The organism is Chitinophaga fulva (assembly GCF_012927205.1).
Lineage (GTDB): Bacteria > Bacteroidota > Bacteroidia > Chitinophagales > Chitinophagaceae > Chitinophaga > Chitinophaga fulva.
On sequence record NZ_JABBGC010000001.1, the window covers coordinates 115,343 to 346,028 of the forward strand.

At 47.3% G+C, this 230,686-nt stretch carries 193 protein-coding genes and 2 tRNA genes (2 of these 195 cut by a window edge); 75 read left to right on the forward strand and 120 right to left on the reverse strand.

The features are described from left to right. A protein-coding gene (locus HHL17_RS00520; protein WP_169222874.1) for an endonuclease/exonuclease/phosphatase family protein crosses the window boundary here: on the forward strand, positions 1 to 808 show its 3' portion. 44 nt of this gene lie to the left of the window's left edge; only the last 808 of its 852 coding nucleotides appear in the window; the start codon falls outside the window, past its left edge; it ends in the stop codon at positions 806 to 808. A gap of 85 nt (positions 809 to 893) precedes the next feature. On the opposite strand, the gene HHL17_RS00525 is transcribed toward HHL17_RS00520, so the two are convergent. From HHL17_RS00525 to HHL17_RS00535, 3 genes are all read right to left on the reverse strand, one after another. Next, positions 894 to 1,649, reverse strand: coding sequence for a hypothetical protein (locus HHL17_RS00525; RefSeq protein WP_169222875.1), 756 nt, complete (start codon positions 1,647 to 1,649; stop codon positions 894 to 896). Positions 1,650 to 1,859: 210 nt separating this feature from the next. After that, entirely contained in the window at positions 1,860 to 3,164 is a 1,305-nt protein-coding gene (locus HHL17_RS00530; RefSeq protein WP_169222876.1) for a M20/M25/M40 family metallo-hydrolase, read from the reverse strand. Continuing rightward, positions 3,055 to 4,179, reverse strand: coding sequence for a hypothetical protein (locus tag HHL17_RS00535; RefSeq protein ID WP_169222877.1), 1,125 nt, complete (start codon positions 4,177 to 4,179; stop codon positions 3,055 to 3,057). Before HHL17_RS00535 ends, HHL17_RS00530 begins: the two co-directional genes overlap by 110 nt. A gap of 91 nt (positions 4,180 to 4,270) precedes the next feature. Between HHL17_RS00535 and ruvB the strand changes: the two genes are divergently transcribed. Then, a complete protein-coding gene (gene ruvB / locus HHL17_RS00540) occupies positions 4,271 to 5,308 on the forward strand; it encodes a Holliday junction branch migration DNA helicase RuvB (RefSeq protein ID WP_317166563.1) in 1,038 nt (345 codons plus the stop codon). Positions 5,309 to 5,503: 195 nt separating this feature from the next. Here the strand turns inward: ruvB and HHL17_RS00545 are convergent, their stop codons facing one another. The 3 genes from HHL17_RS00545 to HHL17_RS00555 form a co-directional block, all read right to left on the reverse strand. After that, positions 5,504 to 6,211: a response regulator transcription factor gene (locus HHL17_RS00545; protein ID WP_169222878.1), complete on the reverse strand. Its 708-nt coding sequence runs from the start codon at positions 6,209 to 6,211 to the stop codon at positions 5,504 to 5,506. A gap of 122 nt (positions 6,212 to 6,333) precedes the next feature. Further along, a complete protein-coding gene (locus HHL17_RS00550; RefSeq protein ID WP_169222879.1) occupies positions 6,334 to 7,125 on the reverse strand; it encodes a DUF3108 domain-containing protein in 792 nt (263 codons plus the stop codon). 9 nt (positions 7,126 to 7,134) lie between these two features. Then, entirely contained in the window at positions 7,135 to 8,124 is a 990-nt protein-coding gene (locus HHL17_RS00555) for a flippase-like domain-containing protein (RefSeq protein ID WP_262889053.1), read from the reverse strand. A gap of 31 nt (positions 8,125 to 8,155) precedes the next feature. Between HHL17_RS00555 and ruvC the strand changes: the two genes are divergently transcribed. Both ruvC and HHL17_RS00565 read left to right on the forward strand, forming a co-directional pair. After that, positions 8,156 to 8,716, forward strand: coding sequence for a crossover junction endodeoxyribonuclease RuvC (ruvC, locus tag HHL17_RS00560; protein ID WP_169222881.1), 561 nt, complete (start codon positions 8,156 to 8,158; stop codon positions 8,714 to 8,716). Positions 8,717 to 8,892: 176 nt separating this feature from the next. Next, positions 8,893 to 9,591: a response regulator transcription factor gene (locus HHL17_RS00565; protein WP_078670371.1), complete on the forward strand. Its 699-nt coding sequence runs from the start codon at positions 8,893 to 8,895 to the stop codon at positions 9,589 to 9,591. 3 nt (positions 9,592 to 9,594) lie between these two features. Here the strand turns inward: HHL17_RS00565 and HHL17_RS00570 are convergent, their stop codons facing one another. The 4 genes from HHL17_RS00570 to rsmA all read right to left on the reverse strand — a co-directional run bounded on the left by HHL17_RS00570 (position 9,595) and on the right by rsmA (position 12,618). Next, complete coding sequence (locus HHL17_RS00570) at positions 9,595 to 9,984, reverse strand: HIT family protein (protein WP_168871323.1); 390 nt, start codon at positions 9,982 to 9,984, stop codon at positions 9,595 to 9,597. Between the two features lie 220 nt (positions 9,985 to 10,204). Beyond that, positions 10,205 to 10,726, reverse strand: a complete 522-nt coding sequence (gene greA, locus HHL17_RS00575; RefSeq protein WP_240975058.1) for a transcription elongation factor GreA — start codon at positions 10,724 to 10,726, stop codon at positions 10,205 to 10,207. Between the two features lie 135 nt (positions 10,727 to 10,861). Then, positions 10,862 to 11,791: an NAD(P)-dependent oxidoreductase gene (locus HHL17_RS00580; RefSeq protein ID WP_169222882.1), complete on the reverse strand. Its 930-nt coding sequence runs from the start codon at positions 11,789 to 11,791 to the stop codon at positions 10,862 to 10,864. Beyond that, positions 11,788 to 12,618 carry a 16S rRNA (adenine(1518)-N(6)/adenine(1519)-N(6))-dimethyltransferase RsmA gene (gene rsmA / locus HHL17_RS00585; protein WP_240975059.1) on the reverse strand — a complete coding sequence of 277 codons (831 nt, stop codon included), beginning with the start codon at positions 12,616 to 12,618 and terminating at the stop codon, positions 11,788 to 11,790. Before rsmA ends, HHL17_RS00580 begins: the two co-directional genes overlap by 4 nt. Before the next feature lie 16 nt (positions 12,619 to 12,634). Between rsmA and pdxA the strand changes: the two genes are divergently transcribed. Continuing rightward, entirely contained in the window at positions 12,635 to 13,696 is a 1,062-nt protein-coding gene (pdxA, locus tag HHL17_RS00590) for a 4-hydroxythreonine-4-phosphate dehydrogenase PdxA (protein WP_169222883.1), read from the forward strand. An 8-nt stretch (positions 13,697 to 13,704) separates the two neighbouring features. Here pdxA and HHL17_RS00595 read toward each other — a convergent pair whose 3' ends face one another. The 15 genes from HHL17_RS00595 to HHL17_RS00665 all read right to left on the reverse strand — a co-directional run bounded on the left by HHL17_RS00595 (position 13,705) and on the right by HHL17_RS00665 (position 29,673). Next, positions 13,705 to 14,004: a winged helix-turn-helix domain-containing protein gene (locus HHL17_RS00595; RefSeq protein WP_169222884.1), complete on the reverse strand. Its 300-nt coding sequence runs from the start codon at positions 14,002 to 14,004 to the stop codon at positions 13,705 to 13,707. Positions 14,005 to 14,174: 170 nt separating this feature from the next. Continuing rightward, a complete protein-coding gene (locus HHL17_RS00600; RefSeq protein ID WP_169222885.1) occupies positions 14,175 to 14,822 on the reverse strand; it encodes a hypothetical protein in 648 nt (215 codons plus the stop codon). Positions 14,823 to 14,833: 11 nt separating this feature from the next. Further along, positions 14,834 to 16,990: a TonB-dependent receptor gene (locus HHL17_RS00605; protein WP_169222886.1), complete on the reverse strand. Its 2,157-nt coding sequence runs from the start codon at positions 16,988 to 16,990 to the stop codon at positions 14,834 to 14,836. A gap of 225 nt (positions 16,991 to 17,215) precedes the next feature. Beyond that, complete coding sequence (locus HHL17_RS00610) at positions 17,216 to 18,889, reverse strand: tetratricopeptide repeat protein (protein ID WP_169222887.1); 1,674 nt, start codon at positions 18,887 to 18,889, stop codon at positions 17,216 to 17,218. Between the two features lie 12 nt (positions 18,890 to 18,901). Beyond that, a complete protein-coding gene (locus tag HHL17_RS00615; protein ID WP_169222888.1) occupies positions 18,902 to 19,903 on the reverse strand; it encodes a PorP/SprF family type IX secretion system membrane protein in 1,002 nt (333 codons plus the stop codon). A gap of 25 nt (positions 19,904 to 19,928) precedes the next feature. Further along, on the reverse strand, positions 19,929 to 20,120 hold the full coding sequence (locus HHL17_RS33900; protein WP_169225863.1) for a T9SS type B sorting domain-containing protein: 192 nt from the start codon (positions 20,118 to 20,120) through the stop codon (positions 19,929 to 19,931). Continuing rightward, complete coding sequence (locus HHL17_RS00625) at positions 20,104 to 20,517, reverse strand: DUF11 domain-containing protein (protein ID WP_169222889.1); 414 nt, start codon at positions 20,515 to 20,517, stop codon at positions 20,104 to 20,106. Before HHL17_RS00625 ends, HHL17_RS33900 begins: the two co-directional genes overlap by 17 nt. Continuing rightward, complete coding sequence (locus HHL17_RS00630) at positions 20,405 to 20,794, reverse strand: hypothetical protein (protein ID WP_169222890.1); 390 nt, start codon at positions 20,792 to 20,794, stop codon at positions 20,405 to 20,407. Before HHL17_RS00630 ends, HHL17_RS00625 begins: the two co-directional genes overlap by 113 nt. An 87-nt stretch (positions 20,795 to 20,881) precedes the next feature. Next, on the reverse strand, positions 20,882 to 22,459 hold the full coding sequence (gene atpA, locus HHL17_RS00635; RefSeq protein WP_169222891.1) for a F0F1 ATP synthase subunit alpha: 1,578 nt from the start codon (positions 22,457 to 22,459) through the stop codon (positions 20,882 to 20,884). Positions 22,460 to 22,542: 83 nt separating this feature from the next. After that, positions 22,543 to 23,103: an ATP synthase F1 subunit delta gene (atpH, locus tag HHL17_RS00640; protein WP_169222892.1), complete on the reverse strand. Its 561-nt coding sequence runs from the start codon at positions 23,101 to 23,103 to the stop codon at positions 22,543 to 22,545. Between the two features lie 61 nt (positions 23,104 to 23,164). Further along, positions 23,165 to 23,659: a F0F1 ATP synthase subunit B gene (gene atpF, locus HHL17_RS00645; protein ID WP_169222893.1), complete on the reverse strand. Its 495-nt coding sequence runs from the start codon at positions 23,657 to 23,659 to the stop codon at positions 23,165 to 23,167. A 152-nt stretch (positions 23,660 to 23,811) separates the two neighbouring features. Next, positions 23,812 to 24,069 carry an ATP synthase F0 subunit C gene (gene atpE / locus HHL17_RS00650; protein ID WP_078670146.1) on the reverse strand — a complete coding sequence of 86 codons (258 nt, stop codon included), beginning with the start codon at positions 24,067 to 24,069 and terminating at the stop codon, positions 23,812 to 23,814. 37 nt (positions 24,070 to 24,106) lie between these two features. After that, a complete protein-coding gene (gene atpB, locus HHL17_RS00655; protein ID WP_169222894.1) occupies positions 24,107 to 25,282 on the reverse strand; it encodes a F0F1 ATP synthase subunit A in 1,176 nt (391 codons plus the stop codon). 242 nt (positions 25,283 to 25,524) lie between these two features. Continuing rightward, positions 25,525 to 27,285 carry an ABC transporter ATP-binding protein gene (locus HHL17_RS00660; protein ID WP_169222895.1) on the reverse strand — a complete coding sequence of 587 codons (1,761 nt, stop codon included), beginning with the start codon at positions 27,283 to 27,285 and terminating at the stop codon, positions 25,525 to 25,527. Between the two features lie 186 nt (positions 27,286 to 27,471). Then, positions 27,472 to 29,673, reverse strand: coding sequence for a hypothetical protein (locus HHL17_RS00665; protein WP_169222896.1), 2,202 nt, complete (start codon positions 29,671 to 29,673; stop codon positions 27,472 to 27,474). 267 nt (positions 29,674 to 29,940) lie between these two features. Here HHL17_RS00665 and HHL17_RS00670 point away from each other — a divergent pair, with 267 nt between their 5' ends. Beyond that, on the forward strand, positions 29,941 to 30,624 hold the full coding sequence (locus HHL17_RS00670) for a response regulator transcription factor (protein WP_078670142.1): 684 nt from the start codon (positions 29,941 to 29,943) through the stop codon (positions 30,622 to 30,624). A 167-nt stretch (positions 30,625 to 30,791) separates the two neighbouring features. Then, positions 30,792 to 31,850: a sensor histidine kinase gene (locus HHL17_RS00675; RefSeq protein ID WP_169222897.1), complete on the forward strand. Its 1,059-nt coding sequence runs from the start codon at positions 30,792 to 30,794 to the stop codon at positions 31,848 to 31,850. 7 nt (positions 31,851 to 31,857) lie between these two features. Here the strand turns inward: HHL17_RS00675 and HHL17_RS00680 are convergent, their stop codons facing one another. Beyond that, a complete protein-coding gene (locus HHL17_RS00680; RefSeq protein ID WP_240975060.1) occupies positions 31,858 to 33,186 on the reverse strand; it encodes a porin in 1,329 nt (442 codons plus the stop codon). Between the two features lie 172 nt (positions 33,187 to 33,358). Between HHL17_RS00680 and HHL17_RS00685 the strand changes: the two genes are divergently transcribed. Next, positions 33,359 to 34,273: a helix-turn-helix transcriptional regulator gene (locus HHL17_RS00685; RefSeq protein ID WP_169222898.1), complete on the forward strand. Its 915-nt coding sequence runs from the start codon at positions 33,359 to 33,361 to the stop codon at positions 34,271 to 34,273. Between the two features lie 82 nt (positions 34,274 to 34,355). Here the strand turns inward: HHL17_RS00685 and HHL17_RS00690 are convergent, their stop codons facing one another. The 12 genes from HHL17_RS00690 to HHL17_RS34010 form a co-directional block, all read right to left on the reverse strand. Beyond that, positions 34,356 to 35,840 (reverse strand): MBOAT family O-acyltransferase, encoded by a 1,485-nt coding sequence (locus HHL17_RS00690; protein ID WP_169222899.1) that lies wholly within the window; start codon positions 35,838 to 35,840, stop codon positions 34,356 to 34,358. Beyond that, the gene (locus HHL17_RS00695) at positions 35,827 to 37,107 is read right to left on the reverse strand and encodes a GDSL-type esterase/lipase family protein (RefSeq protein ID WP_169222900.1); all 1,281 of its coding nucleotides are present in this window, start codon (positions 37,105 to 37,107) and stop codon (positions 35,827 to 35,829) included. Before HHL17_RS00695 ends, HHL17_RS00690 begins: the two co-directional genes overlap by 14 nt. Then, positions 37,079 to 38,497 carry an SGNH/GDSL hydrolase family protein gene (locus tag HHL17_RS00700; RefSeq protein WP_169222901.1) on the reverse strand — a complete coding sequence of 473 codons (1,419 nt, stop codon included), beginning with the start codon at positions 38,495 to 38,497 and terminating at the stop codon, positions 37,079 to 37,081. Before HHL17_RS00700 ends, HHL17_RS00695 begins: the two co-directional genes overlap by 29 nt. Before the next feature lie 22 nt (positions 38,498 to 38,519). Further along, a complete protein-coding gene (locus tag HHL17_RS00705; protein WP_169222902.1) occupies positions 38,520 to 39,098 on the reverse strand; it encodes a glucosaminidase domain-containing protein in 579 nt (192 codons plus the stop codon). A 279-nt stretch (positions 39,099 to 39,377) separates the two neighbouring features. Beyond that, positions 39,378 to 41,126 carry an aspartate--tRNA ligase gene (gene aspS / locus HHL17_RS00710; RefSeq protein ID WP_169222903.1) on the reverse strand — a complete coding sequence of 583 codons (1,749 nt, stop codon included), beginning with the start codon at positions 41,124 to 41,126 and terminating at the stop codon, positions 39,378 to 39,380. Positions 41,127 to 41,255: 129 nt separating this feature from the next. Further along, positions 41,256 to 42,305: an NAD(P)/FAD-dependent oxidoreductase gene (locus tag HHL17_RS00715; protein WP_169222904.1), complete on the reverse strand. Its 1,050-nt coding sequence runs from the start codon at positions 42,303 to 42,305 to the stop codon at positions 41,256 to 41,258. Between the two features lie 262 nt (positions 42,306 to 42,567). After that, positions 42,568 to 48,537, reverse strand: coding sequence for an alpha-2-macroglobulin family protein (locus HHL17_RS00720; protein WP_169222905.1), 5,970 nt, complete (start codon positions 48,535 to 48,537; stop codon positions 42,568 to 42,570). 197 nt (positions 48,538 to 48,734) lie between these two features. Next, positions 48,735 to 49,622 carry a succinate--CoA ligase subunit alpha gene (sucD, locus tag HHL17_RS00725; protein WP_169222906.1) on the reverse strand — a complete coding sequence of 296 codons (888 nt, stop codon included), beginning with the start codon at positions 49,620 to 49,622 and terminating at the stop codon, positions 48,735 to 48,737. A 122-nt stretch (positions 49,623 to 49,744) separates the two neighbouring features. After that, a complete protein-coding gene (locus HHL17_RS00730) occupies positions 49,745 to 50,569 on the reverse strand; it encodes an ABC transporter ATP-binding protein (RefSeq protein ID WP_169222907.1) in 825 nt (274 codons plus the stop codon). 2 nt (positions 50,570 to 50,571) lie between these two features. Further along, positions 50,572 to 51,315: an MlaE family ABC transporter permease gene (locus tag HHL17_RS00735; protein ID WP_169222908.1), complete on the reverse strand. Its 744-nt coding sequence runs from the start codon at positions 51,313 to 51,315 to the stop codon at positions 50,572 to 50,574. Positions 51,316 to 51,377: 62 nt separating this feature from the next. After that, on the reverse strand, positions 51,378 to 52,409 hold the full coding sequence (locus tag HHL17_RS00740) for a hypothetical protein (protein WP_169222909.1): 1,032 nt from the start codon (positions 52,407 to 52,409) through the stop codon (positions 51,378 to 51,380). A 122-nt stretch (positions 52,410 to 52,531) separates the two neighbouring features. Continuing rightward, positions 52,532 to 54,859: an NADP-dependent malic enzyme gene (locus tag HHL17_RS34010; protein WP_169222910.1), complete on the reverse strand. Its 2,328-nt coding sequence runs from the start codon at positions 54,857 to 54,859 to the stop codon at positions 52,532 to 52,534. Between the two features lie 146 nt (positions 54,860 to 55,005). Here HHL17_RS34010 and HHL17_RS00750 point away from each other — a divergent pair, with 146 nt between their 5' ends. After that, positions 55,006 to 55,446 carry a DUF4293 domain-containing protein gene (locus HHL17_RS00750; RefSeq protein ID WP_169222911.1) on the forward strand — a complete coding sequence of 147 codons (441 nt, stop codon included), beginning with the start codon at positions 55,006 to 55,008 and terminating at the stop codon, positions 55,444 to 55,446. An 88-nt stretch (positions 55,447 to 55,534) separates the two neighbouring features. Here HHL17_RS00750 and uvrA read toward each other — a convergent pair whose 3' ends face one another. Beyond that, entirely contained in the window at positions 55,535 to 58,351 is a 2,817-nt protein-coding gene (uvrA, locus tag HHL17_RS00755) for an excinuclease ABC subunit UvrA (protein ID WP_240975061.1), read from the reverse strand. A gap of 324 nt (positions 58,352 to 58,675) precedes the next feature. Here uvrA and HHL17_RS00760 point away from each other — a divergent pair, with 324 nt between their 5' ends. Further along, on the forward strand, positions 58,676 to 59,248 hold the full coding sequence (locus tag HHL17_RS00760; protein WP_078670126.1) for an RNA polymerase sigma factor: 573 nt from the start codon (positions 58,676 to 58,678) through the stop codon (positions 59,246 to 59,248). A gap of 95 nt (positions 59,249 to 59,343) precedes the next feature. On the opposite strand, the gene HHL17_RS00765 is transcribed toward HHL17_RS00760, so the two are convergent. Further along, positions 59,344 to 60,540 (reverse strand): thiolase family protein, encoded by a 1,197-nt coding sequence (locus HHL17_RS00765; RefSeq protein WP_169222912.1) that lies wholly within the window; start codon positions 60,538 to 60,540, stop codon positions 59,344 to 59,346. Positions 60,541 to 60,843: 303 nt separating this feature from the next. Between HHL17_RS00765 and rlmN the strand changes: the two genes are divergently transcribed. Genes rlmN through HHL17_RS00780 form a run of 3 tightly spaced genes read left to right on the forward strand, consistent with a single transcriptional unit; the run spans position 60,844 to position 64,430 of the window. Next, positions 60,844 to 61,887: a 23S rRNA (adenine(2503)-C(2))-methyltransferase RlmN gene (rlmN, locus tag HHL17_RS00770; protein WP_169222913.1), complete on the forward strand. Its 1,044-nt coding sequence runs from the start codon at positions 60,844 to 60,846 to the stop codon at positions 61,885 to 61,887. A 59-nt stretch (positions 61,888 to 61,946) separates the two neighbouring features. Beyond that, a complete protein-coding gene (locus HHL17_RS33510) occupies positions 61,947 to 63,707 on the forward strand; it encodes a pseudouridine synthase (protein WP_240975062.1) in 1,761 nt (586 codons plus the stop codon). A 3-nt stretch (positions 63,708 to 63,710) separates the two neighbouring features. Continuing rightward, complete coding sequence (locus HHL17_RS00780) at positions 63,711 to 64,430, forward strand: RluA family pseudouridine synthase (RefSeq protein ID WP_169222914.1); 720 nt, start codon at positions 63,711 to 63,713, stop codon at positions 64,428 to 64,430. A 338-nt stretch (positions 64,431 to 64,768) separates the two neighbouring features. Here the strand turns inward: HHL17_RS00780 and HHL17_RS00785 are convergent, their stop codons facing one another. Both HHL17_RS00785 and HHL17_RS00790 read right to left on the reverse strand, forming a co-directional pair. Beyond that, positions 64,769 to 65,404: a peroxiredoxin gene (locus tag HHL17_RS00785; RefSeq protein ID WP_078670122.1), complete on the reverse strand. Its 636-nt coding sequence runs from the start codon at positions 65,402 to 65,404 to the stop codon at positions 64,769 to 64,771. Positions 65,405 to 65,865: 461 nt separating this feature from the next. Continuing rightward, the gene (locus tag HHL17_RS00790) at positions 65,866 to 66,468 is read right to left on the reverse strand and encodes a hypothetical protein (RefSeq protein WP_169222915.1); all 603 of its coding nucleotides are present in this window, start codon (positions 66,466 to 66,468) and stop codon (positions 65,866 to 65,868) included. A 142-nt stretch (positions 66,469 to 66,610) separates the two neighbouring features. Between HHL17_RS00790 and HHL17_RS33800 the strand changes: the two genes are divergently transcribed. Continuing rightward, positions 66,611 to 67,615, forward strand: a complete 1,005-nt coding sequence (locus HHL17_RS33800) for a helix-turn-helix transcriptional regulator (RefSeq protein ID WP_169222916.1) — start codon at positions 66,611 to 66,613, stop codon at positions 67,613 to 67,615. Positions 67,616 to 67,656: 41 nt separating this feature from the next. On the opposite strand, the gene HHL17_RS00800 is transcribed toward HHL17_RS33800, so the two are convergent. Continuing rightward, positions 67,657 to 68,394: a LolA-like protein gene (locus tag HHL17_RS00800; RefSeq protein WP_169222917.1), complete on the reverse strand. Its 738-nt coding sequence runs from the start codon at positions 68,392 to 68,394 to the stop codon at positions 67,657 to 67,659. 109 nt (positions 68,395 to 68,503) lie between these two features. On the opposite strand from HHL17_RS00800, the gene ade reads away from it, so the two are divergent. Continuing rightward, entirely contained in the window at positions 68,504 to 70,138 is a 1,635-nt protein-coding gene (gene ade / locus HHL17_RS00805; protein ID WP_169222918.1) for an adenine deaminase, read from the forward strand. A gap of 344 nt (positions 70,139 to 70,482) precedes the next feature. Here ade and HHL17_RS00810 read toward each other — a convergent pair whose 3' ends face one another. After that, on the reverse strand, positions 70,483 to 71,574 hold the full coding sequence (locus HHL17_RS00810; RefSeq protein ID WP_169222919.1) for an anhydro-N-acetylmuramic acid kinase: 1,092 nt from the start codon (positions 71,572 to 71,574) through the stop codon (positions 70,483 to 70,485). Positions 71,575 to 71,683: 109 nt separating this feature from the next. Here HHL17_RS00810 and HHL17_RS00815 point away from each other — a divergent pair, with 109 nt between their 5' ends. The 5 genes from HHL17_RS00815 to HHL17_RS00835 all read left to right on the forward strand — a co-directional run bounded on the left by HHL17_RS00815 (position 71,684) and on the right by HHL17_RS00835 (position 77,236). After that, entirely contained in the window at positions 71,684 to 73,603 is a 1,920-nt protein-coding gene (locus HHL17_RS00815) for a YfbK domain-containing protein (RefSeq protein WP_169222920.1), read from the forward strand. A gap of 47 nt (positions 73,604 to 73,650) precedes the next feature. Next, positions 73,651 to 74,304: a uracil phosphoribosyltransferase gene (gene upp, locus HHL17_RS00820; RefSeq protein ID WP_169222921.1), complete on the forward strand. Its 654-nt coding sequence runs from the start codon at positions 73,651 to 73,653 to the stop codon at positions 74,302 to 74,304. A 242-nt stretch (positions 74,305 to 74,546) separates the two neighbouring features. Continuing rightward, on the forward strand, positions 74,547 to 75,563 hold the full coding sequence (locus HHL17_RS00825) for a PorP/SprF family type IX secretion system membrane protein (protein ID WP_169222922.1): 1,017 nt from the start codon (positions 74,547 to 74,549) through the stop codon (positions 75,561 to 75,563). A 192-nt stretch (positions 75,564 to 75,755) separates the two neighbouring features. Beyond that, positions 75,756 to 76,520, forward strand: a complete 765-nt coding sequence (locus tag HHL17_RS00830; protein ID WP_169225867.1) for an EI24 domain-containing protein — start codon at positions 75,756 to 75,758, stop codon at positions 76,518 to 76,520. 2 nt (positions 76,521 to 76,522) lie between these two features. Beyond that, positions 76,523 to 77,236, forward strand: coding sequence for an SAM-dependent methyltransferase (locus HHL17_RS00835; RefSeq protein WP_169222923.1), 714 nt, complete (start codon positions 76,523 to 76,525; stop codon positions 77,234 to 77,236). Between the two features lie 89 nt (positions 77,237 to 77,325). Here the strand turns inward: HHL17_RS00835 and HHL17_RS00840 are convergent, their stop codons facing one another. Continuing rightward, a complete protein-coding gene (locus tag HHL17_RS00840; RefSeq protein ID WP_169222924.1) occupies positions 77,326 to 77,715 on the reverse strand; it encodes a hypothetical protein in 390 nt (129 codons plus the stop codon). A 25-nt stretch (positions 77,716 to 77,740) separates the two neighbouring features. Continuing rightward, a complete protein-coding gene (locus tag HHL17_RS00845; RefSeq protein ID WP_169222925.1) occupies positions 77,741 to 79,114 on the reverse strand; it encodes a M20/M25/M40 family metallo-hydrolase in 1,374 nt (457 codons plus the stop codon). A 188-nt stretch (positions 79,115 to 79,302) separates the two neighbouring features. On the opposite strand from HHL17_RS00845, the gene bshA reads away from it, so the two are divergent. Continuing rightward, a complete protein-coding gene (bshA, locus tag HHL17_RS00850) occupies positions 79,303 to 80,442 on the forward strand; it encodes an N-acetyl-alpha-D-glucosaminyl L-malate synthase BshA (RefSeq protein WP_169222926.1) in 1,140 nt (379 codons plus the stop codon). On the opposite strand, the gene HHL17_RS00855 is transcribed toward bshA, so the two are convergent. The 8 genes from HHL17_RS00855 to porU form a co-directional block, all read right to left on the reverse strand. Then, positions 80,439 to 81,824: a murein hydrolase activator EnvC family protein gene (locus HHL17_RS00855; RefSeq protein WP_169222927.1), complete on the reverse strand. Its 1,386-nt coding sequence runs from the start codon at positions 81,822 to 81,824 to the stop codon at positions 80,439 to 80,441. The two genes, bshA and HHL17_RS00855, sit on opposite strands and share 4 nt — an antisense overlap. Positions 81,825 to 81,949: 125 nt before the next feature. Then, positions 81,950 to 83,395, reverse strand: coding sequence for a murein hydrolase activator EnvC family protein (locus HHL17_RS00860; RefSeq protein ID WP_169222928.1), 1,446 nt, complete (start codon positions 83,393 to 83,395; stop codon positions 81,950 to 81,952). Positions 83,396 to 83,500: 105 nt separating this feature from the next. Continuing rightward, a complete protein-coding gene (locus HHL17_RS00865) occupies positions 83,501 to 84,331 on the reverse strand; it encodes a DUF4292 domain-containing protein (protein WP_169222929.1) in 831 nt (276 codons plus the stop codon). Positions 84,332 to 84,399: 68 nt separating this feature from the next. Continuing rightward, complete coding sequence (locus tag HHL17_RS00870; protein WP_169222930.1) at positions 84,400 to 86,133, reverse strand: tetratricopeptide repeat protein; 1,734 nt, start codon at positions 86,131 to 86,133, stop codon at positions 84,400 to 84,402. Positions 86,134 to 86,136: 3 nt separating this feature from the next. Beyond that, positions 86,137 to 86,580 (reverse strand): dUTP diphosphatase, encoded by a 444-nt coding sequence (gene dut / locus HHL17_RS00875; RefSeq protein WP_169222931.1) that lies wholly within the window; start codon positions 86,578 to 86,580, stop codon positions 86,137 to 86,139. A 20-nt stretch (positions 86,581 to 86,600) separates the two neighbouring features. Further along, on the reverse strand, positions 86,601 to 87,089 hold the full coding sequence (gene ispF, locus HHL17_RS00880; RefSeq protein ID WP_168871273.1) for a 2-C-methyl-D-erythritol 2,4-cyclodiphosphate synthase: 489 nt from the start codon (positions 87,087 to 87,089) through the stop codon (positions 86,601 to 86,603). A 132-nt stretch (positions 87,090 to 87,221) separates the two neighbouring features. Then, positions 87,222 to 88,397 (reverse strand): type IX secretion system outer membrane channel protein PorV, encoded by a 1,176-nt coding sequence (gene porV, locus HHL17_RS00885; RefSeq protein WP_169222932.1) that lies wholly within the window; start codon positions 88,395 to 88,397, stop codon positions 87,222 to 87,224. 108 nt (positions 88,398 to 88,505) lie between these two features. Continuing rightward, positions 88,506 to 91,904 (reverse strand): type IX secretion system sortase PorU, encoded by a 3,399-nt coding sequence (gene porU / locus HHL17_RS00890; RefSeq protein WP_169222933.1) that lies wholly within the window; start codon positions 91,902 to 91,904, stop codon positions 88,506 to 88,508. A 226-nt stretch (positions 91,905 to 92,130) separates the two neighbouring features. Here porU and HHL17_RS00895 point away from each other — a divergent pair, with 226 nt between their 5' ends. Next, positions 92,131 to 93,681, forward strand: a complete 1,551-nt coding sequence (locus HHL17_RS00895) for an SUMF1/EgtB/PvdO family nonheme iron enzyme (RefSeq protein ID WP_169222934.1) — start codon at positions 92,131 to 92,133, stop codon at positions 93,679 to 93,681. Positions 93,682 to 93,745: 64 nt separating this feature from the next. On the opposite strand, the gene bcp is transcribed toward HHL17_RS00895, so the two are convergent. Both bcp and HHL17_RS00905 read right to left on the reverse strand, forming a co-directional pair. Continuing rightward, positions 93,746 to 94,207, reverse strand: a complete 462-nt coding sequence (bcp, locus tag HHL17_RS00900; RefSeq protein ID WP_169222935.1) for a thioredoxin-dependent thiol peroxidase — start codon at positions 94,205 to 94,207, stop codon at positions 93,746 to 93,748. Between the two features lie 25 nt (positions 94,208 to 94,232). Further along, the gene (locus HHL17_RS00905; RefSeq protein WP_169222936.1) at positions 94,233 to 95,927 is read right to left on the reverse strand and encodes a peptidoglycan DD-metalloendopeptidase family protein; all 1,695 of its coding nucleotides are present in this window, start codon (positions 95,925 to 95,927) and stop codon (positions 94,233 to 94,235) included. Between the two features lie 84 nt (positions 95,928 to 96,011). Here HHL17_RS00905 and gldA point away from each other — a divergent pair, with 84 nt between their 5' ends. The 8 genes from gldA (at position 96,012) to HHL17_RS00945 (ending at position 103,202) form a co-directional block, all read left to right on the forward strand. Next, positions 96,012 to 96,959, forward strand: a complete 948-nt coding sequence (gldA, locus tag HHL17_RS00910) for a gliding motility-associated ABC transporter ATP-binding subunit GldA (RefSeq protein ID WP_169222937.1) — start codon at positions 96,012 to 96,014, stop codon at positions 96,957 to 96,959. Positions 96,960 to 96,985: 26 nt separating this feature from the next. After that, on the forward strand, positions 96,986 to 98,275 hold the full coding sequence (gene eno / locus HHL17_RS00915) for a phosphopyruvate hydratase (RefSeq protein WP_169222938.1): 1,290 nt from the start codon (positions 96,986 to 96,988) through the stop codon (positions 98,273 to 98,275). A 111-nt stretch (positions 98,276 to 98,386) separates the two neighbouring features. Continuing rightward, complete coding sequence (locus tag HHL17_RS00920; protein ID WP_169222939.1) at positions 98,387 to 98,698, forward strand: FtsB family cell division protein; 312 nt, start codon at positions 98,387 to 98,389, stop codon at positions 98,696 to 98,698. Positions 98,699 to 98,808: 110 nt separating this feature from the next. Further along, entirely contained in the window at positions 98,809 to 99,021 is a 213-nt protein-coding gene (locus tag HHL17_RS00925) for a hypothetical protein (protein WP_169222940.1), read from the forward strand. A gap of 90 nt (positions 99,022 to 99,111) precedes the next feature. Beyond that, positions 99,112 to 99,759, forward strand: a complete 648-nt coding sequence (gene nth / locus HHL17_RS00930; protein ID WP_169222941.1) for an endonuclease III — start codon at positions 99,112 to 99,114, stop codon at positions 99,757 to 99,759. A gap of 36 nt (positions 99,760 to 99,795) precedes the next feature. Beyond that, positions 99,796 to 100,515 (forward strand): YqjF family protein, encoded by a 720-nt coding sequence (locus HHL17_RS00935; protein ID WP_169222942.1) that lies wholly within the window; start codon positions 99,796 to 99,798, stop codon positions 100,513 to 100,515. A gap of 116 nt (positions 100,516 to 100,631) precedes the next feature. Then, positions 100,632 to 101,837, forward strand: a complete 1,206-nt coding sequence (locus HHL17_RS00940; protein WP_169222943.1) for a nucleoside permease — start codon at positions 100,632 to 100,634, stop codon at positions 101,835 to 101,837. 177 nt (positions 101,838 to 102,014) lie between these two features. Beyond that, positions 102,015 to 103,202 carry a Gfo/Idh/MocA family protein gene (locus HHL17_RS00945; RefSeq protein WP_206155883.1) on the forward strand — a complete coding sequence of 396 codons (1,188 nt, stop codon included), beginning with the start codon at positions 102,015 to 102,017 and terminating at the stop codon, positions 103,200 to 103,202. Between the two features lie 65 nt (positions 103,203 to 103,267). Here HHL17_RS00945 and HHL17_RS00950 read toward each other — a convergent pair whose 3' ends face one another. After that, a complete protein-coding gene (locus HHL17_RS00950) occupies positions 103,268 to 103,858 on the reverse strand; it encodes a DUF6134 family protein (RefSeq protein WP_169222944.1) in 591 nt (196 codons plus the stop codon). Between the two features lie 181 nt (positions 103,859 to 104,039). Beyond that, on the reverse strand, positions 104,040 to 105,887 hold the full coding sequence (locus tag HHL17_RS00955) for a 2-oxoacid:acceptor oxidoreductase subunit alpha (RefSeq protein ID WP_169222945.1): 1,848 nt from the start codon (positions 105,885 to 105,887) through the stop codon (positions 104,040 to 104,042). A 300-nt stretch (positions 105,888 to 106,187) separates the two neighbouring features. Between HHL17_RS00955 and HHL17_RS00960 the strand changes: the two genes are divergently transcribed. The 3 genes from HHL17_RS00960 (at position 106,188) to HHL17_RS00970 (ending at position 108,369) form a co-directional block, all read left to right on the forward strand. After that, positions 106,188 to 106,928 (forward strand): Bax inhibitor-1/YccA family protein, encoded by a 741-nt coding sequence (locus HHL17_RS00960; protein ID WP_169222946.1) that lies wholly within the window; start codon positions 106,188 to 106,190, stop codon positions 106,926 to 106,928. A 227-nt stretch (positions 106,929 to 107,155) separates the two neighbouring features. Continuing rightward, a complete protein-coding gene (locus tag HHL17_RS00965; RefSeq protein ID WP_169222947.1) occupies positions 107,156 to 107,473 on the forward strand; it encodes a peptidase associated/transthyretin-like domain-containing protein in 318 nt (105 codons plus the stop codon). A gap of 146 nt (positions 107,474 to 107,619) precedes the next feature. Beyond that, positions 107,620 to 108,369, forward strand: a complete 750-nt coding sequence (locus tag HHL17_RS00970; protein ID WP_169222948.1) for a head GIN domain-containing protein — start codon at positions 107,620 to 107,622, stop codon at positions 108,367 to 108,369. 236 nt (positions 108,370 to 108,605) lie between these two features. Here the strand turns inward: HHL17_RS00970 and HHL17_RS33520 are convergent, their stop codons facing one another. The 6 genes from HHL17_RS33520 to HHL17_RS01000 form a co-directional block, all read right to left on the reverse strand. Continuing rightward, positions 108,606 to 109,982 carry a 2'-5' RNA ligase family protein gene (locus HHL17_RS33520; protein WP_240975065.1) on the reverse strand — a complete coding sequence of 459 codons (1,377 nt, stop codon included), beginning with the start codon at positions 109,980 to 109,982 and terminating at the stop codon, positions 108,606 to 108,608. Between the two features lie 9 nt (positions 109,983 to 109,991). Continuing rightward, positions 109,992 to 111,260 carry a kynureninase gene (kynU, locus tag HHL17_RS00980; protein WP_169222949.1) on the reverse strand — a complete coding sequence of 423 codons (1,269 nt, stop codon included), beginning with the start codon at positions 111,258 to 111,260 and terminating at the stop codon, positions 109,992 to 109,994. A 407-nt stretch (positions 111,261 to 111,667) separates the two neighbouring features. Continuing rightward, positions 111,668 to 115,228, reverse strand: a complete 3,561-nt coding sequence (locus HHL17_RS00985; RefSeq protein ID WP_169222950.1) for an efflux RND transporter permease subunit — start codon at positions 115,226 to 115,228, stop codon at positions 111,668 to 111,670. 30 nt (positions 115,229 to 115,258) lie between these two features. Next, positions 115,259 to 116,368, reverse strand: coding sequence for an efflux RND transporter periplasmic adaptor subunit (locus HHL17_RS00990; RefSeq protein WP_169222951.1), 1,110 nt, complete (start codon positions 116,366 to 116,368; stop codon positions 115,259 to 115,261). A 37-nt stretch (positions 116,369 to 116,405) separates the two neighbouring features. Further along, positions 116,406 to 117,767 (reverse strand): TolC family protein, encoded by a 1,362-nt coding sequence (locus HHL17_RS00995; RefSeq protein WP_169222952.1) that lies wholly within the window; start codon positions 117,765 to 117,767, stop codon positions 116,406 to 116,408. Between the two features lie 4 nt (positions 117,768 to 117,771). Further along, on the reverse strand, positions 117,772 to 118,383 hold the full coding sequence (locus tag HHL17_RS01000) for a TetR/AcrR family transcriptional regulator (RefSeq protein ID WP_169222953.1): 612 nt from the start codon (positions 118,381 to 118,383) through the stop codon (positions 117,772 to 117,774). A 322-nt stretch (positions 118,384 to 118,705) separates the two neighbouring features. Here HHL17_RS01000 and HHL17_RS01005 point away from each other — a divergent pair, with 322 nt between their 5' ends. The 16 genes from HHL17_RS01005 (at position 118,706) to HHL17_RS01080 (ending at position 135,127) form a co-directional block, all read left to right on the forward strand. Continuing rightward, positions 118,706 to 119,314, forward strand: coding sequence for a DUF502 domain-containing protein (locus HHL17_RS01005; protein WP_169222954.1), 609 nt, complete (start codon positions 118,706 to 118,708; stop codon positions 119,312 to 119,314). Between the two features lie 107 nt (positions 119,315 to 119,421). Beyond that, positions 119,422 to 120,408, forward strand: coding sequence for a zinc dependent phospholipase C family protein (locus HHL17_RS01010; RefSeq protein WP_240975066.1), 987 nt, complete (start codon positions 119,422 to 119,424; stop codon positions 120,406 to 120,408). A 192-nt stretch (positions 120,409 to 120,600) separates the two neighbouring features. Beyond that, the gene (gene serC / locus HHL17_RS01015; protein WP_169222955.1) at positions 120,601 to 121,671 is read left to right on the forward strand and encodes a 3-phosphoserine/phosphohydroxythreonine transaminase; all 1,071 of its coding nucleotides are present in this window, start codon (positions 120,601 to 120,603) and stop codon (positions 121,669 to 121,671) included. Positions 121,672 to 121,795: 124 nt separating this feature from the next. Continuing rightward, positions 121,796 to 123,040, forward strand: coding sequence for a DUF1015 domain-containing protein (locus HHL17_RS01020; protein ID WP_169222956.1), 1,245 nt, complete (start codon positions 121,796 to 121,798; stop codon positions 123,038 to 123,040). Positions 123,041 to 123,110: 70 nt separating this feature from the next. Further along, on the forward strand, positions 123,111 to 123,947 hold the full coding sequence (locus HHL17_RS01025) for a CPBP family intramembrane glutamic endopeptidase (protein ID WP_169222957.1): 837 nt from the start codon (positions 123,111 to 123,113) through the stop codon (positions 123,945 to 123,947). A 94-nt stretch (positions 123,948 to 124,041) separates the two neighbouring features. Beyond that, positions 124,042 to 125,127, forward strand: coding sequence for a tetratricopeptide repeat protein (locus tag HHL17_RS01030; RefSeq protein WP_206155884.1), 1,086 nt, complete (start codon positions 124,042 to 124,044; stop codon positions 125,125 to 125,127). Positions 125,128 to 125,267: 140 nt separating this feature from the next. Then, the gene (gene paaN / locus HHL17_RS01035) at positions 125,268 to 126,923 is read left to right on the forward strand and encodes a phenylacetic acid degradation protein PaaN (RefSeq protein ID WP_169222959.1); all 1,656 of its coding nucleotides are present in this window, start codon (positions 125,268 to 125,270) and stop codon (positions 126,921 to 126,923) included. 65 nt (positions 126,924 to 126,988) lie between these two features. Further along, a complete protein-coding gene (locus HHL17_RS01040; protein ID WP_169222960.1) occupies positions 126,989 to 127,651 on the forward strand; it encodes a YceI family protein in 663 nt (220 codons plus the stop codon). A gap of 84 nt (positions 127,652 to 127,735) precedes the next feature. Then, positions 127,736 to 127,990: a 2TM domain-containing protein gene (locus HHL17_RS01045; RefSeq protein WP_169222961.1), complete on the forward strand. Its 255-nt coding sequence runs from the start codon at positions 127,736 to 127,738 to the stop codon at positions 127,988 to 127,990. 30 nt (positions 127,991 to 128,020) lie between these two features. Then, positions 128,021 to 129,835, forward strand: coding sequence for an AMP-dependent synthetase/ligase (locus HHL17_RS01050; RefSeq protein WP_169222962.1), 1,815 nt, complete (start codon positions 128,021 to 128,023; stop codon positions 129,833 to 129,835). Between the two features lie 57 nt (positions 129,836 to 129,892). Then, positions 129,893 to 129,964: transfer RNA gene (locus HHL17_RS01055), tRNA-Arg, on the forward strand. A gap of 170 nt (positions 129,965 to 130,134) precedes the next feature. Beyond that, positions 130,135 to 130,335 carry a hypothetical protein gene (locus tag HHL17_RS01060; protein ID WP_169222963.1) on the forward strand — a complete coding sequence of 67 codons (201 nt, stop codon included), beginning with the start codon at positions 130,135 to 130,137 and terminating at the stop codon, positions 130,333 to 130,335. An 817-nt stretch (positions 130,336 to 131,152) separates the two neighbouring features. Further along, a complete protein-coding gene (locus HHL17_RS01065; protein WP_169222964.1) occupies positions 131,153 to 132,808 on the forward strand; it encodes a vitamin K epoxide reductase family protein in 1,656 nt (551 codons plus the stop codon). A gap of 451 nt (positions 132,809 to 133,259) precedes the next feature. Continuing rightward, positions 133,260 to 133,451, forward strand: coding sequence for a bacteriocin (locus tag HHL17_RS01070; RefSeq protein ID WP_169222965.1), 192 nt, complete (start codon positions 133,260 to 133,262; stop codon positions 133,449 to 133,451). A gap of 334 nt (positions 133,452 to 133,785) precedes the next feature. Next, a complete protein-coding gene (locus HHL17_RS01075) occupies positions 133,786 to 134,367 on the forward strand; it encodes a hypothetical protein (RefSeq protein ID WP_169222966.1) in 582 nt (193 codons plus the stop codon). Positions 134,368 to 134,491: 124 nt separating this feature from the next. After that, complete coding sequence (locus tag HHL17_RS01080) at positions 134,492 to 135,127, forward strand: 2'-5' RNA ligase family protein (protein WP_169222967.1); 636 nt, start codon at positions 134,492 to 134,494, stop codon at positions 135,125 to 135,127. On the opposite strand, the gene HHL17_RS01085 is transcribed toward HHL17_RS01080, so the two are convergent. Both HHL17_RS01085 and HHL17_RS01090 read right to left on the reverse strand, forming a co-directional pair. Next, positions 135,035 to 135,760, reverse strand: coding sequence for a hypothetical protein (locus tag HHL17_RS01085; RefSeq protein WP_169222968.1), 726 nt, complete (start codon positions 135,758 to 135,760; stop codon positions 135,035 to 135,037). The genes HHL17_RS01080 and HHL17_RS01085 overlap by 93 nt on opposite strands. Positions 135,761 to 135,788: 28 nt before the next feature. Further along, positions 135,789 to 136,760 (reverse strand): hypothetical protein, encoded by a 972-nt coding sequence (locus tag HHL17_RS01090; RefSeq protein ID WP_169222969.1) that lies wholly within the window; start codon positions 136,758 to 136,760, stop codon positions 135,789 to 135,791. A gap of 68 nt (positions 136,761 to 136,828) precedes the next feature. Here HHL17_RS01090 and HHL17_RS01095 point away from each other — a divergent pair, with 68 nt between their 5' ends. From HHL17_RS01095 to HHL17_RS01105, 3 genes are all read left to right on the forward strand, one after another. Next, positions 136,829 to 137,230: a carboxypeptidase-like regulatory domain-containing protein gene (locus HHL17_RS01095; RefSeq protein ID WP_169222970.1), complete on the forward strand. Its 402-nt coding sequence runs from the start codon at positions 136,829 to 136,831 to the stop codon at positions 137,228 to 137,230. Between the two features lie 6 nt (positions 137,231 to 137,236). Continuing rightward, positions 137,237 to 137,548 (forward strand): hypothetical protein, encoded by a 312-nt coding sequence (locus HHL17_RS01100; RefSeq protein WP_169222971.1) that lies wholly within the window; start codon positions 137,237 to 137,239, stop codon positions 137,546 to 137,548. Positions 137,549 to 137,836: 288 nt separating this feature from the next. After that, positions 137,837 to 139,432, forward strand: a complete 1,596-nt coding sequence (locus tag HHL17_RS01105; RefSeq protein WP_169222972.1) for a Na+/H+ antiporter — start codon at positions 137,837 to 137,839, stop codon at positions 139,430 to 139,432. A gap of 102 nt (positions 139,433 to 139,534) precedes the next feature. Here HHL17_RS01105 and HHL17_RS01110 read toward each other — a convergent pair whose 3' ends face one another. Further along, a complete protein-coding gene (locus tag HHL17_RS01110; RefSeq protein WP_169222973.1) occupies positions 139,535 to 139,933 on the reverse strand; it encodes a DoxX family membrane protein in 399 nt (132 codons plus the stop codon). An 83-nt stretch (positions 139,934 to 140,016) separates the two neighbouring features. Between HHL17_RS01110 and HHL17_RS01115 the strand changes: the two genes are divergently transcribed. Beyond that, positions 140,017 to 140,868: an AraC family transcriptional regulator gene (locus HHL17_RS01115; RefSeq protein ID WP_169222974.1), complete on the forward strand. Its 852-nt coding sequence runs from the start codon at positions 140,017 to 140,019 to the stop codon at positions 140,866 to 140,868. A 56-nt stretch (positions 140,869 to 140,924) separates the two neighbouring features. Here HHL17_RS01115 and HHL17_RS01120 read toward each other — a convergent pair whose 3' ends face one another. Further along, positions 140,925 to 141,209: a hypothetical protein gene (locus tag HHL17_RS01120; protein ID WP_169222975.1), complete on the reverse strand. Its 285-nt coding sequence runs from the start codon at positions 141,207 to 141,209 to the stop codon at positions 140,925 to 140,927. Positions 141,210 to 141,337: 128 nt separating this feature from the next. On the opposite strand from HHL17_RS01120, the gene HHL17_RS01125 reads away from it, so the two are divergent. After that, entirely contained in the window at positions 141,338 to 141,925 is a 588-nt protein-coding gene (locus tag HHL17_RS01125; protein WP_169222976.1) for an SMI1/KNR4 family protein, read from the forward strand. Here the strand turns inward: HHL17_RS01125 and HHL17_RS01130 are convergent. Then, on the reverse strand, positions 141,913 to 142,914 hold the full coding sequence (locus tag HHL17_RS01130; RefSeq protein WP_169222977.1) for an AraC family transcriptional regulator: 1,002 nt from the start codon (positions 142,912 to 142,914) through the stop codon (positions 141,913 to 141,915). The two genes, HHL17_RS01125 and HHL17_RS01130, sit on opposite strands and share 13 nt — an antisense overlap. Before the next feature lie 150 nt (positions 142,915 to 143,064). Here HHL17_RS01130 and HHL17_RS01135 point away from each other — a divergent pair, with 150 nt between their 5' ends. Then, complete coding sequence (locus tag HHL17_RS01135) at positions 143,065 to 143,460, forward strand: nuclear transport factor 2 family protein (protein WP_169222978.1); 396 nt, start codon at positions 143,065 to 143,067, stop codon at positions 143,458 to 143,460. A 118-nt stretch (positions 143,461 to 143,578) separates the two neighbouring features. On the opposite strand, the gene HHL17_RS01140 is transcribed toward HHL17_RS01135, so the two are convergent. Then, positions 143,579 to 144,196 (reverse strand): hypothetical protein, encoded by a 618-nt coding sequence (locus tag HHL17_RS01140; protein ID WP_169222979.1) that lies wholly within the window; start codon positions 144,194 to 144,196, stop codon positions 143,579 to 143,581. 201 nt (positions 144,197 to 144,397) lie between these two features. Between HHL17_RS01140 and HHL17_RS01145 the strand changes: the two genes are divergently transcribed. Continuing rightward, the gene (locus HHL17_RS01145) at positions 144,398 to 144,703 is read left to right on the forward strand and encodes a hypothetical protein (protein ID WP_169222980.1); all 306 of its coding nucleotides are present in this window, start codon (positions 144,398 to 144,400) and stop codon (positions 144,701 to 144,703) included. A 100-nt stretch (positions 144,704 to 144,803) separates the two neighbouring features. On the opposite strand, the gene HHL17_RS01150 is transcribed toward HHL17_RS01145, so the two are convergent. The 8 genes from HHL17_RS01150 to HHL17_RS01185 all read right to left on the reverse strand — a co-directional run bounded on the left by HHL17_RS01150 (position 144,804) and on the right by HHL17_RS01185 (position 154,427). Beyond that, entirely contained in the window at positions 144,804 to 146,024 is a 1,221-nt protein-coding gene (locus tag HHL17_RS01150) for an ABC transporter permease (RefSeq protein ID WP_169222981.1), read from the reverse strand. A 9-nt stretch (positions 146,025 to 146,033) separates the two neighbouring features. Beyond that, positions 146,034 to 146,780, reverse strand: coding sequence for an ABC transporter ATP-binding protein (locus tag HHL17_RS01155; RefSeq protein ID WP_206155885.1), 747 nt, complete (start codon positions 146,778 to 146,780; stop codon positions 146,034 to 146,036). Beyond that, the gene (locus tag HHL17_RS01160) at positions 146,777 to 148,009 is read right to left on the reverse strand and encodes an efflux RND transporter periplasmic adaptor subunit (protein ID WP_169222982.1); all 1,233 of its coding nucleotides are present in this window, start codon (positions 148,007 to 148,009) and stop codon (positions 146,777 to 146,779) included. The genes HHL17_RS01155 and HHL17_RS01160 overlap by 4 nt, the downstream gene beginning before the upstream one ends. 13 nt (positions 148,010 to 148,022) lie before the next feature. Then, positions 148,023 to 149,369, reverse strand: coding sequence for a TolC family protein (locus tag HHL17_RS01165; protein ID WP_169222983.1), 1,347 nt, complete (start codon positions 149,367 to 149,369; stop codon positions 148,023 to 148,025). A gap of 146 nt (positions 149,370 to 149,515) precedes the next feature. After that, positions 149,516 to 149,854, reverse strand: coding sequence for a hypothetical protein (locus tag HHL17_RS01170; RefSeq protein WP_317166498.1), 339 nt, complete (start codon positions 149,852 to 149,854; stop codon positions 149,516 to 149,518). Positions 149,855 to 149,995: 141 nt separating this feature from the next. After that, positions 149,996 to 150,874, reverse strand: coding sequence for an AraC family transcriptional regulator (locus HHL17_RS01175; protein WP_169222985.1), 879 nt, complete (start codon positions 150,872 to 150,874; stop codon positions 149,996 to 149,998). 381 nt (positions 150,875 to 151,255) lie between these two features. Continuing rightward, on the reverse strand, positions 151,256 to 153,649 hold the full coding sequence (locus HHL17_RS01180) for an alpha/beta hydrolase family protein (protein WP_169222986.1): 2,394 nt from the start codon (positions 153,647 to 153,649) through the stop codon (positions 151,256 to 151,258). An 88-nt stretch (positions 153,650 to 153,737) separates the two neighbouring features. Beyond that, positions 153,738 to 154,427 (reverse strand): sterol desaturase family protein, encoded by a 690-nt coding sequence (locus HHL17_RS01185; RefSeq protein WP_169222987.1) that lies wholly within the window; start codon positions 154,425 to 154,427, stop codon positions 153,738 to 153,740. Positions 154,428 to 154,640: 213 nt separating this feature from the next. On the opposite strand from HHL17_RS01185, the gene HHL17_RS01190 reads away from it, so the two are divergent. From HHL17_RS01190 to HHL17_RS01245, 12 genes are all read left to right on the forward strand, one after another. Beyond that, positions 154,641 to 155,315: a FadR/GntR family transcriptional regulator gene (locus tag HHL17_RS01190; RefSeq protein ID WP_169222988.1), complete on the forward strand. Its 675-nt coding sequence runs from the start codon at positions 154,641 to 154,643 to the stop codon at positions 155,313 to 155,315. 85 nt (positions 155,316 to 155,400) lie between these two features. After that, complete coding sequence (locus tag HHL17_RS01195) at positions 155,401 to 156,627, forward strand: MFS transporter (RefSeq protein WP_169222989.1); 1,227 nt, start codon at positions 155,401 to 155,403, stop codon at positions 156,625 to 156,627. 91 nt (positions 156,628 to 156,718) lie between these two features. Next, complete coding sequence (locus HHL17_RS01200) at positions 156,719 to 157,624, forward strand: EamA family transporter (protein WP_169222990.1); 906 nt, start codon at positions 156,719 to 156,721, stop codon at positions 157,622 to 157,624. A gap of 64 nt (positions 157,625 to 157,688) precedes the next feature. Next, on the forward strand, positions 157,689 to 158,339 hold the full coding sequence (locus HHL17_RS01205; RefSeq protein WP_169222991.1) for a tetratricopeptide repeat protein: 651 nt from the start codon (positions 157,689 to 157,691) through the stop codon (positions 158,337 to 158,339). Positions 158,340 to 158,437: 98 nt separating this feature from the next. After that, a complete protein-coding gene (locus HHL17_RS01210) occupies positions 158,438 to 160,378 on the forward strand; it encodes a TonB-dependent receptor (RefSeq protein WP_169222992.1) in 1,941 nt (646 codons plus the stop codon). Between the two features lie 17 nt (positions 160,379 to 160,395). Continuing rightward, positions 160,396 to 160,992 (forward strand): DUF6580 family putative transport protein, encoded by a 597-nt coding sequence (locus HHL17_RS01215; protein ID WP_169222993.1) that lies wholly within the window; start codon positions 160,396 to 160,398, stop codon positions 160,990 to 160,992. Between the two features lie 135 nt (positions 160,993 to 161,127). Beyond that, on the forward strand, positions 161,128 to 162,459 hold the full coding sequence (locus tag HHL17_RS01220) for a DUF5074 domain-containing protein (protein ID WP_169222994.1): 1,332 nt from the start codon (positions 161,128 to 161,130) through the stop codon (positions 162,457 to 162,459). A 60-nt stretch (positions 162,460 to 162,519) separates the two neighbouring features. Continuing rightward, positions 162,520 to 163,035 (forward strand): bifunctional adenosylcobinamide kinase/adenosylcobinamide-phosphate guanylyltransferase, encoded by a 516-nt coding sequence (locus HHL17_RS01225; protein ID WP_169222995.1) that lies wholly within the window; start codon positions 162,520 to 162,522, stop codon positions 163,033 to 163,035. An 8-nt stretch (positions 163,036 to 163,043) separates the two neighbouring features. After that, positions 163,044 to 164,087, forward strand: a complete 1,044-nt coding sequence (cobT, locus tag HHL17_RS01230) for a nicotinate-nucleotide--dimethylbenzimidazole phosphoribosyltransferase (protein ID WP_169222996.1) — start codon at positions 163,044 to 163,046, stop codon at positions 164,085 to 164,087. Next, positions 164,084 to 164,863 carry an adenosylcobinamide-GDP ribazoletransferase gene (locus HHL17_RS01235; protein ID WP_169222997.1) on the forward strand — a complete coding sequence of 260 codons (780 nt, stop codon included), beginning with the start codon at positions 164,084 to 164,086 and terminating at the stop codon, positions 164,861 to 164,863. The genes cobT and HHL17_RS01235 overlap by 4 nt, the downstream gene beginning before the upstream one ends. Then, a complete protein-coding gene (gene cobC / locus HHL17_RS01240; RefSeq protein WP_169222998.1) occupies positions 164,845 to 165,402 on the forward strand; it encodes an alpha-ribazole phosphatase in 558 nt (185 codons plus the stop codon). Before HHL17_RS01235 ends, cobC begins: the two co-directional genes overlap by 19 nt. 132 nt (positions 165,403 to 165,534) lie before the next feature. Continuing rightward, on the forward strand, positions 165,535 to 165,741 hold the full coding sequence (locus HHL17_RS01245; protein WP_169222999.1) for a Sec-independent protein translocase subunit TatA/TatB: 207 nt from the start codon (positions 165,535 to 165,537) through the stop codon (positions 165,739 to 165,741). A gap of 62 nt (positions 165,742 to 165,803) precedes the next feature. On the opposite strand, the gene HHL17_RS01250 is transcribed toward HHL17_RS01245, so the two are convergent. The 4 genes from HHL17_RS01250 to HHL17_RS01265 form a co-directional block, all read right to left on the reverse strand. Next, a complete protein-coding gene (locus tag HHL17_RS01250) occupies positions 165,804 to 167,105 on the reverse strand; it encodes a DUF5690 family protein (protein ID WP_169223000.1) in 1,302 nt (433 codons plus the stop codon). Positions 167,106 to 167,269: 164 nt separating this feature from the next. Beyond that, entirely contained in the window at positions 167,270 to 168,856 is a 1,587-nt protein-coding gene (locus HHL17_RS01255; RefSeq protein WP_169223001.1) for a SusD/RagB family nutrient-binding outer membrane lipoprotein, read from the reverse strand. A 20-nt stretch (positions 168,857 to 168,876) separates the two neighbouring features. Further along, on the reverse strand, positions 168,877 to 172,086 hold the full coding sequence (locus HHL17_RS01260; RefSeq protein WP_169223002.1) for a SusC/RagA family TonB-linked outer membrane protein: 3,210 nt from the start codon (positions 172,084 to 172,086) through the stop codon (positions 168,877 to 168,879). A 128-nt stretch (positions 172,087 to 172,214) separates the two neighbouring features. Further along, on the reverse strand, positions 172,215 to 172,799 hold the full coding sequence (locus HHL17_RS01265) for a helix-turn-helix domain-containing protein (RefSeq protein ID WP_169223003.1): 585 nt from the start codon (positions 172,797 to 172,799) through the stop codon (positions 172,215 to 172,217). A 64-nt stretch (positions 172,800 to 172,863) separates the two neighbouring features. Here HHL17_RS01265 and HHL17_RS01270 point away from each other — a divergent pair, with 64 nt between their 5' ends. Then, complete coding sequence (locus tag HHL17_RS01270) at positions 172,864 to 173,430, forward strand: MarC family protein (RefSeq protein WP_168871203.1); 567 nt, start codon at positions 172,864 to 172,866, stop codon at positions 173,428 to 173,430. A 48-nt stretch (positions 173,431 to 173,478) separates the two neighbouring features. After that, positions 173,479 to 173,550, forward strand: a tRNA-Arg gene (locus HHL17_RS01275). 203 nt (positions 173,551 to 173,753) lie between these two features. On the opposite strand, the gene HHL17_RS01280 is transcribed toward HHL17_RS01275, so the two are convergent. Next, entirely contained in the window at positions 173,754 to 174,074 is a 321-nt protein-coding gene (locus tag HHL17_RS01280; protein WP_169223004.1) for a hypothetical protein, read from the reverse strand. A gap of 75 nt (positions 174,075 to 174,149) precedes the next feature. Next, positions 174,150 to 174,905 carry a carboxypeptidase-like regulatory domain-containing protein gene (locus HHL17_RS01285; protein ID WP_169223005.1) on the reverse strand — a complete coding sequence of 252 codons (756 nt, stop codon included), beginning with the start codon at positions 174,903 to 174,905 and terminating at the stop codon, positions 174,150 to 174,152. Positions 174,906 to 175,802: 897 nt separating this feature from the next. Here HHL17_RS01285 and HHL17_RS01290 point away from each other — a divergent pair. The 3 genes from HHL17_RS01290 (at position 175,803) to HHL17_RS01300 (ending at position 181,871) form a co-directional block, all read left to right on the forward strand. After that, positions 175,803 to 178,916: a SusC/RagA family TonB-linked outer membrane protein gene (locus HHL17_RS01290; RefSeq protein ID WP_169223006.1), complete on the forward strand. Its 3,114-nt coding sequence runs from the start codon at positions 175,803 to 175,805 to the stop codon at positions 178,914 to 178,916. 18 nt (positions 178,917 to 178,934) lie between these two features. After that, a complete protein-coding gene (locus tag HHL17_RS01295) occupies positions 178,935 to 180,527 on the forward strand; it encodes a RagB/SusD family nutrient uptake outer membrane protein (RefSeq protein WP_169223007.1) in 1,593 nt (530 codons plus the stop codon). A gap of 120 nt (positions 180,528 to 180,647) precedes the next feature. Further along, entirely contained in the window at positions 180,648 to 181,871 is a 1,224-nt protein-coding gene (locus tag HHL17_RS01300) for a hypothetical protein (protein ID WP_169223008.1), read from the forward strand. A gap of 51 nt (positions 181,872 to 181,922) precedes the next feature. Here the strand turns inward: HHL17_RS01300 and HHL17_RS01305 are convergent, their stop codons facing one another. From HHL17_RS01305 to HHL17_RS01435, 27 genes are all read right to left on the reverse strand, one after another. Then, positions 181,923 to 182,609: a carboxypeptidase-like regulatory domain-containing protein gene (locus tag HHL17_RS01305; RefSeq protein ID WP_169223009.1), complete on the reverse strand. Its 687-nt coding sequence runs from the start codon at positions 182,607 to 182,609 to the stop codon at positions 181,923 to 181,925. A gap of 89 nt (positions 182,610 to 182,698) precedes the next feature. Continuing rightward, positions 182,699 to 183,694 (reverse strand): aldo/keto reductase, encoded by a 996-nt coding sequence (locus tag HHL17_RS01310; protein WP_169223010.1) that lies wholly within the window; start codon positions 183,692 to 183,694, stop codon positions 182,699 to 182,701. Positions 183,695 to 183,771: 77 nt separating this feature from the next. Further along, positions 183,772 to 185,670, reverse strand: a complete 1,899-nt coding sequence (locus HHL17_RS01315; RefSeq protein ID WP_169223011.1) for an ABC-F family ATP-binding cassette domain-containing protein — start codon at positions 185,668 to 185,670, stop codon at positions 183,772 to 183,774. Positions 185,671 to 185,919: 249 nt separating this feature from the next. Continuing rightward, the gene (locus HHL17_RS01320) at positions 185,920 to 187,509 is read right to left on the reverse strand and encodes a hypothetical protein (RefSeq protein WP_169223012.1); all 1,590 of its coding nucleotides are present in this window, start codon (positions 187,507 to 187,509) and stop codon (positions 185,920 to 185,922) included. Between the two features lie 203 nt (positions 187,510 to 187,712). Then, complete coding sequence (locus tag HHL17_RS01325; RefSeq protein ID WP_169223013.1) at positions 187,713 to 188,792, reverse strand: mannose-1-phosphate guanylyltransferase; 1,080 nt, start codon at positions 188,790 to 188,792, stop codon at positions 187,713 to 187,715. A gap of 2 nt (positions 188,793 to 188,794) precedes the next feature. Next, on the reverse strand, positions 188,795 to 189,730 hold the full coding sequence (gene fcl, locus HHL17_RS01330; protein ID WP_169223014.1) for a GDP-L-fucose synthase: 936 nt from the start codon (positions 189,728 to 189,730) through the stop codon (positions 188,795 to 188,797). A gap of 1 nt (position 189,731) precedes the next feature. Further along, complete coding sequence (gmd, locus tag HHL17_RS01335; RefSeq protein WP_169223015.1) at positions 189,732 to 190,844, reverse strand: GDP-mannose 4,6-dehydratase; 1,113 nt, start codon at positions 190,842 to 190,844, stop codon at positions 189,732 to 189,734. Positions 190,845 to 191,038: 194 nt separating this feature from the next. After that, positions 191,039 to 191,848: a glycosyltransferase family 2 protein gene (locus tag HHL17_RS01340; RefSeq protein ID WP_169223016.1), complete on the reverse strand. Its 810-nt coding sequence runs from the start codon at positions 191,846 to 191,848 to the stop codon at positions 191,039 to 191,041. Positions 191,849 to 191,872: 24 nt separating this feature from the next. Further along, positions 191,873 to 193,342, reverse strand: coding sequence for a glycosyl hydrolase family 28-related protein (locus HHL17_RS01345; protein WP_169223017.1), 1,470 nt, complete (start codon positions 193,340 to 193,342; stop codon positions 191,873 to 191,875). Between the two features lie 70 nt (positions 193,343 to 193,412). Then, positions 193,413 to 194,645: a glycosyltransferase family 4 protein gene (locus HHL17_RS01350; RefSeq protein ID WP_169223018.1), complete on the reverse strand. Its 1,233-nt coding sequence runs from the start codon at positions 194,643 to 194,645 to the stop codon at positions 193,413 to 193,415. A gap of 35 nt (positions 194,646 to 194,680) precedes the next feature. Then, complete coding sequence (locus tag HHL17_RS01355; RefSeq protein ID WP_169223019.1) at positions 194,681 to 195,898, reverse strand: glycosyltransferase family protein; 1,218 nt, start codon at positions 195,896 to 195,898, stop codon at positions 194,681 to 194,683. 13 nt (positions 195,899 to 195,911) lie between these two features. After that, positions 195,912 to 197,033, reverse strand: coding sequence for an EpsG family protein (locus HHL17_RS01360; protein WP_169223020.1), 1,122 nt, complete (start codon positions 197,031 to 197,033; stop codon positions 195,912 to 195,914). A 32-nt stretch (positions 197,034 to 197,065) separates the two neighbouring features. Next, positions 197,066 to 198,373, reverse strand: a complete 1,308-nt coding sequence (locus HHL17_RS01365) for a glycosyltransferase (protein ID WP_169223021.1) — start codon at positions 198,371 to 198,373, stop codon at positions 197,066 to 197,068. Between the two features lie 21 nt (positions 198,374 to 198,394). After that, positions 198,395 to 199,441: a non-hydrolyzing UDP-N-acetylglucosamine 2-epimerase gene (gene wecB / locus HHL17_RS01370; protein ID WP_169223022.1), complete on the reverse strand. Its 1,047-nt coding sequence runs from the start codon at positions 199,439 to 199,441 to the stop codon at positions 198,395 to 198,397. A gap of 254 nt (positions 199,442 to 199,695) precedes the next feature. Further along, entirely contained in the window at positions 199,696 to 200,781 is a 1,086-nt protein-coding gene (locus HHL17_RS01375; protein ID WP_169223023.1) for a lipopolysaccharide biosynthesis protein, read from the reverse strand. A gap of 21 nt (positions 200,782 to 200,802) precedes the next feature. Next, a complete protein-coding gene (locus HHL17_RS01380) occupies positions 200,803 to 203,310 on the reverse strand; it encodes an SLBB domain-containing protein (protein WP_169223024.1) in 2,508 nt (835 codons plus the stop codon). 614 nt (positions 203,311 to 203,924) lie between these two features. Further along, complete coding sequence (gene asnB / locus HHL17_RS01385) at positions 203,925 to 205,802, reverse strand: asparagine synthase (glutamine-hydrolyzing) (protein ID WP_169223025.1); 1,878 nt, start codon at positions 205,800 to 205,802, stop codon at positions 203,925 to 203,927. Positions 205,803 to 206,222: 420 nt separating this feature from the next. Next, entirely contained in the window at positions 206,223 to 207,671 is a 1,449-nt protein-coding gene (locus HHL17_RS01390) for an MOP flippase family protein (RefSeq protein ID WP_169223026.1), read from the reverse strand. Then, on the reverse strand, positions 207,668 to 208,867 hold the full coding sequence (locus HHL17_RS01395) for a glycosyltransferase family protein (protein ID WP_169223027.1): 1,200 nt from the start codon (positions 208,865 to 208,867) through the stop codon (positions 207,668 to 207,670). The genes HHL17_RS01390 and HHL17_RS01395 overlap by 4 nt, the downstream gene beginning before the upstream one ends. Positions 208,868 to 208,905: 38 nt before the next feature. Beyond that, a complete protein-coding gene (locus HHL17_RS01400) occupies positions 208,906 to 209,985 on the reverse strand; it encodes a nucleotidyltransferase family protein (RefSeq protein ID WP_206155886.1) in 1,080 nt (359 codons plus the stop codon). A 9-nt stretch (positions 209,986 to 209,994) separates the two neighbouring features. Then, positions 209,995 to 210,612: a DapH/DapD/GlmU-related protein gene (locus HHL17_RS33525; protein WP_169223028.1), complete on the reverse strand. Its 618-nt coding sequence runs from the start codon at positions 210,610 to 210,612 to the stop codon at positions 209,995 to 209,997. Positions 210,613 to 210,617: 5 nt separating this feature from the next. Beyond that, positions 210,618 to 211,748: a DegT/DnrJ/EryC1/StrS family aminotransferase gene (locus HHL17_RS01410; protein ID WP_169223029.1), complete on the reverse strand. Its 1,131-nt coding sequence runs from the start codon at positions 211,746 to 211,748 to the stop codon at positions 210,618 to 210,620. A gap of 10 nt (positions 211,749 to 211,758) precedes the next feature. Next, complete coding sequence (locus HHL17_RS01415; RefSeq protein WP_169223030.1) at positions 211,759 to 212,757, reverse strand: NAD-dependent 4,6-dehydratase LegB; 999 nt, start codon at positions 212,755 to 212,757, stop codon at positions 211,759 to 211,761. An 8-nt stretch (positions 212,758 to 212,765) separates the two neighbouring features. Next, positions 212,766 to 213,788 (reverse strand): Gfo/Idh/MocA family protein, encoded by a 1,023-nt coding sequence (locus HHL17_RS01420; RefSeq protein ID WP_169223031.1) that lies wholly within the window; start codon positions 213,786 to 213,788, stop codon positions 212,766 to 212,768. Continuing rightward, positions 213,788 to 214,360 carry an acyltransferase gene (locus HHL17_RS01425; protein WP_169223032.1) on the reverse strand — a complete coding sequence of 191 codons (573 nt, stop codon included), beginning with the start codon at positions 214,358 to 214,360 and terminating at the stop codon, positions 213,788 to 213,790. The genes HHL17_RS01420 and HHL17_RS01425 overlap by 1 nt, the downstream gene beginning before the upstream one ends. Position 214,361: 1 nt before the next feature. Next, entirely contained in the window at positions 214,362 to 215,495 is a 1,134-nt protein-coding gene (locus HHL17_RS01430) for a DegT/DnrJ/EryC1/StrS family aminotransferase (RefSeq protein ID WP_206155887.1), read from the reverse strand. Positions 215,496 to 215,506: 11 nt separating this feature from the next. Further along, positions 215,507 to 216,796 (reverse strand): nucleotide sugar dehydrogenase, encoded by a 1,290-nt coding sequence (locus tag HHL17_RS01435; RefSeq protein ID WP_169223033.1) that lies wholly within the window; start codon positions 216,794 to 216,796, stop codon positions 215,507 to 215,509. 793 nt (positions 216,797 to 217,589) lie between these two features. Between HHL17_RS01435 and HHL17_RS01440 the strand changes: the two genes are divergently transcribed. Both HHL17_RS01440 and HHL17_RS01445 read left to right on the forward strand, forming a co-directional pair. Further along, positions 217,590 to 218,090: an RNA polymerase sigma factor gene (locus HHL17_RS01440; RefSeq protein WP_169225874.1), complete on the forward strand. Its 501-nt coding sequence runs from the start codon at positions 217,590 to 217,592 to the stop codon at positions 218,088 to 218,090. A gap of 68 nt (positions 218,091 to 218,158) precedes the next feature. Then, positions 218,159 to 219,280 (forward strand): acyltransferase family protein, encoded by a 1,122-nt coding sequence (locus HHL17_RS01445; RefSeq protein WP_317166499.1) that lies wholly within the window; start codon positions 218,159 to 218,161, stop codon positions 219,278 to 219,280. On the opposite strand, the gene HHL17_RS01450 is transcribed toward HHL17_RS01445, so the two are convergent. The 9 genes from HHL17_RS01450 to HHL17_RS01490 all read right to left on the reverse strand — a co-directional run. Then, a complete protein-coding gene (locus tag HHL17_RS01450; protein WP_169223034.1) occupies positions 219,265 to 220,482 on the reverse strand; it encodes a sterol desaturase family protein in 1,218 nt (405 codons plus the stop codon). The two genes, HHL17_RS01445 and HHL17_RS01450, sit on opposite strands and share 16 nt — an antisense overlap. A 228-nt stretch (positions 220,483 to 220,710) precedes the next feature. Further along, the gene (locus HHL17_RS01455) at positions 220,711 to 222,123 is read right to left on the reverse strand and encodes an RtcB family protein (RefSeq protein ID WP_169223035.1); all 1,413 of its coding nucleotides are present in this window, start codon (positions 222,121 to 222,123) and stop codon (positions 220,711 to 220,713) included. A 13-nt stretch (positions 222,124 to 222,136) separates the two neighbouring features. After that, positions 222,137 to 222,886 (reverse strand): hypothetical protein, encoded by a 750-nt coding sequence (locus HHL17_RS01460; RefSeq protein ID WP_169223036.1) that lies wholly within the window; start codon positions 222,884 to 222,886, stop codon positions 222,137 to 222,139. A gap of 129 nt (positions 222,887 to 223,015) precedes the next feature. Next, on the reverse strand, positions 223,016 to 224,080 hold the full coding sequence (locus HHL17_RS01465) for an AAA family ATPase (RefSeq protein ID WP_169225876.1): 1,065 nt from the start codon (positions 224,078 to 224,080) through the stop codon (positions 223,016 to 223,018). A gap of 835 nt (positions 224,081 to 224,915) precedes the next feature. Continuing rightward, positions 224,916 to 225,482: a DinB family protein gene (locus HHL17_RS01470; RefSeq protein WP_169223037.1), complete on the reverse strand. Its 567-nt coding sequence runs from the start codon at positions 225,480 to 225,482 to the stop codon at positions 224,916 to 224,918. A gap of 541 nt (positions 225,483 to 226,023) precedes the next feature. After that, on the reverse strand, positions 226,024 to 227,001 hold the full coding sequence (locus tag HHL17_RS34015) for a hypothetical protein (protein ID WP_240975068.1): 978 nt from the start codon (positions 226,999 to 227,001) through the stop codon (positions 226,024 to 226,026). 53 nt (positions 227,002 to 227,054) lie between these two features. After that, positions 227,055 to 228,137 (reverse strand): PA0069 family radical SAM protein, encoded by a 1,083-nt coding sequence (locus HHL17_RS01480; protein WP_169223038.1) that lies wholly within the window; start codon positions 228,135 to 228,137, stop codon positions 227,055 to 227,057. Positions 228,138 to 228,258: 121 nt separating this feature from the next. Further along, positions 228,259 to 230,040: a MutS-related protein gene (locus tag HHL17_RS01485; RefSeq protein ID WP_169223039.1), complete on the reverse strand. Its 1,782-nt coding sequence runs from the start codon at positions 230,038 to 230,040 to the stop codon at positions 228,259 to 228,261. Between the two features lie 94 nt (positions 230,041 to 230,134). After that, positions 230,135 to 230,686: the end of a glycoside hydrolase family 125 protein gene (locus HHL17_RS01490; RefSeq protein ID WP_169223040.1), read on the reverse strand. 879 nt of this gene lie beyond the right edge of the window; 552 of the gene's 1,431 nt are visible here — the last part of the coding sequence; its start codon lies off the right edge, out of view; its stop codon occupies positions 230,135 to 230,137.

A 230,686-nucleotide genomic window follows, 5' to 3' on the forward strand; every position in this document is an offset into this window, starting at 1 on the left:
CGCAGCGGTGGCACAGGCACCGTTGCAGGTAATGACCTTCAACATCAGGATGAACACCAATAGTGACAGCCTCAATGCGTGGCCTTACCGAAAAGAGAAAGTAGCATCGGAAGTATTATTTCATCAGGCGAATACACTGGGCGTACAGGAAGCACTGTTTGACCAGATGGAAGACCTGCGCCGGTTGCTGCCTGGTTACAAATCCATCGGCGGTGGCCGCGAAGACGGAAAGAACAAAGGGGAATTCTCCGCCATCTTTTATGATACCAGCCGGCTGCAGTTATTGAAAACAGCCACGTTCTGGCTATCTGAAACACCGGAAGTTCCTGGCAGCAAAGGATGGGACGCTGCCATCACCCGTATTGTAACATGGGGACAATTCAGGGACAAACAAACAAAAAAGATATTCTATCATTTCAATACCCACTTTGATCACATGGGTAAAGTGGCGAGAAGGGAAAGCGCACGTTTCCTGTTACAGCAGGTGCATAAAATTGCCGGCAGCACACCTGCCATCATCACCGGTGATTTCAATGCCACACCTGATGATGAACCAATACAGGTAGTAATGGACACTAAAAACCCGCTGCATTTCACTGATAGCAAAAGCATCAGCGCCACGCCCCATTACGGCCCTATCGGTACGTTCAACGGATGGCATGCTGCTGAAGTAGATAATCAGCCTATTGATTATATTTTTCTGAAAGGGAAATTCAAGGTACTGCAACATGCTTCCATATCCCAGACATGGGGCGGCCGCTTTGCTTCCGACCACTTTGCTGTACTCTCACGTTTAATCCTGCAATAACACAAAACAAAGAAGGCGGGGAAGTAGCAAGCATACTTCCCCGCTTCTTTGCACGTTTTTTTTGTCGCATCAGTTACGTTAACAATCAATCGTGTGTATGATCAACGCTCATGCTGTTTTCCAGCGCGTTAACCACTTTGTTATGCAGGTTTCCATTGATGTCTACACTGATTTTGAGTTTTCCATTGGCAAAAGAGCCAGTGAAGTCACCCACCTGCAGCTTGGTCAGGATCAGGTCCATAGAGATTTTGAGAGATCCTTTCCAGTCGATTTTTTTGTCTGTTACCACCACATCTTTTCCGTGAGCCTGTAATTCAATCACGCCGGACAACAGGATTTCCATCGGGATTTTCTTACCGTCCCAGGTCAGGAATCCTATCAATCTAACAGCAGGATCTTTTTTGTCTCCTTCCACTCTGGCGTATACTTTCACCTGTTGATAAGTGCCCAGCGGAATTTTGATGGCGCCCAGCTGAGCAGGGATCTGTTTGAGATCAATCTGACGGTCTGTCTTTAATCTGAATTCCAGTTCATCTTTTCCGCGTTTAGCATCAAAGCGGATTTCCCGCAAGCGGGCAGTGGCGGTGTCCCACGTAATATCAAAACCACCGGAGCTCTTAGCCATGGAAGCGTCGCCGGTAATGGCAGACAAACGGCCCGCAGCATCGGGTGTTAACGTGTAGGTTGGATTAACCGCAGCAATTTCGTAATTGATAGATGTTGAGTCCTTCACGTCAGCAGTAGGTTGCTGATCAGGCCCCGACATGTCTTTTGAACATGATGCGAGCATCATGGTTGCGATGCCAAGCGCACCGCAGAATTGTAAGATTCCGGTTTTCATATTGATATGGTTTTAAATGACTACATTGGGGAAATGTGGACATAAAAATAAACAAGAAATCCGAAAAAAGAACTGATTAAGTATTAATTAATAATAAAAAATCCGGTTGAGCCTCACTCAACCGGATGAATATATGATAGGCCGTTCCTATTGATAAACGGGCATTATGCGTGTATGCGTTACCGTTCTAACATATGCAAGAGGCCGTCTTTATTCAGCAACAGGCGTTATACGTGTAGGCGTTGACGTTCCATTCACGATAGTCCCTGAACTAACAGCAATCGCTTTAATAATGTCTGTAATATTTTTAATATCAAGGGTAGATACTTCATCTTTCACCGTATGATAAAACTGGTCTTTATCAATCTGTGTGGTAGAAATCGTATGTGCGGGCACCCCTACCTTGGCCAGGTTGGCATTGTCTGAACGATAAAACAGGTTCTGCTCCGGATAAGGATCGGGATAAAAACGGAACTCAGATCCTGCAAGGTTCTTTTGCAGAATAGGGCCAAAATCTGATTTCTCAAACCCGGTAATAAACGCGCTGTTCTTACCAAATTTGGATTCCTTACCGATCATTTCGATGTTAAACATCGCTACAACTTTGGCAGGGTCCATATGTCCGGAGAAATAAGATGATCCATAACCACCCATCTCTTCTGCAGTGAAAGCCACAAAAACCAGGGAGCGTGCAGGATGTTTCTTCTTAAAGTAATTAGCGAGCATGATCACCGCGGTAGTACCGGATGCATCATCATCTGCTCCATTGGCAATGCTATCGCCGGCTTCAGCGGGTAATATGCCCAGGTGATCATAGTGACCGGAATAGATCACATATTCTTCCGGTTTTGTTTCGCCTTTAATCATACCGGCCACATTGGTGAACTCCTGCGCACGCACGCTGCGGGTTTGCTCCACAGACCAGTTGTCCTGTGCCGACAACGGTTCTTTTTCCAGCACCAATACCATCTGCCATTTAGCGGTATCTGCCGGCACTGCCTGTTCGCTGGCATACATACGGCTGGCGATGCTGCCTTCCAGATTGGCGATGTAACCACTCAATGAAGGAGCCAGCCATACGATCATATTTTTTTGCAGGGACTTGCGTTTGCTTAATGCAGCACGCAACTCGTCCACATTACCGGCACGCATTTCTGTGCAGTTAGTGGTATCCCTGTGTAACTGTATATGCCGTGAAGGCCCCACAGCCACAACAGGCCAGTCTTTTGTGGCACCATTCACCGTCAGCGTGCTCCCTGTAGTATGAAGCCCATAATAGTTAAAACGTTGCAGATAAGACTGCTCACCGGGCAAGGGCAGCAAGCCTGCTTTTTTAAATTCTTCGCTGATAAATGCAGCAGCTTTGTCAGACCCGGGTGTTCCGGACTGCCGGCCCTGCATATCGTCAGCAGCTAATGTGTTGATGATGCGGGCGACTTCTTTTTGTGGTACCTGTTGACTGTAGCCGGTGGTGAACATACACCCCGCAGCCAACGATAAGATCAGTTTTTTCATGAGCGGTTTTGTCTGTTGTATTTCGTTCTGGTTGTTGTTGGGACAGTTTGATATTTTTTACCTTACAAACCTGTAAGATAATATCATCCGGTTTAATTGCCTGCAATGCTACTATTTTTCCTGCGTGATGCGTTAACATCTTTGTAGGATAGTGATACAATAATGCATGGCGATGCCAGGGACTTTTCAGTATACGCTGCCGCAGCAATGCCGTATCTGTTGCCGGCAGGACCGTGTCTACAGGTAATAACTGAATGTTGATGACCTCCATAGCGGAGAAGCCTGTCTTCCGGTGCCTGTCCATTACAATAATCGTATCCGCCATTCGATCTACCATACTATTTTCCCGCAACAGCGTATATTCAACAGATTCACGAATCTGCACGGAATCACCGTTTGCAATTAACCGCGAATACATGGTGACCGTTTCTGGTATTACAGCTTCTATCCGGTATGACCCCAAAAGAGTCCTTCCTCGGCGACCGGGTTTTAATTTTTTTGGCTGGCGCGTGAATATCCTGTCGATATCCATATGCAGACTAGTCGGTATCCGCCAGCGTAAATCCTTCACCAGAGCAGCAGGCAGCTGCCAATGCCGGTCAGCACTGTCAATAACCGCGCCTACACCTAAAACGGTCAGCGTTTCGTGATCTGTCACCTTTAGTAGTATCGGTTGGTATAGCATGGCCATAATAGCCATTCCATCTGTATCCCATGTAGTCCAGGTAGCAGAATCACTGCTTACGAAATGGTAGCGGGCGCGGAGTGTTTCTACACTATCATCGGCATGCACAAGGGAGCAGGCGAGAATAGCATTGCGTTTATCAGCATCCAGTACCGTGATGTCGTAGATTCTGTCTGTAACGCAATGGTTTGTCGGAACATAGGAGGTCACAATGCGATAGCACCAGTGGTCATATTTGCGAAAAGTATTCTGTCCGGACAATGGCTGGTAACAAAGTAGCAACAGGCCTATACAGGCCACCATGAGGATAAGAGGGGTTTGTTGGCGCATAGTATAAACGGGATTGGTTGAAAAAGGGGAGCATGAGGATCTCACCATCATCAATATACAGTAATCGGCTGGATATAATTTGGTATTTTTGATGAGTATTATGTCCAATCCGAATTTAAGACCAGAAGAAAATAAGCTCAGTGCCGCTGAGAAAGAGTTTGAGAACAGTATCCGGCCCCGGGAAATCGTTGATTTTTCGGGACAGGAGCAGATCATCGAAAACCTGAAGATATTTATCAAAGCCGCCAAAATGCGGGGGGAAGCGCTGGACCATGTGCTGTTCCACGGTCCTCCGGGCCTGGGGAAAACCACGCTGTCACGCATTGTGGCCAATGAGCTGGGCGTAAATATCCGGGAAACTTCCGGGCCGGTCATTGAAAAGCCCGGTGACCTGGCCGGACTGCTGACCAACCTGGAGGATAAAGACGTGCTGTTCATCGATGAGATACACCGGTTAAGCACCGTGGTGGAAGAATACCTGTATTCCGCCATGGAAGATTACCGTATAGACATTATGATTGATTCCGGGCCTAATGCCCGTTCCATACAGCTCAACCTGCATCCATTCACGCTGATCGGGGCCACTACCCGTTCGGGGCTGCTCACCGCTCCCCTGTTGTCCCGTTTCGGCATCAAGTCGAGGATGGAATACTACAATGCCGCCACGCTGCAGAAGATCATCTGGCGTGCGGCCGGATTGCTGGGCTCCAAAATCACGTCTGATGCCGCCGCAGAGATTGCCCGCCGTTCGCGTGGTACGCCTCGTATTGCCAACGGCCTGCTGCGCCGGGTGCGTGACTTTGCCATGGTGATCGGCAACGGCGTCATCGATCTGGAAATTGCGCAACTCAGTCTCAAAGCCCTTAACGTGGACGAATACGGCCTTGATGAAATGGATAACCGCATCCTGCAGGTGATCATCGAGAACTTCAAAGGTGGTCCGGTAGGCATCACTACCATTGCCACCGCAGTGGGAGAAGAAGCCGGTACGCTGGAAGAGGTATACGAACCGTTCCTGATCCAGGAAGGCTTTATCAAACGTACGCCCCGTGGCCGTGAAGTAACGGAAAAAGCTTATGTGCACCTGGGGAAAACGCCGTTCCGGGGGGGAAACAACCTGCTCTTCTAAACTGTGATGGCCATGATTATTGCTGATTGACCTGATTCCCGGAGATCGAAGTGAAGAGGGATTTTACAGAAACGAATAATACATAAAAAGCGCGCAGCCATTGAAATATTTCAATGGCTGCGCGCTTTTATAAATCAAATTACCTTATTCGCTTTGATCTCCGGGAATCAGGTCAATCAGCAATAATCATGGCTATCACGGAGTCTCTTTCACTACCAGCCTGAATCCGTTCCCGTGAATGTTCACGATTTCGATGTTCGGATCGTCTTTCAGGTATTTGCGGAGTTTGGCGATATACACGTCCATACTACGGCCGTTGAAGTAGGTATCGCTGCCCCATATCTTTTTCAGGGCCAGTTCCCTGGGCAGCAGGTCATTTTTATGTTCGCAAAGCATGTGCAGCAGCTCGTTCTCTTTAGGGGAGAGCGTGTGGCTGTCGCCATTATGTGCGAGGGTGCGTAAACGGGAGTTGAATGCGTATGAACCGACCTGGAATTCGTGTTGTTCCTCTTCTTTGCTGTTCAGTTCCTGGTTACGTTTCAGGATAGCTTTGATTTTGAGCAGCAGCAGTTCGCTGTCGAAGGGTTTGGAGATATAATCATCGGCTCCCAGCTTATAGCCCTGGATGATATCTTCCTTCATGGTTTTAGCAGAGAGGAAAAACAGCGGGATATCGGGGTCTACGTCCCGGATTTCTTCCGCCAGTTTAAAGCCGTCCATATTGGGCATCATAATGTCCAGCAGGCAGATATCGAATTTTTCGCGGCGGAAGGCAGCCAGTGCCAGAATACCGTCGCGGCATAATTCCACATCATAGTCGTTCAGTTCGAGGTAGTTTTTAAGTACCATGCCCAGATTGGTGTCATCTTCCGCCAGTAATATTTTCGGTTTACGTTCTTCCATAATCATAAAGGGTTGATTATAACAAATATAAAGTTTTTCTACGGCACGAAAGGTCGTTAAAATTTGGACGGTTGCGCCCCAAAGAATTGTTAAATCTATTCATTTTCAGGGCAGTAAATATTTTATCGTTGTTTTATCAACGAAGTGAAGGGATGCCGGAGGTTGCTGTAGTTCACCATGTCCACGATAATATTCCCTACGGAGATGGGGCTTTCCACCCGCAGTGGCACCTTATTGGCGTCATCGCTTACCCAGACCGTCATTTTCTCTCCCCCTTCAAAGATGGAGCCTTTGATCAGCAGTGGTTTGAATTTGATAGCCCTGAATTTGCCGAAGCGGGTGTTGACTTCTTCCTTACCGAGATACCGGATATAGATATTATACACCTGGTCGTCGAGGAACATGGCAAATGGGATTTTGTCTCCCTCCTGGTATTTGGAGAAGTCGATATTACGGGCGTAATAGATGGAGCTGATCACGTCCTGCACGCAGGGGGGCACGGTAAAGGTGCCGTTGGTGCTGACTGCCTGATGTGCCGCCTGGTTAAATACTACGTTGTTATAGATTTTGTATCCGCCTTCATTCACATTGCGAAGAAACTTCAGTGGCTGCATGGTAGCGGTATCCAGCCAGGTTTCGTATTTATCGCGTACTTTGAAGATCCAGTCATAAGCACGGAAGGTGCGGCCATCGCCGGTAATGTGGTATACATCGCGGTTGGCAAAACGTTCCAGGGCAACGTTAAAGACGGCCTCGCCGGCGCCTACATACATTTTACCGAGGTTATACATCACTTTGAGGGTGACACTTTCTCCGACATTGAAACTGGAATTACGGATAGAACAGAAGTCATTTTGCGCATGAGCGGGGGTTACACAGGCAAAGCATAAGAGAATAAGCAGAAGGTACCTCATTGCTGGAAGCTATTTGTCCTTAAATATTTTTACACCGAGGAGCAGCACACTTCCTATCACTGCCGGCAGACAAAGGTTGATTAACCAGATACCTCCCGTGGCTGCTATGATAACGGCTGTATTGGTACTGAGCAGGCCGAGGAAATAAATGCTGACTTTCCCACGGATTCCAAGTTCTGCGATAGCGATGGTAGGTACCATGGCCATTACAAGGTAGATGACGCTATTCAACAGGAAAGCCTGCCACCACAAAAACTCCAGTCCCAGCGCGTCCAACAAAATCAAATACTGTGCCGAGAAGACCACGTAACGGACGGCTGAAAGCAGCAACAGGTAACGTAAATCCCCTGCAGAATAACGCACAATAATTTGTACAAAGACCTTTGCTTTTCGCAGGAACCTGACTTTTTCGAATACAGCCAGAATAATCTGTAGCCGAAAATATAACAATATCGTCAGCACACAAATTACTACAAGGATACCAAACACAATTTTCTCCCAGAAGTTCGGGGGGAAATAGCTATTTTCCTTTACCAGCGTAAAGTTATTGAGATAATAGAGCATGCCTATTAACCCAAAAATAACAGTCACAATGAGCTGGCTAAAGCTCCCCACAATGGTTGCGGCAATGGCTTTGAGCTTGTTATGGTTTTTCAGGTACAGGATACGCCCACCGTATTCGCCTATACGATTAGGGGTGTTGATGGAGAACGAGACCCCTGAAAGAATAGCACTGAAAGCCCTCATGAAAGAGATAGGTTCCAGCGGGCGGACCAGCTTCTGCCACTTTTTAGCTTCCAGTCCCCAGTTAAAAAACATCAGGACCAGTACCAGTAACAATCCTATCCAGCCCTTCTCCTGCAGCGTTCTGCTCATATGTGCCAGCGACTGTTCCAGGTTCTCGCGATGGGCCAACTGATGATAGATAGAGTAACCCAGCCAGCCAAAAAGCACTGCTCCTAATAAGTAATTGAGAATTATTTTGGTACTTTTGTTCAGATATCAAGATTTTTGCAAAAATATACTGTGGTTGGCAAACAAGGCAAAAATAATTCTCGGCATTGACCCCGGCACCCTGGTTATGGGGTATGGACTGATCCACGTGGAAGGCAAAAAAGCCAGTCTGATAGAGATGAATGTCCTGAAATTATCCCGGACGAAGGACCATTACGAACGCTTACAACTGATTCACGCCCGCGTAAATGAATTGATCCAGCAGTTCAAACCAACCAGCTTCGCCATTGAAGCGCCTTTCTTTGGGAAGAACGTGCAAAGTATGCTAAAGCTTGGAAGAGCACAGGGTGTGGCCATCGCCACCGCTATGCATGCCGGTTTACCGGTGACGGAGTATTCGCCTAAAAAAGTAAAACAGTCGGTTACCGGTAATGGTAATGCTGACAAGGAGCAGGTATGGCTGATGCTGCAGCGTATTCTCAGTATCAGTGAACAACCGGATTACTTCGATGCTACCGATGCCCTGGCCGTGGCAGTCTGTCATTTCTACCAGGAAAACAACCCGCTCGCCGCTGTAAGCAAGGCTAAAGGATGGGAACAGTTTTTGCAAAAACACCCTGAAAGGATTTCAAGATAGCAAAAAAGGTTATTTCATAAATTCGTAAAATGTAGTTACTTTGTTTGAAATTGTTCATCCTGAATAAACCGCTAACCCGGCAAAGACCGGAAAATTAGCATCACTATGAAAAATGACCATCATTTGTTAAGCATGAATTGCGCAACAAGCTTTTTATTAATCAGCATCAGGCAAATATGAAAGCAAGAATCCTATTGGTGGAAGATGATGAATATATTGGTGCAGTTACAAAGAAGCGGTTGGAAGAAGCGGGCTACGATGTTGTGCACAGTATAGACGGCCAGGCCGCGTGGGAACAGTTCCAGTTACGCACTTTCGATATTTGTTTGCTCGACGTGGTAATGCCCAAAAAAGACGGCCTCACGCTGGCGCAACAGATCCGCACAGTCAATGACCACATTCCTATTCTCTTCCTGACTTCCAAAAATGAAAAAGAAGATCGCATAGCCGGCCTCCGGACCGGAGCTGATGACTATATCAGCAAACCTTTCAGCATGCAGGAACTGATCCTGCGCATAGAAGTGTTCCTGAAAAGGACCAGAAGCCAGATCGCAAAAAGAAGCACCACATTTGCTATCGGTAAACTGATGTTTGACTATGAAGACCTTCGCCTGTACAACGAAACCGGAGAAATTTCCATTTCCCTTACCCAGAAAGAAGCCGAATTGCTCAGATACCTGTGCGAAAACCCCAATAAAACACTGAAAAGAGAAGATATCCTTTCACATGTGTGGGGTAAGGACGACTACTTCCTGGGCCGGAGCATGGATGTTTTTGTGACCAAACTAAGAAAACACTTCAAGTCAGATCCACATGTGAAACTGGAAACACTGCACGGTGTCGGATTCCGGTTCAATATCCCTGTGAAGTCATAAATACTACAGCTGCGCTACTATCTGTTCCTGGATCGCCTTAAACTCCTCCTCTGACAGTTTCAGCTTGCCGCGCGAAAAATTCATGTCTTGTACGGAATTAATCGGAATCAGGTGCATGTGCGCATGGGGTACTTCCAATCCTACCACACTCACGCCAACCCGGTTACAAGGCACCACCCGCTCAATAGCCTGCGCAATAGGCTTCGCAAATACCAGCCACTCCCTCAATAAATCATCCGATACGTCGAAAAACTTGTCTGTTTCTACTTTAGGAATCACCAGCGTATGCCCTTTCATCAACGGGAAAATGTCCAGAAAGGCGTAAAAATGCTCATTTTCCGCAATCTTGTAACTGGGTATTTCTCCTTTGATAATTTTAGTGAAGATTGTCATATTTGGTTATTTTATAATTTTACTATTGAACAATTGGATGTCGGGATTTCAGGATTCCTGATTTTGAGATATCGGGATTTCATCCCCAAAATAACAAAATACCAAAATCAAAAAATTCTCTATTCAAATAACCTCATAATTAAATAACCAAATACCTGAATGAAAAAGGGGCTGCATCGCTGCAACCCCTTCCATATGGTGATTCAGCATGATACGATGATCATACTGAAATACTGTCAATCTTGAATTTAATAACACCATTAGGCGCCTGCACCTCTGCAATGTCACCTACCTGCTTGCCCAGCAGCCCTTTCCCGATCGGGGAGGTAACCGAAATCTTGCCCGCCTTCAAATCTGCCTCAGTCTCAGAAACGAGTTGATAGGTAACCGTCTTCTTGTTGGCCGTATTGGTAATAGTAACCTTACATAAAATAGATACTTTGGATGTATCGATAGCGTCTGCACTCACGATACGGGAAGTGGCAATAGCCGATTCCAGTGTCGCGATTTTAGCCTCGTGTAAACCCTGCGCTTCTTTGGCGGCATCATATTCGGCATTTTCCTTCAAATCCCCTTTTTCACGCGCTTCAGAAATTGCACGGGCAATTTCTGCACGGCCCTTCGTTTTAAGAAGTGTGAGCTCGCTCATCATTTGATCCAGGGTCTCTTTCGTAACGTAGTTTATGCCAGACATAACCTGCTTGTTTTTATGGTTATAAGAAAAAAAAATCAACGCCTCCATTTGCACAGAAGCGTTGTTTACGGGTGTTATTGCAAATATAATAAATTCCGGATAAAGAAAAAAAAGCACCCTTCCGAATCAAATTGATTGAAAATCAACAATTTAATTCAGAACTCAGGGACCCAGGACAGGCCCCTACAGGATATTTAGCTTCTCCAGCACGATGCGCGCCATCTTAATGCTCGCCTCATGGGAATAACCAGCTATATGTGGCGTCACCACTACATTCCGGGCCTTCAGCAACCAGTTCAGCTGCTCTTTTTCCTCCGGTGTATAGGTGCCCAGTTTTTCATTTTCCAACACATCAAGACAGGCACCACCGATAATGCCCTGCTGCAGCGCAGCAATCAGATCGGTGTTGTTCACCAGTTTACCCCTGGCGGTATTCATAAACCAAACAGGCTTGTTGAACGACTGGAAGAAGGCCATATTGGCAATATGCAGCGTCTCCTCCGTCAGCGGCAGATGCAGGCTCACTACATCGGCATTGGTAAAGATATCTGTCAGACTGGCTTCTTTCACGTCAGCCGTACCGAAACCTTTCTTGTATTTATCATACGCCAGGATGTTCACATCAAAACCTTTGAGCTTGCGGGCGAAGCTGCTGCCGGTATGGCCATAACCGATAATGCCCACGGTCCTGCCATTCAGCTCATAGCCCCGGTTACCATCACGTTCCCAGATACCTTCCCGCAACTCCAGATTACTGCGCAGGATATTGTTGACCAGGCAAAGCAACATCCCCACGGCCTGTTCGCCTACGGCGTCCATATTGCCTTCCGGGCTGCTCACACAATGAATGCCCTTGCTTTCGGCATAAGGCACGTCTATCAGTTCCATGCCAGAACCCAGCCGGCCTATCCATTGCAGCTGCCGGGCATGATCAATGATATGCTTATCTACCCGGATACGGGTAGTTACAATCAAACCCACACAGTCCTGGATGGCATTGTACACGCCATCGTAAGAAATAGAAGGCTCATAAACAACTTCGAAGCCCTTGCTTTGCAACTGGTCCGTTAAATATGGATGTACTTTGGCTGTAATTAATACTTTTCTGCTCATATCATCTTATGGGATAATGCTGCAAATTCAGCAACAGTCAATTCTTCTGCCCTTTTGGTAAAAATCGGGTCCTGCAAAGTTTCCTTGTCAAACAAGGGTTTCAGCGGATTACGAAGCTGCTTCCGGCGCTGATTGAATGCTGTTTTTACCAGTACGGTAAACTTCCGCTCAGAGGCAATATCTGCCGGCTGCTCCAGCCGCGTAAGCCGGATAACGGCCGACTTCACCTTTGGCGGCGGATTAAAGCAGTTCTCATGCACTTCAAACAGATACTCCACCTTATAGAAAGCCTGCAACAGCACGCTCAGAATACCATACTCCTTGCTCTTATGGGCAGAAGCAATACGAACAGCCACTTCCTTCTGGAACATCCCTACCGCCACGTCCACATGCGCCCGCCATTCCAGCAGACGGAACATGATCTGTGTTGAGATATTGTACGGGAAATTACCGATGAGGCGGAACTGACCTTCAAAAGGCAGGGCTGTTTCGAGGATACTCTCGTTTATCAGCTTGCCTTGTATAGCAGGATAAGTCTTTTCCAGGTATTGCACCTTTTCCTTGTCCAGCTCTACGGCCTTAAAATGAATGCCTGGCAACTGCAACAGGTACTTGGTGATGGCCCCGCCACCAGGACCCACTTCCAGCACTTGCTGGCCTTCAATTACAGGTAAGGACTCCACAATCTTCCTGCACATATTCTCATCTGTGAGGAAATGCTGTCCCAGCGATTTTTTTAATGTATACATGCGTGGCTGCAAAGATAAGCCTGTTTCTGCCAAAGGCGTAATATTTTCTCCCGCAAACTGGCTATATTTGCCTTTCATTGGAGGCAATATCAGTATGAGTAATACACAGACCAACAAACCGGTTATCGGCATCACCATCGGTGATATCAACAGCATTGGCGCAGAAATCATCATCAAAACCTTCCTCGACGCAAGGATGATGGAGTTCTGCACGCCGGTGATTTTCGCGTCTAATAAAACCATCAACTTCTACCGGAAGCTGATGAACGAAAATAACTTCAACTATCAGTCCATAAAGGATTTCACCCGTTTGAACCACAAACAGGTAAACGTCTATAACTGTTGGGAAGAAGAGGTGCAGATCACGCCGGGCGTACTCAATGAAGCTGGTGGCAAATACGCTGCCCGCGCACTGGAAGTAGCCATCCAATGCCTGAAAGACGGTCATGTGCAGGGCCTGGTAACTGCCCCCATCCATAAGAACAATATACAAAGCGAGCAATTCAACTATACCGGTCATACGCCTTACCTGAAAGCAGCCTTCAATGCGAAAGACGTACTGATGTTTATGACCGCTGACAATATGCGCGTTGGCCTCCTCACCGAGCACGTGCCCATTGCGGAAGTCTCCAAATATGTGACCAAGGAAAATATCCTGGCCAAGCTGCAACTGATGAAAGAAAGCCTGATCAAGGATTTTGGTATAGACAAACCCCGTATTGCAGTGTTGGGGCTCAATCCCCACGCAGGGGACGAAGGTCTGATCGGCAGAGAAGAAATTGATCAGATTATCCCGGCTATCCGGCACGCCAAAGGCAATGGTCTCCTTTGCTTTGGCCCATACAGCGCAGACGCGTTCTTCGCCCGGGAGATGTTCCAGCAGTTTGACGGTGTACTGGCCATGTACCACGATCAGGGCCTGATACCCTTCAAATCCCTCGCCAGCGGCGAAGGCATCAACTATACGGCTGGCCTCAATATTGTCCGTACTTCACCAGACCACGGCACAGCCTTCGATATCGCCGGTAAAAACCTGGCCGATCCTAACTCTTTCAGACAAGCCATCTTCACTTGCCTTGATATCATCGAGCAACGGGAACGTTACGCGGAAAACACCCGCAACCCACTGAAGAAAACGGAACTGGCTTCTGAATAAAATACCAGCTACTTCGATTTGCCCACGTTCAGGTAAGCCTGAATGGCATGCACATAATTCTCAAAAGCTTTCCTGCCCGCAGGCGTAATTTTACATAACGTCTGCGGATAATTATCCCTGAACTGCTTGATCACTTCTATATAAGAAGCATCCCGCAATTTATTGATCTGTACACTCAGATTACCGGCAGTTGCATTCGTCTTCTCCTTCAACAGCGTAAACTCCGCTTCTTTTTCACTCAACAATACATTCATGATCGCCAACCGCAATTGTGAATGAAGTACCGGGTCCAGATCTTTAAAATCCATGATATTTAGATATTTTAAAATTTAATCATTTAGTTATTGGATTTTGGAATTTTGGAATTTGTATTCGGAGATCATGTTATGTTGGTCATCTCCGTCAAATTCGAAAATCAAAAAATTCCAAAATCCGTAAATCCAATAACTAAATTTTTAAAATGTACAAATTTCAAAATTTACTGGGCTTTGGAGAGCAGCTCTTTTGCGTAAGGCTCGCCCCAATGAGGCGCAATAGCGCTTTCCGGTTTAAAGGCCGCATATTTTTGCAGCGCTGTTTCCAGCATTACTTTAGCTTTTGATTTGCTGCCACCAAACTGTTCTGGTGTGAACAGGAGTGATTGGCCCAACAGCAGGTATACACGCGGGTTTTCGGCATTGTAGGTTTTAGCCAGCTCGATCTGCTGACCAGCTTCCATACCGTATTTCATGCCTCTGCTGGCCGGGTCTACCATCAGGCGTGCTGAAGCCACCAGTGAGCGGATACAGGCTACTTCAGAGCTTTTCGGATTTAATGTTTCGGCTTTGTCCAGATTGGCGGCAGCTTTATCTGCCAGCTCATCAATCTTGCTTTTATCCTGTCCCACAAAGCAAGACATTACCTGGCAGTAAGCAGCATAATAGTACGGCAGCCACTGTGTTTTCTCTGCTTCAGCGATGCGTTCAAAAGTATTGATTTTGGCGACAAGCGCATCGGGCGCAAAGCTGCCGCTGCTGTCCAGATCAGACACCTGTTTGGACATAGCGTCCTGATACTGCGCAGATTGCGCTACTGCGACTGTTGCCAGCCCGCCAATCATAAAAAGGGAAAGGAGTAAACGTTTCATATGTGTGTGAATTATAAGTTATTAATAACGTCCTGTCTTCTGTCTATGCCGAAGTTCATAAACATACCCAGGAAAATGAACCGGGGCACGCTGGGGGTAATTTCCCCTCGGCGCATCCCATCACTGGAATAACGATAACCGAATACCTGTTTATTGCCCGGCGCATTGCTCACGCTCAGCACAAAAATGGTAAAGGCCTTGCGGATAGTGGTCAGGTAACTGGCGCTGACACCCAGCGCATGATAATCGATGGTTTTATCCGACATAAACTTATCAGCCGGCTGGTTCGGATTGTAGTAAGGCCGGCCGGTAGCGAAGGTATAAGTAAGTCCGAGGTTAGTGCTCAGTTTGGGAAAAAAATGTTTGTACACCAGGCTGGCCGTGTGGGTAGCGGCAAAGTCGGGCTGCACTTCTTTCGGATAATTCAGGAAATCGCGCTTGGTATCAAGGTAGGAGTAAGATATCCAGTAGTCCACATTTTTGATGCTCTTCCGGTCACGCCAGAACACCTCGATGCCTTTCGCATATCCTTTTCCGTTATTGTTATAATTCGGCACCGTCTTCACCAGATCAGCATACTGTTTATAGAAGAGCTCCGTCCGGAAAGTATAGTCAGACGCCACCCGCTGATAGCTCACAATGTAGTGTGTGGCTTTCATATAGCCGAGACCGTGATCAAAGCGGATATATTGCGGTTCCGGCTTCTGGTAATAATCGCCATATGCCACGGAGAACTGGCTGTAATTATCCATCTTATACGCCAATGACACACGAGGGGCGACATTCATTTTCGCCAGCACAGATGTATACTCTGCCCTGCCTCCTACCCGGCCTACAAAGCTGGGCGTGAAATAGATGTCCCCTTCCGCAAACGCTGCCGTATAGTTATCAGCATAGTTGAAAGGCCGTTGGTTAAAAGAAAATTGCTCCGTGGCATACTGATACTCTCCACCAAAACGAATCGCGGAAAACTGGCCAATGTTGCGGGTCAGCATCACGCGTGACTGGCTAAGCGATGAGCGTACCCGGATATCCGCCGGTGTCTGGGCTTTGCCGAGCGTGTCTGTTGTAATGTTGTCGCGGTTATTACTGAAAGAAGCGCCAACATATATCCGCCAGTCTTTCCCGAGGTTTTCACGGTATGTCATGTTCGTATAGATGTTACCGTTACGAACCTGGTAGGATTCCATATCTCCCGGATATTCAATACTAGGAGAACTGAAGCCCATCTTGCTCCAGTTGCCGTACCCATAAAATTTCAACAGGCCGGTGGAAGATGTTTTTCGCCGAAAATTCAGGGAAGTACCGATAATCTCCGGACCAAGGTTGGGTGTTTGTTTCGGCTTCACCACCTGGAAATAAGGACCCAGGTTGGTATAATCACCTTCCACGCCCCAGGAAGATTTTTTGTCCCTGGAAAGGTTCTCTACTCCTGCGCTGGCGCCGATCACGGAAAGGCCCACACTGGAAGAAGAACGCTGCGGCAGGTCTGTGGATTCCAGTACTAAAGCAGAGGAAAGTGCCTGGCCATATTGCGCGGAATAGCCGCCACTGCTGAAAGTAGTGCCTTTAAAAAGGAACGGTGAAAAACGGCCCCGTCCCGGCACGTCCGGCAGACTGGAAGAAAACGGATTTCGTACCAGCATACCGTCAATTAATGTTTGTGTTTCATACCCGGTACCGCCCCGTACAAACAGGCCTTCACGATCGTTTGTCTGTTGCGCTCCAGGCAGTGTCTTAATGGCGTTGACGATGTCCGCGCCTGCACCCGCCGTGGTCACGATGTCCAGCGGTTTCAGCACTGTACCTTTTTTATCGTCACTGGCTTCAAAGCTGCCGGCAGAAATGGTAACAACCCGTAGCGCATTGGCCGCGTTCTTCAGGATAATGGACAGCTGCTCTCCATTCTCTGTATTGATTTTTATTTCCAGCGGCTGATATCCGCTTAATGTAGCGGCCAGTATGCGTTCTCCTGCTTCTGTAGTGGTAAATGTAAAACTGCCGTCAGCTTTACTGGTGGCGCCATCATAAGAGCCTTTGATATACACGTTCACACCTGGTAACGGATGTTTTTTGTTGTCCGTTACTTTCCCGCTGATTTTATGCTGTGCCAGCAATATCGCAGGTGAAAAAAGTAAAAAGCATAGATAAAGGTTGATCCTGAACATATTTTTGGAGTTAGGGGATTCGAAGGTAAACTAGTTTATCATATAAACAAAATAATCCTAAAATGATTTTATAACTTATTAATTTATAAATTATTAAGCTCACATGCCACATAAAAAAACCTGCATAAAACCACTTAAAGCGGTACTTATGCAGGCAAATGTGGACAATATATTGGGGTCATATGCATACACGTCGCCGGAAGGTATGCAGTGGTCTGCCATCGCTTACTTCTTCCTTTTCTTTTTAGGTGGATGACTATGCCCTTTTTTATGCTTAACAGGACGGTATCGTGGTGTCTCTTTAATGACTTGCGTGGGACAAATGGATTTGGTTATTGGTGTTGTTTCATTCATATTTTTGGTATCAAACGCCACGCTTTCCACATGATCAGGATAATGCACCCGGATAACGTATTCTGCATCCGGCTCCAGTTTCGCCTCTATCTTTCCAGACGGTGGCATTATCATATAACACCATCCCATATCCCTGGTTTTGTTATACAGATAGACACAGGTGGCTGCACGGGCACAGATATCAACGGTGAGGGGTATACGCAACAGCGGCACCGGCAGAGGCTTCAGCTCTGGCAACGCTGGTGGCAGGTTAAAGCTGTAAATATCATCACCTCCTTTACCACCGGTCCTGTTGGACGAGATAAAGCCATCACGGCTGGTTTGTGGCACATAGTAGAAATCATCTGCGCTGGAATTAAAAGGTGGCAGCAGGTTTACCGGTATTGTCCATGCCGCCTTATTGCCGCTGACTGCAAATACATCATAGCCACCTAAACCGGCTTTGCCTTTACTGGCGTAATACAACATATTGTCAGCGCCTGTTACCGGGAACGCGTCATCATCGGCGGTATTGAGCTGTGGGCCACAGTTCTGTGGTTTCCCCCAGGTATTGTCCCCTTGCTTTTCACAGTACCAGATATCGGTGCCGCCACTACCACCGGGCATATCGGAGGCAACGTACAGAATATTACCGGCTTCATTGAGGGCGGCATGTCCTATCGAGTAGTCGTTACTGTTATACGGAAAGGCTACCGGCGGTTGCCATTTGTTCTGCTGCCGCACAAACATCAACAGTTTCAGCTGCCGGGTACCATACACCGGCCTTTCTTTTTTATCGTAAGGCACACGGCGCGCCGGATCAGTCACGGTAACATAAGCAGTATCGCCGCCCGGCGTAAAACAAACAGGGCCTACGTGATAAGGATAGTTGTTGATAAAGGAAGAGAAATCTTTTACATAACCGATACCAGACTGCCCGTCCTCCGCTTCATACAGCTTACCGTATCCTGCATTATTGCGGCCATAGCGGCGGCGTGTGCCTTTGATATACCACACGTCCCTGCGTACGCTGTCTGAAACAAAAATCACGTGGTTCCCATGCCAGGTGGTACCCCAGTCATTTTTTCCGGTGTTAACGCCTGTTTCATTTTTCAGGCGCACCGCTCCCGGAAGCCCCATCCACTTAGCAGCAGAATCACAACCGGCGATGCGTGCAGCCACCCGTTGCTGGTCAGGAAACTGGCTGTATTGTTGTTTGGCTTCATCATACCGGCCAAGGCTTTTCAGCATATCAGCATAATGCAGGCGGTCTTCCGGGGTAGCCGTATTGTCCTGCAACAGCTGCGCATACCAGTAAGCTGCTTTGTCGTATTGGTTATACAACCGGTAGGAAGTGGCCAGTCTCTCTTTTATCGCTGCTGCATGTTTACGTCCTTCCCGCGTACGCAACAAACGCTCATACAGGCCCGCTGCCTGTGCGTATTCTTCCCGGCGGAAACGGATATCTGCGGTTTTACTGATAGATGGCTGCTCCTGCGCAACGGCCTGCAGGGAGATGTAAAACAGTACGCCTGTGGTAAAATAATTGATCAGTGTTTTTCTCATGCCTGCATTATTTTAAAAGTACCTCGGGCTACGGGTACGGGATTCGTATTTTTTGCTGTTGAACAGGAAGCCTACGGAGATTTCATGCGATCCCTGCTGGTAACTGGCCATCTTACTGACAGTAATATCGTAGGCATAACCAATGCGCAATTGAGGCGTAGCATAAAACTCCACCAGTATGCTGGCGGCATCCAGCTGTTCGAGGTCTTTGGACAACGCCGGTTTGCTCCACAGCTTCACACCGGTACGATAAGAACCTCCCACCCATAAACGGTCTGCTATCAACAGAAAAGCGTTGAGGTCCACATTGGTAGGCCCTTTAAAATCTTCCTTCACCATCAGCGATGGTTTTAATTTCAGGTTCTCCGAGAGGTTGAGCAGATAACCGGCAGTGAGGTACAAGTGTTGTGTTTTCTTCAACGTGTTGTAATTGTATCCACCCCAGTAATAGTTGACATTTGCGGAATAGAGGGAGAACAGGTCCATTACGGAAGCGCCGATGTAAAACTTCGGGGTGTAGTAATACACGCCAAAACGTGCATCGGGCACTATTTTGGAGGTTTTCCCCAGCGGGATGGCCTGGTCCAGGTCATCCACATATTTTAACGCGGTACCATCTACGCTGTATTGGGTGATTCCACCACCGATACCGATACACAGGCGCCGGGTGTCTTCCGGGTCCAGCGGAATACGATAAGAGTAGAACCCATAAGCCGACAGGTTTTCCTGTGGGCCCAGTTTGTCCAGCATTACCTGTGCGCCCACTCCCACCCTTTCATCTTTGGCGTTGGTAAGACCATCTATGGAGATGCCCGCCGTGGTGGGCGCCCCGGGGAAGTCCACCCACTGATGGCGGTAAATCGCATTCAGATACCAATCCTGCTTGTACCCTGCATAGGCAGGGTTTACACTCAGGCCATTGAACACATACTGGCTGAACTGCACATTTTGTTGTGCAGTGGCTGTCATTAGCCCGATGCAGCCGCATACAAGTAATAATAATCTCTTTGTCATATGTGTGGACCGGTTTTTAGTATGATTACCTCATCAATTCTATCCATCCTTTGTATGATCTTTCTCCTCCGTCTGCTGCTCTTAGCTTCAGTATGTAGTAATAAGTGCCTTCACTCAATCCATGGCCATCCCACTCATTCTGATAGTTTTTGGATTGATATACCTGGTTGCCCCAACGGTTATAAATAAAGAGCGATGAGTTAGGGTAACGGGAAATGCACTACGATCTTTGACACCGCATCATAATGGGTGACACCCGCACTTACATCAATACCACCAATAAGATCAAGGTTACCGGTAAGCGTATCCCTCACCACGATAGTCTGTACTGAATCCGGTCCGGCGTTGGTCAATGTAATCCGGAATACGGCCTTACCACCTGTTTGCAACGGCTCATTGTTCAGCAGCACTTTTTTCAACTGGAGGTCGGCCAGTTTCTGGAGAAGCCGTTGTTCTACTTTTGTAACAATTGTTCCGCTTGTATTGTTGGCCGGATTAGTATCAATAGCTCCATTCGGGGCAGTAATTGTAGCGATATTGCTCACCGTGCCTGGTTGTGGCACTATGCCCCTGACGCCCAACCTCACCTCGCCAGTGGCGTTGTTGGTCAGCACACCGGCAAAGACAGGGTTTATCTGTCCTTTTATGAGGATGTGCACCATAATTGTCTCCACCGGCAGGTATCATGACGGTGACGTTGAGCGTATTACCGGTACCGGTGCTGCCACTGAGTACCTTCGCATTACTGGTTACGGTGGTCGTCCGGTGTACGCCCAGTGTAGAGGGGAAACCGGCATTAATGAAGGCATAGCCTACCTGGTTGCCTACGTCTTCTGTGAGCCGCAGCCATCCCTGCCCGGGTGGGTACGGATCATTCTTTTTACCACGCAAGGAACAAACGTAGACATAGATGCTGAAAACAAGAAGCCTCTGCCGTATGGGCAGAGGCTTCTTTATAAAAAAGGATTAAGTGCTTGATTAGATGAACCGTGGTTTCAGTTCATTAGCCAGGGTGATCATTTTTTTGATACCATCTTCAGGCAGGTTACCTTTCTTGAACTCATTCAGTACGTCAGCGAGACGAACCTGCATTTCATTCAGGAAGGCTTCTTCAAACGCACGAACCTGTTTAACAGGAACGTCACGCAGCAGGCCGTTGGTACCCAGGTAGATCATCGCTACTTGTTTTTCTACCGGCAGCGGGCTGAACTGAGCTTGTTTCAGGATTTCCACGTTACGGGCACCTTTGTCGATAACTGCTTTGGTAGCAGCGTCCAGGTCACCACCGAATTTGGAGAAGGCCTCCATTTCGCGGTATTGTGCCTGGTCGAGTTTCAGGGTACCAGATACTTTCTTCATGGATTTGATCTGAGCGTTACCACCCACACGGCTTACAGAGATACCTACGTTGATCGCAGGACGTACACCGGCGTTGAACAGGTTACCTTCCAGGAAGATCTGACCATCGGTGATGGAGATTACGTTGGTTGGGATGTAAGCAGATACGTCAGATGCCTGTGTTTCGATGATCGGCAATGCGGTGAGGGAACCACCACCTTTTACCAGGTGTTTGATAGACTCAGGCAGGTCGTTCATGTTTTTAGCGATCTCATCGTTGTTGATGATTTTCGCAGCACGCTCGAGCAGACGGCTGTGCAGGTAGAATACGTCACCAGGATAAGCTTCACGGCCGGGAGGACGTTTCAGCAGCAGGGACACCTCACGGTAAGCAACGGCCTGTTTGGACAGGTCATCGTATACGATCAGGGCAGGACGGCCGCTGTCACGGAAGAACTCACCGATAGCAGCACCGGCGAACGGAGCGTAGAACTGCAGCGGAGCAGGCTCAGATGCAGAAGCAGCAACGATCACAGTGTAAGCCATAGCGCCGGCTTCCTGTAAAGTTTTCATTACACCCGCAACGGTAGATGCTTTCTGACCTACTGCTACGTATATGCAAAACACAGGTTTACCTGCGTCATAAAATTCTTTCTGGTTGATGATGGTGTCAATACAGATAGCTGTTTTACCAGTCTGACGGTCACCAATCACCAGCTCACGCTGGCCACGGCCGATAGGAATCATCGCATCGATCGCTTTGATACCTGTCTGCAGCGGTTCTTTTACCGGCTCACGGAACAATACGCCAGGAGCTTTACGTTCCAGTGGCATTTCGTACAGCTGACCAGTGATAGGGCCTTTACCATCGATAGGTTCGCCCAGTGTATTTACCACACGGCCTACCAGACCTTCGCCCACGTTGATGGAAGCGATTTTACCGGTACGACGTACTTTATCACCTTCTTTGATATTCTGAGATTCACCCATCAATACCACACCTACGTTGTCTTCTTCCAGGTTCAATGCAATTGCTTTTACGCCATTGCCGAATTCAACCAGTTCACCATAACCTACATTTCCCAAACCATAGATGCGGGCGATACCGTCACCCACAGACAATACTGTACCTACCTCTTCGAGATCGGCAGAAGCATTGAAGTTGCTTAACTGCTGGCGTAATATCGCCGAAATTTCATCAGGTTTAATATCAACCATAATTATGCTTTTAAAAAGAAAGTCGTTAAAAAAGTTAGTATAACGACAACAGCTTTGCGTGTACGCAGCGGCTGCTGTTTTATCTAGCGTATCGAGGATACGTAAATGTTCTGACTGAATTGTTTTTTAATATCATGCAGATCGCGTGCTACGGAAGCATCGAACAGATTGTCGTTGGTTTCGAGCACAAAACCACCAATCAGGTCTGCATTCACGGCTGGTTCCAACTGTACCTGTTGTGGTATTTCGCTGGCCACTTTCTGGCGGATCGTCTCCAGGGTAGCATTGTCCAGTGCTACCGCTGTAGTGATCTTCACCACGCTGATATTCTTAATGATGTTGTACTGGCGGGTGTATTCCACTGCAATTTCAGGCAGGAAAGCTTCACGCGCCTTGTTGATCAGCAGGTTGATAAAAGCCAGCGTAGTAGCGCTTATACGGCCTTCCATAATGGCAGCCATGATTTTTTGCTTTTTATCAGCCTTGATGATCGGGCTTTTCAGCAAACTCACCACATCGCGGTTGGACTTCACCAGTTGCTGCAGGAACAGCATGTCGCTCTGCACCGCTTCCAGCTGGCCCTTTTCCTGAACCAGGTCAATCAATGATTTCGCATACCTTGATGCTAAACGGGGATTCTGCATATATGCTTATAACTTTTAGCCGTCAGCCTCCGGCAATCGCCGGAGACCAACAGTTAATATCTTAATTCAATTTAATTTCTCCGGCCAGTTGTTTCACGTAAGATTCCTGTGCTGATTTGTCAGCCAGTTCTCTTCTCAGCACTTTCTCAGCAACTTCAATGACGAGCGTGCCCACCTGGTTTTTCACATCCGTTAACGCAGCCAGTTTCTGGTTTTCGATAGCGGTGTAAGCTTCAGAGATGATTTTTTTAGCTTCAGCCTGTGCCTGCGCTTTCGCTTCGCTGATGATCAGGTCTTTCGCGTCTTTGGCTTCTTTCAGAATTTTGCTTCTTTCAGCTTTAGCTTCAGCCAGTACGTGCTCATGCTCAGCTTTCATCTGCGCCATCTCTTCTTTCACTCTTTCAGCAGAAGCAATAGAGTCTGTGATAGAACCTTCCCTTTCTTTCAAAGTAGCGAGGATCGGAGTCCAGGCAAATTTTTTCAGGATCAGGAATACGATGATGAAAATGATCAATGAAATTGTAAACAAACCTAACGCTGGGAGCAACAGATCCATGTTATTTGAATTTTATTATTTTTTATTTTGAAATTTAGACATTTACTGATTTCAGCAATTGAGAGATCAATAAATCCCCAAATAATAAAATGCCGAAATGAAAGATTACTGCATCCATTGCCCTGTGCGCCGGATGCAGTAAAAAGTTTGGCTTACAGAACTACCGCCAGCAGACCAGCGATTACACCGAAGAGGGCAACACCCTCAACCAGCGCAGCAGCCAGGATCATGTTTGCACGGATGTCGTTAGCAGCTTCTGGTTGACGAGCGATAGACTCCAGAGCGCTTTTACCAATGTTGCCTACACCAATACCAGCAGCGATAGCAGCGATACCAGCACCAACAGCACCACCAGCTTTAGCTAAACCAGATGCAGCAGCAGCCTGCAATAAAACAGTCAAAAGTGCCATAATGAATATGTATTTGTATTTAAGAAATTACTATTGATTAGTGGTGGTCATCATGTCCACCTTCCATGGCCTGGCCAATGAATACAGCTGTCAGGTTGGCAAAAATAAACGCCTGAATAAATGCAACCAGCAGCTCCAGCATCATCATTACGATGTTGAAGACAATGGTTAACGGCAGGAAGCCATAACCAGCTACTTTATTCAGAGAACCAAATATGAACACCAGGGAAATAATACTCAGGATGATGATGTGACCTGCCAGAATGTTGGCGAACAACCTGATCATCAGGGAAACAGGCTTGGTAAACACACCGATCAGCTCTACCGGAGCCAGGATAATCTTCACACCAAAAGGCACAGGAGGATTAAAGATGTGTCCCCAGAAATGTTTGTTAGTGGCAAACATGGTAGCAATGAAGCTGATAAGCGCCAGTGCGAAAGTTACTGCGATATTACCGGTTACGTTGGCAGAACCCGGCAGCAGGCCCAACAGGTTGTTGATCAGAATAAAGAAGAATATAGTCAGTATAAACGGAACATACTTTTCACCTTTTTTACCAGGGATGTTTGGTTTCACCACCTCGTCACGCATGAAGATGATCACCGGCTCCACCAGGCTCTGGAAGCCTTTAGGCGCTTTCTTGGAACCACGTACACGGTAAGCTTTTGCTACATTCAGCATCAACACGATCAGCAGTATGGCCGCAATCAGCATGGATGTAACGTTCTTCGTCATGGAGAAATCGTAGATGGTCTCACCGGTAGGCATGTCGTTACCGTCTACAGCGATCACTCTGCCTTCCAGGAATTTAGCCGGGTCCAGGCCCTTTTCATGCAGGTAGTGTGCATTCACAATACGGTAACCCTCGTACGCCTCATGACCATGATGGAAATGAGAAGCGGAAAATACAGAAAGTCCACGTGCAGGGCTGTAGATGATAACCGGCAGCGGCACAGTGTAATGTGAGTCGCCAATGCTGAAAAAGTGCCAGTCATAAGCGTCTTTTACGTGACCCAGAATTACTTCCTTAGCATCAAATTTTTTAGGTTCTGCTGCTTCCTCACCATGAGCAGGCTGTTCAGTTGCATGCCCCTCTGTTGCATGTTCGGAACCTTCTGCAGGCGCTGCATAGGAAAAATTACCAAAACCGTGAAGGCCTAAAACCATCACAAGTGCTACCACTCTGTGTTTGAACTTATTGAAAGAAATCACCGTTTTCTGAAATTTTGCGCAAAGATAAACGTTTTTATGTCAAAAATTCAGCGACTATGGAAAAAATGATGGGTATAATGTAAATATATTGATACCCAACACTTTAAATCGCTCCCAAAACCTACCGCTTCTCAAGAAAAGAACATAAAAAATGGCAGATCTTTTAGTGATCTGCCATATATATTTTTTTGTTATTTAAGCTAGGTATCGGTAACTGCGTCAGGGCTGCAGTAGCTGACAATCTATACTTTATTGGCATTAAACTGCATACTGTGCAGCTTGTAATAAAAGCCCTCCAGCTTCAGCAATTCCTCATGGGTCCCCATCTCCTTGATCTCGCCCTTGTCCAGCACAATGATTTTATCCGCCTTGCTGATCGTAGACAACCGGTGCGCGATGATCACCGCGGTCCGGTCTGCTATCAGCTTGTCAATAGCCTGCTGGATCATCATCTCGGATTCGGTATCTACGGAAGAAGTAGCTTCATCGAGGATCAGAATAGCCGGGTTGTACAACAATGCCCGCACAAAGGAAATCAGCTGACGCTGCCCTAAAGACAACGTACTTCCCCGCTCCATCACCTGGTAATCATACCCGCCGGGAAGCTGCATAATAAAATCATGTATCCCGATCAACCGGGAAGCTTCTTCTACCTGCTCCCGGGTAATAGCCTTGTTATGCAAGGTAATGTTATCGTATATGGAACCGGAAAACAGGAAGACATCCTGCAATACCACCCCTATCCTGCTGCGTAATGCCTCCAGCGAATAAGCCGGCAGCTCAATATCATCAATCTTAATACTGCCCTTCTGGATTTCGTACAACCGGTTCAGAATGCTGATAATGGTGGTCTTACCGGAACCGGTATGCCCCACGATCGCTACCGTATCGCCAGGATTGGCATGGAAGGTAACATCCTTCAACACATAACGGTCATCTACATAAGCAAAAGACACATGATCAAACGTGATAGCGCCTTTCATCTGGTCTCCCTTTTCATGGCCCCTGTCCGGAATATAATCCTGGTTGTCCAGTATCTTGAACACACGCTCACTGGCCACCATCCCCATTTGAAGGGTATTGAATTTATCAGCCAGCATACGCAGCGGCCGGAACAGCATGTTGAGGTACATGATAAAGGCGATCATCACCCCCTGGGTCACTTCGTAGTTCAGTACCTTGTTGGAACCCCACCATACCATCAGCCCCAGCGAAATGGCCAGGATGATTTCCACCACCGGGAAAAACACGGAATACGCAAAAATGGCGTCAATATTGGCCCTGCGGTGCTCTTTGTTGATCTGCTTAAACCGGGCATGCTCCCGCTTCTCCGAGGTAAAAGCCTGCACTACCACCATACCGGTCAGATGCTCCTGCACAAAGGCATTGAGTGCCGACACGGCATTACGCACCCGGTAAAATGATTTATTCACGCTTTCCTTAAAAACATAAGTGGCAAAAATCAATATCGGGAAGGGCGACAGGCTGACCAGCGTCAAACGCCAGTCTTCAATGAACATCACCACCAGTATCGCCAGAATGGTCAGCAGATCGGAGACGATGGAAATAATCCCTTCTGAAAACACATCATTGATCGCTTCAATGTCATTTACGGTACGGGTGGTCAGCGTTCCAATCGGGGTTTTATCGAAAAACGCAAGGTTCAGGTGAACGATCTTCTTATATACCGCTACCCGCAGGTCTTTTACCACAGACTGTCCCAGCCAGTTGGTCAGGTACGAAAAGTAAAACCGTACGACTGTTTCCACGGCCAGTAAAGCGATTTGAACAATGGTGACGGTCACCAGCATCTGCAATAGCTGGTTGGCGATATATTTATCAACGGTAACCTGAATCAGATAGGGCCTTAGCGGGGAGATCACGGCGAAGATCACTGTCATCACCATAGACAGGTACAATGCCCGTTTGTAAGGCGCCGCAAATGTGAAGATGCGTCGTAGTAAACTGAAATCAAATACTTTCTTTACGGCCAGATTTTCCAAAGGAACGAGGTTTAGACTAAACTATATAACAAACCTACCAAAATATTTAGGGATTTTTTGATTTACGATTTTTTGATTTCGTAGATTGATAAAACAGCAAGACCGAAGCGATTTTCCTACTCGCTTCGGTCTTCTTTATTTAAAAATCAAAAAATCGTAAATCAAAAAATCCCTAAATATTTTTAGCTATTTCTTCTCATCTTTCATGATCTGGCGGTAGGCCTTGATGAAGATGGCGCCCAGGTTTTTGTGCGGCGGCACATAGTCGCTGAACAGTTCCCGGTTACGGGCATCCGGTGCAAACTTTTTGGCCAGCTGCGCCCACATGATTACCCAGTCCACATTTTTACCGGCACGTACCACATCTTCCAGGCTGTGGATGATAGGTTCGTTCACAAAACGGGTACCTACCTGTTTGGAGGAAATGATGTGCGCTTCAGGAGATTTCTCCAGTACGGTGGCCAGGTTGTGATATCCGCCGCAGGAGCCCAGCACCACGATCTTGGCAGAACTTTGCAGGTTGTCCAGCGTAGTGTTGATATGATAACTGTGGCCACGGTGAATAAATATCGTTGGATGAATATCATTTTCATCCAGGTATTCAGACAGCCGCTGGATGGCTTCTTTATCGCCCGGCTCATCTATCGGCAGATTGGCGTAGATGGTAGTAGGCTTGCCTTTCAGCGAGGTGATGGTTACCCAGTATTTGTTCTTTACCGCTCTCCATTCAGAAGACGGGAAGTTGGTCATAAAGCTGGCGTAAGATTCCTGTCCGTCTTTATCGCCATAGAAAAACACCTGCTGGTATACACGGCCGCTATCATTCTGGAGGGTATTGAAACCAACATAGTTGATCGGTGGCAGTGACAGTTCAGCTGCAATGTCAGTGGCTTTGGAGGAATCGTTCTCCCCTTTGGCAGACTCTGTTTCAAACAAGCTGGTAAGCAGCTGGTAGATAACAGTGCCTCTTCTGTCGTTATGCTTCTTGACATAAGCCAGGTTTTTCTTCACTTCTGCACGAAGGAAGTTGAGCAGTTTCTCTTCACGGATGCTGCCAAAAGAGTTGGCCACGTCCACAGCGTCTTCCAGGTCTTCGGTTTTCTCCAGGTTCTGCACATACTTCTGCATCAGGTAGTTGGAGTTTTCTGGCGCCATGGATTTCAGGAAGTTGTCCAGGGTGTTGAAACCGGCAGCCATCGCGATGAATTTCTTGAAGCGGTCAAAGTTGACCATCATCAGTAAACTGTCGCCGCGTGGCGGTTTCATACGCACCATCATCTGGTCATACAAACCGGCGTTGTTATGATTGGTATAGCTGGAAGTGTACAGTTCTTCCTGACCGTTGATGATCAGGTAGTACAGTTCTTCCGGCGTAAAGTCTTTTACAATGCGGAAACGTACATTGGCCGGATCTTCATGCAAGTCGTTTACTTCGCGGATATACAGCAGTGATTTGGCCTGCATGTTTTCCATCATAGCTTTCATACCGAAAGGATTGCCGCCTTCGGCCTTCATTTTCTGCAGTGCGATCATGGATTTCACCATCTGTTTGTAGTACTGGTAATCGTTGTCTACGACCTTTTCCAGTTTTTCCACGGAGATGGAGCCGTCCATCAACTGATCAATGAAAGGCAGGATTTTGGTGCTCTGAGGGGATTGGCCGATGCGGACAATCAGCTGCACCACAGGGTCCTGGTTTCTTTTGATCACATTGGCCATGGGTGTATAGGAAGTAGCATAGGTAAGTACCTGGTTGGGGTATTTACGGGCTACCGCCGCAATGATGGAGTCTGTTCCCGGAAAGTCCAGGTAGGCCTGTAACTTGGGCATAACGGTTTCCAGGTTATTAAAAGCGTATTTGGAGAATACTTCTCCTCTTGCATCTTTATAGCCCTGGTTATCGCGAAAGATTTCGATAATACGTTCGGAGCCTCCAAAAGAAAGGTGCTTGATATAAGGCGCAATGCTTTTCCCTTTGATATCCGCCCGCATCATATCGCGGTAAGCGTTGATCATCGCCGGGGCTTCTTCCGGTTCAATGATGCCACGGGCCCTTTTCTGGTTATAATCTTTCAGGACAGCATAAAGACCAGTGAGGTATTTTACTTTGAGACGATGGTCCAGAGAGGAATCGCGCTCTATTTCCAGCTGCATGTCGTCCACTTCTTTCATGATGGCATTGGTGACCTGGAGATTGATTGTCTGATCTTCAGACACCTTCACAAAATCGTCTGCCTTACCATCAAACTTGGAGGCTGCGGCTTGTTCTTTGTCAATGTTGTCATGGAGTCCCTGCCTGTTGATAGGTATCTGTACATGACCGCTTTGTGCGTGCACCCAGCTGCTTTGAGAAGCAACGAGCATTAACAGAAGTAGAATTTTTCTCATTGTAGATGTACTTTTTCACTTCGACCAGATAGCAAATTTACAACCAAATTATGATAGCTGCACGCTTTTCATCTCTAACACATCAGAATCAGAAGAATACGGATGTAAAAACAACAACATATCATACTACCCGAGAATTCTGTGTAACTTGCTGTTATTCAATGTGAATAAGAGTGGTATTGAATTAACAATTTCATAATGTTAATTTTCCATTAATCACGGAACCGGCTCTATAATTTTGTGCCGTCTTTTAAAAAGCAAATTTTTATGGTAGACCAAGCGGTTGCAGGAAAAATACTGGTAGTAGATGACGAGTTGGATATACTGGAGATTATCAGCTACAATCTAAAAACGGCGGGTTACGAAACCGTAACAGCCAAAGACGGCAGCGAGGCTATTCAGAAAGCGAAAATATTCCGGCCAGACCTCATTATGCTGGACATTATGATGCCCAACAAAAACGGCATCGATACCTGTCGCGAACTTAGAAAAATCCCAGACTTCAAAGACACCATGGTGCTGTTTCTCACAGCCCTGAACGATGAAAAATCTGAAATTGACGGTTTAAACATGGGCGCCGATGATTACATCGCCAAACCTATTAAACCTAAATTACTGGTAAGCCGCATCAATGCATTGTTCCGTCGTTTGCACAAAGCAGAAGAAACAACCGTGCAACTGGGCGACCTCATTATTGACCGGGAGAAATTCACGGTTACATATAAAGGCCAGGACATCATTCTCGCTAAAAAGGAATTTGAACTGTTACAGTTGCTCGCCTCCAAACCAGGCCGTGTATTCCTTCGCAACGAAATCCTGAATCAGGTATGGGGCACAGAAGTAATCGTAGGTGACCGTACCATCGACGTACACATTCGTAAGATCCGGCAGAAAATAGGTATCGACCTGATCACCACTGTGAAAGGAGTAGGATATAAATTTGAAATGTAAGCACGGAAAACCTCCTTACCCCTATTGTTACTGACGGAAACCACATTTCCTGCACCAGAACTATTGTTACCCGTTGATACTTTCTGTTGACGGCGAATGGCTTTTTTATGGCGAGAAAGAAATTTAAAGTAATTTCCCATTATTATTCTAATTACTCACTTTGGAGTATGTTTAAAGCTAAAAACCTGTCCCCGCAGAAACTGGCGGGATTTACCGCCCTTATCCTGTCGGCCATTATAGCGCTGGGCAGCCTGCTGGTGGATGGTAACTGGCAAGTAATGCTGGGAGCCTTTGTCCTCACCTTCCTGGTGTCTTACTATCTTTATCTGTACACCCTGCAGAATTTCATCTACCGGAAAATTAAACTCATTTATAAGTTTATCTATCAGACAAAAGCTTCTAAAAGAGAAGAATTCTTCCAGAAGAATATCCTTCCCCTGAAAACCATCGAGGAAGTAAGTGAAGACGTGGAGAAATGGGCCAGCCAGAAAAAAGAAGAACTGGACAATCTTCGTCGCAACGAGGCTTTCCGTAAAGAGTTCCTGCTCAATCTCTCCCATGAGCTGAAAACACCCATCTTCGCGGTACAGGGTTATATCCACACCTTGCTGGACGGCGCGCTGGAAGATCCTGCGGTGAATAAAATGTTCCTGAAAAACGCCACCAAAAATATTGACCGTTTGTGCCGCCTCCTCGATGATCTCGACGAAATATCCAAACTGGAAAGCGGTGAGATGACCATCAACGCAGAAACATTTGTGATCCAGGACCTGGTGAAAGACGTATTCGACACACTCTCCCTGAAAGCCAATACCAAAGGCATCAAATTCAATATCAAAAAAGGTTGTGAAGCACCGATCCCTGTATTGGCCGACAAAGAGAAAATCCGCCAGGTACTGATCAACCTGGTCGATAACTCCATCAAATATGGTAAACCCGATGGCCATACGGTGGCCAGCATCTACAATATGGATGGCAAACGTGTACTGGTGGAAATATCAGACGATGGTATCGGCATGGCGGAAGAGCATCTGCCACGCGTGTTTGAACGTTTCTACCGTACCGATCGCGCCCGCAGCCGCGATATCGGTGGTACCGGTCTGGGCCTCGCCATCGTGAAACACATCGTGGAAGCTCACGACCAGTCCATCACAGTACGCAGCAAACCGGAAATCGGCAGCACTTTCGGCTTCACCATGGAAGCCGGCAAAGAGTCTATGTTGTAAACGGATACTAAAACCGGTACTGCATCCGGCAGGTAAGCACATTGTCTTTGACATCTGTGGTATAACCCGGCAGACTGGTGCTTTCATTTTCCACCCGGTCATAATACACCATGAATTTCATGTGTTCGTTGGCGTAGTACAGGTATCCCAATCCCAACGTATTATAGCGGATATCCGCTGCCGTGAGGTTGGAGCCGGGCGCGCCAATCTCTTTACCACTCACTTCTCTATTGGGGTCATACCAATCGTATTTTACAACAACCTGGTGTTTTTCGCTCCCCAGATTCTGGATGAAATACAGGTAGGCGCCGTCAAAATTCCGGATGTACAGCGGTAGTTTACGCCCCTGCGCATCCACCGGGATAACCCCTGGTGTTTCGGTTGTAGCGGCAGTAGCGGTTTGTGAGCCGCGAATATATTCCGCCCGGAATTGGGTATATCCTCTCTTAGGTCCATTAGGAATTCTCAGTTGCACATCAGCGCCGTAGTAGTGACGCGGCGCAATCCGGCCTACATTCAAGGTGTTGGAATCCAGCGCAAATGCTTTCTGCCCGTTTATAGTGCCCATCCGGTAAATGGAAGGAGTAAACTGCTGCATACCCCCATACAGTACGGACACGCCTCCTGATAATATCCATTTGCTGCCTTTGAAGCGATAAGGTTTCCAGGCAATGCGGGCGATGAGATCTTTATGGCTGTCAAAGTCTGAGGTGGCAGTAAGCCCTTGTCCATTGAACAGGCCAACATCCACTTTCAGATACCGCAGGGGATGATCTTTACGGCGTGGCTCAAAGGAAACCATGGCGCCAAGGTCACGCTCCGTTTTCATCAGTATCTGCGACATCCGCCCGCGCTCCGGCGTTTCACGATCGGCCGATGACAGGTTCACCTCATATCCGAAAGGCCGGGCAAACATACCACCAGCCAATGAGAAGAGGTTGAATTTTGTATCAAATACCCGTCCGTAGAAATCGCGGATAAATACGCCCCGCTCGGTCCCGTCAAACTGGAATGCGAACTGCACCACTGGCATATCCTCATTGTTGTACCGTTCATAGTCTACCCGGATACGGCCACGGCGCAATGAAAACCGGTTGTTAACTGCATCGGGGAAGTCGCCGCCGGCGTAACTGCTGATTCCTCTGGTCTGTGCCAGCTGGAACTGTGGCTGAATATAACCGCTAAAGCGCAAGGCGTCGTACTTATGGTACATGGAGATCATACCTTTTCCCAGTTCAGTGGTGGTATCAATCATATCCATGAGAAACTGTGCCTTTACGGACGTAAAGGACGCCAACAACACTGCCATCAGCAGCAAGGATCTGAACAGTCGCATCTGCGCAAAAAATTTGCGCAAAAGTAGGATTTTCAGGGAGATATTTACAGAAGAGCTACCCGAAACAGGTTCTTCCGGATAGCTCCGGCCCGGTTAATCCCTCGTTAATCCGTTATGCTCCCGATCGTAAACCGGGGCCAAAAAGCTAAATTGATGATGGATTATGTTACTTATGAAAACAACTACCCGGGAACACTGGGAATGGAAAGTTCAACTAGCCATTGCCTATGCCCATAACAACTCCCTCATAGACATCAGTTTGAAGGCGGTGGCAGATATGCTGTCCGTGTCCAAAGACATTTTTTCGCATAAATTCTCCTCGCTAAAGGGCGAACCGTACGCCAGGTATGTGAAACGCACCCGCCTGGAAGCCGGCGTAGGCTATCTTCGCCACAGCAACTTTTCCATCAATGAAATCAGTGAAAAGTGCCGATACTCCGGCGAATCGTTTGCGAAAGCCATCAGAAGCTGGTTTAACATCAGCCCCAGCGGACTCCGAAACCAGGATTACATGCCGGCTGAACGGCACACATTGGAACAAACCCGGATTGCCACAGCCTCCCAACAAGACTTCCCGGAATATTTCAACATGGAGAACACGGTTGATTGCAGGTTGCCCGACTGTACCCTTTACTACAATATCCTGCCCAGCGGCAACGACCCGGTAAAAGGGATGGTGGCCTCTATGGCCCGCTATTCCCGGCAGCTCCGTGATCTGACCACCGAACTGGCCATGGAAGATGCCCACATCATCACCGGTACGCTTGATGTGGTACCCGTTACCACCTACGACCGCATGATGATGTATGTAGGTCTGCTGTTGCCCAACACACCCGCCAACACCATGGCACATTACCAGCTTATCACCCAATACAAGGAGCGTTACCGGCTGGTAGACAGACAAATCGGGGAAGGACACTATAAAAAACTGGAAGTCCCGCTCAGTTTTGCTGAGGCGGGACTTCCCATGTATAAATTCATTAATGCCAATTGCCGGCAGGGACACTTTTATATGCGGACCAACCACTTCTTTATTTCGCTGCCGGAACCGAGCGTATCGGAGATTTACATCCCCTGGCAGAAATAGTCCATTTAGGTATTTTGTTATTTAGGTATTTGACTATTTGAAGTATGCCAAAGCTTCCTTTAAATAATCAAATGACTAAATATTAAAATTGAAAATAGATCGGAATCATGGGCTGCGTGCTCTTTACCTGTACCAGCAGCCAGATGAAGATAACCATCACGGCTATACTACCCACCAACGGCATACGGCCCAGTACTCCGGCCATCCGCATTTCTGCCTTTGCAGGCATAAAATGCAGCACAAAACCCAGCAGCATTACCCAGAACACAGCGGTGTAACCGGTATACAGCTCCATAAAGATACCCGGCTGGAAGTCATACGCAATCTGGTGTATGAGCGACCAGGCATCATGGAAGGTCGAAGCCTTAAAGAATATCCAACAGAAACATACGAAGTGGAAAGTCAGCAGGATACCGCCTACTTTCAGCAGACTGGCCTTCAGGCCGGTTGTTGCTGTCTTCCGCTTTTTCTGACTATCGATACGCACCTTGTCTATGGCCAGGGCGGCGCCATGCATGCCTCCCCAGAAAATGAAGTTCCAGCTGGCGCCATGCCAGAAACCGCCGATCAACATGGTCAGTGCCAGGTTGATATATTGACGCACCTTGCCTTTGCGGTTACCACCCAGCGGAATGTACAGGTAGTCGCGCAGCCAGCTGGACAGGGAAATATGCCAGCGGCGCCAGAATTCTGTAATAGAAGCGCTCTGATAGGGTGAATCGAAGTTAGGCGGGATCTTGAAGCCTGTCCACCGTGCAATACCAATCGCCATATCTGAATATCCGGAGAAATCGCAGTAGATCACTAACGCATATCCATATACGCCCAGGAGGCATTCCAGCCCGGTGTGCTTGCTGGGATCATCAAAAATATACTGAACAAAGTTCTGGTAGATAAAGTCGGAGATAACGATCTTCTTAAACAATCCACCCACGATCAGGGCCATTCCTTTACCGATATCTTCCCCGTTCAACCGGTATGGCTGATGGATTTGCGGAATAAAGTCAGCCGCACGCACGATAGGGCCCATCATCAGTTTAGGGAAGAAAGACAGGAAGAAGAGGTAATCCATGAAACGGTTCACCGGCTTAATTTCTCCCCGGTACACGTCAATCGTATAGCTGAGATTTTCAAAAGTATAAAACGAAATACCGATCGGCAGCAACAGGTGCAACGGCGTGATATGCCCGTTGGTAACGTCATTGATGATGCCGATAAAGAAGTCTGTGTATTTGAAGTAGAACAGCAGCCCAATGTTCAGGATGATACTAAATATCAGCAGTGATTTTTTGACCTGTTGACTGGTAGTATGATAAATCCATCGCGACAGGTTAAAGTCCACGATGGCCGATAGCACCACCAGGCCCACATAAAAACCGCAGGCTTTGTAAAAGAAATAAAGGGAGAAGATGGTGTACACCCATACCCTGCCCTGCTGACTGCGGCTTACAGCGAGGTAGCACAACAGGAAGACAGCAAAAAAATAGAAGAAGAAGGCACTGTTAAACAGTACCGGGTCTGATGGATTGTACAGCAGCTGGGCAAGCAGCTTATTAACGTCGATCATCCGAGTTGACTGGGTTTTTCTTTTTTACCTGTAAATATTGATTGTAGGACTGTTGCAGCGCTTCATACAGCAACTGTCCCTGTAATTGGTATCCTCTTGTACTGAAGTGAATATGGTCCGGGGCCCATCCACCTGCAAACCGGCCGGCTTCCGCTTTGTTTACCGCGTTGAAATTCCAGCAGGCGATACCGTGTTGCCTGGCATATCCTGTAATCTGTTGCGTTGCCATGGCAATGTAAGGATTGGGATAATACGAGGTGGTATAGTAGGTACGGTATTTTTTCTTGCCTACTTTTTTCCGGACCGCTTTTTTCACGGCCCTCATACAGTCGGGTGGCGTGGTCAGCAGGATGCTTGCAGCGGGCGCCTGTTCACGTATCAGTTGTACAGTCTTATCTATTTCATCCCGGAAGGCCAGCGGATCAAAACGGCCATAGGCTTCGTTGGTACCCAGGGAGATGATCACCAGGCGGGGATGGAGTACGGCCATTTGTCCCAGCAGGATGCTGTTGAGATCATTATACTGCTGGTACATAGCCCCATTGATGCCTACACTATGATACAGCACACCATCGCGGCCGTTTTGTAATACTGCCCCATAGAAACGGAAGGGCAGGTTATTGGGATTCTCCCAGCGTACCTGGAATGTTTGGGAAGTCTGAAGGAAATCGAGGGTCGCCATTTTGATGGTCGGGGTACCTGGAAACGGTGTGCCCGTTACCGTTATCTGTGCCGCGTCGGGACTGAAGATGGTATTGTTGTCGGTAGCCGCATCGTAGAACAGTTGCACTTTCCGGAAGTTGTTGTCCATTGTGCCATCCTGTTTGCCGGCAAACGAGAGTGCCGGGGCCTGTACCAGTGTCTGGATGGCGATAGCGCCGGGGCCGAGCACTGGTGGCTTGTAGCGGTCTATCACCCTTTCCATGGTCCAGCGGACGGTGCTGTTCCAGCGATAATCTTCCGGACCGTTGGTACCTGCTACATTGTAAGGGAAAACATATCCTCTGCCGGCGTAGCCAAACTGTTGTTGCAACAGGGCTGCAGTGGCCAGTGGGAAATAGCCGGCCTGAACATGGGAGTCTCCGAGATGAAGTATGGAAACCACATTACTGTCTGCATGATACAGCGATTCAAATGCGCGGTACAGGGCGGTATCCTGCTGGATCACGTTAGCCTGCGGTTGCGCATAGGTGGTAAATGTGGCGAGCAACAGTACCAGTACTGCTGCTATACCTTTTCTACGGTTGTTCTCCCTGCCTGTAATCATTCATAATAGCTTTATACAGCAGCGCCCCCACTTTGGCCGCTCCCTGTCGGTTAAGGTGTGTATAATCTTTATTGGCCAGTGTGGTATCTCCTTCCACCCATTTCACCATGGAGCCAGAACCACCCATGTTAGCATAGAGGTTCCAGTAAGCAGTACCATAGGTGGTAGCCAGGTCGTGCTGTACTTTCAGCAGGGCTTCCACGCCCGGTGCGGTGATGTAGTGGTCCCCTTTCCGATAGGATTTGTCTGCCGTGCCTACGATCAGGAAAGAAGTTCCCGGCAGATCTCTACGGAGCGAGTCTACCACTTTTTTCATGGGTCTTTCGTACCAGCTGTAGTCCGTTAGTTCGGGGCGAAACAGTACGTTGGCGCCGTAATGGAGCACTACGAGATCGTAGGGGCGTTCCTGTTGCATGCGCCGCACCATGTCGGCAGACAGGTGCCCGAGCTCTACGCCGCTGATGCCGCGGAATGAGAAGTTATCCACGTACACGCCGTTGTCAGTTTCAAAACAAACGCCATAGAAAGGAGCGGTAGCACCGCCGCCATACTTGATGGTGATGCCGCCTGCGCCGGTATCCTGGCGGAAGTCCAGCTTGTTCACCTGTGCGTTGCCGGACAGGGAGTAAGGCTTGTCATTGATGTTCACAGTAGTTGCTTCGGCCGGGCCATACAGCAGGGATACCTCGTCAAATTTGTCGAGGCGCGGCTTTTTAACCGGTGTATATTTTATCCAGCTGTCGCCTCCCGGGTAGAAGGTGTGGCCGGACAGGCCGAGTACAATATTGGAAGGTGGTGAATTTTTGTAATGGTAATCTTTCCAGTCACGCGAGAAGGTGTGCGTGATGGTGGTGCGATAGCTGGCCACCACGGAGGTGATGGGTACAAACCCTACGCCGGCGCCGCCGAAGAAGGTTTGGAGGCTGTCGCGCAGGTCGGAGGTGATGAGATCGCCTTCGATCATGGAATCGCCGAAATAGGCGATACGTACCTTTTTACGTTTACCTGATTTCAGTTCTTTGAGCGCTGCCATAAAGCGGTCCAGTCCGGCATCGCTGTTGCCTGTTTCCAGGGCAGCGTAGTTCAGAATGCCTTTGTATGACATAAAATCATAGACCGCATCCGGGTTGACAGCGGCGCCTGCGGGTGTTGTCCCGGCGGCCGCTGCCGTAGAGTCGGCATGAGAACGCTTACTGCCATCTTTAACAGCAGTAAGCGTTCCTTTATCTTTCTCCGTTCCGGACGTCCGCAGTTCTGACAACATGTCCAGGCGACGGAATTGAAAATCTTTAAATGAAAAACTAAAGTTGAGCTGGGAGAATATCACCAGGCACACCAATGATCCTACGATAATAAAAAATGGGTAGGCAGACTTGTTTTCGCCAGACATATTTTCGAGTCGATTAGCACACTCACTGGTCGTTGGTTGCTGGCTGCATGCCTACGGTTAACCAGGAAGAGCTCCGTGCCACGCTATCCATTCCTTCGTCCAGTTTATATAGTTTGTAACGGTTTATAATAGCAGTCACTCTTCTGATCCATTCATGACCGGCAGAGGAATAGCCGCTGTGATTCATTTGTTTGAGCCATACTGCGAATTCAGGGTTACCTTTCAGTTGGCTGAACCATTTCTTTCTGGCAAGCACTTCCACGAAATGTTCGTAGGAGGCTACGGCAGAAGCGTATTGCTTATACCGGGATTTTGTGCCGGGGGCTGTCTTTGACAGGTTGTTTTTTCCGACAATACCAAAGTGGTTGTTGAGCAATTTGGCATTTCTGCTGGTACCTGTGCCGGATTCCAGCATGGCTACCCCAAGGATAACACTGGCCGGAACGCCGGTTTCCTGCATGAGTTCTACAGATACCGGTTTAAATTTCTTCAGATAATTACTCGTGGACTGTTGAGCATACCCAACATTGCTGAGCATCAGCAATAAAAGCACCGCACATACCCATACTGACCGTTTGATGTAGGTTGTTACCTTTCTCATAGGAGTATTCTTTGTTACAGGTGAAAGATTGTTGTTTGTTTTCAGCATCATTACTTACCTCACATATCAACGATGATCACACATCACACCGCAATATTACTTTAAAAAATTAAATAATACGTTCTTTCTCTTCTAACCTTATCTTCGTCGTTAATTTCTTGTTAAAAAAATTGTTTCTCTATATTTGCACCAATCCCCTTTGATGCGGCAAAAACGCCATATCAAAGGGGATTTTTTCGCTTCAAAGCTCCCTAATGGGCAAAGATTGTGCCGGTAATCCTATTTTACCAGGCTGATCTTTAATTCGTCAAGCTGGGCTTGACTTATCTCGGCCGGAGCGTCCATCATGACATCGCGTCCGTGGTTGTTTTTCGGGAAAGCGATGAAGTCGCGGATACTTTCACTACCGCCCAAAAGCGAGCACAAGCGATCAAATCCGAAAGCGATACCACCATGTGGCGGTGCGCCATATTCAAAAGCTCCCAGCAGGAAGCCAAATTTGCGTTCTGCTTCTTCAGGTGACATACCCAGCGCAGCGAACATTTTCTGTTGCAGATCGCGCTGGAAGATACGGATAGAGCCTCCCCCTACTTCAGTGCCATTCAATACGATATCGTATGCGTTTGCCTTGATTTTGGCATATTGGGACATATCGTCCATGAGGCCGATTTGTTCCGGTTTAGGAGCGGTGAACGGATGGTGACGGGCCACCCAGCGATTTTCCTCTTCTGCATATTCAAACAGCGGGAAATCTATCACCCACAACGGTTTATACTCGTTTTTATTGCGGAAACCCAGGCGCTCGCCCATTTCCAGGCGCAGCTCACTCATGGCTTTACGGGTACGCTCTTCCTTGCCAGCCAGCACCAGGATCAGATCTCCGGGCTTCGCCTGACATTTTTGCGCCCACAGCTGCAGTTGCTGTTCGTCAAAAAACTTATCAACCGAGCTCTTCAGGGTACCGTCAGTATTATATTTAACATAGATGAGACCGCTCATACCGATCTGAGGTCTTTTTACCCATTCTGTCAGTTCATCGACCTGCTTACGGGTATATTCGGAGCAACCGGGCGCCGCAATAGCAACCACGAGTTCAGCTTCGTCGAATACTTTAAAGCCTTTCTGTTTTACGGTGTCATTGAGGTTAGACAGCTTCATCTCGAAGCGGATATCCGGTTTATCATTGCCATAATACTCCATGGCATCCTCCCATGTCATACGCGGAAAATCGCCTTCCAGCTCAATGCCTTTAACTTCTTTGAAGATATATTTGGTCATACCTTCAAAAATATTCAGTACATCTTCCTGTTCTACAAAGCTCATTTCACAGTCGATCTGGGTAAACTCCGGCTGGCGGTCTGCACGGAGGTCTTCATCGCGGAAACATTTTACGATCTGGTAGTATCGATCATAACCACTCACCATCAACAATTGTTTAAATGTCTGCGGTGACTGCGGCAAACCGTAGAACTGGTTAGGGTTCATACGGCTTGGCACCACGAAATCGCGGGCGCCTTCCGGTGTGGAATTGATCAGGAAAGGTGTTTCAATATCGATGAAGTTCCTGGTGTGCAGGTAGTTACGCGCGGCGCGGCCGACTGCATAACGCAGCTCCAGGTTCTGTTTTACCGCATTACGGCGGAGGTCGAGATAGCGGTATTTCATACGCAGCTCATCTCCCCCGTCGGTATCGTCGGTAATAGTGAAAGGCGGTGTTTTAGCCGCATTCAGGATTTTATATTCGCTCACCGTGATTTCGATGTCTCCGGTGGGGATATTTTTATTTTTGCTGGTACGCTCTGTCACGGTGCCAGTTACCTGTACAACGAACTCACGGCCTAATGGCTGTGCATCCAGTTTGTCATTCAGGCTTTCGTTGAATAACAGCTGAGTAATACCATAACGGTCCCGCAGATCAAAAAAGTTGATGCTGCCAAATTTTCTGACTGTCTGTATCCATCCTGCCAGCGTCACTTCCTGGCCTACCTGCTCCATTCTTAACTCCCCGCAAGTGTGCGTCCTGTACATGCGTAAAAAATTGATTTTAAATGTTTTATGGTTGAATCTCCGGATGTGCTGCCAGCTGTTCCGAGACCACTGTTCAGTTGATCAGCCATACCTGTAAGGGGGGCAAAGATACGGCATGATATGGGCATTTCACCCCCTGCCGGTGTTAAAATATCTATTTATGTCTACTTCCGGCATCAGCAGGGCATTTCCAGCCAACACTTCCGTAAAATGCGCGGCCATAAAGGGTGCCAGCGAACAACCCTTGGTACCCAGGCCGTTAAAGATGCCTACAGCGGGCATCTCCGGATGCAACCCTATCATGGGCCGGCGGTCATTACCCGAAGGGCGCACCGCCGCCAGCTGATACTCCACGTTATAAGGCACTTTCAATAACTGTTGCAGGCTATTTTCCAGTACCTCCCGCTGTTTGCTCGTTGGCAGATCATCAATGTAATCCCACACAAAGGAAGACCCCGCCCAGAACAATTCCGGCCCATAGGGTACCAGCGTAATGCTCTTTTTGATGATATCTTCTGTATGCAGACCAGGGATCCTGACCCACAGCACCTCTCCCTTGTTGGGCAGAAATGTCAGCCGGTCAAACCACGGGTTTTGCGCGGTAGCCACGCCGTCACAGAAAATGATCTTCTGCGCGGCGATATCTCCATAACGTACACCCGTCGGCGTTACTTCCAATTCAGCCAGGTTCAGATGCGCTTCCTGCAAGGCTCCCATACTGCTCAAAAACTGCCGCCACGCGGGTAACAACACCCGCAGGTTCACGGTGGCCCCCTTCACGATAGCCGCTCCATAAGGCTGGTCCAATATATCTTCATACTCCAGCTTGTCGGGCAACTGCGTATACTCTCCGCCAGCAGCCTTTTTCATGAAAGCATCATACAATTGCTGCGATGGGAACACATTCCAGAGACGGCGCTCGGTCAGCACCTGCACCTGCAATAGCTCCGACATCTTATGATAACTGTCCCGGGCAAACGGATAAATGGTGTCGTACATCCATGCCGGTTCAAATCTCCGTCCGGACACCGGATTAATAATACCAGCCGCCACCCGTGACGCACTATTGGATTTTGCATCGTCTATCACCAGCACCTTTTTGCCGGCCTGCCATAATGACCAGCTCAGCATGGTGCCGGCAATCCCCTGTCCTACTATGATATAATCTACACTTGTCATACTGTTCTTCTGAAGAAATAAAAATAAGATAAAATACTATCAATTCTGAGGGTATTATTATTTTCCAGATGTTTACAATCAATTGATTTACAATATTTCTGAGTGACATCCTTCGGTTATCCTTTACCTATCCTTCGCATATCCTATACGCATCTCTTTGTTAACCCCGATAAAATACATGCCAAACCGATACTTTCTTCTCCCAAAAAATAATGGGGCCGACCTTCCGGTCAGCCCCATTGATATAATGTATTGATGTTAGTTATTCGACTACTTTCACATTGATGCCTTCGCTGTGGGCGCTGAACTCCGGCGCATACATGCACTGTGCAGTGCTGATACCATTGGAGAACTTACCCTGGTGCGTTACAAACAATGCATACTCAAACACATAAGTACCTTTTGGCAGATAACTGAAGAAGAAATCCGTAGAGGCATCTTTGGTGCTTTCGTAGTAGCTGAGACCACCTTGCCATTTAGCGCCGCTCAACACGTTCTGTGGCTCAAAGCAGGCTGCACGCATGTCTTTCAGGTGGATGTATTGCATGGACCTGTCGGCACGCAGTACAATCCGCACTTTTACTTTGTCACCCACTTTCAGCTCATTGCCATCGGTGATTTTAGTCAGTACGGGACCTTTATCGGAATTCACTTCTTTATACAGTTCTTTTTCCAGTACCAGCGGTGTTTTAGCAGCAGTAATTTTATCCAGCTGTTCAAAATACTGCCAGTATATGGCGCCCCAGGAAGGTTGGCCCTTGCTGTCTTTCACCGTTACTTTGATATTACCCATGTCTGCTTTTACATCTTTCGCTTCAATCCGCTGTTTGAAGTAACCGGTACCTGCTTCAGCAGCCTGTTGTTTGCTGCTGATGGTTTCCTGGCCAAGCTGTATGTCTACGTCCGGGCTGGCAGTCAGCCAGTTGCTGCCTTGCAACAGCATAGCGTAACATGCATCAGCGGTGGATTTGGTAGTGCTCCAGTTATTGGTCTGTTTATTTTTCAACAGCCATGTTTTCATATCTGCCACGGCAGCGGCATCTTTACCGGCCACCTGGAATGCTTCTATCAACAGTGCCTGCGTTTCTATGGGCGCCTGATACCAGCCGTAACCGGCCACTACATCTTTCCAGTACATGCCCATTTCCGGATTGTTGATCGCATTTTCCTTCAGTGATTTCAGGATGGCGGCTGGAGTGGCTTTGTCGCCTTTTTTGAACTGGCTCAGGGCAATCATGCCTTGTGCATAGCGGCCCATTTTGGTCCAGTATTGCTGCTGTTGGGCTGCATAGAAGTCGAAGGACGGTTGCATGCCTTTAGGCACCGGACGGTTAAAGAAGCTGCGGGCATACAGGTATTGCACCTGCATTTCATCGACCTGTTGTTTTTTCAGATCAGCTTTGCTTTTGATCAGCTCATTGTAATCCTTGTCCAGCTGCCTGTCCAGGTACATCATAGCTTTATCAGCGATGCTGGCGGCTACCGGATCATCAGCGCCGGTCAGCTGTTGCAGGTGACCGATACCAGCCAGAATGTACTGGGTGATGTAGCGATCGGCCCACATACCGTTGAACCAGGCAAAGGAGCCATCTGGTTGCTGTCTGGCCGCCAGTTGGTTCAATGCTGTTTTTCTTTCCTTCTGCATACGTTGCAGATCAAACAACAGCGCTATATTTTTCTTCTGCTGTGATTCGTTCTTCGCTTCCAGCACCCATGGCGTTTGTTGCAACAGAACAGATTTCAGCTCTTCATTTTTTTGCAGGTTGCTCAAGAGGGCCGCGGTGTCGGTGGTTTTCCATCTTTCAAAAACCTGCTGAATACCAGGAACCGATTTGGTGATATGCGTAGCCAGTGCATTAGCATAATAGCGGTTAAACACCTGTTCAGAGCAATCGTATGGATACTCCATCAGGTACGGTAACGCCTGTACGGCATACCATGCCGGGTTGCTGGTGTATTCCACTGTGATACCCTGCTGACGCAGCGTGGAAGAAGCACCTGATTGCAGCAGCTTGTCGAATTTAAAGGTATGTTTACCATCTCCGCGTACCGGCAGCGGCAGCGCTTCGGTAACCAGTATGGAGTTGGTGAGCACGGGCAGTGCGTTTTCTTCGCCATCGCTGAAGTTGTTGGCTTTAGCCGTCACACGGTACAGCAGCGCACTGGTAAAGTTATTCGGCACCTGCAGCTGGAAGGTCACGACGGTGCTTTGACCGGCTTTAGCGGTAAAGTGCTGTACCGGGAAAACATTCTGGAACCAACCATCTACCGGCTGCATGGTAGCAGCGTCCAGCAGTTCCAGCTGTGCCTGCCCGATCAGTTGTGAGTCGGTCAGGTTGCTCACTTTAGTGGTGAAGTCGATTTTATCACCGGCTCTTACAAAGCGTGGCGCGTTAGGCATCACCATCAGTTGTTTCTGGGTAACGATGCTGGCGTTTATGCTTCCCAACGCAGCTTCTTTGGTATGTGCCAGGCCCTGAAAGTTCCATTTGGTCAGGGCTTCCGGTATAGTGAATTCAAAAGAGAGTTTACCGTCTTTGTCTGTACGCAGTTCCGGCAGGAAGAACGCTGTTTCCTGGAAGTTCTTACGGACAGGGACATTGCCGGTGTTTTCCGGAGTTTCCGGAGCTTGTTGTTCTACTGCCTTAGCATTTGTTTCATTAGCAGTATCATAAGCCACCTCTTTCATCACCCCTTTCTCGCGGGCAGCCGGGGCAGGTGCAGCCAGTGCCATCACAGCGCCAGCACTACCCGACACACTGCGCTTATACATGACCCTGTTTTCATACATTCCCCAAGAGAAGAAGTTGAGCACATCATAGTTTTTATCTTTGGCAATAGCACCCCGTTTATCTGTTTCAAAATAATACTGGGAATTCACCATTCCGAAGTTGTCATGCGCGGTATACACCGGACGGCCATTGGACATGATATCAGGATAGATATCCGGTTTAGCCCAGTGGTGTGGTACAAAAGCATCGAGCGATGCATCGTACATGGAGGCCAGCATTTCCGCTGCTGCTTTTTCACCTTTGTAGCCGGTTATTTCCACGCTCCATTTCTCCTTTTCTCCTGGCTGCAGTTTATCCCGGTGCGTACCAATTTTGATGCTCAGGTCTTTATTATCCCATGGCACCTGGATGGTATGCTGCCTAGCGAATACGCGGTTATCTTTTACGAAGATGTAGTAAAGCGACACGCCACCTCTTTCTTCTTCGGTGATGTTATAATCGAATTGTTTTACCCCGTCCAGCGTAATGTTTGACAGCTGTTGCGACTGGCTCACGCGGCCAAGGGTTTGTAATATGTTCAGGTCTTTTGCTGAGGAGCCCAGTATAACGGCACCTTTTTTTCCTGGTTCGGTGCGTTCTTCCGGCTGGTAACTCCAGAGGTAAGCCGGAGCAGCCAGTGTTTTTGCGTTTACATCTACCAGTTCAAAGACTGATTTTTGCACTACAGGCTGGCCATTTTTATCGTTAGCGCTTACCACCAGCTCATAGTAGCCAGGTACCAGCTTTTGAGCGTCTATCGCTATGTCGCCGGCAACGGTGCTGGTAAACTGCTGTTCCCATACGGCAGATTTACGGGCCCATTTGGCGTGTTCATCTTCATCATGGTAAATGTCCAGCGGGAAGTCTTTGATATAGGCTGCTTCGGTCATCACAAACTGGTCTGCCTGTTCCCAGTAACGGGGACGTAACAAGCGCTTGTTCGGCTCCAGCGGCTGCACCGCTACTTTAACGGCAGCTTGTTCAAAAGCGCCGTTCAGGTTGCGGGTGAAGACATGTACATTTTTCAGGGCGGCAGCTTCCAGGTGTTCCGGTACCTGTACATTGATTTCCAATGCCTGGTAACCGGCGTTAACAGACTGCATGGCACTGCGTGTTTCTCCGTTCAGGTCAGTCACATCAGCAGACACCACATAGGTGAAGATGGGCTTCTGATCAGCAGACACCGTCTTATCCGGCAAAGCAGGGAAGCTCACTTTAAAATGTCCGTTTTCATCCGTGGTAGTTTCACCGTGGGCTATTTCGCGGGAAGCGCCGATTGGCAGATATCCCCTGAATATCCACGGATAAGGGAAACGGGTCCTTCTTTCCACGCGGTATTTCACTGTAGCGCCGTTGATGTTATTACCGGCATATGCCAGTGCTTTACCTTCTGTGGTAACGGTTTCCCCTAAACGATAACTGGATTTAATGGTATCAAATTCCACATAGAATTTAGGCCGTTTGTATTCCTCTACGCGGAAGGATTGTCCGCCGTAGCCCTTGCCGTCCCGCATGGAGTAAACACCATTCAGGCGGCCTTCGGGCAGTACGAACTTACCGGAGAAAGAACCAAATTCATTGGAGGTCACTACAATAGAGTCTACCTTCTCATTGTTAGCATCATATAAAGCAAAGGTGCTTTTCAGGCCTTTCACTACGTTGCTGGTGTTTTTACCAGCTTCCTGCTGTAAAGCGATCCCTTTAAAATAAAGTGTCTGGCCAGGCCGGTAGATGCTTCTGTCGGTGAACAGGAAGATCCGCGGCGTAGTGGCTGAATTTTCTTCCCGACCATAGTTGTACAGGTATTTGTAGTCATCCAGGAACAGGATATCACCCTGCCGCTCCCATTTGAGCCGAACAGAGTGATTGTTGGTCCCCTTCAGGCTCAGTTCAGCAGAACCATTGTTACCGGTAACGGTAGAGAGCAACTGTACGAGTTTCGCTTTTCCATCGTTGTACTGCTCTTCAAAGGCAGTCAATTTAGTCCCCGGCAAAGGCTTACCTGTGCCGCGGTCCAGTGCTATAAACTGTGTACCGTTTTCCAGGTAACTGATATTGGACACCCATGTAAATTGCAGGGCCATAGGATTTTCTTTCAGGTCGAACCCGGGTTTGATGCTGGCGAGGATGATGTAGTGCCCCAGTGGCAGCGCATCGATCTTTATTTCAGCAGCATGACGGTTATAGTCTTTCGGGTCAGGCAGTGATTGTTCCCAGGCTTTCACCGGTTTTCTGTCGAGCAGCAGTTTCCAGTACCTGTTCTGACGGTCGCTGTAATCATTCTGTGCCAGCCGGAGGGAAGCGGTAAAAGCTTCATCCACAGCCAGTACGCGCAGGTATATTTTATCCGCGTTTTTATACTTCACCAGTGTACGGAAAGGCAGGGATGGTATGTTTACCTTTTCAGTAACCAGGTCGAGGGCTTGCGCTTTGATTTCTGTCAGCAGATTGGAACAGTCAGCCGCGCCTCGTGTACCGGGGCCTTTCTCTATAGCCTGTTCACATATTTCTTTGGCTTTTTTCAGGTTGGCAGTACTGTCAGCTTTGCCATACAGGGCGTTGCCGATGTAGGTATTAGCCAGCAGGGCCATTACGCCCGTCACTTCTTTCTCACTACCGTAAGCTGATGTCATCAGTTCCAGCGCTTTGCGGTATTGCTGCGCCTTATCTTCCGTCACCGCGATCTGCTGCATGTATTGAATCCTTTCGAGGTCTACATCGAGCAGGGCCGCCTTTTCATTTTCGTGCAGGCGTATCAGTTGTTGCAGCAACAGGATGGCCTGATATTGCAGGGAGGCTTTGTCTGTCGTTACAAATTCATGCCGGGCGAAGGTGGCGGCAGGTGCGAAGGCAGCCGGATCATCCAGTTCAAACTGGTTCACCGGTTTGGTGAGGGTGTTTTCGCCTGATTTAAAATAATCCAGGGCGCGGTGTGCCAGCAGGTCGAATAATACGGGGCGGAGCTGGCGGGAGTCGGTGCCTTTGATCAGGATAGGATCAAATTCCCCGACGGGTGTTTTTTGCAGGGTGGCTTTATCGGCCACAGAAGCCTGGTAGGCAGCCGTGATCTGGCTGTGGAGGTAATCCTGGCTCCAGGAAGTAATATCCGTACCGCCTTTCTCGTCCGCAATGGCGGTGCGGTTATAGAGCCGGTACCGGTTGTTGCGGAGATAGTTCAGCAGAAATTCGCCTTTAATGCTTTGCAGGATGGCCTGCTGGGCGCCTTTGGCAGCAGCAATTTTCTGGTTTAGTTTTTCCAGGTTTTGCTGGGCACTGCTCTCGCTCCGCTGGTCCGTGTATTTCATCTGATAGATGAGGGCCTTGATCTGCTGGGCGGGCAGGTTGTCTTTCACGGCCCGGGCATAGATCTGGTCTACTTCTTCCAGTGCGGATTTGGGCAGATTCTTCTCGTCGAGGGCAGTCACTTTCTTCCAGGAATTGTCATAATAGGTCTGAGCCATCACGCAGTTGGTTAAGAATAAAACAATGAATAATGAGAGGCATAAACGCATATATATCGCTATTTACAGTAAGTTATACTTTTTGTACAGGATGCAGGTATTGCACGGGTTTCCATAACGGGGGTCAAAAAAAAGGTGAAAAGTGATGGGAGACCCGCTTCACTTTTCACCTTTTCAAATATATCAGGGTAAACCGATTAGGCCAGTACTGGTTTTTTGCTCAGTACTTCAGCCATCGTTTTACCGATGTTAGCAGGGCTTTCTACTACGGTAACACCGCACTCCGCCATGATTTTCATTTTAGCGGCAGCTGTATCTTCCGCACCACCGATGATAGCACCGGCGTGGCCCATACGGCGGCCCGGAGGCGCTGTCTGGCCAGCGATAAAGCCTACAACAGGTTTAGTGCCGTATTCTTTGATCCAGCGGGCAGCTTCAGCTTCCATGCTACCACCGATTTCACCGATCATGATGATACCGTCAGTTTCAGGATCGTTCATCAGCAGTTCCACTGCATCTTTGGTGGGGGTACCGATGATCGGGTCGCCACCGATACCGATAGCGGTAGAAACACCGAGACCAGCTTTAACTACCTGATCAGCAGCTTCGTAAGTCAGGGTACCGGATTTGGAAACGATACCGATTCTGCCTTTTTTGAAGATGAAGCCGGGCATGATACCCACTTTGGCTTCTTCAGCGGTGATAACACCCGGGCAGTTAGGCCCGATGAGGCGGGTATTGGAACCTTGCAGGAAGTTTTTCGCCTTGATCATGTCCTGAACAGGGATACCTTCCGTAATACATACTACCAGGGCAATACCAGCTTCGGTAGCTTCCATGATTGCGTCAGCAGCAAATGCCGGAGGTACAAAAATGATAGACACATTGGCACCGGTAGCTTTTACCGCGTCAGCCACGGTGTTGAACACCGGGCGCTCCAGGTGGGTTGTACCGCCTTTACCGGGCGTAACACCGCCTACAACCTGGGTACCATATTCGATCATCTGTGTAGCATGGAAAGTACCTTCTGTACCGGTAAATCCCTGCACAATCACTTTGCTATCCTTATTAACTAAAACACTCATCGCGCTTGTTTTATTGGTTTATTATGTTATATGTTTCTTCTATCGGTGCGGCAAAAATAAGCCGATTTCCATAATTCTGCAATTTAGTGCCTTTAAGATAAAGCTACCAAATGGCAGGGAAATTACTTTTTGCTGTCACGTTTCAGCTGTTCCTCCAGCTGATCTTTCCACTTATTGTCCTTGAACATGTCCAGCTGGCGCATTTCTTTGGCTTCCCGGAGGAATTCAGAGGCAAAAATGAAGTCGTTGAGCTTCTGGTCCTTACTGAATACGATCTCCTTATTGCTGCCTTCCCACTGCTTCTGCCCCTGGTACATATATACAATGTGGTCACCGCTTTCCATTACGGTGTTCATATCATGGGTATTGATGACAGTGGTGATATTGTATTCCTGGGTCAGTTCCTTGATCAGCTGGTCTATCAGCAGGGAGGTTTGAGGATCAAGGCCGGAGTTGGGTTCGTCGCAGAACAGGTATTTGGGATTTAATACGATGGCACGGGCAATCCCTACTCTCTTTTTCATACCACCGCTGATTTCGGCAGGGAATTTTTTGGCGGCATCTTTCAGTTGCACTCTCTCCAGACACTCTTCCACCCGCTTTTTCCGCTCTTTCAAAGAGTCCTTGCTGAACATTTCCAGTGGGAACATCACATTTTGTTCTACCGTCATACTGTCAAACAGGGCCGATCCCTGGAACAGCATCCCGATTTGCTGGCGGACTTCCTTCTTGGCATGGTGGTCCATGGCGGTGAAGTTCTGATTATCATACAGGATAGTACCGGTATCTACTTCCATCAGGCCTACGATACATTTCATCATAACGGTTTTGCCGCTACCGCTGGCGCCAATGATCAGGTTTACCTTACCAGACTCCATAACGGCCGAAACGCCTTTCAGTATCTCCTTATCTCCAAAGCCCTTGGTTATATCTTTCAGTTCAATCATGATTACAGTAATATAGCCGTTAATGCGTAGTCCATAAATAATATCAGTACGCAGCTTACTACCACGGCGGTGGTGCTGGCCTTACCGATCTCCAGAGCGCCGCCCTGCACATTGTATCCATAATAGGCCGACACGCTGGCGATGATAAATCCGAACGTATAGGATTTGGCCATGGCGAAAAATACGTTGTAAGCCTTAAACTCCTGCCGCAGCCCCATCATGAACTGCTCACCGGAGAGAACACCAGACAGCACGCCCGCCTCTTTGCCGCCCCAGATACCCAGGAAACCGGCAATGGCCACCAGGACCGGAATCATCAGCGTAGCAGCCAGGATTTTAGGCATGATCAGGTAACCTTTGGTATTGATACCCATGATCTCTAACGCGTCTATCTGTTCTGAGATACGCATATTGCCCAGCTCAGAGGCTATTTTAGAGCCAATCACCCCGGCCAGTACAATACTGGTAAGGGTTGGCGCAAATTCCAGAATGATGGTGTCCCGCACTACCTGTGCGATCGTGCTTCTAGGAATGATAGGGCTCACCAGCTGGTAAGCGGTTTGCAGGGTGGTAACCCCTCCCATGAACAGGGAGATAATAAATACTATCCCGAACGACCCTACGCCAATATCTACACACTGCTGCATAAACTGCTTCCAATATAACTTCATGTTTTCCGGACGGGAAAACATGCCTTTCAGCATCAGCAGAAAATTTCCAAAATGATAAAAGAATCTGAATTCCATAGCTGGTCAAAGATATGAAGGATTTTGCCAATCCGACCCGAATTTAAGATTTTATGGTACGGTTAACGCAAACTGCTTACCAGCAAGCGTTTCAAACTGCGCTCGATAATTTCGCCCATGGTCTTACAACGCGAAAAAACAGCATCGTGATAATACTCTGCCAGCTCATCTCCCAACTGCTGCACCTTCTCCGGAAAAGACACCTTATCAGTCATGATCACATCACGCAGGTCTTTGATGCGGTGGCGCTGCACCTTGATACGACGCGCAATCAATGCCCGCTCTTCCTGCTGGTACTGCTTTACTACTTCAGCATTGAGGTGTTTCATCGCCAGTTCCACAAACACACGGTTCTCCTTAAAAAACTGTGGCATATACAACGTGCGGCGCCCTTCGTAAAATTGCTGGTCAAAGTCGATGGCGCGGATACGGAACTGCACATCATCAAAATCAGGGGTGATATCGATGATAAAATTATAAGACCGCATATCTCCCAGCAGCCTCACAAAACAACGCTCGTTGAACTTCACGAATTCCTTGGCAATACGTTTGGGATTAAAATCAAGCCTATCGAGGTAATGAAGAATAAACTGATCTCCCGGCACGCCGGCAATATGTTCCTCCACCAGCGTATTGCCATCAATCAAAAAGTTCATCCAGTAGGGTGATAGAATATGTTCCAGCTCCAGCCCATAAATACGGGAAGCATCGGCTACCTTGATATAGAAATAATCATATACCTCGTTGTAGTTATTGACGATTTTGATGCGGAAGGGATGCGAATTGCCAAAGGTGCAGTAGTCAATGCGTTCTATATGCAGGTGTTCTTCCGCGGTCTGGTCACCACCGGCTTTCAGGATGGAATAGATCCGCTTCAGACCGGCATGAATGGACTCCATCGTGCTCTGTGGATAAAAGACCGTTTCCCAGAGGGTATCCTTTCCTTCCTTATCATACACGGAAATGGAATGCTCGTAATAGCGCAGTTCCTGGTAAGTCAGCGGCAGCTTCACCTCCCGCTCATACAATTTAAGGTAGTTACGGAAAGCCTCGTTGATCGGAAAAAATATCTTCTTTTTGGAGATTGTCTGCATAAGACAAATTTAATCAAATCCGGACAAGCTTAGACGCAGCGGGCCCATAATAAACGCAGAGAGCGGAGGCCGCCAGACAGGTGATGTCTGATAGCCTCCGCTCCTTTATTGATGGAAGTTGCTTATTTTTTCTTTTTCTTCTCTGCTTTCGCTTTCTCCTCTCTGCACTCCGCCACTTTGCGGCATTTTTCCTGCGCGTCTACCACAGCGATGTTCACCATGTTCACGATCTGCCTTACCGTGCTGCCCAGTTGCAGGATATGCACTGGTTTTTTCATACCCAGCAGTACCGGACCGATAGCATCGAAGCCGGCCACTTCCTGCAGCAGGTTATAAGCTACGTTACCGGCGGTGAGGTTCGGGAAGATCAGGGTGTTCACTTCCTCGTTCATCAATTCGGTAAACGGATAGTTGTCTTTCAGGATTTCCTTGTTGAAAGCCATAGCAGCCTGGATTTCACCGTCAACCACCAGTTGGGGATCGCGCTGTTTCACGATTTCACGTGCTTTGGCCACCAGCTGGGCTTCCGGCGTTTGGCTGGAGCCGAAGTTGGAATAGGACAGCATCGCGATACGCGGCGTGATGTTGAAGTGTTTCACTTCTTTGGCCACCATCAGAGTGATATCAGCCAGTTCTTCCGCAGTAGGGTTGAAGTTCACCGTGGTATCCGCAAGGAACAGCGGGCCACGTTTGGTATTGATGATATACATACCAGCCACGCGTTTCACGCCTTCTTCCATGCCAATTACCTGCAGTGCCGGACGAATGGTATCCGGATATTTACGGGTAAGGCCGGAAATCAGGGCATCTGCTTCTCCGGTTTCCACCATCATGCAGCCGAAGTAGTTGCGTTCGCGCATGATTTTGCGGGCTTCGTAATGGTTAAAGCCTTTACGTTTGCGTTTTTCGAAGAAGAGGTCACCAAAAGCGTGACGTTTATCCTGCATCTCATCGCTTTTCGGGTCGATGATCACCACATCATCTATCTCGATGGAGTTCTCATGCATCAGTGAGCGGATGCGGGCTTCGTTACCCAGCAGGATCGGGAAGGCGATGCCTTCGTCGTTCACTACCTGAGCGGCTTTCAGGATTTTTATGTTGTCAGCTTCCGCGAACACGACCTTGCGGGGATCGCGGCGGGCTTTGGTACCAATCACCCTGAACAGCTGGTTGTCCAGTCCCAGGCGGTTATTAAGCTCCTGCTTGTAAGCTTCCCAGTCAGTGATAGGGCGGTGGGCCACACCACTTTCCATAGCGGCTTTCGCAACGGCCGGCGCTACTGTGCTTAACAGGCGTGGGTCCAGCGGTTTTGGAATGATATATTTAGGTCCGAAAACGATATTTCTTTCGTTGTAAGCCAGGTTCACGATATCCGGCACAGGGGATTTGGCCAGTTCGGCGAGCGCCCGTACAGCAGCCAGTTTCATGGCTTCATTGATCTGGGTGGCCCTTACGTCCAGTGCACCCCGGAAAATGTAGGGGAACCCGAGAACATTGTTTACCTGATTAGGATAGTCAGAACGGCCGGTAGCCATAATAACATCCGGTCTGGACGCGATGGCAGTATCATAGGCAATTTCCGGGTCCGGGTTGGCCATGGCGAACACGATCGGGTTTTTAGCCATGCTTTTCACCATTTCCGGTGTTACCACGTTACCTACGGACAGGCCGAGGAAAACGTCAGCACCTTTCATGGCTTCTGCCAGCATCGTTACCTTGGAAGTGGTGGCAAACTGCATGTGCCTTTCGGTAAGGTCGGTACGGGATTTATTCAGTACGCCGTCCTTATCGAACATGATGAAGTTCTCCGGTTTGGCGCCCAGTGCCACATACAGCTTCACACAAGCCATGGCAGCGGCTCCTGCACCATTCACCACTATCTTTACTTTGTCAATTTTTTTCTTCACCAGGTCCAGCGCATTGAGCAACGCTGCTGCGGAGATGATAGCGGTACCATGCTGGTCATCGTGCATTACTGGTATTTTCAATTCTTTACGCAGCCTGTCTTCGATTTCAAAGCACTCAGGGCTTTTGATATCTTCGAGGTTGATACCACCGAAAGTAGGTTCGAGGGCTTTTACCGCAGCCACAAAACTATCGGGATCTTTGGTATTCAATTCAATATCAAATACGTCGATATCGGCGAATATCTTGAACAACACTGCCTTACCTTCCATAACGGGTTTACCGGCTTCAGGTCCGATATCCCCCAGGCCCAGTACGGCGGTACCATTGCTGATCACCCCTACCAGGTTGCCTTTGGCAGTATATTTATAAACATTTTCTACATCTTTGTGAATCTCCTTGCAAGGTTCAGCAACGCCTGGAGAATAGGCCAGGGAGAGGTCCCATTGTGTTTTTGTATCTTTCGTAGGTATTACTTCGATCTTGCCCGGCCTTCCCTTTGCATGATAGTCCAACGCATCCTGCTTATTCAGTTTTCTTGCCATATAAAATAAAAAGATTGTTATTGGGCGTGCAATATACGAAGTATTACACTATACGGACTATCAAAATCCGCAGTCCCCTATCAGATATTGCGCTTTTCAACCACTAAATTTGCTTACTTTTACGCCGTTAAACATTCACAAATATCATGATACAACGCATTCAGAGTCTTTACCTGCTGTTGGCTGCCGGAGCCGGAGCCGCTACCCTGTCTTTTGATCTGTGGAACGCCAAGCTGAGCAACGGAACAGCCATAGCTGTCAACGCCTCCAGCAACTACCTGTTATTCGTGCTGTATGTGATCATCATCCTGTTAGCACTTTTCTGCGTTTTCCTGTTTAAAAAGAGAAAACTGCAGTTCCGCCTCACCATTTTCAACATCCTCTTTGCCATTGCTGCATTGGGTTACACCTATTATACCGTAAAGGAAACCGGCAATAAATTTGCCGCCAGCGGAACACCTGTTGCATCAGGCTCTTTCCAGTTTCCTGCATTCCTTCCGGTACTGGTTATCATACTGCTTTTCATGGCCGCCAGAGGCATCTATAAAGATGAGAAGCTGATCAAATCACTGGACAGACTCCGATAGGCACAAATCATTATACACTTTACCCAACAAAAAGAGGACTGATCATCACTGACCAGCCCTCTTTTTATTGGGTATATTTTCATCTCTTTTAGAGAAACTTCCCGGTATAACTTTCTTTCACTTTCTTCAATCCTTCCGGCACGCCTGTGTACAACAGGTTACCACCACCGGCGCCGCCTTCCGGCCCCAGGTCAATCGCCCAGTCAGCACTACGGATCACGTCCAGGTTGTGCTCAATCACCAGTACGGTATGTCCCTGATCGATCAGCGCGTTGAAAGAGTTCAGCAGTTTCTTGATATCATGGAAATGCAGACCGGTAGTAGGTTCGTCGAAGATAAACAGGATTTTGCCCTGCGCTTTGCCCTTACCGAGGAAAGAGGCCAGTTTCACACGCTGCGCCTCGCCACCACTCAGGGTATCGCTGCTTTGTCCCAGTTTAACGTAGCCTAAACCTACATCACTTAACGGCCGGATCTTATTGCATACGTCTTTTTCATCTTTGAAGAATTCCAAAGCCTCATCTACGCTCAATTCCAGCACTTCGTAAATATTCTTGCCCTTGTAGGTCACTTCCAGGACTTCATCCTTAAATCGTTTACCGCCGCAGCTTTCGCATGTCAGGTGTACATCTGCCAGGAACTGCATTTCCACGATCACTTCGCCTTCTCCTTTGCAGGCGTCGCAACGGCCGCCATCCACGTTGAAAGAGAAATGTTTGGGCTGGAAACCACGCATTTTACTGAGTGGCTGCTTGGCATAAAGGTCACGGATTTCGTCGTACGCTTTGATATAGGTAACCGGATTCGAACGGGAAGATTTACCGATCGGGTTCTGGTCCACCATTTCTATCTGGGTGATATCGTCCACCGCACCTTTGAGAGCTTTGTGATACCCCACTCTTTCAGCAAATTCACCTTTCAGCTTCATGAGCGCGGGGTAGAGAATTTGCTTTACCAGCGTGGTTTTACCGGAACCGCTCACTCCTGTCACCACGGTAAAGACTTCCAGCGGAAAATCAACCGTGATATCTTTCAGGTTATGCTGGCGGCAGCCTTCGAGGGTGATGGCTTTTTTCCATTTACGCAGTTTTTCCGGAGGGTCTATCCGGTAATTACCGCTCAGGTATTTACCGGTAAGGCTTTTGCCATCCTTCAGGATTTCCGGGTAGGTACCGGCGAAGATCACTTCACCACCGAGATGACTGGCCAGCGGCCCCATGTCGATGATATAGTCGGCCTCCTCCATCATTTGTTCATCGTGTTCCACGATCACCACGGTATTCCCAAGATCGCGCAGTTCTTTCAGCACATTGATGAGGCGGTGGGTATCGCGTGCATGCAGACCAATACTCGGCTCATCAAGGATGTACATGGAATTGGTGAGGTTACTGCCCAGTGTACGGGTAAGCTGTATACGCTGACTTTCGCCACCACTGAGGGTATTGGCCACCCTGTTGAGCGTCAGGTATCCTAACCCCACGTCCAGCAAGGTTTTCAACCGGTGATTAATTTCAAACAGGATACGTTTGGCTACCTGTTGATCGTATTCATTGAGCTGCAGGTTATCGAACCAGTTTTTCAGGTCCGATACCGGCATGTCCACCAGGCCTGCGATGTTACTACCGCCTATGCGGATGTAGAGCGCTTCCTTCCGCAAACGGCCGCCGCCACATTCGTGGCATACGGTACGTCCGCGGTAGCGTGCCTGCAACACACGGTATTGTACTTTGTAGAGGTTCTGCTCTACCATTTTGAAAAATTCATTCAGGCCGTAGAAGTGTTCGTTGCCGGTCCACAGCAATTGTACCTGTTCGTCTGTCAGGTCTGCTATCGGTTTATGTACCGGGAATCCGAATTTACGGGCCACTTTGATCAGCGCTTCCTTGTACTCGCCCATTTTCTCTCCTCTCCAGGGGGCGATGGCGCCTTCAAAAACGCTCAAACGTTTGTCCGGGATCACGAGGTCAGCATCAATACCGAGCACTTGTCCAAAGCCTTCACAGGTAGGGCAGGCGCCGTAGGGGTTGTTGAACGAGAAAAGGTTGGGCACCGGTTCTTCAAACTGGATTCCGTCCAGCTCAAAGCGGTTAGCAAAGTGCGTGATGCTTTTACCATCCACTTCCACGTGGCAGTCGCCTTCGCTTTCGTAGAATGCAGTCTGCACGCTGTCGGCTATACGGTGTTTATCATCTTCCTCAAAATCTTTGACAACCAACCTGTCTATCAGCACCCAGGCATCCGCAGGCACAGCTGGTTTCTTTTGTTCCATCAGTTCTTCGATGCGCAACAGGCCGTTGCCACCGGTAGATGGAGCATATAAACGGGAGAAGCCTTTCTGCATCAGGATGTTCAGTTCCTCTTTGGCGTCTCTTTTGGCGTGCCGGCGGAAAGGCACCAGCAGTAAGACTTTGCTGCCGTGTTCGAGGTTGGAGATATAGTCTACCACATCGCTCACCTCATGTTTTTTCACGAGCTGGCCGGACACAGGAGAATATGTTTTACCGATGCGGCCAAACAACAGCCGGAGATAATCGTAGATCTCTGTCATCGAGCCAACGGTGGAACGGGGCGTACGGGTGATCACCTTTTGCTCGATCGCGATAGCCGGGCAGATGCCTTTGATATAGTCCACGTCCGGCTTATTCATTCGCATCAGGAACTGACGGGCGTAGGAGCTGAGACTTTCCGCGTAGCGGCGTTGCCCTTCGGCGTACAGTGTGTCCATCGTCAGGGAAGATTTTCCCGAACCGGAAACGCCGGTCACCACCACCATTTTGTTGCGGGGGATGGAGACGCTCACATTCTTAAGATTGTGGACCCTGGCGCCTTTTATGAAGATATTGTCCTGCGGGTTAACCGGCTGAGGATCAATGACGGTTTCTTTTTTCTTAGTTTTCATTGCCATGACAGAACAAATTTACGGGAAAAGATGTTAGATGAATAGTAATTGATCAGGCAATTCATTCACAGAAAATTAACCTGAACGAAGTACCCCAAAATGGCTAAAAGCTAATCTCAAAGGGCGGAAAAGCTATTTTTATTATTTGTTTTATTGAAGTATTCTTTTATATTTGCAGAGAACCTTTTCTATACCTTGGAATAGTAACAAAATCTTTAACGCTTAAAACTGCTCATTATCGCCTAAACTCTACTCAATTAAACAACCAACAGGCTGTAAAATCTGTATTTATTTACTAACCCGTTCTAGTTGTAGAAGTTTATGCAAATAATGTACAAATTGTGCGACGAGCAGTTGATTACCCTTTTTAAGAAAGGCCATACTTCAGCATTGGAGGAATTGGTTCACCGTCATAAAGACAAGGTGTACACTTCCATTTTGTTGCTTGTTAAGGATTCCTTTCTGGCGGAAGATATTTTCCAGGACACTTTCATCAAAATCATCGACACGATCAGGGCTGAACGCTATACAGAGAAGGGAAAGTTTTTACCCTGGGCGATGCGTATTGCACACAACCTTTGTGTGGACCACTTTAGAAAGATCAAGCGCACCCCGATGATCAAAACCGGCGATGATAAAGATATCTTCGATGTACTGGGCTTCAGCGACAGCTGTGTGGAAGACAAGATCATCACCCGCCAAAGCCACGACCGCGTCCGGATCATGCTGGACATGCTCCCGGAAGAGCAGCGGGAAGTAATCATCCTACGACATTATGCAGAACTGAGTTTCAAAGAAATTGCCGATCTCACGCAAGTGAGTATCAATACCGCCTTGGGTCGTATGAGATATGGCCTGATCAATCTCCGGAAGATGATGACGGAGAAGCAAATTTGTCTATGAACGACCCTTTTTTTTGCTTGCCAGCAGCGGGCGGCCGGATGTAATGTCCGACCGCTCGTTATTTTTCAGGCAGGCCCAATTAACCTCTCTTTTTCTTAACACTTTTCAAAGATCATAGCAGCCCCTTGCCCTACGCCCACACACATGGTGGCCAGGCCATAGCGTGCTTCCGGGCGCCGTTTCATTTCATGCAGCAGTGTAGTGGTAATGCGGGCGCCGCTGCATCCCAGCGGATGGCCTATCGCGATAGCGCCACCATTCACATTCACCATATCGGGGTTGATCCCCAGGTCGCGCATACAGGCCAATGCCTGTACCGCAAAGGCTTCATTAAATTCTGCCAGCTGCAGCTGATCAATCGTAAGGCCGGCACGCTGTAAAGCCTTTTGGGTAGCTGGTACCGGTCCGATACCCATAATCGCCGGGTCTACGCCAGCCACGGCCATGGCGCGTACCATCGCGAGCGGCTTCAGGTTAAAACGTTGCAAGGCTTTCTCTGAAACAACCATCACGGCAGCCGCACCGTCATTGATACCGGAGGAATTACCGGCTGTTACTGATCCGTCTTTCGCGAATGCCGGACGCAGTCCCGCCAGTTTCTCCAGCGTCGTTTCCCGGGGATGTTCGTCCTTAGCAACCAGCACCTGCTCCTTCCCGGAAGCGGCGGTGATAGGCACCAGTTCATCGGTCCAGCGACCGGCTTTCTGTGCTTCGGCATACAGCTGCTGGCTTCGCAGCGCAAAACGGTCCTGCTCTTCTCGTCCAATCTGCCATTGCCGCGCTACATTTTCTGCTGTCTCTCCCATGGAATAGGGATGATGCATAGCAGCCAGCTGCGGATTAGTAAAACGCCAGCCGATGGTTGTATCAAAAACTTCAGCTTTGCGGCTGAAGGGGCCGTCTGCCTTGCTCATGACAAAAGGTGCGCGGGTCATGCTTTCCACGCCTCCCGCCAGGTATATCTCACCGTCGCCGCACATGATAGCACGGGATGCGTCCATAATAGCCTGCAGGCCGGAAGAACAAAGGCGGTTCACCGTATTGCCGCCTACCGTTACCGGTAAACCGGCCAACAGTGCGGCCATCCGGGCGACGTCGCGATTATCTTCGCCAGCCTGGTTGGCAGCGCCGGCGATCACATCTTCAATGGCTGCCGGATCTATGGAAGGGTTCCTGTCTATCAGGGCTTTCAGTACATGGGCCAGCATATCGTCCGGGCGGATGGTGCTCAATAAACCACCGTAGCGGCCTATGGGCGTACGTACTGCATCTACAATGTAAGCGACTTGCATGTTGACTTTGTTGATTTTGTTGTTATCTGCAATATAAAACTCTTTTTCTCGCCGCCGCTTTTTCCATTCTACGCTGCCGATAACAAGCTTTTTGCCCTTTTTCCGGTCCACCGGCCCCTCTCCCATCAATCAGTTCATATATTTAAAGAATTGACTATCATAATTTTGATTAACAAAACATTTCTTTTGCGTTGATTATCAAGCTAAAAGATGATAATCGTGGGGCTAACTGCTATTTTACCTATCTTTGCAGATGCTTTCCGACTGCCGTAAGGCAGCCATTTGCTCATATAAAGGTCAATAATGAAGTCTGACAAGAAAAATATCCGGCACTTAAGTCTGCCAACCTTACAAGAATATTTTGGGTCTATTGATGAAAAGGCCTTCCGTGCGAAACAGGTGTATGAATGGCTCTGGCTGCGTCATGCTACCAGCTTTGAAGCGATGACAAACCTGTCTAAAGACCTGCGTCATAAACTGGAGGAGAATTTTGTACTTCCTGCCGTAAAAGTGGATGCCACGCAACACAGCAACGACGGCACCATCAAAAGCCGTTTCCGTTTACACGACAATCACCTGGTAGAAGGGGTGCTTATCCCCACCGATACCCGTCAAACAGCCTGTGTGTCCTCACAGGTAGGTTGCAGCCTCAGCTGTAAATTCTGTGCTACCGGTTATATGGACCGTAAGCGTAACCTGGATTTTGACGAAATATACGATGAAGTGGCGCTGATCAATCAGCAGGCCCTGGAGCACAACGGAAAGAAGTTGACGAATATCGTATTCATGGGTATGGGCGAACCCCTGCTCAACTATAAAAATGTGCTGCAGTCCATCGAGCGGATCACCGCTCCCGACGGCCTGGGCATGTCTCCTAAACGGGTCACCGTATCCACTGCAGGCGTCGCTAAAATGATCCGCCAGCTGGGAGATGACCAGGTGCGCTTTAACCTCGCCCTGTCTTTACACGCCGCCAACGACAAGAAACGCAGCGAAATCATGCCCATCAACGATTCCAACAACCTGAAGGAATTGATTGCGGCACTGAACCACTTCTATAAGGCCACCGGCAACGAGATATCATTTGAATACATCCTCTTCCGGGATTTCAATGATTCCAAACAGGATGCTGACGAACTGATAAAAATCTATCGTCAGGTACCTGCCGACCTGGTGAACATTATCGAATACAACCCGATTGACAATGCCCGCTTCCAGAAACCTGATGCAGAAACCGCTGAGGATTTCATGGACTATCTCGCTAAAAACCGTGTGAATGCAAGGTTGCGCCGGAGCCGTGGTAAAGACATCGACGCCGCCTGCGGACAACTGGCCAATAAAGGTTAATCAGCACAATAAAAACATCTATGGGTCATGCGCGCATGACCATCAATTAATAATAATTTATGAAGAAGAAACAACCTGCTAAGAAGAGCCCGGCTCCTTTTAAAGGAAGAAAAACGGACAACACAGATAAACCGGCAGCAGGCAACCGCAACCGCTCCTCCTTTGATGGTGAAAGGCCTGGAAGAGCATCTGCAAAAGACAATGCAGGAGAAGCACCAGTTCAACGTAAGCGTACCTACAGCAATGACGGCACCGCCGGCTTCCGTAAACGCACGTCCGACAACGAAGAACAGCCTATCCGCAAACGCAGCTTTGGTGATAAAGATTTCTCCAAAGACGATAAAACCACTCCCCGCAAACGCAGCTTTGGCGATAAAGATTTCTCCAAAGACGACAAGCCCACTTTCCGCAAGCGCAGCTTTGGCGATAAAGACTCCTCCAGAGACGACAAGCCCGCTTTCCGTAAGCGCAGCTTTGGCGATAAAGACTCCTCCAAAGACGACAAGCCTGCTTTCCGTAAACGCAGCTTTGGTGATAAAGACTCCTCCAGAGACGACAAGCCCGCTTTCCGTAAGCGCAGCTTTGGTGATAAAGACTCCTCCAGAGACGACAAGCCCGCTTTCCGTAAGCGTAGCTTTGGCGATAAAGACTCCTCCAGAGACGACAAGCCTGCTTTCCGTAAGCGCAGCTTTGGCGATAAAGACTCCTCCAGAGAGGAAAGCTCTCCCCGCAAGCGTGCCTTCGGTGATGGCAAACAACCCGTACGTAAAGGATTTTCCGGCGATGATCGCAACAGCGACGAGAAACCGGCTTCCCGCAAACGCACTTACGGCGACAAAAAACCTTTCGGTAAAAAAACCGACAACTATACCCGCAAAGATGAAAGCTCCTTCCATGGAGATTTCGACGAATCAAAAGGCGCTTCCAAAAAAGAAACACCCAGCGGCTTTAACCGTAAAAAATTCTTTGACCGCACCAACGACCGGTTTACCGAAAAACAGGAAAGACGCATGGCTTCCAGAGCCTCCGGCTCTGATGATCAGGGCGTTTCCCGTAATAAAAAGGAAGCCAGGGAAAGCAAAGAAAGCACTTTCGCTCCGGGCGAAATGCCACTGAATAAATACATCGCCCACTGTGGACTGTGCTCCCGCCGCAAAGCGGTTGACTTCATCAAAGAAGGTAAAGTGAGCGTCAACGGTACGGTAGTAACAGAACCTGCTACCAAAGTCACTGGTGCAGACACGGTAACGCTGGCAGATAAAAAAATCAATCTGACTAAAAACCTGTTGTATATCCTGCTCAACAAGCCCAAAGGTTTCATCACCACCACCGATGATCCGGAAGGCCGTAAAACCGTGATGGACCTGATCAAAGATGCCACCGGTGAAGAGAGGGTATATCCAGTAGGCCGTCTTGACCGTAACACCTCCGGATTGCTGTTGCTCACCAACGATGGTGAACTGGCACAAACGCTGGCGCATCCTAAACACAACATCAAAAAAATATATCAGGTAGAACTCGACAAACCGCTTACCAAAAATGATTTTGAACAGATCGTTGCCGGTCTCACCCTGGAAGACGGCGTAGCCTATGTAGATGCATTGGGTTATGTAGATCCTAAGGACAAGAAGCAGATTGGCATTGAGATCCACAGCGGTAAAAACCGTATCGTGCGCCGTATTTTTGAGCACCTCTCCTACAATGTGGAAAAGCTGGACCGTGTGATGTATGCCGGCCTCACGAAAAAAACGCTCAACCGTGGCCAATGGCGTCATCTCAATGAAAAAGAAGTGATCCTGCTGAAACATTTTAAAAAATAACTGGTGCGATTAGAAGAGCATATTTTACTGGAAACACCTGATTTCGTTGTTGTCAACAAGCCTTCCGGCATGCTTACGCTGCCTGACCGGCATGACAACGAACTAACGTCCCTGATAGCCGTCATGAAAAAGGCTTACGGGGAAATATTCACTGTTCACCGGCTGGACCGTGACACCAGTGGCATTATCCTGTTTGCCCGTAATGAAGCGGCCCATAAGTATTTCTCCCAGCTGTTTGAAAGCCGTGATGTAGAGAAGTATTACCTTGGTCTTGTACACGGCGTACCCATGCCGGAAAAAGGTTCCATCAACGAAGGCATTATGGAGCATCCGGTGCAGAAAGGCAAGATGGTGACCAACCGCAAAGGCAAAGCGTCCCTCACAGACTATGAAGTGCTGGAATCCTTTGGTCTTTACAGCCTGGTAAGATGGCGGATACATACCGGCCGTACCCACCAGATCAGGGTACATATGAAACATCTTGGTCACCCGATTGCGGTAGATGAACTTTACGGTAGTCCTCAGCCTGTTTTATTATCTTCCATCAAGAAAAAATTCAAGCTGGGCAAACACACCGAAGAAGAAAAGCCGCTGCTGGCAAGATTGGCGCTGCATGCAGCCATGCTGGTTTTCAAGGACCCTTCCGGCAAGACGTATACCATAGAAGCACCGCTGCCAAAAGATATCCATGCTGTGGTGAACCAACTCCGGAAACACCGGTAACATTTGGTATTGAGATATTTTGATATTCAGATATTGAGGGGTTGCTACTGACGAAGAAGACACAAATCGTTTTGGTTTAATACTGGCCCGTTGGCATGATGCCGGCGGGCTTTTTTTATTTCATTATTCCAGGTGCTACGGGTTCTCCATTTTTCCGTTGTAAGTCATGCCAGTCAAGCGCCTAAACAAATAACAAACCTTCTAAATATAAAAATATGGAAATAAAAAAACGGGGAAAAATCCCCGCTTCGTAAAAATCAAAAACCAACCATTAAAAACTCTTATAGTGAAAAGCCGGTACCTGGTTGTGTGATAGTTCGGCTTCCTTGTGTTCTTTTTTATTTGTTAGGCTGTGGTGTTGTTCTCAGATAAGGCTTAATGATTTTATGGCCTTTCGGAAAACGTTCCGGTATTTCTGCGGTGGGCACTGCCGCCGTAACAATAACATCTTCTCCATCTTTCCAGTCAGCTGGAGTGGCTACGCTGTATTTAGCGGTCAGCTGCAGGGAGTCGATTACGCGTAAAACTTCGTTGAAGTTCCTGCCGGTAGAAGCCGGGTAGGTGATCGTGAGCTTTACTTTTTTATCCGGACCAATGATAAACAGCGATCTTACGGTAAATGTTTCTGAAGCGTTCGGGTGGATCATACCGTAGAGGTTGGCCACTGTTTTATCTTCATCTGCAATAATAGGAAAAGTTACGTCACATTGTTGCGTCTCGTTAATATCTCCTATCCAGCTCATATGCTTATCAAGCGGATCTACGCTGAGTGCCAGCACTTTAACGTTCCTTTTGGCAAATTCGCCATTCAGAAGGGCGGTTTTACCGAGTTCAGTTGTACAAACAGGGGTAAAATCAGCAGGATGGGAGAACAGGACGCCCCAGCTGTCACCGAGGTATTCATAGAAGTCTATTTCTCCTATTGTGGTCTTAGCTTTGAAATTGGGAGCAGTATCGCCCAGTCTTAAACTCATAGTTTCACAATTTACTTGACCAAAAATAGCATTTTCCTACAAAAATTATAGACTTTAAAGGAACTTTTTCTCTTTTTAATCGCTTTTTTTTAAGAACTGGATAAAGTAGGCCCTATTGCAGGGATTTTTTAATACGATTCTAATACAGTTACTGCCGACCGGGTACCCTCCTGGTGTAAAAAACCAGGAAGGCAGATAATAGGGAACCGGCAGGGTAGTTTTTGTGGCAGGCTGCGTGTGCAGCCTGCCTCTTCAGGGTAACAACGGATGAATCAGGGTTAAACTCAACAACGATGGCTAGGTCATAAATAGGGTTTTGGGATTAACAAACAGGGGCAAACAAACAGGATTCAATCAACGGGATTTGTAAAAAATGGAACTAACAAACAAGGATACTTCATGGGTTAAGGGGCAATGGACAAGGGTTTACAAACATCCGGATGAAAAAACGGGGTTTTCAATCAAGATGGATTTGAAAGATGTAGCTGCCAGGCATAATAGGCGGTACTGAAACTGAGATCATCGGTCAGGCCGGCTTTCACGCGGGCAGCTTCGTCTTCCAGGTCTATTTCAATAAATCCAAGGTACAGGTCATACTTGTTGCGCAGTGTCTGCAGGCATTCCTCCATTTTCTCCGTCAGCGCAGCCCGCGCTGGCGGTATGGGAGGCGTTACCGGCATCGCCACCACTTTCTGAATAAAATAACAGGCATCGTCCGCACAGATCTCCCATTCATGGTGTTCCGGCCTGCTCAGGTAGAAAATCATGTTATCAAAAACCACAGCACTCCCCAATTCTTCTTCCAGATCAATCAATTCGGGCACGTGGTGCATCGCTTCCAACTTCTTCACAATGGTCATTTGTACCGCATCATTTTTTTCCTGGCTGTACCTTAACATTGTATTCATTACTTCATAAGTAGTTACAAGATCACAAGGATACCACACGCCATCCTGCTGCACATGGCCCCATAATGTCAGATAGTTGGAATCGTCCATAATGATCTGGCCAATTGAAATGGCCTGCATTTGCATAGTTGCTGTTGTTGTATGTGCTTTACTCATAACTATCAGCTTTTGATAACAATACAAAGCTACCTGCTCCGCACGCAAGGGATTTGCGTAGTGACAACAACGTGTGAAATTTTTTTTGTCATTTCCCGCTAAAGCCCGGAAATGCGTATTTTTAAGCCTAAATTTTACGCTTGTGCCAAAAAACAAGGACGCAGTTTCGCGCTATCGCTGGATAGACGAGCGTTTGCGCAATAAAAGGCTGCCAAAACCTACCCTGGAAAACCTGATTGAATATGTATCAGACAAAATGGATGCGGCCATCTCTACCCGCACCATTCAGAAAGATATTCAAGACATGCGCCAGGACCCGGAGCTCAATTATATGGCGCCCATCGTTTATGACCGCAGCAGCCGTACGTACCGCTATGCGGACGACTCCTTCTCCATCAGCAATATCCCTATTGAGGAAGCTGACTTACAGGGGCTGGAAATCGCTATCGGCATACTCGAACAATTCCGCAGCCTGCCAGTGGTGCAGCAATTTGAAGACGCTATCCTCAAAATAGCCGCGAGCCTCAAAATGAACCGGGAAGCCCTGCAACACAAGGGGCTTATCAAATTCACCCGCACTACACAATACAAGGGTGCTCAGTTTATCCCTGATATTGTGGATGCCATCAAAAACCTGGAAGTGATCCGTATCGCTTACCAGAGCTTTGACCGCAACGAACCCAAGGAACACTGGGTGGAACCCTACCACCTGCGGGAATACCAGCACCGCTTCTACCTGATCGGTAAAAGCCAGCAAACCAGGGGCGGCGCGGTCATCACCTTTGCCCTGGACAGGGTGGTGAACCTATGGCCTACCATGAAACATTTTGATGAAAAGAATTTTGATGATGCCAGCTACTTCCAGCATGCGATCGGTATCACCGTACATGATGGCGAGCCGGAAAAAGTAGTGCTGTCCTTCTCCCCCAGGCAGGGAAATTATATTAAGTCACAGCCTATTCATTCCTCCCAGCAGGTGCTGACAGATAATAGTAAGGAGTGCCGTATAGCCCTGCAGGTTGTCATCAACCCGGAACTGACCATGCTGCTGCTGAGTTACGGCGCGCAGGTGAAAGTAATGGAGCCACAGCACCTGGCAGATAAACTGGCCACTGAAGCCAAAGAAATGATCAAACTGTATAAATAACGCAGTGCCGGGGCGCTGCGCCCCGGCCCCCACATCACTCATTACTTCGTCACCGGTTTTTCAAACAGGGAATCTGCCATCGGCTGATTCATCTCCACCCTGCTGACACGGATCTTTACGTTGCTATCCGCCGTAGATTGGTCCACCTGCGCGGGATAAGCATATCCATCTACTGTTTTCCGGTAATCAGACAAACGCGTTACCAACTCCGCCTTGCGGCCATTGATATCAATCTCATTGGTCGCCTTCACCAGGTAAAACGTATTAGCGTCCAGATAAGCAAAACCGTTGACACCTTCGGCAGTGGTCACTTTCAGCTTGTATACCGGTTCGCCGTTCAACGTATCTTTGCCTGCCAGCTCCACTTTCTTGCCTTTGCCGGCTATATCAAACAACTCCCCGGTAACATCCAGCTGTGGCTGCATCAGTTTACGGACTACCGGATCTATCTCTTCCACATTCATATTAGTGGTCACCGGCATCAACTGCCAGGCAACATCTTTACGCACCACCTGTATATTTTTGGTGTTTTGGATATCGAACTCCATCCGCATGGCTTCGTCCTGCTTTACCCATTTTCTGATAGGCACTTTCAGGCCCTGTTGTGCATCAAGGGTCATCTCTCCTTCTGTATATTGTGTTCTGATAGACTTGAGCTTGTCAGCCCCACCCAACGCGGCTGTGTACTTATCCAATATTTCTGTCAGTGTTTGGGCCTGCAGGCTGATACTGCCCATCACCATCCCTGCTGCCAGCGAAAAAACCTTTGCATATCTCATAAACGCTCGTTGATTTTTTTTGAATGAACAAAGGTACCAAAAAACGTACCCTCCTTTGGCATTCACAGGGCTATCGCTGAAAATGCCAGCTATTGCTTAGCTTTACGGCATGAATACCTATCAGATCTCAGGCAATCTTGTAGACATCCTGCAACAGGAAATTTACCCGGCCACGCTGCATATTGTGGACGGCCACATCCGGCAGATAGTTCGTAACGCCAACGACTATCCGCATTTTATCCTGCCGGGGTTTACAGATGCCCACGTACATATAGAAAGCTCCATGCTGATCCCTTCTGAGTTTGCCCGCCTTGCAGTGGTACACGGCACCGTGTCTACCGTTAGCGATCCTCATGAAATAGCCAACGTCATGGGCGTGGAAGGTGTGCAGTTCATGCTGGACAATGGTAAAAAAGTTCCGTTTAAATTCAACTTCGGCGCTCCCTCCTGCGTGCCCGCCACCGTCTTCGAAACAGCCGGCGCCACAGTGGACGTGGCCGACATCGAGCAACTGCTGCAACGCGACGATATCAAATACCTCACGGAAATGATGAACTTCCCGGGTGTACTGCACCAGGACCCGGACGTGATGGCCAAAATAGCAGCTGCCCAAAAACACAACAAGCCCGTAGACGGCCACGCACCGGGACTTCGCGGCGAAGCAGCCCGGGCATACATTGCAGCCGGCATCAGCACCGACCACGAATGTTTTACGCTGGAAGAAGCACAGGAAAAAATAGATTACGGCATGCATGTGCTTATCCGTGAAGGCAGCGCCGCCAAAAACTTTGAGGCCCTGATACCTCTCCTCCACCATCACCCGGAAAAAATCATGTTCTGTAGTGATGACAAACACCCGGACAACCTTGTGGAAGGGCATGTCAATCAACTGGTGAAACGTGCACTGGCACATGGCATCGACCTGTTTAAAGTGTTGCGCGCCGCCTGTGTAAACCCTGTATTGCACTATGCGCTGAACACCGGGCTGCTGCGGGAAAACGATCCTGCCGATTTTATCATCACCGATAATCTCAAAGATTTTAACATTCTCGCTACCTATATCGACGGTATCAAAGTGGCTGAAAACGGTAAGACGCTCATTCAACCGGTAGATACGCCGGCGGTGAACAATTTCGTGTGTCAGCCCTCATCCCCGGTGGATTTCAAAGTACCCGCCACCGGGAATAGCGTCACGGTGAAAGTAATGGAAGCCATGGACGGCCAGCTGATCACCAATGCGCTACAGGCCACCCTACCGGTACAGGATGGCCACATCGCCTGCGACACCCAACAGGATGTGATCAAACTGGTAGTGGTGAACCGCTACCGGCAGGCGCCGCCCGCCATTGCCTTTATCCGCGGCTTTGGCCTGCAACGTGGCGCCATCGCCTCTTCCGTGGCACATGACAGTCACAATATCATTGCCGCCGGTATCGATGATGCCAGCATCTGCGCAGCCATCAACGGTGTGATCGCTCACCGCGGCGGTATCAGCGTAGCAGAAAATGAAACCGTACAAGTGCTGCCCCTGCCGGTGGCCGGGCTTATGAGCAACCTCGACGGCTATACGATTGCGGAGCAGTACAGCCATTTCGATCAGGCAGCCAAGCAGCTGGGCTCTACGCTTGCTTCTCCTTATATGACCCTGTCTTTCATGGCCCTCCTGGTGATCCCTCACCTGAAACTCAGTGACCTGGGCCTGTTTGACGGTGATAAGTTTGCATTTACTACGGTAGAGGCGTAAAACGATAATTATTTTGATCCATAAAACCCAGGGCTAAAGCCCTGGGCTACGATGTTGTTCAGGCTTTCAAGGGGCATGATTTTTTAATGTAAGACAAGCAGCAATAGCACAAGCACTATGACAGAGTTATAAGCCTTAGGCTACGATGCTCAAGTTTTCAGAGCAACATGATACCACATCCGGGACTTTCGCGTGTTATGGGCTAAAGCACCGAATATAATACTCACATTACCTAACGGATTTGAAAAACATCGTAGCCCAGGGCTTTAGCCCTGGGAATTATGGATATCAACAACAACGGCTGCCCTAAGAGAGCAGCCGTTGCTATTATATATCACAATTCATTATTGACTAATCCAGAGCGCACCATTGACAGAGTCCCGCTCCGCGCCTGTTACAGAAGAAAGCACGTTCACCTCCTGTCTCCACCTCAAAGCACCTATCAGCGCCATCACCAGTGCTTCTTTGAAGCCGACTGTCAGTTCATCGGGCACTTCCACTTCAATACCCAGCGGCGCCAGTTGCTGACGGAGGGTATCCACGAGGAAAGTATTGAAGGCGCCACCACCTGTTACCAGCAATTTAGCAGGACCTTCCGGCATGGCTGTTTTCAGCTGACCGGCAGCCTGCGCGATCTGTGTGGCAATGTGTTCTGTATAAGTACGCAGTTTACCCTGTACGGATATACGCAGTTCATTGACCATAGGCAGCACCGTATCTGTACCAAAATCATTGGCCAGCGATTTAGGCCATGGCTGCTGGTAGTAGGGCAATGCATTCAGTTGGGCCAGCAGTCCGGCATCGGTCACGCCGCCGGCAGCCAGTTTGCCGCCATCATCATATGGTTTGTTGAGTTGCAGGGCCAGCTCATTGAGCACCCTATTGGCCGGGCAGATATCGAATGCCACAAAGCCTTCCGGCAGTTCCGCGGAGATATTGGCAATACCGCCCAGATTGAGCCAGAACTGGTAACCACCCAGCAGGTATTTCTCCCCGATAGGTACAATCGGTGCTCCTTGTCCGCCCAGCGCTACGTCTACCGCGCGCAGGTCAGTGATCACCGGCAGTTTGGTTACCGCCGCCATGGCCGCGCCGTCACCCAGCTGGGCCGTCATTTTCTGACCTGGCAGATGGAAGGTCGTATGTCCGTGGGAAGCTATAAAATGTACTTTATGGTCCAGTTCATTTTTTTCGATGAAAGACAGGATACGCTGTCCGGTGTAATGACCGTATGCTGTATGCAGCAGCAGGTATTCCTTTGCAGGCAGTGTAGTAGCGGCGGCCAGCTTTTCTACCCATTCCGGCTCATAAGGCAGGCTTTCCGAAGCCTTGATGACATAAGTCCATTGTCCCCTGATTTCCGTCAGCTCAGCAAAAACAATATCCAGTCCGTCCAATGAGCTACCGGACATGGTACCTATTACGTTGTATACCATTCAACTAAAATTTTGGCAAAGGTAGGATTTCCCTTCGGGTAATTTTTTTTAACCCGTTTATGGAATCTCTCACATTCCCTGCATCATGCCGGCAGAAAATATCCATATTATGCAGAAATACCTCTCCCTACTATTGTTAAGCTGCCTGATGGTTATCGAGGCAGCTGCGCAATCACGCGTTATTACCGGACGCGTACAGGACAAAAGCTCTCAGGCCGCCATCCGTAATGCGGTGGTCCGTGTAAAAGGCACCGACTATATGGCGGCCAGTGACAAGAACGGCCAATTTACCCTGAAAGCCCCATCCGGCGCATTAACCCTTGAAGCCATTGCCGCCAATTACAAGAATGCGGAAATGCAGATTACAGCCGGCCAATCATCCGTTGTTTTTAACATGAAGCCCGTTGCCCCTGTTGCGCTGCACAATGACGACCGGGCACTTCAGGAAGTTGTGGTCAATGCTTATGTGGCACCTGTAGCACCGTCACCGGTATCAACACCTCCGGTGACACAAGCTTTGGCCGGTAAAGCAGCCGGAATGGTAGTGGCCCATAGTAACGTTAAACGCCGCATGACCTCTCCGGTAGCGGCAGGCCGTTTTAACACGGAAGACTACAGCTCCATCAATGAAAACATTTTCCATGCTGCCACGGAGCAACCGCTGAGCACTTTCAGCATCGATGTGGACAGAGCATCCTACAGTAATGTGCGCCGTTTTCTGAACCAGGGCGTGCTGCCTCCACAGGATGCAGTACGTGTAGAGGAGATGATCAATTATTTTGACTACAACTATAAGGCGCCTACCGGTAAAGACCCGGTATCTATTTATACGGATATGGCGGTATGCCCCTGGAATACCCGCCACCAGCTGGTACGTATTGCCCTTAAAGGCAAAGCCGTGGATGCCCGTGAGCTGCCTCCTTCCAACCTGGTGTTTCTGGTAGATGTTTCCGGGTCCATGGATGAAGAGAACAAACTGCCACTGGTAAAACGCGCCTTCGCAGCGCTGGTGCAGCAATTGCGCCCACAGGACCGCGTAGCCGTGGTGGTGTATGCCGGTGCTGCCGGTGTGGTATTACCATCTACCAGCGGTAGTGAGAAAAAGAAAATACTGGAGGCTATGGAATCCCTGCAGGCAGGTGGTTCCACCGCAGGTGGCGAAGGCATCATGCTGGCTTATAAGATCGCTACCGAGAACCGCAGCGCGAAAAGCAACAACCGCGTTATCCTGGCCACAGACGGCGATTTCAACGTAGGTGCGTCCAGCGACGGCGAGCTGCAACGGATCATAGAAAAAGAAAGGCAGCAGGGCGTTTTCTTGTCCGTGCTGGGCTTTGGCATGGGCAATTACAAAGACAATAAACTGGAACTGCTGGCCGATAAAGGCAATGGCAACTACGCGTACATCGATAATTTCGAAGAAGCCCGCCGCACCTTTGTGACCGAATTTGGCGGCACGCTCTTCACCATCGCGAAAGATGTGAAGTTACAGGTGGAATTCAATCCCGCTTTCGTGCAGTCGTACCGGTTAGTAGGCTATGAAAACCGGATGCTGGAAAATGAAGACTTCAATAATGATAAAAAAGATGCCGGTGATATGGGCGTAGGTCATACAGTGACCGCCCTGTATGAGATCATTTCGGCTACAGATAAAGCAGGCAAGGGTGTCAACTGGGTAGACCCGCTGAAGTACCAGCAAAACACCGTTGTTGGTAACCTGCCGGAAGTGCTGACCGTTAAGCTGCGGTATAAGTTGCCCGATGAAGACAAAAGCCAGCTGATGCAACAGGTATTGCCGTACAACAGGCAGCAGATCACAGCAGCATCGGAAGATTTCCGTATGGCCACTGCTGCTGCGGCTTTCGGGCAACTGTTGCGTAACTCTGCCTTTAAAGGCGATATTACTTATAATGAGGTGTTGCAGCTGGCGGCTTCTGCCAAAGGTGAAGACAAAGAGGGGTACCGGGCAGAATTCATTCAGCTGGTGAAAAAAGCCCAGCTGGTCAATAAGGATAAGGACCAGGAATAGGTTACATATATTTTCGGTAATTTGCCGCTTCAAAGCGAAGCAGATATATGATAATCAATTTAAGTGAAACAAATTCGCTGGTAGGTGAATGGCTGAGCGAGATCCGGAATGTGGATGTACAGCAGGACCGTATGCGTTTCCGGCGTAATATGGAAAGGCTGGGCGAAGTGGCCGCCTATGAGATCAGCAAAACGTTGGAGTATGTGGAGAAAGAGGTGACCACCCCCATGGGTATCGCCAATTGCAGGGTGCTGAAAACACAGCCGGTGCTGGCTACCATCCTGCGGGCAGGGCTGGCACTCCATCAGGGTTTGCTGCATTATTTTGATAAAGCTGACCATGCGTTTATCTCCGCTTACCGCAAACATAATCACGATGGTTCTTTCGATATCAGCCTGGAATATGTGAGCAGTCCTTCCATTGACGGACAGGTGTTAATCCTCTCCGATCCCATGCTGGCAACGGGTTCCTCCCTGGTAAAAACCATTGAGCATCTCGAAGAAATCGGGAAACCCAGTCATATCCACCTGGTAGTAGCTATTGCCTGCACCGTGGGAATTGAATATGTGCTGCGCAATACCAAAGCCAATATTACCATCTGGGCCGGAGATATTGATGATGAACTGACTGCCAAAGGTTATATCGTACCGGGCCTTGGCGATGCCGGGGACCTGGCTTTCGGAATTAAACTACAACAATAATCCGGTTCCGGCGTTTAATACTAGGAATTTTCGAATACAGCTTACGGATTTAGCGATTTATATTATGTGGGTATATCACACGATTTTACACCATAATCTAAATTGTTAAATCCGTAAATTTATTATAACGATAGGCATCTAGTCCCGTATTAATCTTTTTACACATGGATTTAATTTGAAATATAACATATTTGGTGTACCTTCACCCTTACTGCATAAACCCTATGCTTTAAGCTTATCTTATGAAAAGAGCTTTACTATTCTTGACCATATTCTTATGTTTTAATTCATTGCGGGCGCAAGACCCGCACTTTTCGCAGTTTTTCGCCTCTCCGCTTACCCTTAACCCGGCCTTTACAGGTTTATTTTCAGGCGATTACCGTATATCTGGCAACTACCGTTCCCAATGGCGCAGTATCTCTACGCCTTTCGTGACCGGCACCGCTGCCATTGACTTCGGTATCCTGAAAAATGTCATCTCTTATACAGACATCTGGGGAGTAGGTTTGATGGCCATGTACGACAGAAGCGGAGGCGGGGCGCTTACCTCCACCTATCTTTCTGCCAGTACGGCCTATCATAAAGGCCTGGACCCGGAAGGGAACCACACCATCGCCATCGGCTTACAGGGAACACTGGTACAGAAGCGGATAGACAACACCAAACTGCAGTTCGAAAACCAGATGGATAACAACGGTTATAACCCGCTGATACCCAGTAACGAAACGCTGGTCAACCCGAAAATTTCCTACTTCGATCCCAACATCGGGATCTTGTATAATGGCCTGATCGGCGAATCGTCCAATATCTACCTGGGCGCCTCGTATTATCATATTACCCAACCCGTAGAATCCTTTATGGACCAGACCCAGAACCGCCTCAGCTACCGCTGGACCATACATGGCGGTGGCTCGGTACCGGTAAACGGGAAGGACCGTTTTCATACCAGCGTCCTCTATATGAAACAGAGCACCGCTTCTGAATTCACGTTTGGCGGCGCGTATGGCTTCACCCTCAGCGAAGTGGAAGAAAACAATCCCACCGTTCTTTTCCTCGGTAGCTGGTACCGCCTGAAAGATGCGGTCATTCCTTATGTAGGTATGCAATTCAAAGGTTTCCAGGTAGGCATGACCTACGACACCAACGTATCCAGTCTGCGCCCGGCGTCCAATGCGCGCGGCGGTCTGGAGATATCATTGATCTACATCCACACCCGGAACGAGAACAACAAATACAAGACTTTGTGTCCCCGTTTCTAACAACAGCGTCTGTCACCTGATCATATATCGAAACCGTGTAGCTGATGCTTCACGGTTTTTTTTATCATGAATCACACAAAATCAGCTATTTCAGCAAATCCGGGCCGGATTTGAAATATTTTTGCCTTAGTTTCGTTCATCATCAAATTATTCAGATAAAATTTTCTGTCACCAAAAAAATCTCAGGCGTTGTTGTTTTCATTCAGAGAGGTACTGTCGGCCATTCAATCATATGGAAAAGCCCATCAGTTCATTATGCAGCACAAGTTGTGGAAGTGGATCCTGATACCCGGCATCATTTATTGTTTGCTCTTTTTCACAGGGTTTTATTTTGTCTGGGGCTATTCGGGTGATTTTGTGGAATACCTGACCCGCCTGCTGCATATTACCGAATGGGTGCAGGACCTGGAAAGCAGCTGGGTAAGCTTTCTGTTTATCCTGGTGGCCTTCTCCGTCCGGATTGTTTTTGTATTCTGGTATTTTTCCTATTTCAAATATTTGTTCCTCATTGTTGCTTCCCCTGTTTTCTCCTACCTCTCGGAGAAAACCGAAGCCATCCTGGAATACCGCGATTTTCCCTTCAGCTGGGCACAACTGGGGCAGGACATCTGGCGCGGCATCCGGATGTCTTTCCGTAACATCGTCTACCAGACAGGCGCCATCCTTATATTACTGGTGGTTTCCTTTATTCCCATTGCAGGATGGATTACCCCGATGATCGGCTTTTTCATTGAAGCCTATTTCTATGGCTTCTCCATGATGGATTACAGCTGCGAACGCCACCGCCTCACGATGGCACAGAGCATACAGTTTATTCGCCAGCACCGGGGTATGGCCTTGGGCAACGGAATGGTGTTCTACATATTTATGCTGGTGCCGGTAGTCGGTTGGATGCTGGCTCCCTCCTACGCCGTGATCGCCGCGACCATCGATTTACAAAATAAAAAACTGATATAACCATGAGTGCAACAGGCAAAGTGTACCTGATCCCTACTGTGTTGAGCGCTGACGCCCTATTCAGCATTCCGGCCTATATTACGACGATTGCACAACAGCTGCGGGTATTTTATGTGGAAAATGAGCGGACCGCCCGCCGTTATCTGAAAGCATTAGACAGAAATATCAATATCGATGAACTCCAGTTGTTGCCCATGCACGAAAACCAGCCACCAGACACTGCGCTGGCGAAGAAGCTTTTACTGGCAGGCACTGACATCGGTGTACTGAGTGAAGCAGGATGCCCGGCCATCGCTGACCCCGGTCACCTGGTAGTACAGGCAGCACACAGCATTGATGCGCGCGTGATACCCATGATAGGCCCTAACTCCATGCTGCTGGCCCTTATGGCCTCCGGCATGAATGGCCAGAACTTTCAGTTCACTGGCTACCTGCCCATCAAATCACCGGAAAGAGGCAAAGCATTACGCCAGCTGGAAGAAGAATCTGAACGAAAAAAACAGACACAGTTGTTTATTGAAACACCTTACCGCAACAATCAACTGCTGAAAGACATACTGGACCTCTGTAAAGATCATACCCGGCTGTGCATAGCAGCTGACATCACAGGTCCGGAAGAATATATCAAAACAAAAACCATCAAGGAATGGCGGAAAGCATTGCCAGACCTGCATAAGCGGCCAGCAATATTTCTGCTGTATGCCGTACCGGCGTAAGGAAATGACGATTTTCCCATTACGAATTGAGGGCTATCACGTAAGTAAAATCCTTACATGATAGCCCTCAATATTTCACTCATAATTGATTAAGGAAGATCTCTGCCAGCAGCATCTCTGACACTGATCACACTGTCCACAATAAACGGACTGTAACCACGCCAGGGCAATGCGCCGAGATATTCCTTATAGTGCAGTTCCACCGTTTTACCGCTGGCGGTCATCAGCTGTTGTGCAATACGCTCATCAGCCACGGAGAACTGGAATTCGTTGGACTGGATGGTTCCGGCAGTACGGCCTTTATAGCCGGACTGGATTAATTTTCCTTCATAGGTTTTGAAGACATAGCCCTTTTCCACGAAGTAATTGAGCTCACCTGCCTTTACCCCTCTGCCGAAGACAAAGTAAAATTTGTACAGGAAGAAGCCGCCCAATACCAGGACAATAATAGTAACAACGATAAAAATAAACCGGCCCATGTGAATAGTTTAGTAGACGTTATGATCAAAAGTAAAGATCCACCAGATAAATAAAACCGGCCATGGAAAAGGCGCCCAGTTCCAGTTCACGCTTATTCACCGCTTCAAACACATCATTGGCCGCGTGATGAATATCAAAATAACGCTGACTGTCCGGAGAAAGTTCAGCCATGGGCGTACCCAGTGCCTGATGCAGTGGTCCGATATCTGTACCTCCGCCTTCTTCGTTAAAGTCGTACAGGCCATAGGGCTCCAGCAAGGGTCTCCAGCTCTTTATTTTAGCTTTCTTCTCTGGTTCCATGGTAGAAGTGAAGCCTCTTGGCGTAAAGCCACCGGCATCGCTTTCCAGTGCGAGGATATGTTTTTCGTTGCGTTGTTTTGCCAGTTCCGCGTATTTTTTACCGCCGCGGGTACCGTTTTCCTCGTTGGCAAACAGTACCACACGCAGAGTGCGGGTAGGTTTCACGCCTGCTGCTTTGAAAGCACGCAGCACTTCGATGGACTGTACACAGCCGGCGCCATCATCGTGTGCACCTTCGGCTACGTCCCATGAATCGAGGTGGCCGCCCACCGTGATGAATTGATCAGGGTATTTGCTGCCGCGTATTTCGCCGACCACATTGTGGCCAATAGTGTCCGCCAGCATCTCGCAGTTGGTACGGAGGAATACTTTAGCGGAATTGTCTTTTTTCAGGCGGCTGCTCAGGCGGTCTGCATCCTGCAGGCCGATGGCCACCGCGGGGATTTTTGGATAAGCCGGGTCATAAGCCATGGCACCGGTATGCGGGAAATTATAGGCCCCATGTGTCATGGAACGTAAGATGATCGCCACCGCACCATATTTGGCTGCCCTGCTCGCGCCCTGGCCCCTGTATTTCACCGCATCATCATAAGAATAAAAAGTTTTGATGAATTCCGGCTTAAAGGCGTAGTTGTAAAAGACGATCTTACCTTTTACCTGGTCTTTTTTAGCTTCCAGGTCTTCAAAGGAGGCTACTTCCAGTACCGGGGCAGTAATGCCGGGATTGCCGGTACCTACGGAATTGCCAAGGGCCAGCACATTCAGCGGCGGCACAAAGTCACGCAGCTTCGAAACGATGCGGGCTTCTTCTTTTGCACCACGCACCCAATGAGGCACCATACATTCCTGGAGGTAAACCGTATCAGCGCCGGCCGCTTTCAGGGCATTTACGCCCCACTGCTCAGCCTTTGGCATCTGAGGGGAACCAGCCAGCCTTCCGCCGATGGTCTTCGTCAGTACGCGGAGGTTTTCATAGGCGGTGCTATTTCTTAGGACTTCATCGGCCAACTGTCTTAAAACGAGGGAGTCTGACTGCTGAGCCCTGGTTACTGCCGGTAAAAGGCAGGTCAGCAGCATTGGCAAAAGGCGTTTTCTCATATAAGCGGCTAAATTTTGCAATAAAACTAATTAATTGGCAGGGTTCTTACAAATAACAAATAAATGGTTTTGGAGTTTCCACTAATTGAAAATTCAGCGTTACCTTCGTTACACAAAGTAATCTTGTCGCTGGCACTCATTTACAGGGCTTTATTACTTGTCGCTTTCCGTTCGTTAAATTAAAGATCATGCGCATAGGAATAGTATGTTATCCGACATACGGGGGTAGTGGCGTATTGGCCACAGAGCTGGGCAAAGCTCTGGCAGACAAAGGCCATATGGTGCATTTCATTACCTACCAACAGCCCGTGAGGCTCAATGCTTTTCACGCAAACATATACTACCACGAGGTACAGGTACCGACCTATCCTCTTTTCGATTTTCCACCCTATGAGTCTGCCCTTAGCAGCACGATGGTGGATGTTATCCTTAACCAGAAACTGGACCTGCTCCATGTACACTATGCCATTCCGCACGCTTCTACAGCGTACCTGGCCAAACAGATCGTAAGCAAGCAGGGCCGGGTGGTACCTTTCATCACTACCCTTCACGGTACAGACATTACCCTTGTAGGGAAAGACAAAACCTACGCTCCGGTGGTGACGTTCTCAATCAACGAATCAGATGCCATTACAGCGGTATCCGAGAACCTGCGTGACGAGACGTACAAGTATTTCCAGATAGAGAAAGAGATCTCTGTGATCTACAACTTTGTGGACACGCAAAGGTTCAGCCGCCGTGAGATGCCTCACTTCCGCAATGCCATCGCGCCTAACGGTGAGAAGATATTGCTGCACGTATCCAATTTCCGTAAGGTAAAAAGGGTACCTGACGTGGTAAATATATTTGCCAAAGTGAGACAGGAAGTGCCTTCCAAGCTGCTGCTCGTAGGCGACGGCCCCGACAGGCCTGCCATCGAGTGCCTGTGCCGCGAGCTGGGCATCTGCGAAGATGTACGGTTTGTGGGCAAACAGGAACAACTGGAAGATGTGATGTCTATCAGCGATCTTTTCCTGCTGCCTTCTGATTACGAGAGCTTTGGTCTGGCCGCACTGGAAGCCATGGCCGCACAGGTCCCTGTGATTTCCTCCAATGCAGGCGGTTTACCGGAAATCAATATTCCCGGCCAAACCGGCTATATGAGCGATGTAGGGGATGTGGAGGGTATGGCTGCCCATGCCATTAAGATATTGCAGGACGACGCCCTGCTGGCTAAACTGCGTAAAGGTGCACTGGCGCAGGCACAACGTTTCCATATCGATAATATCATTCCGCAATACGAAGCGTTATACGAGCAGGTGTTACAACAGCAGGCGCAGTTACTCTAACGCCCGCGTATCCACCTTTCAGGGTTCTGTTGTACCATGTTGCGGTAGATCTGTAATTCTATCTCTCCACTGCTGGCCACTGCGCTGGCAGCAGCTGCACCCAGCACATGCCCGCGTTTTACGGACATGCCTTTTTTGACACGTATATCCACCAGTCTTACATAGTTGGTAAAATATCTTCCATGGCGCAGGGTAACCATATATCCTGCGCCTGGAACGCTAAATACCATTATCACTTCTCCATCAAAGATCGCTTTTACCGCAGCCCCTTTGGGCGTAGCGATCACGATACCATTGTGTTCCACTTCCACTTTTCCGACCTTACCGGTGCCGAAGCGGCCGGTGATCCTGCCAGCGTCAACAGGCCATGGGAGCCTGCCCCGGTTAGCTTCAAAATCGCGGGACAGCGATAAGGCTTCCGGCGTTGCCGCCAGTACGTCCTCTTTAGGTGTCGGAGCCGGATCGTCTTCCTCTTCATCATCAGTAGCAACCGGCTTCGGTGGCGGCGGTGGTTTTTTCCCGGCTTTTTTAGCCGCAGCAATAGCACGTTTGCGTGCTGCCTCCTGTTCTGCTTTACGTTTTGCCGCTTTGGCCGCAGCCGCACGTTTACGGGCCGCAGCAGCTGCCAGTTCTCTTTTGCGGGCAGCCTCTATCTCCCGGCGGATAGCGTCCTGGATGGCACGATCTACCTGCCTGGCTTCTGCCCTGCTTTTTTCAATGTTCTGCTGGAGTTCTTTTTCCTGTTCCTGTAATTGTACGATCGTATGATCAGTTTCTTTCTTATCCGCGATCAACACGCCTCTCTGCTTTTGTTCCGTGTACAGGGCGCCTGCTTTTTGCGCACGTTCCTGTTCAAGGTTCTCCAGTTTCTGTGACAGCAGTACTTTGGTAGACAACAGGCTTTCCGCTTGCCGGCGCCTGTTTTCCCGGTATTGCCGCAGGTATTGGTAACGGCGCAGGGCGTCGTTAAAGCTGGTAGCGGAAAACAGGAAATTGAGCACATCATAGTCTGTTTTTGTCTTATAGGCATACACTACCAGTTGCGCATAACGGGCGCGCAGGGAATCCACTTCCTTTTCCAGCGTTTGTACGTTATCGTTAGTACTGCTGATAGCGCCATCTATCTGGCTGATCTCTATGTTGATGTTTTTGATCTGGGCGTTGCGGCTGTCAATTTTCTGTTGCAGCTCCCGTTGCAGTCCGAGGTTTTGTTTGGTAGATTTACGGGTATTCTGCAGGGTGCGGGTAGCCTCCTGTATTTCCTTCAGTAGTTCCTGTTTACGGCTTTCCAGCGCCGCGCGCGATGTTTTGTTACCGCGCTGCGCATACAGCACTCCCGGTAACAGCCAGCAAGCTATTAAAAATGGGATCAGCTTTTTCAAAAAGGAACGGTTTTAGCAATTTGGGTATCTGTTCATTTGATTATTTGATCATTTAGTTATCTGCTTATTACAGGTAGTCCAGGCATCCATCAATAAGCAGATAACTAAGTTTCTAAATAAACAAATTATCTACGTCTTATCCACTGTTCGGGATTCTGTTTGGTAACTCCCTTCCAGATCTGCAGTTCCACCTCACCGGTATTTTCGAGGTCATTTACACTGGCAGTACCGATCACCTGACCGGTTTTCACCATGTCACCTTTCTTCACGCGGGTAGTCTGCAAACGAACATAGGTAGTAAAGTATTGTCCATGACGGATAATAATCACATAGCCGGAGCCGGGCATTACCACAACGGATTTCACTTCTCCATCGAAGATGGATTTCACGGCGCCGCCTTTGGTGGTAGCGATCACGATGCCGTCGGAAGGTACGGTGATATGTTCCATAACGGCATGTTGGTGTATCCCGAAATGTTCAATGATATTACCGGCATCCACAGGCCATGGCAGTTTACCACGGTTGGCCTCAAAGCTTTCAGACAGTGCCAGTGCTTCCGGTGTAGCTTCCAGTACGTTTTCGCTACGTACAGGCGTTGGTTTCGGTGGCTCTGGTGCAGGCTTCGCCGGTTCTGGTGTTGGCGTTGGCTTTGTTGGTGGCGGGTTATTCGCGGCAGTGTTATTATTTGCATTATTGGCAGCAGCGGCATCAGCTTTGGCTTTCTCTGCGGCGGCCAGTGCGGCTTTGCGGGCTTCTTCCTCTCTTCTGCGTTTCTCTTCTGCGGCTTTACGGCGGGCAGCTTCTTCCTCCATGGCTTTGCGGCGCGCTTCTTCAATCTCACGGCGGATTACCGCACGGATAGCGGCCTGCACTTTCTGGGCGTCTTTATTACGCTGATTGATATCAGCCACGAGCTCTTTTTCACGGCCTTTCAGCTTGGTGAGCACTTCGTCTTTTTCTTTCTTGTCTTGTTCCAGGGTAGACCGCTGTTCCTGTTCCGTTTTCAAGGCATCGGCACGTCTTACACGCTGGTTTTCGAGGCTCTGGATTTTCCGGTTCAGCTGGTCCTGTGTAGACACGATATTATCTGCCTGACGGCGGCGGTATTCGCGGTATTGTTTGAGATATTGGAAACGTTTTACAGCATCGTTGAAGCTTTGAGCGGAGAACACAAAGTTCAGCATGTCATAGGAAGAACGGTTCTTGTAAGCGTATACCACCAGCTGGGCATATTGCGCTTTCAGGGTGTCCAGATCTTTTTGCAGGGTCTTTACATCACGATAGGCGGTATTGATATCGCCGTTGATGAAATTAATTTCTTCGTTGATATTATTGATCAGCCGGGTACGGAGGGTGATTTTGTCCCGCAGTGCGCGCAACTGGCCCAGGCTCTCCTTGGTAGACCGTTTGGTGTCTTTCAGCTGAGCATTGGCTTCCTCGATTTCTTTTTGCAGCTCTTTTTTCCTGCGCTCCAGTTCCTCCCGCGTCGGTTGCTGCTGGCCGGTATTCTGGGCCACCAGCATAGCTGGTAACAACCATATGATCAATACTAACGGGATAATCTTCTTCAAATATAACATGACTATTTTAAGTAACTGCAATTAAGTATCAAGTATATAAACGATAAATATACAACGTTTATTAGTTTAATGAAGATGACATTACCAGGAAATTTATTACATGCGTTTATAGCTCGCCGGCGTGCTGAACGGGAAGGTCAGCGGTACGTCAAAATCATAGCGGGTAAAGTCCAGCGCAACTTTGGTCACGCTTTTTTCTTCCACAAAAATACGGCGTACGGTAGGAAATTTCCGGTTGGCCACATTGGCATAGTCGCCATAGGTCAGTTCACAGGAACGTTTGATGGCGCTGGTACTATCAGCGTCCATTACCTTGCTCTGCTGCAGACCGTAGTCATCTGAAAATACGTTGAACAGGCTGACAAACCGGGCATTTTGACAACTAAAAGAGATAACCGACGGTGTTTTCACGAGGCCGAAGACAGAGTCTGTAAGGTATACAGGATTACCAATGAGCAGGTCCTGTAAGGTTTTGAAGTCAAACGGCACACCCAGCAATTCTTCTGCATCGGCCATCCGTTTGAGGAACAACTGTTTCTCAATCCTATTGTAGAGTTTGAGGCTGTCGGGGGTGATCACGGCACGCATCACCTCATCGATGATAGGAGCGCTGACGGATATCCAGATGATGCTGTCTTTTTTCATGCGGATAGTAGCCGTGAGATTGTTATGGCTTTTGTTTTCTGTTTCAATAGCCAGTTTCATCCTGCCGGAGAACGTATTAAAGTCGATGTTATTCTTGCGGATACCTTTCAACATATTGCTGATAAAGGCGTTCCGCTCTTCTGCGGAGGTAGTGTCCCGGTGAGCAGCTACCCTGCTGGTATCTGTGGCCGGGAAGGTATTGCGTGACAGTTTTTTCGGGTGACGGCAGGCGGTAAAGGCCAGGCCGGCTATTCCTATTAATAACAGTAGTGTTTTTTTCATGCAGCGATAAGCTTTTAGCGGTATCAGCGCTACCAACGGTGGTGTGAACGGGCATTCCCGGCTGAAGGCTATTGAATGTATTTTTTTTCAGCGATCTTACGGACAAGGCCCACAGAGGTAGCCCCTTTGTCTTTGGCCTTCTGCCAGTATTCCACCGCTTTTGTGACATCTTTCAGGTTAAACAGTATGTCCCCGTAATGCTCGAGCACATTTGGATTCTGCTGTGCTTCGGGAAATTGCAGGGCTTTCTCTATCCAGTGCCTGGCATCCTCAAATTTGTCTTGCCGGAACAGGATCCAGGCGTAAGTGTCCATATAAGTAGGACTCTCCGGTTCCAGGTCCAGTGACCGTTTAGACATTTCCGCGGCATGGACCAGGTTTTCACCGCGTAGTGACAGGTAATAACTGTAATTGTTGAGTACCAGCGCATCGTCGGGGCGTAACAGGAGTGCTTTTTCATAACTGCTGTCAGACTGCAGGTGCTGTCCTGTAGCATGATAGGCGTCTCCGAGCAACGACTGTACGTCGGCCATAAATTTCTTTTCCCCATTGCCTATTTCCAATGCTTTGTTCAGTGCACCGATGGCGGCGGGATATTGCTGTAACAGGAAACTGGCCACTCCTTTAAAGTAGTAGCCCATAAATTCTTTCGGGAATTTATCTGTTACGGTATTACTGAGTGCCAGCAATGCATTGGGATCTTCCTTGCGGGAATAAATCCACATCAGCTGGTACCATACCGAAAAGCGGCTGGAGTCAAGGCTCAGCGCTTTGGTATAATTCTGTTGGGCGCTGTCCAGCATATCAGCCTGTGAGAACATATCCCCTCTCAGGGCGTAGGCCTTGGCTTCTTTTGGATGAGCGTTTACAATCAGGGAAGTAAGCTCCAGGCCTTCTTCCACTTTAGTAGAATCCAACTGCATCATCTGCAGGTAAGGATATACGTAGGCTACTTTTTCATCGATACTGTAAGTCGGATTAGCGAAGGCGCGGGTCAGGTAAGCCCAGTAACCGGCCTTGTCACCGCTCTTCTTCGCATAGGTGGCGAGGCCTAGCAATGCCCGGGCATTATCCGGGTCTTTACGCAGCACATCGTTGTAGATAGCGATAGCGTCAGCAGTGCGATCGTTGGCATCATACACTTCTGCCAACAGGAAATAATAGCGCAGTTCCTGCGGATTGTTATCAATCAGTTTACGGATTTCGGTTGCTGCCGCGTCTACCTGGCTCATTTTAAGCAGTAGCCGTTGTTTTTGGTAGATGACTTCCTCTACTACCCCTGTTTTTTTCTCCAGCTGACTAAATACTGCCAGTGCGGATGCCGGCTTGTTTGCTTTGGCAAGGAACATGGCCTTGTTGTACAGGTAGTCTTCGTTTTCGGGGTAACGGGCAGTCAGTTTATCAAAAACGGCAGCAGCGCTGTCAAATTGTTCGTTGACAGCAAAAGCGTCAGCCAGTGTTATCTGGAACCAGTGATTATCGGGGTCCATGCTGGCGGCCCTACGGGCGAAGCCAAGCGCGTAGCCCGGGTTCTGGACTTCCATAAACAGGCGGGCCAGTTCATAATAGGCGGTGGGATTATTCTTGTTTAACCGCAGGTAGTCGGAGTATTGGGTGATGGCCGTGCGGAAGTCGCCCAACATCTTGGAGCGCTGGGCTGCAAAGAAAAGGCTGTCTGCCCGCTGCTCCAGCACAGCAGGGTCTTTGATCACAGCAGTATGGTGCAGTGCTTTTTTAGGCCCGCTGCACGCGCCTGTGATCAATATACCAGCAACACCTATAACGGTTAAGAATACACGCATTTATCAGGATTTACCGGTATGACCGAAGCCACCTTCACCGCGAACGGTTTCGTTCAGCACTTCCACAGGTTGCATAACTGCCTGTACATAGGGAGCGATGATCATTTGGGCTACACGATCTCCGGGTTGTATCGTTTGTGGTTCGTTGGACAGGTTGATCATAATTACTTTGACCTCTCCTCTGTAATCCGCGTCAATGGTACCAGGCGAATTTGGTATGGTCAGGCCTTGTTTAAAAGCCAGGCCGCTGCGCGGACGGATCTGCGCCTCGTAACCTACAGGCAGTTCCATAAAAAGACCGGTTGGTACCAATACCCTTTCCAATGGCTGGAGCGTCAGCGCCGTCTCCAGGTGTGCACGCAGGTCCATACCTGCAGCTTGGTCGGTTGCATAAGACGGCAATTCATTATCCGACTTATTAATGATTTTCACAATTATATCAGCCATTGAGCAAAGATAATTTATTATTATTTAGCGATTTTCTCCAATAACACAACAGCATGGGCAGTAACGCCTTCCTCACGTCCGACAAAACCCAGTTTTTCCGTTGTGGTGGCCTTTACAGACACATCTTCCAGTCCTATACGCAGTATTTCCGCAATTACTGCCTGCATCTCCGGCACATAAGGCTTGATTTTAGGGGCCTGCAGGCACAGGGTACTGTCCACATTCACCACACCATACCCTTTTTCACCGATCAACTGAGCGCAGCGGGCCAGCAGTATCTTGCTGTCAATATTTTTATAGGTATTGTCCGTATCCGGGAAATGTACGCCGATATCACCCAGCGACAGCGCTCCGAGCATAGCATCACAGATAGCATGCAACAGCACATCGGCGTCACTATGCCCCAATGCTCCCTTGTGGTGCGGCACTTTCACACCGCCCAGCCAGAAATCCCGGCCTTCCACCAGCTGATGAAAATCTACTCCCAGACCAATACGTATACTACTCATAGCTTATATTTTAAAACATTTATGCCAATCCGCAAGGTAAGGCTTTAAATATAAAAATCCCCCCGTTAAAAAACGGAGGGACGGAATATATTTTGGAATTTTTTGATTTAGAAATTTTCTTGATTTGTAGCCTTACCAGCCAGTCCTGCTGTCTTCATTGCGGGCGCCCAGATCGAACGTCAGCGTGAAGCGCAGTGTGTTGGACAACGGATTACGCTGTATACCGGAACCGGAAGGTACGAGGTAAGAAAAGTTCAAACCGAAAATATCATACTTGATACCAACCCCGGCAGTAACATACTTACGGTTGCCTTTTAACTTGTTTTCGTTGAAATACCCCGCTCTTACGGCAAACATATGGTTGTACCAGTATTCAGCACCAACAGAATACATCAGTTCCTGTAATTCTTCTTTAAAGCCTCCCGGAGCATCACCGAAAGAACTAAACATTCCCTGCAGCACACCTTTTTCTTTGTACGCACCGGTGGAATCCGGAGTAGGCACCAACAGTTTGTTGATATCAAGCGCAAAGGTCAGCTGATTGGTCTCATCAAGGGCAAACGTGTAGGCAGCACCGAGACCCAGGTTGGTAGGCAGAAAGTCTTTATTCTGCGCTGAACTGGTATACGAAATTTTAGTACCGATATTGGAAATAGACGCACCAAGGCTTAAACGGTTGGTGAGCCCATCGTCTTTTTCATATTCTTTGGTGTAGAAGGCGGAGAGGTCCGCAGCAAAAGCTTTCGCTGCACGGATGGTAGCGCTGCCGTTGGATTGTCCACCGGCCAGGTTGGAATAGATATACCGTCCGGTTAATCCCATGGAGAAATTATCAGACAACTTACGGGCATAACCGGCATCCAATGCAAATTCACGCGGACGGAAATCCCCGAGGTCCTGGTTGGTGACATCCCGGAAGTTGATAGACCCTAATGAAAAATAACGGAGCGATGCAGAGATAGCCTGGTACTCATCCAGCTTCGTATATCCGCTGACGGTCGCCAGGAATACGTCATTCACCAGTTCCTTCAGCCACGGCGTATAAGTCACTGCCACACCTGACTTGGATTCCGCAAATGGCAGTTTGGACAAGTTCCAGTAAATGGAAGATGCATCAGGTGAAATGGCTAAACCCACGTCTCCCATAGCGCCGCTTCTGGCGTCCGGGGTTATGCGGAGAAAAGGCACCGCAGTATTAATCGTATTGGTACGGCCATCAATCTGATCTGAATTAATCTGGGCTGAGGTTTCAAAACTGCTGAAAGTACCGTATATGAACACAAGGCTCAAAGCTACCTTTCGGATCATGCAACGTTCGTATTTTGATAGGGTGTAAAAATAAGCTTAATTATTAATATTAAAATGAAATGGGGGTTGGTAAAGGGATCATGTCAAATCTGCTCTCCCATGCATGGGTCAAAATAATACCATTTTTCCACCCAACGCCCTGGTTTGGCCATTACTGCCTATAATCAGCCGGTAGATATAAATTCCGGCGGGTAACCTTGCTCCAGAATCACCTCTACCGTCCCAGGGGATTCCATCAAAACGACTCGTACCGGAAAATATTGTGCTACGCATTTTCTTTACCAATTTTCCGTCCGTGGCAAACACCTGCAAATCCACCTGTAATTCTTGTCCCTGCTGATTATGCAAAAAGGAAAACCTCGTTACATCGTGAAAAGGATTGGGATAGTTGACAACTTCGTCTACCGCCAGCGTCCCCGGCGCTGCAACTTTAAAAGCAATCGTTTTTACAGTGCTGTTGTTATAGGTGTCCCAAGCTTTAATGGTAATACGATGCGCCCCTGTTGGCAATCCGTTCAACTGAAACCGTACCTGTCCCTCCCGGTAACTGTCCAAAGATGCATCAAAATAATCATTTAAAATCAAATATTCTGAACTATCCAATATTGCCACCAGGCTATGTGCCGGATTATTACCCGATACATTAATACCACTGCTGTCTGCCAGATCTATCATCAACAGCGGGGATGGTCCGGTCATATCTCCATTGATAAACGCCTTGCTATCGAGCCATGCTTTCACATCAGGGCCACTAACATCTGCCGGTGCTCCGGGTAACAAACCACCTGCAAAAAGTCCATCAAAGTAACCACCACCGTCTGCAGTGGGATTGCTGGTGTAATAACTGATCTTACTTTTTCCTTTACCCTGCAACAAGTCCGCAGGTACCGTGAAGGCCACGGTAAACTCGCCCCTGCTCACTGTTTGCGTGCCTTTAAACAGGATATTTTCCTGTACCTGGAAATCTGCCGGCTGGCTACGTGGATCATTGCCCCGCGTGCGATGTGTGACCGGCTGATCATATATCACCGTGTTCAGCGTACCGCTATAGTCCCGCAGCACATTACCCTGTGCGTCGGCAATATGCCCTTTGATAATACAATGTTGCAGCCCTTTCAGGGTATCCGTTTCCGTTGTTACCCTATGACCATTGATGCTGTCCGTTATCACCTGCCACTGCGGGAAAGCTAATGTCAGCGAGGGGTCTCCCAGCAACTGGAATTTGCGGTTGTTGATCACGTCACCGGAAGTAGTGTAAGTTTTATTCTTGCCGTCCTGTATGGCCGCACCCAAACTACGCATGGAACCATCTGTCTGCCGCGTGAAAGCAGCTTCGAGATAATTACTGTTCATAATGCGGTTGGAGTTGGCAAAAACAGCCCTTGTAGTGGTCATCAGCGCAATAGCGCCGCTTTGTTGTTGCAACAGCAATTGTGCCCCCAGTGAGTTAATGCCCGGATCATCAAATGGCGCAAAGTCGCAGGTAGCTGTAATCAATAAAGGCAACTGCTGCTCGTTTTTCCACTCCTGTACACTATTTACATCCATCACTGTTTCTTCTGCAAGACGGTTATTACTGCCATGACCATTGTAATTAAGCACGAGCGTACCGGTATTGACACTGTTGTTGACGGCTTTGGTCACTTCCGGTGAACGGGCGCCTGCACTCGTATTTTCCCGTGGATAAGCATCCACATATATTTTACTGATATTAGGGAGATGATTGCTTTTTGCGATACTACTGCCCATGATTTCGGCATCCTGCAGATGCAGGTTGTCGTCTTCATCATCGGCCAGCAACGTTACGCGGTTGCGCCATGGCCCAAACGACCTAGGTTGCTGGTAACGGATAATTTTGTCTACCGCCGTTCTGGCTTCAGAGACATTACGTGCAGGCAGCCGTCCGATACCGATGTCCAACAGATTGGATATATCCGTTCTTGTGATATCCTCCGCATCATCCAAGAATCCGAAAAAATCATCTGATACGTGGGAGTGAATGGCATCGAGTGAGGCATCGCTTTGCCAGGAAGGCACCAGGTTGGTGTTGTTTTTCACCCGCTGGCGGTAATCATAGGAAGCTGCACCGAACAGCAACAGGTACTTCGGATGAGCGCCGCGGTCGTAGTGCATCTTCACATAATCACGGATGGCCGTAGGATCGGGTGTTCCTGATGCAAACTCATTAAATACCTGGGGGGTCGTTACCACGGCTACACGCAGCCCGTTCCGGGTGCGGCGCCACGCTGCCAGCCGTTCGGCTTCCGCCAGAAAGGCTTCATGGGTCACTATCAGCATATCTGCTCCGGGTTGACCGTGCAGGTCCTGGTTGGGCACCGGTCCGCCTGGCACCGGACGCATGACCGCCGCCGTATTAAAGGCAATGAATTCCCGTAACGGCCCTGCATCTCCCGTAAAAGCCAACGTATCTGCCTTCAAAGAAGTGATCATCGTCAGCGGCCGTAACGGGTTTGTCACTTCCCACACCTGCGTTTGTGCGGCGGCGTTAGCCAGAAAGTATTGCGTACGGCCGGTACCAGTAGCTGTGCGAAAATCCAGTATGCCGCCAGCGGGCATCTTCAACGAACAAGGAGCTATCAGCTCCAGATAATCAAGCCACCCTTTGGCATTCAGGTCACCCGGCTGGAACTCCACGCCTACTGTCAGGGCATCACCGTTGACGGTAGCGGTACCGGAGGCATAGGCTGCGGTGGCATACGATTCAAAGACACTGCTGCCTACGGGCAACAGGTAAGCGCTGGCGGCAGCAGCCTGGTTCAGGCTTACATTGAAGTTACTGCCGGTGGCGCCACGTGCGGCAGCCCGGAAACCGACAGTAACCGGTCCTACCGGTGAGGCCGGCAATGAAAAGCCGTAGGAGCGGCTGTTACCGATGACTTTACCGAATTCCTGTCCCCACCATTGTTTACCGCTGCTGAGGAAGTTAAGGCTGTCCCGTTCATAAAAGGTATGGAAGTCAAAGGAGTAAGTTTTGCTACCGGCGGGCTGGTTATTGCTGTCCGATACTATACGGGCGCCATTGTTGCCAATTGTCAGGAAATAAGTGGCTGCGTCGCTGTAAAGGTTGTATTGATGTACAAACCCGGGCTTCAGTGGGTCCCACTGCCAGCGGTGAGGGCCGGGGGTATAAAAAAGGAGGTAGTCGTTGCCATCCAGTTGACCATCTCCGCCGTCCTGCACCTGAAGGGATACTTCCGGCAGGTCGTCGTAGCGGAGCTGACTGTTAGGCTCCGGCAGCATCCGGCCACCTGTCCCGAAAAGCCGTACACTGCCTGATGGCAGTTGCCGGGTATCCACCCCCAGCTGCTGTAGCAGGGGTAGGTCTATTTTATAAACGCCGGGAGCTGCCACTGACAGTTTATACCAGTGGCCTGATGCCAGTACGCTGTGATCATTATAAGTCCGGGGTACGGTCTGTCCAACAGCGCTTCCGCAGTGATATAGAAAAAATAACAGGAGTGCCGGGAAAATATTCGAAGGTTTCATTATCTTGATAGCCCTTTTCCATCCTTCCTGAAAGGCCGGTGTAATGTAGAGAAAATATAGGATAAAAAATTGAAATATATCTCTTAATTTTCGCTGCTGTCCTGTCCTTGGTTGTTACCGGGGATTGTTCGGGCAAGGGCAAATTACAAATTAATTTTTTTCGCCATAAAATAAAAAAGATTACATTTGCGTTTACTGTAAATATAATCGACTAAAGCTGTATCGCATGCGTAGATTAACCTCTTTATCATTGCTCGTTGGTACCGGCGTAATGCTATCCATGACTGCCTGTCACAAGGACGGTGGAGGACTTTTCGGCAAAAAGAAAGAAGTTTCCTCTGCTACCGGCTGGAACTATAACGACCAGAAAATGGGTGGTTTCAGTGTAGCCAAGAATAAAAACCAGCAAACAGGACCAGGTCTGGTGTTTGTACAGGGCGGTACTTTTGCCATGGGTGCCACTGAGCAGGATGTAATGGGCGACTGGAACAACATTCCACGTCGTATTACAGTTTCCTCTTTCTACATCGATGAATCCGAAGTAGCCAACGTACACTATCGCGAATACCTGTTCTGGCTTGCCCGTGTTTATGGGGAGTCTTTCCCGGACGTATACCGTAACGCACTGCCAGACACCCTGGTATGGCGTAGTGAGCTGGCTTATAACGAGCCCCTGGTGGAATACTACTTCCGTCACCCGGCCTATAACGACTATCCGGTGGTAGGTGTTACCTGGAAACAGGCTACCGACTACTGTAAATGGCGTTCCAACCGTGTAAACGAAAAGATGCTGATGGACAAGGGCCTGCTTTCCAAAGCAGATGTTACCAACCAGTCAGACGACAATACATTTGATACCAAAGCCTACAGCGCCGGCCTGTATGAAGGTACTCCGGGCAAAATGTCCAAATCTACCAAAGACCAGTTCAAAAATCCGGACGGCACTCCGCGTACCGCCCAGTTTGAAGATGGTGTCATGCTGCCAAACTACCGCCTGCCCACAGAAGCAGAATGGGAATATGCCGCACTGGGTTATATCGGCCAAAACCCTGGTCCTTCCAAAAAAGAAGGCAAACACGGGGAAGAGCTGATCATGAACAAACAGGTGTACTCCTGGGGCACCAATACCAGCGGCCTGCGTGATATCCGCCGCGGTACCATGCAGGGTCAGTTCCTGGCCAACTTCAAGCGTGGTTCCGGTGATAACATGGGTGTGGCCGGTGGTCTGAACGACCGTGCCTCCATCCCTGGCCCTACCCGCTCCTTCTACCCCAACACTTTCGGCATCTACAATATGTCCGGCAACGTGTCTGAATGGGTACTGGACGTGTACAGACCACTCAACCCGATTGATGGTGAAGACTTCAACTACTTCCGTGGTAACAAATTCCAGACTGTTTATCAGAACGAAAACAAAGAGTTCGAAAAAGACAGCCTGGGCCACCTGAAAATGCGTGATGTAACTGACGAAGAAAGTGCTAACCGTCTCAACTACCAGAAAGGTGACGTTATCAACTACCTCGATGGTGACTCCCTCTCCCAGGTGGAATACGGTTATGGTGTAACCACCCTGATCAACGACAAATCACACGTAGTGAAAGGGGGTAGCTGGAATGACCGCGCTTACTGGCTCTCTCCCGGCACCCGTCGTTACATGCAGGAAAATATGGCCACCAACACGGTAGGTTTCCGTTGCGCGATGGACCGCGTAGGCAGCCCTGAGGGTAACAAATTCAAGACAGGTAACCTGTTCAAAAAACAAAGACAGAAGAGATAATCATCTTCATAAAAAACAAAAAGCCGCAAATTACTTTGCGGCTTTTTTTATGTGTTGTGCTCAACTATTTCCAGATCTCCAGAATTTCTTCTGTATGGTTTTTGGTATCCGGTTTTTTGATGATGTGGTCAATCACGCCCTTATCATTGATCAGGAATGTAGTTCTGTGAATACCATCATATTTCCGGCCCATCATCTGCTTCTCTCCCCAAACACCGTACTGGTTCACGATCTTATGATCATCATCTGCCAGCAGGGTAAAAGGCAGTTCATATTTTTCGATGAATTTCAGATGGCTTTGTTCACTGTCAGTGCTGACGCCAACCACTTCATATCCTTTTTTAGTCAGTGCGCTGTAGTTATCACGCAGATTGCAGGCCTGTGCCGTGCAACCGGGCGTCATATCTTTCGGATAAAAGTAAAGCACCACGCGCTTACCTTTAAGGTCCGTCAGTGATACGGTTTTTCCGTGCTGATCTTTGCCTTTGAATACCGGCGCTTTATCGCCTTCCTTTAAGTTTACCATATCGCGTTTTTTTAAAATTAAACCATTAACGTTTGAAAGACAGGTGATAGCTGCCTTCGTTGCCAGCCACGTCCGTTACTTTCATGACCAGGGTGTGGTTGCCCGGCTGGCAATGCTCATCAAACGTATAGGTGAGCACGTTACCCTTGCGGGAAAACAACAGCCATTTACCATCCAGTTCGCCCCGGAAATCTTTGATCCCGCTGGCATCGCTCATCACGAAAGAGAGTTTGGCGGCCCTGGAGAGGTTAGCCCCTGGCTTCACCCCTACCGGCGTTACTTTCGGTGCTTCTGTATCTACCTCGAGGTGGAAATTACCAAAGTCGCGGAAGGTACCTTTATACCAGCCCTCTTCCTTTGTAGTAGCGGAAGTGCTGCTGCTTCCCATTCCTTCCCGCACCATTACTACTTTGGGTTGCAGGTACTCCGGAACCGTCTTCGTTGGCTTCAGCCGCACATCAAAGAAATCGTGTACCGGTACCACGGGCGTATGCAGCCGATAGATATTGGAATAGTATTTCGCTGATGTAGCGGGCACTTCCTGGTAATTGAAACAGATCTGATCGTACAGTGCCCGTTCATCGAGGTAAAATTCCACCTGGTTGTTTTCGAAAATATTACGGGAATCAGGATACATGGGATTGGCACAGGTTTTCTCCGGCGTTTCGTCACCACCCTGCTGCAGATTCAGTTTCACGGTGGAAGTGTTACCATAGGCATCCTTCACCAGCAGCTTCACTTCGTGCACTTGTCCATCGGACAGGTTGATCGTACCATCTCCTTTCAGGTCGTGGTAGATATCCAGTTCATTGCCCGGCACAGAGAACAACAGTTGCAGATAAGGCCCATTGTTTTTTTTCACTTTATAGTCGATGTGCGCGTTCAGGTAACGGGTTTCCTCATATCCGATGTTATCCAGCTGGAAATCGATATCCGGCACATCATTATTGTACATGAACACCTCATAGATACCGTAGGTATTAGGCGCAGTGTTCATGCGGTCAATCGCATTGATGCCCAGTCCGGCTTTGTGTGCACGCACTTTCACCACTGGTTGAGCAGTCGTGTAATGATCGCCCACTTTTTTCACCGGCAGTATCATCGGTTGTTGTTCATAAACACTGCGTTCTCTATCGTAAATGGCTATACGATATACATCCGGCGGCCGGGTATCAGCGATGTTAAAGCCGAACAGCAGCGGATTAAGCGGTTTCTCCGTTTGTGTGTTCCTGATTTCGAAGTGCAGGTGCGGGCCGGCAGAACCGCCGGTATTGCCGCTCCAGGCAACTAAATCACCTTTCTTCACGGGGAACATATCAGCTGGGATAGACAGATCGCTGGACCAGCTTTCATTGGTATATTGTTGTTTTTTCACATAAGCCTGTAAAGCCGGGAAAAAAGCGTTCAGGTGGGCGTACACGGTCGTATATCCATTGGGGTGGGTAATGTACAACACATTACCAAAGCCGGTATGTGATACGCCGATACGGCTTACATAACCATCTGCCGCTGCATGCACTGCCATATTCTCACGTTGCTGCGTTTTAATGTCCATGCCGGAGTGGAAGTGATTGGGCCTTAATTCGCCGAAGTTACCAGCCAGTTCTATGGGGATTTCCAGCGGATTCCTGAAATAGCCTTTTGGATAATTCTTTTCGGGAACGGATTGTGCCTGTAATAAATGCGGTAGTAAGCAAAATAAGCCAATGACTCTCTTCATAATATGCAATGGTAGAAAAAAAATAGGAATTGACAGACGTAATTTCTTCCGTACATTAGATGCCGCAAAACAAGTATATCCTACATGTCTATCCTGGTATCACAACTGAGTAAGGTCTATGGCGAACAACGGGCAGTGGACGCTATTTCCTTTGAATTGAAGAAAGGGGAAATAACCGGTTTCCTGGGCCCTAACGGGGCGGGCAAGTCCACCACCATGAAAATGATCACCGGTTTTCTGCCTCCTACCAGCGGCCATGCCAGTGTGTGTGGGTATGACATCGTGAGCCAGTCGCTCGAAGTACGTAAACGAGTAGGATACCTTCCGGAATCCAATCCGTTGTACCATGACATGTACGTAAAGGAGTTCCTGGAATTCATTGCCGGTGTGCATCAGCTGGGCAAGGCAGGTGCAGCGCGTATCCGTCAGGTGATTGACATGACGGGCCTGTTACCGGAGAGCCGCAAGAAGATCGGCGCTTTGTCCAACGGCTACAAACAGCGTGTAGGGCTGGCACAAGCCCTGTTGCACGATCCTGAAGTACTGATCCTTGATGAGCCCACCACCGGGCTGGACCCCAACCAGCTGGCCGATATCCGGCAACTGATCAAAGATCTGGGGGCTAACAAGACCGTTATCCTGTCCACGCATATTATGCAGGAAGTAGAAGCGCTCTGCGGACGGGTGATCATCATCAACAAAGGAAAAATAGTGGCCGATGACCAGCTGGCCAATCTCCAGCAGCAGAACGCCACCGGTGGCTACCTTCAGGTGACCTTCGGGGAAGCAGCCACCACCAGTGAACTGTTGCAGATACCCGGTGTTTCACGGGTGGCAGCCCTGGAAAGCAATACATGGCAACTGTATACCAACGAGGTAGACGCTGTGCGAAAAAACCTGTTACAATTTGCTTTGATTAATAACCGGAACATCCTTTCTTTGCAGAGCAATTCACAAAGCCTGGAATCTATTTTCCGGGAAATAACAAAGCGCGTGGAGCCGACAGGTGAAACGCCCGCTGCTAACCGCTAATAGCTAACAATTATAACTTTTGAATTATGAGTACCATTTCAGCAATCCATGCCAGGCAGATCCTCGATAGCCGCGGTAATCCTACAATTGAGGTAGACGTAACCACCGAAGACGGTCACTTTGGCCGTGCAGCCGTGCCTTCCGGCGCTTCTACCGGTAAGCACGAAGCCGTAGAACTGCGTGACAACGATAAAAGCGTTTATGGCGGAAAAGGCGTACTGGAAGCTATTAAAAACGTAAATGACATCATCGCAGAAGAACTGATTGGCTGGGAAGTAACAGACCAGGCAGGTATTGACAAATTGCTGATTTCCCTGGACGGAACCCCCAATAAAGCCAAACTGGGCGCTAACGCTACCCTGGCTGTGAGCATGGCCGTAGCTAAAGCAGCAGCAGAAGAGTGCAACCAACCGCTGTACCGCTACCTGGGCGGCGTAAACGCATTCACCCTGCCTATTCCCCTGATGAACATCATCAACGGCGGTGCACACGCTGACAATAAAATTGATTTCCAGGAGTTTATGATCGTTCCGATCGGCGCCTCCACCTTCTCCGAAGGCCTCCGCTGGGGTGTGGAAGTATTCCACAAACTGAAATCTGTACTGAAAGGCAAAGGCTACAGCACCAACGTAGGTGACGAAGGCGGTTTCGCTCCGGAAATCCAGAGCAACGAAGAAGCCATCGAAACTGTACTGGAAGCTATCAAAGCAGCAGGTTACACTCCCGGCGAACAAATCGCTATCGCCCTGGATGCCGCCAGCAGCGAGATGTACAACGAAGAAACCAAAAAATACAAGTTCTATAAGAGCTCCCAGAAAGAAATCACCAGCGATGAAATGGTGGCTTACTGGACTGAATGGTGCAACAAATACCCGATCGTTTCTATCGAAGACGGTATGGCAGAAGACGACTGGGATGGCTGGAAAAAACTGACCGAGTCTGTAGGCAACCGCGTACAGCTGGTAGGTGACGACCTGTTCGTAACCAACGTAAAACGCCTGAAAGAAGGTATCGATAAAAACATCGGCAACAGCATCCTTATCAAAGTAAACCAGATCGGTACTGTTACAGAAACCATCGATGCAGTGAACATGGCGCACAAAGCTGGTTACACTTCCATCATGAGCCACCGTTCCGGCGAAACTGAAGATACTACCATCGCTGACCTCGCAGTAGCACTGAACTGTGGCCAGATCAAAACCGGTTCTGCTTCCCGCACCGACCGTATGGCCAAATACAACCAGCTGCTCCGTATTGAGGAAGAACTGGGTGAAGTAGCGATCTATCCTACTAACGCCATCAGCGTGAAAAAATAACACTAACCATTTAGGGATTTTTTGATTTACGATTTGAGAATTTAAGATGCAGCGAAGAACCGCTTCTGTCAAATTCCCAAATCGTAAATCAAAAAATCCCTAAATTGCATTATGTCTTTTCTTAAATCCATAAAACTACCGCGCTATGTAAAGAACAAGTTCTTTATTACCAGCCTCGCTTTCGTTATATGGATCGCCTTTCTGGACAAGACCAACCTGATGTACCAATACCAGTTCCAGTCTGAAGTCAATAAGCTGGAAGACCAGAAAGAGTTTTTTATCAAAGAGATCAAACAAACCCGGGAAGAACAACAGGAGCTGCTGTCCAGCCCTGAAAAACTGGAGAAATTCGCCCGCGAGAAATACTATATGAAGAAAGATAATGAAGACCTGTTCATTATCAGCCCCGCTCCCCAACAGTAATTGGTTCCGGCCTCCTTGCGAATCATAAAAATTTATCTTAAATTAACAATACATTGCACCTTTCTGTCGTTATAAAGTAGGATACGATTCTCTTAACAAATCTATATTGCATGAGTAATTTTACACTATCTACCCTCTCCACCTTGTGTCTTGTTACTGATAGCGACCTCAAACGTTCACAACAGGAAGTATCATTGACCCGGGAAGAGCAGGCTTGCTTCGAGGACACCAAAGCCGTCCTCGACACTGTCCGTTTTTCGCCCAGGGCCGCCACACTCCGGTTGATTTTCGACTACGCTGCCAGTAAACCGGAAAAACCATAATCCGGCAAACACATAGAGACCTTACATACCTGTCGATTGTACTGCAACTTCCACGTGCGGTTATCAACTCATTTTTCCTATTTTTACGGCATGACCAAAAAAGAGCGTTTTGCATTCGTTATCAGCTATTTCGAGCAACATGCACCCAATGCCGAAACGGAACTGATTTACGACAATCCTTACCAACTGCTGGTAGCCGTTATCCTCTCCGCCCAATGTACCGACAAACGGGTGAATATGACCACTCCCGCCATATTTGAACGTTATCCGGATGTGGAAGCACTGAGCACTGCCACCTTCGACGACCTGTTCCCCCTCATCCGAAGTATCAGTTATCCTAACAACAAAACCAAACACCTGATCGGGATGGCACAGATGGTCATAGATGACTTTAACGGAGAAATACCCGGTACAGTGCCAGAACTGATAAAACTGCCCGGCGTAGGGCGCAAAACAGCCAATGTGATCACCTCGGTGGTACACCAGCAACCCAATATGGCGGTAGACACGCACGTATTCAGGGTATCAGCCCGTATTGGCCTTACCACCAATGCTAAAACGCCCCTGCAAACAGAACTGCAGCTGCTTAAATATATTCCGAAAGAAAAAGTACATGTTGCCCACCACTGGCTGATCCTGCATGGCCGCTATATCTGTGTGGCCCGTAGTCCCAAATGCGGGGAATGCGGCCTGCGTCCGGCATGTAAGTACTACCAGCAAATCACCAAGGCTCAATAACAATTCCCATATATTTTGATATACTAAATCGTCTGTATGCGCCCATTCCTGACTGCCAGCTGGCGAAATCTGCTCATGCTCAATTTTGCCGCAGATGCCAACACACTCCGGCCATACCTCCCGGCCCATACCGAACTGGATACCTGGAACAACATTCACTATGTAAGTCTCGTCGGCTTCCTTTTTCAGGACACCAAAGTCAAAGGCATCTCCTTCCCCGGCCATCGCACCTTTGAGGAAGTAAACCTCCGCTTTTATGTACGCTATAAAGATCAGGGCCTGTGGAAACGCGGCGTGGTATTTATCCGCGAACTGGTGCCCAAACCACTGATCACCCTCGTGGCCAATACCCTCTATAAAGAAAACTATGCTACCCACCGGATGCGCCACCAATGGGACCAGCCGGACGCGGATACCCTTCATGTCCGGTACGAATGGGAAGTTGCCGGTCAGACCAACTTTCTGAAAGCCACTGCCACCGCTACACCTCAACCACTGCAAGAAGGCAGTGAAGCGGCCTTTATCACGGAACACTACTGGGGTTACACCCGGCTGGACCATCAGACTACCGGCGAGTATCAAGTGACCCACCCGAAATGGGACGTCCATCCTGTTATTGATTACGGCTATCGCTGCCATACCTCCCGGCTGTATGGCCCCGCCTTTGTCCCTATACTGGAACAAGCCCCGTTATCGGCCCTGCTGGCCAACGGTTCGCCCATCGCAGTGATGCATGGCCGGAAGCTGCGGTCCTGAATCGTTGGGAACCCCGTTCGTTTTTTTCTTCCATCATAAATTTTGAAACGATTTATAATAATTTGCTATCTTAAGCAGTTCATTCAGATGCAATTAAATAAAGCTAAAAAAACGTTATGAAATCAGCCGTAAGAGTACAACTGTCCTTCATGATGTTCCTCGAATTTTTTATCTGGGGAGCATGGTTTGTGACACTAGGTACGTTCGTATTAAAAAATCTGCAGGACACCAATGCCAACCAGGTGAGCGTTGCGTTCCTCACCCAATCGATTGGGGCGGTTATTGCGCCTTTTATCGTGGGTATTATTGCGGACCGTTTTATTTCCGCCCAGGTGATCCTGGGTGCCATTCACCTGATCGGTGCAGCGCTGTTATGGACCTGCTCCGGTATGACCAGCTTCGACAGCTTCTACCCTGTACTGCTGGTATACATGATTCTGTACATGCCTACGCTGGCACTGGTAAACTCTATCTCCTTCCGGCAGATGAGTGATCCCAGCAAAGACTTCTCCACTATCCGCGTGTTCGGCACCATTGGCTGGATTATAGCCGGGCTGCTGATCGGCTGGCTCAACTGGGAGAAAAACAACACGCTGGGCCTCACTTTCAAGATGGCCGCCGGTGCATCGTTGCTGCTGGGCCTTTTCAGCTTTACGCTGCCTAAAACACCACCATTGAAAAAAGGCACACAGATCTCTGTGAAAGAAATCCTGGGCCTGGATGCCATCCGGATGCTGAAAAACCGTTCCTACCTGCTGTTTTTCATCGCCTCCATCGCTATCTGTATCCCACTGGCGTTCTACTACAACTTCACCAATCCGTTCCTGAACGAGATCGGGATGACAGCTGCCGCAGGTAAACAATCCCTTGGGCAGATGTCTGAATTTTTCTTCATGCTGGTCATGCCGCTTTTCTTCGCCCGTCTGGGTGTTAAAAAGATGCTCGCACTGGGTATGCTGGCATGGGTACTGCGTTATATACTGTTTGCCTACGGTAATGTGGACTCCAACTACTGGATGCTGATTACGGGCATTGTACTGCACGGTATCTGCTATGATTTCTTCTTTGTTACCGGTCAGATCTACACAGATAAACTGGCAGGAGAAGAATTCAAAAGCTCCGCACAGGGTTTCGTTACGCTGGCCACTTATGGTGTGGGCATGCTGATCGGCTTCCTGATCTCCGGTCCTATCGTAGAGTCTTACAAAACCGCCGGCGGCCACAACTGGCAAGGCATCTGGCTGATTCCTGCCGGTATCGCTGCTGCCGTACTGGTATTGTTCATGCTGCTCTTCCAGGACAAAACGGAAAAAACCGCATAAGCATTTGATCATTTGATTATTTTGATATTGGGTTATTGGATTTACGGATTTTGGAATTTTTTGATTTGGGAATTTAATGTAATGTCGGTCTTTGCAGCATTTTAAATCTCTAAATCAAAAAATTCCAAAATCCGTAAATCCAATAACCCAATGACTAAATACCAAAATCTCTAAATTATGAGGATTGCAATGCTGGGCTCCGGCTTCATCGGGCGCTTTTATGCCGATTCCCTGCAGGGACAACGTAGCAGGGACAAAATCGTAAGTATTTATTCCCGCAGGGAGGAAAGTGCGAAGAAATTCGCAGACGACTACCAGGTAGCACACTGGACGCTGGACATGGAAGAAGCCATTGCCCGTCCGGAGGTAGACGTAGTATGTGTGTCCCTTCCCAACAATCTTCATGAAACAGCCGTTAACCTCTGCTGCAAACATAAAAAAGCCGTGATCTGCACCAAGCCGCTGGGCCGCAATGCCCAGGAAGCCAAAAGGATGCTCGAGGCTGTGGAGAAAGCCGGTATCTTCCATGGTTACCTGGAAGACCTGGTATATACCCCTAAATTCCTGAAAGCGCTGCAAAGCGTGCAGGATGGCGCACTGGGACGTATCTTATGGGCCAAGTCACGCGAAACACATCCCGGCCCCCACAGCGAATGGTTCTGGGATAAAGAGCAGGCCGGCGGCGGCTGTATGCTTGATCTCGGCTGCCACTGCGTGGAAATAGGCCGCAGCTTCATCGGAAAAGACATCAGGCCGGTGGAAGTGATGTGCTGGGCCGATACCCAGGTGAAACCCATCGATGCGGAAGATCATGCCATTGGCCTGGTGAAGTATGAAAACGGTGCCATTGGCCAGTTTGAGGTAAGCTGGACTTTCCGCGGCGGCCTCGATCTGCGTGACGAAGTGATGGGCACAGAAGGAACTATCTGGCTCAACAGCTTCCTGCGTACCGGTTTTGATATGTTCACCACCGGCAAGGGCGCTGATTATGTAGCAGAAAAAGCAGAAAGCAATACCGGCTGGCTGTTTCCCGTAGGTGACGAGCTGAATGAACTGGGTTACAACCATATGTTCACCGACATGTTCAATGCTATGGAATCCGGTAAAGCGCCACGGGAGTCATTCTATGATGGCTATGTGGTAAATGCCATACTGGACGCCGCTTATAAAAGCGCCGCTTCCAAAAAATGGGAGCCGGTGGAACTGGAAATATGGCGGGGCAGAGAAGGCGTAACCAAGGATAAAACACTGCAGGATTACAATGACCAGTATTATCTTGTAAAGGAGGAAATGACGCACTTCGGGGCTAAAAAACTGATCCTGAAAGACAAGAAGACCGGGCAGATTATTGAGCAGACCATTTAGTCATTTAGTTATTGGGTTATTTTATCATTTAATGAACCCCATTAAATGATAAAATAACCAAATAGCTAAATAGTCTTAATGAACAGCGCTCTGCCAAAAGTATGGTTCACCTCCACTTCCGTCAATACCCCGTTGGAATACTTATAGATATTCTTCTTTCCTTCCGGCAGTACCAGTTCGTACTGACCGCTCCCCAGTGGGTGCAGGGGCAGGAATTTCCCCAACGCTTCCGAGAAAATACGGGATACCTGTTTCGGTTCTGAGAAATAAAGATCAGCCACACAATGGGCTATTTCCGTATTGTCGATCACCGAACGGGCACCGTTGAGCATCACCGTATAATCGTTCCCGTTACGGCGCGTTGTCGTTTCCTTGTCCTCTCCTTTTTTCCCGGCCACGCGGGTAGATTTAGCGAGGGTGAGCACGTTATTATCGTACTCATTGAGGATGTCGCTGTTGATCCTGGCCAATAGTGTCTGGATACGGGTTTTAATCGTGATACTCTTGGCAGATCCACTTACTTTACGTTGTGCTTCGATAGTGCCCACTGCATGATTGGCAATCCGGACTTCAAAAGTGGTCGTCTGGGCCTGTACCGGGTGGTAGAATACAGCTACCGTTACAACGCATAACAATACACGAAAAAGGCATTTCATAAATAGGAGACTTAAACCAAAAAATTAACATCGGTGGGGAGGTAGCTGTAATAGTCCCCTTATGAAAGTACAAAAAATCCCTGAAGTTTGACGCCTGGCCGCTCTATTCATACAGCAGGGGCGCAGTGGAGATGATTTCCGCTGCGCCCCTGGCTTATATAACGTATTAATGTATGTTTTCTTATAACATTTCCTTAATGCGGGTAATCAGTTCCCCTTTGGTGATGGGTACACCCATGATTTTATGGTAACCCTGTGCATCGATCAGGTATTGATCACGGATGATTTTGATCAGTTGACCATTGTTGATTTCCGGTATCAGTACTTTATCGTAGCTGTGGAGGATTTCACCCAGGTTTTTAGGGAATGGGCGCATATGGCGGATATGGGCGTGGGCCACCTGATGGCCTTCCGCCAGCAGGTCCAGCACAGCGCTTTTAATGGCGCCGAAGGTAGAGCCCCAGCCGAGTACGAGTACCTTCCCTTTTTCCGGGCCGACTTCAATTTTCTGTGCCGGAATATGATCAGCGATCTTATCTACTTTCTCCTGACGGATTTTCACCATAAGCTGGTGGTTTTCAGGATCGTAGCTAACGTTGCCCGTGATGTTTTGTTTTTCGAGGCCACCAATGCGGTGTTCGAGGCCGGGAGTGCCGGGTACTGCCCAGGGGCGTACCAGGTTTTCGTCGCGGTGGTAAGGCAGGAAGTTTTCCTCTCCTTCTTCGAGTTGTTTTTTGAATTTCACTTCGATGGCCGGGAGGTCAGCGCTTTTCGGGAAACGCCATGGTTCTGCGCCGTTGGCGATGTAACCGTCGCTCAGGAAGATCACCGGTGTCATGTGCTGTACCGAGATCTTGAAAGCTTCAAAGATAGCATCGAAGCAATCCGCCGGTGTGGAAGCAGAGATGATCGGCATCGGGCATTCGCCGTTACGGCCATAATAAGCCTGTAACAGGTCAGATTGTTCCGTTTTGGTAGGCAGACCGGTAGAAGGTCCCCCACGCTGAATATCAATGATCAACAGCGGAATTTCGAGCATTACCGCCAGGCCCATGGCTTCGCCTTTCAGGGCCATACCCGGACCGGAGGTGGTAGTTACGCCCATATGGCCGCCATAGGAGGCGCCGATAGCGGAAGTGATACCGGCAATTTCGTCTTCCGCCTGGAAGGTGCGGATACCGAAGTTCTTGAAGCGGCTCAGTTCATGCAGGATATCAGAAGCCGGTGTGATGGGATAGGTACCCAGGAACATCGGCAAATTGGCTTTTTGAGAGGCAGCCACCAAACCGTAGGCCAGCGCGGTGTTACCGGTAATGCTGCGGTAGGTGCCTGGCTCCATGCGGGCTTTCTCCACGCGGTAGCGGGTGGTGAAGGCTTCTACGGTATCAGCGAAGTTATAACCGGCATGCAGCACTTTCAGGTTGCTGTCAAGGATTTCCGGTTTTTTACCGAATTTCTCTTTGAGGAATGCCTCTGTATTGTCCATGTTACGGTCATACAGCCAGTAGAGGAAGCCCAGCACAAACATGTTTTTGGCGCGGTCTTTCTCTTTCATGCCCAGCGTGGTGTCTTTCAGGGCTTCACGGGTCATCTTGGTGACATCCATGGTATGGAGCTGGTAATTGGCCAGAGAGCCATCTTCCAGCGGATTGATGCCTTCCGGGTAATTGGCCAGCCGGAGGTTTTTGGCGTCGAAACCGTCTGTATTAGCGATGACGATACCTCCTTTTTTGAGGCCTTTCAGGTTGGCCTTCAGTGCGGCGGCGTTCATGGCTACCAGTACGTCGCAGGCATCGCCGGGGGTAAATATCCTGTTCGAAGAAAAATGAAGCTGGAAACCGCTCACGCCTGCCAGGGTACCCTGTGGGGCGCGTATTTCGGCCGGAAAGTCCGGGAACGTGCTCAGGTCATTGCCTATCAGCGCGGTATTATTGGAAAACTGGCTACCTGTCAACTGCATCCCGTCTCCACTGTCGCCTGCAAATTTTATCACTACATCATCCAGTTGTTGAATCGAAGTATTAGACATCTATTATTCTTTTAAGGTATCTTAGTATAAGGTAATCTCTTATAAAGGTGTAAATTTAGGCAATCGGCGGATGTTATTGGCCAAACCTGCGCAAAATCATGTCCATCTACCTACAAAAGTACACAAATCCAGTAGACTATTACCGCCAGAAACGGCCATTCACATTACTTCTTGTTATGGGTGATAACTATAGGTTATTGACCAATAAATGCTAATTTTAATACAAATTCAGTGATAACGGGCGCTGGATGTCAAATCAAATCGTATTTTTATTCCGTTAATAATTTTAAACTATATTTTATGGCATTGTTTCAATCGAACAACCCTGTACTCAAAGAAAGTATTTTCAACAAGGCTGCTCATGCTGACGGCACTACCATGACCATCCGTGGTACGGTTAACAAGATGTCTTTCCTGCTGATCATGCTGATGGCAGCAGCAGTTTTTTCCTACGGTCAATTCTTAAAAGGCAGCTCCAATGTGCTTCCGTTGGTATTCGGCGGCGCTATTGGTGGTTTCATACTGGCACTGGTTATTATTTTCAAGAAAGAGTGGTCCGGTTATCTGGCCCCTGCCTATGCACTGGCAGAAGGTCTTTTCCTCGGTGGCATCTCCGCGATGTTCAATGCAAATTACCAGGGCATTGTATTACAGGCAGTGGGGCTCACTTTCGGTACCTTCATCGCTATGCTGGTATTGTACCGTACCGGTGTGATCCGCGCTACTGAGCGTTTTAAATCCATCGTCATGACCGCTACCCTGGGCATCGGTATCTTTTACCTGATTGCCTTCGTACTGCGTTTATTCCATATCGATATGCCGCTGATCCACAGTAGTGGAACCTTCGGCATTGTGTTCTCCCTGATCGTGGTAGCTATTGCAGCGCTGAACCTGATCCTTGACTTCGATATGATTGAGCAGGGCGCAGCGATGGGCGCACCTAAATATTTCGAGTGGTACGCTTCTTTTGGCCTGTTGGTAACCCTGATATGGCTGTACCTCGAAATCCTCCGTCTGTTGAGCAAATTAAACAGAAGATAAACGATCGTTTTTCATCTTATAGCGAAAGTCTTCCGGTGTACCGGAAGACTTTTTTGTTTTGTTAATGTCTTCCAAAAGATTTGTTAAAGCGATTCGGCCCGCAGTTTTATGGCACCGTGTTTGCAAAACTACCACCAAGTTCTTTACATCAAAAAGCGATAGTGAATATGCTGACACCTTTACTTTAACCATAGAATCTTTATTGTAAAACTGTTAAATCGTGTGCTATGAAAAAATTGAAAGTAACTATGTTGGCGTTGGCTGCAGTAGCGTTTGGAAGCTTTGCTTTCAAGGGAATTGATGGTGGTTCCATCACAGGTAAAGTAACGCCTGGTGATGCTGCTACTGAGGCACTGGCTATCACTGGAACAGATACGTTAAAATCACCTGTTAATGATGGTGCTTTTAACTTTCAAAATGCCAAATCAGGGACCTACACCGTGATCGTAGGTGCGAAAGCTCCTTTTAAACCTGCAACCATTGCAGATGTGAAAGTAGAAAATGGAAAGTCGACTGATTTGGGAGAAATTAAACTGATAAACTAATCAAGAGCAATAGTTGGTTTTCATAGGGGTTAATCAAAAGCCGGTTCCGTACGTCTGTACGGCCGGCTTATTTTTTTTAGGCTCCTTATAGGGGTAATTGTTTCTTCAGCCGTCATTTTTGCATAGGCCCCTAAAAAATGATTTTTATGAAGAAACAAGCTATCATAACCTACACCAGTCTCAGTGTGAGCTGGTTATTACTGATGCTGGCGATCTTTACGCTTATCCTGAGCAGTTGTGCCCGGGACCAGATAGCCGGTTCAGGTCATATCGTTGCGGAAACCCGCAATACCTCTCCTTTTTCAGAAGTGGAAATATCCGGTCCGTTTGAAGTGCATCTCATCCAGGACAGTACGGCTGCCGTAGAGATCAAGGCAGAAGACAATGTTATTTCTGCTATTGAGACCAATACCAGCAACAATACCCTCTTCATCCGGTTGCGAAACCGTGTTAAGCTGTGGCGCCATATGCCGATACAGGTGTATGTACACAGCCGCAATTACCAGCGTATCAATTTTGCAGGTTCCGGTTTCCTGGATAATAAGGATACCTTACGGAGTGCCAGCTTCTCGTACCAGATCGATGGCAGCGGCAATGCGGCATTGGCAATCGCTGTACAGGAGCTGCATGCCCGCATCAATGGTTCGGGCAACCTCGACATTAAGGGTAAAACCATTTCCCTCAATAGTGACATTAACGGCAGCGGTCAGATAGCAGCACTTGACCTCGACACACAGCGGGCTGACATTACCATCAGAGGTTCCGGCGATCACTCTGTGCGGGTACAGGAAGCATTGACAGTAGGCATCTACGGCAGCGGAGACGTAGTGTACGCCGGTAATCCGCAGAAAGTACAAACCGATATTAAGGGATCAGGTAAAGTAAAAAAGATCTGATTCGTATAACCTGCACTGTTATACGGTGGTAACTCGCAGTATATACAAACGGAAGGGTCTCTGCAGCTGTAGCGGAGGCCCTTTTTCATTTAGGGATTTTGATATTTTGGTATTTAGATATTTTGTTTAGGAGGTATCAGTACCTGATTATTGGGGAAACATGCCTCTTCTAAAAGAAATTAGCCATTTGGAAGACCCAAATGGCTAAATATTTAAATCACTAAATGATCAGATAATCAGGCGCCGCCCAGTTTGCATTTCTGCAGTACTTCCCAGGATTTGCCGTTATGACGCAGGAAGTAGAGGTTGTTTACTTTGAAAGTAGCCTCGTATTCCTTGTTTTCATATTCAGGCCATGCCTTGTTGAACTGGTCGTCGTCCAGGTCTTTGAAGGCCACGGTCACGTGAGGAGTGAAGCCGGTGCGGGCCAGCATGGTGCTGAATCCGAATTCCTTACGCAGGAAGTTGATCAGCTGGCGATGCATGGCAGCCATGGTCTCGCTTTTTTCCACGTTGATGAACAGGACGCGGTTTTGTTTGTTCGGGAAGGTACCGAAGTTTTTCAGGGACACTTCGAAAGGAGCCTGCGTTTTAGCGAATTCCGTCAGTTCATCGCAGAAGGCTTTTTCCAGTGCCGGATCGGCTGTAAAAGGTACCTGCAGGGTGATATGCGGCAATACTTTCAATGCGTACATTGGACCGTATTGTTCAGCAAATTCCTGCTTTATTTTGATGATTTCCTTACCTACTTCTGCAGTTGGCAGCAGTGCGATAAAGTATATCTTATTATCAGGTTTGGGTTCGAAACGTCTGTTCTGGCCTCCGGGACGGGGTCTTCCGCCGCCACGATCGTAGCCACCGCCGCCACCGCGATTGTAGCCGCCACCACCGCCACCGCGGTTATAGCCTCCACCACCGCCGCCACGGTCGTAACCACCACCACCGCCACCGCGGTTGTAGCCTCCACCGCCGCCGCCACGGTCGTAGCCGCCACCACCGCCACCGCGGTTATAGCCTCCACCACCGCCGCCGTCGCGATTGTAACCACCGCCGCCACCGCCGCGATTGTAACCACCGCCGCCACCGCCGCGATCGTAACCACCACCGCCACCGCGGTTATAGCCACCACCACCGCCGTCGCGATTGTAGCCTCCACCGCCGCCGCCACGGTCGTATCCACCGCCGCCGCCGTCGCGATTGTAGCCGCCACCGCCGCCGCCACGGTCATATCCACCGCCGCCGCCGTCGCGATTGTAACCACCACCGCCGCCGCCACGGTCATAACCGCCGCCGCCACGATTGTAGCCGCCACCTTCACCGCCGCCTCGGTCATATCCACCGCTGCCACGGTCGTAGCCGCCGCTACCACCTTCACGATTGTAACCACCGCCATCGCGGTTGTAGTCTGTACGGGGGCGATACCCACCCTCGCGATTGTAGTCAGTGCGTGGACGACGTTCTGTGTTGTCGCCACCATTGTAGTCGGGTTTTCCACCCTCCCGCTCATTGTTTAAGTTGGGTCTGTAGTCACCTCTCTCCTTGTTGGGATCATTCTCTTTGTTGGTATCAGAAGAGTAGGGCCTGCGGGGGCGTTCGTTTCTCTCAAAATTCATCTTACTTAATTAAGCGTTTGAAGCAATATTAGCTATGATTTCATAAAAATGAAACACATCCTGATAAGAGTTATACATCGGCGCCGGTGAAACCCTGATGACTCCGGGTTCTCTCCAGTCAACGATTATACCGGCATCCGTCATTTGCTGATGTATCTCTTTTCCTTTTTCCAGGAACAGCAAAGATAGTTGTGCGCCACGTTCATTACAATTTTTAGGTGTAATAATTTCAAAATTAATGCCTTTCAACTGCTGCAGCAAAAACGCCAGGTAATTGGTCAGTCCCTGGCTTTTTTCTCTCAAAGCGCCGATACCGGCTGCTTCAAATAGTTCGAGGGATGCTTTCAGGCTTACCATGTTAAAAACCTGAGCTGTACTTTGTTGCCATCCTTCGGCTTCTTTCTTAGGCACAAACCCTTTTTCCATTTTAAAACGTGCACTCTCTTCGTTGCCCCACCAGCCACCCAAGCGGAGAAATCCGCGGTTGCTGGCATATTTTTCATGCACAAAGGCGCCTCCTACCGCGCCGGGACCTCCGTTCAGGTATTTATACGAACACCAAACGGCAAAATCTACGTCCCAATTGTGCAAAGACACCGGAATATTTCCTGCTACATGCGCCAGATCGAAACCGGCATAAGCACCTGCCTCATGGGCAGCGGCCGTAATAGCGGGTATATCAAAATATTGTCCGGTGTAATAATTAATCCCTCCGAATAAAACTAATGCTAAGCTATCACTTTCCTTGTTAATAATATCTAAAATATCTTCTAATCTTATTAAATGTTCTCCGGCTCTGGGCGAAACCTCTACAATGGCTGTTTCCGGGTCAAAACCATGAAATCTGACCTGTGTCTCCACTGCATATTGATCGCTTGGAAAGGCTCCTGCTTCCATTAACACTTTAAACCGCTGTTTGGTTGGCCGATAAAAACTCAACATCATCAGATGAAGGTTCACCGTGAGTGTATTCATCACCGTTAGCTCCTGCTGGCTCGCCCCCATCATTGCTGTGAGTGGCTTACTGCAATACTGCTGATAATAGAGCCAGGGATTCTTGGCCGCCCAATATCCTTCAACCGCACACTGCTGCCAATCTGCCAATTCCTGTTCTATCGCTGATTTTACATTTTTAGGCTGTAATCCGAGTGAATTGCCACATAAATAAATTGCGTCCTTTCCTTTTCGTTGGGGAAAATAAAACTGCTCCCTGAATTTATTTAATGGATCCTGCCGGTCCTGCTCTTTAGCAAATGCTAAGGTTGCTACGTACTCCATGGTCTTCCAATCTTTTGCCAGTCTTCCTAGTTTTAATGGCTGAGGGTATCTCTCATTGATACCAGTGTCTTTCCTTCGCTAAAATCTATAATCTAATCTAGATAAAACAGGCAATCCTGTATAACTGTTTAAAACAGACTGTTTTCTGTCAAAATTTAACGTCCGATAATCATATGGCATACTAAGACTAAGGCTGTATATAGCTAGTAACGTGAACGCTCTTAGGGTCAAATGTAACAATAGCTATCCAATTGCCCACCATCCTGTTTGTTAAAATTTGTTAACAACAATAAAAATATGGTTTCATCCACAATATACAAAAAAAAATCCGTCCTGAAGAATCAGGACGGAGACTGTTAACCTACAACTGTTACACTGTATTACTAAAAGATGTAATTATCAAGTCTTTAATTCACGGAAACCTCGCCTACTTTGGCGTTTTTCCGGAGAATTTCTTCCTGCTGCTCCTTTTCAGGGGCCGGAAAGAAATTGTAAGGCTTGGCTGACAGATACTTCGGATCATGCAGCTTCTTCACCTCCTCTTTCTTCATAAATATTTTTAATATCAGCACCAGGAAAGGCACATATTTCAACGTCCTGGACAATTTATAACGGTCCAGCACATCGATGGAACGTTTGTTCATGGCATACATCACCGGTACCAGGATGAGGGTCAGGAAGGTCGCAAAAATCAACCCATACACCATCGTCCAGGCCAACGGTCCCCAGAAGGCTACGTTGTCACCTCCGAAGAAAATATGCGGTTTAAACTCACTGAACAGGGTGGCAAAGTCAATATTAAAGCCCACTGCCAGCGGAATCAGCCCCAGAATAGCGGCAATAGCCGTCAGCAATACCGGCGTCATACGGGTTTTGCCCGCCTCCACCACAGCTTCATATACCGGCATGTTCTGCATCACCAGCAGGTCGGTAAACTCCACCAACACAATACCATTACGCACCACAATACCTGCCAGGGCCATAATACCTACCCCGGTCATCACAATGGAAATGTCCATTTTGAAGATGGAGAAGCCCAGGAACACCCCGATAATACTGAACAGGATCTCCATAAAGATGATCAACGGCCGGCCAATAGAGTTGAACTGCGTTACCATGATCATCAGAATCAGCCCAAATGCGCCCAACATCGCCATCAGGAGGAAGTTCATCGTCTCTTTCTGATCTTCCTGCTCACCGGTCATCTTGATTGTCACGGAGTTAGGATGACTGAAATCATGCAGCGCTGTTTCGATATGCTGTACTACCTCATTGGCATTGAAGCCGGTCAACACATTGGAATACAAGGTGATCACACGCTTCTGGTCAATACGTTTGATACCGGCGTAAGTATTGGAGTAATGGATATCTGCTACTGCCGACAACGGCACCTGGCGCACAGCCCCTCCCATGTTCATATCCCGGTATACCAGGTTGAGGTTCATCAGGTTATTGATATTGTTACGCTGATTTTCCTGTAACCGCACCATGATCTTGTATTCGTCTTTGGCATCCCTGATTTTGGACGCTTCAAATCCAAACAAAGCGGTACGCAGGGCACCACCGATCTGGCGGGTGGAAATACCTTCGTTATTAGCCCTTTCCCGGTCTATATTCACTACGATCTCGGGTTTGTTCGCTTCAAAGTCGCTTTTCAGCTCTTCCACCCCATCAACATGCAGGGAATCCAAATAACGTTTAAGCCTAAACGAAGAATTAGTCAGTTCATCAAAGTTATCACCGGTGATTTCGATATTGATCGGTTTACCGGTAGGAGGACCGCCCTGCTCCTGCTCTACGGTGATATTAGTGCCCGGGATACCTTTTACGGCATTGCGGATTTTATCGAGGTACTGTACGGTAGACTGACCGTTACGGGCGCCAAATTCAACGAAAGCCACGGTCACCTTGCCTTTCTGCGGCTGGGTGCTCATGTCCATCTGCGACGGATCACCGGCGCCTTTGGCCACGTTGGAAATAATAGACTCCACAATTGGATTGTTCGGACCCACTACTTTCGTGATGCGGTCTTCCACAATATGGGTAATAGAGTCTGTGTATTTCTGATCGGTACCGTTAGGCAGTTCGATGTAAGTGTAGACAAAGTTGGGATCTGCCTGTGGGAAGAACACCACTTTCGGGTTACGGATACCCGTCAGGATAATGCTGAAAATCAGCAGGGCGAAAGTAGCCACCAGGATCCAGACCGGACGCCAGCCGATGAGGCACCATTTCAGGATTTGTTTGTAACGCTCCTGTACTTTAGGCCAGAAGGTGTTCTGGAAGTGCCGCGCTACGCCGCCCAGCCAGAAACGTTCCAGCGCGATCATCAGATAAGCGAAGATCACAAAGTTGCCCACCCCTACGCTGCCATTAGCATAGCCGATGATGGCTATCACCGCAAATACAGCGGTGAGTATCTGGAACTTACGGTTAAATTTCGGTTTGGCATGCTCCTCACCTTCGTGCCGGTCCATAAAGTCGACCGCAAACACCGGGTTAATGATGTAAGCCACTACCAGTGATGCACCCAGGGTGGTGATCAGCGTCACCGGCAGGTAGAACATAAACTTACCGATCACGCCGGGCCAAAATAACAGCGGTACGAATGGCGCCAACACCGTCAGGGTTCCTGACAATACCGGCAAGAATACCTCTCCCGCCGCTATCTTGGCGGCTCTTACTATACCCAGGTCTTTTCGTTCGTTAAAAATACGGTGCACGTTTTCTATCACCACAATGGCGTCATCCACCACAATACCCAATGCCAGCAGGAAGGAGAACAGCACCATCATATTGAGGGTAAACCCATACATCGGCATCAGCAGGAAGGCGATGAACATAGAGATCGGTACAGACAACGCCACGAAAATAGCGTTTACCGCGCCCATGAAGAACATGAGGATAATGGTCACCAGAATGAAGCCGATAATAATGGTATTGATCAGGTCATGCAGGGTTACGCGGGTGGATTTAGACTGGTCAGCAGTGATGGTCACATGCAGGCCTTTCGGGAAGTAGTTGGCTTCCATGTCTGCCTTGATGGCCTGTATTTTGTCCGACGCATCGATCAGGTTTTTACCGCTTTGTTTGATCACGTTGAGCGTGATCACGTTTTTACCAGCGAGACGGGCGTAGCTTTCCTGCTCGAGGAAACCGTCCACTACGTTGGCGATGTCTTTCAGATAAACGGTAGCGCCGGATTGTCCGCGTACGATGATGTTACCGATCTTAGCCGGGTCTTTGTACTCTCCTTTTACGCTGAGGGTACGTTTCTGGCCGTCCATAGACACCAGGCCGCCGGAGATGGTAATATTTTCACCCTGGATAGCACCGATGATATCATCAAAACCGATCCTGGCGGCATCCATTTTATATTTATCGACATTGATCTGTATCTCCCTTTCCAGTTCACCTACCAGGTCTACACGGGTGATTTCATTCAGTGCCTCGATCCGGTCCTTCATGTCATCTGCATAACGTTTGAGTGTTTGCAGGTCAAAGTCGCCGGAGAGGTTCACGTTCATGATGGGAATCTGGGACACGTCAATTTTCACGATCTGCGGTTCCTGTGTGAGGTCTTTCGGCAGGTCTTTTTTAGCGTCGTCCACTTTTTCCCTTACCTGTTGGCGGGCAGCTTCTATATCTTCATTGGCGTTGAACTCGATGGTGATGGCGGAGAAGTCCTGCATGGAGGTGCTTTTGATCTTCTTTACGCCGGAGATGCCGTTGAGCTGTTTCTCGATAGGCTTTGTCACCAGTGTTTCCATATCTTCCGGGGAAGTACCGGCATAGATGGTATTGATATAAAACTGCGGGAACACCACTTCGGGGAATTGTTCCTTTGGCAGGTTGATATAGGAAAGAATACCCGCCAGCGCAATGATAATGGTGGCCACATAGATGCTCACCTTATTATCAATGGACCAGCTGGTGGGTTTAAATTCTTTATGGAGATTGTCTTGCATAAACTTGTTTTTGGCTGTTAGTGGTCAGCATTACAGTTTGATCAGGTCATTATCATTGAGGCCCTGGTAACCGGTGGTGATGATTTTATCACCAGCTTTTAAGCCGTCTTTGATTTCAGCCTTATCGTTATAGGTGCGTCCCACTTCGATGGTCCTGCGCAGGGAGGCCAGCTGGCCGTTTTTGGATTCCGCCACCATGACGAAGGGTTTACCGGAAGAATACTGGATCAGGTTCACCGGTATTACAACAGCGTTGCTGGTAGCGTAGTCCACAATTTTAATATGGGCGATCATATTAGGACGCAGGGTGTTATCGGGTTTCAGCGGCACTTCTATTTTGATGGTGCGGCTGAGCGGATCGATAGTCCTGGAGGCAAAGGCGATGTTGGTTTTTATTTCGCGGTTAATATCCGGGAAAGCGATGACTACGCGGTCGCCGCTTTTGAGGAGACCAGCATAAGCTTCTGCCACGTTGGCCGTCACTTTCAGGTTATTGGCGTTTACCACGCGGAAGGTAGGATTACCGGGTGCTGCGTTGTCGCCTACTTTAGCGATCACCGCATCTACGGTGCCGCTGATGGGGGCAATGATGCGGGTCTGGGACAGTTGGTCCTGCAGGGTGGCCATTTTCCTTTCCAGTGCTTCCTTCTGGTTTTTAGCGTTGAGGTACTGCACTTCAGAACCTATTTTCTGTGACCAGAGATTTTTCTGTTTTTCGAAGAGTATATTAGCGAGGTCCATCTGGGTACGCAGTTCGGCCATACTGGCTTTCAGCACCTGATCATCTACCTGGGCCAGTGTCTGGCCTTTGCTTACCTGCTGGCCTTCGCGTACGAAGATAGCGGTGATCACCCCCATGGCGCGGGCGGACACGTTAACATTTTCGCGGGCGTCTACGCTGCCCTGTACATCGATATAGTGTTCAAATACGGTGTCTCTTACCTCAGACACGGTAACATCTTTCTTTCTGGCTACAGTATCTTTTTTACCCACTTCTTTCTCGAGGGCAGCGATTTTAGAATCGATGGCAGCCCTTTCCTGTTTCAGTTTTTCCAGTTGTTGGGTTTTGTTGCCACCGCCGCCGCAGGCAGCTATTACTATGGCGAGCACCGGGACTGTGAAAAGATATCTTTTATTCATATAGCTAGTAGTGATAGGTGATTGAAAATGTTTTGCACTATAGTTTGCCATAAGCTTTCAGCAGGTCTATCCTTGCTACGATAGCGTTGTACAGTGCGGTGAAATAATTGTTCTGGGCGGTGAGCAGGTCATTTTCGGCTGTCGTCATTTCCAGGCTGGAACCCACGCCTTCGCGGTATTTGATCTGAGTGGTATTATGTACATCTTCCGCGAGTTGCATGTTTTTTTCCTGCGCTTGCAGGCTCAGCACGTTGTTGCGGAAAGTGGAAGCAGATTGTTCTCTTTCCAGATCGATGCCCAGCTTGGCATTTTCGATGGCCACTTCACTTTTCTTCACGTTCAACAGGGCCTGGTCTACTTGTCTTCTGCGTTGCATACCGCTGAAAATGGGCACAGAGAGGTTAAGACCGGTATTGAGGTAACCGTACCACATCTGGGTCTTAAGGTAGTCGAACTTATCACTGCCGCGGAGGGCACCTGTAGCGGCGAACAGTTGCAGGCTAGGCAAGCCTTTCATCTTGTATCTTTTCAGATCGTATTCGTTGGCTTTCTTTTGTGTTTCGAGCAACTGGTATTCGATACGTTGGGAGTAGTCGAATTTGTCCATATCGGGAATGCTTTCAGCGATTCTTTCGGTGGACAGGGTATCTGTGAGCACTACCACCTGTTTCAGCGGCATGCCCATCTGGTATTTGAGCGCAGCCACGCCTATTTCAACGAGGTTGCGGAGTTTGGTTTGTTCTGTCTGAAGGTTGGTGTATTGCACTACGAGGCGGTCTACATCCAGTTTTTCCACCAGGCCGTTTTTATTAATTTCTTTGGTATCGTTGAGGAGCTTTTCCAGGGTGGTGATGTTGTTTGTCAGGATAGACAATGCTTTCCGGGCAGACAGTACATTATAATAGGCTTTGTATACGTTGGCTTTCACATCAATCTGTGATTTGGCCACATTTTTAGAGACCAGGTCTTCCAGTGTTTTACGGGCTTGCAGGGCCACCAGTACGCTGGGATCGAAGAGGGTCTGCGTGAGCCTTACTTCGCCCATGGCATTGTGTGGCAACTGGAAAGAGACCACAGCAAAGGAATCTTTGGGCGCTGACGGGTTGAAGTTGCCCAGGCTGAACATCTGTTTCTGGACGATCGGGTTGTACTGATATTGGCCGGTACCGGTGATGTTTGGCAAAGCTAATCCGCTGACCTCTCTATTTTTGGCCAGCTGGATCAGTTCATCCAGTTTAGCCGTTTTTACGGCTGCCTGGTTAACCAAGGCGTAGTCCACTGCTTCCCGGGCCGACAGGCGGACAGGCTCCTGGGAGATGGTCTGGGCGCCGGCGCTGATGGCCGCTGCGAGCAGTCCCACCATGGAAGCCATGCCGGTGAGCCTTCTGATACGTTGCATAGTGTTATATGTTTTGCGATAGTTGTTTGTACTTTTCGATAAGCTTATACCCTTTAGCAGAGGCTACTCCGTACAGAAAATTTTCCAGCAGCACTTTTTGTACCCTGGTCATATCGGAGCTACCCGGAAATGCTTCGGGCTGAAAGCTGAGCATACATCCGTAAACGCGGTATTGAGTCAGTGTTCTGATGTCGAGGTCCGGCCGGTAGAGTCCTTCATTGATCCCACGTTCCAGGTTTTCGCGGATAGTGTTGGTCAATGAGTTGTTCTGATAGTTCAAAAACACCTGATAAGCTTTAGCATGGAACTTTTGCAGGTCGAGCAGGACGACCGGGTTCATATTACGCATGCGGCGGTCCAGCATGTCCATGACGAGGAACAGTTCTTCGATGGCGTCGGCTGATTTTTCGCGGTCTGTCAGACATTCTGTTTCCACGATGCTGATAAAACGGGTAATCGCCTGTGTTACCAGGTCGTCTTTATCCATGAAGTGGGCATAGAGGGTCTTTTTGGAGATGCCCATTTTCTCAGCGATGTCATCCATGGTGATAGACCTGGTGCCATATTGTCGAAACAGGCCAAAAGCCGTGTCCATGATACGTTCCTGCGGTTCCATAAGAGTGCTTTAACAGGCTTTATGATGCGAAGACAAAACTATGGAAACTTTTTAAACTTCCAAAGTTTCCAGTAATTATTTTTTATATGTGGCAACACCGAACTGTGATGGTCATGATGATTACTGATTCGCCTGATAGGCGGAGATATCGGAGCAACCGGGCAATTGGAAGAAAACAGGAAGCCGGAGAAACTGAAGGAAGTGGAAAAACCCTTGATAGTAGCGCGGCGGCAGGCCTCCGGCAATCTTCACAGACAGACAATGTAGTGAACAGGTAATCTTCCGCTTATTTGTCTAATTTTGTGCCTTCATTCCTTTTACCATGTCGCCAAAACTCAAATTAAAAGTGTTTGCGTCCCGTTTATTGCGGTATTTCTTCCAGGGCCTGTTGATACTGGCCCCTATCGGGATCACTGCACTGACCTTATATTGGGCGTTTGTTACTATTGACAATCTTATTCCGAAGGAGATCATTCCGGAGGACACCTCTTTCAACTTTCTAAAATACAAGGGCGTAGGGTTTGCGCTGGTATTGATACTGGTAGTAGTGGTGGGATACCTGAGTTCTTCTTTTATTATCGGGCGGATTTTTGATCTGTTTGATCATTTGCTGGAGCGCACTCCTTTCATCAAATACATTTACACTTCCATCAAGGACGTATTTGACGCATTTGTCGGAGAAAAGAAGAAGTTCGATCATCCTGTGCTGGTACAGGTTTACGGCCTGGATGTGTGGGAGATGGGATTTATTACCCAGACAGATGTGAGCAGCCTGGGCATGGAAGGTTATATGGCCGTATATGTGCCGCATGCCTATGCCATTACCGGTAAAGTTTTTATTGTACCGAAAGAGCGGATAAAACCGCTGGAAAACATTTCTGCCGGCGAGGCCATGAAATTTGCCGTAAGCGGCGGCGTTACGAACATTTAGTCATTCGGGTATTTTGAAATTTAGTTATTAAATTCCTTCGAAAGCTTTGGCTGGCTTGAATTAAATAGCTAAATTTTCAAAATATCCAAATCTCTAAATTGTTTGTTATGTTAACCCATATCCTGAAACAGCGATTCGCTGTAAGTTTCACTATTGTATTATTGTTTTGCGCCGAATCTGCCAGTGGCTGGGGTTTCTTTGCCCATGAGCGGATCAACCGGCTGGCGGTATTTTGTTTGCCTCCCGAGATGCTGGTGTTGTATAAGCCGCACCTGGAGTATCTGCGTGTGCACGCCACCGATCCGGACAAACGCCGGTATGTAGTGGCGGCCGAGGCGCCGCGGCATTACCTGGACATTGACGTGCTGGACCAGCCGCCTTACCGGCAGATCCCGCGCAGCTGGCAGGAAGCCCTGGCGCGGTATGGCGCCGACTCGTTGCAGCGCAACGGGATATTGCCGTGGCATCTTGAGAAGATGATGTTGATGCTCACCAAGGCTTTTCGTGAGCGGGACCAGCAGCGTATACTGCAGTTATCAGCCGAAGCGGGGCATTACGTAGCCGATGCGCATGTACCTTTGCATGCGTGTTCCAATCACAACGGGCAGTTCACCGGTCAGACCGGCATCCATGGGCTATGGGAATCGCGTATCCCTGAACTGCTGGCAGATGCGGAATTTGACTATTGGGCCGGCAAAGCGCATTACATTACCGACTGGCGGGCTTTTGTCTGGCAGATTGTTACCAGTAGCGGCCTTGCAGCAGACACCGTGTTAAAAAAAGAAAAGTGGTTAAGTGAACAGACGCCCCCGGCGCAGCGTTATGCATATGAGATCAGGAACGGTGTGTTAACGAGGACTTACGCTGAAGGTTATACGAAAGCATATCATCAGCTATTGAATGGTATGACAGAGCGGCGAATGAAACAAGCCATTGCAGCGGTGGCGGCCTGCTGGTATACCGCCTGGGTAAATGCAGGACAGCCTTCCTTGCAGGAGCTTCATCACACAAACCTTACGGAGAGCGAGTTACAGGAGTTTGAACAGCTGCAACAACGATGGACAGAGGGACGCATGCTGGGAAGAACAGAATAAACGGGCAAAATATTTAGGCTAATACAGAATAATTGGAAAAGAAATTTTATCTTTGTTCCTACCGTCTTTTAACCTATCCTACACCACGCGCCTTACAGGTTTTAAAACACCCGTGCCGTTTTTTTTCCGTTTCCTTAGAAAAACCAAAACAAAGTGGAAAGATCAAAAAATGAATTTAATCTAGATCGTAACATGAAGGTGCATAATTTTAACGCAGGTCCTTCTGTATTGCCCAACGAGGTATTATACAAAGCCAGTAAAGCCCTGATAGACTTTGAGGGATCAGGGATGTCCATACTGGAAATAGGCCACAGAACGGAGCCGTTTGTAGCGGTGATGGAAGAGGCGCGTAACCTGGTTAGGGAACTGATGCAGCTTGATGATGACTTCGAGGTGCTGTATTTACATGGCGGTGCCACCACGCAATTTATGCAGGTACCTATGAATCTGCTGGAAAGCAGTGAGACAGCCGCTTATGTAGACACCGGCGTATGGTCCAACAAGGCCATCAAAGAAGCGAAATTGTTTGGCTTCGTAGATGTAGTAGCCAGCTCCAAAGACAGTAACTACAACCACATTCCCAAACAGTTCAACATCCCCCCACAGGCCAGCTACCTGCACATTACCACTAACAATACCATCTATGGTACACAGTGGCATATGACCCCGGTAACAGACGTACCCCTGATCGCGGATATGAGCAGTGATATTATGAGTCGCTCCATGGACTTCAACAAGTACTCGCTGATTTATGCCGGTGTTCAGAAGAACATGGGCGCAGCCGGTGCCACCATGGTAGCCATCCGTAAAAGCATGCTCGGTAAAGTAACCCGTAAAATCCCTGCTATACTGGACTACAAAAACCATATAGACAACGGGTCCATGCTGAACACCCCTCCCGTATTTGCGGTATATATCTCCATGCTCACCCTTCGCTGGTTGAAAGAGCAGGGCGGTATACCAGCCATCGAAAAAATCAACCAGAAAAAGGCAGCCCTGCTGTATGATGAAATTGACCACAATCCGCTGTTCCGCGGTACGGTGGCCAAAGAAGACCGCAGCCTGATGAACGCCTGCTTCATCATGGACAAGCCTGAGATGGAAGATGAATTCCTGAAATTCTGTAAGAAAGAAGATATCGTTGGTATTAAAGGTCACCGCCTCTCCGGTGGTTTCCGGGTATCCATGTATAATGCCCTGCCCTACGAAAGCGTAGAAGTAATGGTGGAAGCCATGAAATACTTCTCCCTGAAAAAAGCTTAAGCCACCACGGCTATTACGAAATAGGAATAACGATGATTTAACTGAACAATCACTTCAGTTTGATCATCGTTATTCGCATTTCGTAATTATTATTATTACTTTTACCCTCATCTACATTTTTATCATGGCTATTATCAGACCTTTCAAAGGATTAAGGCCCAAAGAAGAACTGGCGGCACAAGTAGCTGCAAGGCCTTATGACGTACTCAGTTCGGACGAAGCTAAAGCTGCCGCTGCCGGTAATCCACATTCGTATTATCATGTTTCAAAATCTGAAATAGATCTGCCGGAAGGGATAGATACCCACAGCCAGCAGGTATACGATAAAGCAGCAGAAAACCTGCAACACCTGGTAAAAGAAGGTGTACTGTTCCAGGAAGCACAACCTGCCTATTACATCTACAAACTGGTGATGAACGGCCGTTCCCAGACAGGCCTCGTATGCGCCTCTTCTGTAGACGACTACAACAAAGGCATTATCAAAAAACATGAGTTCACACGCCCGGACAAAGAACTGGACCGTATCAACCATATTAAAACCACGCTGGCCCAGACAGGCAACGTTTTCCTCGCATATAACGACGTGCCGGAAGTAAACGCCCTGATAGACCACTGGCAAAACAACAACAAACCGACATACGACTTCACGGCCGATGACGGTATCCAGCATACCATCTGGGTGATCAACACCCCGGCTGCCGTGCAGGAAATCACCACCCTGTTTGCTGAAAAGGTGCCCTGCACCTATATCGCCGACGGGCACCACCGCGCTGCTTCTGCCAGCCTGGTACAGAAAGAATTCCAGGAAAAAGGCACCATCACTTCAGTGGAAAATCCGGTGAACTATTTCCTGACCACCATCTTCCCCGCCAGCCAGCTGGCCATCCTGGACTATAACCGCCTGGTAAAAGACCTCAATGGCTTAAGCAAAGCTGAACTGCTGTCCCGTCTCGACTACGACTTTACTGTGGAAGAAATCGGTCACCAGCCGCAACAACCGTCCATGCTGCATGAATTCAGTATGTACCTGGAAGGCGCCTGGTACCGCCTGGTAGCCAAAGAAGGCACCTACACCACCGATCCAATCGGTATCCTGGACGTGACTATCCTGTCCAACAACATCCTGGACAAACACCTTGGCATCAAAGACCAGCGCACTGATAAACGCATCGACTTCGTAGGTGGTATCCGTGGCTTACAGGAACTGGTAAAACGCGTAGACAGCGGTGAAATGAAAGTAGCTTTCGCCCTGTACCCGGTTACTATTCAGCAACTGTTCGATATTGCCGACAGCGGCAATGTAATGCCTCCGAAAAGCACCTGGTTTGAGCCGAAGTTGCGCGATGGCCTCATTACGCATGTGATTTAATCAACATATTCTCAATATCCCCACTCCCCTGGCCTCACCGTCAGGGGAGTTTGTTTTCACCCTGATACCTATGTCTTCCACCTCCTCCCCTGACACCATTTTTGATGATCCTGTTTTTGAAGAACAGCAGCCCCAAACCTATCCCAGCCTGAAGCAGCTCTGGTTGCTATTTCCAGTTATCCTTGGACTGTTGGTGATCGTTATGATCTGTCTCGGTATCTATGTGGGCGTAACTCATGGCAAGGCCGATTCTGCAAATTACCTGGTAGGGCCCCTATCCGCCCTGGTATACCTGTTATTGGCTGTTTTTGTCTACGGCCAGAAGAAAAAACAGGAGCCGGATTTTACGTTTTCCTTCCGGATGCCATCATTGCCTGTTATGCTACTCCCTATCGCGATTATGCCGGCGCTGACCATCGCGTTTATCGGGGTTGGCACATGGTTTCACGTCGACATCTGGGCCACACTCATGAAAGACCGGTCAGGGTATTACCCGGACAATATCTTTATAGCAAATGGTTGTGGTCTTGTCTATATTTTTTCAGAGCATCTGCTTCACCGGGGCATCTTACTCGATGGGTTGTTAAAACGGTATCGTCCTTCCGTAGCCATCCTTAACAGCACCCTGTTTATGGGCCTGTTGTATATGCTCCCGATTATAGTGTGTTTTTACTTACTGGTGAACCTGTTGTATAACTGGATGTATCATCATACGCGTTCCGTGTTGCCTGGCATCTGGGCCGGCATCCTGCATGGTATTTTTTTCTATGTGTCGATGAACAGCCCGTGGCAAAAGTTGATAGCGGAGGGGAACGTTCTCCTCACCTCCTCAGCGCTGGTTGTGCTGGTTATCTCCCTGCTGCTGCTTCAAAGGGTGTTAACTAAAACAAATAAATCAATTATATAATATAAATTTTCCTGTGCCTATTTATTTCTGCCGGAGATTGATCAGCGGGACATTACCCCATTTTCCTTACTTTTACAACAAACGACAGACAGGAATGCATATGAGGTCTTCTTTATTGAAAGCAGTATTTGTTGCGGGGGTATTATTTTCACAAGTGGCGGTTGCGCAGGATGCGAATGAATTATACAGGACCGCTACCAACTTCATGCGTAACGGAGATTACTCCAATGCTGTGCTGGTATTAAACCAGGCGTTACAGCTGGACCCGGACAATTTTGAATACAGGAAACAGCTGGGTTTCACCTTTTACCTCAAAGGAGACCTTATCAAAGCCAAAAGTGTGATAGAGCCGCTGCTCAACAGAAAAGAAGCGGACGTGCAGGTATTTCAGATTGCAGGTAACATCTACCAGGGCCGGGACGAGTCGAAAACAGCACAACGGATGTACGAAAAAGCCATCCGTAAATTTCCCAACAGCGGCGAGCTGTACAACGACAACGGCACCCTGCTGATGAACTTCAAGATGTATGATGGCGCGCTGCGTTCCTGGTTAAAAGGTATTGAGCAGGACCCTGGCTTTCCAGGCAACTACTACAATGCCACCAAAACCTATTATTACAGTAACAACCCATTGTGGTGTGTGTTATATGGCGAAACCTTCATGAATATGGAGAGTTTCACCACCCGGACGGCTGAAATCAGGAACATTGTACTGGAATCGTACAAAAAGCTGTTCAACGATCCGAGCTTGTTTGACAGCATGGTCCCTGAAGAAGAAGGTAAAAAGAGTAAAAGAAGCAGAGGAGACAACGGTTTTTCCCAGGCCTTCAAACAGTGTATGGGCAAACAATTGAGCGTGATAACCGGCGGTGTGGACCCCGATGCGCTGATCATGGCCCGTACACGATTCCTGCTGGATTGGTATAATTCCCATAGTGGTAATTATCCCTATGCGCTTTTCGACTTTCAGCAAAAGATGCTGCAGCAGGGCATGTTTGAATCATACAATCAATGGCTGTTCGGCCCTGCCGCTAACCAGGCTGGTTATAAGGCGTGGGTAACGCTGCATAAACAAGAGTATGATGACTTCCTGAAGTATCAGCGCAACCATCCATTGAAACCCAGACCGGATGAATATTACAATGACGGGAAATTCACGCTGATCAACGCGGGATATTGATATTCGATTCCCAGGGCTGACGCCCCGGGCAACATGCCATAGCAGAAGCTGTAGAATTGAGCAAGAGAGGCGTTTTTTCAAGCTTTTTCCAGCCGGGGTGGTTGTCATCCCGGCTGTCTGAATAATCTCAAAATCTGAATATGCTCGCTACGAAACACCAAAACACGATTGATGCCGCTGTTAAAGCGAATCACGAAAGAACTTTCTATTCGCACTATCCGGAGCACCCCAAAGCTTACGGGGAAGAAGCCCATGCAAAAGGCGTACAGAGCTATCAGCAGTTGCTGAACAAGCCCTTCAAACAATTGCTGCAAACCGGCGAAACCGGCTGGACAGGAGAAGAAGTGTCTCCCTATACACAGGAAGTACTGGGCGTTACCTATCCATCCTTTGCCGTAGATGACCTGGTAAAAAGAGCAGGTGAAGCCACACATGCATGGAGCCGTACATCTGTCCCTGAAAGGGCCGGCGTACTAACGGAGACGCTTGAACGAATTAAAGATTACTTTTTCGATATCGCCAATGCCACCATGCATACTACCGGCCAAAGCTTTATGATGAGCTTTCAGGCTTCCGGTCCGCATGCCAACGACCGTGCCCTCGAAGCCATTGCCACCGGTTATCATGAGCTGCAACGATATCCGCCCGAACTGGAATGGGAAAAGCCCATGGGTAAAATCAGCATCCGCCTCAGGAAGACTTTCCGCGCCATCCCCAAAGGTGTTGGCGTAGTAATCGGTTGCTCCACTTTCCCGGTATGGAACACGCTGCCCGGGGTGTATGCCAACCTGATCACCGGCAACCCTGTGATCGTGAAACCACATCCACGGGCCATTCTGCCTATTGCCATTGCAGTAAGCGCCATACAACAGGTGTTACAGGAAAACGGGCATGACCCGCTTCTGTGTCAACTGGCAGCCGATAGCTCCGAAGATCTTATCGCCAAAAAACTGGCAGAACATCCGGATGTAAAACTAATTGACTATACCGGCAGCAGCGCTTTCGGTAATTATGTGGAATCTCTTCCCGGGAAGACCGTCTTCACCGAGAAAGCGGGTGTCAACTCCGTATTGCTCGACAGTGTAAAAGACCTCGACGCTGTGATACAGAACCTCGCATTTTCTGTGAGCCTGTATTCCGGTCAGATGTGTACCGCTCCGCAGAACTTCTTCATTCCTGAAGCTGGTATTGCCACCGCAGCAGGACAGGTAAGTTTCAATGACGTGGTGCAGCGGTTCCGGGACGCCATAGTGGCGCTGGCCAACAATCCGAAAATGGGAGCCGGCACGCTGGGAGCACTTCAGAATGAAAACACTTTATTGCGCGCGCAGGAAGCGCAGCAACTGGGCGGCAAAGTAGTACTGGCGGGTGCCGCCGTCAACAACGAAGAATTCAGCAAAGCAAGGGTATTTGCGCCGACCATCATCGAGGTGAGTAGTGCTGATACCAATATTTACGAAAAGGAGCTGTTTGGCCCTATCGTGCTGATTGTAAAAACAAAAGATACCGCACATACCATCCAGTTGGCCAAACAGATGGCGCAGAAACATGGCGCTATTACCTGTGCGGCCTATACCACCGATCCTGCCACCAAAGAAAAAATCGCAGATGAAATGAACAGCGTATTCACGCCTGTTTCTTTCAACCTTACCGGTTTTATCTGGGTAAACCAGCATGCGGCCTTTTCCGATTTCCACGTCAGTGGAGGCAATCCGGCCGGCAATGCCAGTTTTACCAACCAGGAGTTTATCATCAAACGATTTGTATGGGTGGGCAACCGCGAACTGATAGAATAGATTGATCATACCAGCGTTCCGGGCCATTCCGGAACGCTGGGCATTATAAATGCAGGGAGATATTTATGAAAAGTATTGTATTTTTTCTTTTACTGACAGGTATCCTGGTTGCCTGTGAGCAGGCCCCCAAGGCAGACAAGGCCGCTGCCAGCAATCCACAGGCCGTCAAAGTAGGCACGGGTAACGCCTACCTGGCAGATACCGCAGCCTGCCTGATAGAGTGGATAGGCACCAAGCCCACCGGCAAACACCACGGCACCTTACGGCTCGCCAGCGGAGCGGTATATGTGAAAGATTCCCTTATCACCGGTGCCCAGCTGGTGATCAATATGCACACCCTGCAGAATATAGACCTCGCTGCCGACACCGCCATGAAAAACAAACTGGAAAGAGAACTGAAAGGCGGTTCTTTTTTCGACGTGGAAAAATTTCCGGTCGCCACTTTTGAAATGACTGGTATTAACTCCTACTATCCGGCTGTTGGGGAAGAAGTTGAACTAAAAGACGCCACCCACGTTATTTCAGGAAATCTGACCATCAAAAATGTCACAAAAAATATTTCCTTTCCCGCACGTATCAGCATAGACAGTCATCACCTCATGGCTGTCGCCAATTTTAATATCGATCGTACTTTGTGGGGTATTAATTACCGTGCAGACAAATCATTACAGGACAAACTGATCAATTCACAGGTAAACATCGGGTTTCATATCAGCGCATCGAGATAGGCCATATTTTTCGTTTTTTCCACTGGAAAGCCGATAAAATATTTTAAATTGAGTAAAGCCGCCTCACATATAAAACCACTTCAAATGGAAACTACCCAGCAAAGAGATGAACGTCTCTGGCGTATTGCAAAAGCCAGGGCCGGCTTCAAATGTCATCTCATCATTTACCTGGTGATCAATATGGGATTGTGGGCTGTATGGTTACTTTCCGACCGGGACATGCCCGGAAGCACACCGTGGCCGCTGGGGCCTGCGCTGGGATGGGGCATCGCGCTCACCCTTCAATACTTCAATACTTACCATAAAGGCTCTTTCGACAATACGCTGAAAAGAATATAAGCAGGTATAGCACACTCAAAAAACAGCATAATGGACCGACCGCAGCGACTATTTGACGTTATCCGGTATCAGTTGGAAAACTATCCCAGAGAGGATATGCTTACCGGCAAGGAAAATGGACAATGGAAAAAATACAGCACACAGGAAGTAGCTACCATCACCCGCCAATTCAGCTCAGGCTTACTGAAACTGGGTATACGGGCAGGCATCAAAGCAAATGAAGAGAAAGACAAAATAGCTATTATCTCACCCAACCGGCCGGAGTGGCTGTTGACCGACCTCTCCTGTCAACAGATAGGCGCCGTCCTCACCCCAATCTATCCAACGATCAGTCAACATGAGCTGGAATATGTGCTCAACGACGCGTCAGCCCGTATCCTGTTTGTGAGTGACCAGGAACTGCTGAATAAAGTACTGGCCGCCCGGGATAAATTTCCCACCATCCGTGAGATCTTTACCTTCAACAAAGTACCCGGCGCCCGCCACTGGACCGAAGTCCTGGCGCTGGCCGACGAAAACGACTACATGTTGATTGACCAGGTCCAGCAAAATATATCTCCGGAGGAATTAGTCACTATTATCTACACCTCCGGTACCACCGGCACTCCCAAAGGCGTGATGCTGTCCCATCATAACGTGATGAGCAATGTACTGGCCTGTCAGCCTTACCTGCCAGTCAATAAAAACGCTCGTGCCCTCAGTTTCCTGCCGCTCAATCATATTTTTGAGCGGATGGTCACCTACCTCTACCTGACTGCCGGCGTGCCTGTTTATTATGCCGAAAGCATGGACACCATCGCCGATAACCTGAGAGAGGTAAAACCTACCATTTTCACCACCGTACCGCGGCTGCTGGAAAAAGTATATGAAAAAATCATGACCACCGGGCTGGAGCTCAAAGGCATCAAACGGGCACTGTTTTTCTGGGCAGTAGATCTCGGTAAACGTTATGAGATCAACCATCAGCAGGGTTTCTGGTACGACCTTCAGCTGAAACTGGCCAACAAGCTTATCTTCAGCAAATGGCGCGCTGCCCTTGGCGGTAATATCCAATGTATCGTTAACGGAGCCGCTGCCTGCCAGGTCAGGCTGCTGAAAATATTCACCTCCGCCGGTATCCCCATCCTTGAAGGTTATGGTCTTACCGAAACTTCACCTGTGATCAGCGTTAACCGCTTCAATGTGGAAGACCGTATGTTCGGGACCGTAGGGCCGGTCATCAGCAATGTGGAAGTAAAGATCGCAGAAGACGGAGAAATACTCTGTAAAGGCCCCAGTGTCACCATTGGATACTATAAACATCCCGATCTTACCGCCGAAGCCATCACCGACGGCTGGTTCCATACCGGTGATATCGGGGTGCTGATCGACAATAAATTCCTGAAAATCACGGACCGCAAAAAGGAACTGTTCAAAACCTCCGGCGGCAAGTTTGTCGCCCCCCAGCCCATAGAAAACAAATTCAAGGAATCTCCCTATATAGAACAGATCATGGTGGTGGGGGAAGACCGCAAATTCACCGCAGCACTGATTGTGCCCGCCTTCGATAATCTTCGCGGCTGGGCCGGGAAAAGAGGTATCTCCGCCGGCAGCAATGAAGAACTGCTGCAGCGCCGGGAAGTGCTGGACCTCTATAAACAAGCCGTGGATAAGTACAACCAGTTCTTTAACCATATCGAACAGGTGAAAAAATTCCAGCTCCTGCCACGTGAGTGGACTGTGGACGCCGGAGAGCTAACACCCACCCTGAAAGCTAAACGGAAAGTGATCCTTGAAAAGTACAAAAAAGAAATAGACAGTATTTACGCGCCTTCAGGTGGAAAAGTTGATATAGAAAGTCTTTAAATATTAATTTAAAACCCTTACTTTTGCAACCCGATACCCCTAAAAGGGAATCAGGATGGTCCCGTAGTTCAATGGATAGAATAGAAGTTTCCTAAACTTTAGATACAGGTTCGATCCCTGTCGGGACTACAAAAACGCTTATTCGCCCAAACTTAGCTTTGCTTGGTTTGGGCGTTTTTCATTGGTGGACGTGGGTTTTAGAGGAAAGAGCGGTTAAAGGAGATAAAGGGAGATTAAATGAAATATTCCCCAAAACCATACCCCAACACCCCTATTTGTTAACATTAATCTGTGAAGCGATGGAAGTGAAACCTGAATTTAACGCCCAGCTCGGTATTCTGGAACATATCATCAAGAACACCTACCGTAAATACAGCAAAGACAATGATCAAAAAATACCATCAGTAGTACGACGGATACTTACCAGGTATAACGGCAACTTTCCGAAAGTAATCAGTAATCAAAAGATGAATGATTACCTAACACTACCCAAAAAATAAAAGGCTCTTGAAAAACCGGTAATCAGCAATAAAACAGAAAAGGATTTTTACAGTATATCAAGGTTACATCGAGTGAACGCGCGAAGCTGTTAGGAACGCATTGGGATAAAAGGAATTTATCAGCATCTAATTCTTTGGGGGTATCCCTGGGAGATTTATCATTGGGTCAATGTCTTCAAGAGCAAGATAGAGTTCATACTCATGATGTTTTTGGGGCGCCACAATATTCAGTTCCCCGACCCGTGAATATATGCAGTAATCTGATGCCCTGTTCTTCAAAGAAGGCCACAAGAATTAGAGTTTATGAATTGTTTCATTAACGCTAATGCTCAATCATGAAAGAAAGGCTTTCACTATCTTCCTCCACGTATCAAAAGAGACATTATTGATAGTAACAATAGTAATACTGCATTCTTTTCTAGCTAATGAAAAGTTTCATCGTTAATTATATAACGTCTATGCAGGAATGCCCGTCTGGTAAAGCATTCGTCATTCTTTTAAAATAGAAGGAGAAAAAAGGCTTTGAAAAAGCTTGCAAAAACACAAATCTATTGTTAAATTTAAGATAACATTTTTGCTGACCTGATGTTTAAAAATAACCCAATGAAAATACCGCCATGTTCTTATAGCCTGTAATGACACGATGACGTTCTTATCAGCCTTGGTTTTAATGTAAACACCCTCAATTATAGTACTGTCCATAAAGTGGCTTAGTTTCTTATACAAGCACATTGAGCTTACCTGTCTAAGATTTAACCCATGCCACTTACACTTTATTAACATTAGATTTAAGATCAACCCTATAAAACTGTTCTCTATGCTGACCTTTCTAAAAAACTTCCTTGAGCCCAAAAGTAATGCTTCCGAAGCAGCCAAGCTGTTGATTGATGAGCTAAATGTTAAAATTACAAAGACAACGCTTAGCAAGGAAATAGAGGAACATCCGGATTATCCCAGCTTACTCTGCATTAGCGATGTATTGCATAAATATGCTGTGGAAAACCTGGCGATCCGACTTGACCCTGACAAACTGGTGGAGGCACCTTTACCATTAATCACGCTCATCAAAGGGAAGAAAACAGGGCCTGACTTCTTTACGGTTGTAAAAGAAATTAAAAACAGCACTGTTCTCTTTTATGATCCTGAAAAACGTAAATGGGCTACACAACCTAAGGAAAATTTCCTTAAAAGGTATTTGGGCACAGTACTTCTGGCCGAAGCAAGCGAGAGAAACGGTGTAGGGGATCGTGAATATGATAAAAGGCTTAAAGAAGAAAAAAGAAATTCTTTCTTTCAGAAACTGATTGTGTTTGGCATTCCGGCTATTGTTGCACTGGCAGCTACATTTGCCTTCCTCCAGGCTGGCATTAGCGCTTTGCTACCGTTTTTATTTACGTCGATTACACTTGCCGGAGCTGTAACCTGTGCGTTGCTCATATGGCATGAACTAGATCAATCTAATCCAGTAACGCAGCAAATATGTGGCTATGGCGAAAAATCAGGATGCGGAGCCGTATTGCGCTCCAAAGCATCAAAAATAGCCGGCATTAGTTGGAGTACAATTGGCTTTACTTATTTTATGGGGCAGATACTTTTATTATTGTTTTCAGGTATTGTAAACCCGAGATCCCTGTTAATAGTAAGCTGGCTAAATATCCTGACATTACCCTATATTTTCTTCTCCCTTTACTACCAGCGGCAGGTAGTAAAACGGTGGTGTACACTTTGCCTTTTTATACAGGGATTGCTGGCATTGCAGTTTGTAACTGCGTTAGCAGGTAGTTGGTATGTTTTGCTTTCAGCAAATGGTATTTACCAGGAGTTTATTTTAATGCCATTGACAATGTTTGCAGTTCCTTTTATAACCCTGATGTTATTAATACCGGCATTGGAAAAAGTGAAGGAATATAGGAATGATAAAAGAGAACTACGGCGCTTAAAGCATAATCCTGAAATATTTAACGCATTGCTTACAAAACAGAAAACGGTGACCGAGCCGACAGAGGGACTGGGCATAACACTCGGAAAACCCGACGCAAAATATAAACTGATAAAGGTATGCAATCCTTATTGTGGACCCTGCGCTAAAGCACATATCCCCATGGATGAACTATTAAACAACAATCCCGATGTGCAGGTCCAAATCATATTCACAGCGACCAATAAGGAAGGGGATTCCACATCACTGCCTGTAAAACATTTATTGGCTATAACAGAAAAAAATAGTGACCAACTAACCAGACAAGCATTGGACGATTGGTACCTGTCTGACAAAAAAGACTATCAAACATTTGCCGCTAAATATCCGCTAAATGGAGAATTTCAAAAGCAAGATACAAAAGTGGACGCGATGAGAGATTGGTGTCGTAAAACTGGTATAGCATTTACTCCTACTTTTTTCATCAACGGCTATCAGCTTCCCGCCATATATAATTTGAGTGATTTGAAACTTTTTTTAACCACACAAGATTAGGCTATGGCTATCATGAAATATATTAATCGCCTGAAGTACATCGATTATATGATAAAAAGAAAGGCGACTGGCAACTTGGACCACTTTGCAAAAAGAAATAATATAAGCAGAAGCACCCTGTCGGAGATTCTGAATGACATGAAAAAAATGGGTTGTCCCATAAAATACGATAGAAGCCGGGAAACTTACTATTATGAAGAGGCCGGGGAAATGATAAGCTGCTTGTTTTTAAAATATGGAGAAGTACTACCAAGAGAGGAGATAAAAAAGATAGGAGGGGTAGACAAATTGTGCTTTTCCCCTACAGCTGTGTTTGAGTTGTGTAAAGGACTTTGAAAGATTTTTTCAGTCCGGATATACCGGAATGAAGAGTGGTAGCTTTGTCTTAGCAAACCTATTGTTAGCCATAACACGTTTGTTAATTATTATTTCATCATTAAATTCTTGCGAAATGAAAAAACTGAAATTGCGCGCTACTGAACTTGGCGCTAAAGAAGTGCTTACCAATGAACAGCTGAAGCATATTGTGGGCGGTGTTGCTAATGAAAGAGCCTATTGCCGTACGGATGATGATTGTCCTCCTACAGAATATTGCTGCCAGAGTTTGGAGATCTGCGTACCGAAATCGTTCGTTTGCCCATAAAGCATACTGCCCCGCATAAATAACCAAGGCCCATGGAGGATATTATTCTTCCATGGGCCTTATGATTATTAAGAGCGGCTTACAATATAAGCAGCGAGCCGAAGACATTTAAAAAATATGCACTGACGGGACTGTTTAAAAGTGGCATTAAAAAACAGTTGAATATTAGCCGGATTACAGTATAGTTCAAAACTATATAACAACAAAGCCTGTCGGCACTGGGATACTGAAAAACCAGCACCCGAACATTCAAAAAAAAAGCCAGCTGGATGAACAAATCCTCCATTCAACTGTATCTATAGGTATAGCTCATTGACCCCAAATACCATTCGTTATGAACAGCCCCGAAATACCTTTATACCAGGCTAACCCTGAACTATTCAAAACCTATCTGTTGGACCATACCACCCCCGACGAGATTTTAGTAGTCAAAGGCGTCACTATGGACGATCATCTCCTTAAATCCGAATTACATATCAAAGTGATTCTTCAGTTTCAAATAGAGGCCTGTATTAAGTTTAAACAGACCACCGCTGTACAGGTGATGGCCCGCCTGAGAAAGCGTATCCGGACTTTTATGCATTCCCCCCGTATGCCTGCGGCCATCCAAAAGATAGAGAGAAGTTTCTCCAGGGCGATTCCTGCACTGTATGAGAAGGACCCTGCCCAGTTTGAACGTTTTGTCATGGCAGATTTCCTCTCCCGCCCGACTGCTGGTGATATTCCGGGTATTACCCAAAGGGACAGGATGCTGAGGATTGAAATTGTCCTGTATATTCTGGATGATGAAATTATCAGGCTTAGCGCCCTTGTGAAGCAGCGGAGTGTCCGGGCGGTACGGGCAGAGCACCGGCGGAAAGTAAACCGTGTATTGGCGGCCTATGGCAGATTGTTGCCAGCAGCGCAGGACAATTGAATACAGATAGAGTGTGTTGTAACAGGAATAAGTTTTTGTTGGCTATCCATACTTTTATTAACTTTAATAACTACCTACTACCCCATTATCTCACCCATTTATTGTCATGTAAATGTTCTTCATTATGCAAAGGGTGAACTATGCACAGCTGTCACTATTTAGTATTTATGAATACTTCCTGCTGCTCTCTCCCGGGCCGGGCATTGTGCGCAAAGTAGCCGCCATGAAAAGCAGGCTGGCAGCCATGATCAGGATACCACCTTACAACCTGGGTTCGATTGCCCATATTTCACTGATGAAATTCTCACGTACGGAAGATGATCAGGCGATCATTCAACGGGTGACCCGTGCAGTGGAAGGCTTTTCGGAATTCAGGGTACAACTCGATGGCGCTGATATTTTCCATCACGGGCGCACCGCTACATTAATGCTCCAACCGGTAGATAGTGATGCTATTACCAGTCTTCATGGCATAATTACCGTCGCATTCAACCACCACCGAAGTATACGGCCACATATTACTATTGCCAGGAATGTAGCACACGAAGAGCTGTTGAAGGTTAACCTTCACGACTTTGACTGCCATGACAGCTTCTGCTGCGATAAGGTGACGATACTGAAGAAAGCCGTGGAGGCGCCTCACTATGAAGTACTACAGGAAGTGCCGCTATTCTCGGAAAAATTTATTGATACTACCGTCTTTATGAAAGCTGATGGCATACCGTTCCCGGCTGCCATTGATCGACGCCGGATACCATAAAAGGTGTTTCTCCTGAACGATGCCGTAGATATGTGTGGGAGGTTTCGCCCCTTCAATAGTGGCGGACTTTTCCACAATGTTTTTATACACCCTCGCCATACTGCCGAAATCAATTTCGTCCAGCGGCACCAGTTTGTTCTCTATTTTATTGCGGACAGAAAGCTGTACCGGCTCCGGCCCATTCCATTTACCATTTACAAAGTGATAGGCATCCACATATTCCGGGTTCTCCGGATGACGGAGTTGCAGATTGATCCTGCCATCATCATAAGCATGAATATCATCGTAGAGATACATCTTTTTCCCGGCATAGGCAGGCAAAGCCCGGAGGCTTTCTTCTGCCGCTTTCAATCCGGTTTCATCTGTCAGGAAGTTCAGCTTACGATTGGCACTGCCGGAAGAATAAGTAGCACGTACAGTATCTCGGGAAGTACTCCGGGATGAATAGGTAACATGCACAGTATCCCGGGAAATACGGGACTCAATCGTAACCGATGATGTCACCGGGCTGTTATGACTGGTAGTGCCCGAAGCTTCTTCCTTTTTCTCATCTGATTTTTCCTCGAAAGTATCTTTGAAGGTATCCGCTAACTGGCTGCAGGAAAGACACCCCAGCACTAACGATATTCCCAAAAATTTGTATAGGTTTTTCAACATAAAATTAGTTTAAGTCCGCCAGATCCTCGGCAAATGCCACCTCTGACGGTTTATCCTTCAAATAGAATATGGGAACAGCTTTCTCACGGACCATTCCAATATCAATAAGAGATACTATCTTTTTCAGTGTAGCCGTATACGTTTTACCATTTGTATCCTGGTAACGTAGTTCAAACTTCACCTGTGGCTGTTCGTTGATATAGGTGCCTGTCTGTGTGGCAGAAACTACCTCCGCCATGGTCTGAACGCCATAGTATTTGATATGCAACAAGGTATCCGGATCGCTGCCACTAAACAGCTTCAACAGCATCCCCAATCCCAAACGGGATACGAAAAGGATCAGCGGACATAGCACCAACGGATGATAAAACTTCATGAAGCGCCAGCCATAACCATCATTTTCCATGTTATAGGAAAAATAGTAATACCATATAATAGCTCCCACAAGCCCCAGCCACACCAGCACTATTAATAACATCCGGCCTGCCTTCACGTTCGCCTGCGTAGTATCCACAATCAGGTAAGGCCGCAACTTCAGGGCCTTATCAATCATCAGGTGAATGATCCGTCCTTTTTCATAGCGCATTTCTCCGGGCCGGGAATCAACCAACTCCAGCTTTTCAGTAATCTCCGTTCCCACAAAATTACGCAGGCCGAGCGTCATCTCCTTCGTAATCATATCTGTCTTAACCTGTTTACCATCCTTACTTTCTACAACACGGGCTTCCCGTTTCTCGCCTTCGCGCAACAGGTAATCAATATTCCGTCTCATTTTAAACGGCATCAGTATCCAATTCCGGAACCAGCGCCATATCAGTATACCCCAAAGTATCACAGACAGCAACAGCCAGGCAATGGCCAGATAGGGGTTGGTATCTGACAGGCCTTCCCGCGTGTTATAATAGATAAGCATGGGGAACGGGATAGCAAAAAAGAGCATATATACTACCCAGAAATATGACCAAAATCCTTTCATGTTACGAATTTAAACTAAAACAGTCAATATTAACTTTTCCTTTAAGAAAGCGTTTATATCTTTCCGTTATGCGGATACTGAGGTATATCGTTCTGTTATCACCACTCCTGTTGGCATTGTCACACGTACATGCCCAGAGCGCCGTGCAAGGGACCATATTCCGGGAAGACAGCATACCGGCAGCGGGTATAACGGTACTGAATAAACGTACACAATCCGCCGTCATCAGCGATGAGCAGGGACACTACCAATTGAACGCACGAAAGGGCGACACCCTGTTACTGAAAGCACTGGGTTTTGTACCATTACTTTACATTGTCAGTAAAGACAGAACAACGGTCACCCACCAACTGCAATCCCAGCCACTGGAGCTAAAAGCCATCAACATCATACAGTACAACTACCTTCGCGACTCCATGCGCCTGCGGCAGGAATTCAGGAGAGAGTTTGATTTCCGCCGCCCACGGTGAAATGAAGTGATTGTTACTGCCGGCCCGGTCATTGCTATCAATATCAATCAGCTATACAGAGCGGTATCCTTCAACAAGAATAAAAAGAAAGAAAAATTCAGGAAAATCCTGCTGGATAAAGAAAAAGAAAATCTTGTGGAACAAAAGTTCAATCCCTCGCTGGTGCAGCGCCTTACCGGACTGGGCGGCGACAGCCTCTCTCAGTTTATCCTTCGGTATCAGCCATCGTATGAATTCGTGAGAGAAATCAGTGATTATGACCTGTATGTTTATATCAGGCAACAGTATGATAAATTCCGGCAACAAACAGTAAAATAAGCGCCCGCTACAAATCCTCCTCCAACATATGTTTCTCAATCATAAATGGGAATACATTGGAATACACACTATCGTTGCTGAACTTCAGCCTGCAGGAAGTATGATAATCACCGTCCATTTACAGGACCGCCACTTCTCCCGCCTTCAACACCTGGTTACTGTGGCCGGTAGCGCAATAGTAACTCGGTGTATTTTATTACCAGATTCCGGAAGCCCAAAAATCCATATAGTTCACCAGGAAATTTATTACGCAATTTCTTAATTTAACAGCAAATATCTGTCTTTGGTATGCACCACTCATTGCTCCTTATTCTAACTTTGTTGTTTGTCGTATTTATGCTGGTGATGCTGGGCCAGCGGTTAAAGATCTCTTATCCTATTTTTCTGGTGCTGGCGGGACTGGGAATTGGTTTTATTCCCGGTTTGCCGAAGATTGAGATTGACCCTGATCTTGTTTTCACGATTTTCCTGCCGCCGCTGTTGTATGAAGCGGCCTGGTACACTTCCTGGAATGATTTCTGGAAATGGAAGCGGCCTATTATGATGCTGGCTTTCGGTGCTGTTATTTTCACGTCCTGTATTATTGCCTATGTATCCCATTCGATGATACCCGGGTTTACGCTGGCGCTGGGTTTTCTGCTGGGTGGTATTATCTCCCCGCCTGATTCTGTGGCGGCAACAAGCGTATTGAAACACCTGAAAGTCCCTAAGAGGGCCATGACCGTCCTCGAAGGCGAAAGCCTGATCAACGATGCGTCCAGCCTGATCGTATTCCGGTTTGCCGCATTGGCGGTGGTTTCCGGGCAGTTTGTGATGCATCAGGCGGTCGGTGACTTCTTTTTGTCTGCCGGCATGGGCATCCTGATAGGACTGGCAGTGGCCAATATCATGTACGCTATTCACCGCTGGCTGCCGACGACGCCCAGCATAGATTCCGCTCTCACGCTGATGACGCCGTATTTCATATACCTGGCGGCGGAACAGTTTCATTTTTCCGGTGTGCTGGCGGTTGTTAGCGGAGGACTGTTCCTCTCCTACCGCTCACATGCCATCTTCCCCGACGGCGCCACCCGCATGCAGATGCTGGGCGTCTGGAGCACCCTGATCTTTGTGCTCAACGGTATCATTTTCATGTTGATAGGGCTGGAACTTCCCACGATCGTGCACGCACTGGGCGACTACTCCATTGGCGACGCTATCCGTTATGGGCTGGTTATCGCTTTCCTCACCATTTTAGTACGATTGATATGGGTATATCCCGGCGCTTTTATCCCGCGGATGCTGAGCAAAAAGATCCGGACACAGGAATCCAGTCCGGGCTGGAAAGGCCCACTGGTAGTGGGATGGGCCGGTATGCGCGGTGTGGTGTCACTGGCATCTGCCTTGTCGGTACCGTTGCTGTTCCCCCACCGTAACCTGATCGTTTTCATCACTTTCATCGTTATCCTGGTGACACTGGTGTTTCAGGGGCTTACTCTCCCCTGGCTGATAAAGCTCATCAAAGTGGGTGAGATAGATGATATCACGCCACAGGCAGAACAGGAAGCGGGCATGCGGCTGGCGATGATGAAAGTTGCCCTTCAGCGCCTGGAAGAAAAATATGCCTTTGAAATAAAGGATAATGAACTGGTAGGTTTTCTCAAAAAGGACCTGGAACATAATATCAACAGCACTTCCGCACGACTGGAATCACTGGAATGTGATGATACGGAAAAAACGGAAGTGGAACTGTATCATACAGTGCTGATGGATATTTACGCCCAGCAACGGCAGGAGCTGTTCAGGTTACGGCAGCATAACACCTTCAGCGATGAGGTGATCCGCAGCCAGGAAATGCAGCTCGACCTTGATGAAATGAAAATCAAACATCCCGGTCACGAATAAACATTGTCGGATAAAGCTAACACTTACCTATACACGGTTGTTAACCCGCCTTTTCCAGACAGGTGTTAACAACTGTGTATAGCGGAGGCACCGGGGTCCGGATTACTTGTTGATGACCCGGTCCAGTGCGAAACCATTGTATTTGATAAACACCAGCAACACCGCAAAGAAGGCCACGTGTATCAACTGTGAAGGCAGGGAGCCCCACTCTTCAATCAGGGTGGTGCCCAGTATCAGCATGATCATGATAATAGCGCCGGCAATAAGAGATAGGCGGGTAAACAGCCCCAGTATCAATAGCAGCCCCACTACAAATTCCGCGATAGGGAGAATATAGCTAAAGGGCAGTACCATGGCGCCGGGCAGCATAGATTTTTCAAAAGAAGTAGTCATCCAGTGGCTGAATCCATTCAGCTTGGGAAGTCTTACCAGACCGTGGCCAAACATGCTGGCTGCTACTGCCAGCCTTAACAGTACAAAGGCAATTGTGTTGTTTTCCATTACAGTAATTTTATATATCAAAGGTCAGCATCTCCCCGTAAAATTCTTTGTACAAATTCTGGATCATTCAGTAATTTTATAAGATGATACAAGAGAATTTATACCAGCCTTTTGAGATCGAATACCGCGAGTGCACGGAGTGCCCTATAGACGCGCACAAGCACAATTTCTTTGAACTGGTGTATATCGTGGAAGGCAGTGGGGTTCAGTGTGTTAACAAGAATCAGCTGCCCTATAGTGCAGACAAACTCTTCCTGGTGATGCCGCAGGACTGCCATTCTTTTGAAGTAAAGGACAGTACTAAGTTTTTCTTTATCCGCTTTAATGATGTCTACCTGAAAAATCAACCCAAGGAGTGGATACAACAGCTGGAATTTATTTTCCAGAACAACAATCACCTCCCGGGCTGCATCCTCAAAAACAAAACCGACAAGCCGCTGGTAAAATCACTGATAGAAGCGCTTATCCGGGAGCAGGTAAATCAACAGCCTTACCATAAAGCCTTGTCACAACAGATGGTGAATACCATCCTGCTGGTGGTAGCCCGCAATATCTCCAGCCAGTTGCCCGAACCCTCCCGGCAGCCGGGCAAAAGCGACGCGTCGCTGAATATCCTGCACTATATCCACGAAAATATCTATTCCCCTGAAAAATTACGGGCCGAACAGATAGCTTCCCACTTCAATATATCTCCGACCTACCTGAGCGAATATTTCAAACGGAATAACGGGGACAGTCTACAACAATATATCATGCAGTACAAACTGAAGCTGGTGGAAACGAGGCTGCAATACAGCAGCATGCGTGTGGGGGAAATAGCGTATGAGCTGGGTTTTACCGATGAAAGTCATCTGAACAGGATGTTCAAAAAATACAAAGGGGTCAATCCGTCCGCATTCAGAAAGGAATTGCAGTTACAATTGCAACCTGGCTGATCATGCAACAAAAAAAGCGCCCGCGATAGCGGACGCTTTTCAATTTCTTACAGTTACTATTCTTCGTCTTCTTCATCTTCGCTGCCGTCGTCTTCCAGCCATTCCATGTAAGAGTAGTACCAGTCTTCCAGTTGTTCAAGCAGTTCCTGTTTCTTTTCCGGAGAATCTTTGTAGAACGCTTCCACATCATCAATTTCCTCGATGATATCGATGTAAGCAGTTTCTTCGTCCTCCTCTACACGTTTGGCAAAGAAGCGGGGTTTCTCGGTATGAAAAATATATTCATTTTCCGGATCTGTAACAGGATCGTCTGCGATCAGAAATTTAGGTAACTGTGCCATAGTGGTATTTTTTCGTTTAAATGATGCTGGTTACAAAAGTAGGTATTTCTTTCACGCGTCCGTAACATCAATCTCTTTTATTTATGGCGGATTTTTTACATCTTTATAGTCGGTTAAACCCATACCATATGCAAGAATACTGGACAAGATGGGAAAATTGGATGAGACAGCATGGCCCCAGGCTGCTCAACGTACTAAACCCCGGGGTACCTTACGGCACAATGGAATCTTTGGAAAAGCTCACAGAAACGGCTATCCCGGCCGATTTCAAGGATTTCTACGCCATACATGACGGACAACATAAAGCCAGGCCCGGCCTGGTAGACGGCGATCAGCTGCTACCATTAGAAGAGATCACCAACAAATGGCACTATTGGCACGACCTGATTGCCTCTGGCACCTATATGTATAACGATGAGCCTATCGCCTCCGAGCCGGATACCGGCATCCGGGCCGACTGGTGGAATCCCCATTGGCTCCCCTTTACAGCTGATGGCTTCGGTAATTTTCTCTGCATAGATCTGGACCCTGCCCCTGGAGGCAACTATGGCCAGATCATCACCCTCTGGCATGATGACGGGCACCGTGAAATCGTAGCACGCTCCTTCCGGGAATGGATACATAACTACCTCGATGCCCTCGAAAGAGGAGATTATATTTTCGTTAAGAAGTGGGGCATCGTACATAAAAACACCACCTTTAACTACAACGACTGATATTGCAACGGACTGCTGCCTGTCCACCGCCGGAAAGCACGGGTAAAGGCACTCAGTTCATTATACCCCAGCATATACGAAATATCCTTCAGCTGGTAACTGCCGGAAGAGATATAATACAGCGCCAGTGACTTCCTCACGGCATCGGCTATTTCCTGGTACTTCACCCCTTCCTCTTTCAGTTTACGCTGCAGGCTTCGCGGGCTCAGGTTAAAGTTGGCCGCCATCTCTTCCAGTGATATAATACCCAGGTAAGAATTGGCCAGCAGATAATTATACACCCTTGTTTGCAGATTATTCACCGTTTTGGCCGGCTCCTGCTGCGTCATGGCAGCTACCTTCTTCAGCAACATAGTTTGCAGTTCATAGTTGGCCGTTAGTATGGGTTCATCCCAGTAATGCGCATCAAATACCAACGCATATTCACCGGCGCGTTTTGTTGGCCGGCAACGGAAAATCTGTTCATAGGCCGCCACATCCGGCACATTATAGGGTAGTCTTACCGTCAGTGGCGCAATTTTCGCCAGCATCAGGCCCGACACCTCATGAATGGTGATGACCATAAACAGTTCCACCAGGGTACGGAAGGCTGCCGTAGGCGCATTGACGTCACCCGTTGCCGGCATAAACCGCACCGTAAAGTTTTTGCTATTCCGTGCAATTTCCATCCGGCATTGCTCTGTCAGCTGGCGCGCCAGTGCCACAGCATGCGTCAGCGCTTCCCCTACGGTGGCGCTGGTCTGAACAATCTGTCCCACTACTCCTAACGCCGCCGGCTGTACGGAAGCTGCAAAATGCAGCCCAAACAGCGGGTCACCGGATAGTTGCGTCCCATGCAGCCACAATGCATCCAGTTGCTGCTGCGTGACCGGTGGCGCATCCGTTTTCTTTAATGCCGTCAGGTTGATGCCTGCCAGCTGACAAAGCTTTGCCGCGTCTATATCGCGTTGCACCGCATAAGCGATGACGGCTAATACTATTTGATTCATAGGTTAAAGTTATTTATCCCCAGGCGGATAAAAAACAGGTTGTCGTGAAATGACAACCGTTTGTCGTGAAAGGATAAACAAAAGGGGTACCCGTGGTAGTAGCTTTGTACCATCAAACAAACAATAAACCATCACTCAAAAAGCATAATCATGGAAAATCAAACTTTATCCGTAGTAAAAGCATTCGTAGCAGCAGTACAGCAGGTAGATCTCGAGAAACTGGGCGCATTGCTCCACCCTGAAATCCAATGGCAGCAACCGGGCAACAATCGTTTTTCCGGCACCAAAAATTCAGCCGGCGAAGTGTTTCAAATGGTGGGCGGTATGTTTGAAGTGTCTGCCAATACCATGACGCTGGCTGAAGTAAAATCTGTGACCGTCAACGGTGATCAGGCAGCTGTGTTGTTAAACTGGAAAGCAAGCAGACCGGGCGCTACGCTGGACACAGACAACGTAGACGTATATACGGTAAAAGACGGGCAGATTGTGGCTGCTAAAATATATGCAGCGGACCCGGCACATGAGGATCAGTTCTGGGGAAACTAACGGGCCATCTCCGGAATAGCACAACCCTTCAGGAAACGGGCTTCCTGAAGGGTTGTGCTGCTATTAAAATGGAATACAGGAATAATTAAGACAAGTGCTGAATGCAAATAACCAATTGTTAAAACCAACGTTTTTTCTTTTTAACCTGACGGCGTTCCTGATCAACAGTACGGACAGGCTCAATCATCATTGGAGGCCGTACAGTAACACTATCTGCTTTACCGCAGGAGCGGTTCGGATCTTTGCCCAGTATAGATGATGCCTTGGGCACTACCACTCCCATTGTTCTCGCACTCTTAGATGATACCACCACCAGTTCCGGCAAAGTATGCGCTTTGTTAGGTTTCGCCACTGTATCTTCCGGTACTAACGGAACCGGCGACTGCGGTGATATTGCCATTTCCACTTGTTCCAGGTCCCTCGCTTCTGCATAACTATGATTGGCGATACCGGTAATGAGACCGGCCGTCAACAACAATGCCGGTAAAAAATTTTTGCGGGGAGGAGCCGGTGGGTTGATTAGTCTGTCCAACTGTTGATTCTGAAAACGGCCACAAACGTTCCCCTTGCTGTTATTGATAACAGCAAAAATTTCAGCATCCGTCATGAAGGAGAAGTCTATTACGGTTTTAGCACAACTATCGCAGTGTTTACCCGCAGCAGTATTGGTCATTTTATCCCAATTCTCCCCGCAAGGTGTAGGAACAGACAGGTACAGACCATTCGAATATCTCATAGACACAGGTTATCGTTAATCAATATACGAAAAAGTCCTGATACTCTCCTGGGGAAAATCCCCGTATTTATCTCCTAGCATAAAAAGAAATATTTGTAATCTGCTATATCTCAACTGGCAGACATCTGTAAGCAGGAATGGCATCAAAATTGGATTAACAACCATAGCAATCACGTTTTAAACTATAAAAAGATAACAATCATGAGAGCTCCAAAAACAATTTCCGCCGCGCTGTTCGCCCTCGCTTTTGGCGCAGTGGCTACCTTACCTGCACAGGCTGTATTTGCACAGAACAAACTCGACAGCACCGCTAAAAAAGTAGGTAATAAAACAGCTTCCATTGCAGTAAAAGGCGCAATGGCCATTACAGATAAAATCTACAAAGGCAAAGAAGGGCCTAATGGAGAAACGGTATACATCAACAGAAAAGATCAGAAATACATTGTGAACGAAAAGGGTAAGAAAGTATACCTGAAACCTTCTCAGATTCACAATAAGAAAGAGTAGTTTGTAAGTTAAAATTGTGTTCCAAAAACCGTCGGGAAATATCCTGACGGTTTTTTTATCTTTTTAACTGAAAAAGGGAAGTTTTAAAATTATCAAGCCGCTATTCATAGCGTAATGCCTCTATCGGATCCAGTCGGGAGGCTGCCTGCGCCGGATAATAGCCGAAGAAAACACCGGTGAGCGCACACACCATAAAAGACAGGACGATAGATGATTCTGATACAATAGTCGGCCATCCCAACGTCAATGTGATCACCTGGGCTGTGGTAACGCCCAGTATCACCCCAATAATACCACCGGTAACACTGATGATAATGGCTTCCACCAGAAATTGCAACAGGATATCGACACCCCTCGCGCCAACGGACATACGTAATCCTATCTCCCGCGTACGTTCCGTTACAGACACGTACATGATGTTCATAATCCCGATACCGCCAATGACCAGCGAAATACCCGCTATGGCTGTCAGCAGCACAGTAAGCAGACTGCTGGTGGAGCTTAGCGTTTTAATCAGTTCTTCCATGGTACGTACCTGAAAATTATTCTCATCGCCCGGACGGAGCCGGTGCGTTTCCCGCAATATTTCCGTGATCTCATCGGTAGCCTGCGCTGAGGTGCCTTCACTGACAGCGGAGGCGTAGATGCTCTGGAAATAGATGGTAGCCAGAATACGCTTCTGTACAGTGGTATAGGGCGTAAGGATGATATCGTCCTGGTCTTGTCCGAAAGAACTCTGGCCCTTAGGTACCAATGTGCCGATCACCTGCAGCGGAATAGAATTGAGCCGGATGACTTTTCCCACCGGGCTTTCGCCACTGGGAAACAGGTTGTTGATCACCGTTTTTCCGAGCACACATACTTTTGCGGCAGTGGCCACATCCGCATCTGTGAAACTAACGCCATCGGCTACCTCGAGTTTACGGATATCGAAATACGAAGGTGCCACGCCCTGCAGGCTGGTAGGCCAGTTCAGCGCCCCGTAAATAGCCTGCCCCTTGGTAGAAGAAACGGGTGACACCGCACTCACATGCTCTGCGTTTTTCTGTATGGCCTTCACATCCACAATGGTAAGCGACTGAAAGCTGGCCCCTTCTATGCGCACGCCGCCAGACACGTTACTGGACGGTAGTATCGTGATCATGTTAGAGCCCATGGCGCTCAGCTGTGACTGAATACTTTCTTTGGAGCCTTCGCCGATAGCCACCATGGCAATCACCGCCGCCACGCCGATAATAATACCGAGCATAGTGAGGAAAGCCCGCAGCTTATTGCGTTGCAGGGCCCTTAAGGCGATCCGTACGAGGTTGATGGCACTCATGCTGTTATATTAGTAATCATCCGCCGGCGGCAGCGACTCCAGCGCCTCTTTAGCCGAGCGTACATTTTCATTAACGGTATCTTTCACCACCTTGCCGTCGCGCAGCATGACCGTCCGGTTGCTGAAAGCAGCGATATCCGGCTCGTGGGTCACAAAAACGATGGTTTTACCCTCTTTGTTAAGGTCCTGCATCAGCGACATGATTTCGTAAGATGTGCGCGTATCCAGGTTACCTGTCGCTTCATCTGCGAGAATCATCACCGGCTGGTTGACCAACGCGCGGGCTATGGCCACCCGCTGCTGCTGTCCACCGGACAGCTGGCTGGGCGTATGGTCCAGCCGGTCGGCCAGTTTCACGGCTTCGAGAGCTTTGACAGCTTTATCCTTTCTCTCTGAGGCCGACAGGGAAGGGTTGTAGAACAAAGGCAGTTCTACATTCTCCAGTGCAGAAGTACGGGGCAACAGGTTATAAGCCTGAAATACAAACCCGATTTTCCGGTTGCGCAGCCGCGCCAGTTCATTACGTGAGAGATTACCGACATCCACGCCGTCCAGCAGGTAGTTGCCGGCCGTGGGTTTATCGAGGCAGCCGAGCAGGTTGAGCAGCGTGGTTTTACCCGAACCGCTGCTACCCATAATGGTCACGAACTCTCCGGCATGCACATCGAAGGAAACGCCTTTCAGTGCGCGGACGGTTTCCGTGCCCATGATAAACTCACGCTTTATCTGCTGAAGCTCGAGGATTTTGCTGTTCATCGCTTGCGCCCTCCTCCCATTCTGGGCAAGAACGGGCTTTTGTTACCAGCTGCCGCCGTGGGGCCGGTGCTGCCGTTGACGGCCGTCACCACTACATCCTGCGGCGTTAGTCCGTGTATGACTTCAATCTGTGTATTATCATTCAGGCCGGTACGGATATGTTTCTGCAACAGGGTATCCCCCCGCAGTACCCATACATAATTGGAAGACCCTACCCTTTGCACACTTTTGAACTTACCACTGGTGTCTGCGGGTGTGGTATGCCGTTGCTGCCGGCCAACAGCGCTCACGAGGACATAGTCTTTCAACAGCGTCGAATCCGGGCGGAATTTGAGGGCTTTCACCGGCAACAGTAACACACTGTCCTTTTCTGCGGTATAGATGGTCACATTGGCTGTCATGCCCGGTTTCAGCTTCATGGATTCATTGGATGCGTTGATGATCGTGTTATACGTTACCACATTTGACGATACAGAAGGCTGCAGCCGTATTTCCTGTACTTTGCCGGCAAACACATCTTCCAGGTAAGCGTCTACGGTGAAGGTTACACGCTGCGAGTCCTTCACATTACCGATGTCTGCCTCATCCACACTGGCTTCAACCTGCATCTTGGTGATATCTTTAGCGATCACAAACAAGGTAGGCGTATTGAAGCTGGCCGCCACTGTTTGCCCTACGCTAACGCTCCTGTTGAGCACAACACCATTAATTGGGGAGACGATATCCGTAAATGAAAGATTTTTCAAGGCCGATGCCAGCTGTGCATTCACACTGGCCACCTGTGCTTTGGCCTGTCCCAGTTGATTGTAGGCCACATCATAATCCGCTTTGGCGATGGCGCCTGTTTTATAGAGCAGCTCCTGCCGGTGGAAATTGTTGTTTTGATAATCCAGGTTGGACTGTGCCACCTGGAGGTTGGCCCGGAACTGGTCTACCTGCGCCTGGAACAGCACTTTGTCGAGTTCACCCAGCTTCTCTCCTTTTTTTACCTGTGAGTTAAAATCTACATACAGGTACTTCAGCGTACCGGATACCTGGGCGCCCACAGCAACGGTATCCACAGGCTGTATAGTGCCGGTGGCAGTAACGGTGGTGGCTATATGACCATAGGCAGGCTGGACGGTTTCAAACGCTATCTGCTGAGGCTTCTTCCTGATAAAAACAAACCAGATGACCAGCGCCACCAGCAGGATAACCGCCACGATGATAACCTTTTTATATTTTCTCATACGTCAATTGCATTTATAGTTTTACAGGTACGCCCCTGTAAAAATCATATATCCTGATTGTCAATGCCGCATTGTATTTAGCCTGTACATAAGCCTGAAACGCCTGTATGTACAGGTTTTTCTGTTGCAAAAAATCCACCATATTGGCCACGCCTACTTTCAGCTGTTCAGTGGCGATACGATAGCTTTCCGTTGCGTAACGCAGTTGTTCCACCGACGCGTCGTACTGGCCCTGCGCGTTCTGTACGTTGATATACGCCTGTTCCACTGTCTGCGACAGGTTAGTACGTGTATCCTTCAGCGTTAGTTTTGATTGATCTACTTCCAGTCTGGATTTCTCCACGTTGGTTTTATTAAGCCTGCGGGTGAATATGGGAACAGACAGTGTGAGGCCTATCTGTTGGTAGAAGTTATTATCCAGTTGTTTGAAGAAGTTGTTACCGGGGTCTCTGAGGTAAGAGCTGCCGAGCGCCCCGCCGGCGCTGAGCGTGGGCATGTACCCTGCGCGGGCTTTGGCCAAATCCAGCGATGATACGTTAACGCCCAGTTCTGCACTTTTCACTTCGGGCCTGTTGGCCAGCGCCGTGTCCTGCGCCTCCTGCAGCGGTACTACCAGGTGGCTGGACACCAGCGTGTCCGGCGAAAAGATATCAAAATCGTAGGAGCTGGGCAGTTGCAGTAATTGTTTGAGTGTCAGTTTATTGAGCCGGTGCTGATTTTCAGCTGTAACGAGGTTATAGCGGTCGGCCGCGAATTGCGATTGCAGCGAAGCGAGGTCCTTCAGTGCGATGCTTCCCACATCATACCGTTGTTGTGCTTGTTGCACCTGCGCTTCAGAGGTAGTAACGAGGTCTTTCACGTAGACGATATTCTCCCGAGCCAGCAGGATATTGAGATAAGCCTGTGTAATCTGGATGGTCATATCGTTGATCTGTTGCGCGATATTCAGATCAGCTACCTGCATCAGCAGTCCTTTTTGTTTGATGTCGTAGTTGAGAACGCCGCCCTGGTACAGGGTGACATTGGAATTAACGGAGTAGTTGCCTGAAAATGCGCCCTCGTACGGCCTGCTGCCGCTGGCGGTGAGGGTTTTACTGCCGGTGAGGGTTTGGGATGCCGAACCGGTAAGGTTGGGCAACTTGGCCGCTTTTGACAACAAGAGGTCCTGCTCGCTGCTCATCCGGCTCAGCCGCAGGCTGTTCAACCGGATATTGTTTTGCATGGCGTAATTCAGACAATCCTGTAAAATCCAGATAGCCGGCAGCGACGTTTGAGTGCTATCCTGGGCTATCAGCGGATTGTTGCAATACGTCCAGAGGGACAGACATAACAAAGTAACAAACCGCCGGGGAAATTTCATCGTGTAATCATTGCTGTTAGTAATAGCTAATGACAGATACGGGGTTAAATAGTCATCCTAATATACCGAAAAAAAACGAAGACCCGGGTGAAAAATACCCGGGCCTTCGTTTTTTCATTCGTTATACTCAATCCTACTATCTTTTATTAAATGGCATTTTTGAAGGTGGTATTCACCCTGCCGCTGCCCTCAGGAGGCCCTTGTTGCCAATCTTCGTCATATCTCACGAAGAAGGCCATCCAGATGGTCCTGGACCAGCGCATCAGCACGGGTTGGAGGCTCAGCAGCAACAGACCGTTGAATCCCAGCCACCAGTAAATGCTGTTATCATATATGGAGAAGCCGATAAACAGCCACCAGGCGATGAGGCTGGCCACACATATAGCAACAGAGAGGGCGTAGCTCACATAACCGGTACCGTAGTAAAACCCTACTTCCACTTCCACCTGCTGACCGCATACCGGGCATTTTTCCGGCATTTTCATACAGTTTTTAAGGTCATACGGATTTTTGCTGAGGAAGATAGAACCCCTTCTGCAGCGTGCACATTTGTTGGTGAATACGCTTTTGAAAATGTTCGGTTTCTCATGATTTTTATCTGCACACATATATTGAAGCTTTTATTGTCAGGAAATATTCTTCCGGAATTCTTCCGGGGTTACTCCTTCATATTTTTTAAAAAATTTCGTGAAGTAGGAATTATCGCCAAAGCTCAGCTGGTAAGCGATTGTAGAGATGCTGGTATCTACATTGATCAACAACCTTTTCGCTTCCAACAGCACCCGGTCGCGGATAATTTCCCCGGCCGATTTGCCCAGCATATGCCGGCAGAAAGCGTTGAGATAATTGGGTGTTACATACAGCAGCGCCGCATAATCTTTCGGCAATCTCAGCTGCATATAGTGCTGTTCCACCAGTTTGCGGAAATTGCGCAGCAGCACGTAGTTATGTGGCGGTTCCTGCGGGGCGTCACCGTTGCGTGTTACCCGGCTTACTTTCACAAACATCTCCAGCATAAGGAGCCGTAACATATCATGACTATAGGCTTCAGTGCCGTCCATTTCCAGCAGCATTTTTTCAAACAATGCCACCACGCGGGGCCGGGCTTCTTCCGGCAATGTCACCACACCTTCCGCACTTACACCGCTGAAAAACGGGAAACGCTCCACATAACCGGCATCCTGCAAGAAAGCGTTAAAGAAACCAGCCGCCACGTTCACCACATATCCTTCAATCTGTCCTTCAAAAAACCAGCTGTGCACCTGCCCGGGGACCATGAAATACAATTGGCCGGGTTTCACCGGGAAACGCTCAAAATCGATCGTATGGGAACCTTTACCACTGGTAAAAAATGCCAGATGGTAAAAAGAATGCCGGTGTGGGAATTTGATGTCCGGATGTGCTGCCAGGTAATCAGTAAATCTTGCTACCAGAATGTCTTCTGAAGCGGGTTTACCCATTCCCAGCGAGCAGATGTCATATGTATGGATATGTGCCTTTGACATGATATCACAAAGGTACAGGGCGGGTGGGGAAATTGATTGTGTTATATGGGGCTTCAATGGTACTTTTTACCTATTCTGTATATTTGCGGGTTTTTTATCATATAAAAATCCCGGGGGAACATCAATTAAGAAACCCAGGGTTAAAACCCTGGGCTACGATGTTGTTCAGGCATGTTTAAGGGGTACGGTTTAATATTGACGCCCTGACACTATTAATAAATAACAAGAGCCGTGTAATATCGTAGGATGGGCTAAGATGTTATACAGGCATGTTTTAGCGTACGGTTTAATATTGAAACCCTCAACTGTTAATAACGAAATATACTGATAAACATGCCTGAACAACATCGTAGCCCAGGGCTTCAGCCCTGGGACTGCGGATTATTTCACGTATTTCATCAGCCAGTTATCCATTTCCCACAGCATATGCAGGATGCTTTCCTTAGCGGCATAACCATGGCTTTCCTGCGGAAGGAACACCAGGCGGGCGGTACCGCCATTGCCTTTAAGGGCATTATACAGCCTTTCGCTCTGAATAGGGAAAGTGCCGGAGTTATTGTCTGCTTCACCATGGATCATGAGGATGGGCGCTTTCAGCTTATCAGCATAAGAAAACGGAGACATTTTATAGTACACGTCAGGCGCCTGCCAGTAGGTACGTTGTTCGTTCTGGAAACCAAAAGGCGTCAGTGTACGGTTGTAGGCGCCGCTCCGGGCGATACCCGCTTTAAACAGGTTCGTATGTGCCAGCAGGTTAGCCGTCATAAACGCGCCATAGGAGTGCCCACCCACAGCGATACGGTCTTTATCGCCAACACCCATGCTGGTGATTTTATCCACTGCCGCTTCAGCATTCATGACCAGCTGGTCTATGAAGTTGTCATTCGGTTCTTTATCCCCTTCCCCTACGATCGGCATTTCGGTGGCATCCATTACAGCGAAGCCGCGGGTAACCCAGAAAATGGGGGAACCATAAGTCACCCGGGTGAATTTATACGCAGAACCTCTTACCTGTGCTGCATCGGAAGCTGATTTGTACTCACGCGGATAAGCCCACATCAGTACCGGTAAACGGCCGTCTTTAGCGGCATCGTAGCCTTTAGGCAGGTACAGCATGGCGGTGAGGTCTACACCGTCTTTACGTTTGTATTTCAGCAGTTGTTTCTGCACTCCTTCCAGTAATGGCTGCGGGTGCGGGAAATTCGTCAGCACAATGGCGGCTGATTTCTTTTTCAGATTCTGCAGGTAATAGTTCACCGGTGCTGACGCTGATTCGCGTGCGACTATAATCAGTTGTTTAGCCGGGTCCACCACTTCGGCCACCTGTTCGTAATAAGGGGCCTGGGAACGCCACAGGATATTCTGTTTACCGTTTTTCAGGCTGAAGCTGGAGAGAAACGGACGGTCACCTTCAGGAGAGGCACCAGGCGCAATCATCAGCAGCTCATTAGCCGGAGACAGGTACAGAACGGACCTGCTATACTGGTTTTTCACCATAACCGGATCTCCGGGGTCGTTGTACCGGTCATTTTCAGAACGATCAATGATCACCACGGGGTCCTGTCCGGGATGAGACGGATCAATACGGCTTACTTTGACAGTCTGTTTGGAGCTGTTGCCTTCTGCTACCAAAGCCAGTTGACTGTTGCCCCAGGTGAGGCCATTGAAGCGGTCTTTGGTTTTCACCAGTTCTACCGGTGCAGCAGTGAATGGAGCTTCGAGGGTGTTTACCACATCGCGGAAAGGCACTTCTTTTTTAGGATCGCCGCCATCGAGGGCCTGTATCCAGCAGATAGTGGCCGGAGCGTCGTTACGCCATTGATAGCCGCGAGGGTAGTTGCTGGTAGCATCGAAGCCTTTCGGGCGTACTTCATCCAGCGGATTTTTGGCGAGTTGTTTCACCACAGCGCCCTGAAGGTCCCAGATGCTGATCTCTGAAGGGAAGCGGCCGGCTCCCACGAGATAAGAATATGGGCGGCTCAGCTGATGTACCAGTAAATATTGTTTATCAGGAGATGGAGCGATATCAGTATACACCACAGGTTTACCAATGACTTTTTCCCCGGCGGCGCCGATGATCACAGGCTCCGACTGGAAATAGTAGTCGAACAGTTTTTCATCGTAGGGATTTTTCAGCATATCCTGGTAGGTGGCAGCAGGAGCGGCTTTACCGGATGTCTGCTGTACGGTGGGACCTTCCGGCGCGAGCGGTTTTTCCGGTGCGGCGCCAATGCCCGCAGGCACAGACAGTACCAGGATGCGGTCTTCATCAATCCAGCGGAAAGCACCGCCGAACGTGTCATTCAGGCGACGGGAGCTGATTTGTTTAGCTTCACCGGTAGCTACATCTGCTTTCCAGAGGGTGATAGCATTGTTTGTGGTAACGGTGAAAGCGAAGCTCTTTTTCAGCGGAGACCAGGTAACGTTGCCGATACGGGCGCCGGCAGGCACGCCTGTCACGGCATATTCCCGCTTGCCGGTTATTTCTTTGATACGGATACCCGTTACATAGCTGGCGCGGCTGGGGCCAAAATTGGCAGGATTGATACGGTAGCCGGCCAACCGGTATTCCGGCTGCGACAGTTCTTCGATGGTAGGGAATCCGGTGCGGTCCATGATGAGCATCATGTCTCCCCTGCTAAAGTTGACAGCAGGAGAAGGTGCGGCCATGGCCAGCTCCATAATGCTTTGTGCAGGCATCTGGTATTTCAGCGCATCCTGTGCATAGGCACGGAAAGTGATGAACACCGATAGTGTTAGTACTAATTTTCTCATACAGCAGTTTGATTCTGAAAAAATGAATCCGGCCAAAATAGTACATTATTCCGGTTATCTGAAGGGTGTTATTTAAGCGGTAAGGCGTTTACCGCTTCAGGGTACCGAAGAGGCGGTCCCATATGCTGGTATAGAAACCATAGTTGTAATGCTCCTGCCGGTGATGATCGTGGTGGAAGGTGGAGGTGCCGAGGTATTTTAATACCGGCCATTGCCGCATATTTTCAGGCAGGGGCTCTATACCGAGATGGCCTGTCATACCGAAGATCACGTTGATGACAAGATAGATCAGGATGCCATACAGGTTCATGTTGAACGGCAGCAGCACCAGCAGCCAGAGGATGCCGAAGCTGAGTGTTTCCAGCGGATGCAATACAAACAAATCGATCGGTACCGGGTCTGTTGCTTCATGATGCAGGCGGTGCAGCAACCGGTATAAAAATGTTTGATGGATCAGGTAATGGAAAATGTACATGAGCAGGTCCATGATGAGGAACAGTGCCAGTGCGTCTGTGAGTATGCGCCATGACGCCGTTTCATGGATGCGGATATATTCGTGTTCCCACAACCAGTACCCTGCAAAAGTGACCACGGTATTGAGCAGGGTGGTGATGATACAAATGCGCCATTGATGGCGGGTATAGTCGAACACCTGCCGGATGGGGCGGTGCAGCAGGTAGTTGCCCCAGGCCAGTACGCCGAGAACGATTAGGGCATTTTCTATCAAAAAGAAAAACCACAGTTGCCAGTCAGGCGTATCATTTAAGTATTTTATCATTTGGATATTTTATCATTGGATTTACGGATTTTGAAATTTTGAAATTTTTAGGTTTCCGTATACATAGTTGCTGAATAAAACAACATTATAAACCTGTTATTAGCTATTCTAAATTTCAAAATCAAAAAATTACCAAATCCGTAAATCCAATAACCAAATAATAAAATTACCAAATAAGCAAATCTTTTGTTACCTTTGCAAACATCTGATGATATGATGAATACAGGATCAGCACCATTAAAGCGTCAAAATCTCGCTGAAGAAGTGGCCGACAGGCTGCAAGAGTTGATATTCAGCGGTAAATATACCACCGGGCAGCGGCTGCCGACGGAACCAGAGCTCATGCAACAATTTGGCGTGGGCCGCTCGAGTATACGCGAGGCGGTGAAGATATTGGCCAACAAAGGTCTGGTGAAGGTACAACAAGGGCTTGGCACTTTTGTCATATCACAGATCGGTGGCGGAGAACCGCTGGGCCAGCGGCTGCAGCGGGCAGACTTTGAGGAGCTGAACGAAGTAAGGTTGCTGCTGGAAGTAAAAATTGCTGAAAGGGCTGCTATCCACCGCAACAACAAGGATATAGAGAAGATGAAAGGTTTTCTGAAGAAACGTTTCACCACTGCTACGGCCAATGAGCTGGAGCCTTGTATCCAGGCGGATATCAACTTCCACACTGCGATTGCGGAAGCATCCAAAAACGAGATCATGCTGGACCTCTACAGGACGGTGGCTACTCACCTGAAAGCATCGTTTGTAGCGCGTTACAGCAATACCGACTCGTTTGTGGAATCACAATCGCTGCACGATGCATTGCTGCAAAGCATCGTTGACAAAGACGCAAAGAAGGCGTTGCTCTGGGCCACTAAAATCAGTACTCAAAGCAAGTAGCCTGTGAGGCTACGATGTCAGTATCAGCAGCCATAAATTTTTTTACCCTTAAACATCAGATGATCTGACCTTCAAACAAGAAACCATGACCACTATTACACAGGAAGCTCCTACATCGGCTTCTCAACAAGTAGCACAGCAGACGGTTTTTCCCATACTGATCGCGCTCAGCTTCACGCATCTGCTGAATGACACGTTACAGTCACTGATACCGGCCATTTATCCATTGGTGAGAAACACCATGAAGCTGAATTTTACCCAGATAGGACTGATCACGCTTACCTTCCAGCTGTCAGCTTCTATCCTGCAGCCGCTGGTGGGCCTGTTCACTGATAAAAAGCCGCAGCCTTTTTCACTGGCGGTAGGCATGGCCTTCACCCTGATAGGGCTGGTCAGCCTTTCCATGGCCAATACTCTCCCGATGCTGCTGGTCTCCGTAGCCCTGGTAGGCATTGGTTCTTCCGTATTCCATCCGGAAGCGTCCCGCCTGGCGCATATGGCCTCCGGCGGTAAACACGGCATGGCGCAGTCTTTATTCCAGGTAGGCGGTAACGCTGGCAGTTCACTGGGCCCATTGCTGGCCGCTGCGATCATTGTGCCGTTTGGACAGTTCCATGTGATCTGGTTTTCTGTGCTGGCGCTGATCGCCATTTTTGTGATGATCTATATCGGTAACTGGTTCAAAGGCAATACCCACCGGATAAAACCGAAGAAAGCCGTTCAGCAGCTGCAACAACAAACCCTGCCTCCTGCGCGGGTAGTCATCTCGCTGGGCATCCTGCTGATGCTGATTTTCTCCAAGTATTTCTACATGGCCAGTATGACCAACTACTATACCTTCTACCTGATGGACCGTTTCGGCGTATCTATTCAGAGTTCACAGGTATACCTGTTCATCTTCCTGTTCTCCGTTGCCGCCGGCACTTTCTTCGGAGGCCCGGTGGGCGACCGTATCGGGCGGAAGTACGTTATCTGGATATCCATCCTGGGTGCAGCACCGTTTGCGCTGTTGCTGCCTTATGCCAATCTGTTCTGGACCGCCGTATTGAGTGTATTCATTGGCGTTATCCTCTCCTCCGCCTTCTCAGCTATCCTGGTGTATGCACAGGAACTGGTGCCCGGCAAAGTGGGTATGATTGCCGGCCTCTTTTTCGGTCTGGCCTTTGGTATGGCCGGTGTGGCTTCCGCCCTGCTGGGCAAACTGGCCGATGCCACCAGTATCGGGTACGTATACCAGGTTTGCTCCTATCTTCCTTTGATAGGGCTCCTGACAGGTTTCCTGCCTAACCTGGAGAAGAAAGAAAAACAATAACTTTGATTCGATTTTTTGATTTTTTGATTTTCGATTTTGAGAATTACTAAATCTCAAAATCGAAAATCAAAAAATTAAAAATCTATTCAGCATGTGGAAAGGTATTCTGCTGGTGCTGCTGGGCGCCTGCAGCTTTGGAATTTTATCGACGATCGTTAAACTGGGCTACCATGAGGGCTTTACCCTCGGAGAGCTATGCAGCGTGCAGGCCGGCTTTGGAATGCTGGCGTTATGGGTGCTTCACTTTTTATCAGGCCGCACTACCTATGGACTGAAGAACAGGGAGGCCCGTACCTGTTTTATTCTGGGCAGTTCTACCGGCCTCGTCAGCATCACCTATTATCAAAGTGTACAATATATCCCGGCCAGTATCGCCATTATACTGCTGATGCAGTTTACCTGGATGAGCATGCTGGCGGAATGGCTTATTTATAAAAAGCGGCCCACCGCTATTCAGTGGGTGGCAGTGGCCTTTATCCTGGGTGGCACCCTGTTGGCCGGCGGGCTGTTTAACAACAACGGTCTTCACCTCGACTGGCGGGGCATCGGGTTTGGCGTGCTGGCAGCGCTCTTCTATACCACCTTCATCGTGGTCAGCGGCCGTGTGGGGCATTCCCTCACACCGGTACTGAAGAGCGCCTGGATCGTTACCGGCGCTTTCCTGATCATCACGCTGCTGTTCCCACCGGTTTACCTGTGGAATGGCCGGTTCTCCACCACCACCCTCTGGATGTGGGGTATTCCGCTGGCGCTTTTCGGGACGGTATTGCCGCCATTCCTGTTTTCCAAGGGGATGCCACAAACGGGCATATCACTGGGCGCCATCCTCAGCGCCGCAGAGCTGCCGGTAGCTACTATTGCGGCCACCCTGTTCCTGCACGAGATGGTCACCCCGGTACAGATAACCGGCGTTTTCATCATCCTGGCGGCCATTGTGGCGGCCAATCTGAAAAAACCGAAAGTGGTCCAGCCTAAAAGCGAACTATTAAACCCATGAGGTGTTTTTTTTATTTATCTTTGCCCCCGCTATTAGAAACAAGTGACTTACGAACAGTTTTTTCATGAAAGCATTTAACTTTTTTATTCTATATCGTTTCCCGATCGGGATCGTGTTATTGGTAGCCGGCATCGCCCTCGGGTTGTCGGTAGGATGGTGGGAAGCGACCGTTGTGCTGCTGATCGCCGTTATCTGTATTGTAACGCACCTCCTGTTTGGCCCGATGCGGATGGTACAGGAAGCTGTGGAAGCCGGTGATATAGACCGCGCCACTGCACTCATGAACAAAGTGAAGTTCCCTAAACTGCTGTATAAACCTATCCGTTCTGTATACTACTTCATGCAAAGCAACATGGCGATGTACAGCAACGACCTGGATAAAGCCGAAGCCACTATCCGCCAGAGCATCGAGTCCGGCAGCCCGATGAAGGAATACGAAGGCATGCAGTACTTCCAGCTGGGTACCATCGCTTACCAGAAGAACGACCTGAAAACTGCTGACCAGAACCTGAAGAAAGCCGTGCGCATGGGTTTACCTGACAAGGAAAATACCGCTGCCGCCCTGCTGACCCTGGCCTCCATTGCGATGAGCCGCCGTGACTTCAAATCTGCTAAAGAATACTTCCGCAGAGCCAAGGCGCAAAAGCCCACTACTGCCCAGATCGTCAGCCAGATCAAGGAAATGGACAAATACATCTCCAGGATGCCTGGTTGATCTGACAATCATATTTAAAAAGCAGGGCCGGATGACATATCATCCGGCCCTGCTTTTTTTATCTTGTGCATAGTGCCGAATTCGTAATTTCGCCCCTTATGAACTTGAAACTTTACACACTCCCCCTCCTCTTCTCTTTACCCTTTTCCGCTACAGCACAGGATTCTGTGCCCCGGATCAGCCAGTTGAACGAGGTTTCTGTCACAGCCACCAAAGGTCCGCAAAAAGCCAGTGAAACCGGTAAGGTAGTCACCATCCTTACCCACGAGTACCTGGAGAAAAACAGCGGTAAAACGATTGCCGCCATTCTTAGTCAACAAGCCGGTATTACCATCAACGGTGCCCAGAACAACCGGGGCACGGTGCCGGAAGTATATATGCGGGGCGCCTCCAACGGCAACGCCCTGATACTGGTAGATGGCCTGCCGGTGAGCGACGCCTCCCAGATAGCCAATTCCTTTGATCTCAACTTCATTTCTCCCGAACTGGTAGAGCGGATTGAAATCCTCCGCGGCAGCCAGTCCACCCTCTACGGCTCCAATGCCGTGGCCGGCGTGATCAATATCATCACCCGGAAAAACAGCGATAAAAAATTCGGTGTAACTGCCAATACCAGCTATGGCAGCTACAACAGCTTCCTGGGTAACGTCAGTGCCTATGGCAATGCCGGCAAGTTCTCTTACCTGCTGGGTTACAAATACGAAACATCCGATGGCCTTTCCGACGCCCACGACTCTACCAGCAAAGCCGGTTTCGATAAAGACGGCTTCCGGCAGCACAGCGTATTCGCCAAACTGGGCCTGCAAGCCACTTCCCGCTGGCGGCTCCAGTACCTGTTCAACTACAGCGACTACCGCCACGATCTTGACGAAGGCGCTTTTATCGATGACCGTGACTATACCGGCAAATCCAACAACCTGCTCAATGGGTTCAGCAGCGAATACCAGTTCAAAAATGGCAGCTGGCATGTGCTGTACAACTATCAGCGCACCAAACGCCATATCCTGAATGATTCAGGGTACGTTGCTCCCAGCGGCTTCAGTAAGTATGATCTGTCTGACTTCACCTCCAATATCCACCAGGTAGAGAGCTATGTGAACTGGAATGCCTCTCATATCGTACGACTGGTAGCCGGCGGCGCCTTCTCTTCGGCCAATATGGACCAGTTCAACCAGCGTTTGGGCCAGCCCGCTCCCTGGGACCTCAATCCGCAGATGGAATTCACCCACTTGTCTGATGACAGCACCCATGCCCGTCAGACCAGCGTGTATGCCTCCCTGTTACTGCATAACCTGGGCGGATTTAACCTGGAAGCAGGTGGCCGTTTTAATCACCATAATATCTATGGTAACAATCAAACCTTCACCTTTAACCCTTCCTATCTCATTCGTCAAAATCATAAAGTATTTATTAATATATCATCTGGGTATAAAATACCTTCCCTGTACCAGTTGTACACATCGATATATGGCAATAAAGACCTGAAGCCGGAGTCCACTATCAGCTATGAAGCCGGTTATCAGGCTACCGTGGCTGACCAGGCGCTGGATTTCCGGGTGACTGGCTTTGCCCGTCGTACCAAGGACCTGATCCTCTTTACCAGCAACTATGTGAATGCCGACAAACAGTGGGCTTACGGTGCTGAGGTGGAGGCCGACTGGCACATTACCCGTCAGCTGGACCTGAACGTCAACTATGCTTATACCGATGGTCGTTTGCACACCAGCAAGGAAGGGAAAGATACCTCTTGGTATAATTTGTACAGGATTCCCAAACACGCGGTGAATGCGACTTTAGGCTACCAGGTAACCCGTGCCCTGTATACCAGTGCCTCCTTCCGGTATACCGGAGAGCGCTACCAGGGAACGAAGCCTATGGGAGATTATTACACCCTGGACCTCTATGGTGAGTATAAATTTGGTAACTTGCTGAAAATTTATGCCGGGTTCCGAAATATTACCAATTATGAGTATTTTGATATCCTTGGCTATAATTCCCGCCGGTTTAACTGTAACGCCGGTGTTGTGTTGAATTTGTAAACATTAAAACCAACATAATGTCTTTAAAAAATCTTAATCCCCGGTTTGGTATACTGCTGCTGTTTATGCTGGTAGCGGGTATTATACGAGTAGTGTTGGGAGCTGATCAGTCTACTCTCCAACCGATCGCCATGTTTACACCTGTAGGCGCGATGGCACTGTTTGGCGGAGCTGCATTCTCCGAAAAATGGAAATCCTATGCTTTTCCGTTGCTGACCTTATTCCTCAGTGATGTTATCCTGATGCAGGTATTTCACCGGGAATATGCGCAGGGCCTGCTGTACAAAGGCTGGGCTGCCAACTACATCAGCTTTGTTTTCATTGTGCTGATCGGCCAGCTGGTGATCCGCAAGATGAGCGTTGGCCGTATCGCTGTTGCTGCGGTAGCAGGCGCACTGGTACACTTCCTGGTATCCAACTTCGGCGTATGGGTAAGCGGTTCCACTGATATCACCACTGGTTTGCCATTTACCAGAGACATGGCAGGCCTGACCAAATGCTATATCCTGGCTATTCCTTTCATGAAGTATTTCCTGGTAGGGACTCTGGTATACAGCGCTATTTTCTTCGGCAGCTATGCCATCGTAGAACGTAAGCTGCGTCTGGCTCACTAAAATATTTCCTCACTTTTTGATTTAGAGATTTAATTATTGTTATAGAGCACCGGTTGTTTTTATAGAGATAAAAATAACCAGCACTATAGCAGTAGCTAAATCTCTAAATATTTAGACCCAACAAACAATCGTACCATGCGTAGATTTACATGCCGTTTGCAACAGCTCTTTCTCCTGGCAGCAGCTGCATTGCTGACTTTTTCCGCCTGTCAGAAAGATAATGTGGCAGAAGTGGTCATCCCTGTTATCAGCAACCCCGGACTCAAAGATGGTAAAGACACCATTGCCGTTGGTGATACCCGCGTATTACGTCCCCAGCTCATTAACGCCAAAGAGCCTACTTTCCTCTGGCTGGTAAACGGGGTAACCGCAGGCACCGATTCCATCTATACCTTTAAGCCTACCGCTTCCGGCGACTATACGATCTCCTTCAAGGTAAGCGCAGGCAACAGCCTTAACTCCTATTTCTACCGTATTAAAGTAATAGACAAGTATGACAACGGTTTTTTCATTCTTAATGAAGGCTGGTTTGGTCATGCAAATGCAGACGTGAACTTTTACCGCTACGGAGATGATACCCTGTACCAGAACATCTTCCAGCGGGAGAACCCTGGTAAAAAGCTGGGCACCACTGCAGACTATGGCGTTATTTTCAATAACCGGATTTATATGGTATCCAAAGATGCTCCGATGGTAGCTGCCGATGCCCATTCCATGAAAGAGCTGGGCCGTACCGCGCAGCCGCCAGCCTCTGCTAACGCATTCTGTCCCGTTAACAACAGCACCGGCCTGCTTTCCACCACGGATGGCGTTTATCCGGTAGATCTCGGATCACTCGCCATCGGCGCCAAAATTGCCGGTATCACCGGCCAGGTGGGCGGTATGGTGAAAGCCGGCAACTATGTATTTGTGATGTCCGAGTCAGCCGGTATCGTGGTACTCAATGCCAATAACTTCAGCATTGCGGCCACACTGGTAAAAGCAGACATCGGACTGGCCGTCACTCCGGACGGTACTGTCTGGGCAGGCCAGGGCCAGAACCTCTATGCTATCAATTCCACTACGCTGGCGGTTAACACCACCGCACTGCCCTTCCCGGTATATGGCGCATGGGGAGCCTGGAACGCGACAATGATCACTGCTTCCACCATTGAAAATGCCGTATTCATTGCCAAAACCAAGGACTGGGGCATCAATGGTAAAGAAATCTATAAATACCAGCCCGGTAATGCTGCTTCCCTGCAGACACCTTTCATTACCTTACCGGCAGACAGAGAGCTGTATGGCGCCGGTTTCCGGTATAACCCGGCCAACAACACCCTGGTGGCTACCGGCGTAGAACCCGGCTATGGCACCCACTTTGAAAAGAACACCCTCTTTATCTATAACGCCACTTCCGGCGCTGTAGTGAAGAGCATTCCATACACCGGCTACTTCTTCCCGGCTATTCCCGTATTCAATAACTAATTAAACAGCACGCGCTGTACATGACGAATGCCGTCATGTACAGCGCGTTTTCTTTTTATCATGATCACACTCGTTACAGGTGGCGCCCGTTCCGGTAAAAGCCGGTATGCACAAGATCAGGCACTGGCCTCCGGCCAGCCACCGGTATATGTGGCCACCGCCAAAATATGGGACGAGGATTTTGCAGCACGTATCCGGCGGCATCAGTCAGAGCGCGGCCCTTCCTGGACTAACTACGAAGAAGAGCTGTATGTAAGCCGGCTGCCGCTGGCAGGACACACCGTGGTGATAGACTGTGTAACGCTATGGCTCACTAATTTTTTTACGCTCCACGATTATGACATTGACAAAGCACTGGCATCGCTGCAAGCGGAGATCGACGCGCTGCGGGAGCTACCGGGGCATTTCCTCATTGTAACCAATGAACTGGGTATGGGACTGCATGCCGAAACAGCCGTTGGCCGTAAATTCACAGACCTTCAGGGCTGGGCCAACCAATACATTGCACGTATAGCCGACACCGTCGTACTAATGGTTTCCGGTATTCCGGTTGTAATAAAGAAAAGAGACCTATAAAATATAACATGATGCAGATTGTCGTCTCCCCTTTGTCCGAAGAGCTGAAAGCAGCCTTACAGGACAAGATCGATCAGAAAACAAAACCGCCCGGTTCCCTGGGCAGGCTGGAACAACTGGCATTACAGGCCGGGTTGATCCAAAACAGCCTTACACCCGAATTACGTCACCCCCACCTTATTGTTTTTGCCGGCGACCATGGCATTGCCGCTGAGGGACTGGTAAATCCTTTTCCACAGGCCGTTACCGCGCAGATGGTCTATAACTTCTTGCAGGGCGGCGCCGCCATCAATGTGTTCTGCCGGCAGCACCAGTTGCAGCTGACTGTAGTTGATGCCGGCGTTAATCACGAGTTTCCGGCCCACCCGCTGCTGCATGACCGTAAGATTGCCTGTGGTACGCAGAATTACCTGCATGGCCCTGCCATGTCACCGGACCAGTGCCGGTTGGCCATGGCCGCCGGCGCCGAGGAAGTGAAGCTGGCCCATGACGCTGGTTGCAATATCATCGGTTTCGGTGAAATGGGTATCGGCAACACCTCCTCCGCAGCTTTGCTCATGAGCCATTTTACCGGCATATCCATTGCCGACTGCGTAGGCACCGGTACCGGCAGCAATGCCCAGCAGCTGACACAGAAAAAAGCCGTACTGCAACAGGTGCTCGCCCATCATCTGAAACCACCCACTCCGGAGCTGGCACTGGCCACCTATGGCGGCTTTGAAATTGCCATGATCACCGGCGCCATCATACAGGCTGCCGCCTTAAAAATGATGGTGGTGATCGACGGGTTTATTGTTTCATCCGCGCTGCTCGCCGCCGTAGCCATGCAACCTGCCGTAAAAGACTATTGTGTGTTTGCGCATTGCTCAGAAGAAAAAGGCCACAAGGCCATGTTACAGTTCCTCGGCGTAAAACCACTGCTGGAGCTGGATATGCGCCTCGGTGAAGGTACCGGCGCCGCCATGGCTATTCCTGTAATCCAAAGCGCTGTACTTTTTCTCCGCGAAATGGCCAGCTTTAACAGCGCCCAGGTTTCAAACCGTACGATATGAGAAAACAGTGGCAGCTCTTGCTAACCGCCATCATGTTTTACACACGTATACCCGTTACCGTTAGCGCGCCATATAGTTCGGAAATGCTCAATAAAGCCACCCGTTACCTGCCGCTGGTAGGCTGGATCACTGGCAGCTTTATGCTGGCCGTGCTATATGCTTTCGGCGATATTGCTCCCCGGCTGGTAGCGGTCTTGTTGTCTATTATCATCAGCATCTGGGTAACCGGCGCTTTTCATGAAGATGGTTTTGCCGATATGTGTGATGGTTTCGGCGGCGGCTGGACGAAAGAAAAGATACTGGAAATCATGAAAGACAGCCGCATCGGTACCTATGGCATGTTGGGGCTGTTACTGCTGATGACCATGAAATATATCTGCCTGATACCGCTCACGCTCAACAAAGTGATGCTGGCGGTGATCATTGCGCAGCCGTTGAGCCGTTTTGTGGCCGTCAGCATTATTTATACCCATCAGTATGTCAGGGAAAATGAAGACAGCAAGGCCAAGCCTGTATCTAAAGGTATTCTGCTACCGGACCTGATACTGGCAGGCGCTTTCGGGCTGTTGCCCCTGCTTGCGGTGATTGCTTTCACCGGTAATTATGCCCTGCTGCTCATACTGCCGGCGCTGTTCCTGGTACGCTGGTACATGGCCCGCCTGATGAGCAAATGGATTGGTGGTTATACCGGTGACTGCCTCGGGGCGGTACAACAGGTTTCCGAAACAGTCATATATTTGTGCTTTTGCATTCTCGCATGGAAATATACCTCATAAGACATACTACGCCCGCTATCGAAAGCGGCATCTGTTACGGTTTTTCAGATATTGACGTAGCCGATACTTTTGAAACCGAAGCTGCTGCTGTAAAGGCTAAACTGCCGGAAGGCACTTTCGACGTGTATAGCAGCCCGTTACAACGCTGCCATAAACTGGCTACCACGCTCTTTGGCAACGATGTCATTACCGACGAACGACTGAAAGAAATGAATTTCGGCGCCTGGGAAATGCTGGCCTGGGAAGCCATTGGCAAGGAAGAACTGCAAACCTGGGCCGATGATTTTGTGCAGGCGAAAGTACCGCAGGGCGAAAGTTATGAAGAGCTTTATATCCGCACGATGGCGGTGGTAGAAGAAATCATTGAAAAAGGTAATGATGCGGTGCTGGTCACACACGGCGGAGTCATCCGCTCAATTCTGGCCCACGCCACTAATACACCCCTTGTCGACTCCTTCGATCTGAAGGTCCAATATGGTCGAATTTCACAACTACAAGTAGAGAACGGAGATATAAAAGTTATTTTTTATAATTCGTAATATATTGTATTTATGAGAATTAGATTAAAATTCTCAAATATATCGGCAAAAGTCGAAAAAACTCTGATTTCGTGCTAACTTTATGTCTGGAATCGCCGTATATTAAAAGCACACCATAAAAAACAGTTTATAATGGCAACATCACTTTTGAATATTCCGTTTTTGTTTCTGCAGGAAATCGGTATCAAAGAATTACTGCTGATCGCACTGGTAGTTCTCCTCTTGTTTGGTGGTAAAAAGATACCTGAGTTAATGCGTGGTTTGGGTAGTGGCATACGTGAGTTCAAAGATGCCAAAGATGAACCCAAAAAAGACTCTAAAGAAGCGCCTAAGGCATAAATACGTGAATAATAAAGCTATTAAAAAAGCGAAACTGAAATATTCGGTTTCGCTTTTTTTTATTAGTTCACCATCCCTAGTTTGAGGCTGTCACCGTTATACTTTTTTTTGAAATACCAGGAAGACACCACCATCATCACAATTCCCGTGACACATACGCCTAACACGGCATCTCCAAAAAACTGGCTCCATGACAGGGGCAGATGACTGGCATTTTTGAACAACATCACGCCCACGCTACCCAGGTATCCAAAGGAATCAGCCACATACATGATAAAACCCACATTGCTGGCGTATTTAAACACCGCTATCAGCCGCTCAAAGAAAATACAGTTGAAAGGAATGTATCCCATATATAATCCCAATCCCGTCAGTGTCATCCACCATACAGGGTCCAGGCGGTGCTGCCGGAAAGCCATCGTGCTCACGAGCGCTATCAGGAACCCGGAAATCACGATCAGATGATTCAGCATAAATGCCTGATAGTTGTTCTTCACAAAAACCAGCATTCCCATAATGGCAATAATGGCAACAGACACGGGTATTTCAGTACGGGTAAAGATGCCGGTGTCTGCACCATAACCCAGGTCTTTCCAGATGTCGGCAGCGAAGTTGTCACGCATGTCGCGCAGCACGGTCAGCAATACATAGCTGCCAATCAACAGCACCAGGCCAGGCAGAAATGTCTGTAAAAAACGCTTGCGCTCCTGCTTGTTCATGGGCACTCTTTTCGTGCGCATCTGCACGTCTTCCGCACCTGGCGGCGGTATCTGCTCCAGCAGCAGGATGAAAATGAGAATAGGCACGAGAAACAATAATCCCGTTACAAAAGGCATCCAGGATTCCGATACATGCCAGGATATGATGGTCATCTTACCGGCGGATTTCACAAAGCCGGAAGAAAAAATAAAACTGATGGATAATACAGCCCCCATAAACTCCGTGCTACGCCTGCCTTCCAGGTAACTGAACACCAGCCCCCAGATCATGCCCAGCGGAAAACCATTGATAAAGAGGAAGGCTATATTAAACGGCGCCGGCACCAGGGCAAAGCCCAGCAATGCCACCCACGAAATCAGGATCAGCGTAATGATATACTGTGCCCGGTTGCTGCCCTTCATTTCCGCAATAAAACGGATGCCGTAAAACTTACTGCAGGCATACCCAATCGTTTGACTGATCACGAGCCAGATCTTATAGTCAACCCCTAAAAAGGAAAGCCCTTCAAATATGCCTGCCGTAAACGGTTTCCGGAAAGCATACATGCAGGAATAGGTCCCGAAGGCCACCAGCGCAGCGTACAAAGACAAAACAACATTCGGCGCCCGCTCCAGCCGCTTCTGTATCCAGGGAATAGTCAGCATTTCCATTCAATATTTGGGTCAAAGGTGCCTATCCAATGTAAACTAATTGTTAAGCAATACTGAACTAATTGTTAAGTATTACTAAATAATGGTATAGTACGGCTGGCATAAAAAAAGCCCGGACGGGAAATCCGTCCGGGCCATCAGGCTTTATGTTGTGTTGCTTATTGCACGAGCCACATAGCGGCGTTGATATCATCTGTGGTACCACCGAACTGGCTCTTCAGCGAAGCGGTCCAGTTAACGGTATTGGCAGATCTCTCTGTATCCGGGTATTTGAAACGTTTCGGGAGCACACCGCTGTTACCGGTACCTGCACCTGTCAGGAAGGTAGGCACTCCTGTGCGGCGCCAGTTGAAATACGCCTCCCAGCCGGAGTTCTCAAAGAAAGCGAGGTATTTCTGCGTCAGGATCTGTGTCAGGCCCTGTGCGTTGTTGCCCTGGTACTTAACAGCTGCCTGCTGATAATAACCATTCTCAAAATCAAAAGGCATATCATAACGTGTACCCTTATACGTTTTGCTGACAGTGCCAGCCGCTCCTGTAGGGATGCCATAAAAACCCAGGGAAGCTTTGATGCCTTTTTTATACCAGGCTTCCGCATCACCGGTGGTCCATCCGCGGGCAATGGCTTCCGCCATATTAAAGCACAGTTCCGGGTAACCGACGATCACACCGGGTTCGGCAGCATAGCTGCTATAATAACGGCTTCTGCTACGCAGGGAATAAGCGGCGGTATCTACGTTAGACATCTTGGAGGACATATCTTCCTGGCTTTCACCGGAAGAAGCACCTACGTAAGCTGTGATATCTGAAGGCAGCTTATGCAGCTCATTGATCTGTTTGGTGGCCGGTTCAGCGGTAACATAAGCCCTTGGATCGTTGAGCCCTACCAGTGTATTGAGGTAAGTAGCCGACATATTGTAGCGGGTAGCGTCAAAGCCGAGGTTATCCGGGTTGGACGGATACTTGTTGATGTTATTGTAGATGAACTGCATGTTATGGTCCATCGCTTCCATCAACGGGTATTTAGCAGGATTACTAACGATATTATTAAACTGCTGCGCTACATTAATATCCGCATCCCCTGCTTTTTTACTCAGCGCTATCAACACACGCAAACGGAACGTATTTACGGTACGCTGCCATTTGGTGAGATCATTACCGTAGTAAAAATCACCTTTCAGCACCTGTCCTTCTGCTGTATTGGATTTATCGGGATTGGCTATCTGTGCGGCCAACTGTGTATTCGCTTCTTCCAGCCATTGCAGTATTTGTACAAACACTGCTTTCTGCGCGTCGTACGTCGGCGCAATATTGTCTTTGCCTTGCAAGGCAGTCTTCATCGGCACATCCCCTACGAGGCTGGACAACCGGTAGTAGAAAAAGGCACGGGCAAATTTACCCAAAGCAGTATATGGATTCACGTCTTTGCCACCCAGCCGGACAGCTTCTGTTTCCATCTGCTGCACGTTGGTAAGCGAGAAATAGCTGGCAAAATCAGCCCCGTTCCAATCATAGCGCTGATCACCATAGTAGTTATAGTTACAGCAGTCAAACTGGTTCCAGCGCATCACCACGCTCCATGGCCTGTCTGCATTCATATCTCCCAGAATACCTCCTAACACCAGGCTAGGCGGAACTTTCGCGGGTTTATTCGTATTGATGGAATAATCTTCAAACTTTTTATTGCAACTGCTGAAGGCGATACCGGCCAACGCAGCAAAGGCAACTATTTTCAGTGATTTCATACAATTCATGTTTAAGCGGATCAGAAAGTGAGATTAACGTTAAAACCAAACCGGCGTGTGGTAGGTGTTTGCAGTGTGGAAGAGCCCTGATCGGCACCAGGGTACTGGTCCAGGTCCACATCCTTATTTTTGGCAAAATACAAGAGGTTTCTACCTACAAAAGAGACATTGGCAGAGCGGATAAATGTTCCTCTCAACAAGCTCTCCGGCAGGGTGTAACCCAATGTTACTTCGCGCAGTTTGGCAAAAGTTTTACTGATCAGGTTAGCTTCGTTGGTTTTGTAGTATACGCTGATATAATCCTGCAGGAAGGTTTTGGTAGTGTTGGGTGCAAATTGAAGTTTGTCTGCGTTGGTAACTTTTCCGTTATTATCATATTGAATGGGCACATTGTTGGTGATCACCACACCTTCTCCCTGCCATGATTTCACGCCTTTATAATCCTGGTAGCGGGCATCTCCCATAGCACCTTCCGTAGTAAGGATGTTACGGCCACCACGGAAAGTCTGTTGCTGGATATAGTCGATCATCTGACCACCTACGCGGCCATCAAACTGGAAGCTGAGGTTAAAGCCTTTATAGCTGAAGCTGTTGTTGATACCCCAAGCCCAGTCAGCGCTGGCATTACCGAGGTATTGTTGTGTTGGGTTCACGATCGGACGACCATCAGGACCGTTGATGATCTGGCCATCGGGTGTTCTTACGAACTTGGTACCGAAGAATTTATCAACACGGTCACCCACGCCGATATAAGCATTCAGCTTATTATAATCACCGTAGATGCTCACATATTTCTCCTGGAAGGTAGACCAGTTGGCGGTTACAGTCCAGGTAAGGCCACGCGGGTTTTTAATTGGCGTAGCATTTATGGATACTTCATAACCGGTTTTGCGGGTGTTTACCCCATTCACCAGGTAAGCAGAGTCACCGGTGCTGGGCGCCAGCAACAGGGTGTAAATGCGGGGTCCGTTGAGGTTGGTGAAGTAGGTAGCGTCCACGCCTATACGATTTTTCAGGAACCGGAGATCCATACCTACTTCTGTTACCTTACTGGTAAAGGGTTGCAGGTCAGGGTTGGCGATCACGCGGGCATAATAAGCAGCGGCCTGGTTACCATATACCGGTGATACGCTGTATACCGGCATATTATAACGGGGACCATCATACGAAGACTGATATTCTGTACCATAACCCAGCGGATAGTTGGCTTCCGGCGTAGCACCGATAGTAGGTACGGTGAAACCACCTTTTACGTTGGCATAAGAACCACGGAATTTCAGGAAGGAGATCACTTCCGGCAGGTGCACATAATCAGATACCACCGTGCTGAGTGAAACAGACGGGTAGGAATAAGTGTTATGCGTTACCGGCAGGTTGGAAGCTTTGTCCAGCCTGTCGGTCAGGGACACCGTGGCGTATTTGCCCAGGTCGATGTCCACATAACCGTAAGCGCTGAGCACCAGCATGGGTGCGCTGTAGCTGGTAGCATACAATGGATCGCGGGAGTTTCCGAAGCCATACCATCCCGGAGCGTTCAGGTAGTTAGTGGAAACGAAGCTGGAATTATATTTATACGAACGGGCATTACCACCTACAGAGGCTCTCACACCAATTTTGTGAGGGAACACGTTGGCATAGGAAACCATCACGTCCGTATTGTTTTCATACAGGGAACGTTTGTCTTCGCGGTAGTCGCCTTTTCCTTCTTCACGGCCGTAAGGGTGTGCGGAAAACGGCATCTTCTCTGTGCGGATCAGATCGTAGCTGGTCACCTGTGTACGGGCCATCAGCTCCAGTTTATCAGACAGTTTGTAAGTCAGTTTAGCGTAGCCGTTGAGGTCTGTTTTGTGGTGGCCACGCAACCATTCGTAGGCCATGAACCAGGGGTTGTGGTAACGTTGGTATTCAGCGTAGATGGACTGGATACCTTCTTTTCCTGGCTGCCAGTAGTTGCGCATGTCGTCCATGCTCCAGTCAGCGCCAGCCCAGATAACGGTATTATAGATAAGGCTGTTAGGGCCATAGGTCACATCCGGGAAGTTATCGCTGGACTGACGGTTGTAGTTCAGATAACCTTCCAGGCGCAGTTTGGGCGAGAAGCTATATCCTGCAGAGATATTAAAATTGACGATATCCAGCGCCGTGTTAGGCACAATACCTTTCTGGTAGGAATTGGACAGGGAGAAGCGCAGATCGGCTTTATCCGTGTGAGCAGAAACCGCGAGGTTATTGGTGCTCAGCATACCAGTACGGAGGAAACGTTGCAGGTTGTTTTTACCACGTGCAGTCCAGGGAGTGCCGGTGCGTTTGCCGGTAGCGGGATCAATAGGACTATCGTACTGCGGAATGAGCTGGCCTTCGAATTTTGGTCCCCATACGTCGTAGTCAGCGTCGTTTACGCCGGCGCCTTTGCCGTCTACGAAGGCGTATTTACCGTGGTCACCGGGGCCATAGAGGTCCTGCACTTTCGGGATAGCGTTGAAGCCTCTTTCAAACATGGTGCTGGAGTTGAATTCGATGGAATACCCTCTTTTATCTTTGGAACCTTTTTTAGTGGTGATCATGATAGCGCCGTTGAGGCCGCGGGAGCCGTAGAGTGCAGAGGCGGTGGCACCTTTCAGGACAGTATAGCTTTCGATATCATCCGGGGAGATGTTCCAGGTATCGGAGTTGATAGGTACTCCATCCACCACATAGAGATTGATATTATTACCACGGAGCTGTACCATTGGAGAGGCCAGCAGTTCAGCAGAAGCACCTACCGTAAGGCCAGCCACTTTACCTACCAGACCGTTGATAGGGTTTGGTTCCCGGGCTTTTACGAGGTCGGCGCCTTTTACTTCCTGCACGGCGTAGCCTACCCTTTTTACTTCTTTACGTATACCCAGTGCCGTTACCACCACTTCGTCGAGCGCTTTTTTATCCTGCTGCAGGAGCACTGATACGAAGTTGTGATTGTTGACCGGATATTTTCCTGTCAGGAAGCCGATGGAGCTTACTTCCAGGATATCGGTACCGTTGGCAGAGATGCTGAAGCTACCGTTGGCATCGGTAACTGCGCCTCTATGAGCGCCGACTACTTTTACAGTAGCGCCTATAACCGGTTGGTTGTCGCCGGCGGAAAGGACTTTTCCGGTGATGGCTTGTTGAGCTGTTGCTGTTGTTACATTCAGCAAAAGCAGGAGCAGGGCACATAACTGCGTAAGTGCCTGTCGTAGGTTTGATTGCATGGCAATTTAGATTAGGGGGGTAATGTTTATTACCATGCAAAGGTTAAGTTCGAATATGATGGGAATGTTAAGTTATACTAAATTTAACGTTAAGTATTTGTATATAACTCGTCAGAAAAGTTTACTATCTACTTCTCACTTTCGAGGAAGAAATACACGACGAGAATCTGTGCAGTGTCTTCGCCGATATTGGCGGGTTTATGGCCCAGGCGGCCGTCGAAGAAGAGGGAGTCGCCTTCTTCGAGGATATATTTCTCATTATCGATCAGGTATTCCACGCTGCCTTTGATGATATATTTATATTCATAGGCATCGGTCTTAACGATCTGGGAGCGGCGGGCGCCTTTCTTTAATTCCAGCATTACGATATCCACCGGGAAATGTTTTACATTTTTGGTGAGTATCCTTTTATACTGGAATCCTTTGGCCGGCTCCTTTTCAAACTCCTGATAGGAGGATTTCTGTTTGATGATGACCTTGGATTGTTGTGACTGCTGGTCTATTTCATTGAAGAATTCGTTCAGGTCAAGGTTCAGGGCACGGATGATATTGATAAGCACCAGCAGGGAGGGCACGGTGCGATTGTTCTCAATCTGAGAGATAAGGCCTTTGCTGACTTCTGCTTTATCGGCCAGTTCCTGTATGGTGATGCCTTTGGCTTTCCGTTTTTCCTTGATCCTGTTACTGATCTGAATGATAATGTCCTCGGTCATATAGGTCGGTCTTGGGACAAATATAGGGAGAGAAAGCTAATGCATTACGTTATATATTTGTCGCATGTTCAGTATCGACCAAATTCTAGCCATTGCATTCACGTTATTTGCCGTCATAGACATCGTTGGCTCTATCCCTGTGCTGGTGTCCCTGAAAGAAAAACTGGGGCATATAGACGCCGGCAAAGCCACCCTTGCGTCAGGCTTCCTGATGGTGCTGTTTCTGCTGGTTGGCGAGCAGTTTCTTCGCCTGTTCAGTGTGGACGTGCATTCATTCGCGGTAGCCGGCTCCATCGTTATCTTCGTGATAGGCCTGGAAATGATCCTGGGGCTCGAACTTTTCAAGAGTGGCCAGGATGTTAAATCCGGCAGCATCGTGCCTATTGCTTTCCCTATGATAGCTGGTTCCGGGACACTGACCACTATTATGTCGCTCAAAGCCAACTTCGGGGAATACAATATTTTGGCGGGTATCGTACTCAACCTGCTCATTGTTTTCCTGGTCCTTAAGAGCCTTAACTACATAGAACGCCTACTGGGAAAGGCCGGGCTGATGGTGCTCCGCAAGTTTTTCGGGGTTATCCTGCTGGCTATTGCGGTAAAAATTTTTAAAAGTAATATCAATCTTTAATGTAATTTGGGATTATTCCGGAGAAAATGTACCTTCGCGTTCCCTTTTGGCCTCGTAGTACAATGGATAGTATAAGAGTTTCCGAAGCTCCAGATTCAAGTTCGATTCTTGACGAGGCTACTAAAAGATTAATTCGCCCAAACTTAGCTTTACTAAGTTTGGGCGTTTTTCATTTACGGACGTGGGTTTCAGCGGAAAGAACGGTAAAATGGAGTAAAGGGGAATTAAGAAAAAATGTACCCCAAATTGTACCCCGGTGTACCCCAAACCGTACCCCAAAAGTTGTAAAAATCCACCGACCATGACCGGCGGATTTTTTTTGTTTAATGAAGCTGGACAAACATTGCCTCGCTGGTTATGGTGCCGCTATCACTATACTGGAAAAATGCATCATAAGCCGCATAACTGTCGCCAATATTGGCCTGAATAATAATTCCGCCGTAGTTAAAGTTTCTAAAAATTCCGTTTACAGATATAATACCCTGCATAACATACAGTCCGGATGTTTTATAAGTAATCTCAAACCAAATATCCTGTGTTCTTGCTGCCGTTAGGCTGGCTGTGGCTTCTACAGGATGGGCATTAGAAAAAGGAGTGAATCCCAATAAAAGGGAAAGGACGGATACAAAGATTAGCTTTTTCATATGGGTTGGGTTTTCTGTAAAATTAAGCACTGGCCACGCATTGGCGTATCAGCAACGGAAATAGCGCTATTCTATTCAGTGCCGGTGTCTTCTGAAATGATCCCAAAACCGTTGCCACCATGACCTCTTCCGGATGATACAAATACTTCCCATGGTAACAGTGTGCCGGGTGTAACCAACACCGGTAACGACCAACTCATTTAATGCTGTAACCGAGCGCTTTAGCATTATTTCCTGTGGCCCGGCCCCAGTCTGTCCATTCAATAAAATGGACTGCCTTTCATATCCGATCACACTGATTTCAAATACAGGGTATTTATGCTGCAACCCCGGTGGAATTGCAACACGGAACTTTCCTTCCGATGAAGAAGATGTACCAACACCCGGCTTACCCATGCATTTAATGGTAACAGCGGGGACGGGTGTACGATCTTCCGCATCGAGTATTCTTCCGGAAAACTCAAATGGCACACAGGAAGTATCACAAGGAAGAGGTGTATTTACCCGGGTAGTGGTATCTACCTGTTGCGCCTTTATCACATCAGGAAAAATGATGGATAACAAAGTAGATAATGCAAACGCCGGTAATATTGACGGATGAATTTTTCCCTCTGCATGGATCTCTCTGCCAACCTGAGAAATATCAAACCGGCCACAAATATTTCCGGAAGAATTTCCTAGTTTATCCAGTAACTCCTGATCGGATAACAAACTAAAATCAATAACTGTCTGCTCACACTGTTGACAATAGTTACCACCACAACCGGGCAACATGCTATCCCATTGTTCATGACAGGGTTTGGGAATAGAAACAGTAATCGTTCTTTTCATAAGCGGGATATCAGTTCATTCTAATATAAAAAATCTGATGGATAAAAGAGATGGCTCTTTCGTCATGTCGGGATAAAAAATGCCCGTTCAGAAAGCTGAACGGGCGCTTTTGTTATTGGGGGTAACGTTACTAGTCCTTTATGATCATGCAACCTGGCGTTATTACACAATATGGTGTACTCTCCTCAATGAGACTTTAGATCAAATAACTTCTGGGGTTTAGCTTTCGCTGGATGTATCCGGTGATTATGTTCCGGATAGTGATGTAAAACTACCGTGTTGTGGCAAACAATATGTCCCGCATTAACATCCGCCAGAAACGCTTCGATATTTGCCGCACTCTCCAAAATTTTCGCATGATATTTCCCATTGCGCTGAGGCGTATCTTCTGTAAACTTTTCTATAACACCAACGTGCTATGTTGAATAGCAGGGTTTTAGCTATATTTGAAACATGCGAGCTAGATAACCAAAATCTGAATTAAATCCTTATTGCCCATAATATTTGCTGAATTGTTTGGAACCAAATCCATTCTGGTATTAGCGAAATAATCATAAGTCTAAAAAAATTGTGCTGTTGCACCCTTGACGGGAAGAGAGAAACTTTTTCAACCTAAAAAATCTAAATAACCTATGATCAAAGTATCATCCAAAGCATCGTAACACTTGTTTTTCATTTTTTACACGAAGTAATTATTTAACGTCCATACTGTCATTTTTCGGGCTGCGTTCAGCCTGCATGATTGTTTTTGCCATTTACAAGCATACTCGTGAGTGACCCACAGTAATCAAAGGAATTACCCCTGATTCTTTACTGAGCTCGGAGCCATGTACTGTAAGTGGTAGGGGAATTCCTGTCTTTAAATGTTATCTCAGAAAATCAAAATCTAAATTGCTCATGAAAAATTTGCTACTCTTATGGCTGTTCGTGGCCAGCAGTATTGTGCATAGTTATGCTCAGACACGGACAATCAATGGTAAAGTCTCAGATGCAAAAGACGGATCGCCCATACCAGGCGTTACGGTGAGTATCAGCGGCAGCAGAACAGGGACTATGACTGGCCCCGACGGTAGTTACAAAATAGCGGTTGGAGACAATGCCTCGCTTGTTTTTTCCTATGTAGGTTTTCTTAGCCAAACAGTATCTACCAGCGGTAAAAGCCGCGTAGATGTTGCCATGCATGTAGATACCAAAGGCTTACAGGAAATCATCGTCACCGGTGTGGGTGCGGCCACTGACAGAAGAAAAGTCGCCATCGCCGTAGAATCATTGTCCGGAAAAGATCTGCCTAAAGTACCAGCCGCTTCTATCGATCAGGCGCTGGTAGGTAAAGTCGCCGGCGCGCAGATATCATCTGTTTCTGGTCAACCAGGCCAACAGGCACAGATCATCTTACGCGGTATCAACTCACTGGGTGGTACGCAACCGATGATTCTCCTCGACGGTGTGCAAATCAATGCTGGTAGCAGCCAAAACGGTTCTTCCGGTAACCTTTCTTCCAGGCTCGCAGACCTTGACCTGTCCAACATTGAAAGAGTCGAAGTGGTACAAGGTGCTGCTGCTGCTACTATCTACGGTGCACAGGGCGCCAACGGTGTCATCCAGCTCTTCTCCAAAAAAGGTTCCCGCTCCGGTAAGATCAATGTTAACTTCAGCTCAAGAGTAAGCTTTGACGATGTATTGAAAGGTAACTTCAAATATCTTTCCAAACACTATTATCCCACCGATGCGGAAGGATACATCATCGACCCTTCCGGAAAGCGCATCAAGCCCGATGCCAGAGGCATCTGGAACCAGCCTAACCGGGATATCACACCCAACACCGTAACAGATAAGAACTTCAAAGAGCCGATATACGATCACGTTGATCAGTTGTTTAAAAACAGTGCCCCCACTTACAACAACTCCATCAATATTTCCGGCGGCCGGGAAGGATATGATTTTGCACTCAACCTCTCCAACCTCCAACAAACCAGTATTATCAATGGAGACTACAGCAGGACCAACCTTTCACTGAACGTAGGAGCGGACATCCTGAAAAACCTCAAACTGCGCTCCACTACACAGCTCATCACCTCCAAAAATACCACTGGCGCTATCACCGGCCAGAATAACATTTTCAGTGGCCTGGGCTCAGCGATGTCTTCTTATCCATATGAGGATCTGCTGTTCAAAGATTCTATCGGTAACTACCCTTTCAATACCATCCTGACAGATAACTCCGTATATCCTTTCTACTCTTTTCAAAACAGGACATATGAAGCTAAAACCAGTCGTATAGTACAGGGCATCAACCTCAATTATCAACCTATAAAGTTTGTTGAAATAGACTACAAATACGGTATCGATTACTATCGCTACGATTTCACCAACTTCATTCATAACCAGGAAAAAACACTGACTCCCGGTAAAGGCATCGATCCGTTTAACGGAAAGCTGACCTATGACAGGGACAACGAGACTACACAGAACTCCCTGTTGACCGTGTTCGTAAAAACAGACTTTGAACGCGACTTTAACATGAAACTCCCCATCACCACCTCCACTCAGTTTGCATACGACTGGCGTAAACGTGTGTATGGCAATATTGTCATGGAAGGTGTCGGTTTCGCCCCCTTCCCTCCCTTCACAATGGCTAATGCCGCCTCCAAAGCCAACGATGAAACCCGCGAGGAATTCGTGACCTACGGTTACCTGGTCAACCAACGCATTGATTACGGCAACCTGTTCGGTATCTCCGGTGGCGTAAGAGTGGACTACTCTTCTGCTTTCGGCCGCGGTACCAAACCATTCACCTTCGGTCGCAGTGACGCTTACTTCAGACTGGGCGAACTGTTAAAAATCCCCAGCATCTATGAACTGAAGCTCAGAGGTGCTTATGGCGCGGCCGGTATCCAACCTGGCGTTTATGACCGTCAGATTACCCTTGAAAAAGGCGCTATCGGCCAGGCCAACTATCTCGTCCTCAAAGGAACGTTGAATAACCCTGACCTTACCGTAGAAACATCCAAAGAATTGGAAGTGGGTATCGACCTCGGTCTCGAATTGAGTAAAGGTATATGGTTCAGGAAACTCTCTGTTAATCCTACTTACTGGACAAGAAGCTCCAATAACGTTATCCGTGCTATCGATCTTTCGCCCTCTACCGGCGCAAGTGGTATCCTGACCAATGCGCTCACACTCAAATCCAACGGCTTCCAGTTCTCCTTCGATCTGGATGTGCTGGAAAGCAAAAAACTGTACTGGAATTTTGGCGTAAAATTCGGCAAACAACGCTCTATTGTTGACTACATCTCCAATCACAAACCCATCACCATCGGCGGTTCAGGTGAAGGTCAATTCGTATTGAAAGAAGGCGAAAGCGTAGGTGCTTTCTTTGGCGTTACTCCCCTCACCAGCCTCGACGAACTTCCTGGCACTGCTGTAAAAGGTAACTATGAAGTAGGTCCAAACGGATATGTGGTAAATAAAAATACCAAAGCCGTTATGTTCGGCACTGAGAACAAAAAAATCGGTGACCCTACGCCTAAATTCAATATGAGCTTCAACAATACGCTCACCTTCAACGGTCAGCTTACACTGTCCTTCCAGCTGGACTGGCAATATGGCGGTCAGATTTACAACCAGACACGTCAATGGCTATACGCCGATAAAATCAGCAGCGACCTGGAAAAACCGGTTACCATCAATGGCCAGACCGGCGCCTTCGTTGCTTATTACAACAGTATTTACAACACCAACACCACCAACTCCGTCTTTGTGGAAGATGGTTCCTTCCTGAGACTGCGTGACCTGACCCTGAACTACAGACTGGATAAATTCCTGACCAACAAATTCATCAACACCGCACAGATCAGCCTAACAGGAAGAAACCTGTTCACCATCAGCAACTATTCAGGACTGGACCCTGAAGCCAGCGCACGCGTCAACAACCCGATCAGAAGAGGTATCGATGTATACTCCTTCCCCAACTTCAGGTCCATACAAATTGGTGTAACGTTCGGTTTCTAAAAACAAAAACTCACGATCATGAAGAAAGTATTCCTTACAATATTATCAGCATCCCTTCTTTTTAGTTGCAGTAAGAGCAGCCTGGACCTGTTGAACCCGAATGAGCCCACGCCGGCGGTGTTGAAAACAGAAGAAGGGTTGATCAGAGGTACACTCGGCATCTATACCAAATTTGGTCTGGAATTCTGGTGGATCGCCTTGGCCAACCACGACGTTATGGGCGACAGTTACACGATCAGCGCCGGCAACTACTCCTGGAGATGGGTGAACCAGGTTTCAAAAATCAGCTTGTCCAACGGTACCGTGCTGACTCCCCCTCAGGGAGGCGCTCAGGGCACAGAACTCAAAAACCGAAATGACCGCGCTTTTGGTAATGACAATGCCTTCTACAACGAATGGGCAGCTCTCTACTTTGTAAATAATCAGGCCAACCAGATCCTCGACGTTACCGCCCAAAGCGATCTGGCCATGACTGGCGGCGCCGATGAAGTAGCTACCAAAAAAGCACTGATCCGCGCCTTTGCCTACTGGTGGAAAGGCTTTGCCTACTCCCGCATCGGCTCCATCTACATCGCCGGCGTACAAGCCGACAAGTTCGTGGATGGTACTCTGATGAACAACGAGTTCATTACACACGATGCCATCGTAAAATTAGGCAACGACAACTTCGACGCCTGTGCGGCAGAACTGAACAAGGTGAGCAACATGAACGCCTACAATGCATTGTTCAAACGCCTGATTCCTGACTTCACCTTTACCGGCAAAGGTGGTGTCATAAGCCCCGACGCATGGAAAAGGCATATTGCTACCTATAAAGCCAGAAACCTCCTCGTCAACAAAAAGGTAGCCCAAATGACCAATGCAGACTGGACCAACGTATTAACCCTGGCTACCGCCGGTGTCGCCAAAGATGATAAGATCTTTACCATGCGCAGCGCAGATGTGGGTGACCTCGTTTCCATCACAGCCTGGTCCCCGTACCGCCTGCAGATTGGCTGGGAGAACATCAGCGAACGTCTTGTCCAGGATTTCAAAGATGGTGATGAACGTTTTACCCGCAACATAGACGGTCCGTATGCTCCATATGGCAACGAAAGAAACAGGGGCGCGCAATATGCTACCAGATGGTATCTCTATGAAATAGGCGATGGTGGTGATTGGGCATCCACTACTAGCGGTCTTGCTGAACTCCCGGTAGCCTGCACCTATGAAGAAAATGAACTGATGATCGCAGAAGCTAACATCCGCCTCGGCAATATCGACGAAGGACTGAAACACATTGACAACGTTCGCGATTTTCAGAAATCAGGACTGGCACATGTTTCTGGTACCGGCCTTTCTCAAACCAATGCACTGGAAGAACTGCGCCGTGAAAGAAGAATTGGCCTCTTCCTGAAAAATGTGGCGTTCTATGATGCCAGAAGATGGGGCGTTACCGCACCTGCTGCACAGGGCGGTGGCCGTCAACACGTATGGGTCGTAAAACCGGATAATAAACTGGATACCGATGCCACTATCGAATACAACTACCTTGATTACTGGGACGTTCCGCAGAACGAGCTGGACTTCAATGCCCCGAGCAATACTTCTGCACCTGTAAGATCCAACTAATCCTCTTTTCTCTTTCAATACAAACGGGGACGGCGTATAGCCGTCCCCGTTTTCCATTTTTTAGTACATCTTCATAATGATTATCTTCGCGACAGTTTCTTTTTAAATTCAACTTTAGTCATGAAAAAATCGTTATCCCTTTCCCTTTTAATCCTCTCCTTCTCATCTATTGCCCGTAGCCAGCTGCAAACCATTACCGATAGTGGCAACACTACTAACAACGCCCTGTTCATTAATGGGTCTGGCAAATACAACATCGGTAACTATACCGGCCTGATGCTCTATTTTTATAATGGAGGCGGTTATGTGGATGTGGTGAATCCCGGTACAGCCACATTTCAGCCGCTGTTCCTCAGAGGGTCTTTCATCCAGACCAACAACAGGTTGCTTGTCAATAATGCCTCCGATGATGGCACTACCGCTTTACAGATAAACGGCAATGCCGCTGCCGACAGATTTCGAAATAACTCCTCCTCATTCCGAAATGATAACTCCCGGAACTCTTTCAACAACTTTACCGCCCAGGGCGCTACAATGTCCTATGGTTGGATTGCAGCTGACTTTGGCAACAACGATAATGCTGGGAACCGGGTAGTTATCGGGAACGCTCTTAATGGCAAAGCCATCATAGGCGCACATGACGGCGCCCTGGAACACTGGGCAAACCTCATCCTCCAACCTGAACGGCAATACGGTAATCTGGGCATCGGCACCGTTGATCCTACAGAAAAACTTACTGTTTCAGGCAATACAGCCTCTGAGCGTTTCAGGAATATGGACGCGGCCTGGTCTGGCAACTCGAGAAACTCGTTTACCAATCTGATTGCACAGGAGAGCAGTAGTATCTCCCCGGGATGGATCGCAGCAGACTTTGGTAACAACAAAGATGCCGGCAACCGTGTGGTGATTGGTACCGCAGCCAATGGCAGCGCCATTGTGGGCAGTCATAATCATAATCTCACACAATGGCAGGACTTGATCCTGCAGCCGGTAAAAGACGAAGGAAACGTTGGCATCGGAACTACCACGCCACAGTCCAAACTGGCCGTGGCTGGCACCATCACCGCGCAAAGGGTAAAAGTAACTGCTACCGGATGGCCGGATTATGTGTTCCATGCCAATTATGTGCTGCCGGCATTACAGGAAATAAAACAATACGTGAATACATATAAACATCTACCTAATATCCCAGCAGCAGCCGAAGTAGAGAAAAACGGACAAGATCTGGGAGAAATGAATAAACTGCTGCTACAGAAAGTGGAAGAACTCACTCTTTATATTATCCAGCAACAGGAGCAGATTGCTGCCATGAATGAACGGCTGAAGAAAGTAGAAAAACAATGATACTTCATAAAAAAAGTCCGGCATTCAAGGTGCCGGGCTTTTTATGAAAAACTATCGATGCCACAATCTTTTCCATTTGTATTTGAGACGCTGCCAGGGAGTAGCCTTTCTCACAAACGCACCACCAGCCACCACCACGCAACCACCCATTACCGCAGGCGTCAGTACCACATCCACTGTCTGCTGTCCTGTTAGCGGCACCTCCACCCTGTCAAACCCGATAAAAGAAAAGACCAGCGTCATATGCTGTTCCGGTGATATGGAAGGTACACTTAACTGATAAAGACCTTGTTCATTTACTGCAGTACCTGTTTTCATTCCCTTGATGAACACACTGGTCCCTGGCACTACAGTACCATCTTTCTCTGTCACTTTTCCTGTAATGGTACGCGACACGGTAGTATCACTGGTAGCAGACAACTGGTGATTGTCTGCCGCTGACGCGATAGCCGGCAGGCCGGCAGACAACATTACACCCAATACTGCAACGGGCAATAGCGACGTCGCCTGCTGCTCCGGCAGTATCAGTCTGTCCAGCTGCGATTTCTTAAAACGCCCACAATACTTTTGGGAAGTGTCAGATAACAGCTCTATTAGCTGGCTATCGGAGAGAACAGAGAAATCAATGACTGACTTTTGGCAGCTTCCGCAGAAACGGCCGCGGGTGTCAGGGGTCATATCCTCCCAGGGTTGGTGGCATGGGTGCGGTATAGAAACAGTCAGGGGTATCTTTCGCATAACTTAACAATATACTTTTAAGTTACACCTTTTGACTGAAAACGTACAGCCGGTGCTGTTATAACAGCACCGGCCACACTAACAGCATATTACTTTTCCAGCACCAGCTTATCCAGCTCCGCTGAGATGAAGCTGATTTCCTCTCTTGTGAGTTGAATATTAGCGGCTTTAGCGTTCTGCACGGCCTGTTCAGCATTCCGTGCACCTACCAATGCAATGGTGATACCGGGTTGTTCGATCGTCCAGCGAATGACCAGCTGTGAAAGTGTCGCATTCTTAGCTAACGCCAACGGGTATAGTTTCTCCAGAAAAGCGTTGGTCCTTTTCAGGTTTTCGTCCCGGTAGAAATAGATACCTGCCCGGTGATCACCGGGAGCAAACTGGTGACCGGGCTTCATTTTACCCGTCAGCAGGCCACGCTCCAGCGGGCTGTAAGCCAGGATGGACAAGTTATTCTTAATGCAATAAGGTATATCAGTCATTTCAATGCCACGTTTCACCATGCTGTATGGCACCTGATCAGACACCAACGGCACATATTTACGGGCTTCCTCCAATTGTTCAGCATTATAGTTACATACCCCGGCATAACGCACTTTGCCCTGCTTAATGAGCTCTGCCACGGTATTCATCGATTCCCCAATGGGGGTAGTGGAATCCGGCCAATGGATCTGGTACAGGTCAATATAGTCAGTGCCAAGACGGCGAAGGGTGTCTTCACATTCTTTGATAATACTGGCTTTACCGGCGTATTTGTAGATATCGATATCCTTTCCCTGGTTATCCTGGCTCTTAAATGCAAAATCGCCTTGGGCGAGGTCCCAGCGCATCCCAAACTTCGTCAGGATCTGCACTTTATCACGTGGGATACCTTTGATAGCTTCTCCAACAATTTCCTCGCTGGTGCCCTGTCCATATATCGGAGCGGTATCAATGGAAGTAACCCCTTCGTCGTAGGAAGCCCTGATGGCCTTTACAGCATCTTTACGTTCCGTTCCTCCCCACATCCAGCCACCGGCAGCCCAGGCCCCGAAAGTAACCACAGATGCTTTTAAATCTGATTCCCCTAATTGTCTGTATTCCATAATAGCCTTTTGTTTTAAGTCAAAAATAAAAGAGTCCGGAGGTATATCCCCGGACTCTCTGATATATAACTGTTATTTTATCCATTCAGTTCACTTAATTCCAGCCAGCGCATGCCTTTCTCATCCAGCAACTGTATCACCTCCCCTATCCGGTGGGTGAGTGGCTCCATTTCCTCATAAGGCAGTGTGCCGCTGGCCAGTTTGGCCTCAATCGCTTTCTTTTCTTCTTCCAGGGATTCCATCTCTTTTTCGAGATTTTCAAACTCCTTTTTTTCTTTGAAGGTCATTTTGCGGGCACCTTCCGTTGGAGCAGCAACAGGTGCCTGAATGGCTTCAGCTTTAGCCTCTTTTTTCTCTTCAGTCTTACGTTTGTCCTCTTCCTTCTGCCATTCCCTGTATTGGGTATAATTACCCGGATAGTCCCTTACTGCCCCGCCACCTTCAAATACAAAGAGATGGTCCACCAGTTTATCCATGAAGTAACGATCGTGGCTAACGATGATCACGCAGCCCTGGTATTCCAGCAGGAAGTTTTCCAGGATGCTGAGCGTAGGCAGGTCAAGATCATTGGTGGGCTCATCGAGCACCAGGAAGTTGGGATTACGGAAGAGGATAGAAAGCAGATGCAGTCTCCTTTTCTCTCCCCCGCTGAGTTTGGAAATATAGGTGTATTGTTTTTCCGCGGGGAACAGGAAGAGTTCGAGAAATTGGGCCGCACTCACCTTGGAACCATCGGCCAGCGGGAAGTTTTCAGCGATGTTTTTCACAAATTCGATCACACGCATATCTTCTTTCACCACCAGCCCGGTTTGGGAATAATTGCCAAACACGATAGTCTCCCCTACGTTGATTTTACCGGAATCTGGTTGTTCAGTACCCAACAGCATGTTCAGGAAAGTGGATTTTCCCACCCCGTTTTTGCCGACTACGCCTATACGATCTCCTTTTTTGAAAGTATAGTCAAATCCTTTGAGGATGGTCAGCTCACCATATGCCTTGTAGACCTTTTTAAGCTCGAGGATTTTACCACCGAGGCGGGTCATTTTCACATTCAGTTCCAGCTGCTGGTCTGCAATTCTGGTGGAAGCCTTTTCTTTTACGTCGTAAAAAGCATCCTGGCGGGCCTTGGATTTGGTGGTACGGGCCTTGGGCTGCTTACGCATCCATTCCAGTTCCTTACGGTAGGTATTGCGTGCTTTTTCCACACTGGACCGGTCCATTTCCTCCCGGGAGGCTTTACGTTCCAGGTAGTTTTCGTAGTCTCCCTTGTATATAAAGAGCTGCTCCTGGTCCAGTTCCATGATCTCATTACAGACGCTGTCAAGGAAGTACCGGTCGTGCGTTACCAACAGGAGGGTTACCCTTTCCTGATCGAGGTAGTTTTCCAGCCATTCGATCATGCTCACGTCCAGGTGGTTAGTTGGCTCGTCCATGATCAGGAGCACGTGTTTATGTTCGAACCCAATGTCTATCAATACCTTAGCCAAGGCAACACGCTTTTGTTGCCCGCCGGAGAGGGAGCCTACCGGCTGATCGAGGTGGTGTATATTGAGTTTACCGAGGATCTGTTTCACTTTCGCGTCAAAGTGCCAGGCATTCAGCTCGTCCATGCGGGCAAAAGCGGCAGTGAGCTTTTCCACGTCCGGCTCGTGGCCTTCTTCGGTCAGGAGTTCGTATTCCTTGATAGCGTTCAGTATGGGATTATCATGATCGAAGATATTCTCGATCACGGATTTTGTGGGGTCGAAATTGGACTGCTGTTCCAGCATTACAACGGTCACATCCTTGTGTATCCATACTTTTCCTTCATCGGGAGCTTCTTTGCCCAGGATAATTTTAAGCAGGGTGGATTTACCTGTTCCATTTAGCGCCACCAGCGCTATTTTATCGCCTTCTTCGATATGAAAAGAGATATTCCGGAATAATGGCTTAACGCCGTATGATTTAGTGAGCCCTTCTACTGTAACGTAATGCATAACCGCGAAGTTATACATATTCAGGAAAACTCCCCCAAATCCGGAATTATGTATTTGATATTATGATTTTTTTCGTATATTCAGTATAGGAATGGATAGCCGGACGGATAATCCTACACCTAATGATAACGATTTTTGTTGTTCGTTTTATTTCGGCCTTTGTCCATTATCCTTGCCCCTCTTTTGCGAAAAATAAAAAGCCCTTGCGCGTGAAGCGGAAGGGCTTGCGTGTTTTTAGCACTTACTTATTTAAAAATCGTAATAGAACTGTCTGAAGGAGCTACGGAGACCAAAGTTGAATATCAGGTCGGTTTTGGAGCCGGTGATGTCATTTTTGAGCCTGCGTGCGGCCAGGGATGCCTCCACCCTTAAGTTGTATTTCGGGTTCAGGACGTAGGCGACGGTGCCCTGTGCATAAAGCAGGTTGGTTTTAATACCCTGTCCTATCCAGTTGCCATATTCGTTAGGGTGAGTGGTATATGGCTTGGAGATATCGTGACCGAAGTTGGTTTTTGTATCCGGATCATCCCCGTATTTGGCATACATGATCTCTCCGCGGCCGTACCAGCGTTTATAACGGTAGGTAGCGATGCCCAGCACTTCCTGGAAGTTGGCACCTAATGGGTGTGCCAGCGACTGGTTATAGTGTTCGTAGTTGATCAGGGTGCTCTTATAGCTATAGGTGTAGGGCCTTACAGCATTATATTCTCCCTGCAGGTCGAGGTTCTTCACCTTAAATAGGTCGAATGAGCGGAAGCCCAGCTGCCAGCTTTGTTTGTTGGCCCACCAGCCTTTACCGCCGAATACCTCCTTGATTTTAAACTCATCCAGTACCAGTTGGCCGTAGATGGTGGTTTTGGGGAGGAGTTTGTATTTGAAATTGGCACCTACCAGGGCGTTATCAGAGGAGCCCTCAGAGAACTCGGCAGAGCGGAGGAAAATGATCGGGTTCATGTAGCTCCAGTCGAAGCCACGTTTACGACCGGAAGAATCAGCATCTGGCCAGATCACCGCATCAAAGAGCCCGAGAGTCAGGCGTTTGTTGACATTCCAGTCAAGGAAATGGAAAACGCCCCATTTTTTATAGTAGCCGAGGTCGCTATAAGCGGCGGCAAAGTCCTTACTGTGTTTATCCATAAACTGGGCCCACATGGCGGTATATTGCACGTTGCCAAGGTTCCCGGTTAACCGGAGATAGGGGTAGCTGAACTGAATATCAGAAAGTATCAGGGAGCGATAACCATCTCCAATGAAATTTTGCCCATAGCCTGCAGTGACATTCAGGTATTTGTTGGGCGTATAGGACAACAGCGCGTTGGCATAATTATAATCAAATGCCTTTCCTTCACTGTAATCCTTGATAGCTCCCTGACCGGGAACGATATCATTTTTACGGATATACTGGTCGAGATAATAGGGGAATTTACCCTGGTTCTCATAAAAGGAGGATTCAAAATAAAACTTGGTACCGATGTTGGCCTGAATAATGGCCCCCCGGGTATTCAGCCAGGTAGTCCTGTTGCCCTCACGGCTTTTACCAATCTGGAAGTCTGGCAGGAAGTCTATAAAGACGTTATATTCTTTATTTCTGAACTCGAGCAAATGCTCCTGGAACAATTTACGGTAAAGCAGGCTACGCTTTACAGGGTCCTCTTGTGTGTACATAGCGCTGGTGTCCACATGGAGGATGGGTTTAAAGGCAGTGTGGTGGTTGCTGGAGTCAAGGTAGAGTTCCCGTATGTTCATATGGTTATACGGAAGAATAACCGGTAATTTCTCCTGTGCACTGGCTGCACGGGCCAGCAATAGGATTGCCGTTACCCAAACGAGATGCTTCATTAATTTTTGTTTGGTTCTAAAATTTATTAATTCACGGAATCAGGTATTCACAAACATCTTCACAATGACCTGACAAAGTATGATGGCAGGTTTCATCAAAACGCAAAGATAGTATTTTCAATAAATTGTGGCGACAGCGGCGGGATGAATCGAAAGAAATGAATGATTGCCCGCAGGATAACATCGACGGGCAATCGAAAATACTACAAATAATGTGTTTGAGAACCAGATTTTAGTTTCTCAGTAACTTTTTTAATATCCTGTTCATCTTGTTTAGGATAAATCAACAGCACATCATTATCATCCACCACGATATAGTCCTTCAGACCTCTGATGACTGCCATCTTGCCTGCCGGCAGATGTATAATGCTGTTTTCGGTATTTTCCAGTTGAAGATTGCCGGATGTTACATTCCTGCCATCCTGTTTCTCAGCTACTTCATATAAGGACCCCCAGGTACCGAGGTCGCTCCAACCAAAGTCTGCCGGGATGGTATATACATTGTCCGCCTTTTCCATGATCGCATAATCGATCGAAATATTGGGGGAATGTGGATAGTGTTGATTAATAAAAGCTTGTTCCTGATCGGTATTGTAATATTCATTCCCTTTTTGGAAAAGGGTATGGATCTCAGGAGCATGTTGCTTAAAGGCAGTCAAGGCTGTTTGGACATTCCAGATAAAGATGCCGCCATTCCATACATAATCTCCACCGACCAGGAATTCCCGGGCTTTTTCCAACGGGGGTTTTTCTGTAAAGCGGTTTACTTTGTGTATACCATTTTCACCAGCCTTTATAAAATTAATATAACCGTAACCAGTATCCGGCCTGGTAGGGGTAATTCCCAATGTAAGCAGCGCTGCCTGGTTAGCAGCGGTATCCAGGGCCAGTCGGATTTTATCTATAAAGATATCTTCATAGAGGATAAAGTGATCGGAAGGGGCTACCACCATATTGGCATCCGGATTCTTTGCTGCCAGTTTGAAGGCAGCATAGGCAATGCAGGGTGCGGTGTTGTTCCGGGAGGGTTCACACAGAATGTTCTCCTCGGCGATATCCGGGAGTTGTTGTTGTACCAGTTCTTTATACTGACAGTTGGTAACAATATAGATATTCGCGGGAGAGCACAACCGGAGAAACCGGTTATATGTCAGCTGCAATAAAGATTTCCCGGTTCCCAGAATATCAATAAACTGTTTGGGGTAATTATTGCGGCTTTTAGGCCAGAAGCGGCTTCCGACACCACCCGCCATGATAAAAACGTGGGTATTTTTGGTTTCCATAATTAAGCAGACCAAAGTGTTTTTTTCACTTCTTCATAGACGTCGCGAATACCGTCTTCCAGATCGATAGCAGCATTCCAGCCGTAGCTATGTAGTTTGGTTACATCCATTAATTTACGCGGAGTGCCATCCGGCTTAGTAGTATCAAAAACTAACTTTCCGTTGTATGCTACAATCTCCCGAATCAATTCCGCCAGTTCACGGATGCTGATATCTTTCCCTACACCGATATTTACCAGTCCTTTTTCATCATAATGTTGCATCAGGTGGAAACAGGCGTCAGCCATATCATCGGCGTGCAGAAATTCCCGTTTAGGTGTACCGGTACCCCATAAGGTTACTTCCGGCTGGTTATTTACCTTCGCCTCGTGCATTTTACGCAACATGGCCGGCAATACATGGGAGTTATTCAGATCGTAGTTATCATTAGGCCCATATAGGTTGGTAGGCATTACAGAAATGAAGTTACTGCCATATTGGGCACGGTAAGCATCACACATTTCTATCCCGGCTATTTTGGCAATGGCGTACGGTTCATTAGTAGGTTCCAATGGTCCTGTAAGCAGGTATTCCTCTTTCAATGGCTGTGGCGCCATCTTTGGATAAATACAGGAGGAGCCCAAAAACATTAACTTTTTTACCTGATTCAAATGCGCATGATGAATGACATTATTTTGAATCATCAGGTTTTCGTAAATGAATTGGCCACGATAGGTATTGTTAGCTACGATACCGCCTACTTTGGCTGCTGCCAGGAATACATACTCCGGCTTCTCCTGCTCGAAAAAAGCAGCTACAGCAACCTGATCACGCAGGTCCAGCTCACCAGAAGTACGGGTAACAATATTATTGAATCCTTCTTTTTCCAGCCTTCGCACAATAGCAGACCCCACCATTCCGCGGTGGCCTGCTACATATATTTTGTTTCCAGGTTTCATCTTATTCAAATTGGTTCAGCACTTTATAACCTGCATCTTTTAACAACTTCTCTCGTTTGAACAGCTCTACATCAGCAGCTACCATTTCTTTTACCAAGGCGGGCAAATCATATTTAGGCACCCATCCCAGTTTAGATTTGGACTTGGAAGGATCACCAATCAGTAAGTCTACTTCAGTTGGCCTGAAATAACGGGCATCTATTGCTACAACTTCCTGCCCCGGTTTCAATGGGCATTCGGCATTCTTACTGCTTTTCACATATCCTTTCTCATCTACCCCTTCACCTTGGAATTCCAGCTCAATACCCACTTCAGCAAAAGCCATGGTGATAAAATCCCGAACTGTTGTAGTGATACCCGTAGCAATAACAAAATCCTCCGGTTTATCCTGCTGAAGGATCAGCCACATTGCCTCCACATAATCCTTTGCATGGCCCCAATCACGCTTAGCATCCAGATTGCCCATATACAGCTTATCCTGCATGCCTATAGACAGTTTCGCAACACCACGGGTAATCTTTCTTGTTACAAAGGTTTCACCACGTAACGGACTTTCATGGTTAAACAATATTCCATTGCAGGCAAACATATTATAGGCTTCCCGATAATTTACGGTGATCCAGTATGCATACATTTTCGCCACCGCATAGGGAGAGCGGGGATAAAACGGTGTTTTTTCAGATTGAGGCACCTCCTGAACAAGACCATACAATTCAGATGTGGATGCCTGATAAACTCTGGTTTTCCCGGTAAGCCCAAGTAATCTGACAGCCTCAAGTATTCGTAAAGTACCAATACCATCTACATCAGCTGTATACTCCGGTGCCTCAAAGCTTACCTGAACATGGCTCATTGCACCCAGATTATATATTTCATCCGGTTGAACTTCCTGGATAATCCGTATCAGGTTCGTACTATCAGTAAGATCGCCATAATGCAATTTAAAACGAATATTCTTTTCATGCGGATCCTGATAAAGATGATCTATCCTATCCGTGTTAAAAAGAGAACTTCTTCTTTTAATACCATGAACCTCGTAACCTTTCTTTAATAAAAGCTGTGCCAGGTATGCGCCGTCCTGGCCGGTAATGCCTGTGATTAGGGCAATTTTCATCTTGAACAAATTAATAATATCAGCAATATTAGCAACTTTCTGAGAAAATCAGGAACCTGTAGAAAATATTTCACCGTGTAAAAGTTATCCCTCCCCGGCCTGTCATGTCTTGTCAGCCCAGACTATTTCGGAAGATAGATTATTTACCGGAAACCAGCTCCTCCATTTGGAAAAGGAAGACGGATATCATTCCATTAAAAATAATGCTTCCTCACACCGTTAATCGCATACAGTATAAAATTATATGAGGCATAAAAAAAATTGAGACGCTCAACATTCCGGTATACTATCCATTGGAACTTTGAGGACTTCCGCTTATTTGCAGAAATCCCGCCATCCCTTTTCCTATAATAGGCAAGCTCTTGCCGGATTCCGATCATCTTCCGGTTAAGCACTTCGCATTGCTTGGCTATTGACAACCACAGAACATAGTCTTCCCGGCCCCAGCGACGTAATATATTCTCGGGCAGTCCTGTATTATTGTTCGCTGAATCTGGCTGCAAAAAATATTGCTTTCCCAGTTTCTGAACGTCATACATGGCCGTCAAACAGCCAATATCACATCCCTTTAAAAGCGTTTTATAGTCAACAAAATCAGGCACTTTAACATCCCTCAGATACTCTCCGCTCTCTGAAACAACGTGATAAGCCGAATAAGAGAAAACAGCGTTTTTATTAACCATTTCCTTCAACTGTATTTCAAGCTTTTCCTGATGCCAGAGATCATCACTATCCAGGAATGCTATATATTCCCCGTTCGCCAGCGTTGTCCCCAGATTACGGGCAGCAGCAGCCCCCCCGTTCAGGGGTGCCTTCACCGGTTTTATCCTCGCATCTGTTTCCGCCATCTGCTGAGCAACGCTGAATGTTTCGTCTTTAGAACAGTCATCTACAATAATTAGCTCCCAATTTTTATAGGTCTGATTAATAACTGATTCTATGGTTTCTTTTATGAAATCTTCAACATTGTACGCAGGAGTTATTATAGAGACTAAAAAATTCATGCTGATAGCTTATTCCTTTAATTATTAATTTTTACTTCCTTCCAGCAAGCTGTTGGATATATTATGTTTCGAATTTAAGAATTTAACAGAAATCTTGCTATCGTCAGACATTACCTTCCCTCCGCCAATAAAGTTGCTGTTTTTGATAGTAATATTCATCTTTGTTCCACAGCATGAAGAAAAAGATTTTGCACTTCCTCCAAACCGATCAAATGTACAGCCGTCAAATACCATATCCGGGTTATCAGCAAAAAAAACATTCCGGTTATATGCCTTTATAATGCAATTCTTAAATAATGTAATGGGCGCTACGCCCTGGTATACACCACTCTCTTTAAAATCAAGAACGGTATTATACATTTGAGTTTTGGCGTTGCTTTTATAGGCGACTATCATCTGAGCAGTACCTGGTATTTCCTCATTATTATTCCACCCAACATATATTTTACTATCATAAATACTACAGGTGCTTCCGTTATTCAATGTATTTGCAATAGCAATATTAAAATTAGTGAATATAGTATTTCTTATAGTCGTATTAGATACAGCCGATTCCTCTATATGCAGGCATTTGGCGTAATTATTTATAGAACACCCGGTGATATTCACAGCGTAGGTAGTTGCGGAAAAATTTAGCGTTATTCCGCAACGGCTTCTTCTTTTTCCAAATACCAGCCCATTCATCTGACAATTAGTTATATTCAGTTTTCCTCCTGCCTTCACTGCACTAACATTCACCGCATCTCCGAAGTGGTCGTTATCAACATTAAAAATCACCGGGGTTTTTCCTCTTCCCCCTACACCTGTAAATGTATTATTGCTGCAATTCATAGTACCCGGCCCCAACGCCATATAACCATCCCCGAAAAGATTTCTAAACTGGCAGTTAGTGACGGTCTGCGACTCTGCTGATATCTGAAGCCCGATTCCAATAGAAGTGTTAAAATCCGGCGATACTGCCATCTGAGGAATATTACTTCCGTCAAAGACAAGGCCTGTTACTGTTACTGTTATCCCTTTGTTATTGTCAAAAACCTTATCCATCGAGGGCGCATTTGTATTTACGCTCGGTCCGATTGCTAAAAACACATGTTCTCTGAAAGCAGTCAGACCTGCAACCGCCTTGTTTTTGACAGTGCTGGTTGGTTTAATGGTTGCCCCATTAGAGACGATATTCAATTTCTGGCCGGCGACAAGTAGTACCCGGATAGTTTGCCCTATCAGGTAGTTAGCAGATGTTTTGGGAATATAACATACTTTTCCGGCGGCTACAGCAGCATTGGCAGCCTTTTCTATAGCTGCCTGATCGTCTGTAACACCATCTCCCTTTGCACCAAAATCCTTAACATTAATATTATCCGCGATAAGCCCACCCACTGTAATCCGTGAAAAATTACCTTTGGGTGATTTGGCATCAGCAAACGCTACCGGGTGTATACCCGAAACCAGGGCGATTAACATGTACACTCCTAAATATGACAATTTTTTACGCATAATCTTACATTTAAGAAATGTCAACTATAATTATATTAAGAATTTTTCTCAGTTAAGACAGAGTCCATAATCAACTGGTTTTAAGCTCTTTTAAATAAAGATCTGTTATATTTTTCATATAATGAACATATCCGAGTTCTTGTCTGATCCTTTGTTGGGCCTTTACAAGACTATCTCTGTGAGCCTCATAATTCGTCAATGCCATGACCAGATTTTCTGCCAGTACAGCCTCGTCTATACCATCAAACTGGAAACCACATTTCATCCACTCCACCCCTTCTTTCATTGCGCCATACCCTGCAACCACGGGTATTATATCCATCAATACACACTCATACATTACTAGAGCAAACGTCTCAGAAAACTTCGAAGCCAATACAAACGCCTTCGCATCCTCCACCAGGTGAAACAACTTCTCCTGACTCGTAAAAGGTAAAAACTCCACTATATCCACAATAGCAAGCTCATCTACAAGTCTTCGCAATTTCTCTTCAGTTGGACCATTTCCAATTATCCGGAGTTTAACATCGGGTACTTTCTTTCGTACCTCCGGTATACTTTTTACCAGTAATTCAACATTTTTCTCTTCACTGAGCCGTCCGAAGTATGTTACAATATTCTTCTTCTTCCGGGCTTCTGCTTCTACCTTATCAACAGAGTTACGGACAACCTTTACCTTTTCTGCATTTCCGTAACGCTGCAACAAGAGATTCGCCAGAAAATCGGAGGGTGCAATCAACTGATCTACCAGCCCCCGGTTGTAAAAAAAATCGGCAACCAGGGCAGCCACTCCTTTGGCCCACGAGTGCAATGCTCCTTTACGGCTGCATAAACGATAAAACACCTTTGTTTTATACTTGTTGTTGATGCAATCAACACACCTCACAGACTTTCTATAGTCATACGCACTATAATGAGAACAGATATGCTCAAAATTATGTGCAGTCTGTATTATCCTGGTTTTCGGATACTTCCTTTTATAGTTATATACTGCATGCAAAACGGAAGGCGAAAGATTACCTACCAGCTGCATATGAATGATATCCGGGCACAGTTTATTTAAATAATCTGAAAGCAGTCTGAAATTTGAGCGGGAATAAATATAAGATATCAAACTCTCTGATTCCTTCCCATTTACTTTGAAATCCAAATCGGGCTTTATGCTTACATACTCACTGGACTTGCAGGCTACAAAGTGTTGAAACCGATCATCATGACTCTCCTGCAATCCTTTAACCGTGCGAAAAAAAACGTTCTCGGCTCCTCCGCCATAGATCGCTTCTGCTATATGTAATACTTTCATACAAACAAATTTCAAATGAGAACCTATTGATCAGGCTACCTGCTATACCGCAACAGCCCTTTATCAAGTAGTTGCTTTCCAAGCTCCGCCGACACCGATTCAATGCCAAACATTTTCTTTAGCCGAATAATATTAATATCGAACCGGGCAGCCTCCCCTGTTCTGTTTTGTACACACCTCTTTACTACTTCCGCCATTTCTGCTACATCGTCGGTTATATATCCTATACTTCCCACCTTCGAAATATAGTGTTCAAAACACTGATTCCGTAAAGCGATGATCGGCTTATTATGTAATATAGCATCAAGGAATGCGCCACTTGCAGTTAACCGGTAGGTACTGTCGGGGTAAAAAAACAAAATATAATCCTGCTCGCTTATTCTTCTATCGTATTCCTCCTGGGGAATAAATTCTGTTGCCTTATAGTACCGGATGTCTGTTCTCTCCAGTTCTTCTATGAAATCCGCTACTTTCCCAACAATACTTAACTCCACCTGAGGAAGTAGTCCTTTTTCATTCAGGTGGCTATATAACTCCATTATGTAATGACTTTTCTTCACACGCGTGGCAAGCCCTACTGTTGCGATCCTGAGCTTCCGGACAGGTTCACTATCTTTTGTTACGGTTTCTTCACTAAAAATATATGGATGCTCAATAGTAATAGCTTTTGCGCGTAGAAGTCCGGCATCTACATATTCCATTACTCCCTGCAGAATATGCTCCCCCAGGATAATAGGGAACATATATCTGGATTTCAGACAAAATGCAAAGGAACATCGGAATACTTTAGCAAGGATCCGATAATGCATATTAAGGTACTGATGGGTGGCAACATCCAAAAAAGCCAGTTCTCCGTGACACACTACCAGAAATTGTTTTCTTTTGAAGTTCAATATCCTTAAGAAAACAAGTGCAAAGGGACTGATACCTGTAAAAAAAACCAGATCTGACTTTGAGTTTTTAAAAAGAAACCGGATGCTTTGAAGAACAGACAATAGATATAATAAAGGGAGTTTTATTTTTTTATCCGGGTAAATGGTCCTTAAGTAAGAGATATTCGGGATCCCACCATTATCTGCCGTTACCAGTTTTTCCTTCACACAAGCTGCATGCTTCTTCTCCGCATAAAAAGTTATATCACAATCTTTATAAAGCCCGCCTATGGTCTGCAGAAATGCAGCATTAAAAGAAGAATGTTTTTCCCCTGTCCAAAGAGGCTCCACTATATCTATCTTTCTTTTATTTTTTGTCATCTTCTATCATTATTTAGTATACAACGCGTTCTATGTTTGAATCGAAAATACTGTAATATGGGACATACAAATCTTTATAGCTGGCAAAACCATAATAGAATTTAGTAAACGCGTATAGAACAATAACAGTATACACGATAGAAGCAGCCACCTTACCTCTCAGATGCCTGGCAACCATCAGGACCAGCAATATTTCAAACAGGGTAAAATAAGTGGAAATACGCTGTAATGCCATATAGTTACTGGTTATAAAGTATAGTGCCGTTCCCATGACAAACAGGTTAAGATATCCGTTGTACTCCTTATAATCAGCTTTATCAATTTTATCTCTGAACCAAATGAAAATAGGGACCAGCACTCCCCTTTTAAGTACTCCCAGAAGGAGTACGGTTGTTTTTCCGAGTGCGGAGTTAAAGCTTTCAGACTGTCCTACTTCGAGATATCCCTCCAGCTTACTGGCAATATAAGCGTTCCCCCCCATGTATTGTACAACCGCCTTCAGTACCAAGGCATCAATACTTAGAACGCTGAAGAAAATACTGCCTGCTATAATGAGGAAGATAACATAGCCGGGCATATTCAGATTATAGACAAAATATGCCAGTAAGAATACAAGGGCCGAACCGTGAAACAAACTAGCCAGATAAATCAGTATTGCAAAAGGTATAAACTTTCTTTTTACAATAAATGGGCTGCTTATCAACACAAATGAAATAGCCAGTGACTGCCGTACAAAAAAAATGTCAAAAAAGAAATAGGCGTAGTAAAGGAAAGCGGCCAGGAAGATCAAAGAAGTATTCCTATAAAAATAGTAAGATTTCAATGAGATGATAAAAACGGCACAGATCATCAGGAAGACGGTGTAATCATCTGTATAGCTTCTAACCCAGAAGTTGACATACTTAAACCCAGGCTCAAACACCTTATCTTCCTCCAGTACCTGGGCATTCATATTCTTGAAAAAAGAATAATAGTTATTCCAGTCCGTTCCGGTCTCCCATCTTAATCCTGCGAGGAAAACAAAAAAAGCTATAACAAGAAAAAAGATCAGTCTTCTTAAACTATCCGCATTCTTCACAAAATCTAAGACCAACAAAGAGGATAATACCAGAAAGATAGTTATATAAAAGATCATCTCATATTCTTTTTTGCTTGAGTAGTTTCCCTTTACATTTTATCCAAAAGCATTGCAAATCGTTTCGTTTGCACCCTCCTTGAAAATTGTACTACTTCTTCTTCATTAAAAGGTGAATCATAAGGCTCTTTCTGCATATACTTTTCTGAGAGCTTGCATAGTTCCTGATAAACTTCTTGCGGGGTTTCACAAAATACTCCCTGCCCGGACCGGGTAAGCAGTTCTTCAACAATATCGCCGTCAGATGGGCTACAAATCACGGGTTTTCGTGACATCATATAGTCGAATATTTTACTGGATGCGATCCCTCTTATATGCTTTCCATGTGATATCATGAGATTAACGTGCGATCTCATCATAATATCTATCAGTTCCTGCTTGGGTATCCTGTAGGTAAGTTCAAAATAGTCCTCATACCCTTTCAGCACACTTTCGATTTTTTCACTTATCCCTTCCCAATACCTGATACCAATAAACAATAATTTACACTTGTTTGTTCCTCTGATCCTGTCATCAATAAACAGTTTATATCCTTCCAGGAAAATCTCAACTTTCTGCGTGGGATACAATGTTCCGTTGTGAAATATGGTAAATTCATTAAAAAGCGTGTATGCCTCAGGCTTACTGTCCTGATACTGCTCTTCATAATACCCATTCATCACGGTTTCACCTGCCACTCCCACATAATCTGCTATCCTCTTCGTATAAACATCTGAAACTGATGTAATATAAGAAGCGGTTGAAACCCATTTCTTTTCTGCTTTACATTCAAACTGGTAAATAATCTTATGAAAAACAGACATAAATTTGTTACTCTGAATTTCAGAAGTGGTCCAATCATCCCGGTAGTCGGCAATCCATTCTACATTAAATCGCTTTTTCAACAAAAAACCAATATGGAACATGTGAAAGGGAGCTCCGATAATAATGATCTTTTTTACATCATTATGGGTTTTAAAATACTGGAACAGATAGTCGTAGAAAATTTTATATTCTGAAAACCGATAGATTCCAATACTCATTAGCAGGAAATCGATAAAAAACAGTACTTTGGACAGTAACTTAAACCTATTCAGATATTTAATCTTAAACCTCGTCCTGAAGTTTCCTTCATAAGGCAGATAGACTTCCTGATGTCCGTCATAGTTTTTCTCAACAATATGATCCCCTGTTGAGCGCATGTAATCCAGGTCCTCTTTCAACGGATAGTCCCAATTCCTGGTAAGAATTACCGGATAGTACCCATTTAAGTGGAAATATTTCGAAATGGCTAATGCCCGGTCGGCCCCGGTTTTATCACAGGGAGGATATATGTAACTGATCACAAACACTCTTTCCATAATATCAGATTCGCTATGTGATTATTTATAAAATTTATCGTTAAGCAATGAAACAATAGTTGCCGAATTATCAACCGTTCCATATAATTCTTCGTTATAGTCTGAAAGTGACATATCAAGTTTCTCCCTGATAGATGCTACATCGTCAAACACCAGTTGATTCCAGTTTCCTGTCAACGTTTCCAGCCATTCCGTTTCTTTGCGAATGGTGATACATCTTTTCTTTAACCAGTAAGCTTCTTTTTGCACCCCTCCCGAATCCGTTATGACTCCTAATGAATAGGCCTGATAAGACAAGGAGTCAAAATATCCGACAGGAGGTATTGCTATAATATTTTTGTACGCAGCAAGATCAACTTTGTAGTCACTCAGTCTGCTTACTGTACGGGGATGGATAGCGAATACTACAGGCGCATTCAGAGCATTTAAGGACTCGAGTATTACCAACATTCTCTCCGTAACATCTGTATTATATGGCCTGTGGATAGTGGCAAAATAATAAGGCTTCCCTTCCATTTTATCGCCCAGGTAACCGCTGGCAAGAGACAGCATGTCTTTCATCACATCCCCGCATAAATGTACATTTCGTTCAATGCCCTCCGCCTTCAGGTTCTCAACAGCCGCATTGGAAGGGCAGAACAGCAATTCTGATATATGATCGGTGAGCACACGGTTAACCTCTTCCGGCATTTCCCGGTTAAAACTCCTTAATCCTGCTTCAATATGAATAATAGGAATATGTAGTTTGGAAGCTACAAGAGCACCTGCCAACGTAGAGTTCGTATCGCCGTAAACCAACAAGCCATCAGGTTTTTCCTTTACCGCAATCTGCTCAATTTCTGTCATCATCTCAGCAGTTTGTTGACCATGAAGCTTGCCATTCAGGTGAAATCTATAGTCAGGCGCGGGGATCTTCAGTTCATTAAAGAAGACATCACTCATACCCGGGTCATAGTGTTGACCGGTATGTATTGTTAAAGCATTAAAATGCTTCTGCAATTGGATTTGCATTGGAGCATGCTTAATGAACTGTGGCCTTGCCCCGATTACTGATATAATTTTCTTCATTATTTCTTACCTGATTTTAAATACATTTTCCGGGGGATAGCTAACTTCAACGGCCCCTGTTCATAAGACAGGACAAACGGGTTTTTAAACCCGGTTTAGCATAACTGCTATTACTACTATCTTTTATTTCCGGGGGCTTTTCCGTTCGTGTTCTTGTGACTATGTTGAACGCTACGGTCCCTGCCAGTGTAACAGATCCCTTTATGGTAAATCGGTTCTGATGATGCCATTATCCTTACAAGCTAAATAAGCTGCTATTCCTTCATTGTATCACTATACATTTTCCTGACAATCAAAAGAACCAACATTAGAACAGTACTAACAAATCCCCCAACAATCATCGCCTTCAGCTTACTTAATTTCTCTTTTTTTAGTGGCAATATAGGGCTATCAATAATCTGTATGACCGGAGTTTCCCCTTCCATAGACATCTTACTAATTTCAAGATTTTTTATAACCTCACCATAAATCGTCTGTAGCATCATTTTGTCCCTGAGATCCAACTCGCTACCAACAGTAGCTACCCTTCTTGCCGGATTCATATTGATATCCTGGGCAGCAGCTGCACTATATGTCTTTTTATTTAACAGAATTTCCAATGAGTCGGCACTTGCCTGTAACTTATCCACATTCGTTTTGGAGCGCTTTAGTTTTGTTGCAACATAAAAACGGGTGGCTTCGTCCACCAATTGAGTGGTAAATTCCTTGGAGAATAGTTCATTGGGCGTGGTACAGGTAACCGCAATAAAACTATACTTCTTATCCGGCTTACCGATCTTCAGATTTTTCTTTACTATCGTGCTGTAAATAACATTCAGCACACTATCCTGTAACAGGGTGAAGTTGCTCCTGTCGTTAGTAACCGGGAAACTGATTTTCGCCAAATCAGGGTTTTTCCCCCAGGCCTTTTTCATTTCATTGAAATCCATATAGAAATCAGCCAGGCTTATTGCTTTCCCGTTTACCTTTATCGGATGAAGCAGTGTTTTTTCTATCATTAAACGGGAAACCAGAAACCCCATGATGTTTTCACCGGAAAAAAAATTGCTGGAAGCCCCTCCACCCAGGTCTATTCCAAACTGGCTCGCCAGGTTAGCGTATCCCCCCAGACCACCAGATTTACTATCTTCCAATACAAAAGTCAATTCTCCTACATAATTCGCTTTCTGTTTGAAGGCATAGAAAAACCCAGCTGCAGCTCCGGCAAGGCCGACAAAAATCAATATCAACCATTTGCCAACTAAATACTTCAGCCATACCTGTATTTTAAGTATCAGGTCTCTCAGTGTAAACTCCTCTTCCTGCTTTAAAATTGCGGCATTTTGTTTGGACGACTCCATTAGACTTACTTATATGTAAAATTATTTTATAGTATTCAGTATGGTTACGATAACCAGCGCCACAGAGGCGAGGCCACTTGCCAGCCCAACAGCTTCTCCGGAGGTCAGTCCTTTGCGTTCTTTTCGTGTTGGCACATATATCTCTGCTCCGGGTCTTACTTTCGGATAAGAGTTAAAGAAAAATACCTTTTTGGTATTCTTCACCTCTCCATTAGCATACACAATGTAACTACGCCGTTTCATTGCCTGGCCAGTAAACCCTCCAGCTCCGTGGATATAATCCTTGAAGTTATATTTGCCATCGAATCTCACTTTTTTGGGGAAGTAGATTTCTCCAAACAATTGTACCGTCTGCAGTTTTTTAGGTACTTTAATAATATCTCCTTCTTCCAGTAACAGGTCGTATTTAGAGCCGGGATGCTTCATGATATGCTCCAGGTTGATACCCAGCAACTGCTCCTTTCGGTCTACGGCAACCTGTACCCTGGCAATATCCGTACTGTCCTGCAGCTTATTGTAGAACACCTGCAGCTTATTGGCCAGTAGCAAACTATCTCCTTCATTGATAAAAGTTTTACGCATCATCACGGCTCCTTCCGGGTAAGCCTCCGGACGAAGCCCGCCGGAACGTTTGACCAGATCAGAAATACGCTCTGAACGGCTGTTGATCGTATAGTCGCCAGGGTATATCACCTCTCCGCTGATCATCACATTCGCCTGTGATGCGTATGCCGGGGAACGCCTTATTACCACCTCATCAAATGGCTCTAACACAAAAGCCCTGGCTTCCGGATTATTACTGAGGTCTGCATTAATATCAAACCGTTGTACAATTGACTTGGTACTATCTTTCGGATCATAGGTAATTCCTCTCTTTCTACGGGAGATCTCGACCCGTTGCAAAGAAGCCGCATCAGTTAACCCGCCGGCGATCATGATCAGGTCTTCCAGGTGCATGCTGTCAGCGTAGTTGAAGTAACCGGGCTTATTCACTTCTCCATCTATCCTTACTTCATATTCTTCCCGAAGATCGAATTTGGAATAGATCACCACACTGTCTTCCTTCAGTAGGCGTACTTCAGATTTACCTGTCAGTACATCCTGTACACTGAAGTTGATGAAAGCAGGTGTATAGTCAGTCTGTAGACGACGGATCAGTCCTCTTGACAGCGCCGCTACTTCTTTTGTACCGTCTGCTCTTTTGATCAGGTCTTTCACCGTCATATTATCCTCCAGCGCATAGTTGCCGGGATGGAAAACGGCGCCCGTAATGGTTACCCGGTTACTGAAGCGGTTCAGAACCGAGTCAATAAAAAACTGGTCCCCGGATTTTAACTTAAAAGAAGCCACCTGACTGGCCGGAATATTCACCACTTCCCGCTCCTTATTGTTCACCCGGTAAGCCCGGATTACGTCCTGGAAAGACATATCTGTATAGCCACCAGCGTAATCAATGATATTTTGCAGCGTTTCATTATCCCTGGCCTCAAAAATAGCTTGACGTTTCACCTCTCCGATTAACTCCACACGTGTTTTATATGGATTAACTTTTACAATGTCCTGGTCCTGTAAAACGACGTTATTACTAAGGTCCCCATGAGCCAGGAAATCGTATAGGTCGAAGGTGGTTACAACTGAACCATTACGTATCACCTGAATATTACGGAAAGAGCCATTTTCACTTGGGCCGCCGGACACATACAGGGCATTGGCCACCGTAGCCAGCGAAGGAATGGTATAAGAACCTGGATTTACCACTTCGCCAATCAGCAGCACCCGGATACTCCGGATATTTCCCAGAGCAACCTGAACAAACGTATTACCAGATTTGATACCAGCGTAGATAGTCGCCAGCTGCTTGATAATCCGATTCTTAGCCTCCTCCATGGTTAATCCATTCACATATACCGGTCCTACATTAGGAATACGGATATAACCATCAGGCGTAACCTTCAGGCGGTGTTGTACTTCAGAATAACCATAAACATCTATAAGGACCTCATCATTTGCCGCCAGACGGTAGTTAGGCGGAGTGGGCATTTTCAGGTTGGGTTCAAATGTCAGGTTCTTATTGTTGAAAAGCTCGGAACCAAAGATTTTTTTTCGTTTTTTTTCCCGGTCCAGCTCCTCACGGCTTTTACGCCTGTCGCTTCTCTCAGGGGTAGAATCTCCCTGCACACTATCGTCTTCAATCATGCGGCTCCCGGTCTCATCTTCATTTTCTCTTTTGCTCTTCTCCTTGTTTTTCTTGTTTTGGTCCAGCTCCTTGTCCAGTCCCATTTGCTGGATCCGCCCTTTCAGCTTGCTGGCCTCAACATCAGGGATTCCCTTCTGCTGAGCATAGGTGTCTACATCAGAAAAAGACATGTTGTTCTTTTTCATATCGGCTACCAGCTGACGGATCTGATCATCACTCAAATTGTCAACCTTCATCTGCCGGATTTGTTCTTTGGATAATGCTGGAGTCTGCGCGGTCACACAATAGCCAATAAACAGGAAAAGCTGTAGCAGCAATAATTTTCTGAACATGTATTAATAGGATAAAAAACTTCTCGAATACCTTTCTGGAAAAGACTTGTAATATGCCATACCCTGGGGGTATCGCCAAACAAGTTGCAAATCTATTAAAAATAACATATAAATGTTACAGCAATCAGATTAGCTAACGGTTTTGTTTCGAAATTGTTACACGTAATTTGATAAGCGTCGGAACATGCTTGTTCCGATATAATTCATACCATGAAGCATCAGAAGGTTCTTTATTATTGGTTTTAATCAACTTATAATATATTCAATTTATTAAATTGATATTTTAAATATACTCGAAAGACTCCTAAAACTATCCAAAACATCTCTAATAGGCTATAAATCAATCAATTACTCAACAGGAATGCGTTTCTCCCCGCCAAGATAGCTATAAAAGCGGACATTAGCGGAGCGTATCACCTTTCCGATAAGATCGTTCCCGGCTTAAGGGATTGTCTCAAAGTAAAGATGAAGGCTTTGAGAATCATTCAGGCGATGACATGCCTTCCATCATATACTATAATAAAATTAGGGCTGACCATTACCTGGTCAGCCCTAATTTTATTACAAATTGTCGTGTATAAAGTGAAATTATCTTGCACCGGGAACCCTCAAAATTAAAGGACCATCCCTATCTGCAGAATCTTCCAGTTCAGATCAGAGTTAAGAACCGAATGGGTTGGAATCTCAGCATTCAACGCTTTAGTACTCAATATCCTATCTTTCACCAGGGTTTCCTTGATTTCCCGGATCATCTCCTTCGTTTCTGAAAGTTCCATCCAGGATTGCTGGGGCGGCTCATACCCAATTTTGTCTTTTCTCCAGGCAATGTCTGCAGGAAGTATATCTTCCAGGGACTTTCTCATCAGGTATTTACTCCAGCCGTCATATATTTTGAAGTTGGATGGAAGGGTGAAAATATACTCTACCAAATGATGTGAGAGGAAGGGGAGCCGTACTTCAACAGAATGCTGCATCGAATTGCGGTCTGCATATCGCAGCAACTCCTGAAGCCCGGAGCCCGTGGTACTGGTTTTCAGCGAAAAGTTCAAGCCTCTGTCGGTAAACCAGCTTTTGCTGCTACCTACCATATTAACGCCCATAAAGTCTTTATCTATAAACCCGCCTCTGGACGAATGCCATCGATTATTCATATCCCTGAGCCGCTTCAGTACAGTAGCCGGTACCAACTCTTTAAATCTCTCTTTAAGGCTGTCATTATATACTACACTATTGATAGTATTACTTGCATGAAGCTCCTGGTATCTGCTTAACTGGGTTTTGAAAACGTCTTTATTCTGATATTTCAGCTCGTTAAAAAACGATTTGAAATAAAAATGATACCCCGCCAGGATCTCATCCGCCCCCTGACCATCCAGCAATACCTTGATTTTCTCATTGCTGGCGCATTTCATTACTTCATTCTGCGCATTGATACTCGCTGAGGCAAAAGGCTCTTCCTGATGCCAGGCTACTTCTTTGATTCTGGCCAACAGGCTACGCTCATCCGGGAATATAAAATGAGGAATCGTTCTTGTGCGGGCCAATACCTTGTCAATATGTACACCTTCATCTTTCTTAAAGCCTGGGAAGCGCGCCGAAAAAGTATGCATTGCCCGCCCCTCATTGCTGGTCAGATGGTTAATCGCACAAACAATCGCAGAACTATCCAATCCGCCGGAAAGGCTGGAGCCAATTTCAACATCTGACCGGAGTCTCAGGGAAACCGAATTAAAAAAAAGTTCCCGGAACTTGTCAGTGGCCTGCTTTAAAGTAATTTCTCCATCTTCATGACCAGCTTCTACACTCCAGTACTGCTTAATATCGAGTTTGAAGGAAGGCAGGTGTAAAAAACCATAATGCCCTGGCTCCAGTCGTTTAATATTTTCAAAGAAAGTAACGGACAAATCAGTCTCGTCCATTATTTCATTATATACCAGATAGCGATAAAGCATCCGGTTATTGATCGCCTTTGGTACGCCGGCTGCCCACAGTGATTTCATCTCTGAACCAAACACAAAACGTTTGCCCGGCTCATAGTAATAGTGAAACGGCTTTTCTCCAAAGCGGTCCCTGGCAAAAAATAAAGTTTGTTCCACTTCATCCCATATGGCGAAGGCAAACATGCCATCCAGAGAGGCCAGGCAATTTTCTCTTTCTGCATCGTACAAAGCCAATAACACTTCAGTATCGGATGTACTTCTAAAGCTGTAACCTTTTCCCTTAAGTTTTGTTCGTAACTCAATATAGTTATATATCTCCCCGTTAAAGGTAATCGTGTACCGATTGTCCGCGTAATGCATAGGTTGATGCCCTCCTTCTGTCAGATCGATGATCGAAAGGCGTCTGTGTCCAAGCCCTACCTGGCCATTTGGTGCCACCCATTGTCCCTCTCCGTCAGGTCCCCGATGGGCGATGATGTCTGTCATTTGCCGTAAAACATGACTATTGACAGTTCCTGCAGCATTATTTAAAAGTCCGGTTATTCCACACATTTGTGTTGATTGTTACTGTATTATTATATTAATGAGATTTTCCTGGGCGGAGACAAAACGGGGTTACATCATGCGACGAAATTTATTCACATGATTCATTTTCCGTTAAAAAAACCGTTCCCTCTGCAAAATGTTTAAATGTTAGCTGGTTTTTAAGACTATGTGGACAGCAAAAGAACAAAGAGCCACCCTCTCTATTCAGCTTTGAATAACGAAGACTCAACAGTATCAGAAATCCAGGATACATAGAAATTATACTATAACTCTAAGACGAGTAAACCGGTTTTCCCCTCTATCCAAAGAACAAAAATATTTATCTGGAAAATTTACATGTCAATATTTTTATATATTTCAAAGTCAAAAGTATAAGGGTCAACCAGAATTAACATTTAAACCTGCAAGGAAAATCAGGCTATAATCTTATTTTGTATTGCCGGATCTGGCTGCAAAGAGGCTATAACTTTCCTGCAAAAATGACTTGTTCAGCCCCAGATAGATCAGCCCGAAAACGAATAGTACAATAGTGTCAGCGACATATTCATTCATCCAGTTTCCAGCCATCATTTTTATAAAAATTCCTGCTATGAAAGCGAGACATGTTATCGCCAACAGGGAAAGAAAAGAAGAACTATAGCTTTTTAATGAAATGTTCACTACTCTTTTAATAAAGAAAAACCAATATAGAAAGAGAAATGAAACAATACAGATCGCCTGCCCGACAGATATGCCTAATACTCCCCATATACCACCTATCATTACAAAAACGGGGTTGGTGATTACCCGGAAAATAGTCCAGTTAAATCCCAGATTGGTTTTGCCGGTAACAATGACCAGTATACTGGCTGATCCTAATAAAGACATAACCCCACCCCAGATGCACAATACCTGCAATGGTAATGCTGCGGTAACATATGACTTCCCGTACAATATCAGTAATACTTCCTGCGCAAACAAGGCGATTAGTGCATAAACCGGGAAACTGATAAATCCAACTGCTTTCAATAACCGCAAAAACAGCGCATTAAATTCTCTGGCATCGTTTCTCAGCTTTACGAGTATCGGAATGCCCACATTTTGAATAATTGGATTCAGGAGGGAATATGGCCTTAATACCAGCTGTTTGATCAGATTGTATACACCCAGGTCCGCCGGTCCCATGATCTTCCCTATGATGATGATATCCAGCTGGCTGGACACGAAATCCAGGATCTGTGCTCCCGTTTGATATAACCCAACTTTATACAGTGATTTATTTTCCTTTATGTTCAGGTAAAATGAAATGGGGTGAGATTGGATGCTGGTTAAGATCAATAAGGTAGATGACAGTAAAGAATTCAGGATGGTAGAATACACCAGGCTATATACACCATAGTTATTGGCGGCAAGATACACTGCCAGTCCCAGCGAAACAAGGGCAGCAATGATCTCAATAATGGCTATCTCCTTAAAGCGCAGCTCCTTTTGTTTGAAAACTTTGAATTGTCGTCCTGCCGTAGCGATGATTAAATCCAGCCCCATTACTGGTATCAGGCTCCTTAATTCATTAAGGTCATAAAATCCGGCAATCAGCGGCGTAAACAATAACAGCAGCAGGTATAGGAAAACGCCGGAGAGAAAGCTTACCCAGTATAAACTGCTGTACTCTTTTTTAGTAATGTCATTCCTGGAAAACAGCACAGTAGATATTCCCAGGTCGGTAAAAATATGGGTAAATCCAAGCACAAGGGTGACTATCGCCACCAGTCCAAAGTCAGTCTTTGAAAGAAACCTTGTCAGAATTGATAACCGGAGTAATTGCACAACTACCTGCACAACCATCGACCCGGCTGTCCAACTGGTACCAAATACCGCCTTCTTTACTAAACTCATTGAGTACTTGCATTTAATTGGTCATACACCCCCAACCATTTGTAAACATTGGCTTCCCAGCTTTTCAGATTGTAAGCAATGTTTCGGTTACCCTTGCACTTTTCTTTAAACACCTGCATATTTGACAGGATTTCTTTCAGTGCATTCACAAGATCAGCAACTGTATTATTTTCTACTGTGGGATACACCATACCAGCAGTGTCCAGTTCGGGGTATTTTAACCAAGCTCCATTTAATACAACGGTACCGGCATAAAAATATTCAAGCATTGCAGCAGAAAACGCGTCCTGTGATTGAATATGGATAAATACGTCGGAAACAACTCGTATTTCCATTACCTGCTCTTCAGCCAGGAACTTGTCAAAAATAGTAACCGGGAAACTTACATGCTGAAGCCACTGCCTGATCTCGTTCCGGTAATTTTCATCAGCGGGATAAGTAACCGGAAACAACACATGTATTTTTGTATTCCCAAGCTCTTTTACCGTTTGCTCCAGTGCGTCAATAATTTGAAGATGATTCTGCTCCCTGGCGCCGTTATGTCCGGCGGAAATAACGATGCATTCCGGATCAATTCCCAGCCTTTCCTTTATTTTAGTGGCATTCGCAGTTTGCAGAAACTCCTCCATCCTGTCTATTACAGGCGATCCAAACCTGATTTCGCTGATCTTGCCATTGAGTGCCGGATACTCTGCGGCCACCTCGGATGACATCTGGGACGTACCTACCAGTATTTTGTCTACATAATGCAGCAAATAATCAAATTCCTTCTTCTGTCGTTTACCAAAGGCGGCTCTGTCCTGGTAATAATCACTTCCCCACAGACAGGCAAAAATATTATCCGTTTTTCTTCTGATAAAAGGAACAATGTACGCATAGAAGGTATCTAGATAGTGAATCTCTGCAACAGTGTATCGCCGTTTAATACTGGTACTCAGCTTTATTATGCTAATAATATTAAAAAGGGTGTATAACGGCCCGGCATTCCGAAATTTTTTTAAAAAAAATCCCTCCTTCCGGAAATAGACGTTATTAAAAATTTTATGTAAGTCGTTTAATTTATTATCGGAGACATCACCTGTGCACATCATATCAACCATCAACGGCTTCGTTGAATATTTCCTTAGTGCTTTTGCCAGGTTCTCAATGTGAAAATTACTGACTTCCCCGATTAATAAAATTCTGAGTTCATCCATTTATTTGGTCCCGTTTAATCTTACCAACATTTAAGTTCCTACTTGTCATCCAGATACTTTATCGTATCGAAGTATTCTTTCCATTCGCCAATATCAAGCCATGACCGTTCACTGACAGGAAATACGCCAATCCGGTGATTCTTGCTACGGAGTAGTTCTATCAAATCGGTAATATGCAGGAATTCATTCTCTGTAATGTAATTCATCACCTCAGGCTCCAGAATATACATCCCGGAGTTCACCATATAGGTTAATTCAGGCTTTTCATCAATACCAAGCAACTCTCCATTTTCTCCGCATTTGATAATTCCGTATGGAATCTTCATATGCTTCAAAGAAGCCACGATGGTGACTATATTTTTATTTTCTTTATGATAGTCGTATATTTCTTTGTAATCGTTCTCAATCAGCACGTCACAATTGGAAACAAAGAAAGTTGACTTGATTACATCTTTCAACAGGAATAAGCTACCAGCCGTACCTAAAGGTTTTGTTTCCATGAAGTAACTCAGCTCGTAGTCTTTTTCTATTCCGTCAAAATAGAACTTGATCATTTCGGCTTTATAATTCACCGAAACATAGTAGTCTTTAACGCCAAAGAACCTGAATCTGTTGATTATTTCCTCAAGGATGGGTTTTTCGCCTACAGGCACCAGAGGTTTAGGAATGATATTAGTGATTGGACGGAGTCTGGTCCCTTTACCACCAGCCATGATCACAACGGGAACATCCAGTTTACCTTTCGGCAACAGCGGGTTTTTCTTAAAAAGGTCTTCCCAGAAGATAACATCTACCAGTTCATTTTGCTGATTCACGATAGGCATGCACTCACTCCGCAATTCCAGTAATCGGCTTTTGATACTCGTTATATCATCACCAATTTTTGAAACAATAGGCGCTTCCTTTCGGACAATAGACGCGATGTGTTCATCAAGTGATATATTTTTTATGATGGCCCTTTGAATATCACCGATTGTTAACAGTGTACTGAATTTCGCATCCTGTACCACCAACAACAGGCGAATCCTGTTCTCATCCATTTGTTTCAGTGCCTGCAAAATAGTACTATCAAAATGAATGATGCGGTCAGTTATTCTTTTATCATTTGTGTTCAGCATATGGTTAATTTACTGCTTTCTTATTACTCTTGCAGGCACACCCGCCACAACATCACCCTTTTCTATGTTTTTTGTTACAACGGCACCAGCACCAATAATTACATCATCTCCAACGGTTATTCCAGGCAATATAGTTGTGTTAGCACCTACATACACCCTGCTTCCGAGCGTTACTTTTCCCAACAAAACGGCATTAGGGGCAATAGTAGTAAAAGCACCTACTACACAGTCGTGCATAACATTGGCATTCACATTAAGCCTTACGCCACGACCAATAACAGTATTTGCAGACAGGTTGACACCGGATTGAACCATCAATCCCTCAACATCAAGATTTGCGCTTTTCGAAATTCTTGCATGAGGCGACAACAATGAGCCAATCCGGAATCCGATGTTTTTATAAAAAGCAAACAGTTTTTCCCGCACAATGGGTATATCAGGAGATAGTATAATATCGGCCTTGTCGCCATATTCACCAAATATCGCTCTCGCATCATCGTCCTTCCCCAGATAAGTCAATGGATAACCAGGGGCCTCCCGGACGTCAATTATCCCGGTTATATCTGATCCACAAAGATCAGCCAATTCAATCATCTCGCTGAAGGCACCCACCAAAATAATATCCATCAATATTAGATTGAATCTTTCAAACTATCAACTATAAATTTGATATCTTCTCCGGACAGGGAAGCATACATTGGCAAGGTAATCTCGTTATCTGTTACATACTCTGTCATTGGTACATTTGCGCCAAAGGGTTTGTAAGCAGAAAATCTGTGAATGGCCGGATAATGTACGCTGGTCTGTACACCTTTTGCATGAATTCGCTCTCTTACGTTGTCACGGTTTTCAACATCACTGTTTTTAAGCACAATTGGAAATATATAGTTTGAAACAAACTCTGTATTTCCGGCAAACGGCACATAAATTTTATCTTCCAGAGATTTCAGTTCTGTAAGATATAGCTCCCGCACTTTTACCCGTTTATTCAGATCTTCCTGTAGTTTACCAAACTGAACTATGGCAATGGCCGCTCTCATATCATCCATTCTGTAATTGTATCCAACTTCCACAACATCATAACTGGTAGCATGTCCTTTCGCCCTCTGGTAAGACATGGTAGTCATACCGTGGGAACGCAGGCTTTTTACCCTGCGGGCAACTTGCTCGTCATTGGTTACAATCATTCCTCCTTCACCGGTGCTGATATTTTTATTTGAGAAGAAGCTAAAGCAGCCTACTTCTCCGATAGTACCGAGCTTTTTTCCTTTATATTCTGACAACGGACCATGGCAGGCATCCTCTACAACCCGAAGGTTATGTTTCGCAGCAATAGCCATGATAGCGTCCATATCGCAAGGGAAACCGGCGAAGTGCATTACCACGATAGCCTTGGTTTTGGGAGTAATAGCGGCTTCAATTCGGGCAGCAGAAATATTCAGATCATCGTAATTCTCAATATCACAGAAAACCGGTTTGGCTCCGATATAACGAATTGCATTTGCTGTAGCCACGAAAGATAATGACGGGCAAATTACCTCGTCGCCTTCCTCAATTCCTACAGCCAGGTATGCCAGATGGAGCGCAGTAGTACAATTGGACATGCCAATCGCATATTTAACCCCCAGCATTTCAGCAAAAATCCGTTCCATTTCCTCACACCTCGGACCTATAGAGATCCAGTTGGACCTTATTGTTTCCACGATGGCCTTTTCTTCGCGTTCATCAAAATTAAGATCAAACAAAGGTATTTTATAGCTCATATGGTTATTTTTATATATTGTAGATGTTCGATTTATACTGTTTCAGATTACTGCTGTCGGAGAACCATGCGATGGTTTGTTTGAGCCCCTCTTCGAGAGAAAACTGCTGGCGCCAGTCCGTATGGCTTATGATCTTCTGATTTGACCCGAACAACCGGAAGACTTCGCTTTTAGCCGGACGTATACGTTGCTCATCAGCGATGAGTTTAGCGGCAGGAGACACGATTTCAATTATCTTGCCAGCAAGATCTCCAATGCTGATTTCAGACTGTGTAGCGATATTACAATCCTGTCCTACCAACTGATCACATTTGGCAATCTCAATAAATCCCTTCACCGTATCTTTTACATACAGTAAATCCCTTGTGGGAGAAAGATCCCCTAAACGGATCTCCGTGCTGCCATTTAACAGTTGGGTGATAATTGTTGGGATAACAGCCCTTGCCGATTGCCTGGGGCCATAAGTATTAAACGGACGAACGATGGTAACAGGCAGGTTAAAACTTCTGAAAAATGACTCTGCGATACAGTCTGCGCCAATCTTAGAAGCTGAATAAGGAGACTGTGGCTGCCGTGGATGGATTTCATCTATTGGCACATACTGAGCCGTTCCATACACTTCGGAGGTAGAGGTTACAATTACCCGCTCTGTCTGCAGATCTCTTGCGGCCTGTAACACATTTAATGTACCCTTGATGTTGGTATCAATGTAAGCATCCGGGGAATGATAACTGAATGGAATTGCGATTAAAGCGCCAAGATGGAAAACAACATCAATTCCTTTCATGGCTTCTCTCATGCCGTTCGGGTCCCTTATGTCCCCGGTAAATATCTTAATTTTACTAAGCTTTTCTTTAGGGAAAGTATCCAGCCACCCCCAGCTGTTAAATGAATTATAATAACAAAAGGCTGTTACTTCCAGGTCATTATCCAGTAATTCCTCTACAAGATGACTTCCGATAAAACCATCAGCCCCTGTAACCAATATCTTCTTTCCGGTTAGTTTCATTGTAATATTTACTTTGCGCTATTATAAATTCGTTCAATGATTTCCACTACTTTCAACCCTTCCAGAGCATTGGTTGTAATGGCTGCCCTACCTTTGAGGACATCGATTACGTTATCGATCACATAATGATGGTTCTGTGCAGAACCTTTGTATGCTCCGTAGTCATTACCCGGATTGGTTGCCGCCAGTTCCGGCATGGTATAATCCTTTATGTTACAAACTTCAACCTTATCCATGTATTGTCCACCAATTTTCACACTACCATTTTCAGCAATAATGGTCATGCTACTTTCAAGATTAGTATTCCAAACAGAAGTGGAAAAGTTGATACAGCCCATCCCACCGTTTACGAAGTCAAAAGTCACAAAGCCGCTGTCTTCAAATTCAGTGAGTTGCTGGTGGTTAAACGTGGTCAGCCTTGCAGCCACATTTTCTATATCACCAAACAGCCAATACATGATATCCACGAAGTGGGAGAACTGGGTATACAATGTTCCACCGTCGAGATCTTTTTTGCCGTGCCAACTGTCCATCGTGTAATAACGTTCGTCTCTGTTCCAATAACAGTTGAGCTGCACCATAAAAACTTTCCCAAGCTTTCCGGATTCAATCATTTCCTTGATCCACACAGAAGGAGGAGAATAGCGGTTTTGCATGACTGCAAACACATGTTTATGAACATGCAGGGCTTTGTATATTATTTTTTCAGCGTCCTGCTTATTAAGCGCCATGGGTTTTTCCACGACAATATGTTTCTTACTATCCAGGCAAGCGAGCGCCTGCGTGGCATGATACCCGTTGGGAGTTGCGATATTAACCACATCAACGTCTATACCAGATTCAAGGAACGCTGCCAGGGAATCAAAAAGGGGTACTGCATCCCCCTTCAGATTGATCTTATCGGCAGGCTTTATATCAATTATTGCAGCCAGTTCCGCATCGGGGTTACGGCTGATCATTTCTGCATGACGTTTGCCAATATGGCCGTAACCGACCACTGCAAATTTTATCTTCTTCTCTATTGCTGCCATTATGATATTCGTTTAACTTGATTATTTTCCAGTTGATATACCTGACCACTTTCTATGCATTGAGATCGGCTATTCTCATCAAAGTTTAATCGGTGACCAAACTCACTCATCCAGCCTATCTGTTTACCTGGATTTCCCACAATCAGCGCGTATGCCGGTACGTTCTTGGTCACAACCGCGCCAGCGCCAATAAATGCAAATTCACCAATATCATGTCCACATACGATCGTGGCGTTAGCGCCAATAGAAGCCCCTTTCCCAACATGGGTTCTGGCATATTGCCCTCTTCTGTTCACCGCACTCCGGGGGTTAGTTACATTTGTAAAAACACAGGAAGGCCCAAGAAACACATCATCTCCGCAGGTTACCCCGGTATATATGGAAACGTTGTTCTGTACCTTCACATTGTTTCCCAAAACCACTTCCGGGGAGATTACAACATTCTGCCCTATATTACAATTATTTCCCAGTGTACAACCCGGCATGATATGGGAAAAGTGCCATACTTTGGTCCCCTCACCGATAGTACATCCTTCATCGATGATGGCTGTGGGATGCGCATAAAAACTCATACTAGACCTCTTTAAAAAATTCTTTTATTTTTTCGATGATGTAGTCCTGCTCCTGTTCCACCATTTCAGTATGAATAGGCAAAGACAGCACTTCAGCACAAAGTTGTCCGGTTACTTTCAGATCACCGGCTATCCTGCCGATTTCCCCAAAAGCCTCCTGTTCGTTCAACGGAATAGGATAATAAATCATAGCAGGAATACCAGCTTCCTCCAGGTATTTTTTCAACCCGTCTCTTTTTCCTCCGGCGATTCTCAATGTATATTGATGAAAAACATGTGTGGAAAAAGGTACTCTGTATGGAATGGTAATCCCCGAAACAGACGCCAGTCCTTTATCATACCGGGAAGCACAAGTCTCCCTTACCTCCGCATAGTCATCCAGATGCTTCAGTTTCACATCCAGAATGGCAGCCTGGATGGTATCCAGTCTTGAGTTAACGCCTATATACTTGTGTACGTATTTTTTCACCTGTCCATGATTGGCAATCATCATAATTTTTTCTGCCAATTCCTTGTTGCGGGTAAATAATGCGCCGCCATCACCATAGCACCCCAGGTTTTTGGAAGGGAAAAAGGAAGTGCAACCAATGTCTCCAACAGTGCCGGCTTTCTGCACAGTACCATCCGGGAAGCGATAATCAGCCCCCAATGCCTGGGCCGTATCTTCAATAACATGCAACCCGTATGCTTTGGCCAGCTCCATAATCGGGGCCATATCTGCGCACTGACCAAATAAATGAACAGGGACAATAGCCTTGGTTTTAGCAGTGATGGCATTTTTGATAATATTCGCCGTGATATTGAACGACAGCGGGTCCACATCCACCATAACCGGTACAAGTCCTAACAATCCTATCACCTCCGCGGTTGCTACATATGTAAAAGAAGGAACAATCACTTCGTCTCCCCGTTCCAGTCCCAATGTCATCATCGCAATCTGCAGGGCGTCGGTTCCATTGGCACATGGAATCACATAGGAAACATTAAGATAGTTAGACAGATTCTCCCCGAAACGTTTTACCTGTGGACCATTAATAAAAGCAGTGTTATCTATACACTCGGCTATTGCAGCATCAATCAATGGCTTAATTTTCAGGTATTGACCTTTGAGGTCTACCATCTGGATTTTGTTCATATCAATCGGGTTTATAATCTGGCATCAGCAATACTACGGTCCAGGATAGACTTTGTATCAAAAATGATGGTATTGTGTCCGTTTCTTATTTTTCTGAAATCAAGGTTTATAAATTCATTATGCGCTACTGCCAGAATAATGGCGTCATACGCCTCCCCAATTTCGGGGCATAACGTTATGCCATACTCTTCTTTTACTTCTTCGGGATTGGCATAACAATCATAGACATTCACATTCATCCCAAACTGGCATAATTCCCGGTATATATCAATAACCCGGGAATTTCTGATGTCCGGGCAGTTCTCCTTGAAGGTAACACCTAAAATCAGGGCTTTTGCCCCATCGATCTTATGCCCTTTTTTAATCATCAGCTTCACAACCTTGTTGGCCACAAACATACCCATATGATCATTTACCCGTCTGCCGGAAAGAATAACCTGAGGGTAATATCCGAGCGCCTCTGCTTTATGGGCCAGGTAGTACGGATCCACACCGATACAGTGTCCTCCCACCAATCCCGGCTTATATTTCAGGAAGTTCCATTTGGTTCCGGCTGCCTCTATTACATCTGTTGTGTCAATTCCAATCCTGTCAAATATCAGGGCCAGCTCATTCACAAAGCTGATATTGATATCCCTTTGCGCGTTTTCAATGGCTTTGGATGCTTCGGCTACCTTGATGCTGGGAGCTTTATGTGTTCCTGCCGTAATGATGGAGGAATACAGTTTGTCCACCACTTCGGCAATTTCAGGAGTAGAACCGGAAGTTACCTTTCGGATTTTGGTTAACGTATTTACTTTGTCTCCCGGATTAATCCTCTCCGGAGAATATCCACAATAAAAATCCACATTAAATTTCAATCCGGAGTGCTTTTCCAGTACAGGCACACAGTCTTCCTCAGTACATCCGGGGTAAACCGTAGACTCGTAAATCACCAGGTCTCCTTTCTTCAACGCTGCCCCTATCATACGAGAAGCACTTAGCAAAGGCCCCAGATCGGGAGTTTTATACTGATCAATAGGAGTTGGGACAGTGACAATGAAAACATTATACTCAGCCAGGTCCTTTTGAACCGCCGAAAACTTCAACCCCGTTTTACCACTTTCACTTCTCTGAGCAATTAAACTTTTTAATTGATCCAGGTCTGCTTCCTTTGTATGATCCTCTCCTACACTGAGTTCTTTGATTCGCTTTTCATTGATATCAAATCCCAGGACATCATATTTTTTCCCAAATTCAAGGGCCAGGGGCAATCCTACATATCCCAGACCGATTACCGCAATTTTATCATATTGCTTCATTAATGCTAAATTTTATATCGGAGTAATTCAACAGGTGTTTCCGATGTCATCGCAATCCTATTCATTTCGAAATTCCCCAAACCTTGGCGCTGTATATTGACTTTTACATGTCAGCACCAACAAAGGGCTCTGATCATCACTAAAGTTGTCAAGCCGGATTTGTTCTTTGGATAATGCTGGATGCTGCGTGGTCACACAATAGCCAATAAACAGGAAAAGCGGCAACATCAATAATTTTCTGAACATGTACTAATAGGATATAAACATCTCGAATACCTTTCTGGAAAACACTTATTAGGGGCAACACCCCGGGGGTATCGCCAAACAAGGTGCAAATCTATTAAAAATAACATATAAATGTCACAAGAATCGGTTTACCTAACCGTTTTGTTTTGAAATCGTTAGATAATTTCCGATAAGCGTTGAAACATCTACTTGCTTTCTCTGGTAAGATTAACAAAAATAAAAGTACATAGGTAAGTTTTCTGTTAATTTTAAGTATTTTATAATATAACAAATTTATTAATACATTATCTCTAATATAACTGAAACATTTTCAATCCATTTTCCCCCTTTTCTCGTTAATACTATCAGAGAGTCATGCTGATCAGACCTGTTGTTTTTTTAAAACCACCCAGAATCAAATTTTTAACGACACCAGACCACTCAAAAGACCATATTGTAATCAATAACGTATCCTTAAACCATTGTAAACCAGTTTTTTATTAATATTCTGTGAAAGCTTGACGCTGTGCGGTTCCGTTCATTCAGTTAAGCCAAAACCTGAAACATGATGTCATCTGTTGAATTTAACACCTTGCTTATCGGAAACGCTGATTTCCTGAAACCCTTTGCGTTTACCCTTACCAAAGATGCAGAACAGGCCAAGGACCTATACCAGGAAACCCTGTTCCGGGCCCTCTCCAACCAGGAAAAATACCTGGAAGGCACTAACATCCGTGCCTGGCTGTTTACCATTATGCGTAACATCTTTATCAACCACTACCGGAAAAAAGCCAAAAACAGGATGATAGCCGAACCCAGCGTCAGCGATTTTTTCCTCAACTATCAGCAAAGCCCTACCAGCAATAAAGCAGACACCAACCTCCGGATGAAAGACATACACGTCGCCGTCTACCACCTCCCTCAAATCTTTAAACAACCGTTCCTCCTCTATTACGAAGGATATAAATACTTTGAAATAGCAGATATCCTCCAGGAACCACTCGGGACCATCAAAAGCCGGATTCACTTCGCCCGTAAAATACTCAAGACACAAGTGCTCCGGCACTAAATCACTGTTGTGTTCCTTCACTATAATAGTTATCTTGGCGAATTACCAAACAACCAAATAATCCTATAGTGACTGCATCGCAACGTTTTTTATCGCTGGACGTCTTCCGCGGACTGACAGTAGCCGCCATGATCCTCGTCAATAATCCCGGTAGCTGGGAGTACGTGTACGCGCCACTGGAACACGCTAAATGGCACGGCTGTACACCTACCGACCTGGTATTTCCCTTTTTCCTCTTTGCTGTAGGCAATGCCATGAGCTTTGCCATGAAAAAATACGCTGAAGCCGGCAACGCAGCGGTCATCCGGAAAATACTCACCCGCACCCTGCTGATATTCTGTATCGGCTTGCTGCTCAACTGGTTCCCGTTCGTGAAATGGGCCGACGGCCAGCTGGTCATGAAACCGCTCAGCAGCCTGCGCATCCTGGGTGTATTCCCCCGTATTGCCCTCTGCTACGGCGCGGCAGCTTTCATTGTCCATTACCTGAAAGACAAAGGCGCCTTTGTTATGGCCTGCATCATCCTGCTCACCTACTGGTTCGTCCTGATAGCTTTCGGTACCGGCGACCCGTACAGCCTCGAAGGTTATGCCGGCCTGCCGCTCGACAAGTTAATTCTGGGAGAAAATCATATGTATAAGGGAGAAGGAGTACCCTTCGATCCGGAAGGCATCCTCAGCACTTTCCCGGCTATCTGCAATGTTATCTTCGGGTACCTCGCTGGTAAATTCATCCAGGAAAAAGGCAAAACCTATGAAATGCTCGCCCGCCTGATGATCATGGGATGTATTCTCATCTTCGCAGCACTCTGCTGGGACATGGTATTTCCTATCAACAAAAAAATATGGACCAGCTCCTACGTGCTCTACACAGTAGGCATCGCACTGCTGCTGCTTTCCATCCTGATGTATATCGTGGAATTCCGCGGGCTTACCCGGTGGACGACCTTCTTCACCGTATTCGGTAAAAACCCGCTCTTCATTTACGTGCTGTCCGGCGTAGTGGTAAAACTATACCTGCTGATACGCCCGGTACCCGGCCAGAACATGTATTCCTGGCTGTACCAGAACGTATTTCAGCCCATAGGCGGCAATATGGTAGGCTCTTTCCTGTTTGCGCTCTTCCATGTATGCGCCTTCGCCGCCATAGGTTACTGGATGGACAAAAAGAAAATCTACGTACGGGTATAACCGTATACCAGCCGGTAATACCGCTCCTTCAGCCGCGACTGGAAATAGAGCGCTGTTGTTAATACCAGCGCCGCCAATGTGAGTAACGAAGGATGCGGCCAGTAATAGTACAAGGCAAAGCACAAAACGCTGTAACGGGCATATTCGAGATAAAACACCCAGCGTTTCTGCTCCAGAATGGCACCGCAGTTCATCAGCGTAAGCACGATCAACAGCGTAACACAAACCTGTACAAACACCGGCACATAATGCTCCAGCAATAAAAAAACAAACAATAATGTGAGTGTGGCAGCCATCTGCCACACCACATAATTATTCAGCTTAGGCGTTTCCACTATCGTTCGGTTCCTTAACAGGAACGTTTCTTCCAATACTTCCCTCGCCGCAGGATCTACATAATCAGGCTTTCCGAAAACCACCCTCAGCTTGCCTCGCCATCCGTTTGTCCTCCTGACGGAATACAGCATCTCCAGTATGAAATGAAAATGCTGCCAAAGAAAACTGTTGCTTTCCAGTGGCTTGGTAAGACCATACACTGGTTCTTCTTCTTCTTTCTGGAAAGTACCAAATAACTTGTCCCAGATAATGAATACATCCCCATAGTTTTTATCCAGGTACTTAGGATTGCTGGCATGATGCACCCGGTGATGCGACGGCGTTACCAGGATGTATTCCAGAATGCCCAGTTTGCCAATGGTACGTGTATGAATGAAAAATGGATACAGCCCGTGCACCAGCAACATACTGGTGATCATCGCCGGCGGAAATCCAACAACAGGCAATACCGCCCAGAACCCCGTACGAATGAAAGCCTGAAAAACAGTGATACGGGCAGATACCGTATAGTTAAATTCCTCACTCTGATGATGTACCACATGCGCACACCAGAACAATGTTACCTCATGTGCCAACCGGTGATACCAATACCAGATAAAATCGGTACAAACCAGCAATGCCACCCATAACAGCACACCCGGTTTGATATCAAACAAAGCATAGTGCCGGTGCAGGTATTCATACACGAAATAAAAAAGCCCTACCGTAAAGGTATCGAGTAACCTTTCGGCAATGCCTACACTGATGTTGGCTACGGAATCCTTGAACTTAAAATAACGTTTCCCTTTTTTGTGTGCCACCAGATACTCCAAACCCATGAATGTCAGGAAAAAAGGAACCGCCAATGCCAGAAAATTCAAATGCACTTTGATAAAATTTTTAGCTGCTAAAAATGAAAACACAGGTATCCCCGCATGGTGCCAGCCCATGAACAGGGGTCGTTAATCTTGTTATTGGTGGTAACTGATAACAATATTAGAGAATATATTTCTAATATCCTACTAAATTTGTAGACTATAAAAAACAAAGGGCGGAAAACAGCTGTCAGCCGTCTCCCGCCTTTGCGACATTGCATATATCTATTTAGTCTTCAACTAATCTTCTGCTGGTCCGCCGTCGGCCATCCGCACCATTTTAGGCTGGAACCGGCCCACTACTTCCACCAGGTCGGCCTGTGCGGCCATCACAGTATGGATATCCTTGTAAGCACCAGGGGCTTCATCCAATCCGCCACCGATCAGGGTTACCCCATTATCCTGCAGCATCTTTCTCATTTCATCATTGGTGATGGAAGCGATGGCTTTCGTACGGGACATCTGCCGTCCGGCGCCATGCGACGCGGAATGCAGGCTGGTAGTTTCGCCTTTACCCCGCACAATAAAGCCGGGTGCAGTCATGGAGCCGGGAATAATACCCAGTACGCCTTTCCCGGCGGGGGTAGCGCCTTTACGATGTACAATCAGCTCTTTACCGTGATGCACTTCCTTCCAGGCGAAATTATGATGGTTCTCCACCCTCGCCAACATAGTAGCGCCCATTTCAGCGATCAGCCGCTTATGGATCAGGTGGTGACATGCGGAAGCGTAATCACCGGCAAGGTTCATCGCCAGCCAGTACTCCTGCCCTGCCTCCGTGTTCAGGTCCAGCCACGCCAGATGCTGCGCATCTTTTGGCAACACACACAGCTCTTTGGCCAGCCGGGTATAATGCCCGGCCACCTGTGCACCCAGGCCACGGGAACCGGAGTGGGACAACACTGCCACATAATCTCCGGGAACCAGGTCCCATTCGTTGTTGGCATCAGTGATGGTCACCACACCCCACTCCACGAAGTGGTTACCGGAACCGGAAGTTCCCAGTTGGCCGGCAGCTTTAGCCTGCAGGTTACGCAGTATCTGAATTTCCTTAAACTCGGTTCTTTCCAGTACGGCATCGTCGTCATTCTTTTTCCATTCCGCGCCTGCACCGAATTTGGTTTTGTATTTCAGCGCTTTTTCATACTCGCCGGCTTTGGTAGTCAGACTAGCTACCGGCAGGTCCAGTATGCTCAAACACATACGGCATCCGATGTCCACACCAACGCCGTAAGGTATCACAGCATTCTCAGTGGCCAATACACCGCCTATCGGCAGGCCATACCCCTGATGGGCATCCGGCATCAATGCGCCGGCAACGGCAACGGGCAAACGTACCGCGTTGTTCAGCTGGCGGATAGCGCCTTCTTCAATGGCGTCACCACCGAAGACAGCGTAATCTACCGGCTTCTCCCGCAATGCGATGATTTCGGGACGTTCTTCTGGTATCAAAGCGGTGGCCACCTGCGCCCATACCGCATCTTCGGTATAGGCAGCCGGATCTGCCAGCACTTTGGCCAGTATGGTTGCTGTTTCCTCTGCTGTAGCCGTTGCGTAATGCTGGGTAATAACGTCAATGGCTGTACTAATTACCGGGCCCTGTGGGTAACCTAAAGCGCGTAATTGTTTTCCGGTCATTTTCAATTCAGACATAATGGGGGTCTATTCAATCAATGTTATCGTAATATTCCTCCTGCACCAGTTGATACAGGGGTTTCTTTTTATATTTCTCTTTGTGTTTCACATCAAACTGCCAGCTTCTCCAGCCGTTACGATGGCTCTGTGTAAGCCAGCACATACGATGTTCCAATTGACGGCTGGTAATGTAGTTGTCTATCTCCTGTATTTGCGATTCCAGCACGGGGTCCACTATACGTTGATGTGTCAGCATATGAGGCCGTACCCGTAATATAAAACGCCAGGGCTCCTTAAACACCATGACAGGTACCTCCTTTTTACCGCATTTCCGCACCTCCTGTTGTACTTCAAAGTAAGCAGCTTCCTGTTGTGTAAACCGGAGTTTGTCAAACTCCCACAAATCAAGACGGCGTAAAGACTGCTCTTTGTCTACCCATACCTTTTTACCACGCAGCCGTTTCTTCTTTTTAAAATCTTTCCGGTGGAAATATTGCACCGTATTGATTTTAACAAGGATTTCCTGAAAAAATGATGCCTGTTTTCCACGGGCTACGTCATCTCTCAATATAAAAAAGCGTTCATAACCTTTCTGGATAGGCGGCTTCAGTGGAACATAAAGCGGCTCACGGCTTTTACGCCAAAGCGCTCTTCTGTATTTGTCCAGTCGCAAAATCTCTTTGTCTCTCGCTGTAATTACTGCACGGCGTTTTTGTCTCGCTGTTTTGAGCCGTGCGGACTCAATATAATATTGTAATTCGTCTGAAAATAACTTGTCCATAACAAATGGTCTGGTGAGTTTTTAATCTCGTTCACCGATCGGTGAAAACGATGTACCATCGGGTTGTATACAGACAAGTAATTCTTTTTCATGACTAATAATATTTTTAATGAGATGAATAATGTTTGTTTATACTCTTTCTTCCAGCAGCGTTCTTCTGAAACCGATCACATTTTTCGGCGTCTCAAAAGAAGGTTCATGCTGATTGGCTATTTCAGCGATACTCATGGATTTGTTGATCACGGTATCATAGCCTAAATGTTTGGACAACCGTTGTGCTTTGGCCGCAGAGAGTTTCTTAAACTCATACTTGGCAATCAGCCTGCCTTTGCGCAACAGTGCGCTATCAATGGCAGACAAGTCGCTGTTGAAAGAACAAACCAGCTGTATGTTCAGGCAATCCGCCAACAGTCCGTCAGACAAATTCAACAGGTTGGACACAGATGAATTGCCGCTGAACTTCCTGTCCATGATCACGTTTTCTGCATCTTCAATAATCACCACACAGTTAGGATTATCTATCAGCAGTTCCATGAATTCCGGATTCATGATATTATGCGCCAGGTCCGGTGATACAAACAAGATACGTTTTTTAATTTTACCGATGAGATAACGCAGATACGTTGTCTTACCGGTTCCAGGGATACCGTGCAGCAGCACGATACCTTTGTCCTTGTCTTTGCGCAATCGCTGTTGTATTACCTTATCTACTTCGCGGAAATCATCTTCATAAAACAGTCCGATGTCCAGTTTAGTGCGCTTGATCTCCATACTTTTCAGCTCCAGCCCTTTGCGGCCACTGACGATGAGATTAATTTCATGTGGCTCACGGCGCTGCTTTTCTTTATAACGTGTAGCCGTCTCCGTTATCTTTGCTACAAACGCAACATCTGTGCCATCGTGCAATATCTCCACCCAGGAATGCCAGAAGGCAACCACACTGTTGTTATTGAGCACCATGACGGTTTGTGCGTGTTTATATTTTTTCTTTTTCGTATCGTAATCGGTATAGCGGTAGGTATGCAGTATCATGCCTTCAAAAGCTTTCACAAATGCGGCTTCTGCTTTTTCTCCGTCTATATCGTAGATATTATTGATATTGGGTATACTGTTAAAATGAACGGTATACACTCCTTTGGGCGCAAAATATTCTCCATCGGTTATATCTATCTGGTTGTTGACCATCGCTTTCATTTTCAAATTGCACTTTAAAATTAGTCTTCCCTGATAGTGATTTACCGGAGCCCCTGTGGGCTCCAGGCAAATCATGCTTATCATTTCCGGTACGTATAGGTACCTCTTTGGGGGGGAAGTTACAAGTTATCCTCTTGATAACCTGAAGATGGGGGTTAATTCAAACAGAGACGAAAAAAATATCTTTAAGGGAGATTAGTCAGCGGAGCACGATTACTCCGCTACCTGTTTATAAAATGTACCTCCTCAAATAATCTTTTTACGATGAACACAAAAAAACCCGGCCTGTTTTACACGGACCGGGCTACTAACGTTAACGTATATACTACGTCAAGGCATGCCGGGTCCATTTAGCGTCAATGTGATTGATGCTATCCTTAAATCCATTACTGCGGCGCATTTCAGCGTTCAGCAACCGGTTTTTTATGGTGTTCCGTGGTAATGTCATTATCAAAATCATCATAAAAAAAGCCCGGACCAATTGATCCGGGCTTCTGTTATATGATACAAATATATTTGTACTACCTGTAACTATGAAACGCCCGGAACCCGCTCCTATCCTGCTTGCCGCAAGGGATTGCTGATTCCATATTTAAGTTAAAGCGTACCATTTTTTACAAGTGTTTACCTATTATCAATTTTTAACGATGCAAAGATAATGTGATAAATAGTGATAATGCAAATTTTTAACAGACTTTTTTCAAATTTTTTTTCTATGTAGATAAAAATAGTGTCGGCTCCTGACTGCATAAAAAAACCGGAAGTGCGCATACTTCCGGTTGCTGTAATCGAATGAGGATAACAAAAACAGATGTTGTTGGTCGACCAAAAAAAATCAGATCAAAACAGCGCTTTCTTCATATTCCTTTTCCAGTCTTTTCATCTGGCGGATATGACGTTCTATATGTTTAGTCAGGAAATAGATGTACTGATAGATATCCAGTTTGCCCAGATGGTTAACAGACATGTTGGTAAATACCAGCACCCCTTCGCCATTTTTAAGCAAAGACAGATTGTACATGCATTGTGCATACTGTTGTTTCAGTAACACTTTTACTTCCTGCATATCTTTAAGCCCTGTAGGTTCCATGTGTTCAGGTCTTACCCATCCGAAGGACTTACTGCTGATCACATCGATCTGGCTGAATTTCTCTTCGTAATCTGCCGGCAACACAACGGCATGGCCGTTTCTTTTACGGTCAAGCGCCCTGCGGGTACTTTTGTTGATGATCAATAACAGGAAGTAATTAGTGAGGGTAATATGTTCCAGCACTTCCCGTATGCTCCATTGATCGCGGTCCGGTTTGAAGTCCAGCAAAGCTGGTTCCTTGTCAAACCAATTGTCCAATTCTCTGAAATTGGTGAGTAAAGCCTCTCTTACAACTTGAATAACGTTCCTCATATACTAACGTTTTTGGGGTTATGCACTGTACCTGTTTATACGAGATCAAATGGGCTTAGCACATAACATTCTTAAAAAATTGTTTGCCATTTCTGTGCCGGATTTCCCCGTGAAATAAAAAACCCGGCCGTATTTACGGACCGGGCAATCATGTAATGGGTTACGTTACATTATTACATACCAAGTCCATATGGCTTTTTTAAGGCAAAGCCATTCCCTTTACACCAGGTGGTGTATTGAATATTTTGACCAGTTATCGTCTGAAGTTCTTTCACTGTCGTCATTTCAGTACTGCTTCAAAAGCAAAAGGTCCCGCCTCAGTGAGTGCGGGACCTTTGTTTATATCGTTTGATAACTATCGTTAACAATCGGTGCAACGTGCCCGCAATCCGTCATGGACCTGCTTTTGCTTGCAGGCCATCGTAATAATCTTATATGTTGACAGAAGTTGCACTAAGAAATTTTGTTATTTGCTACAAAGGTAAATTTTATTTTTTTTATTACACAATAATATAGCCTACTTTTTTTATAGAGTTAACAATTAGTTTATATTATCCCGCTTTTCATTTTTCATTTGCTGCACCTGTTGCTGAATTTGCTGGTTCTGCTGCTGTAATTTTTCTATTTCCTCCTGCTGACGGATCAGATGCAAGGTCAGCTCCTCAACTTTTTTCAGCAGCCGGGCATTCATATCTCCCAGGTCCAAACCGGTACTGTCCACCTCTTTGGCGGATGGCATCTCCGGCAAATGTTTGTGCTGTTGAATAAAAGCGGCGGTGCTTTTCAGGGACGGCAGCGGATAATCCTTCTCAAACACATAGTCCGGCCAGGTACCGGCGGTTTTTACCTTGATACGTTCGGCAATCATGGACCCGGCTACGGCCAACTGGTAGCCTGCGGTCTGATGGGTACCGATGCCGACGGTGTTGTCCAGCGCAGACACAAAAAGAGCAGGTTTGGCGGCATATTGCAAAGCAGCATAGCTATCAGCCGCCTGCGCTCCAAGGAAATACAAACCATATCCAAACCGATCAACATTAGCGCCCATCTTAACACCGTAAGACTGGTTTGGTCCGGCATGGTTTACAAATTCAACTTCGTATCCCCCATTATTCCCATCCTTCCCCATACGAAACCGCTCAAAGTTGTATGCACCGGGGACAATAATTTGTCCCTCTCTCTCCAACACCACCCTGGACCATGGTGTAGCCGGGTCGTTATTGGTCTTCCGGAAATAAAGGTCCTGATCAAAGAAGCTTCCGGAAAACTGCATCGCAAAATTATTGCTCCTTTCAGAATGCCGCACATCCAACAAATGCCACCAGTTTGTAGCACCAATGGGATAATTTATCGGCCCATTAGCCTGAAAGAAGCCGGATACAGCCCCATCCTTCCCCTGCAGACCAGCGTCATTTCTATAATCAGTACGGGAAGATGACTCTCCCCACAATACTGGCGTTTGCGCTACAGCTGCCACAGAACTGCCTACCATCAGGGCTAACAAGCATAATTTTTTCATAGATAAAGGGTTGTTTAAAACGGGTAAAACAATCCGCCAAGATAACCAATCCGCTAAAATAAACTCAGCTGACTGGTAGGCCGGCGGAAAGATTCCGTATTAAACTCAAAACGGTCCTGGTTTAATCCGTTCTTTTTTACGTGTAGCCGGAACTGTTGGCGGATCAAATCAGCAATATTCCCGTCCCCGCGCATCCGGCGGCCAAACTCACTGTCATTGACATTGCCGCCGTGCATGCTTTCAATCTGGTGCCATACTTTATCAGCACGGTCGGGGAAGTTCTTATAAAGCCAGTCGTTGAAGATGATCTTCACGGCATCATTGAGCCGTACAACGGTATAACCGGCGTATTTAGCGCCATTGGCAGCAGCCATCTCCAGTAGCCTGGGTATCTCGTGGTCGTTCAGCCCGGGAATCATAGGGGCTGTCATCACGCCAACGGGTATACCGAAGTCGCTCAGCTCCTTCACAATTTTGAACCGCTGCGCGGCCGTCGTGGTGCGGGGTTCCATCTTCTGACGCAGCTCCTCCTGTAAGGTAGTAATGGAAACATATACACAGACCAGCTTCTCCTGCGCCAGCTGCTGCAGCAGGTAACGGTCCCTCAATACCAGCGAGTTTTTGGTGATGATGCCCACCGGCTGTTTATACTCCAGCGCTACTTCCAGCAGCTGCCGCGTAAGCCACATCTTACGTTCCACCGGCTGGTAGCAGTCTGTATTCCCCGAAAGGGAAATAGGTTTGGGCACCCAGTTTTTATTGTCCAGGAACTTGCGCAGCAGCTCCGGCGCATTATGTTTGACAATGATCTTCCGCTCAAAATCCAGTCCGGCGCTCAGCCCCCAGAATTGATGGGCATTGCGGGCATAACAATAGATACAGCCATGCTCACAGCCCTGATATGGGTTCATGGAATACCACATCCCCACGTCCGGACTATCCACCTTGTTGACCAGGGTTTTGGCATGCTCCTCAAATACCTGGGTAGGTACATCCGCCTGCCACCACTCGTCAATCCCTTCCACATGCTCCTGTACGTATTCTCCCTTCAGGTATTTGTTCCGCGGATTTACCTGCGCACCACGTCCTTTGTAATAGGGGGTTTCAGATCCTCCTTCCTGGAATGGCAATGTCATACACTAAATATTTTAGTAAAAATACTAAATATTTTGTCATTTCTTTATTTAGGTATTTTATTATTTGATCAAGCCAGGGCTTACTAAAGGCTCCTATCACAATAATCAAATAAGAAAATATCTAAATAATCTCCATCTGCTTCATCAGGAAAGTCGCATTTTTATTACGGGCAATACCAGGCCGGATACGGTAATCAAAGAAAAGGTGATCATCCTGGATGGTGCTTTCAAAGCAGTAGTTCCGGATTTTATTGGGGTAATTATCTTCCAGATGGCCCAGCTCCAGGTCATGCGTGGCAATCATACCCAGACAATTATACGCGAGGAAATGTTCTATCAGGCTGCGGGAACCGGACAACTTATCTTCTGAATTGGTGCCCTTCAGGATTTCATCGAGCAGGATAAACACCCGCTCCCCTGTTTTCAGCTGGACAATAACATGCTGCAACCGCAGCAGCTCTGCCTGGAAATAGGAAGTATGGCTGGCGATAGAATCTTTAATACGCATGGAGGTCATAATACGCATAGGGCTAAATACCAGCCGGTTGGCACATACCGGCGCACCGCACATGGCCAGCAGCAGATTGGAACCTACACTGCGCAGGAAGGTGCTTTTGCCCGACATATTGGAACCCGTAATAATCAGGAAACTGGCGTCCCGGCCAATATGACCGTCATTTTTAACAGATTCAGTTTCCGGGATCAGCGGATGTCCCAGCCCTTCCGCTTCCAGTAACATCGGTTCGGCCTGTGGCTGCGGATAAGCATACCCGGGATGATTAAAAGCGAAAGTGGCCAGACTATTCCATACCTCCAGTTGTGCTATCACATCAATCCACCTATCTACGGCAGTTTTATATTGCTCCTTCCAACGCTCCAACCGCAGGATGCAATGCAGATCATACAGGAGCAGGGAATTGAGGACAATACCCACCAACAGGTTCAGACGCTGATCAAAGGCAGAACTGATGCGGGACAGCTGATGCAGCGCCACATCCGCCTCACGGGCAGTTTCCTGTTGCTGCCGCAGCAACACCGACTGCTCAAAGGACCCTTTACGTATCAACCCCAGTAACAGGGCAAACTTCTCCAGGATACGCTCCTTCTGGGAAATCAGCTTGTACTGCTCCAGCAGCCTGGGCTGAATGCTGAGCAGCACCAGCCAGTTGACCATGATCATACCGATGAAAAGATAATGGTGACCGATATACGTACCTGCCACCACTGCCGCAATCGTCAACAGCGGAAACAGCCACCGGGCGATCCCCATAAACCGGTTATGTATAAATGCAAATGGCATATCAAGCCACAGCGCCAGCTCACGGCGGTCGCTGGCGTCCTCCCTGGCCAGCATGGCGTTGGCGGTAAGGTGCTGACGAAAATCTATTTCGGGTGTAAGTACTTTCAGGGCTTCCTGTGTGTCCAGGATCTCTGCTATATTCAGCATGGGTGCTCCCAACGAAGCAGCCAGCCGTTGTTTCCCGGACAATGTACCGGTGCGGTTAACGGCCTGAAAAACAGACGCAGGGCCAAACACATCCAGGTCTCCGGAATAGTCATGCTGATCATTGATAAACTCGTGGCCATCATCAAAGGAAGATTTCCAGGTGGTGGCCTGCTGCAGCTCCTTCTTATTCAGTTCCAGCAACGTTTTCAATAGTGCCAGCTGTTGCAGGGAACGATTGTGCCGTTTGAGAAAAAAGCCAAAGGCCACTACACCCACCGCTGCCGCGATCAACCACACTCCTTCCCTTCCCTGGCGGAAATACAACACCACCCCGGCAATGATCAGCAGGAAACTCATCAGCCGGGCCCAGGACAGCAGCGATGTCCGCTTCTTTTCCTTGTCAATGGCCTGTTGGAATTCGTTGGTCCGTTGCTGGTATAGATGAGGGCGTTCCATTACACACATTTTTAAAAGTGAAATGCAGCTGAAGACAACTGTCTCCGCTGCATTCCAAATATCAACATAAAAAAATAATAAAATGAAAAAATGATCAGGCGTACTGCCTTTTCAGCAAATCCGGGTACTCCTGGCTAACTTTCAGGATAAGTTCACCAAACAGTGTACAAGCCCAGGCAAACCACTTACGGGTAAACTTCGTAGGGTCGTCCTTGTGATAGGACTCATGTATGAAACCAGTATTACCATCGGTATTGCGCAGTGTTTTGATACACTCGGCAATTTCCTCTTTGCTCTGGCTGGTCAAAGCTCTCATGATGATGCTCATAGGCCAGATATAGTTTTCACCGGTATGCGGGCTACCTACCCCATCACCATACTTCCCCTTGTAGAACCACGGATGGAAACCGCTCCATACAAAATGGCGGGAAGCCTGGTACAGCGGGTCATCGGCAGTGGTATAGCCAAGGTATGGGATAGACAACAGGCTGGGAACGTTGGTATCGTCAATGAATAACCGATTACCGAAACCATCCACCTCAAATCCGTACATATTGCCCAGTTTCGGATGCTCTACGATCGCATATGCTTTGATGGCGCGGTCCACTTCATCAGCCAGATCAGCACACTCTTTCGCGAAAGCGGC

Coding starts and splice junctions, on each gene's coding strand:
- HHL17_RS00525 (WP_169222875.1), bottom strand. CDS start 1,649: ATGAAAACCGGAATCTTACAATTCTGCGGTGCGCTTGGCATCGCAACC.
- HHL17_RS00530 (WP_169222876.1), bottom strand. CDS start 3,164: ATGAAAAAACTGATCTTATCGTTGGCTGCGGGGTGTATGTTCACCACC.
- HHL17_RS00535 (WP_169222877.1), bottom strand. CDS start 4,179: ATGCGCCAACAAACCCCTCTTATCCTCATGGTGGCCTGTATAGGCCTG.
- ruvB (WP_317166563.1), top strand. CDS start 4,271: ATGAGTATTATGTCCAATCCGAATTTAAGACCAGAAGAAAATAAGCTC.
- HHL17_RS00545 (WP_169222878.1), bottom strand. CDS start 6,211: ATGGAAGAACGTAAACCGAAAATATTACTGGCGGAAGATGACACCAAT.
- HHL17_RS00550 (WP_169222879.1), bottom strand. CDS start 7,125: ATGAGGTACCTTCTGCTTATTCTCTTATGCTTTGCCTGTGTAACCCCC.
- HHL17_RS00565 (WP_078670371.1), top strand. CDS start 8,893: ATGAAAGCAAGAATCCTATTGGTGGAAGATGATGAATATATTGGTGCA.
- HHL17_RS00570 (WP_168871323.1), bottom strand. CDS start 9,984: ATGACAATCTTCACTAAAATTATCAAAGGAGAAATACCCAGTTACAAG.
- greA (WP_240975058.1), bottom strand. CDS start 10,726: ATGGAGGCGTTGATTTTTTTTTCTTATAACCATAAAAACAAGCAGGTT.
- HHL17_RS00580 (WP_169222882.1), bottom strand. CDS start 11,791: ATGAGCAGAAAAGTATTAATTACAGCCAAAGTACATCCATATTTAACG.
- rsmA (WP_240975059.1), bottom strand. CDS start 12,618: ATGAAAGGCAAATATAGCCAGTTTGCGGGAGAAAATATTACGCCTTTG.
- pdxA (WP_169222883.1), top strand. CDS start 12,635: ATGAGTAATACACAGACCAACAAACCGGTTATCGGCATCACCATCGGT.
- HHL17_RS00595 (WP_169222884.1), bottom strand. CDS start 14,004: ATGGATTTTAAAGATCTGGACCCGGTACTTCATTCACAATTGCGGTTG.
- HHL17_RS00600 (WP_169222885.1), bottom strand. CDS start 14,822: ATGAAACGTTTACTCCTTTCCCTTTTTATGATTGGCGGGCTGGCAACA.
- HHL17_RS00605 (WP_169222886.1), bottom strand. CDS start 16,990: ATGTTCAGGATCAACCTTTATCTATGCTTTTTACTTTTTTCACCTGCG.
- HHL17_RS00610 (WP_169222887.1), bottom strand. CDS start 18,889: ATGAGAAAAACACTGATCAATTATTTTACCACAGGCGTACTGTTTTAC.
- HHL17_RS00615 (WP_169222888.1), bottom strand. CDS start 19,903: ATGACAAAGAGATTATTATTACTTGTATGCGGCTGCATCGGGCTAATG.
- atpA (WP_169222891.1), bottom strand. CDS start 22,459: ATGGTTGATATTAAACCTGATGAAATTTCGGCGATATTACGCCAGCAG.
- atpH (WP_169222892.1), bottom strand. CDS start 23,103: ATGCAGAATCCCCGTTTAGCATCAAGGTATGCGAAATCATTGATTGAC.
- atpF (WP_169222893.1), bottom strand. CDS start 23,659: ATGGATCTGTTGCTCCCAGCGTTAGGTTTGTTTACAATTTCATTGATC.
- atpE (WP_078670146.1), bottom strand. CDS start 24,069: ATGGCACTTTTGACTGTTTTATTGCAGGCTGCTGCTGCATCTGGTTTA.
- HHL17_RS00665 (WP_169222896.1), bottom strand. CDS start 29,673: ATGAGAAAAATTCTACTTCTGTTAATGCTCGTTGCTTCTCAAAGCAGC.
- HHL17_RS00670 (WP_078670142.1), top strand. CDS start 29,941: ATGGTAGACCAAGCGGTTGCAGGAAAAATACTGGTAGTAGATGACGAG.
- HHL17_RS00675 (WP_169222897.1), top strand. CDS start 30,792: ATGTTTAAAGCTAAAAACCTGTCCCCGCAGAAACTGGCGGGATTTACC.
- HHL17_RS00680 (WP_240975060.1), bottom strand. CDS start 33,186: ATGCGACTGTTCAGATCCTTGCTGCTGATGGCAGTGTTGTTGGCGTCC.
- HHL17_RS00685 (WP_169222898.1), top strand. CDS start 33,359: ATGAAAACAACTACCCGGGAACACTGGGAATGGAAAGTTCAACTAGCC.
- HHL17_RS00690 (WP_169222899.1), bottom strand. CDS start 35,840: ATGATCGACGTTAATAAGCTGCTTGCCCAGCTGCTGTACAATCCATCA.
- HHL17_RS00695 (WP_169222900.1), bottom strand. CDS start 37,107: ATGATTACAGGCAGGGAGAACAACCGTAGAAAAGGTATAGCAGCAGTA.
- HHL17_RS00700 (WP_169222901.1), bottom strand. CDS start 38,497: ATGTCTGGCGAAAACAAGTCTGCCTACCCATTTTTTATTATCGTAGGA.
- HHL17_RS00705 (WP_169222902.1), bottom strand. CDS start 39,098: ATGAGAAAGGTAACAACCTACATCAAACGGTCAGTATGGGTATGTGCG.
- aspS (WP_169222903.1), bottom strand. CDS start 41,126: ATGTACAGGACGCACACTTGCGGGGAGTTAAGAATGGAGCAGGTAGGC.
- HHL17_RS00715 (WP_169222904.1), bottom strand. CDS start 42,305: ATGACAAGTGTAGATTATATCATAGTAGGACAGGGGATTGCCGGCACC.
- HHL17_RS00720 (WP_169222905.1), bottom strand. CDS start 48,537: ATGGCTCAGACCTATTATGACAATTCCTGGAAGAAAGTGACTGCCCTC.
- sucD (WP_169222906.1), bottom strand. CDS start 49,622: ATGAGTGTTTTAGTTAATAAGGATAGCAAAGTGATTGTGCAGGGATTT.
- HHL17_RS00730 (WP_169222907.1), bottom strand. CDS start 50,569: ATGATTGAACTGAAAGATATAACCAAGGGCTTTGGAGATAAGGAGATA.
- HHL17_RS00735 (WP_169222908.1), bottom strand. CDS start 51,315: ATGGAATTCAGATTCTTTTATCATTTTGGAAATTTTCTGCTGATGCTG.
- HHL17_RS00740 (WP_169222909.1), bottom strand. CDS start 52,409: ATGCAGACAATCTCCAAAAAGAAGATATTTTTTCCGATCAACGAGGCT.
- HHL17_RS34010 (WP_169222910.1), bottom strand. CDS start 54,859: ATGGCAAGAAAACTGAATAAGCAGGATGCGTTGGACTATCATGCAAAG.
- HHL17_RS00750 (WP_169222911.1), top strand. CDS start 55,006: ATGATACAACGCATTCAGAGTCTTTACCTGCTGTTGGCTGCCGGAGCC.
- uvrA (WP_240975061.1), bottom strand. CDS start 58,351: ATGGCAATGAAAACTAAGAAAAAAGAAACCGTCATTGATCCTCAGCCG.
- HHL17_RS00760 (WP_078670126.1), top strand. CDS start 58,676: ATGTACAAATTGTGCGACGAGCAGTTGATTACCCTTTTTAAGAAAGGC.
- HHL17_RS00765 (WP_169222912.1), bottom strand. CDS start 60,540: ATGCAAGTCGCTTACATTGTAGATGCAGTACGTACGCCCATAGGCCGC.
- rlmN (WP_169222913.1), top strand. CDS start 60,844: ATGAAGTCTGACAAGAAAAATATCCGGCACTTAAGTCTGCCAACCTTA.
- HHL17_RS33510 (WP_240975062.1), top strand. CDS start 61,947: ATGAAGAAGAAACAACCTGCTAAGAAGAGCCCGGCTCCTTTTAAAGGA.
- HHL17_RS00785 (WP_078670122.1), bottom strand. CDS start 65,404: ATGAGTTTAAGACTGGGCGATACTGCTCCCAATTTCAAAGCTAAGACC.
- HHL17_RS00790 (WP_169222915.1), bottom strand. CDS start 66,468: ATGAGTAAAGCACATACAACAACAGCAACTATGCAAATGCAGGCCATT.
- HHL17_RS00800 (WP_169222917.1), bottom strand. CDS start 68,394: ATGAGATATGCAAAGGTTTTTTCGCTGGCAGCAGGGATGGTGATGGGC.
- ade (WP_169222918.1), top strand. CDS start 68,504: ATGAATACCTATCAGATCTCAGGCAATCTTGTAGACATCCTGCAACAG.
- HHL17_RS00810 (WP_169222919.1), bottom strand. CDS start 71,574: ATGGTATACAACGTAATAGGTACCATGTCCGGTAGCTCATTGGACGGA.
- HHL17_RS00815 (WP_169222920.1), top strand. CDS start 71,684: ATGCAGAAATACCTCTCCCTACTATTGTTAAGCTGCCTGATGGTTATC.
- upp (WP_169222921.1), top strand. CDS start 73,651: ATGATAATCAATTTAAGTGAAACAAATTCGCTGGTAGGTGAATGGCTG.
- HHL17_RS00825 (WP_169222922.1), top strand. CDS start 74,547: ATGAAAAGAGCTTTACTATTCTTGACCATATTCTTATGTTTTAATTCA.
- HHL17_RS00835 (WP_169222923.1), top strand. CDS start 76,523: ATGAGTGCAACAGGCAAAGTGTACCTGATCCCTACTGTGTTGAGCGCT.
- HHL17_RS00840 (WP_169222924.1), bottom strand. CDS start 77,715: ATGGGCCGGTTTATTTTTATCGTTGTTACTATTATTGTCCTGGTATTG.
- HHL17_RS00845 (WP_169222925.1), bottom strand. CDS start 79,114: ATGAGAAAACGCCTTTTGCCAATGCTGCTGACCTGCCTTTTACCGGCA.
- bshA (WP_169222926.1), top strand. CDS start 79,303: ATGCGCATAGGAATAGTATGTTATCCGACATACGGGGGTAGTGGCGTA.
- HHL17_RS00865 (WP_169222929.1), bottom strand. CDS start 84,331: ATGAAAAAAACACTACTGTTATTAATAGGAATAGCCGGCCTGGCCTTT.
- HHL17_RS00870 (WP_169222930.1), bottom strand. CDS start 86,133: ATGCGTGTATTCTTAACCGTTATAGGTGTTGCTGGTATATTGATCACA.
- dut (WP_169222931.1), bottom strand. CDS start 86,580: ATGGCTGATATAATTGTGAAAATCATTAATAAGTCGGATAATGAATTG.
- ispF (WP_168871273.1), bottom strand. CDS start 87,089: ATGAGTAGTATACGTATTGGTCTGGGAGTAGATTTTCATCAGCTGGTG.
- porV (WP_169222932.1), bottom strand. CDS start 88,397: ATGATCCGAAAGGTAGCTTTGAGCCTTGTGTTCATATACGGTACTTTC.
- porU (WP_169222933.1), bottom strand. CDS start 91,904: ATGAAACCTTCGAATATTTTCCCGGCACTCCTGTTATTTTTTCTATAT.
- HHL17_RS00895 (WP_169222934.1), top strand. CDS start 92,131: ATGCGTAGATTAACCTCTTTATCATTGCTCGTTGGTACCGGCGTAATG.
- bcp (WP_169222935.1), bottom strand. CDS start 94,207: ATGGTAAACTTAAAGGAAGGCGATAAAGCGCCGGTATTCAAAGGCAAA.
- HHL17_RS00905 (WP_169222936.1), bottom strand. CDS start 95,927: ATGAAGAGAGTCATTGGCTTATTTTGCTTACTACCGCATTTATTACAG.
- gldA (WP_169222937.1), top strand. CDS start 96,012: ATGTCTATCCTGGTATCACAACTGAGTAAGGTCTATGGCGAACAACGG.
- eno (WP_169222938.1), top strand. CDS start 96,986: ATGAGTACCATTTCAGCAATCCATGCCAGGCAGATCCTCGATAGCCGC.
- HHL17_RS00920 (WP_169222939.1), top strand. CDS start 98,387: ATGTCTTTTCTTAAATCCATAAAACTACCGCGCTATGTAAAGAACAAG.
- HHL17_RS00925 (WP_169222940.1), top strand. CDS start 98,809: ATGAGTAATTTTACACTATCTACCCTCTCCACCTTGTGTCTTGTTACT.
- nth (WP_169222941.1), top strand. CDS start 99,112: ATGACCAAAAAAGAGCGTTTTGCATTCGTTATCAGCTATTTCGAGCAA.
- HHL17_RS00935 (WP_169222942.1), top strand. CDS start 99,796: ATGCGCCCATTCCTGACTGCCAGCTGGCGAAATCTGCTCATGCTCAAT.
- HHL17_RS00940 (WP_169222943.1), top strand. CDS start 100,632: ATGAAATCAGCCGTAAGAGTACAACTGTCCTTCATGATGTTCCTCGAA.
- HHL17_RS00945 (WP_206155883.1), top strand. CDS start 102,015: ATGAGGATTGCAATGCTGGGCTCCGGCTTCATCGGGCGCTTTTATGCC.
- HHL17_RS00950 (WP_169222944.1), bottom strand. CDS start 103,858: ATGAAATGCCTTTTTCGTGTATTGTTATGCGTTGTAACGGTAGCTGTA.
- HHL17_RS00955 (WP_169222945.1), bottom strand. CDS start 105,887: ATGTCTAATACTTCGATTCAACAACTGGATGATGTAGTGATAAAATTT.
- HHL17_RS00960 (WP_169222946.1), top strand. CDS start 106,188: ATGGCATTGTTTCAATCGAACAACCCTGTACTCAAAGAAAGTATTTTC.
- HHL17_RS00965 (WP_169222947.1), top strand. CDS start 107,156: ATGAAAAAATTGAAAGTAACTATGTTGGCGTTGGCTGCAGTAGCGTTT.
- HHL17_RS00970 (WP_169222948.1), top strand. CDS start 107,620: ATGAAGAAACAAGCTATCATAACCTACACCAGTCTCAGTGTGAGCTGG.
- HHL17_RS33520 (WP_240975065.1), bottom strand. CDS start 109,982: ATGAATTTTGAGAGAAACGAACGCCCCCGCAGGCCCTACTCTTCTGAT.
- kynU (WP_169222949.1), bottom strand. CDS start 111,260: ATGGAGTACGTAGCAACCTTAGCATTTGCTAAAGAGCAGGACCGGCAG.
- HHL17_RS00985 (WP_169222950.1), bottom strand. CDS start 115,228: ATGCAAGACAATCTCCATAAAGAATTTAAACCCACCAGCTGGTCCATT.
- HHL17_RS00990 (WP_169222951.1), bottom strand. CDS start 116,368: ATGAATAAAAGATATCTTTTCACAGTCCCGGTGCTCGCCATAGTAATA.
- HHL17_RS00995 (WP_169222952.1), bottom strand. CDS start 117,767: ATGCAACGTATCAGAAGGCTCACCGGCATGGCTTCCATGGTGGGACTG.
- HHL17_RS01000 (WP_169222953.1), bottom strand. CDS start 118,383: ATGGAACCGCAGGAACGTATCATGGACACGGCTTTTGGCCTGTTTCGA.
- HHL17_RS01005 (WP_169222954.1), top strand. CDS start 118,706: ATGTCGCCAAAACTCAAATTAAAAGTGTTTGCGTCCCGTTTATTGCGG.
- HHL17_RS01010 (WP_240975066.1), top strand. CDS start 119,422: ATGTTAACCCATATCCTGAAACAGCGATTCGCTGTAAGTTTCACTATT.
- serC (WP_169222955.1), top strand. CDS start 120,601: ATGAAGGTGCATAATTTTAACGCAGGTCCTTCTGTATTGCCCAACGAG.
- HHL17_RS01020 (WP_169222956.1), top strand. CDS start 121,796: ATGGCTATTATCAGACCTTTCAAAGGATTAAGGCCCAAAGAAGAACTG.
- HHL17_RS01025 (WP_169222957.1), top strand. CDS start 123,111: ATGTCTTCCACCTCCTCCCCTGACACCATTTTTGATGATCCTGTTTTT.
- HHL17_RS01030 (WP_206155884.1), top strand. CDS start 124,042: ATGCATATGAGGTCTTCTTTATTGAAAGCAGTATTTGTTGCGGGGGTA.
- paaN (WP_169222959.1), top strand. CDS start 125,268: ATGCTCGCTACGAAACACCAAAACACGATTGATGCCGCTGTTAAAGCG.
- HHL17_RS01040 (WP_169222960.1), top strand. CDS start 126,989: ATGAAAAGTATTGTATTTTTTCTTTTACTGACAGGTATCCTGGTTGCC.
- HHL17_RS01045 (WP_169222961.1), top strand. CDS start 127,736: ATGGAAACTACCCAGCAAAGAGATGAACGTCTCTGGCGTATTGCAAAA.
- HHL17_RS01050 (WP_169222962.1), top strand. CDS start 128,021: ATGGACCGACCGCAGCGACTATTTGACGTTATCCGGTATCAGTTGGAA.
- HHL17_RS01060 (WP_169222963.1), top strand. CDS start 130,135: ATGGAAGTGAAACCTGAATTTAACGCCCAGCTCGGTATTCTGGAACAT.
- HHL17_RS01065 (WP_169222964.1), top strand. CDS start 131,153: ATGCTGACCTTTCTAAAAAACTTCCTTGAGCCCAAAAGTAATGCTTCC.
- HHL17_RS01070 (WP_169222965.1), top strand. CDS start 133,260: ATGAAAAAACTGAAATTGCGCGCTACTGAACTTGGCGCTAAAGAAGTG.
- HHL17_RS01075 (WP_169222966.1), top strand. CDS start 133,786: ATGAACAGCCCCGAAATACCTTTATACCAGGCTAACCCTGAACTATTC.
- HHL17_RS01080 (WP_169222967.1), top strand. CDS start 134,492: ATGCAAAGGGTGAACTATGCACAGCTGTCACTATTTAGTATTTATGAA.
- HHL17_RS01090 (WP_169222969.1), bottom strand. CDS start 136,760: ATGAAAGGATTTTGGTCATATTTCTGGGTAGTATATATGCTCTTTTTT.
- HHL17_RS01095 (WP_169222970.1), top strand. CDS start 136,829: ATGCGGATACTGAGGTATATCGTTCTGTTATCACCACTCCTGTTGGCA.
- HHL17_RS01105 (WP_169222972.1), top strand. CDS start 137,837: ATGCACCACTCATTGCTCCTTATTCTAACTTTGTTGTTTGTCGTATTT.
- HHL17_RS01110 (WP_169222973.1), bottom strand. CDS start 139,933: ATGGAAAACAACACAATTGCCTTTGTACTGTTAAGGCTGGCAGTAGCA.
- HHL17_RS01115 (WP_169222974.1), top strand. CDS start 140,017: ATGATACAAGAGAATTTATACCAGCCTTTTGAGATCGAATACCGCGAG.
- HHL17_RS01120 (WP_169222975.1), bottom strand. CDS start 141,209: ATGGCACAGTTACCTAAATTTCTGATCGCAGACGATCCTGTTACAGAT.
- HHL17_RS01125 (WP_169222976.1), top strand. CDS start 141,338: ATGCAAGAATACTGGACAAGATGGGAAAATTGGATGAGACAGCATGGC.
- HHL17_RS01130 (WP_169222977.1), bottom strand. CDS start 142,914: ATGAATCAAATAGTATTAGCCGTCATCGCTTATGCGGTGCAACGCGAT.
- HHL17_RS01135 (WP_169222978.1), top strand. CDS start 143,065: ATGGAAAATCAAACTTTATCCGTAGTAAAAGCATTCGTAGCAGCAGTA.
- HHL17_RS01140 (WP_169222979.1), bottom strand. CDS start 144,196: ATGAGATATTCGAATGGTCTGTACCTGTCTGTTCCTACACCTTGCGGG.
- HHL17_RS01145 (WP_169222980.1), top strand. CDS start 144,398: ATGAGAGCTCCAAAAACAATTTCCGCCGCGCTGTTCGCCCTCGCTTTT.
- HHL17_RS01150 (WP_169222981.1), bottom strand. CDS start 146,024: ATGAGTGCCATCAACCTCGTACGGATCGCCTTAAGGGCCCTGCAACGC.
- HHL17_RS01155 (WP_206155885.1), bottom strand. CDS start 146,780: ATGAACAGCAAAATCCTCGAGCTTCAGCAGATAAAGCGTGAGTTTATC.
- HHL17_RS01160 (WP_169222982.1), bottom strand. CDS start 148,009: ATGAGAAAATATAAAAAGGTTATCATCGTGGCGGTTATCCTGCTGGTG.
- HHL17_RS01165 (WP_169222983.1), bottom strand. CDS start 149,369: ATGAAATTTCCCCGGCGGTTTGTTACTTTGTTATGTCTGTCCCTCTGG.
- HHL17_RS01170 (WP_317166498.1), bottom strand. CDS start 149,854: ATGAAAATGCCGGAAAAATGCCCGGTATGCGGTCAGCAGGTGGAAGTG.
- HHL17_RS01175 (WP_169222985.1), bottom strand. CDS start 150,874: ATGTCAAAGGCACATATCCATACATATGACATCTGCTCGCTGGGAATG.
- HHL17_RS01180 (WP_169222986.1), bottom strand. CDS start 153,649: ATGAGAAAATTAGTACTAACACTATCGGTGTTCATCACTTTCCGTGCC.
- HHL17_RS01185 (WP_169222987.1), bottom strand. CDS start 154,427: ATGATAAAATACTTAAATGATACGCCTGACTGGCAACTGTGGTTTTTC.
- HHL17_RS01190 (WP_169222988.1), top strand. CDS start 154,641: ATGATGAATACAGGATCAGCACCATTAAAGCGTCAAAATCTCGCTGAA.
- HHL17_RS01195 (WP_169222989.1), top strand. CDS start 155,401: ATGACCACTATTACACAGGAAGCTCCTACATCGGCTTCTCAACAAGTA.
- HHL17_RS01200 (WP_169222990.1), top strand. CDS start 156,719: ATGTGGAAAGGTATTCTGCTGGTGCTGCTGGGCGCCTGCAGCTTTGGA.
- HHL17_RS01205 (WP_169222991.1), top strand. CDS start 157,689: ATGAAAGCATTTAACTTTTTTATTCTATATCGTTTCCCGATCGGGATC.
- HHL17_RS01210 (WP_169222992.1), top strand. CDS start 158,438: ATGAACTTGAAACTTTACACACTCCCCCTCCTCTTCTCTTTACCCTTT.
- HHL17_RS01215 (WP_169222993.1), top strand. CDS start 160,396: ATGTCTTTAAAAAATCTTAATCCCCGGTTTGGTATACTGCTGCTGTTT.
- HHL17_RS01220 (WP_169222994.1), top strand. CDS start 161,128: ATGCGTAGATTTACATGCCGTTTGCAACAGCTCTTTCTCCTGGCAGCA.
- HHL17_RS01225 (WP_169222995.1), top strand. CDS start 162,520: ATGATCACACTCGTTACAGGTGGCGCCCGTTCCGGTAAAAGCCGGTAT.
- cobT (WP_169222996.1), top strand. CDS start 163,044: ATGATGCAGATTGTCGTCTCCCCTTTGTCCGAAGAGCTGAAAGCAGCC.
- HHL17_RS01235 (WP_169222997.1), top strand. CDS start 164,084: ATGAGAAAACAGTGGCAGCTCTTGCTAACCGCCATCATGTTTTACACA.
- cobC (WP_169222998.1), top strand. CDS start 164,845: ATGGAAATATACCTCATAAGACATACTACGCCCGCTATCGAAAGCGGC.
- HHL17_RS01245 (WP_169222999.1), top strand. CDS start 165,535: ATGGCAACATCACTTTTGAATATTCCGTTTTTGTTTCTGCAGGAAATC.
- HHL17_RS01250 (WP_169223000.1), bottom strand. CDS start 167,105: ATGCTGACTATTCCCTGGATACAGAAGCGGCTGGAGCGGGCGCCGAAT.
- HHL17_RS01255 (WP_169223001.1), bottom strand. CDS start 168,856: ATGAAATCACTGAAAATAGTTGCCTTTGCTGCGTTGGCCGGTATCGCC.
- HHL17_RS01260 (WP_169223002.1), bottom strand. CDS start 172,086: ATGCAATCAAACCTACGACAGGCACTTACGCAGTTATGTGCCCTGCTC.
- HHL17_RS01265 (WP_169223003.1), bottom strand. CDS start 172,799: ATGACCGAGGACATTATCATTCAGATCAGTAACAGGATCAAGGAAAAA.
- HHL17_RS01270 (WP_168871203.1), top strand. CDS start 172,864: ATGTTCAGTATCGACCAAATTCTAGCCATTGCATTCACGTTATTTGCC.
- HHL17_RS01280 (WP_169223004.1), bottom strand. CDS start 174,074: ATGAAAAAGCTAATCTTTGTATCCGTCCTTTCCCTTTTATTGGGATTC.
- HHL17_RS01285 (WP_169223005.1), bottom strand. CDS start 174,905: ATGAAAAGAACGATTACTGTTTCTATTCCCAAACCCTGTCATGAACAA.
- HHL17_RS01290 (WP_169223006.1), top strand. CDS start 175,803: ATGAAAAATTTGCTACTCTTATGGCTGTTCGTGGCCAGCAGTATTGTG.
- HHL17_RS01295 (WP_169223007.1), top strand. CDS start 178,935: ATGAAGAAAGTATTCCTTACAATATTATCAGCATCCCTTCTTTTTAGT.
- HHL17_RS01300 (WP_169223008.1), top strand. CDS start 180,648: ATGAAAAAATCGTTATCCCTTTCCCTTTTAATCCTCTCCTTCTCATCT.
- HHL17_RS01305 (WP_169223009.1), bottom strand. CDS start 182,609: ATGCGAAAGATACCCCTGACTGTTTCTATACCGCACCCATGCCACCAA.
- HHL17_RS01310 (WP_169223010.1), bottom strand. CDS start 183,694: ATGGAATACAGACAATTAGGGGAATCAGATTTAAAAGCATCTGTGGTT.
- HHL17_RS01315 (WP_169223011.1), bottom strand. CDS start 185,670: ATGCATTACGTTACAGTAGAAGGGCTCACTAAATCATACGGCGTTAAG.
- HHL17_RS01320 (WP_169223012.1), bottom strand. CDS start 187,509: ATGAAGCATCTCGTTTGGGTAACGGCAATCCTATTGCTGGCCCGTGCA.
- HHL17_RS01325 (WP_169223013.1), bottom strand. CDS start 188,792: ATGGAAACCAAAAATACCCACGTTTTTATCATGGCGGGTGGTGTCGGA.
- fcl (WP_169223014.1), bottom strand. CDS start 189,730: ATGAAACCTGGAAACAAAATATATGTAGCAGGCCACCGCGGAATGGTG.
- gmd (WP_169223015.1), bottom strand. CDS start 190,844: ATGAAAATTGCCCTAATCACAGGCATTACCGGCCAGGACGGCGCATAC.
- HHL17_RS01340 (WP_169223016.1), bottom strand. CDS start 191,848: ATGAATTTTTTAGTCTCTATAATAACTCCTGCGTACAATGTTGAAGAT.
- HHL17_RS01345 (WP_169223017.1), bottom strand. CDS start 193,342: ATGCGTAAAAAATTGTCATATTTAGGAGTGTACATGTTAATCGCCCTG.
- HHL17_RS01350 (WP_169223018.1), bottom strand. CDS start 194,645: ATGAAAGTATTACATATAGCAGAAGCGATCTATGGCGGAGGAGCCGAG.
- HHL17_RS01355 (WP_169223019.1), bottom strand. CDS start 195,898: ATGACAAAAAATAAAAGAAAGATAGATATAGTGGAGCCTCTTTGGACA.
- HHL17_RS01360 (WP_169223020.1), bottom strand. CDS start 197,033: ATGATCTTTTATATAACTATCTTTCTGGTATTATCCTCTTTGTTGGTC.
- HHL17_RS01365 (WP_169223021.1), bottom strand. CDS start 198,373: ATGGAAAGAGTGTTTGTGATCAGTTACATATATCCTCCCTGTGATAAA.
- wecB (WP_169223022.1), bottom strand. CDS start 199,441: ATGAAGAAAATTATATCAGTAATCGGGGCAAGGCCACAGTTCATTAAG.
- HHL17_RS01375 (WP_169223023.1), bottom strand. CDS start 200,781: ATGGAGTCGTCCAAACAAAATGCCGCAATTTTAAAGCAGGAAGAGGAG.
- HHL17_RS01380 (WP_169223024.1), bottom strand. CDS start 203,310: ATGTTCAGAAAATTATTGCTGCTACAGCTTTTCCTGTTTATTGGCTAT.
- asnB (WP_169223025.1), bottom strand. CDS start 205,802: ATGTGTGGAATAACCGGACTTTTAAATAATGCTGCAGGAACTGTCAAT.
- HHL17_RS01390 (WP_169223026.1), bottom strand. CDS start 207,671: ATGAGTTTAGTAAAGAAGGCGGTATTTGGTACCAGTTGGACAGCCGGG.
- HHL17_RS01395 (WP_169223027.1), bottom strand. CDS start 208,867: ATGGATGAACTCAGAATTTTATTAATCGGGGAAGTCAGTAATTTTCAC.
- HHL17_RS01400 (WP_206155886.1), bottom strand. CDS start 209,985: ATGCTGAACACAAATGATAAAAGAATAACTGACCGCATCATTCATTTT.
- HHL17_RS33525 (WP_169223028.1), bottom strand. CDS start 210,612: ATGGATATTATTTTGGTGGGTGCCTTCAGCGAGATGATTGAATTGGCT.
- HHL17_RS01410 (WP_169223029.1), bottom strand. CDS start 211,748: ATGAGCTATAAAATACCTTTGTTTGATCTTAATTTTGATGAACGCGAA.
- HHL17_RS01415 (WP_169223030.1), bottom strand. CDS start 212,757: ATGAAACTAACCGGAAAGAAGATATTGGTTACAGGGGCTGATGGTTTT.
- HHL17_RS01420 (WP_169223031.1), bottom strand. CDS start 213,788: ATGGCAGCAATAGAGAAGAAGATAAAATTTGCAGTGGTCGGTTACGGC.
- HHL17_RS01425 (WP_169223032.1), bottom strand. CDS start 214,360: ATGAGTTTTTATGCGCATCCCACAGCCATCATCGATGAAGGATGTACT.
- HHL17_RS01430 (WP_206155887.1), bottom strand. CDS start 215,495: ATGAACAAAATCCAGATGGTAGACCTCAAAGGTCAATACCTGAAAATT.
- HHL17_RS01435 (WP_169223033.1), bottom strand. CDS start 216,796: ATGAAGCAATATGATAAAATTGCGGTAATCGGTCTGGGATATGTAGGA.
- HHL17_RS01440 (WP_169225874.1), top strand. CDS start 217,590: ATGTCATCTGTTGAATTTAACACCTTGCTTATCGGAAACGCTGATTTC.
- HHL17_RS01455 (WP_169223035.1), bottom strand. CDS start 222,123: ATGTCTGAATTGAAAATGACCGGAAAACAATTACGCGCTTTAGGTTAC.
- HHL17_RS01460 (WP_169223036.1), bottom strand. CDS start 222,886: ATGGACAAGTTATTTTCAGACGAATTACAATATTATATTGAGTCCGCA.
- HHL17_RS01465 (WP_169225876.1), bottom strand. CDS start 224,080: ATGAAAGCGATGGTCAACAACCAGATAGATATAACCGATGGAGAATAT.
- HHL17_RS01470 (WP_169223037.1), bottom strand. CDS start 225,482: ATGAGGAACGTTATTCAAGTTGTAAGAGAGGCTTTACTCACCAATTTC.
- HHL17_RS34015 (WP_240975068.1), bottom strand. CDS start 227,001: ATGAAAAAATTATGCTTGTTAGCCCTGATGGTAGGCAGTTCTGTGGCA.
- HHL17_RS01480 (WP_169223038.1), bottom strand. CDS start 228,137: ATGACATTGCCATTCCAGGAAGGAGGATCTGAAACCCCCTATTACAAA.
- HHL17_RS01485 (WP_169223039.1), bottom strand. CDS start 230,040: ATGGAACGCCCTCATCTATACCAGCAACGGACCAACGAATTCCAACAG.